The organism is Paenibacillus sp. GYB004 (assembly GCF_036577605.1).
GTDB classification, from domain to species: domain Bacteria; phylum Bacillota; class Bacilli; order Paenibacillales; family NBRC-103111; genus Paenibacillus_AB; species Paenibacillus_AB oceani.
The window spans coordinates 1-230,686 of record NZ_JARBDB010000004.1; the positions used below are offsets into that span (position 1 = coordinate 1).

General features: G+C 53.0%; 189 protein-coding genes, 2 pseudogenes and 1 other annotated feature (1 of these 192 cut by a window edge). Of the genes and pseudogenes, 141 read left to right on the forward strand and 50 right to left on the reverse strand.

The genetic code is table 11. The annotated features are described in order from the left end of the window. Nucleotides 1-109: 109 nt before the first annotated feature. Nucleotides 110-1,018, reverse strand: coding sequence for a P-loop NTPase (locus tag PV433_RS02080; RefSeq protein ID WP_332070543.1), 909 nt, complete (start codon nucleotides 1,016-1,018; stop codon nucleotides 110-112). Nucleotides 1,019-1,253: 235 nt separating this feature from the next. On the opposite strand from PV433_RS02080, the gene PV433_RS02085 reads away from it, so the two are divergent. After that, on the forward strand, nucleotides 1,254-2,177 hold the full coding sequence (locus PV433_RS02085; protein ID WP_332070544.1) for a UDP-N-acetylmuramate dehydrogenase: 924 nt from the start codon (nucleotides 1,254-1,256) through the stop codon (nucleotides 2,175-2,177). Between the two features lie 55 nt (nucleotides 2,178-2,232). Here the strand turns inward: PV433_RS02085 and PV433_RS02090 are convergent, their stop codons facing one another. Then, on the reverse strand, nucleotides 2,233-3,597 hold the full coding sequence (locus PV433_RS02090) for an FAD-binding oxidoreductase (RefSeq protein WP_332070545.1): 1,365 nt from the start codon (nucleotides 3,595-3,597) through the stop codon (nucleotides 2,233-2,235). Nucleotides 3,598-3,934: 337 nt separating this feature from the next. Here PV433_RS02090 and PV433_RS02095 point away from each other — a divergent pair, with 337 nt between their 5' ends. Further along, nucleotides 3,935-4,360, forward strand: coding sequence for a MarR family winged helix-turn-helix transcriptional regulator (locus tag PV433_RS02095; RefSeq protein WP_332070546.1), 426 nt, complete (start codon nucleotides 3,935-3,937; stop codon nucleotides 4,358-4,360). 100 nt (nucleotides 4,361-4,460) lie between these two features. Next, nucleotides 4,461-5,864, forward strand: a complete 1,404-nt coding sequence (locus tag PV433_RS02100) for an MFS transporter (protein ID WP_332070547.1) — start codon at nucleotides 4,461-4,463, stop codon at nucleotides 5,862-5,864. Between the two features lie 2 nt (nucleotides 5,865-5,866). Here PV433_RS02100 and PV433_RS02105 read toward each other — a convergent pair whose 3' ends face one another. Next, nucleotides 5,867-6,766: an EamA family transporter gene (locus PV433_RS02105; protein WP_332070838.1), complete on the reverse strand. Its 900-nt coding sequence runs from the start codon at nucleotides 6,764-6,766 to the stop codon at nucleotides 5,867-5,869. A gap of 294 nt (nucleotides 6,767-7,060) precedes the next feature. Between PV433_RS02105 and PV433_RS02110 the strand changes: the two genes are divergently transcribed. After that, nucleotides 7,061-7,621: an AAA family ATPase gene (locus tag PV433_RS02110; protein ID WP_332070548.1), complete on the forward strand. Its 561-nt coding sequence runs from the start codon at nucleotides 7,061-7,063 to the stop codon at nucleotides 7,619-7,621. 335 nt (nucleotides 7,622-7,956) lie between these two features. Here the strand turns inward: PV433_RS02110 and PV433_RS02115 are convergent, their stop codons facing one another. Continuing rightward, nucleotides 7,957-9,144 carry a GntR family transcriptional regulator gene (locus tag PV433_RS02115; RefSeq protein ID WP_332070549.1) on the reverse strand — a complete coding sequence of 396 codons (1,188 nt, stop codon included), beginning with the start codon at nucleotides 9,142-9,144 and terminating at the stop codon, nucleotides 7,957-7,959. A 159-nt stretch (nucleotides 9,145-9,303) separates the two neighbouring features. Between PV433_RS02115 and PV433_RS02120 the strand changes: the two genes are divergently transcribed. Continuing rightward, nucleotides 9,304-10,686 (forward strand): metallophosphoesterase family protein, encoded by a 1,383-nt coding sequence (locus tag PV433_RS02120; protein WP_332070550.1) that lies wholly within the window; start codon nucleotides 9,304-9,306, stop codon nucleotides 10,684-10,686. Between the two features lie 10 nt (nucleotides 10,687-10,696). Beyond that, nucleotides 10,697-11,437 (forward strand): HAD family hydrolase, encoded by a 741-nt coding sequence (locus PV433_RS02125; RefSeq protein ID WP_332070551.1) that lies wholly within the window; start codon nucleotides 10,697-10,699, stop codon nucleotides 11,435-11,437. A gap of 85 nt (nucleotides 11,438-11,522) precedes the next feature. On the opposite strand, the gene PV433_RS02130 is transcribed toward PV433_RS02125, so the two are convergent. Further along, nucleotides 11,523-12,839 carry an ABC transporter substrate-binding protein gene (locus PV433_RS02130; protein ID WP_332070552.1) on the reverse strand — a complete coding sequence of 439 codons (1,317 nt, stop codon included), beginning with the start codon at nucleotides 12,837-12,839 and terminating at the stop codon, nucleotides 11,523-11,525. 253 nt (nucleotides 12,840-13,092) lie between these two features. Here PV433_RS02130 and PV433_RS02135 point away from each other — a divergent pair, with 253 nt between their 5' ends. Continuing rightward, a complete protein-coding gene (locus tag PV433_RS02135; protein WP_442951466.1) occupies nucleotides 13,093-13,587 on the forward strand; it encodes an SRPBCC family protein in 495 nt (164 codons plus the stop codon). 143 nt (nucleotides 13,588-13,730) lie between these two features. Here the strand turns inward: PV433_RS02135 and PV433_RS02140 are convergent, their stop codons facing one another. Further along, nucleotides 13,731-14,630: an AraC family transcriptional regulator gene (locus PV433_RS02140; protein WP_332070554.1), complete on the reverse strand. Its 900-nt coding sequence runs from the start codon at nucleotides 14,628-14,630 to the stop codon at nucleotides 13,731-13,733. A 181-nt stretch (nucleotides 14,631-14,811) separates the two neighbouring features. On the opposite strand from PV433_RS02140, the gene PV433_RS02145 reads away from it, so the two are divergent. Both PV433_RS02145 and PV433_RS02150 read left to right on the forward strand, forming a co-directional pair. Beyond that, nucleotides 14,812-17,175: a WG repeat-containing protein gene (locus tag PV433_RS02145; protein WP_332070555.1), complete on the forward strand. Its 2,364-nt coding sequence runs from the start codon at nucleotides 14,812-14,814 to the stop codon at nucleotides 17,173-17,175. Nucleotides 17,176-17,393: 218 nt separating this feature from the next. Continuing rightward, entirely contained in the window at nucleotides 17,394-19,157 is a 1,764-nt protein-coding gene (locus PV433_RS02150; protein WP_332070556.1) for a glycoside hydrolase family 35 protein, read from the forward strand. An 88-nt stretch (nucleotides 19,158-19,245) separates the two neighbouring features. Here the strand turns inward: PV433_RS02150 and PV433_RS02155 are convergent, their stop codons facing one another. Then, nucleotides 19,246-20,217, reverse strand: coding sequence for a phytanoyl-CoA dioxygenase family protein (locus PV433_RS02155; RefSeq protein WP_332070557.1), 972 nt, complete (start codon nucleotides 20,215-20,217; stop codon nucleotides 19,246-19,248). A gap of 135 nt (nucleotides 20,218-20,352) precedes the next feature. After that, nucleotides 20,353-21,258 (reverse strand): AraC family transcriptional regulator, encoded by a 906-nt coding sequence (locus tag PV433_RS02160; RefSeq protein ID WP_332070558.1) that lies wholly within the window; start codon nucleotides 21,256-21,258, stop codon nucleotides 20,353-20,355. A 181-nt stretch (nucleotides 21,259-21,439) separates the two neighbouring features. Further along, nucleotides 21,440-21,692 (forward strand) — a binding site (T-box leader). A gap of 122 nt (nucleotides 21,693-21,814) precedes the next feature. On the opposite strand from PV433_RS02160, the gene PV433_RS02165 reads away from it, so the two are divergent. The 5 genes from PV433_RS02165 to PV433_RS02185 all read left to right on the forward strand — a co-directional run bounded on the left by PV433_RS02165 (nucleotide 21,815) and on the right by PV433_RS02185 (nucleotide 27,525). Continuing rightward, nucleotides 21,815-23,494, forward strand: a complete 1,680-nt coding sequence (locus tag PV433_RS02165) for a glutamine--tRNA ligase/YqeY domain fusion protein (protein WP_332070559.1) — start codon at nucleotides 21,815-21,817, stop codon at nucleotides 23,492-23,494. Between the two features lie 203 nt (nucleotides 23,495-23,697). Next, entirely contained in the window at nucleotides 23,698-24,582 is an 885-nt protein-coding gene (locus PV433_RS02170; RefSeq protein WP_332070560.1) for an immunoglobulin-like domain-containing protein, read from the forward strand. Nucleotides 24,583-24,679: 97 nt separating this feature from the next. After that, on the forward strand, nucleotides 24,680-24,994 hold the full coding sequence (locus PV433_RS02175; RefSeq protein ID WP_332070561.1) for an ArsR/SmtB family transcription factor: 315 nt from the start codon (nucleotides 24,680-24,682) through the stop codon (nucleotides 24,992-24,994). Nucleotides 24,995-25,031: 37 nt separating this feature from the next. Then, nucleotides 25,032-25,514 carry an SRPBCC family protein gene (locus PV433_RS02180; RefSeq protein ID WP_332070562.1) on the forward strand — a complete coding sequence of 161 codons (483 nt, stop codon included), beginning with the start codon at nucleotides 25,032-25,034 and terminating at the stop codon, nucleotides 25,512-25,514. Between the two features lie 547 nt (nucleotides 25,515-26,061). Beyond that, on the forward strand, nucleotides 26,062-27,525 hold the full coding sequence (locus PV433_RS02185; protein WP_332070563.1) for an arylsulfatase: 1,464 nt from the start codon (nucleotides 26,062-26,064) through the stop codon (nucleotides 27,523-27,525). A 189-nt stretch (nucleotides 27,526-27,714) separates the two neighbouring features. On the opposite strand, the gene PV433_RS02190 is transcribed toward PV433_RS02185, so the two are convergent. Further along, a complete protein-coding gene (locus PV433_RS02190; RefSeq protein WP_332070564.1) occupies nucleotides 27,715-30,024 on the reverse strand; it encodes an AraC family transcriptional regulator in 2,310 nt (769 codons plus the stop codon). Nucleotides 30,025-30,367: 343 nt separating this feature from the next. On the opposite strand from PV433_RS02190, the gene PV433_RS02195 reads away from it, so the two are divergent. The 5 genes from PV433_RS02195 (at nucleotide 30,368) to PV433_RS02215 (ending at nucleotide 36,608) form a co-directional block, all read left to right on the forward strand. Continuing rightward, nucleotides 30,368-31,339 (forward strand): ABC transporter permease, encoded by a 972-nt coding sequence (locus tag PV433_RS02195; RefSeq protein WP_332070565.1) that lies wholly within the window; start codon nucleotides 30,368-30,370, stop codon nucleotides 31,337-31,339. A gap of 27 nt (nucleotides 31,340-31,366) precedes the next feature. Then, a complete protein-coding gene (locus PV433_RS02200) occupies nucleotides 31,367-32,239 on the forward strand; it encodes a carbohydrate ABC transporter permease (protein WP_190928181.1) in 873 nt (290 codons plus the stop codon). 49 nt (nucleotides 32,240-32,288) lie between these two features. Next, nucleotides 32,289-33,842, forward strand: a complete 1,554-nt coding sequence (locus PV433_RS02205; RefSeq protein WP_332070566.1) for an extracellular solute-binding protein — start codon at nucleotides 32,289-32,291, stop codon at nucleotides 33,840-33,842. A gap of 256 nt (nucleotides 33,843-34,098) precedes the next feature. Further along, nucleotides 34,099-35,226 carry a hypothetical protein gene (locus PV433_RS02210; protein ID WP_332070567.1) on the forward strand — a complete coding sequence of 376 codons (1,128 nt, stop codon included), beginning with the start codon at nucleotides 34,099-34,101 and terminating at the stop codon, nucleotides 35,224-35,226. Nucleotides 35,227-35,816: 590 nt separating this feature from the next. Next, nucleotides 35,817-36,608, forward strand: a complete 792-nt coding sequence (locus PV433_RS02215; protein ID WP_332070568.1) for an AraC family transcriptional regulator — start codon at nucleotides 35,817-35,819, stop codon at nucleotides 36,606-36,608. A 150-nt stretch (nucleotides 36,609-36,758) separates the two neighbouring features. On the opposite strand, the gene PV433_RS02220 is transcribed toward PV433_RS02215, so the two are convergent. Further along, nucleotides 36,759-37,700: an AraC family transcriptional regulator gene (locus PV433_RS02220; RefSeq protein WP_332070569.1), complete on the reverse strand. Its 942-nt coding sequence runs from the start codon at nucleotides 37,698-37,700 to the stop codon at nucleotides 36,759-36,761. A gap of 500 nt (nucleotides 37,701-38,200) precedes the next feature. Here PV433_RS02220 and PV433_RS02225 point away from each other — a divergent pair, with 500 nt between their 5' ends. The 9 genes from PV433_RS02225 (at nucleotide 38,201) to PV433_RS02265 (ending at nucleotide 49,276) form a co-directional block, all read left to right on the forward strand. Next, entirely contained in the window at nucleotides 38,201-39,565 is a 1,365-nt protein-coding gene (locus PV433_RS02225) for an ABC transporter substrate-binding protein (RefSeq protein WP_332070570.1), read from the forward strand. Between the two features lie 20 nt (nucleotides 39,566-39,585). Next, entirely contained in the window at nucleotides 39,586-40,959 is a 1,374-nt protein-coding gene (locus tag PV433_RS02230; protein ID WP_332070571.1) for a hypothetical protein, read from the forward strand. A gap of 94 nt (nucleotides 40,960-41,053) precedes the next feature. Then, nucleotides 41,054-42,397, forward strand: a complete 1,344-nt coding sequence (locus tag PV433_RS02235; protein ID WP_332070572.1) for a hypothetical protein — start codon at nucleotides 41,054-41,056, stop codon at nucleotides 42,395-42,397. Between the two features lie 279 nt (nucleotides 42,398-42,676). Further along, nucleotides 42,677-44,659 (forward strand): hypothetical protein, encoded by a 1,983-nt coding sequence (locus PV433_RS02240; RefSeq protein WP_332070573.1) that lies wholly within the window; start codon nucleotides 42,677-42,679, stop codon nucleotides 44,657-44,659. Nucleotides 44,660-45,156: 497 nt separating this feature from the next. Then, nucleotides 45,157-46,692, forward strand: a complete 1,536-nt coding sequence (locus PV433_RS02245) for a hypothetical protein (protein ID WP_332070574.1) — start codon at nucleotides 45,157-45,159, stop codon at nucleotides 46,690-46,692. Between the two features lie 127 nt (nucleotides 46,693-46,819). Then, nucleotides 46,820-47,032 carry a hypothetical protein gene (locus tag PV433_RS02250; RefSeq protein ID WP_332070575.1) on the forward strand — a complete coding sequence of 71 codons (213 nt, stop codon included), beginning with the start codon at nucleotides 46,820-46,822 and terminating at the stop codon, nucleotides 47,030-47,032. A gap of 46 nt (nucleotides 47,033-47,078) precedes the next feature. Continuing rightward, the gene (locus tag PV433_RS02255; protein ID WP_332070576.1) at nucleotides 47,079-48,086 is read left to right on the forward strand and encodes an NAD(P)-dependent oxidoreductase; all 1,008 of its coding nucleotides are present in this window, start codon (nucleotides 47,079-47,081) and stop codon (nucleotides 48,084-48,086) included. Nucleotides 48,087-48,278: 192 nt separating this feature from the next. Further along, nucleotides 48,279-48,776, forward strand: a complete 498-nt coding sequence (locus tag PV433_RS02260; protein WP_332070577.1) for an enolase C-terminal domain-like protein — start codon at nucleotides 48,279-48,281, stop codon at nucleotides 48,774-48,776. Nucleotides 48,777-48,820: 44 nt separating this feature from the next. Further along, nucleotides 48,821-49,276 (forward strand): YhcH/YjgK/YiaL family protein, encoded by a 456-nt coding sequence (locus PV433_RS02265; protein WP_332070578.1) that lies wholly within the window; start codon nucleotides 48,821-48,823, stop codon nucleotides 49,274-49,276. Nucleotides 49,277-49,712: 436 nt separating this feature from the next. On the opposite strand, the gene PV433_RS02270 is transcribed toward PV433_RS02265, so the two are convergent. Then, nucleotides 49,713-50,615 (reverse strand): helix-turn-helix domain-containing protein, encoded by a 903-nt coding sequence (locus tag PV433_RS02270; RefSeq protein ID WP_332070579.1) that lies wholly within the window; start codon nucleotides 50,613-50,615, stop codon nucleotides 49,713-49,715. 659 nt (nucleotides 50,616-51,274) lie between these two features. Between PV433_RS02270 and PV433_RS02275 the strand changes: the two genes are divergently transcribed. The 9 genes and pseudogenes from PV433_RS02275 to PV433_RS02315 all read left to right on the forward strand — a co-directional run bounded on the left by PV433_RS02275 (nucleotide 51,275) and on the right by PV433_RS02315 (nucleotide 64,640). After that, nucleotides 51,275-52,582 carry an extracellular solute-binding protein gene (locus PV433_RS02275; RefSeq protein WP_332070580.1) on the forward strand — a complete coding sequence of 436 codons (1,308 nt, stop codon included), beginning with the start codon at nucleotides 51,275-51,277 and terminating at the stop codon, nucleotides 52,580-52,582. 66 nt (nucleotides 52,583-52,648) lie between these two features. After that, a complete protein-coding gene (locus PV433_RS02280; protein ID WP_332070581.1) occupies nucleotides 52,649-55,327 on the forward strand; it encodes a hypothetical protein in 2,679 nt (892 codons plus the stop codon). Between the two features lie 393 nt (nucleotides 55,328-55,720). Next, nucleotides 55,721-55,960 carry an amidohydrolase family protein gene (locus tag PV433_RS02285; RefSeq protein ID WP_332070582.1) on the forward strand — a complete coding sequence of 80 codons (240 nt, stop codon included), beginning with the start codon at nucleotides 55,721-55,723 and terminating at the stop codon, nucleotides 55,958-55,960. Nucleotides 55,961-56,475: 515 nt separating this feature from the next. Further along, nucleotides 56,476-57,243, forward strand: a complete 768-nt coding sequence (locus PV433_RS02290; protein ID WP_332070583.1) for an alpha/beta hydrolase family protein — start codon at nucleotides 56,476-56,478, stop codon at nucleotides 57,241-57,243. A 143-nt stretch (nucleotides 57,244-57,386) separates the two neighbouring features. Then, nucleotides 57,387-58,604, forward strand: a complete 1,218-nt coding sequence (locus PV433_RS02295) for a mandelate racemase/muconate lactonizing enzyme family protein (protein ID WP_332070584.1) — start codon at nucleotides 57,387-57,389, stop codon at nucleotides 58,602-58,604. 150 nt (nucleotides 58,605-58,754) lie between these two features. Next, nucleotides 58,755-59,642, forward strand: coding sequence for a TIGR01777 family oxidoreductase (locus PV433_RS02300; RefSeq protein ID WP_332070585.1), 888 nt, complete (start codon nucleotides 58,755-58,757; stop codon nucleotides 59,640-59,642). A 368-nt stretch (nucleotides 59,643-60,010) separates the two neighbouring features. Beyond that, nucleotides 60,011-62,945 (forward strand): annotated as a pseudogene (gene dnaE / locus PV433_RS02305) (DNA polymerase III subunit alpha); the annotation flags it as partial. 84 nt (nucleotides 62,946-63,029) lie between these two features. Continuing rightward, the gene (locus PV433_RS02310; RefSeq protein WP_332070586.1) at nucleotides 63,030-63,596 is read left to right on the forward strand and encodes a NosD domain-containing protein; all 567 of its coding nucleotides are present in this window, start codon (nucleotides 63,030-63,032) and stop codon (nucleotides 63,594-63,596) included. Between the two features lie 147 nt (nucleotides 63,597-63,743). Continuing rightward, nucleotides 63,744-64,640 (forward strand): phytanoyl-CoA dioxygenase family protein, encoded by an 897-nt coding sequence (locus PV433_RS02315; RefSeq protein ID WP_332070587.1) that lies wholly within the window; start codon nucleotides 63,744-63,746, stop codon nucleotides 64,638-64,640. A gap of 249 nt (nucleotides 64,641-64,889) precedes the next feature. On the opposite strand, the gene PV433_RS02320 is transcribed toward PV433_RS02315, so the two are convergent. Further along, complete coding sequence (locus tag PV433_RS02320; RefSeq protein WP_332070588.1) at nucleotides 64,890-65,789, reverse strand: helix-turn-helix domain-containing protein; 900 nt, start codon at nucleotides 65,787-65,789, stop codon at nucleotides 64,890-64,892. A gap of 322 nt (nucleotides 65,790-66,111) precedes the next feature. Between PV433_RS02320 and PV433_RS02325 the strand changes: the two genes are divergently transcribed. From PV433_RS02325 to PV433_RS02340, 4 genes are all read left to right on the forward strand, one after another. Then, a complete protein-coding gene (locus tag PV433_RS02325; protein WP_332070589.1) occupies nucleotides 66,112-68,373 on the forward strand; it encodes a glycosyl hydrolase family 28-related protein in 2,262 nt (753 codons plus the stop codon). An 88-nt stretch (nucleotides 68,374-68,461) separates the two neighbouring features. Further along, the gene (locus tag PV433_RS02330) at nucleotides 68,462-69,481 is read left to right on the forward strand and encodes a hypothetical protein (RefSeq protein WP_332070590.1); all 1,020 of its coding nucleotides are present in this window, start codon (nucleotides 68,462-68,464) and stop codon (nucleotides 69,479-69,481) included. 11 nt (nucleotides 69,482-69,492) lie between these two features. Further along, the gene (locus tag PV433_RS02335) at nucleotides 69,493-70,821 is read left to right on the forward strand and encodes an ABC transporter substrate-binding protein (RefSeq protein WP_332070591.1); all 1,329 of its coding nucleotides are present in this window, start codon (nucleotides 69,493-69,495) and stop codon (nucleotides 70,819-70,821) included. Between the two features lie 394 nt (nucleotides 70,822-71,215). After that, a complete protein-coding gene (locus tag PV433_RS02340) occupies nucleotides 71,216-73,528 on the forward strand; it encodes a glycosyl hydrolase family 28-related protein (RefSeq protein ID WP_332070592.1) in 2,313 nt (770 codons plus the stop codon). A gap of 182 nt (nucleotides 73,529-73,710) precedes the next feature. On the opposite strand, the gene PV433_RS02345 is transcribed toward PV433_RS02340, so the two are convergent. Next, complete coding sequence (locus PV433_RS02345) at nucleotides 73,711-74,271, reverse strand: AAA family ATPase (RefSeq protein ID WP_332070593.1); 561 nt, start codon at nucleotides 74,269-74,271, stop codon at nucleotides 73,711-73,713. A gap of 277 nt (nucleotides 74,272-74,548) precedes the next feature. On the opposite strand from PV433_RS02345, the gene PV433_RS02350 reads away from it, so the two are divergent. Both PV433_RS02350 and PV433_RS02355 read left to right on the forward strand, forming a co-directional pair. Beyond that, nucleotides 74,549-75,136, forward strand: a complete 588-nt coding sequence (locus PV433_RS02350) for a TIGR00730 family Rossman fold protein (protein ID WP_332070839.1) — start codon at nucleotides 74,549-74,551, stop codon at nucleotides 75,134-75,136. Between the two features lie 529 nt (nucleotides 75,137-75,665). After that, nucleotides 75,666-76,832, forward strand: a complete 1,167-nt coding sequence (locus PV433_RS02355; protein WP_332070594.1) for a Gfo/Idh/MocA family protein — start codon at nucleotides 75,666-75,668, stop codon at nucleotides 76,830-76,832. 204 nt (nucleotides 76,833-77,036) lie between these two features. On the opposite strand, the gene PV433_RS02360 is transcribed toward PV433_RS02355, so the two are convergent. From PV433_RS02360 to PV433_RS02375, 4 genes are all read right to left on the reverse strand, one after another. Then, entirely contained in the window at nucleotides 77,037-78,164 is a 1,128-nt protein-coding gene (locus PV433_RS02360) for an aminotransferase class V-fold PLP-dependent enzyme (protein WP_332070595.1), read from the reverse strand. A 222-nt stretch (nucleotides 78,165-78,386) separates the two neighbouring features. Further along, nucleotides 78,387-80,291, reverse strand: coding sequence for a carbohydrate-binding domain-containing protein (locus PV433_RS02365; protein ID WP_332070596.1), 1,905 nt, complete (start codon nucleotides 80,289-80,291; stop codon nucleotides 78,387-78,389). 22 nt (nucleotides 80,292-80,313) lie between these two features. Beyond that, the gene (locus tag PV433_RS02370) at nucleotides 80,314-81,000 is read right to left on the reverse strand and encodes a DUF4956 domain-containing protein (protein ID WP_332070597.1); all 687 of its coding nucleotides are present in this window, start codon (nucleotides 80,998-81,000) and stop codon (nucleotides 80,314-80,316) included. After that, the gene (locus PV433_RS02375) at nucleotides 80,993-81,736 is read right to left on the reverse strand and encodes a polyphosphate polymerase domain-containing protein (protein WP_332070598.1); all 744 of its coding nucleotides are present in this window, start codon (nucleotides 81,734-81,736) and stop codon (nucleotides 80,993-80,995) included. Before PV433_RS02375 ends, PV433_RS02370 begins: the two co-directional genes overlap by 8 nt. 456 nt (nucleotides 81,737-82,192) lie before the next feature. Here PV433_RS02375 and PV433_RS02380 point away from each other — a divergent pair, with 456 nt between their 5' ends. From PV433_RS02380 to PV433_RS02400, 5 genes are read left to right on the forward strand one after another with little or no spacing between them, the layout of a single operon-like run. Then, the gene (locus PV433_RS02380; RefSeq protein ID WP_332070599.1) at nucleotides 82,193-83,191 is read left to right on the forward strand and encodes a beta-ketoacyl-ACP synthase III; all 999 of its coding nucleotides are present in this window, start codon (nucleotides 82,193-82,195) and stop codon (nucleotides 83,189-83,191) included. Then, entirely contained in the window at nucleotides 83,181-84,380 is a 1,200-nt protein-coding gene (locus PV433_RS02385) for an ATP-grasp domain-containing protein (protein WP_332070600.1), read from the forward strand. Before PV433_RS02380 ends, PV433_RS02385 begins: the two co-directional genes overlap by 11 nt. Beyond that, nucleotides 84,377-85,369, forward strand: coding sequence for an NAD-dependent epimerase/dehydratase family protein (locus PV433_RS02390; protein WP_332070601.1), 993 nt, complete (start codon nucleotides 84,377-84,379; stop codon nucleotides 85,367-85,369). Before PV433_RS02385 ends, PV433_RS02390 begins: the two co-directional genes overlap by 4 nt. Nucleotides 85,370-85,406: 37 nt before the next feature. Continuing rightward, nucleotides 85,407-86,273, forward strand: a complete 867-nt coding sequence (locus PV433_RS02395; protein ID WP_332070602.1) for an MBL fold metallo-hydrolase — start codon at nucleotides 85,407-85,409, stop codon at nucleotides 86,271-86,273. Further along, the gene (locus PV433_RS02400; RefSeq protein ID WP_332070603.1) at nucleotides 86,270-87,625 is read left to right on the forward strand and encodes a F390 synthetase-related protein; all 1,356 of its coding nucleotides are present in this window, start codon (nucleotides 86,270-86,272) and stop codon (nucleotides 87,623-87,625) included. Before PV433_RS02395 ends, PV433_RS02400 begins: the two co-directional genes overlap by 4 nt. A 22-nt stretch (nucleotides 87,626-87,647) precedes the next feature. Here PV433_RS02400 and xerS read toward each other — a convergent pair whose 3' ends face one another. Continuing rightward, on the reverse strand, nucleotides 87,648-88,727 hold the full coding sequence (gene xerS / locus PV433_RS02405) for a tyrosine recombinase XerS (RefSeq protein WP_332070604.1): 1,080 nt from the start codon (nucleotides 88,725-88,727) through the stop codon (nucleotides 87,648-87,650). 264 nt (nucleotides 88,728-88,991) lie between these two features. Between xerS and nadE the strand changes: the two genes are divergently transcribed. The 4 genes from nadE to PV433_RS02425 all read left to right on the forward strand — a co-directional run bounded on the left by nadE (nucleotide 88,992) and on the right by PV433_RS02425 (nucleotide 92,948). Further along, entirely contained in the window at nucleotides 88,992-89,831 is an 840-nt protein-coding gene (nadE, locus tag PV433_RS02410) for an ammonia-dependent NAD(+) synthetase (protein ID WP_332070840.1), read from the forward strand. 557 nt (nucleotides 89,832-90,388) lie between these two features. Next, entirely contained in the window at nucleotides 90,389-91,177 is a 789-nt protein-coding gene (locus PV433_RS02415; RefSeq protein WP_332070605.1) for an ABC transporter ATP-binding protein, read from the forward strand. A gap of 14 nt (nucleotides 91,178-91,191) precedes the next feature. Further along, the gene (locus PV433_RS02420; protein ID WP_332070606.1) at nucleotides 91,192-92,184 is read left to right on the forward strand and encodes an ABC transporter substrate-binding protein; all 993 of its coding nucleotides are present in this window, start codon (nucleotides 91,192-91,194) and stop codon (nucleotides 92,182-92,184) included. Further along, nucleotides 92,181-92,948, forward strand: a complete 768-nt coding sequence (locus PV433_RS02425; RefSeq protein ID WP_332070607.1) for an ABC transporter permease — start codon at nucleotides 92,181-92,183, stop codon at nucleotides 92,946-92,948. Before PV433_RS02420 ends, PV433_RS02425 begins: the two co-directional genes overlap by 4 nt. A 102-nt stretch (nucleotides 92,949-93,050) precedes the next feature. On the opposite strand, the gene PV433_RS02430 is transcribed toward PV433_RS02425, so the two are convergent. Beyond that, nucleotides 93,051-93,509: a winged helix-turn-helix transcriptional regulator gene (locus PV433_RS02430; protein WP_332070608.1), complete on the reverse strand. Its 459-nt coding sequence runs from the start codon at nucleotides 93,507-93,509 to the stop codon at nucleotides 93,051-93,053. 134 nt (nucleotides 93,510-93,643) lie between these two features. Here PV433_RS02430 and PV433_RS02435 point away from each other — a divergent pair, with 134 nt between their 5' ends. Both PV433_RS02435 and PV433_RS02440 read left to right on the forward strand, forming a co-directional pair. Next, complete coding sequence (locus PV433_RS02435) at nucleotides 93,644-94,177, forward strand: DUF4242 domain-containing protein (protein ID WP_332070609.1); 534 nt, start codon at nucleotides 93,644-93,646, stop codon at nucleotides 94,175-94,177. A gap of 31 nt (nucleotides 94,178-94,208) precedes the next feature. Further along, on the forward strand, nucleotides 94,209-95,288 hold the full coding sequence (locus PV433_RS02440) for an acyl-CoA dehydrogenase family protein (RefSeq protein WP_332070610.1): 1,080 nt from the start codon (nucleotides 94,209-94,211) through the stop codon (nucleotides 95,286-95,288). Between the two features lie 459 nt (nucleotides 95,289-95,747). Here the strand turns inward: PV433_RS02440 and PV433_RS02445 are convergent, their stop codons facing one another. From PV433_RS02445 to PV433_RS02465, 5 genes are all read right to left on the reverse strand, one after another. Beyond that, entirely contained in the window at nucleotides 95,748-96,845 is a 1,098-nt protein-coding gene (locus tag PV433_RS02445) for a GerAB/ArcD/ProY family transporter (protein WP_332070611.1), read from the reverse strand. A gap of 6 nt (nucleotides 96,846-96,851) precedes the next feature. Next, nucleotides 96,852-97,103: a hypothetical protein gene (locus PV433_RS02450; RefSeq protein ID WP_332070612.1), complete on the reverse strand. Its 252-nt coding sequence runs from the start codon at nucleotides 97,101-97,103 to the stop codon at nucleotides 96,852-96,854. Next, the gene (locus PV433_RS02455) at nucleotides 97,096-98,256 is read right to left on the reverse strand and encodes a Ger(x)C family spore germination protein (RefSeq protein WP_332070613.1); all 1,161 of its coding nucleotides are present in this window, start codon (nucleotides 98,254-98,256) and stop codon (nucleotides 97,096-97,098) included. Before PV433_RS02455 ends, PV433_RS02450 begins: the two co-directional genes overlap by 8 nt. A gap of 4 nt (nucleotides 98,257-98,260) precedes the next feature. Then, a complete protein-coding gene (locus PV433_RS02460) occupies nucleotides 98,261-99,841 on the reverse strand; it encodes a spore germination protein (protein WP_332070614.1) in 1,581 nt (526 codons plus the stop codon). A gap of 156 nt (nucleotides 99,842-99,997) precedes the next feature. Next, the gene (locus PV433_RS02465; protein ID WP_332070615.1) at nucleotides 99,998-101,074 is read right to left on the reverse strand and encodes a stalk domain-containing protein; all 1,077 of its coding nucleotides are present in this window, start codon (nucleotides 101,072-101,074) and stop codon (nucleotides 99,998-100,000) included. A gap of 163 nt (nucleotides 101,075-101,237) precedes the next feature. On the opposite strand from PV433_RS02465, the gene PV433_RS02470 reads away from it, so the two are divergent. Further along, nucleotides 101,238-101,993 carry a class I SAM-dependent methyltransferase gene (locus PV433_RS02470; protein WP_332070616.1) on the forward strand — a complete coding sequence of 252 codons (756 nt, stop codon included), beginning with the start codon at nucleotides 101,238-101,240 and terminating at the stop codon, nucleotides 101,991-101,993. An 83-nt stretch (nucleotides 101,994-102,076) separates the two neighbouring features. Here PV433_RS02470 and PV433_RS02475 read toward each other — a convergent pair whose 3' ends face one another. Next, entirely contained in the window at nucleotides 102,077-102,250 is a 174-nt protein-coding gene (locus PV433_RS02475; RefSeq protein WP_332070617.1) for a hypothetical protein, read from the reverse strand. A 388-nt stretch (nucleotides 102,251-102,638) separates the two neighbouring features. Here PV433_RS02475 and PV433_RS02480 point away from each other — a divergent pair, with 388 nt between their 5' ends. The 3 genes from PV433_RS02480 to PV433_RS02490 all read left to right on the forward strand — a co-directional run bounded on the left by PV433_RS02480 (nucleotide 102,639) and on the right by PV433_RS02490 (nucleotide 104,689). Next, nucleotides 102,639-103,520 (forward strand): pirin family protein, encoded by an 882-nt coding sequence (locus PV433_RS02480; protein ID WP_332070618.1) that lies wholly within the window; start codon nucleotides 102,639-102,641, stop codon nucleotides 103,518-103,520. A 98-nt stretch (nucleotides 103,521-103,618) separates the two neighbouring features. Beyond that, a complete protein-coding gene (locus PV433_RS02485) occupies nucleotides 103,619-104,008 on the forward strand; it encodes a RidA family protein (RefSeq protein WP_332070619.1) in 390 nt (129 codons plus the stop codon). A 159-nt stretch (nucleotides 104,009-104,167) separates the two neighbouring features. Then, nucleotides 104,168-104,689: a GNAT family N-acetyltransferase gene (locus PV433_RS02490; protein WP_332070620.1), complete on the forward strand. Its 522-nt coding sequence runs from the start codon at nucleotides 104,168-104,170 to the stop codon at nucleotides 104,687-104,689. A 237-nt stretch (nucleotides 104,690-104,926) separates the two neighbouring features. Here the strand turns inward: PV433_RS02490 and PV433_RS02495 are convergent, their stop codons facing one another. The 3 genes from PV433_RS02495 to murQ all read right to left on the reverse strand — a co-directional run bounded on the left by PV433_RS02495 (nucleotide 104,927) and on the right by murQ (nucleotide 107,449). After that, entirely contained in the window at nucleotides 104,927-105,919 is a 993-nt protein-coding gene (locus tag PV433_RS02495) for a hypothetical protein (protein WP_332070621.1), read from the reverse strand. Between the two features lie 60 nt (nucleotides 105,920-105,979). Next, complete coding sequence (locus PV433_RS02500) at nucleotides 105,980-106,291, reverse strand: TFIIB-type zinc ribbon-containing protein (RefSeq protein WP_332070622.1); 312 nt, start codon at nucleotides 106,289-106,291, stop codon at nucleotides 105,980-105,982. 228 nt (nucleotides 106,292-106,519) lie between these two features. Further along, nucleotides 106,520-107,449, reverse strand: coding sequence for an N-acetylmuramic acid 6-phosphate etherase (murQ, locus tag PV433_RS02505; RefSeq protein ID WP_332070841.1), 930 nt, complete (start codon nucleotides 107,447-107,449; stop codon nucleotides 106,520-106,522). 336 nt (nucleotides 107,450-107,785) lie between these two features. Between murQ and PV433_RS02510 the strand changes: the two genes are divergently transcribed. The 8 genes from PV433_RS02510 (at nucleotide 107,786) to PV433_RS02545 (ending at nucleotide 116,239) form a co-directional block, all read left to right on the forward strand. Then, entirely contained in the window at nucleotides 107,786-108,739 is a 954-nt protein-coding gene (locus PV433_RS02510) for a GNAT family N-acetyltransferase (protein ID WP_332070842.1), read from the forward strand. A gap of 99 nt (nucleotides 108,740-108,838) precedes the next feature. Then, entirely contained in the window at nucleotides 108,839-110,158 is a 1,320-nt protein-coding gene (locus PV433_RS02515; protein ID WP_332070623.1) for an ABC transporter substrate-binding protein, read from the forward strand. 105 nt (nucleotides 110,159-110,263) lie between these two features. Next, a complete protein-coding gene (locus PV433_RS02520) occupies nucleotides 110,264-111,169 on the forward strand; it encodes a carbohydrate ABC transporter permease (protein WP_332070624.1) in 906 nt (301 codons plus the stop codon). Beyond that, nucleotides 111,166-112,041: a carbohydrate ABC transporter permease gene (locus PV433_RS02525; protein ID WP_332070625.1), complete on the forward strand. Its 876-nt coding sequence runs from the start codon at nucleotides 111,166-111,168 to the stop codon at nucleotides 112,039-112,041. The genes PV433_RS02520 and PV433_RS02525 overlap by 4 nt, the downstream gene beginning before the upstream one ends. Nucleotides 112,042-112,093: 52 nt before the next feature. Next, entirely contained in the window at nucleotides 112,094-112,804 is a 711-nt protein-coding gene (locus PV433_RS02530) for a PIG-L deacetylase family protein (RefSeq protein WP_332070626.1), read from the forward strand. Nucleotides 112,805-112,836: 32 nt separating this feature from the next. Then, complete coding sequence (locus tag PV433_RS02535) at nucleotides 112,837-113,694, forward strand: MurR/RpiR family transcriptional regulator (RefSeq protein ID WP_332070627.1); 858 nt, start codon at nucleotides 112,837-112,839, stop codon at nucleotides 113,692-113,694. Between the two features lie 12 nt (nucleotides 113,695-113,706). Then, entirely contained in the window at nucleotides 113,707-114,888 is a 1,182-nt protein-coding gene (locus PV433_RS02540; RefSeq protein WP_332070628.1) for an exo-beta-N-acetylmuramidase NamZ family protein, read from the forward strand. A 568-nt stretch (nucleotides 114,889-115,456) separates the two neighbouring features. Then, a complete protein-coding gene (locus tag PV433_RS02545; protein WP_332070629.1) occupies nucleotides 115,457-116,239 on the forward strand; it encodes a hypothetical protein in 783 nt (260 codons plus the stop codon). Nucleotides 116,240-116,285: 46 nt separating this feature from the next. Here the strand turns inward: PV433_RS02545 and PV433_RS02550 are convergent, their stop codons facing one another. Continuing rightward, nucleotides 116,286-117,152, reverse strand: a complete 867-nt coding sequence (locus PV433_RS02550) for an AraC family transcriptional regulator (RefSeq protein WP_332070630.1) — start codon at nucleotides 117,150-117,152, stop codon at nucleotides 116,286-116,288. A gap of 142 nt (nucleotides 117,153-117,294) precedes the next feature. On the opposite strand from PV433_RS02550, the gene PV433_RS02555 reads away from it, so the two are divergent. Further along, the gene (locus tag PV433_RS02555; RefSeq protein ID WP_332070631.1) at nucleotides 117,295-118,851 is read left to right on the forward strand and encodes a HEAT repeat domain-containing protein; all 1,557 of its coding nucleotides are present in this window, start codon (nucleotides 117,295-117,297) and stop codon (nucleotides 118,849-118,851) included. A gap of 69 nt (nucleotides 118,852-118,920) precedes the next feature. Here PV433_RS02555 and PV433_RS02560 read toward each other — a convergent pair whose 3' ends face one another. Beyond that, nucleotides 118,921-120,387 carry an MFS transporter gene (locus PV433_RS02560; RefSeq protein WP_332070632.1) on the reverse strand — a complete coding sequence of 489 codons (1,467 nt, stop codon included), beginning with the start codon at nucleotides 120,385-120,387 and terminating at the stop codon, nucleotides 118,921-118,923. Between the two features lie 443 nt (nucleotides 120,388-120,830). Here PV433_RS02560 and PV433_RS02565 point away from each other — a divergent pair, with 443 nt between their 5' ends. Then, entirely contained in the window at nucleotides 120,831-121,859 is a 1,029-nt protein-coding gene (locus PV433_RS02565) for an HD-GYP domain-containing protein (protein WP_332070633.1), read from the forward strand. Between the two features lie 133 nt (nucleotides 121,860-121,992). On the opposite strand, the gene PV433_RS02570 is transcribed toward PV433_RS02565, so the two are convergent. After that, nucleotides 121,993-122,871: a LysR family transcriptional regulator gene (locus tag PV433_RS02570; protein WP_332070843.1), complete on the reverse strand. Its 879-nt coding sequence runs from the start codon at nucleotides 122,869-122,871 to the stop codon at nucleotides 121,993-121,995. Between the two features lie 170 nt (nucleotides 122,872-123,041). Here PV433_RS02570 and zwf point away from each other — a divergent pair, with 170 nt between their 5' ends. From zwf to PV433_RS02660, 18 genes are all read left to right on the forward strand, one after another. Next, a complete protein-coding gene (gene zwf, locus PV433_RS02575) occupies nucleotides 123,042-124,556 on the forward strand; it encodes a glucose-6-phosphate dehydrogenase (protein ID WP_332070634.1) in 1,515 nt (504 codons plus the stop codon). Continuing rightward, nucleotides 124,540-126,525, forward strand: coding sequence for a transketolase (gene tkt, locus PV433_RS02580; RefSeq protein WP_332070844.1), 1,986 nt, complete (start codon nucleotides 124,540-124,542; stop codon nucleotides 126,523-126,525). Before zwf ends, tkt begins: the two co-directional genes overlap by 17 nt. Before the next feature lie 42 nt (nucleotides 126,526-126,567). After that, nucleotides 126,568-127,233: a fructose-6-phosphate aldolase gene (gene fsa, locus PV433_RS02585; RefSeq protein WP_332070635.1), complete on the forward strand. Its 666-nt coding sequence runs from the start codon at nucleotides 126,568-126,570 to the stop codon at nucleotides 127,231-127,233. Between the two features lie 526 nt (nucleotides 127,234-127,759). After that, the gene (locus PV433_RS02590) at nucleotides 127,760-128,278 is read left to right on the forward strand and encodes a GNAT family N-acetyltransferase (RefSeq protein ID WP_332070636.1); all 519 of its coding nucleotides are present in this window, start codon (nucleotides 127,760-127,762) and stop codon (nucleotides 128,276-128,278) included. Between the two features lie 109 nt (nucleotides 128,279-128,387). Then, the gene (locus PV433_RS02595) at nucleotides 128,388-129,671 is read left to right on the forward strand and encodes an IS110 family transposase (protein ID WP_332070637.1); all 1,284 of its coding nucleotides are present in this window, start codon (nucleotides 128,388-128,390) and stop codon (nucleotides 129,669-129,671) included. A 714-nt stretch (nucleotides 129,672-130,385) separates the two neighbouring features. Beyond that, nucleotides 130,386-130,697, forward strand: a complete 312-nt coding sequence (locus PV433_RS02600; RefSeq protein ID WP_332070638.1) for a hypothetical protein — start codon at nucleotides 130,386-130,388, stop codon at nucleotides 130,695-130,697. Nucleotides 130,698-130,958: 261 nt separating this feature from the next. Beyond that, nucleotides 130,959-132,401 carry an MFS transporter gene (locus PV433_RS02605; protein ID WP_332070639.1) on the forward strand — a complete coding sequence of 481 codons (1,443 nt, stop codon included), beginning with the start codon at nucleotides 130,959-130,961 and terminating at the stop codon, nucleotides 132,399-132,401. Nucleotides 132,402-132,997: 596 nt separating this feature from the next. After that, nucleotides 132,998-133,921 carry an aminoglycoside phosphotransferase family protein gene (locus PV433_RS02610; RefSeq protein WP_332070640.1) on the forward strand — a complete coding sequence of 308 codons (924 nt, stop codon included), beginning with the start codon at nucleotides 132,998-133,000 and terminating at the stop codon, nucleotides 133,919-133,921. A gap of 556 nt (nucleotides 133,922-134,477) precedes the next feature. Beyond that, nucleotides 134,478-134,984, forward strand: coding sequence for a DinB family protein (locus tag PV433_RS02615; protein ID WP_332070641.1), 507 nt, complete (start codon nucleotides 134,478-134,480; stop codon nucleotides 134,982-134,984). Between the two features lie 644 nt (nucleotides 134,985-135,628). Further along, nucleotides 135,629-136,372 (forward strand): GNAT family N-acetyltransferase, encoded by a 744-nt coding sequence (locus PV433_RS02620; RefSeq protein ID WP_332070642.1) that lies wholly within the window; start codon nucleotides 135,629-135,631, stop codon nucleotides 136,370-136,372. A 59-nt stretch (nucleotides 136,373-136,431) separates the two neighbouring features. Further along, a complete protein-coding gene (locus PV433_RS02625) occupies nucleotides 136,432-137,094 on the forward strand; it encodes a nucleotidyltransferase domain-containing protein (protein WP_332070643.1) in 663 nt (220 codons plus the stop codon). A 240-nt stretch (nucleotides 137,095-137,334) separates the two neighbouring features. After that, nucleotides 137,335-137,766, forward strand: coding sequence for an SRPBCC family protein (locus PV433_RS02630; protein WP_332070644.1), 432 nt, complete (start codon nucleotides 137,335-137,337; stop codon nucleotides 137,764-137,766). Nucleotides 137,767-137,993: 227 nt separating this feature from the next. Beyond that, nucleotides 137,994-138,476, forward strand: coding sequence for a DUF2975 domain-containing protein (locus tag PV433_RS02635; protein WP_332070645.1), 483 nt, complete (start codon nucleotides 137,994-137,996; stop codon nucleotides 138,474-138,476). A gap of 11 nt (nucleotides 138,477-138,487) precedes the next feature. Then, nucleotides 138,488-138,718, forward strand: coding sequence for a helix-turn-helix domain-containing protein (locus tag PV433_RS02640; RefSeq protein WP_332070646.1), 231 nt, complete (start codon nucleotides 138,488-138,490; stop codon nucleotides 138,716-138,718). 120 nt (nucleotides 138,719-138,838) lie between these two features. Then, nucleotides 138,839-139,657, forward strand: coding sequence for a DUF817 domain-containing protein (locus tag PV433_RS02645; RefSeq protein ID WP_332070845.1), 819 nt, complete (start codon nucleotides 138,839-138,841; stop codon nucleotides 139,655-139,657). A 156-nt stretch (nucleotides 139,658-139,813) separates the two neighbouring features. Then, nucleotides 139,814-140,593, forward strand: a complete 780-nt coding sequence (locus PV433_RS02650) for a sporulation protein (RefSeq protein ID WP_332070647.1) — start codon at nucleotides 139,814-139,816, stop codon at nucleotides 140,591-140,593. A 184-nt stretch (nucleotides 140,594-140,777) separates the two neighbouring features. Continuing rightward, nucleotides 140,778-141,194 carry a VOC family protein gene (locus PV433_RS02655; protein WP_332070846.1) on the forward strand — a complete coding sequence of 139 codons (417 nt, stop codon included), beginning with the start codon at nucleotides 140,778-140,780 and terminating at the stop codon, nucleotides 141,192-141,194. 281 nt (nucleotides 141,195-141,475) lie between these two features. Next, nucleotides 141,476-142,036, forward strand: coding sequence for an ATP-binding protein (locus tag PV433_RS02660; RefSeq protein ID WP_332070648.1), 561 nt, complete (start codon nucleotides 141,476-141,478; stop codon nucleotides 142,034-142,036). Between the two features lie 338 nt (nucleotides 142,037-142,374). Here the strand turns inward: PV433_RS02660 and PV433_RS02665 are convergent, their stop codons facing one another. Further along, entirely contained in the window at nucleotides 142,375-143,691 is a 1,317-nt protein-coding gene (locus PV433_RS02665; protein ID WP_332070649.1) for an ABC transporter substrate-binding protein, read from the reverse strand. A 235-nt stretch (nucleotides 143,692-143,926) separates the two neighbouring features. On the opposite strand from PV433_RS02665, the gene PV433_RS02670 reads away from it, so the two are divergent. From PV433_RS02670 to PV433_RS02695, 6 genes are all read left to right on the forward strand, one after another. Next, the gene (locus tag PV433_RS02670) at nucleotides 143,927-144,619 is read left to right on the forward strand and encodes an HAD family hydrolase (protein WP_332070650.1); all 693 of its coding nucleotides are present in this window, start codon (nucleotides 143,927-143,929) and stop codon (nucleotides 144,617-144,619) included. A gap of 897 nt (nucleotides 144,620-145,516) precedes the next feature. Next, the gene (locus PV433_RS02675; protein WP_317891237.1) at nucleotides 145,517-145,822 is read left to right on the forward strand and encodes a PadR family transcriptional regulator; all 306 of its coding nucleotides are present in this window, start codon (nucleotides 145,517-145,519) and stop codon (nucleotides 145,820-145,822) included. After that, entirely contained in the window at nucleotides 145,822-146,169 is a 348-nt protein-coding gene (locus tag PV433_RS02680) for a DUF1048 domain-containing protein (protein WP_332070651.1), read from the forward strand. Before PV433_RS02675 ends, PV433_RS02680 begins: the two co-directional genes overlap by 1 nt. Before the next feature lie 9 nt (nucleotides 146,170-146,178). After that, nucleotides 146,179-146,541, forward strand: coding sequence for a DUF1048 domain-containing protein (locus PV433_RS02685; RefSeq protein ID WP_332070652.1), 363 nt, complete (start codon nucleotides 146,179-146,181; stop codon nucleotides 146,539-146,541). A 4-nt stretch (nucleotides 146,542-146,545) separates the two neighbouring features. Continuing rightward, entirely contained in the window at nucleotides 146,546-147,304 is a 759-nt protein-coding gene (locus PV433_RS02690; protein ID WP_332070653.1) for an ABC transporter ATP-binding protein, read from the forward strand. After that, nucleotides 147,305-148,075, forward strand: coding sequence for an ABC transporter permease (locus tag PV433_RS02695; RefSeq protein ID WP_332070654.1), 771 nt, complete (start codon nucleotides 147,305-147,307; stop codon nucleotides 148,073-148,075). It abuts the gene before it with no gap. 216 nt (nucleotides 148,076-148,291) lie between these two features. On the opposite strand, the gene PV433_RS02700 is transcribed toward PV433_RS02695, so the two are convergent. Together PV433_RS02700 and PV433_RS02705 are read right to left on the reverse strand one after the other, a co-directional pair. Then, complete coding sequence (locus PV433_RS02700; RefSeq protein ID WP_190929677.1) at nucleotides 148,292-148,516, reverse strand: XRE family transcriptional regulator; 225 nt, start codon at nucleotides 148,514-148,516, stop codon at nucleotides 148,292-148,294. A 129-nt stretch (nucleotides 148,517-148,645) separates the two neighbouring features. Continuing rightward, a complete protein-coding gene (locus PV433_RS02705; protein WP_332070655.1) occupies nucleotides 148,646-150,880 on the reverse strand; it encodes an AraC family transcriptional regulator in 2,235 nt (744 codons plus the stop codon). Nucleotides 150,881-151,199: 319 nt separating this feature from the next. Between PV433_RS02705 and PV433_RS02710 the strand changes: the two genes are divergently transcribed. From PV433_RS02710 to PV433_RS02730, 5 genes are all read left to right on the forward strand, one after another. Next, complete coding sequence (locus tag PV433_RS02710; protein ID WP_332070847.1) at nucleotides 151,200-152,075, forward strand: ABC transporter permease; 876 nt, start codon at nucleotides 151,200-151,202, stop codon at nucleotides 152,073-152,075. Between the two features lie 21 nt (nucleotides 152,076-152,096). Then, the gene (locus PV433_RS02715; protein WP_332070656.1) at nucleotides 152,097-152,990 is read left to right on the forward strand and encodes a carbohydrate ABC transporter permease; all 894 of its coding nucleotides are present in this window, start codon (nucleotides 152,097-152,099) and stop codon (nucleotides 152,988-152,990) included. Nucleotides 152,991-153,068: 78 nt separating this feature from the next. Beyond that, nucleotides 153,069-154,604 (forward strand): extracellular solute-binding protein, encoded by a 1,536-nt coding sequence (locus PV433_RS02720; protein ID WP_332070657.1) that lies wholly within the window; start codon nucleotides 153,069-153,071, stop codon nucleotides 154,602-154,604. A gap of 44 nt (nucleotides 154,605-154,648) precedes the next feature. Further along, nucleotides 154,649-155,965, forward strand: coding sequence for an ABC transporter substrate-binding protein (locus PV433_RS02725; RefSeq protein WP_332070658.1), 1,317 nt, complete (start codon nucleotides 154,649-154,651; stop codon nucleotides 155,963-155,965). 220 nt (nucleotides 155,966-156,185) lie between these two features. Next, entirely contained in the window at nucleotides 156,186-157,058 is an 873-nt protein-coding gene (locus PV433_RS02730) for an AraC family transcriptional regulator (RefSeq protein ID WP_332070659.1), read from the forward strand. Nucleotides 157,059-157,120: 62 nt separating this feature from the next. On the opposite strand, the gene PV433_RS02735 is transcribed toward PV433_RS02730, so the two are convergent. Genes PV433_RS02735 through PV433_RS02750 form a run of 4 tightly spaced genes read right to left on the reverse strand, consistent with a single transcriptional unit; the run spans nucleotide 157,121 to nucleotide 160,644 of the window. Beyond that, nucleotides 157,121-157,966 (reverse strand): ABC transporter permease subunit, encoded by an 846-nt coding sequence (locus tag PV433_RS02735; RefSeq protein WP_332070660.1) that lies wholly within the window; start codon nucleotides 157,964-157,966, stop codon nucleotides 157,121-157,123. Beyond that, the gene (locus PV433_RS02740) at nucleotides 157,963-158,952 is read right to left on the reverse strand and encodes an ABC transporter ATP-binding protein (protein WP_332070661.1); all 990 of its coding nucleotides are present in this window, start codon (nucleotides 158,950-158,952) and stop codon (nucleotides 157,963-157,965) included. Before PV433_RS02740 ends, PV433_RS02735 begins: the two co-directional genes overlap by 4 nt. Next, nucleotides 158,949-160,118, reverse strand: coding sequence for a hypothetical protein (locus tag PV433_RS02745; RefSeq protein WP_332070662.1), 1,170 nt, complete (start codon nucleotides 160,116-160,118; stop codon nucleotides 158,949-158,951). The genes PV433_RS02740 and PV433_RS02745 overlap by 4 nt, the downstream gene beginning before the upstream one ends. Further along, nucleotides 160,075-160,644 carry a sigma-70 family RNA polymerase sigma factor gene (locus PV433_RS02750; protein WP_332070663.1) on the reverse strand — a complete coding sequence of 190 codons (570 nt, stop codon included), beginning with the start codon at nucleotides 160,642-160,644 and terminating at the stop codon, nucleotides 160,075-160,077. Before PV433_RS02750 ends, PV433_RS02745 begins: the two co-directional genes overlap by 44 nt. A gap of 308 nt (nucleotides 160,645-160,952) precedes the next feature. On the opposite strand from PV433_RS02750, the gene PV433_RS02755 reads away from it, so the two are divergent. Together PV433_RS02755 and PV433_RS02760 are read left to right on the forward strand one after the other, a co-directional pair. Next, nucleotides 160,953-161,738: a helix-turn-helix domain-containing protein gene (locus PV433_RS02755; protein ID WP_332070664.1), complete on the forward strand. Its 786-nt coding sequence runs from the start codon at nucleotides 160,953-160,955 to the stop codon at nucleotides 161,736-161,738. A 15-nt stretch (nucleotides 161,739-161,753) separates the two neighbouring features. Beyond that, nucleotides 161,754-163,127: an extracellular solute-binding protein gene (locus PV433_RS02760; RefSeq protein WP_332070665.1), complete on the forward strand. Its 1,374-nt coding sequence runs from the start codon at nucleotides 161,754-161,756 to the stop codon at nucleotides 163,125-163,127. A 37-nt stretch (nucleotides 163,128-163,164) separates the two neighbouring features. Here PV433_RS02760 and PV433_RS02765 read toward each other — a convergent pair whose 3' ends face one another. Further along, complete coding sequence (locus PV433_RS02765) at nucleotides 163,165-164,475, reverse strand: hypothetical protein (RefSeq protein ID WP_332070666.1); 1,311 nt, start codon at nucleotides 164,473-164,475, stop codon at nucleotides 163,165-163,167. A 160-nt stretch (nucleotides 164,476-164,635) separates the two neighbouring features. After that, the gene (locus tag PV433_RS02770; RefSeq protein WP_332070667.1) at nucleotides 164,636-165,064 is read right to left on the reverse strand and encodes a hypothetical protein; all 429 of its coding nucleotides are present in this window, start codon (nucleotides 165,062-165,064) and stop codon (nucleotides 164,636-164,638) included. A gap of 332 nt (nucleotides 165,065-165,396) precedes the next feature. Between PV433_RS02770 and PV433_RS02775 the strand changes: the two genes are divergently transcribed. The 4 genes from PV433_RS02775 to PV433_RS02790 all read left to right on the forward strand — a co-directional run bounded on the left by PV433_RS02775 (nucleotide 165,397) and on the right by PV433_RS02790 (nucleotide 168,072). Continuing rightward, nucleotides 165,397-166,599, forward strand: coding sequence for a macrolide family glycosyltransferase (locus tag PV433_RS02775; RefSeq protein ID WP_332070668.1), 1,203 nt, complete (start codon nucleotides 165,397-165,399; stop codon nucleotides 166,597-166,599). 145 nt (nucleotides 166,600-166,744) lie between these two features. Next, nucleotides 166,745-167,032 carry a hypothetical protein gene (locus PV433_RS02780; RefSeq protein WP_332070669.1) on the forward strand — a complete coding sequence of 96 codons (288 nt, stop codon included), beginning with the start codon at nucleotides 166,745-166,747 and terminating at the stop codon, nucleotides 167,030-167,032. Between the two features lie 122 nt (nucleotides 167,033-167,154). Then, on the forward strand, nucleotides 167,155-167,616 hold the full coding sequence (locus PV433_RS02785) for a GNAT family N-acetyltransferase (protein WP_332070670.1): 462 nt from the start codon (nucleotides 167,155-167,157) through the stop codon (nucleotides 167,614-167,616). Nucleotides 167,617-167,733: 117 nt separating this feature from the next. Then, a complete protein-coding gene (locus PV433_RS02790; protein ID WP_332070671.1) occupies nucleotides 167,734-168,072 on the forward strand; it encodes a VOC family protein in 339 nt (112 codons plus the stop codon). 120 nt (nucleotides 168,073-168,192) lie between these two features. Here PV433_RS02790 and PV433_RS02795 read toward each other — a convergent pair whose 3' ends face one another. After that, entirely contained in the window at nucleotides 168,193-169,248 is a 1,056-nt protein-coding gene (locus PV433_RS02795) for a hypothetical protein (protein WP_332070672.1), read from the reverse strand. Then, nucleotides 169,238-169,813, reverse strand: coding sequence for a sigma-70 family RNA polymerase sigma factor (locus tag PV433_RS02800; RefSeq protein ID WP_332070673.1), 576 nt, complete (start codon nucleotides 169,811-169,813; stop codon nucleotides 169,238-169,240). Before PV433_RS02800 ends, PV433_RS02795 begins: the two co-directional genes overlap by 11 nt. Before the next feature lie 315 nt (nucleotides 169,814-170,128). Here PV433_RS02800 and PV433_RS02805 point away from each other — a divergent pair, with 315 nt between their 5' ends. Next, entirely contained in the window at nucleotides 170,129-170,467 is a 339-nt protein-coding gene (locus PV433_RS02805; protein ID WP_332070674.1) for a GyrI-like domain-containing protein, read from the forward strand. 552 nt (nucleotides 170,468-171,019) lie between these two features. Here the strand turns inward: PV433_RS02805 and PV433_RS02810 are convergent. Continuing rightward, the gene (locus PV433_RS02810) at nucleotides 171,020-171,403 is read right to left on the reverse strand and encodes a hypothetical protein (protein WP_332070675.1); all 384 of its coding nucleotides are present in this window, start codon (nucleotides 171,401-171,403) and stop codon (nucleotides 171,020-171,022) included. Between the two features lie 561 nt (nucleotides 171,404-171,964). Here PV433_RS02810 and PV433_RS02815 point away from each other — a divergent pair. From PV433_RS02815 to speE, 10 genes are all read left to right on the forward strand, one after another. Further along, the gene (locus PV433_RS02815; RefSeq protein ID WP_332070676.1) at nucleotides 171,965-172,681 is read left to right on the forward strand and encodes an HAD family hydrolase; all 717 of its coding nucleotides are present in this window, start codon (nucleotides 171,965-171,967) and stop codon (nucleotides 172,679-172,681) included. A 13-nt stretch (nucleotides 172,682-172,694) separates the two neighbouring features. After that, nucleotides 172,695-173,555: a MurR/RpiR family transcriptional regulator gene (locus PV433_RS02820; RefSeq protein WP_332070677.1), complete on the forward strand. Its 861-nt coding sequence runs from the start codon at nucleotides 172,695-172,697 to the stop codon at nucleotides 173,553-173,555. A 22-nt stretch (nucleotides 173,556-173,577) separates the two neighbouring features. Further along, nucleotides 173,578-174,312 carry an MBL fold metallo-hydrolase gene (locus tag PV433_RS02825; protein ID WP_332070678.1) on the forward strand — a complete coding sequence of 245 codons (735 nt, stop codon included), beginning with the start codon at nucleotides 173,578-173,580 and terminating at the stop codon, nucleotides 174,310-174,312. Between the two features lie 20 nt (nucleotides 174,313-174,332). Continuing rightward, nucleotides 174,333-175,916 (forward strand): ABC transporter substrate-binding protein, encoded by a 1,584-nt coding sequence (locus PV433_RS02830; RefSeq protein ID WP_332070679.1) that lies wholly within the window; start codon nucleotides 174,333-174,335, stop codon nucleotides 175,914-175,916. A gap of 15 nt (nucleotides 175,917-175,931) precedes the next feature. Next, nucleotides 175,932-176,876 (forward strand): ABC transporter permease, encoded by a 945-nt coding sequence (locus tag PV433_RS02835; RefSeq protein ID WP_332070680.1) that lies wholly within the window; start codon nucleotides 175,932-175,934, stop codon nucleotides 176,874-176,876. A 5-nt stretch (nucleotides 176,877-176,881) separates the two neighbouring features. Further along, nucleotides 176,882-177,700, forward strand: a complete 819-nt coding sequence (locus PV433_RS02840) for an ABC transporter permease (RefSeq protein WP_332070848.1) — start codon at nucleotides 176,882-176,884, stop codon at nucleotides 177,698-177,700. 12 nt (nucleotides 177,701-177,712) lie between these two features. Beyond that, nucleotides 177,713-178,696, forward strand: coding sequence for an ABC transporter ATP-binding protein (locus tag PV433_RS02845; protein WP_332070681.1), 984 nt, complete (start codon nucleotides 177,713-177,715; stop codon nucleotides 178,694-178,696). Then, nucleotides 178,693-179,673 carry an ABC transporter ATP-binding protein gene (locus PV433_RS02850; RefSeq protein WP_332070682.1) on the forward strand — a complete coding sequence of 327 codons (981 nt, stop codon included), beginning with the start codon at nucleotides 178,693-178,695 and terminating at the stop codon, nucleotides 179,671-179,673. Before PV433_RS02845 ends, PV433_RS02850 begins: the two co-directional genes overlap by 4 nt. After that, nucleotides 179,670-180,482 (forward strand): metallophosphoesterase, encoded by an 813-nt coding sequence (locus PV433_RS02855; RefSeq protein ID WP_332070683.1) that lies wholly within the window; start codon nucleotides 179,670-179,672, stop codon nucleotides 180,480-180,482. The genes PV433_RS02850 and PV433_RS02855 overlap by 4 nt, the downstream gene beginning before the upstream one ends. Before the next feature lie 446 nt (nucleotides 180,483-180,928). After that, nucleotides 180,929-181,819, forward strand: coding sequence for a polyamine aminopropyltransferase (speE, locus tag PV433_RS02860; protein WP_332070684.1), 891 nt, complete (start codon nucleotides 180,929-180,931; stop codon nucleotides 181,817-181,819). Nucleotides 181,820-181,943: 124 nt separating this feature from the next. Here speE and PV433_RS02865 read toward each other — a convergent pair whose 3' ends face one another. Further along, nucleotides 181,944-186,617 (reverse strand): S-layer homology domain-containing protein, encoded by a 4,674-nt coding sequence (locus PV433_RS02865; protein WP_332070685.1) that lies wholly within the window; start codon nucleotides 186,615-186,617, stop codon nucleotides 181,944-181,946. 298 nt (nucleotides 186,618-186,915) lie between these two features. Between PV433_RS02865 and PV433_RS34000 the strand changes: the two genes are divergently transcribed. The 5 genes from PV433_RS34000 (at nucleotide 186,916) to PV433_RS02885 (ending at nucleotide 190,486) form a co-directional block, all read left to right on the forward strand. Then, nucleotides 186,916-187,038 (forward strand): MerR family DNA-binding transcriptional regulator, encoded by a 123-nt coding sequence (locus PV433_RS34000; protein WP_442951467.1) that lies wholly within the window; start codon nucleotides 186,916-186,918, stop codon nucleotides 187,036-187,038. Further along, nucleotides 187,014-187,376: a TipAS antibiotic-recognition domain-containing protein gene (locus tag PV433_RS02870; protein WP_442951468.1), complete on the forward strand. Its 363-nt coding sequence runs from the start codon at nucleotides 187,014-187,016 to the stop codon at nucleotides 187,374-187,376. Before PV433_RS34000 ends, PV433_RS02870 begins: the two co-directional genes overlap by 25 nt. Nucleotides 187,377-187,709: 333 nt before the next feature. Beyond that, nucleotides 187,710-189,200, forward strand: a complete 1,491-nt coding sequence (locus tag PV433_RS02875) for a hypothetical protein (protein ID WP_332070686.1) — start codon at nucleotides 187,710-187,712, stop codon at nucleotides 189,198-189,200. Between the two features lie 373 nt (nucleotides 189,201-189,573). Continuing rightward, a complete protein-coding gene (locus tag PV433_RS02880) occupies nucleotides 189,574-190,017 on the forward strand; it encodes a GNAT family N-acetyltransferase (RefSeq protein WP_332070687.1) in 444 nt (147 codons plus the stop codon). Nucleotides 190,018-190,027: 10 nt separating this feature from the next. Next, nucleotides 190,028-190,486: a GNAT family N-acetyltransferase gene (locus tag PV433_RS02885; RefSeq protein ID WP_332070688.1), complete on the forward strand. Its 459-nt coding sequence runs from the start codon at nucleotides 190,028-190,030 to the stop codon at nucleotides 190,484-190,486. A gap of 957 nt (nucleotides 190,487-191,443) precedes the next feature. Here the strand turns inward: PV433_RS02885 and PV433_RS02890 are convergent. Continuing rightward, nucleotides 191,444-192,955 (reverse strand): diguanylate cyclase domain-containing protein, encoded by a 1,512-nt coding sequence (locus PV433_RS02890; RefSeq protein ID WP_332070689.1) that lies wholly within the window; start codon nucleotides 192,953-192,955, stop codon nucleotides 191,444-191,446. Between the two features lie 149 nt (nucleotides 192,956-193,104). Here PV433_RS02890 and PV433_RS02895 point away from each other — a divergent pair, with 149 nt between their 5' ends. The 4 genes from PV433_RS02895 (at nucleotide 193,105) to PV433_RS02910 (ending at nucleotide 201,422) form a co-directional block, all read left to right on the forward strand. Further along, the gene (locus PV433_RS02895; protein ID WP_332070690.1) at nucleotides 193,105-198,138 is read left to right on the forward strand and encodes an AAA family ATPase; all 5,034 of its coding nucleotides are present in this window, start codon (nucleotides 193,105-193,107) and stop codon (nucleotides 198,136-198,138) included. A 17-nt stretch (nucleotides 198,139-198,155) separates the two neighbouring features. Beyond that, nucleotides 198,156-198,800, forward strand: coding sequence for a response regulator transcription factor (locus PV433_RS02900; protein ID WP_332070691.1), 645 nt, complete (start codon nucleotides 198,156-198,158; stop codon nucleotides 198,798-198,800). A gap of 134 nt (nucleotides 198,801-198,934) precedes the next feature. Next, the gene (locus PV433_RS02905; RefSeq protein ID WP_332070692.1) at nucleotides 198,935-199,657 is read left to right on the forward strand and encodes a Stf0 family sulfotransferase; all 723 of its coding nucleotides are present in this window, start codon (nucleotides 198,935-198,937) and stop codon (nucleotides 199,655-199,657) included. Between the two features lie 823 nt (nucleotides 199,658-200,480). Next, nucleotides 200,481-201,422, forward strand: coding sequence for an aminoglycoside phosphotransferase family protein (locus PV433_RS02910; protein WP_332070693.1), 942 nt, complete (start codon nucleotides 200,481-200,483; stop codon nucleotides 201,420-201,422). Nucleotides 201,423-201,521: 99 nt separating this feature from the next. Here PV433_RS02910 and PV433_RS02915 read toward each other — a convergent pair whose 3' ends face one another. Then, a complete protein-coding gene (locus tag PV433_RS02915; protein WP_332070694.1) occupies nucleotides 201,522-203,342 on the reverse strand; it encodes a sensor histidine kinase in 1,821 nt (606 codons plus the stop codon). A gap of 11 nt (nucleotides 203,343-203,353) precedes the next feature. Then, entirely contained in the window at nucleotides 203,354-204,655 is a 1,302-nt protein-coding gene (locus PV433_RS02920) for a response regulator (protein ID WP_332070695.1), read from the reverse strand. A gap of 325 nt (nucleotides 204,656-204,980) precedes the next feature. On the opposite strand from PV433_RS02920, the gene PV433_RS02925 reads away from it, so the two are divergent. The 6 genes from PV433_RS02925 to PV433_RS02950 all read left to right on the forward strand — a co-directional run bounded on the left by PV433_RS02925 (nucleotide 204,981) and on the right by PV433_RS02950 (nucleotide 215,149). Next, a complete protein-coding gene (locus PV433_RS02925; protein WP_332070696.1) occupies nucleotides 204,981-206,657 on the forward strand; it encodes an extracellular solute-binding protein in 1,677 nt (558 codons plus the stop codon). Nucleotides 206,658-206,717: 60 nt separating this feature from the next. Then, nucleotides 206,718-208,571 (forward strand): hypothetical protein, encoded by a 1,854-nt coding sequence (locus PV433_RS02930; protein ID WP_332070697.1) that lies wholly within the window; start codon nucleotides 206,718-206,720, stop codon nucleotides 208,569-208,571. Nucleotides 208,572-208,714: 143 nt separating this feature from the next. After that, complete coding sequence (locus PV433_RS02935) at nucleotides 208,715-210,076, forward strand: ABC transporter substrate-binding protein (RefSeq protein WP_332070698.1); 1,362 nt, start codon at nucleotides 208,715-208,717, stop codon at nucleotides 210,074-210,076. Between the two features lie 52 nt (nucleotides 210,077-210,128). Then, nucleotides 210,129-211,829 carry a glycosyl hydrolase family 28-related protein gene (locus PV433_RS02940; protein WP_332070699.1) on the forward strand — a complete coding sequence of 567 codons (1,701 nt, stop codon included), beginning with the start codon at nucleotides 210,129-210,131 and terminating at the stop codon, nucleotides 211,827-211,829. Between the two features lie 49 nt (nucleotides 211,830-211,878). Next, nucleotides 211,879-213,237, forward strand: coding sequence for an ABC transporter substrate-binding protein (locus PV433_RS02945; RefSeq protein WP_332070700.1), 1,359 nt, complete (start codon nucleotides 211,879-211,881; stop codon nucleotides 213,235-213,237). Nucleotides 213,238-213,274: 37 nt separating this feature from the next. After that, complete coding sequence (locus tag PV433_RS02950) at nucleotides 213,275-215,149, forward strand: hypothetical protein (RefSeq protein ID WP_332070701.1); 1,875 nt, start codon at nucleotides 213,275-213,277, stop codon at nucleotides 215,147-215,149. 316 nt (nucleotides 215,150-215,465) lie between these two features. Here the strand turns inward: PV433_RS02950 and PV433_RS02955 are convergent, their stop codons facing one another. Then, entirely contained in the window at nucleotides 215,466-216,566 is a 1,101-nt protein-coding gene (locus PV433_RS02955) for a PRK06851 family protein (protein WP_332070702.1), read from the reverse strand. Between the two features lie 1,012 nt (nucleotides 216,567-217,578). Here PV433_RS02955 and PV433_RS02960 point away from each other — a divergent pair. From PV433_RS02960 to PV433_RS03000, 9 genes and pseudogenes are all read left to right on the forward strand, one after another. Next, nucleotides 217,579-218,508, forward strand: a complete 930-nt coding sequence (locus tag PV433_RS02960; protein WP_332070703.1) for a dihydrodipicolinate synthase family protein — start codon at nucleotides 217,579-217,581, stop codon at nucleotides 218,506-218,508. After that, nucleotides 218,505-219,599 carry a sialidase family protein gene (locus PV433_RS02965; RefSeq protein WP_332070704.1) on the forward strand — a complete coding sequence of 365 codons (1,095 nt, stop codon included), beginning with the start codon at nucleotides 218,505-218,507 and terminating at the stop codon, nucleotides 219,597-219,599. The genes PV433_RS02960 and PV433_RS02965 overlap by 4 nt, the downstream gene beginning before the upstream one ends. Continuing rightward, nucleotides 219,599-220,270, forward strand: a complete 672-nt coding sequence (locus PV433_RS02970) for a hypothetical protein (protein ID WP_332070705.1) — start codon at nucleotides 219,599-219,601, stop codon at nucleotides 220,268-220,270. The genes PV433_RS02965 and PV433_RS02970 overlap by 1 nt, the downstream gene beginning before the upstream one ends. Before the next feature lie 29 nt (nucleotides 220,271-220,299). After that, the gene (locus PV433_RS02975) at nucleotides 220,300-220,515 is read left to right on the forward strand and encodes a hypothetical protein (protein WP_332070706.1); all 216 of its coding nucleotides are present in this window, start codon (nucleotides 220,300-220,302) and stop codon (nucleotides 220,513-220,515) included. 4 nt (nucleotides 220,516-220,519) lie between these two features. Next, nucleotides 220,520-221,839 (forward strand): ABC transporter substrate-binding protein, encoded by a 1,320-nt coding sequence (locus PV433_RS02980; RefSeq protein WP_332070707.1) that lies wholly within the window; start codon nucleotides 220,520-220,522, stop codon nucleotides 221,837-221,839. A gap of 15 nt (nucleotides 221,840-221,854) precedes the next feature. Further along, nucleotides 221,855-222,034 (forward strand): annotated as a pseudogene (locus PV433_RS02985) (IclR family transcriptional regulator domain-containing protein); the annotation flags it as partial. Between the two features lie 669 nt (nucleotides 222,035-222,703). Next, nucleotides 222,704-223,912, forward strand: a complete 1,209-nt coding sequence (locus PV433_RS02990) for an MFS transporter (RefSeq protein ID WP_332070708.1) — start codon at nucleotides 222,704-222,706, stop codon at nucleotides 223,910-223,912. 399 nt (nucleotides 223,913-224,311) lie between these two features. After that, nucleotides 224,312-226,141: an ABC transporter ATP-binding protein gene (locus PV433_RS02995; protein WP_332070709.1), complete on the forward strand. Its 1,830-nt coding sequence runs from the start codon at nucleotides 224,312-224,314 to the stop codon at nucleotides 226,139-226,141. Then, entirely contained in the window at nucleotides 226,129-227,916 is a 1,788-nt protein-coding gene (locus tag PV433_RS03000; protein ID WP_332070710.1) for an ABC transporter ATP-binding protein, read from the forward strand. The genes PV433_RS02995 and PV433_RS03000 overlap by 13 nt, the downstream gene beginning before the upstream one ends. 625 nt (nucleotides 227,917-228,541) lie before the next feature. Here the strand turns inward: PV433_RS03000 and PV433_RS03005 are convergent. Continuing rightward, nucleotides 228,542-228,682, reverse strand: coding sequence for a hypothetical protein (locus tag PV433_RS03005; RefSeq protein ID WP_332070711.1), 141 nt, complete (start codon nucleotides 228,680-228,682; stop codon nucleotides 228,542-228,544). A gap of 507 nt (nucleotides 228,683-229,189) precedes the next feature. Here PV433_RS03005 and PV433_RS03010 point away from each other — a divergent pair. Genes PV433_RS03010 through PV433_RS03020 form a run of 3 tightly spaced genes read left to right on the forward strand, consistent with a single transcriptional unit; the run spans nucleotide 229,190 to nucleotide 230,315 of the window. Further along, a complete protein-coding gene (locus PV433_RS03010; RefSeq protein ID WP_332070712.1) occupies nucleotides 229,190-229,744 on the forward strand; it encodes a GNAT family N-acetyltransferase in 555 nt (184 codons plus the stop codon). Further along, nucleotides 229,741-230,109 (forward strand): GNAT family N-acetyltransferase, encoded by a 369-nt coding sequence (locus tag PV433_RS03015; RefSeq protein WP_332070713.1) that lies wholly within the window; start codon nucleotides 229,741-229,743, stop codon nucleotides 230,107-230,109. Before PV433_RS03010 ends, PV433_RS03015 begins: the two co-directional genes overlap by 4 nt. Next, on the forward strand, nucleotides 230,079-230,315 hold the full coding sequence (locus tag PV433_RS03020; RefSeq protein ID WP_332070714.1) for a GNAT family N-acetyltransferase: 237 nt from the start codon (nucleotides 230,079-230,081) through the stop codon (nucleotides 230,313-230,315). The genes PV433_RS03015 and PV433_RS03020 overlap by 31 nt, the downstream gene beginning before the upstream one ends. 27 nt (nucleotides 230,316-230,342) lie before the next feature. Here PV433_RS03020 and PV433_RS03025 read toward each other — a convergent pair whose 3' ends face one another. Next, nucleotides 230,343-230,686 carry the final stretch of an ABC transporter substrate-binding protein gene (locus PV433_RS03025; RefSeq protein ID WP_332070715.1) on the reverse strand. Its footprint extends 844 nt past the window's final position, so 344 of the gene's 1,188 nt are visible here — the last part of the coding sequence; its start codon lies beyond the right edge, outside the window; its stop codon occupies nucleotides 230,343-230,345.

A 230,686-nucleotide genomic window follows, 5' to 3' on the forward strand; every position in this document is an offset into this window, starting at 1 on the left:
GGGTGTGATAGACTTCACCTTAAAGGTGCTCCTCTCTTTGGGTGATGTTGTTCTAGGCAAACACCATTCTACCAAAGATTTGAGCCCTTTTTCATATTTTCAGAAAGAGTCACTTTCGAAATTCAGGATAATGTTTTTGTCCCGACGGATCTGCATAATAGGACATATTCTCGATAACTCCAATAATTCGCTGATTCGCCTGCATCGCCATCTTGCCGGCACGGACGGCTACATAAGAGGCCGCAGCGCTTGGAGTCGTCACGATCAGCTCCGAGCATTGCGGAATTTTCTGGTGTACCTGCAGCGCGATATCCCCGGTTCCCGGAGGCAGATCGATTAACATCATATCCAGCGGTTCCCATACCGCTTCATATAAAAAGGTGGAGAGCATTTTTCCGAGCATCGGCCCGCGCCATACGACCGGGTTGTTATCGGATACGAAAAATCCGGTTGACATGACTTGAACCCCGCTGCAATTGATGGGGGAGATCCGTTCCGGTCGGTTGTTATGTTTATCGTGAATCCCTAACATCGCTGGAATGCTGAAGCCATATATATCGGCATCGATGATTCCGACCCGTTTGCCGTAACGCTGCAGAGCAAGGGCCAGGTTGACGGTAACCGTCGATTTCCCGACACCGCCTTTTCCGCTTGCTATCGCTATAAAGTGAACGTTGGAATCTGGAGAAAGCAGCGGGGACGTTCCGGACATACTGTCCGGTGTTGACGATGGTTTGTACATTTTAAGATGATGGGCGACGATTGCATCCTTCTCTTCCTTGGTAATCACTTTCAAGCGGATATGAACGTCAGGGATATCGGCTTTATGTAGTGCCGTTTGCAGATCGGTACGGTATTGTTCCCGCTTGTCCGGATCATCCGCATGCAGGAGCAGGGTAAGCGCAACGTGATGCTCCGCGCTGACGATATCGCGAATTAAACCGAGTTCCGCGAGCGGCCGCTTGTAGTCATCATCTTGGATGTGGCGAATCGCTCCCAGGATCAACTCTTTATTCAATGTTAACACCGCCTATGCAGGAAATGGGGCAACGCACAGCTACAGTGTAATGAATATCGGACACATAGTCAATATATACATATAATAAGTGTAAATTATACAGCATTAGATGGGAAAGGTCTGATTCACGATGATGAATAATCGCAACGAACTTTTTAACCGGATATGCAAACGCCAGGTAAGATTAGCCGAACACACCTCTTATGGGATCGGAGGAGTTGCGGATTACTTTGTAATGCCGGCTAACGTTGAACAACTTCTGAGTGTGCTGGACGCGAGCCGATCGTACGGGATGGAGCGCGTTGTTTTTGGTATGGGTTCCAACGTGTTATTTCCCGATTCGCCCAAGCCGGGGACTTTGTATATTTCGTTGAAAAACATGACCGACATTACCCTGAGCGGTTCCAGGTGGTTCGTCTCTTCGGGCATTCCGCTGTCCATGCTGTCTCTTGCCGGACTGCTTGCGGGTTCGCCGGAGTTTCAGTTTACGTACTTGCTTCCGGGTTGTCTGGGTGCAGGAATCTATATGAACGCGAAATATTACGATGAGCAGATTGGCGACAAAATCGAGACGGTATATTATATCGACCTGGACGACCCGGCGTTATCGCTGCAAACCATCCATGCGAAGGATTGTTTATTTGCCTATAAACAATCGATTTTTCAGCATAAGCCCTGGATTATCGTAGGGGCAGAATTCCGGGTGCCGGAGCAGGCAGGGGAGTTAGCTGGCAGTTTGAGCCGACTGCTGACCCGACAGAAAGCGGCTGACGATAACAGCCTGTCATCCTTATTTACGTTTTATTCGTACTTCTCCCGGGAAATAAAAAAGCTCCATTCCCAGCAGATTCGTATACCTGAGCCTATGAAACATATCGAACAATACCGGACGGAGAAGCGGCATTTCAAGTTCCGCTCTTGCGGCTCATTTTTCAAAAACAACTACGCGGCCGGCCTATCCATCGGCGCTATGGTCGATCGGCTGGGACTAAAAGGGTTATCTTGCGGCGGAGCCGTCATTTCGCCCTACCATGGCAATATGATATTGAATGTTCGCCGAGCAACCGCATCCGATATTCTTGCCTTGAAGGATACGTTGTCGGAAGCTATTGAGCTGCACTACGGGTTTATTCCCGAGCCTGAAGTAGCTATCTTGTAAGTGTCTATGTTAAATACTCCACTTCAACTTGAAGTGGAGTATTGTCGTGATGGAGCTAACCTTGCGGTTGAATATTATGATTATGCCGGAAAAAGTTTGTCGGGTCGTATTTTAGTTTAATGGCCGCTAATTTCTTGTAGTTATCCCCGTATGTATCTCTAATAATTTGCGGGTCGGCCCTTACGGTATTGAGATAAGACGCTTGACGCGTCGAATAGGGCAGCATCGACTTGTAAGCGGAGTCGATCCAATCTTTGCACAGCTTCTCCTCTTCCGTCGGATAATCAACATCGAAGCACAGGAGGAACGAGGCATCACGAACGGCAAACGCCGTAGCATCCGAAGGAACCCGATTCATCTGACCGTGGCATTCCCAGAATTGAACGAGAAGGGACGCTCTAGGCGGCTGCTCCAGTTGGGCCAGCAAAACGTCAATCGCTTCTTCGTTAAACTCTTGGATATACAGCGACGTTCCGGCAACAGCGACATTTTTTGGAGCCGCCAAGTCAAACCGGGATTGCAGCTCTGTATACCGGACTACTCCCGTATGATCCGAGATCGGCTTAGCCAATTCACGCAGCGGTAAAACGGCATCGTGCCCGTCGGCTTTGTCACCGGCATACAATCCGGCTATAACGATGACTCGTTTATGGTGCAATGATTCAGGCACACCCGGGGCGGCCGGCATTTGGAAGATCATCATGTTAAACGATACTTCGTCAGGCGCCTTTCGCAAAAATGCCTGGGCGTTGCGCAAAACCTGCTTTGCATCGTTATAGTCGTACATCACGTCGACAGACAATACTTCAGGTCCAAGCGGATACAGGTTAAACTCGAAGGACGTCACCACGCCGAAGTTGCCGCCGCCGCCACGGATCGCCCAATACAAATCGGGATGTTCCTGATCGCTCACCTGAATCTCCTCGCCATCAGCGGTAACCATCCGCGCAGAGCGGATATTATCGCTCGTCAAGCCGTATTTGCCTCTCAAGTAACCGGTCCCGCCGCATAAAGCGAGTCCGGCGATGCCGGTTTCCGTTACAGTTCCCGTTGGTGTGGCCAGACCGAATTTTTGCGTCTCCGCATCCACGTCGCCCAGTGTGGCGCCGGGTTCGACGATAGCGATTCGACGCTCCGGATCGACGGTCACTTTGCGCATATCGGAACAATCAATCATCAGCGCGCCGTCGCTCACCGCGGTTCCGGCTACGTGATGGCCTCCGCCGCGGATCGTCACTTCCAGGTTTGCTTTTTTGGCGAATTGCACGGCAGCGGCAATGTCCGCAGCGGATTTGCAGACGACAATCGCCGCCGGATATTTATCATAAGCGGTGTTCCAGACTTTTCTTCTTTCGTCGTACGCTTCCTCACCCGGGACGAGGAGCCGCCCGATCAGTTGATCCTGTAATTGCTCGAACAATGAGTATCCCTCCAAAGAAATAAATTGGCCACCGCTCCGGTAATCATTCTGGCAGATGGTGGAACAGTGATCATTATAGGAGACATAGAATACTTAGTCAATATATAATTATAATATGTGTAATATAAGAATCGAACGTAACCTAGCACGCGGGTTCATTCTTTTTGAGCCTATTTACGGGCAAGGAACGCGGCACAGGCTGTAAAGGGTTAGAACTATCAAAATTCTCCCGATAGCACGAATTGATGAACGGCACATCTAGCATTGACACGTCACATTGTTGAACATATAATGGTCACAGCAACTATCATCACGCCGATTATCGTGGAGGCCTCCATTGGAATTAGAAAAATATATAGGTGTTATCGTTCACAGGGCAGATCTGAAACTGAACAACTATTATCAAAAAGTGGTTAATCCCTTTGATATTACCGTCGATCAATGGGAGATCTTAGTAATTTTGTGGGAACGGGAGGGAATTACGCAAAAAGAGCTCGCTGAACGATTGTACAAGGATCAGACCAATATTGCCCGGATGTTGTTTAAGCTGGAGAAGAAAGGGTTTATTTATCGCGTGACGCATGAGACCGACCGACGATCTCTGCGCGTTTATTTGACGGAGAAAGGACACGGAATTAAGGACGAAATTCTCGAACCATCGATTGAGGCTTACCAAAAAACAGTTGAAGGATTAAGCGAAGAAGAAGTGGAGACGTTCCGGAGAATTCTCTCTGTGATGTACAACAATGTGAAAGATTTGTAAGTTTTTAGGATTCCAAGTGCGAACAATAAATTCGGTTATATAGTTGCTATGACCATTATCGTTGTGGCGGGTATTTGGAGAAGGTGTGGAGTGTGAGAACATGAAAGCAAATCAGGAGAAAGTCAGTATTTTTGACCAGCCTTACCGGGCTCTGACAATCGGGATCATTCTAGCCGTTACCACCGTGGCATTTGAAGGGCTGGCGATTACGACGATCGCTCCGAATGTAGCACAGCATTTAAACGGCTTGCATTTGTACGGATGGATATTCAGCTCGTTTTTATTATCGCAAATCGTAGGCTCCATGATTATCGGCCAGCAGATAAAAAAACAAGGCGTTTATCCCTCGTTTCTTTTATCGATTCTCCTTTTCGTGATCGGCATAACGGTTGCGGCTGCTTCTTTTCATATGCCTATGCTCATCGCTGGGAGAGCCTTCCAAGGATTCGGCGCAGGCGCGATGATTACCTGCGTGTATTACAGCATCACCTTAAGCTATCCGGACAGGCTAAGAACGAAGATATTGGCCGCTTTCTCAAGCGCCTACATTATGCCGGCCATAATCGGTCCTTATGCGGCGGGACTTCTGGCTGAAACTTTATCGTGGAGAGTCGTGTTTTGGATTGTTCTTCCGCTGATCGGTCTGGCGATCCTTCTCACGTTTCCTTCCTTCCGTCAGCTTCAAACGCAGGTTAGATCGAGTCTGCCCTCCTCCCATAAAGGCTTTTCCAAAGAGGGGTTTGCCCTTATTTTAACTTTTGGTACCGGGCTGCTGCTAAGCGGGTTAGGCTGGATTACGGATTGGAAAGGCATCGTGCTCACGATAGCGGGAATCTTCCTGATGATTCACCCCTTGCGCAACCTGTTGCCCAAAGGAACGTTTACCGTCCAAAAAGGGCTGCCCGCAACGATCGTTACAAGGGGATTGTATGTAGCCTGTTACGTTGCAACGGAGAGTTATGTGGTATTGGCGCTGACGGAGGTGAAGGGGTTATCGGCAGATCTGGCAGGATTGATTGTTGCCGCAGGCGCACTGAGCTGGTCCACCGCCGCCTGGCTGCAATCCAAACTGGATGAACGAGATCGGGGCGCAGGAAGAACAAAGCGTGTGATCGCCGGTACCGGTATTATGATTGTCGGGGTCGTATTTGTAATTGCTTCGATCACGCTGCCGGGAGGAGTTCTGGGGTATGCCGTGATCTCTCAGCTATTCACAGGCTTCGGCATCGGATTAGCCAATCCGACGACAGGCGCTATTGCGCTGCAGCATGCCCGTGCCGGTGAAGAAGGGGAGGTCTCCGCCGTCATTCAGTTCATGGATGCGTTTAGCCCCGGGATCAGTATCGGCGTAGGGGGAGCTTTAATCGCGATGAGTCAGACGTTGCAATGGGACTTATTTACCGGCGTCTTGCTGGCGTTGTCGCTTCAGCTGCTTTTCATGATAGGAAGCTTTGTGTTTTCGTTCCGCATTCAAAAAGCAGCAGCAACTGGCACTTCCATTTAAGTTTAAGGCGCAGAACTCTTGCGTATGGAAGCTTTAGGAGTAAGCGATACGTTTCCGGCCGCTATGCCGCCCAAGATGAGCACAACCCCGATCCATTGCATCAGGCTTACATGTTCAGCCAATACGAGAGCGGACATGGATACCGCAACGGGAAGCTCGGAGGCTGTTAATATAGTGCCAAGCCCTGGTCCGATCCGCGGCATTCCGATCGAGAACAGTAAAGGCGGGAGTACGACGCCAAAAAAACCGAGAAGCAGTCCATACGGCGCAACTCCCGCCAATACGGACATATCCAGCAAAAACGTCGGCGGAAGCAGCACAAACACAACGATAAGACCGCCGGTGGACAGCAGAGCGCTTTTCTGGGCCGGAGGCGTATCTTTCCCGACGGAACCGCTAAGAAAAATGAATGCAGTAAATGTCAAAGCCGAAAGCAGCGCCCAAGCCATTCCGCTCCAGGAAAGAACGATTCCGCCGGCTGAAACGACATTAGCGGCGAGAACGGAGCCGATCAGAAGCACGGCAATCGAGATCATTTTTCCTGCAGTCGGTTTTTTCTTATACACGATCCACTCCAGAAGCGTGCCAATCCAAACAAACTGAAATAAAAATATGATGGCGAGCGAAGCGTTCAACGATTGCAGGGACTGGTAATAAAATACGCCTGTCAAGCCAAATGGAATGCCGGATAAAAGCAGCTGGCAGATCCGTTTGAACGACAGCTTCCGTTTTTTGGTAACCACCACCAATAACCAGGAAAGCAAAGCCCCGAATAAATACTGGCCGCCTGAAACTGCTGAAACTGAAAAACCTGCCGAGTAAGCAAGTTTGACAAAGGTCGATAACAATCCGTAACAGCATCCGCCCAGAAAAACAATACATGCGTAATGCCAAGTTTTCATCATCCTCTGTCCTCCTTTGCAAAATAAAAAGCCACACGTTTGTCGAAAAGACAATCGTGTGGCGAAAATAGAGTTTCCTCTAGAAAAGTCCACGTCCTGTAACAGGTTTTATTATTCAAATTCCATTACAGTATAAGAGCAACCCTATACGTTGTCAACATCCATTTAGAGAACGAGTCTGGAAGAATTTCGGTGAAAACGGTTGATTTGCGCCTGCCCATCCATCATAATCGGATACAATAACCTCTTTGGAACCCATTTATTGGAGAAAAAACGGATAGGAGGACTTATCTTATGAAGCTGATTGTTATATTCGGCCCGCAGGCTGTAGGGAAAATGACGGTGGGGCAGGAGCTGGCGAAACAAACCGGTCTGAAATTGTTTCATAATCATATGACGATCGATCTCGTTTCGAACTTTTTCAGCTATGGGAGTACAGCCGGAAAACGGCTCGTTGGTTTGTTCCGGCAAGAAATTTTCGAAGAAGTGGCCAAGAGCGACTTGCCCGGTTTAATTTTTACGTATGTGTGGGCTCTGGATATGCAGGCGGATTGGAACTATGTGCAAAAGATCAGCGGCATTTTTGAGTCCAAGGGCGGTGTCGTGTATTATGTAGAGCTGGAAGCGGATGTGGAGGAAAGACTGGAGCGCAACAAAAGCCCGAACCGTCTGCTTCACAAACCGACTAAACGAAATATTGAGTTTTCCGAACAAGATCTGCTCCTCTCGATGGATAAGTATAGATTGAACTCGTATGAAGGGGAGATCCAAAAGGAAAATTATATGAGGATCAATAATACGAGAATCAGTCCGGAGGAAGTGGCTAGGATGATTCAGGAACAATTTCAATTGTAGGCGTACTGTCAGCAGGTAAAGAGCGAATCTGATTCGGATTCGCTCTTTACGTTAGTTCATCATTTGTATCCAATCTGCCACAGATTACAGCTACCAGCTTTCTGTATTGAAGCATGGAGAGAAGCTGAAAAACGAACCAGGGAACATCTATATAACCGCCAGTCCGTTTAACGCTGAATGGACGAGCAGCGACTCTCTGAAAATCTATGAAACTGTAAGAGAAGCATATAAACGCAAATACCGACATAATGGAGTAAAAATCGAATACAACTGAGTTCTCGGAGATAATGCAAACAAAGCAACTAGCAAGGATAGGGTTTCATTACTAATTATTATTACTCCTCAGGACGCGCGGACGAAGAAGCTCGGACCACCAGTCGGGTAGGGACGACGATTTTGCGGCGTTTTTGCTTCGGGTTACTCATCACGGAAACTAACAGCTTCACGGCTTCGCGTCCAACCGTATATTCCTCCTGATTTACAAAGGTAGGCGGAATCGCGGAAAAAGCGGACAGCTCGTAATCGTCGAGAAAAACTACGGAGAGGTCTTCAGGGACGCGCCGCGACAATTGTTTGGCCGCTTCCATTACGGTCAGGCCAACGGAAGAGTTCACCGCAATAACGGCGGTAAGCTCCGGATTCCTCTCCAAATATTGAACGATTCGTTCCTTGCTCGCCGGATCGCTTGCTCCGTCCTGCAAAATACGGTTCACCTGCTTACTCTCCAGATCAGTTAACCGTAAATACCTGTCAATTAATATCCCGTTCTCGGAAAGCGCCTTTTCGTATCCGGTCAGACGGTCCTCAATGCTGGATGTTCCTTCCACATGAGTGGATATAAATCCGATGCGGCGGTGCCCCATACGATAACAGTGTTCGGTCGCTTCAAATGCGCCCGTTACGTTGTCGGAGCATACGTAGTTGGTTTCCACTCCTCGTAAATAACGGTCAACGACAACAACCGGAAACTCGTTTAAGGTTAGCTTCAAAATCTCCTCGTTATAACTTTGACCCTGTGCCGGATAAATGATAATCCCGTTTACACCGCTGCGAAAAATTTGATTCAGCAGCTCTTTTTCCGTTTCCTGCGAATCGCCCGTTGTGCGAAATAACAGGTGGATTTCTTCATCTGCGAGTTGGTTTTCGATTCCGTGCAGCAGATTCGCAGTGAATCGGTTATCGATACGCGGCATCAAAAAGGCTACCGTCAAATCGCCCTGCCGCTTCTCCGGACGGTAAACGGGAGGCTCGCCGAGCTTGTCTTGCGCTACGAACGTTCCTTTTCCTTGTATACGGTAGATCAAACCTTCTTCAATCAATTCTTGAAGCGCGTTTTTAATCGTAATCCGGCTCACTTTAAACTGCCCGGCCATTTCGTTCTCAGACGGGATCTTATCGTTTGCAAGCCATACGGACTGTTCGATCTGGTTTCGTACATATTCTTTGATCTGTCTGTATAGAGGCGTGCGGCTTCCTTGTTTGGAATCGGAGCTGCTTTTGGATGAGGCACGTTCAGTTGTCACGGTCGCGACCTTCTTTCCCGGCTATATTGCGGTCTATTGTATTATTATTGTTAACGGATTGACACCGGATGTCATAGAAAATAAACTTGTCTTATTGATATAAACAAATATATATGAATAGTTACAAATAATCAACTTGAGAGAAGAGGCGCTGAGAGGATGAACCAACCTTTGCGATTTGTCGTCATGGGGGACTTGCATTACGTACAGGAGCAGTCGCATCAGCAAGCGTTAAACGGCAAGCCGAAAGGGGTGACGGAAGCCGCCGATATTACCCGGAACTTGTGGATGACGCGCCATGTAACGCCAAGAATTATCGAGGAAATTGCCCGGTTAAAACCTGATTTTGTCATCCAAACCGGTGATATCATCCAAGGCCATTGCGATGATGAGGCAAGCGGACTTCGGGAAATGGGAGAAGCGATGGAGCTGCTGGAACGGTTGAACTCGCCGGTTTTCTTTGCGCTCGGGACGCATGATGGCGTCGTGGGAAGACGCGAGGAGGAGCAAGTTCTGCAATACGTGTATCCGGCTATTGCCAAAGCGTTAGGTACCGATTCGGTGACAAGGGGGTATTATACGTTCGAGAAAGCGAACTCTTTATTTATCGTTTTAGACTATACGACATTCGTCCAAGGCGATCAGCAGGAACAATTTATACGTAAGTCGTTCGCCGAATCCCAAAAATACGAGCATGTCTTTTTGTTTTCGCATCCTCCGCTTATTTGTGTAGGCAGACCGTTTTTTACCCATTATGACTTCGCGCAAACCGTACTTCGTGAATTAGCCGAACATCCGGTAGACGCTTATTTTTGTGGACACACCCACAATCAAATATCCGCTTTGCATCGGGTGGGAGAGTATTGGCTACCCCAACTGAAAAGCTCCGTGCTCGGTTATCCCGACCGCGCACCTGTTTGCTTGAGCGACGTTCGCCCGCTGCTGCCTGAGCCGGAGGCATTTGAGATGGGCTGGGGCTATTTGGAGGATTCGGCTCCGGGCTGGTGGTCCATTACGGTGGATGGCGAAACGGTACAAGCGGATTGGCACGTTTTGGGGCATGGCGTCGTTGGACAGTTGACATGGAGGGACCGGGGCGAGAAAGTGTTATTCTCCCAAAAGCCGGAATTTGGCAATTCAAGCGGACTTCCGCTGCCAAAACTGGGTGACATCCGATCGGTCCGGCTTCGGGCTGCCGGCTCCAACTGCCGGACGCCGGGAGCGTACCGGGTAAGCTTGAATGGGGAAGAGGTCGGAGTGTTTCAGCAGCTGGAGTACTTTGACAGCCGGCAATATATGAGCATCGAAGCGAAATACTGGCATTTTCTTGGAGTCCATAACCGAATCGAAATCACGACAGGGGATGAACCGATGTGTATCGGCGGATTCGTACTTGAGATTGAAACGGATGATGGCTGGATTCGGAGTACGGTATCCGGCTATTATGCAAATACGGATCGCTGGGATCGGTGGGGAAACGCTCCGCTCGCCAAAATCGCGCCGCATCAAACCGTAAAAACCGAGCTTACTTTCGGATCTTGAGGAGATTAAAATGACTTACAAACTAATTGCGCTTGACCTGGACGGGACACTGCTGAACAAAAACAAATCGATTTCGGCGGAAAATGTGAAGTGGATACGTGCGGCGGGGAGGGCCGGCATGAAGATTACTCTCGCTACCGGACGGCCAATCTCCGATGTGACAAGTATAGTCGAGCAGCTGGAGATCGATTGTCCGCTAGTTATTAATAACGGCAGCGAAGTATGGCATGCGCCAGGCGACCTGCACTCCAGGCGCGAGCTGTCCCCGCATTCGGTCGCCAAATTATTTGAACTTCTCGAATCGAATCGGGAGGAGCTGGATTTCTGGGCGCATACGGTCGGGGGGCGCATCAACCGATCCAATGTGCCCGCCGATGTGACAACCGCCCAATGGCTTCAATTTGCGATTCGCAGCTCTGATCCGGAACAACTTCGAACGGTTCGGGAGCGGATCGTGTCGTGGAAAATGTTCGAGATCAGCAACTCCCATGTGACCAATATGGAATGCAATGCGCCGGGCGTCACCAAAGCAAGCGGTTTGTTAGAAGTTTGTTCGATTATCGGCATCGAGATGTCGCAAGTGATTGCGATCGGCGACAGCCTGAATGATATTCCGATGATCCGGGCTGCGGGTTTGGGGGTTGCTATGGGGAACGCTCAAGAACCGGTAAAGCAGGCCGCCGATCGGATAGCGCCTACCAATCTGGAAGATGGCGTTGCCAAGGTTATCGAGCAAGTCCTTTTATCTTAATGTTATGAAGCAAATAGACGCCTCCGGCGCCACGATTGAAGTGGTTTTGGAGGCGTCTTTGTTTAGCGTTGAATACTTTCCGTCGTTATTTCTTGGTGCTGATCACCCGGTTGATCTCTTCGTCCGCTTGTCTCAGCGCGGTATTGAGGTCTATTTTATCGGCTGCGTAGTCCCGGAACGCTTGCTGGCCGATCTTTTTGCCGTCGGATTCATAAACCGAATATACCGGTGAAGGGGAGACCGAGCTTTTGAAGAGAGACTGGACGTTTTTCCCTTTCAGATACGGAACTTCCACGCCGAACTGTTTCTTAGGCTCGTCGCTTGTAAGCGGCGACATCCTTGCCGTTTTTCTGGCGCTGGTTAACTGGACTTCGTCCGAGGTGACGACTTCCATGACCTTCATCGCCGCTTCCGGATGCGAAGTCGTTTTGGATACGATAATATTGTGGGAGTCGAGCTTCCCGGAAATATTCGGTTTGTCTTTATAGCTTGGGTACTGAGCGATATCCCAGTTCACTGTATTCGCCGCGCTTCCGATCTGCGCAATCAGATTTGTCGAAGCCAGCATAGCTACGTTTTTTTCTTTAATAAACAGATTGCCGGACGCGGCGGCGGAAGGCTCCAGGCTCGGTTGTACGTTCCCGGGAATCGTAAGGATGGTTTTCGTCAGCTCGAACACTTGTTTCCACTTGTCGTTATTCATGCCGGCTTTGTCTGTGCCGCCATCCACATACGTAAGCGAATAAGGGAAGCTCATCACATAACTGCTGGCCGGGTCCAGACCGCGGTATTGAACGCCGCCGTCCTGCTGGGTCAACTGACGGGCCAATTCGACGGCTTCCTCCCAGGTCATGCCGTCTTTCGGATAGCTTTTGCCGAACTTGTCGAAGAGGTCTTTATTGTAGTAGAGAGCGTTAAATTGCATCGCATAGGGCAGCCCGTACAATTCACCTTTCTCCGATTTCACCGCATCGATAGCCACGGACTGGAACCGCGACAGATTAAGGCCGGACGATTTCACGTAAGGCGTGATGTCCGTCAGCAAGTCCAACTGCTTTAAGCCCAGAATCCCCGAGTTCGGCGTTAAAAGCAGATCGGGCACTTCCCGAGCCGCCAGCAAACTGTTAAGTGTAACGTCTTTGCCGGGGCGGGTAATCTCCAAAGTGATATGAGGATACTTTTTCTTGACCGGATCGGAGAACAGCAGTTTGAAATCGTCGTCGGAGATTTCGGCACCGTTTTGGAACACCTTTAACGTTACAGGCGTATTCGATTCGTTAGCTTTTGTCTTCGTCTCAGGGGCGTTGCTGCTGACGGAGTTCGTCTGGCTTCCGCATCCGCTTGCCGCCAAGGCGATCGATATTACGATAGTGCCGGTCAGAGTAAGTCGTTTCGTCATCATTTGCAGCCTCCAGCATGATTTTATGTAGCAGATGTACATCTGTAATCAGTATAAAAGCGAACCGTAAAAACTAACTTGTTTTTTTGTCAAATACGTATTAAATATGCATTCAACTTGTATATTTGTTATATTGATTTCGTTTTTCGCGAGACCGGGATCCTCCCGGTAACGTACAAAGGCTTAAGCAGGCAGGTGTATATACGCAATCGGGAAGAAATAATAGGACTATCAATGTGTTATAATTGGAACGATCATGGACGACGAAAGGAGAATATCCAAGTTGGCGACATTGAATCAAGTGCCGGTCGTGAAAGCGGAGATGCTTATTCGCAGGCCGGTTGCTGAAGTGTTTGAAGCTTTTATCGACCCGGAAATAACGACGAAATTTTGGTTTACGAAGAGCAGCGGAAGATTGGAACGAGGAAAACGTATCCGTTGGGATTGGGAGATGTATGGCGTACACGATGAGATCGTAGTAACGGAAATGGTGACGAACCAGCGTATTCGGATCGAATCGTCGGATAACACCCGGGTCGAATGGATCTTTACATCGCGCGCGGACAAAGAAACCTACGTAACGATTACCAATTCGGGATTTGCCGGAACCGGGGACGAGATGGTGAGCCAAGCCATCGATTCGATGGGAGGGTATACAATGGTGCTTTGTGCTCTGAAAGTGCTGCTGGAGCACAACATAACTTTAAACCTCGTTGCGGACAAAGCGCCCGACGCCCACGTTAACCGTTAAAAGAGCGATTTTGCCAAATAAATTACAGAATAAAAACAAGACGAGCTGCTTGCGACAGCGGCTCGTGTCGGAGGTAAAAGCTTGAGAAATCAGGCTTTTATTTTTTTGTCTTTGCGGCACTACTGCGAGTATAGCCTATCTTGTCATTCGTGTTTGGGACGATATTGCAGAGGCGAAGTGCCGGTCCACCGCCGGAACTGCCGGGAAAAGTGGCTGAGCGAGCGAAAGCCGAGCCGGATCGAGATGTCTTCGATCGACAAGCTCGTTGTAACGAGCAGATGCTTCGCCTGATTGGCGATCAGAAGGCTCACATAACGCCTCGGCGAGACGCCGTATACTTTTGTGAAAATTTTCGTGCATTGGCTGCGGCTCATATGCATTTCTTTAGCGATTTGGGCGATGGAGTCCTCGGATTCGGGGGAAGCCATCCGCTGGAGCCGTTCTTCTACCGCATGAGCAATGTCCGTCTCCAGAGACGAAGCGGCCGACGGGCGTTTCTGGATCGCAGTTGGCGTCAGGGAGGCGCTCTGCTCGGCGATTTCTTTAACGATCAGCAGGATGCAGGCTTGCAGCTCGATTTTAAGTAATGGGTCCAGCTGCTGTAAAGCCAGCATCCCGGCTGGATGGTCCCTTTCACCGACCAGACCGGCGGTCATGATTCGCTCGATCCGTTTCATATATCCCGGGAGCCCCGTAGTTTCGGCTTCCGAGCTGGACAAGTATCCGCAATCAACCCCGCCGAGCCGTCTGCGCAGCTCCGGGTCGTCGACGTCAAAGTGGATATTGAAGAACGAGTAGGGGGAATCGGAACGGTTGTCGGTCTGATGACGAGCCCCGGATTTGACGATAATCCAATCGCCCGAATGTAGAGTAAGCTCATAATTGTTCATCACTTGGGTCGCTTCGCCGCTGAAGCAGTACAGCAGCTCGAACAGATGATGATGATGCATCGGATACGACCAGCCGGGCGGCTTGACGCCGAACCCGCATCCGGATATTTGCAGCGTGCTCGTCATGTTAGGAAAGTATACTTCGATATCCATCGTGTTCACCCCGGCCGAATATTTTGTATGCTTTATCATATCACAAGCCGGACAAATATTAGGCACAATTGGTCGAAAGAAGACGAGTGAGTAGGAAGAAAGTTATGGATAAAAATACCTACTGATGTTACACTTGGCAAAGGAATAGATAATAATGGCAGAAAAGGGAGAGGGAATGGGAGTGAAACGAATTCTGCTTGTATGGATCGCCAGTGTGCTGCTGTATGCGTGCTTGCCGGTCCCGGCCGCAAGTGCTGCCGAAGCGAAGGTAAAGGTATACGAAACGGGAGTGACCGCCTATCATTACGTAAACACGTACGATGAAGTGGTGTCCGACTATTTTTCCGCTGCGTTTGTAGAAGTAGACGGGAGTATCAAAATTCCGGCTTTTTCGCTCAAGCGGATGGGCGGCATATTAAGTCATACTAGCGGAGCCGGTGGTAAAGTTACAATAACCGACCACCAGAAGTCGATGACTTATGAGATGAAAATCGGCAGTTCTAAAGTAACGGTACTGAATAAAGATAAGATTAAGCAATCCGAATTTACGCTTAGCAAGGAAGTAACGGTTCATCTGGTTGGAGATTATCCGTGTTACCCATTAGATTTCTTCGAGAAGATCGGGTACAAGGCCGAGTTTGATGGAAAACGGACGATAAATGTAGATTTAAGTCTGAAGAAGGCCGAAGAAAACAAAGAAGATTCTAAACTCGTTCCGTTCTCGGTAGGTTCCAAGTATGGCTATATGAACACAGCGGGCAAAGTGGTCATTGAAGCGGAGTATGACGGAGCGTTGCCATACGCGGAGAAACTCGCCGCCGTAAAAGCGGACGGCAAGTGGGGCTATATCGATGAAACCGGGACGATGGCGATCTTGCCCCAATACGATACGATATCCGCCTTTGAGGAAGGGATTGCCGTTGTAGGTCAATATGTAGACGGCGAGCTGAAGATGGGCTACCTGCAACAATCCGGGAAATTGCTGAAAGCTCCGGATTTCAATTATGCGCTCCCATTCAGTGAAGGATACGGTGCAGCCACGTACGGCAAATCGTTCTTTTATATGAATCAGGACGGTATATACGTTTTGTATCCGGACAATGACGATGCGGGGCCGTTTTCCGACGGTTTGGCCAAGATCGGGAGAAAAAACAGCTACGGCTACATCAATAAACGTGGGGAAGAAGTCATATCGCTGCAATATGAAGATGCCGGAGATTTTAATGAAGGTTTGGCTGCCGTCAAGCAAGATGGCAAGTGGGGTTATATCGATAAAAACGGAGAGACCGTTATCCCTTATCGTTACGATCATGCAGGTTCGTTCGAGGACGGTTTGGCGGTTGTGAGAACCGGCAAACTGTACGGTCTGATCGACAAAACCGGCAAAACGATAGTCCCCTCCAAGTTCGATATGATCGGTACCGGGCGTCACGGCTATTGGCCGGCCCAATCGGCAAATCAATGGGGATATATCGATGTGAAAGGCAATTGGGTTATCGGCCCGGAATACGAGTTTGCTTATGGATCGGCAAGCGGTCTGTTTTACGTGCAATCCGGGGGCCGCAGCTACTATGTCGATTCGCAGGGGAAGGAAGTTGTCCCTCGCGATGCAAACGGCAACGAATACGTGCGGATTTGGGCAGCTGGCAAAGCAATTGAAGTAAACGGAAAGCTGCTGGAGCTGAACCATCTTCCATCGGTTATCGAAGGCGTTACCTATGTTCCTGCACAAAGCGTACTGGAAAGTGTAGGTATGGAAGCGGAGTGGGACGCCGAATCGTTAACATTGACGGCAAAGCGGCCTGGCTTATCGATTGATCTGCAAGCGGACAAAGCAGTAGCGCAAGTGAATGGAAAAGAAGTGGAATTAGCCGCTGCTTCGTTCATCTGGGAAGACGTTTTGTACGTTCCGGCTTCTTTTCTGAAAGGAAACGTTGTCGCTTTATTGGACGTAACAGAGTACGCCCCCGTTGACCTGACGGAGATGGGAATGGAACAGGCGTGGGACGACTTTGCACAGTGGGCCGAATCATTCGAAAATGCGGATCTCGAAACCCAACTGGAGATGGCGGCTCAGATCGAAGAGCATTTTAACGCAGTCGAAGCGGAATATGCAGCGATATTCCAATCGGAACCGGACAACGATGCCGCTTATCTGGAATATGCGGTCTTGCTGGGCGAGCTTGCTCAAATGTTCGAGCAGGAGGAGCTGTGGGCCGAATCGGCTGCCATGGCAAAGAAGGCCGGTCAAATCAATGCACGTACTGCAACTTATTATCATTTATACGCCGCCGATCAACGTTTGGTTGGTGCCGAGAAAACCGAGGTATACCGGAAAGCGGCCGAAGCCGATCCGTACTTGCTGCTCAACCATGCATTAACGAACGGTACGTATTATGATGCGGGGATCGCGTTTGGCGAAATGAAAGGCATGTCGAGTTTTGCAGTATACAGCTTAAAATTGGCCGCAGCATACGGTACGGAAGAGGAACAACAGGAGGCCAAGGTACTATTGGACGAGAAATATGGAGCGTCGATGGAATAAGTAAGAATGAGTCTGAATGACTTAGCAATTATTAAATATTGGATTGGGCTGTCCCTATAACCGGGGCGGCCTTTTTTGCAATTGCTATGAAAGTGAGATTAACCAAGCACAAATGGTCAAAAAAACGGACGCTATGCACATGGTGTCAAATGGACGGCTTGGATATGATAAAAACATAAACATGTCTAACGACATACGATGGAAAGGCGGCGCTGCTAATGCCACTGTTGGAAGCTACAAACGGACAATTTACGTATGACGGCCAGCCGTTACGAATTATATCCGGAGCGATTCATTATTTCCGCACCGTCCCCGAGTATTGGCATGACCGGCTGCAAAAGCTGAAAGCATGCGGCTTCAATACGGTGGAAACGTATGTCGCCTGGAATCTGCACGAGCCCCGGCCGGGAGAGTATAACTTCGAAGGGATTGCCGATATCGAGCGGTTTATCCGGACGGCGGGCGAGCTCGGATTGCATGTGATCGTCCGGCCAAGCCCTTATATTTGTGCGGAATGGGAGTTCGGCGGATTGCCGGCCTGGCTGCTGGCCGATTCGGATATGCGGCTGCGCTGCTTCCATAAGCCGTTTCTGGATCGGGTGGACGCTTATTACGACGTATTACTGCCGAAATTCAAGCCGCTGCTGTCGACGAACGGCGGCCCGATCATCGCGATGCAGATTGAGAACGAATACGGCAGTTACGGCAACGATACGAAGTATTTGGACTATTTGCGGCAGGGGATGATCAGCCGCGGCATCGATGTGCTCCTGTTCACGTCGGACGGTCCGACCGATTCGATGCTGCAGGGCGGAACGGTGCCGGGCGTTCTCGCGACCGTCAATTTCGGTTCCCGGGTGGGGGAAGCGTTCGCGAAGCTGCGCGAATACGAGGCCGACGGTCCGGTCATGTGCATGGAATTTTGGAACGGCTGGTTCGATCATTGGGGCGAGCACCATCATACGCGGGATGCGGGCGATGTCGCGCGGGTTTTGGAAGAGATGCTGCAGGATAACGGCTCGGTTAACTTTTATATGTTCCACGGCGGTACGAATTTCGGCTTCTACAGCGGTGCGAATTGTCCGGCGCCCAACCAGTTCCAGCCCACGATTACGAGCTATGACTACGACGTCCTGCTGACGGAAGCCGGAGATCCGACGGACAAGTTTTACGCGGTGCGCGACGTGCTGGCCCGTTACGGATTCGCGCCCGGAGCGGAACTTCCGAAGCCAATCGCCAAGCGTGCTTACGGGAAAATCCGGACGGACCGGCAGAAGGGACTTTTCGGCAGTCTGGACGTCTTGTCTGAGCCGATTGCTTCCGTATATCCGCATCCGATGGAGAAGCTCGGGCAAAACTACGGTTTTATTTACTACGAAACCCGCATTTCCGGACCGAGAGAGAAGCATCAGCTGAACTTGCAGGATGTCGCCGACCGGGCGCTCGTATTCGTGGACGACCGGTTTGCGGGGACGATCGAGCGATGGGACCCGGAGACGAAAGTGTCTTTCGACGTTCCGAAGGAAGGCGTGAAGCTCGGCATCTTGGTCGAGAATATGGGCCGGATCAACTACGGTTCCTATATGAAGGACCGCAAAGGGATTACCGAAGGGGTCCGGTTCGGTTATCAGTTCCTGTTCGATTGGACGATTCGCACACTGCCGCTCGACGATTTGTCCGGCCTGACGTTTGAAGCCGGAACCGCCAGCGGACAGCAAGGCCCGGTCTTCCACAAAGCGACGCTGCAGGCAGATCATCCGGCCGACACGTTTCTGTACTTGGACGGGTGGACCAAAGGCGTCGTCTGGGTGAACGGCTTCAACATCGGCCGTTACTGGAACAAGGGTCCGCAGAAAAGCTTGTATGTGCCCGGACCGCTGCTCCGTGCGGGGGACAACGAGATCGTAATATTGGAGCTGCACGGGACGGAAACCGCCGAAATCGAGTTCAAGGACGTTCCCGATCTCGGTCCGACCGCTTAAACAAAAATCAAAACGAGCCCCATCTTCCAAATTCCGGAGGTGAGAGCTCGTTTTTTTTAGCAGATCATCTTCATGCAAGGACATCCGCCTACATTTCCATCTTGCCCATATCGCCGCCGGGCATCGCGACCATCATCGAGCCGGAGTCGTCGCCGGGCACCGACTCGGGCGACAGCTCCACAGCGGTTCCCAACTGGGGCACAGCGTAGGGCAGGTGCGTGCGTCCCCGGGCCAAAATATGGTTTTCGTTGGAGCCGCTCCAAGGCACCCACGAACGGGCGTTGCAATAATGCAGCACATAAGCGCGGCGGAACCGGTCAGCCGTTTCGTTGCGGTACGACCGATGGAGCAGATGAGAGTGGAAAAACAGCACGTCGCCCGGCTCGGCGATGACCGGAACCGATTCTCCGTATTTCGCGGCGATCTCCGATAAATTGTTGACGGAATCGTCCAGATTGCTCGGAGCGCTGGCGGGAACGAGTCCTTGAATGTGCCGCTCGTCGGCATGCACGTAACCTTTCCTTGCCTCCGGCGGCGGATAAATCGGCTCATGATGAGAGCCGGGGGCGAACCACAGGCAGCCGTTGGACTCGTCGGCCCGATCCAGTGCGATCCACGCACCGATCAGGCTGTCCGGCTGAGTCTGGATGTAGAACGAGTCCTGATGCCAGCCTTGGCCGCCTTTTCCCGGAGGGTTGAAGAAAAGCATCGATTGCAAAGCGAGGACGTCCGGACCGATCAACGCTTCTAGTACGTCCAGCAGTAGGGGATGCAGCAGTCCCCATTCCGCCGTCTTATTGTGCAGATGTGGCATATGCATGCGGGCGGAGGAGAGCCGCTCGGTTTTGTTCGTTCCCCTCATCCAGGCGTGCTCACGGGACAGATGATCGAGTTCCGTAACGCGGCCGTAGTAAATATCGTCCGTCCAGCTAAGCAGCCGCTCGGTGTCTTCCTTTGCCAATAACCCTTTTACGAGCAAATAGCCGTTTTTGTTGTAGTCAACATACTGATCGACCGATACTGTGTAACGAATACGTTCTTGAGGTTTTACTTCGCTCATTCCTTCGTACCCCTCTCCTTCGGATATCTTTATTGTCAAGGAAACGGAGAAATCCGGCAATGTACGAAGGCGAAACAATGATGGACAAATTTGATCTTATCGTCAGCAGATTGTAGCAGAACGGGTCCTGCTTATTTATTCATCCGGCCCCGGGTTGTCCAGAATGAAGTAGTGGTTTAACGGGTAAAACCGGCCCCAATCGTCAGGAGGGGCAAGCTCCCGCATCCGGGCGTCCCCATATTTTCGCCGATATTCGGTCGCGGTCATTCCCGTCGTCCGGCGGAAGAGCCGGTGAAAGTAATATTCGTCGGCAAAGCCGAGATCACGCGCGATCTGCTTGATGCTGTCGGTGCGCTGCAGCAGAAGCTGAGCGGCTGCATTCATTTTACGTCTGATGATCCAGTGCTTCGGGGCATGCCCGACATGCTGTTGGAACGTCCGTGTAAAATGCTCGTGGCTCCATCCGGCAAGCCGGGCCAGCTGTTCCACTTCGATCTGCTCTCTGGAATGGGCCTCGATATATTGCAGCGCTCCGGATATTTGAGGAGGCATCGTTCTCTCGTCATACCGGCCGGATTCGGATTCCGTCTCCAGTCCGCTCTCCAGCTCCTCGAGCATGTACAGCAAGAGCTTCTCGGCCATCGATCTCCACCTGGGCGGCTTCAGATGGAACAGATACAGCATCTGCTTCATGTGCTGCGGGATGAGCGAGCGGTCTTGCACCGGGATTACGCTATATTGAAAGTCCTTAAGCAGGCGATAATGGATCAAGCCGGACGGCGGGGCGACGTCGAAATGAACGAACAGATGACGGCACGGGCTGTCCGGATCGAAGCGGTACTCGTGCAGCTCGCCGGGACGCGTAAGCAGGACGCAAGCAGAATCGAGAATATGTCCCGTGCCGTCGGCGTCGTACCTCGTCCGGGAGCCCACCGGAAAATAGACGATCTCGAAGTCGGTTAACCGTCTCGGTCCGAGATGGCGCCCGGCTTTTACGGTGACGTCGCCTGCGCGGTGAAATCGGATCTCGCGATTGTTCATCAGGATACCGGCTCCTTCTTTTTGGCTATGGTTTCTCCCATTATACCGTCTGTCCGGAGTCGAGAAAACGGAAACCGGCTTGTACTTGCGCGGGACCCGGCTGCAGACGCCTCAAGTTTTCGCTGGATCCGAATAGTGGTTTACATCTTAGGGAATGATTTGTTATCATAATAGCAATATTTGAAACGCGATGATGAGAAGAGTAGGGGAGAACGTACCTGCACAGAGAGCTCCGGCCGGTGAAAAGGAGCCGGGTGCTTCCCCCGAAACAAGCCTCTGAGCAGCATGCCGGAACCGCAGGCGGGGATGGATGACGGGAGCTCCCGTTATAGAGCTAGAGTATAAGCATGGCCTGTCATGCCGTACTTGAAGAGGTTAGTATGGCGACATATTAACGAATCTGGGGTGGTACCACGAGAACCTTCGTCCCCAAGACATAACGTCTTGGAGGTGAAGTTTTTTTTGTTTTACACCGTGTTAACTTGGACCGGGCACTAACGTGCCGGTGAGAAGTTTGCATGTTGCCACAAACCCAGACTCAGGAGGAGAACTCGCTATGACTAACGAAAAGGAACCGACAACCGAACACTTTTTATATAAACGAATTGTGGAGGAGCTTGAATCGAATCCGTTCCACCGGACCATGTGTACGCGGTTTCCGCCCGAGCCCAACGGTTATCTCCATATCGGGAGCGCGTATGCGATCCAGACGAATTATTCGATGGCGCAAAAGTTAAACGGCCGGTTTCATCTGCGGTTTGACGACACGAATCCGCTCAAGGAAGATATCGAATACGTGAACGCGATTATCGAAGATATCCGCTGGCTTGGCTACGACCCGGGGCCGCATATTTATTACGGTTCCGACTATTCGGAACAAATCTGCGAAGCTGCGGTCACCTTGATCCGGAAAGGAAAGGCATATGTCTGCGATCTGACGCCGGAGGAAGTAACCGAATATCGGGGAACGCTGACGGAGCCTGGCAAGAATAGTCCTTACCGCAACCGGACTGTGAAAGAAAATTTGGAGCTGTTCGCCAAAATGAAAAATGGCGAGTTTCCGGCCTCCTCCAAAGTACTCCGCGCCAAAATCGATATGAGCTCGCCAAATATCAACATGCGTGACCCGATTATTTACCGGATTGTTTATGCCGAGCATTACAGGACGGGCAGCGACTGGTGCATCTACCCGATGTACGATTTCGCCCATCCGATCCAAGATGCAATCGAAGGCATTACGTATTCGTTATGTTCGATTGAATTCAAAGATCACCGGCCTTTGTATGAATGGGTGTTACAGGAGCTGGATATCCCCGAGCCTCCGCGGCAGCGGGAGTTCGGACGGCTGAGCTTGACGGGCGTGGTGACGAGCAAGCGGTTTTTGAGACAGCTGGTGGAAGAAGGGCATGTGGACGGCTGGGACGATCCCCGTCTTCCGACGCTGCGGGGGTTGCGGCGAAGAGGGTTCACTCCCGAAAGCATTCGCGGCTTCATCGAAGAAATCGGCAGTATCCGGACGCAAAGCACCGTCGATATATCGCTGCTCGATCACTGCCTCCGACAAGATCTGAAACAACAAACGGTGAGTGTCATGGCCGTTATGAATCCGCTCAAGATGGTCATTACCAATTACCCGGACGATCACACGGAATGGCTGCCGATCGAGAACAACAGCGAAAACGAGGCGATGGGGAAACGCGAAGTGCCGTTTACCAAAACGATATATATCGAGCGCGACGATTTTATGGAGGTTCCGTCCAAAGGGTACCACCGGCTCAGCCCGAATGCCGAGGTTCGGCTGAAGGGAGCCTACTTCATCCGCTGCGAGGACGTAATCAAGGACCCGGTAACCGGGGAGGTTGCGGAGCTGCACTGCACATATGATCCGCTTACGAAGAGCGGTAGCGGTTTTACAGGGCGCAAGGTGAAAGGTACGATTCACTGGGTGTCGGCCGAACATGCGGTGAAGGCGGATGTCCATCTCTACGAGAAGCTGCTGCTGGATTCGGGTATTCCGGGGGAAGAAGACGGGGATTGGGCGGATGTGCTGAATCCGGAGTCGCTTGTAATTGTCAGGGATGTTTGGATGGAGCCCTTTGTGAAACAGGCCCGTCCGGAGCAAAAGTTCCAATTTTTCCGTCATGGCTACTTTTGTGCGGATCGGAAGTATACGACGGGCGACAAGCTGGTGTTTAACCGGATTGTCCCTTTGAAAGATACGTTTAACCGAAAATAACGGTTCATCCTGAACAAGATGGTGGATCAGCCGCGGGGCTGCCGTTCGTATAAGAGCGGCAGCCTTGCTGCGTTTGCCCGCGTACGAACAATTCGAAAAGTATCGATGAATGAATATCGGTTTGTAAAATTCTGAAAACGAAGGAACAATTTCTCCTCCGTCCACGTTAATAAATGTAGAAAAAAATGCAGAGGGGGATGGGGATGAACAAGGCTCGAATTTTGCTAAATTCAACCTATGTATTTCTGGTCGTCCTGACGGCTGGATGTGTTCAGGAGCAAATCGTGCCGCCGGCTGGCGAGAAGCCGTTGTCCACTTCAATTCATTACCCGGTCTCGATGGGGTCAAACAAGGGGCTTGCCAAGAGCGGCGCGGACGAGGCGGACCGGCACTATGCCGAGTTTTTACCTCCTACCGGTACATGGGCGGGCGGCCGAGGCATCGGATCGGCAATCGCCGCGGGTTACAAGAAGCCCGGCGAAGAAGTAAGCGCACTGCTGCACATCATCGAACCGGAGAAGGCGAAAGGGATCGAAGCCCGTACGATCCGGTACAAGCTGACGGAACGCGACCGGCAGGGGCAATTGATCCGGGTCGTGGCCGAGCATGCGGAGCATATGGATCTGGAGCTTGCCTATTCCAACTTTTCAACGAAGCTGCCCGATCGTGAAGGAACCTATTATCTCTTGTCCGTCGAGATTATGGATGGAGGCGCAGTAGAGGATACGGTGTTATCGCTGCTTACAGTTCCCGTGCAGAAGGTGGAAGCGGTGTTAACACTGAATCAGACGACGTATTCCCGCAGCGCCAAGCCGGTCCTTACGATGGTGAACACCGGCCCAGCCCCCTTGTTTTTCGGACTGGACTACAAGTTCGAACGCAAGGAGGGAGACGACTGGACTGTTGTCCCGACGGGCAAAAACATCGGCGTAGAAGCTATCGGTTATGAGTTGGCCGAGAATGGCGAATGGGAGCAGACGATCGAGTTCAAACATATACCGCCCGGTCAATACCGGATCGGTAAAACCGTTAATGGACAAGGGACGTCGATTGAAAAGACGGTGTTTGCCGAGTTTGAGGTGCGGTAGGGGGGGGGATGTATAAAGCAAAGAGATTGCGGAACCAAGAGGTTCCGCTCTTTTTATATAACTTGACAGAAATATAACCCGAAAGTAATATATAGGTATGAACAAGGACAAACTTTTCGAAGTGCTGGCCGAGCCCAACCGGAGGCGTATGCTGGACTATTTGCGGGTTCGGGAGCGATCTGTTGGGGAACTGGTCGCGTTATCGTCATTGAGCCAGCCCGGGGTGTCGAAGCATCTGCGTATTTTACGGGAAGCCAATTTGGTAAGCGTGCGTAAAGAAGCACAGAATCATTTGTATCGACTGAATGCCGAGCCTTTGCAGGAGATCGCGGATTGGTTCGAGCCGTATCGGCAATTTTGGTCGTCCAAGCTGGATGATTTGGAGAAGGCGCTTGATGAAGAGCAGGAGTAACCGAGCATACTACTAGCGAACAAAGAGGAGGAACCCGATGTTAGCCGTTGTGGAGCAAATTCCGGGCGGATATAGAGCCCGTTTCGAACGTCGATTGAAGCATCCCGTCGAGAAAGTATGGTCGTACTTGACCGAGAACGACAAGCTGGCGAAATGGTTCGCCGAGTTGTCGGTCGACGATCTCCGGGAAGGGGGCGTGATCAAGTTTGACATGCAGGACGGTACGTTTGAGGAGCTTCGGATTATCGAACTGAAACCGTATTCGGTGCTCGAATATAGGTGGGGCGAGGACCAGGTCCGTTTCGAGCTGTACCCGGAGGCCGAAGGAAGCCGACTCGTGTTGATTGAGCGCATTCATAAGCTTACCGATCATTCTCCGAAGGATCTCGCCGGCTGGCATGTATGCCTGGATGCTATTATCGCCCTGATGGACGGTAGAACGATTGAATCGCGGGAAGACGAATGGAAAATCTGGTACGATAAGTATTCCGCGCTGCTGACCAATTTTCCAAAAAATTAGTCAAAAGTAATGTAACTCAAGACCGCCATCATTTGGCGGTTATCATTGAAAGATTAGAATGTTTAAGTTCTTCACCGTGCTAAAGTGAGCAGGGTGGTAGGTTTGATGTAGAAGAGAGCACGTAAGAGTCAAAGGGAATGGGTATTGGAGCGGAAAGTTTACGGGCCGCATTTGAAGTCGTGTTGTAACCGCAAAACCTAAAAAAGACAACACGATTCAACGAGCGGCTGGAGCCCGGTACCCATTCCCTCCTACGCACAAACGTTTGGGTTTGCACGTAAAAGGATTGTCAGGAGTTTTTCCCTTACGGTTTTTCATAGCACAAATGGTCAAATAATCGAACGGTATGTGTATGGCATCCTGTGAAACGCTGGATTATGATGAGAACGCAAGCGATCGGAGAAGGATTAAGGAAAGGCGGAGAACGCATGACAACATTCAAAACGGCAGCGGTACGATTGCTCTCCGGCGACTATCTGGACAGCGGAAGAGTCTTACCTGCCAACTGTAACCGATCCGGGCGGACCACGATGGAGCTTGGACGCGGATGAAAACGAACATCTTGCTGATTACGGTCGACCAGATGCGTTACGACTGTCTGAGCGCGCTCGGACATCCGGTCGTGGAGACGCCGAATCTGGACAAGCTTGCCCGCGGCGGGGTTTTGTTCGCGAACGCTTACTCGGCGACGCCGACCTGTATACCGGCCCGTGCCGCGATCTTCACCGGAATGAGCCAGCGGTCTCATGGAAGAGTCGGCTACCGGGAAAAGGTGCCTTGGGATTATCCCCATACGCTGCCCGGCGAGTTGGCGAAAGCCGGTTACCATACTCAATGCGTCGGCAAAATGCATGTTTATCCGGCCCGCAATTTGTGCGGCTTCCATAACGTCGTGCTGCACGACGGCTACCTGCACTACAGCCGCAGCAACAGCGGGATGCCGATGGCGAGCCATTATGACGAGAACGACGATTACTTGCAGTGGCTGCGCCAGACGGCGGGAGCCGAAGCGGATTTGACGGACCTTGGTCTCGACTGCAACGCCTCGACGGTGACCCGGCCCTGGCATCTGGAGGAGCGGCTGCACCCGACGAATTGGACGGTCACGCAATCGATCGATTTTTTGCGCAGAAGAGATCCGCGCAAGCCGTTTTTCTTATGGACGTCGTTCGTCCGTCCGCATCCGCCGTTCGACCCGCCGCAAGCCTACTTCGATATGTACCGCGATCTGGAGATGCCGGAGCCTCCGGTAGGCGATTGGGTCGATGTCGAAGCGGCGGCGCGTTGCGGAACCGATCCGACGGGGCTGTCGGGTATATTGCCGAAGCGGCGGCTGAACCGGGCGAGAGCCGGCTATTATGCCTTGATCACCCATCTGGACGATCAGATCGGTCGGCTGCTGAACGCTTTGCAGGAGTACGGCCTATACGGGAATACGCTGATCGTATTCGCTTCGGATCATGGCGAGATGCTCGGCGATCATTATTATTTCCGCAAAGCGCTTCCTTATGAAGGAAGTGCCAAAGTACCGTTGATCGTCTGCGATCCGGGAGGCCGGCTGGGTCTGCAAAACGGGAGCCGTATCGGCAATGTGGTTGAGCTGCGCGACCTGATGCCTACGCTGCTTGATGCTGCAGGCGTCCCGATTCCGGAATCGGTCGAGGGGAAGAGCGTGCTGACCTTGTGCCGCGGAGACGAGACGGCCTGGCGCGACTATATCCATGGGGAGCACGCTTACGGGCAATTGTCGCATCACTATGTGACGGACGGCGTCTCCAAATACGTATGGTACTCCCAGAGCGGCGAGGAACAGCTGTTTGACTTGAAGGACGACCCGCAGGAACGGGTTAACTTGGCGGGGCAAGCGTCAATGCAAAACACGCTAAGTCTGTGGAGAAATCGTCTCGTCCGGGAATTGGAGGGGCGGGAAGAGGGCTACGTACAGGATGGGGTGCTTATAGCGGGACAGCCGCCTCGCTCTTGCCTGGATCACCTGACTGCGGGCTTGTAAACGAAGAAAGCCACGCTGCCTCCAACATCACTTTACGATGCTTGGAACCCCGCCAAACCGAACTTTTTTGAGAGGAAGGACCTCAATCTCCACCTGACCGTGGAAGTTGAGGTCCTTTCGTTTGGAAAATGGGAATGTTCTCAGTGACTAGATACTTTTTGGGTAACCTTTTGGCGTCGTAGCTGCGAATTATCCGGGACTCCGGGAAAACTTCTCGCGGAACTGGCCGGGCGTCAGCTCGGTGCTTTTCTTGAACAGCCGGATCAGGTAAGACGGCTGGTATCTCAGCGCTTCGGCGATATCATTGACCTTCATATCCGTCGTTAGAAGCAGTTCTTTACACTTCTCGATCCTCAATCCGGTCAAGTAATCGATAAAATTGACGCCCGTCACTTGCTTGAAGCTGCGGCTCAGCTTGAAGGAGCTGATTCCGTACCGGCTGGCGTACAGATCGAGTGAGACGTCGGTCAGCAAGTCGCGGTGCAGCTCCTCCACGACCCGATCGACGATCGTTCTCGTCTCCGAATCGAAGGAGGAGGTCGCCGAACGAATGAACGGTTCGATAACGGAAACGGAAAACCAACGGATCATCTCGTCCGGGTTACGGATTTTCATCAAATCCTCGTACAGATGGGCGCCGCCGTACACGCTGTCGGGGTTCATCCCGGCGCGGAATACGGCGTCATACACGCTTCCGAGCAGCTTGAGCATCGCCTGCTGGACGTGCATCTGAGTGCCGGCCTTGCTGCGGATCGCTTCGACGAACCTCTGTACGCCGTCAGCCGCTTCCTCGCTAAGCCCCATGCGCATCGATTGAATGATGTCTTTCTCCAGTTCGAGCGGAAAGTCGATAGGGCCCATATCGGGCAGCATATCCTCCACGTCCAAAATGTCGATCGGCTCGTTCGGATCGCGTCTGCGCAGCGTTTTGGACGTCTCGTCCAGCAGTCCGGGCAAAGCGAGCGCCGAGTCTGTCAGCTTGCCGACGGCGATCGCTACGTTCACCTTCAACAATCCGCTCAAGGCGGAGGCGATATCGGCCGCCAATGCAAGCAGCGTTTCTTTGGCTTGCGGCGCCGGTACCGAATTATCGATTGCGAGCAGGACGCCGACAGTCGAATTCTGAAAGTTGATCGCATGCGCATGAACGGCCGCGGTCCGGCACAGCTCTTGCATGATGTTGGCGGCCGCATAATCGATCAGTTGCTCGTCCCGGTCGGAAAACTTCGCATCCGGCGTTCCTTTCCCGTACAAGCCGGCTACCAGAAACGCAAACCGGGTTCCTTCCACGTTCCACTCGTACTGCCGCAGCTTCTCGATCACTTCTTGATCGGAAAACGGCATGATTCTCCCTTGCAAAAACTGCAGCAAATACCCTTCCCTGAGCGACGGCAATGATTGCTGCAACCGTCCTTGCAGCAGCTCGCTTTCATCCAATTGTAGCTTCCACTGGCGTTCGATATATGCAATCTCGTTCATCCGGTCGCTGCCGCTTTCCTTGGCCGAATGAAACAAACCGACAAGCCGCTGGATCGGGTTATAGATCCGTTTGGACGCGAACCAGGACAACAGCAGCGCCAGTGCAAGGCCGAACGCGCTGACCGCCACGATCATGCGGGACATGTCGTTCACCGGGGCGGTGATCCGATCGAGCGGAGTGGCGGAGACATAGATCCAGTCTTTGCCGAGCCTGGAGAGATGACCGAACGAGACGGAATAACTCGTATCCTTCCATTTGTACACAAAAGAATCCTGGGACGCTTCCATGGCAAGAATCCGCTTGGTCAGCGTCTCCCGCAGTCCAGTATCGCCGTGGTCGTGCGCAGACAGAATGGAGCCGTCCGGATTCATCAAGAATGCGTTTCCATCTGCGGCCGCAAGCGGGCTGACCAATTGATCCAGCGCCCCCTGGTTCAAATAAATCAGGAACGCTCCGAAAGGCTGGTCGCTGAACGTCGGGTACAGCTTGGTTACTACGCCTTTGTACGACGAATGGTTCGGATCGAGCTTGGCCAGGCTGTCCGTCCAATAGATTTTGCGGTCTGTATCGAGCAGCGCTTGGAAAGCGCGGACGCTGTCTTCGCCCTGCAGCGTACGTACGCCCCAATGGTCGCTGATCACCTTGCCGGAGTCTTTCAAATAAAATGCAACGTCGAAAATTAACGGGTTGCTGTCTTTCATAAGAGCGAGAGAGAGGTATAGATCCTTCGTTTTCTGAAACTGCTCTGCGAAGTTCAACGAAGCGAGCGATTCGTCAAATTCGGGATTAAACGCAAGCTGGGCGGAGAACAGCTCCAGACGGGACAAATATTCGTCGGTTTGCCGGATGGATTGATTCAACTGCTCCTGGTGCGCTTGATTCAGCTCGCGTACGATAGGTCCGGCGCCAAAATTATAGATGCCGATTCCGATGAGCAAGGCCGGAAGACAAGTGATGGCGAGGACAAGCACAAGACTTTTCCAATAAAACGAACCTTTGCGATGTTCCGTTTTTTTCATGATGCCGGTCCCTTTCCGCCGAAAATGGTTGCCGCGTTCTTCCGGGCGAAGAACGATGATGCCTTTCCTATTTTACCTAATCGGATAGCCGAGTTCAACGGTTTGCAAAACAATACTATCGCTGGAAATCCGCATAGGATCAACGTTTTTCGCTTACAAGATGTTATTATTGCCGGAAATGTCCCGCAGGTTATAGGATGGTGCCATGGAAGAGACGGAGGAGAGCTGCTCCGGTTAAGGCCGTCCGTCTAAGGCGGTTTCGTGCGGGATAAAGAACACCGTCCGGCCCATCCGAAGCGGCAATAACCATTCTAACACAAGAAAGAAACGGGGGATACTTGCATTGAAAGCCAACACGAGCGCTCCACTAACCACCACTCCGGCCATACCGTCCGAAAAAACATCGAAGCTGCGCCGCCTGGCTTCCGATTTGGCCAGAGACAAATATTTGTATCTGCTGGCGCTGCCCGGACTGCTGTATTTTATTATTTTCAAATACGTGCCGATCGGCGGACTGATCATCGCGTTCCAAGACTACTCGCCTTACTTCGGTATCTTGAAGAGCGAGTGGGTGGGACTGGAGCATTTCCAACGTTTTTTCTCCAATGACGATTTCAGGATGCTGCTGCGCAATACGATGATGATCAGCTTGATGAACATCGTGTTTTTCTTCCCGCTGCCGATCCTGCTGTCTCTGATGCTGAACGAGCTGCGAAGCATGGCGTACAAGCGGATCGTCCAGACCGTCGTCTACATTCCGCATTTTCTGTCCTGGGTGCTTATATCCGGGCTGACGTACTTAATGCTGTCGCAATCCGAAGGGCTGATCAACAAAATTATCCACGAATTCGGAGGAGAACGAATCGGCTTTTTGACCGATCCCGATATGTTCTGGGGACTGCTGACCGTACAGGTGATGTGGAAAGAAGCGGGCTGGGGGACGATCATCTTCCTCGCGGCGATCGCAGGCGTCGATCCGCAGCTATACGAGGCGGCCGTCGTGGACGGTGCCGGGCGGTTCCGCAAAATGTGGCATATTACACTGCCGGCCATTCGCAACGTAATCGTCATCTTGTTTATTTTGAGACTTGGCTCCGTAATGGATGTCGGCTTTGAGCAAGTCTACCTGATGATGAACGGGGCCGTATCCGATGTGGCGGACGTATTCGATACGTATGTGTATCGCAACGGCGTGCAGCAAGGCCAATTCAGTTACAGCACGGCCATCGGTCTGTTCAAATCGATCGTAGGCATCGTTCTCGTCGTCGCCGCCAACAAGCTGGCCAAACGATTCGGCGAAGAGGGCGTTTATTAAACCGTATCCGCAGGAGGGAGAAATCATATGCGCAGAAGCTGGGGAGACCGGTTATTCGAAACAGGCAACGCCGCGGTACTCGCGATTGTCAGTCTGGCCTCGATCTTTCCGATTTATTATACATTCGTCTTATCTTTCACCGATCCGGCGGAATATTATCAGAAACCGCTCATTTTATTTCCGGAAAACTGGACGCTCGACGCATACCGTTATTTAATGTCGACGGACACGTTTTTGAACGCAATCGGCAACAGCGCATTTCTGGCGACAGTTGGAACCGCATTCAGTCTGATCGTCACCTCGGGTCTCGCTTATGCAATATCGCGTAAAAGACTCCGGTTCCGCCGCGTCATCATGTTCGGTGTGCTGTTCACGATGCTGTTTCAGCCGGGACTGATTCCTTCGTATCTGATCGTCCGCCAGGTCGGGCTGATCGACAGCATCTGGTCGCTGATCGTGCCGGCTTTGACCGGCGGGTGGTTCGTGCTGCTGATGAAAGGGTTTTTCGACAGCATCCCGGACAGTCTGGAGGAGGCGGCCCGCATCGACGGCGCCAATGAGATCGGGATCTGGTTCCGCATCATTTTACCGTTGTCGCTTCCCGCGATGGTCGCGTTCGGCCTGTTCTTTGCGGTCGGTTACTGGAACACGTTTTTCTCGGCGATTATGTTCATCAACGATCAGCGCAAATGGCCGCTTCAAGTCATCCTGCAAAATATGCTCGTCGATCCGAGCACGTCCAACGCAAGCGTAGCCGACTTCCGGACGAGCCAGAAGATGCCTACGGAAACGCTGAAGATGGCCGCTGTCGTAATCGCTACCGTACCGATTATGCTGGTGTATCCGTTCTTGCAGAAGCACTTTGCCAAAGGAGCAATGGTGGGGTCTGTAAAAGAATGATCACATATCCGTTTTTGTTGTACACTATCATTAATAGGAGGTCACCGAGATGAACAAAAGAAAAAGAAGCTGGCAAGCGGCGGGCGCCGTCTTGCTGGGCACATCGCTCGTCGTATCGGCTTGCGGCGGCACCGGCTCGTCCGGAAGTACGGACGGCGGAGCCAAGGGAACGAGCCCGGACGGCGGCAAAACGGAAATTACCGAAATTACGATGAACACGCTCAGCTATGGAACGGAGTTTCCGGACGACAATAACGCCATTGTCAAAGAGTTCGAGAAACGAACGAATACGAAGCTGAAAATCGACTGGGTACCGGCGACGACGGCCGAGGACAAGTTCAACGTGCTGTATGCGTCGGGCAATTTACCGGACCTGACGTTCGTCGAAGATCTGGATAATCAGCAGATCCGCAATATGATCAAGCAGGGCGTCTTCTGGGACCTGACCCCGTTCATTAAAGATTACAAAAACTTGTCGAATCCCGCGATCAAGGATATGTGGGAAATGTCCAAAATCGGCGGGAAAAACTACTCCGTGCCGCGGTTTTATCCGAAACACGGCGGCGGCGTCTTCCCGATGCTGCGCAAAGATTGGCTGGATAAGCTGAACTTGAAAGTGCCGGAAACGATGGACCAGCTGTTCGATACGCTCAAGGCGTTCAAGGACGGCGATCCGGACGGCAACGGCAAAGCGGACACGATCCCGTATTCGGCAAGCGCGGCTTACATGGGCTTTGTCTATAACGTATATAACGACACCCAAGGAGCTTGGAAGCTGCGGGACGGCAAGCTGTACCCGATCATTACCGAGGACGCCTCGCGCGACGCTTTGTTGTGGCTGAAAAAAGCGTACGATGCCGGATTGTTCCCGCCTGATTTCGCCATTATGAAGTTCTCGCAAATTAACGATACGCTTCACGCCGGCAAAGCCGGGGGCGCCGGTTATGCGATGAATGCCGCGCTGTCCCGTACGGTGGAGATCAAGAAAGTGGTGCCGGAAGCGAACCTGATCCCGCTTGTATCGCTGGCAGGACCGTCCGGAAGCAAATATACGCCGTCCGGAGCGCCGTTCTACGGACATTTCCTCATCCCGAAAAAAGTATCGGAAGCCAAGGTGAAAAAGATACTGTCGTTCCTCGACTACGGCTATAGCCCGGAAGGGAACGAACTGGCCAACTACGGAGTAAAGGACGTACACTTCAACGAAAAAGACGGGCTTAAAGTGCCGACCGATCAATTCAAAAAAGACAAGGTCGAAGAAGGGTTCCAATACATCTTCCTTAAGCTGAGCGACGAGCAGGTGCTGGGCGACCCTTCGCTGACGACGAAAGAAATTTACGCACGGAACCAGAGCATTTTGGACGAACGCAAAAAAATTATCGTCCCGAACCCGGCCTTCGGACTAGTCTCGGAATCGAACACAAAGCTGATGCCGGATCTGAAGAAAAAAGTCGACGATATGCGCGTCAAAGTCATTCTCGGTCAAGAGTCGATGCAGGCTTACGACGATTTCATCAAGAAATTGAAGGAAGACCCGAACTTGAAAAAGATCGAAAAAGAAATGAACGATGCGTACGCCGAAAAAGCTGCCGCAGCAAAATAACGTTCTCGGAGCAACCTGTTATACGATTTCAGCCGTCCGGCAAGTCCGGACGGTTTTTCTATATGCTCTTAAGTGCGAGGGCAGTCATCCGGCAATGAAGTCCAAATAAAAAGGGCATATAAGGGGATTGAATGTATCAGATCGATCGGAAAGCGGGGGGACAGCGGATTTAGCGTTGACGATCCAGGAGATGCAGAGCTAGACTTTTCTTAAGTGTGGGCCGAACGTAAGATGTAATGAAAAGGGGGAGTCCTTAATGAATTCGTCATGGATACCGTCCATCCGGATCGATAATCGGTATGCAGGAGGAAATATTCAGGTGTTGTCTGTTGAAGAAAAGCGCGTCGTACTGAAGCAGGAAATGAGAGACACGTCCGGCTGGTGGTTTTACTGGAATTTTGCTGCTCTGGCCGCAAATCCGAAGACGGTAACGTTTGCATTTGCCGATGGGGAAGTGATCGGACCATGGGGGCCTGCCGTCAGTGAGGACGGGGTTCATTGGCAATGGCTTGGAGCGGCTTCGCTTTTTTCCAGGAACGAATTTAGTTACACGTTCCGGCATGCCGGCGAGAAGGTCTACTTCTGTTTCTGTATTCCTTACCAGCTGCACCATTTCGAACGATATTACGCGCGCATTGGCGGGTATCGGAACGTGAAACGGGAGTTGTTGACCGAATCCGAGCTGCTGAAGCCTGTTCCATTGCTAACGTTGGGCAATCGTATGGCGGATCGCCATATGTTCTTCACAGCCAGACATCATGCCTGCGAATCGACTCCGTTGTATGTGCTGGAAGGCTTGATCGAAGCTCTTCTAACAGCCGAATCTTCCCCCGTCCTGGAACGTTATCTGGTTCATTTTATTCCATTCATCGATATCGATGGGGTGGAGAACGGAGATCAAGGCAAGTCGCGCTTGCCGCACGATCATAACCGCGACTATACGGATACCCCGATTTACCGCTCGACCACAGCGTTGATAAACTATGCCATAGGAGTTCAGCCGGAGATCGCGATCGATTTCCACGGTCCGTTCAAATGGGGGGATCGGAATGACGTTCCTTTTTTCGTCAATCGCCATAGTCCGTTGAAAGAGGAGGTAAACAACCTGAGCGGGAAACTGGAGAAAATTAGCGGAGCCCGCAGCCAAGCGGATGCGATTCGACATAAATCCATCGATAATCTGAGTATGGGAGAAGACTGGAATCAGCCTAATCCGGCAACCTGTGCCAGCTTTTTCGAGAGATCCGGCGCCCGGCTTGCATGCAGCTTTGAATTCCCTTATTTCGGAAGCACCGATGCGGTTCCGGTTACTGCGGATAACAGCAGACGGTTTGGTCACGATTTCGCCCGGGCTTTGGAACAGTATGTAGAGAACATCGATTAACGTATGCTGAGTTTGCCAAGGTGTTAAATAATCAGACCGTACCCTCAAATAAATAGAAATGACGAAGGAGCCTCGAATCGACCCGATTCAGGCTTTTTCGCGTAAATCCGCCCTTGAACGAAAAACGTTCCGAATAAAACCAAGTTTTCCCATCATATTCTCAAATAAAAAAACAAGGTGTGGTGCTGACTGAGAAAGGACAAAAAGAACGAAATCGTCGTGTACGTAATCAGAGGCTCTACACTGAAAAAATTCGTCATGTTGGATATACTCGTAGGCTCCGGGATATTTTATGTGGTTAAATTTATATTCGCAAGCGTCCTGGTCGCATCAGCAAGCAGTTTTCTCGGGACGGAAGGGATTAAGCGGGTTCCGAAGTTTTTTAGGAGATTGTTATAGAAAGGACGGTTAGACCTGCAGCTCGCCGTTTCAATCAACTTGACGGTCGGCGAAGGCGGCGCGAACGGATGGGTAAGCCTGGGAAGCTTCGCGGATTCTGCGGCTGACGCGAGTCTATTGGAATTGAACTTTAGACGAACAGCAGAATATGCTACCATAAAGAGCAAAGGAATCCGTTGGAGGGAAAAGCGTTGGCGGAACAGCTGCACATCCGAAGCTTTATCGGCACGCACGGGAAAGAGTGGGGCGATCCGGACTTTTTTCGGCATGCCAGTCTGGAGATTACGAACATCCTGGATGGCGACGGCACGTTTCAATACGGTAACGAGACGATACCGGTAAGCGCCGGGCAGACGGTGCTGATTCCGTCGAATGTGTCCCATTCGTTTCAAGCCGTCACACCGATCCGGTTCGGCGTGATCTTGGCCGACGGATTGCCGGAGGAGACGAGGAAGCTGTTCGGCCGGCTGATCCGGGGCGAAGCCCCGTCCGTCATTACATTCTCGCAATACAATCAGGAGCAGTACGAGATATTGTTCAGACAATGGCTGCGCGTCATGGCATCGCCCCTGAAGGAGCCGGAGCGGAACCGGCTGGCCTGGCTGACCGTGCTGCTGCTGTTCATCACCGAGCATTCCCAGGCTGACCGGCAGGCCGTATCGATCGCACATATTGCGGACCATATCCGGGAGCATCTGCACAGCGGCTTGTCCATCGCAGACATGGCCGGGATGGCCGGACTTTCCGAGGAAGGATTCCGCAAGCGGTTCTACAAAGTGTACGGCATGTCGCCCAAGCAGTTCCAGCAGCAGTGCCGACTGACGGAGGCCAAATGGCAGCTCAGCTCGACGGAAAAAGATATGCAGGGGATCGCGGAGTCGATCGGTTTCACGCAGCTGCATTCGTTCTCCACCTGGTTCAAAAAGCTGGAAGGGCACTCGCCCTCGGATTGGCGCAGAAATCAGCGGTTGTTCCATCAGTAGTTATCGATGAAAAGGAGCCAAACCCTTCGGAAAAAGGGGCTGGCTCCTTTGTTGTTGCGCCGGTAATCGCGGCATCGCTCGACAGACAGACGGCGGGCGTCCGCAAGCACGCAAAAGCGGGGAGGTGACGAACCATCGTCTATGGCAATATCAGTTGTTTATCGAAGCAGCAGGATGACCCATTCGTTCCATGCAGCGGTATTCCGAGGGGGTCATACCGGTTTTTTGTTGAAACAGGTGGCAGAAATATTGAGTCGAGGAATAGCCGACATCGCCGGCGATCCGTTCGATCGACAGGCTGCTCGTCCGCAGCAAATCCTTGGCTACTTCCACCCGTGTATGCATCAGTTTATGTTTAAACGACGTATTGAAATGTTTTTTGAGCAGCCGGTGCGTCTGCTTCGTGCTCAAGTTCAGCGTATCGGCCAACATCTCCAGCGTCAAATCTTTGTGACAATTGGAGAAAAACGAATCGATTAAATACGACCACTGATCGTACTTGTCTTTGCGCGGTATCGCATACGCCAGGTCCGCCGCGTGTTCCGTCTGAATGCCTCTTACCAGCTCGACGATCATCTGGGCGAACAAGCTGAGCACTTTCGTGTAGGCGCCAACCGCGGGATTTTCCATTTCCGTCCGCGCCTCCGCCAATAGGCGAAACATAGTTCGATTCCGGATCGGATCAGTCAGCTGACAATAAGTGAGCCGGGACAACGCCGCCTTGATCTGCTCGCCCTCCTCTTTCGGAAAGCCGGGGTCCGCGGACAGAACGTCCTGAAACGTGAAGCGAAACGTAGAACGCTCTCCGGGCAACACCGGGTCCGGCTCGAACGAATGGAAGATATGTTGGCCGATTATATGGATGGAACCGGTTTCAAGATGCTGCTCGCGGTCTTCCAAGACGAGTGTACCGATGCCGGAATCGATGAATTGCAGCTCGATCGCCGCGTGATTGTGCTTTTTGTTGCGGACAATCGTCATCGGATAAATGTTGTTGTCGAGCAAAATATCGAACAGCAGCGGGCCGAAACGGACTTTAATGTTCAACTGACCCCAGGCTACAGGAACGGAGCGATATTGCGAATTCGTCAACAGGTTCCCTCCTTGTGCGATTCCGTATGCGGTACAAGTTAATCCACATTGTATCACGACAAGAGAGCAAGACGTCAACAGACTGTCCGGGCATCGGAACAAGTCGGCGATGAATCCAACTATGATCTGCAGTGTCCGGATAGCCGCCGAATCGATAACACTAACTAAGTACGGTATCCCGTTTCAGTGGCTATTTATTGACCTGCAATTTTTCTTTTTCTTTGGTTACTTTTCTTTTCTGTCTTTTTCATTTCTTTTTGCTCTTTACAATCTAAAAACAATGAGGCTATAATATTTATAGGACACGACGTGTCACAATGAGACACAAAAGTGTATGTATAAAATATTATGGAGGATATAGTCAAGGGGGTGTGCAATAAACGTGCTTAGAAGGCATGAGTAGAAACAACGGCAATGTGACTGGAAGCGTTTACAAAAGTGCTTTATCGTCGACTCTCGTGTTACCTGATTGACTACACAACAGTAAAGGGATGGTTGAATTGAGTAAACTTAAAAAGCCTTTGAAGTACGGTGCGGCTATGCTTGCATTAATGGTTTTCGCAGCGGGCTGCGGAGGCAACGGATCGGCGGCGGATCCGGGGAACGGCAAAGACGAAGCCGGAAAAGCCCCCGAGGTCCAGAAGCCGGAACCGGCAGAACTCGTATTTTATTCCCAGAACGGTCAGTCGGAGGCCTTTTTTAACGAAATATACGGGGACAAAATCAGAAAAAAGTTTCCGCATTATACGATTAAGTACATTCAACGTACGGGTCCGGGAACGTTGCTCGCAGACATGGTCTCCAGTAAAACCCATTTCGACTTCTACTTCAATACCGTCTATGGATTTTTGAACGAAGTGCTGCCCGTCGAAATTCAGTACGATATGACCGAATTGGCCAAAAAGCACAAGGTCGATCTGAACAATATTGATCCGGCGGCGATTGAAGGGTTCCGAAACGATGTAGGCGGCAAGCTGTTTGCGCTGCCCACTCATCAGGACGTAATGGTCACCCTGTACCACAAAGATCTTTTCGACAAGTTTGGCATCCCTCACTTGAAAGACGGAATGACGTGGGACGAATTGTATGCCGTATCGAAACGGATTACGAGAAGCGAGGGGGGAGTCAACTATATCGGGTACGCACCGATGGTCGATTATTTGGTGCGGTTGAACCCCTACTCGATTCCGAACCTCGACAAAAACACGTTGAAGCCGACGATCAATACGGATGAACGATGGAAATCATTTTTCGAAAAACTGATCGTAGCGCCGGGTGAGGCGGCCGGAACGGCACGAGGAGAGATGCCGAAGGATGCCGTCAAAGTTCTCGAGAAGTTTATTGCCGGGGAACAAGCGATGGTCGTCTATATTCCGCAGGTCGTCAAAAGCTGGGCGGACCGATTTAAAACGGTCAACTTCGATTTCGTGTCAGCCCCAACGCTGCCGGATCAAAAAGGGAAAGGCTCGATGCCGTATCCGGTCTATCTCGGAATTACGCAGATGGCCAAAAATAAAGATGCGGCGATGGAAGTGCTGAAATTTTTAATCTCGGACGAAGCACAAACCGATTTGGCGAAAAAAGGGCTTATGCCGGTCGTAAAAAGCGAGAGCGTCAGGAAAGCGTACGGTGCCGACACCGGGTTTAACAATCTTAACTGGGGTGCGGCATTTTATAACCAAGCGGCGCCGGTTCCGTACAAAGGCCCGATGGACGGAATGGTAGGGGACATCTACCGAAAGTACGCCTACGAGGTCATGTTCGGCACAACCGATATGAATACGGCGCTGCGCAAGGCAGAAGAAGAAACGATCAAGCAAGTGGAAGAATTCCGCGCCAAAGTCAATCCGAACGTATTCAAATAGCAGGAAAGCGGTGAACGTGGATGAGAAGCAATAAAGCTGTCGCACAGATCGGCTCCAGAGTCGAAATGTTTATCGACAATTGGTTGATTGACGAGAAGCAGGGAATCGAACTGCGGATGACACCGCCCGAGAGGCGCGAGGTCGTGCTTAAGTTTGACAAGCCTTGGGAAGGAAAAGCCGCTTGTTACTTCACCGTCATCCAGGATGAGGGGAAAATCCGGCTTTACTATCGGGGAAACGCGCCCGCGGACGATCACGATGACCAGCAGGCGACATGTTACGCGGAAAGCGAGGACGGCATCCATTTCGAGAGACCGGTTCTCGGACTATATGAGTATGAAGGCTCGAGCAGCAACAACATCGTATGGCGCGGTCTTGAATCTCATAACTTTGCGCCGATGAAAGACGCTTCGCCGTCAGCAGCCAAGGAATCCTTGTTTAAGGCACTGGGCGGCGTCGCACCAAGAGGAACGCCATGGGAGAAAGGAATGCTCCATGCCTTGCATTCGCCGGACGGCATCCACTGGTCGAAAATGGATGCTAACCCGGTCATCACCGACCAGCCGTTCGACTCGCACAATATCGTTTTATGGGACCCGAACCAAAGCGCTTACCGCTGTTACGCGCGTTATTGGGCGGATCGTAAAGTGAGAGCCGTTCATAGCTCGATCTCCCGGGATTTTCGGGAGTGGCAGCCGTTTACGCCCCATACATACGACGCGGACGTTCCTCTCGAACAGTTTTATACGAATGCAACCGTCGTATGTCCGGGAGCCGAGCATATGTACTTGTCGTTCCCGAAACGATTCATTGAGTCCCGGAAAAAAGTTCCCGAGCATCCGTTCTCAGGGCTTTCGGATACGATGTTCATGTCCAGCAGGGACGGAAACCATTGGGACCGGTCGTTTCTCGACGCTTGGCTGCGCCCGGGCCAAGACCGGAAAAATTGGACGGAGCGCAGCAACATGATTGCGCACGGCATCGTGCAGATTGAACCCGAACTATTCTCGCTGTACGTCACGGAGCATTACCGCTGGGACGACATTCAATTGCGGCGGTTGACGGTGAGGAAGCACGGTTTCGCTTCCATACATGGAGGCTACCGGGGAGGCGAGGTAAAAACTTGTCCTCTAATCTTCTCCGGAAATCGGCTGCTGTTGAATTATGCGACGTCGGCCGCCGGCTCGATTCAAGTCGAATTGTTGGATGAAGCAGGGCAGCCGCTGGAAGGTTACGAGGCTACGGATATGGAGCCGCTGTACGGAGACGAGCTGGAGGGCGTCGTACGCTGGCGAAACGGCGAAGACGTATCGGCATTAGCCGGAAAACCGGTCAGGGTCCGATTTTTATTGCAGGATGCCGACATTTATTCCATGCAATTTAAAACCTTGTGAAGTTTGCGAATACGCCTTTTAACCGGATAGAGTTATGAACGCGAGAAACGGCAAGCAGACGGGAAGCGGATGATTAGTGGAGGGAGGCTATACGGTGAAATCAGTAGTCGAAATTGGCACGAGAGTAGAAATGTTCGTGGACGAATGGCTGATTGAGGAGAAGCGGGGTCTATCCTTGAAGCTTCATCCGCCTCGCAGGGAAGAAATCGTGCTTTCATTCGATCAGCCCTGGGAAGGGAAGGGAAGCGGCTATGTAACCGTCATTCAAGATCAGGACAAAATACGCATGTATTATCGCGGGATTGGGTCAAGCTCTATGAATGATGATCGTAATCAAGTTACCTGTTACGCCGAGAGTACGGACGGCATTCATTTTGTGAAACCGCAGCTGGGACTATTCGAATATGAAGGCAGCACGGCCAACAATATCGTGTGGAGAGGGCGGTTATCTCATAACTTCTCCCCGTTCCTGGACCGTTCTCCCCATACTTCTCCTGAGTTGCGATACAAGGCAGTGGCCGGAATCGATGAATTGGTTGCGTTCGGCTCCGCTGACGGCATACATTGGCAGAAATTGCGAGAAGAACCGATTTTAACGGATGGAGACTTTGATTCGCTAAACGTAGTTTTCTGGGACACTAACGCTCAAGCCTACCGTTGTTTTTCCCGGATATACCAGGATAAGGCATATCGGACTATTCTGACGTCCACCTCTACCGATTTCTACAACTGGGGGAAGCAGCAGTTATTGCGATATAACGATTTGAAACCGATGCAGCAGTACTACACCAATTCGGCCATGCTTTGTCCGGGAGCGGAGCACATTTACATGGCGTTTCCCATGCGTTTTGTGCCGGAACGGAAAAAATTGACGGATCATCCCGAGCCGGGCGTCAGTGATACGGTCATGATGACAAGCCGGGACGGCTTGCACTGGGATCGAACGTTTATGGAAGCCTGGTGTCGCGCGGGACTGGATCCGCACAATTGGTCGGATCGGACCGGAATATTAAGCACCGGATGTGTGCTGCTGAATCCCGACGAGTTTTCCTTCTACATTCAGGAGCATTACCGGCTGGATGACAGCCGCTTGCGGCGAGTATCCGTCCGCAAGCACGGTTTTGGCTCCATACATGCGGGATTTGAACATGGGAAATGGGTGTCAAGACCGTTCATTTTGGAAGGTAATGAACTGGTGGCCAATTATTCAACATCAGCGGTCGGTTATTTACGTTTCGAGCTGCAGGACGAGCACGGTCGCCCTCTTGACGGTTTCGGGTTGGAGGATATGGAACCTATGTATGGGGATGAGATCGGTGGAGTGGTTACATGGGGGCCGGAAGCGGATTTTGAGTTATGGAAAGGACGCCCGGTCCGGATTCGTATGCAGATTAAGGATGCAGATTTATTCTCTTTGAAATGGAACGATAAGAAGTAATACTTCGGTTTAGGCCGGAGTTGAAAGATGGAATGACCCCTCATAGTAGACGGTGAAAAAAGTCCATATTAATAGGGTTGGGTTTTGACACTTGTCTACTGGAGGGGATTTTGGACGTCTTTCTTCCCACGGCATATACATCGTGGCTGCAGCTTTATCCTTTTGGATGATACAGGGTATGGAGATGGCGAACATCTTTACCGATGGCGGGAGGAAATAGATTATCGCACGGGATGTAAGCGTTTACCAATCCAACTAAAAAGATGGGGAGAGTGTGAAATGAAAAATCGAATCCATTCCGAAGAAAATGCGTACATGGAAGGGCGGGAAGAATTGGACCATTCGGGAAGAACACCAGTAGAGCCGAATGCGCTCAGCCGCCGCAAGCTGCTTGCCTCGTTGGGCATGGCCGGAGTAGCAATGGCCGTCACGGGCTCGCTGGGGGCGGCGAACGAGCGGGGACGGCCGGCATGGCAGGGAAATCCGGGACTGCCGGGCGATGTTCAAGTGTTAAATGAATGGAACGAAACGGCAATCCGAAAAGTTAATTCGATATCTGAATTAATTCAGCAATCCAGCATGTTCGATGGGCAGATTTTTCAAGTGATTTCCTATCACGATGGAATGTACAAGGGTGGCGACCTCTTTATTTGGTCTACGGCTCTTGACAAAAGTTTACACGATGGTGGCTATTATATTGACCCGACAATCCCGATTCCATCTTTTGCAACGTTTCATACTTACTACACGGCTCAAAACACTGGAGCGGGCGTATTCGTTCGTTTGAATAATCAGCATGAAGTATATGCCGATCAATACGGTCTGGTTAAAGCGACGGACGATGCAAGTTTTGTGTGGGCTTGCGCCGCCATACAGGCGGCAATTAAAAAAGCGTCCGTAAGCTCTACAACAGATTATTACTGCAAAGAAGTCAAGATCAACAAAGGTAAATATTTTTCAACCAACCCTATCATTTTAAGCACAAATGGCAGCTTTTCAGCACGAATGCCAGCACTGATCGGCGGAGACGGCAACAATATTTACGATGTTGAAATATGCAAGACGACCACGAACACAGTCGGCGCGGGATATTTGGGCGGAGATGTGGATGCGGTGATCTTCGTATCGCCTACGACGGCCAGAGGCGATTATGTTTTTGGCGAGCATACGTCGGGCTTCACCTTGACGCGAACGATTGCAGATGTCGGCTACGGCTATTACGCCAAAAATTCGGCTATGGCCTATCGCGGGAATATTCAAGCAATCGGTCATGGTTACGGCATCTATACGGATGACTGCTGGATGTCCAAGCTCGGTTTTTTGCGGACATATCAGGGCTTGAAGGGGATTGCCGTTCGCGGAGGAACATCGAACTACGGCGGTCAGCTTTACGTGGATGGAGCCAAAGAGCGCGGTTTTGACTTTTATAGCCTAACGTACTCCAATTTGTTCTGTGCGTGCGATGGGGTTGGCGGCAATCTTGCAGACGGCGGCGTTGCCTATGACTTTAGCTTTTCTAAATCCGTAGGCGGCGTTTTCTCAATGGAACGACACAAAGGTCAAGAGTTTTACTTTCATTACTCGGACGGCATCACGATTTCAGGAAGAAGTTACCATACGACGCCTGTTTCGAACTCCTCTTACAAAGTATTTGCGAACGGCGGGTCAACCGTTACGTTTGAGAATTTCAACTGGAAAGAAACGTATGGAAACAGCACAATGACGGCAGCGGAGATCGCAAAATATACATTCACAAACAAAGCGAATTATGTCACGGTATTTGACTTTGACAACTGCATCATGAATGAGAATTTTGCCTCAAGCGGCTATGTGGCTCAGTTGGATATCAAATTTGCAGGAAATGTCCTTGATGCAGGCTACAGCAACCATTGCGGCTTAGTTACTCATATCCTTAGCTTGAATCATTCCACATTTAAACGGCTTTGCTATGTTGGGAAAACTGCATCTATTGAGTTGCTTTCGGCTAATAGTATGAGCGCAACGTATAATCGTTATTATGCAAATCCATTTGTCCTAACAGAAGGAACACCGAGCACGATTGCAAACCCAAGGCCGAACAGGGTACTGAAAAATTCCATATCAACGGATTCCAATTCTCCAACAAATCTATATACCCTATATGACAACGATGTTGCTGCGTCTGCCTATTTGCAGGGATATGTAGATTCATCCGGATGGTTATGGGTCAAGCCGAGCACAACGGGCAACAACTTGGACTATAAATTTATCATTTCGACTTGAAGCAGCGCAGTACGTTTATGGTGATCGAATTGATGCTGCCCTCCTATTAGTATCCTTTGATGATTCTATACAACGGTATTGGGCAACGGCTGGCGGGTATCCTTCCATCCTAATATCAACTCGTCGATATGATGTCAATATGACTAACTCAATTAGTGCTGATAACCCCCAACATAAGGGGGTTATTTTTGGCTGTTTCGGATACGCCCGGTCGTAACCGATCAACGATCGTTCAAATGGATACTGTTCCTGTATATAGACAACATCCGGGAAAAGATGTCCGTTTAGCTTGTTGTTGTGTATGGCAATCCTCCGCTACACTTGCTTTAAGCGTAACGGGGAGGTGACGAATCATCGTTCATCGCAGCATCAGAAGCTGATCTGCGCAATATTTCAGCAGTTCCGTAAGCATTCAGTAGGGGTTATCACGAGTCAAGATGAAGCAACAGAATCCGTTGGGCAGAAAATTTTCATTATTCGAAAAGGTGGTTACAACCATGTTTCAATTCAAAACGATTGGAGTTGCATCCAATCATCCGATCTTATTCGCTATGGACGATTCTTACTTTCCGTTTAAAAACAACGTCTGCCATTATTTAAGCAAGCCTGAGATTATCGAGAAGCCCGTACTGGAACGGTCGGAACGGCCTGATGCCCCCGATTCGCTTGCCGCGCACTTTTACGGAACGGTGTTGTACGACCAAGGGAAGTACCGAATGTGGTATCTCGGGATGTCGCTCGGCATTAACCCGGATATGCCCGCCCAGGAGCTTGAGCTGCACCGGAAAAAAACAAACGCTTCGCTCGGCGGTATTATGTCGGGGCCGATCTGTTACGCGGAAAGCGATAACGGAATCGACTGGGTAAAGCCGAATCTGGGTCAACTGCTTTACAAAGGAAACCGGAATAACAACGGCATCGATCTGCCGGAAGGTTTCGTCCATGCTCCGGCTGTGATCAAGGATGAGGACGATCCGGATCCGAATCGGCGTTACAAGATGGTGTACACCTACATCTATAACACCGGCACCATCGGATGCTCGCATACATCACGCACGGCGACGAGTCCGGACGGCATTCATTGGACCGCCGGCAAGGCGGGAATGATTGATGAAGCGCTGGAACACTCGTCTTTATATAAAGTGAAAGGACTCTATGTCATTAACGGCCAGGCATTAAGCGGTAAACGAAGAAGTGAGGGCGGCGCTCCGTTAGGGAGGCAGGCTACCGCATGGGTTTCAACAGACTTTGACAACTGGTTGAAGGAGGGCGTCGATTCGTTCCGGCTTCTTGAAAACCAGCCTCCTTCTGAGCGAGGAACACGGAACAATTACGATCAGGTGCATCTCGGCGTCGCTCCGGTCGTGTATGACAACGTATCGGTAGGCCTGTACGGATTGTGGCATCACTGCGAGAAGCCGTTTGCGGGTACGTCGTGCGATTTCGGCATCGTCATCAGCAACGACGGGCTGCTGTTCCGCGAGCCTGTCAAGGGACATGTGTACATCAGCTCGCAGGAGAGCTGCGCCACCCCGGTGCAGGGCAAAACTTTTCATACGAATCTGTGTCAGTCGAATGGAATATTAAACGTAGGCGACGAAACACGGATTTATCATGGGCGATGGCGGAATGCATGGGCGCCGGAAGGCGTGACGGACGACTATTCCGGAGAAATCGGGCTTGCGATACTGCCGCGCGACCGCTGGGGGGCGATCGGATTAATTCCGAACAGTCAAGATGGTTCGCTGCTGTCCGCACCGATCACATTCACCGAAGGTTCGTTTTCGATAAAGATTAACGCCGACGGAGTCGAAGGCATACGAGTGGAGTTTACCGACGAGTTTTTCCGTACGATTCCCGAATTTTCGGGAGACAACGGCGGGATCGTAGCCAGGGACGGCTTGGATCAAATCGTCGAATGGCCGGCGAATCAACTGCATAAGCTTTCCGGTCAGACGGTCCGGATGCGTCTGAAGCTGGATAAAAAAGATCAGATCGAGCCTAGAGTGTATGCCGTGTATTTGGTGAAGTAGAGGTCAAAGTAGAGCATCATCAGTTGTAAACAAAAGGCTCCGGAAGCCGATGTGTTCGATACCGATCACCATCGCCGCACCGGCTTCGGAGCCGCATATCGGACAACGTTTGGAGTGAAAACGCACAATGAACAATGAACTGTTATCCGAGCATCGGGTGCAAGTCGGCGGCGAATCGTTGAACTATGTGCTGCGGCGTCCGGAAAGCCGTCATACTCATGCAGACCGCAAGTGCGGCTACCCCGAATCGCTGGTCGAGTTTTACTGCACGGACGATCCGGGTCATACGATGGGCTATCATTGGTACGACAAGGGAACGAAGTTTTTATTAAATTTGTAAAAAAGAAAGGGGTTCACGTTATGGGGACCCGTTGTGAGGTGCAGATGTGAATATTTTGGTCGATATGCCGGTAGATGACGAGTTATTGCAGCAGCTTCAAAGTTTGCCGGGCGTATCTGTACAAACGATCGATCCGCGCGAGAAGCCGGAACCGCTGCCGCAACAGCTTGCGAACGAGACGAACGTGTTGTTTTGCACATTCCCGCCAACGAATACAGAAGACTGCGCTGCGCTTCGACTCGTCCAGATCAGTTCCGTCGGCTATAACCAGATCGTTAATGTCGGTTTGGCGGAACGAGGCGTGCGGGCCTGTAACGCGCAGGGCGTGTTCGACGTTCCGATTGCGGAGTGGAATATAGCGATGATGTTTCAGCTGGCACGCGACATGAAGGGAATGTTTCATAATCAGGAGCGCAAAATATGGGACCGCTCGGCCAAATTTCAGACGGAAATACGCGGTTTAAACATTGGAATATGGGGCTACGGCGGGATCGGACGGGAGACGGCGCGGCTGGCGAAAGCGATGGGAATGCGCGTACATGTCCTTGTGCGGGATCGTATCAAGGATCGCGACCTTACATATTGCGTTCCCGGCACGGGCGATCCACGTGGCGAGCTTCCGGACCGGGTGTTCATTCGGGGACAAGAAGCGGAGTTTTTGCAAGATTTGGATATGCTGATCGTCGCCGTCCCGTTGACGAAGCAGACAGAGGGCATGATCGGGGAGAAGGAGCTGCGTGCGCTGCCGCCGTATGCGTTCGTCCTCAATCCGTCCCGCGGTCCGATCATCCAGGAGAACGCCTTGCTTCGGGCATTGCGCAAACGATGGATAGCCGGGGCGGCACTGGATACGCATTATCATTACCCGATGCCGCCGGAGCATCCGCTTTGGGAATTTCCCAATGTGATTATGACGCCGCACATTTCCGGATCTTCGCAAAGCACGCATTTTAAAAGCCGGATTTGGTCCATATTTGTTGAAAACGTCCGTCGTCACATGCGCGGGGAACCGTTATGGAACGAATTGTCGCCTAGCCAGCTGGCCGGATTGTAGCACGGGAGAGAGGGAGCCAGTCTTACGAAAATTACCGATGTTCGCACGGTTCTGCTGACGGGACCTTGCACGAACGACCCGTTTTTAAGCGAGTCCTGCCGGCTGCGAAGCGCCGCATTTATCGAGATTCAAACCGATACGGAGCTGGTTGGCATCGGCGAGACGTATACCGGCTACTTTTTTCCGGAAAACGTGCCGGCGATCGTCGATTTTTTGCCCGACCGTACTTGGGATCTCGACACGGCCGTCACGGTACTGAAGGCTCTCGAGCCGTACGATCTGTTGTTTTTTGAGGAGCCGCTGCATTATACGGATGCTGCCGGTTATGCCGAGCTGCGCCGGTCCACGACGATTCCGATCGCCGGGGGCGAATGTTTGACAGGAAGCTGCGAATGGAACATGTTCACGGATCTGAACTGCTTCCATGTCGGGCAGCCGGACGCGGCTTTTACCGGCGGTCTCGGCGAATTTATGAAAGTGGCGGCGATGCTGGAAGGAAGAGGGCGCAAAATTGCGACCCATGCCTGGGGAGCGGGCGGCTGTCTGATGCAGAACATCCATTGCGGCTTTGCTAGCGGCAATACGCTTATCCTGGAAATTCCGCCCGATTATGCCGGGCTTCACAGCGAGATCGTCCGCGATTCGTTCCGGGCAGCGGCGAATTTAATTCAGTTCCTGGCAAAGTATTGATGACATAAGCCGCAGATGCCATCCAATAAAGGGAGAGAGACTGTATGATTACAGATTCGTTATTGCATATCGGACAATATTCAAGCGTAAGTTCCAGATTAAAGCTGGCGGCGCAATTCCTCGAAACCCGTAACTGCAGAGCTTTGGAGCCGGGCAAATACGAAATCGACGGCGATCTTGTATACGCGCTCGTTCAGCATTACGAGACGAAGCCGAGGGAGAAAGGGCTCTGGGAGGCGCACCGGCAGTATTTGGACGTGCAATATATGGCGGAGGGCAGCGAGAGGCTGGGTTACGTCCCTATTGGTCAAACGGAAGTGACCCGCCCTTATGAGTCGGATGGAGATTATGCGCTGTTCGCGGCATCGGGCGATTTTTTCACGCTTCGTGAAGGTCATTTCGCGTTGTTCGCTCCGCATGACGTTCATATGCCGGGTATTCAGCTGGAAACGGTGCAATCCGTCAAAAAAATCGTGATCAAGGTGCTGATCGACTCGTGAGGTGAGGAGCGGCTAGCCGAAGTGGAGGGCGTTCGAGACTTGTGGGAGAACGGTACGGATTTAGCCGGTTGGTTTTAAGACGCGATGTATCTTACGCAGCAAGGGCACGATTTAATCTTTCAAAGTTTGCGGGACGGACTGACGCTTGATAAAAGAGTACATTTACATTTGAGGGTTAGACGTAATGCGAAAAAAATAGCGTCGTGCGGAAACTGAGACTCTATGAACATATGTATCGAATTTTTTTTCCGCCGCAAGCCGATTGGTATTCTCTTTCATATTCACATGTCCTCAAGTTCTTGTCATCTAATTAATTTAGACAAAAACTTGAGGACTTTTTCGATTTTACAGGAAATTTCCACTATCATTTCTGTTTATCGAGTCTTTAAGGTCGCACGGCAAACGTTGCATACGGCCGCGGGCCCGGGAGACGCGCTCACCCATACTTCGGCCGGTACTGCATGGGCGATACGCCGGTCCATCGGCGGAACTGGCAGGAAAAGTGGCTGAGCGAATGAAAGCCGAGCTCCAGGGCAATGGCCTCGATCGGAAGGTTGGTCGTCACCAGCAGCCGTTTTGCCCGGTTCAGGACCAGCTCGCTGAGGTAGCGGCGCGGCGAGACGCCGTATACTTTGGTGAACAGCTTCGAACATCGGCTGCGGCTTAAGTGCAAGTCTCGGGCGATCCGGGCGACGGATTCGTCGGAATCGGCCGTTACCATCCGCCGAAGCCGTTCTTCGATGGCATGCGCCGTTTCGATTTCCATAAAAGAAGCGACGGAAGGCCGGGCTTTCCCGGCGGGCTCTTGTGGAGCGGCGCATTGAGCAGTTAACGAGGTGACTATCAATAAAATCGCGGCTTGCAGTTCAAGCTTGCGCAGCGGATCGATATCCAGAGCCACGAGTTTGTCGGACGGGGCTGACGAAGGGCTATCCGCCAGGCTCAGCGTCATCAGTCGCTCGACGCGCGTAACGATTTCCGCCAGTCCGCCCGCAGCCGCATCGGCACCACTTAGCAGAAAGCAGTCGGCGGCGTTGAGCCGCCTGCGCAAGTCAGGATCATCCACATCAAAGTGGATGTTCAAAAACGAATACGGCTCAGCGGCGAGGTTCTCCAGCCGATGGCGCACGCCGGCTTTCAGCAGCATCCAATCTCCTGCGCGCATCTTCCGTTCGCTTACTCCCACAAACTGCACGACTTCACCGCTGAAGCAGTATAATATTTCAAACAAATGATGATGATGCAGCGGATACGACCAGCCCGGCGGCTTGACGAAAAATCCGCAGCCCTTAATTTGCAGCGTGCTGGTCATATTCGGAAAGATCACCTCGATATCCATCCGCTTCCTCCGTTCGAGTCGACTGCAGACAGTCCCTTCAGTTGTGCAGCAGGCCCTGCATTTTCCTTTTTTTCATTTTATCATATTTAGAACATCCTTAATGGTAATGGCACAAATGCTAAAAAAAACGAACGCTTTGCGCATGGCCCCGGGCGCAAATCCGGCTTATGATGAAGGCAACCGCCACCTGGAACAAGCTGTCGCCGTATCCGGAAAAGCAAGCCGGCAACCGGCGGGCGTTGGCGTGCCGGACGATTGCACGCTGCTCCGTCGGAGCAATTAAGGCAATCTGCGCCGGGAAGAATCACTGCGGCGCAGATGGGCTCTATCGATCGACTGACGTTTTCGCACACGCCTGCCCGGCCGATGTTGTTCGCAGGACGGGCCATTAGATGGGGGGCCGCAAACATGATCTTCCAGCCATCGGCGGGAGGGGAGGTGACAGGGGGAACGAAGCCCGCCCTTCCGATTTGCTAGCAGAAGAAGGGATAGATGGTTGGCGGGCGCGTTAGGTTGACAGAGTAAAGGTTATCCATGCGGGACTGTCTTAGGGTTGTAATCTTCTTTTGAAATCTATTTCAATCTGAAATTAAAAGCAATGCTGAAAACGATTACATTTCGAAAGTGCGTTTAAACCAAATAACGAAAAGGGTGTCATTATGTTGAAACCATCCATAGCGATCGGAGCGGCGGGATTGCTGCTCGTACTTGCAGCCTGCTCCGGAGCGGGCACGCCGGATACCGGCAAAGGGACGGAGGAGGGGGCTCCTGCCCAGCCCGAGAAAAAAGAACCCATCACGCTTCACTTTTACAACGTCGGCGGCAATTTCGACGCCGAAGGCTACTTCGAAGAAAAGTTCGGCAAAGCGATCAAGGCGAAATTCCCACACGTTACTCCGGTACTGATTCCTACCACCAGCGGATCGCTCGACAAGATGATCGCGTCGAACCAGCCGATCGACGTCATTTTCGGCTCGGTCGGCCTCGTCTACAACAGCATCTTTTTGAACGAAATGCAATACGATATCGAACCGCTCGTCAAAAAATACAAGACGGACTTAAGCCGCTTCGAGCCTCAGGCGCTCGAGATGATCCGGCAAATGAGCGGCGGCAAGCTGTACGCGCTGCCGTTCGACTCCGCAGCGTCTGTCATTTACTACAACAAAACCTTGTTCGACAAGTTCGGCGTCCCCTACCCGAAGGACGGCATCACCTGGGACGAGTTGTACAACTTGTCGGTCAAGCTGACGCGCAACGAAGACGGCGTCCAATATTACGGCTTCACGATTTCACCGAATCATTACTTTTGGCGCAACCAAATGTCGCTCAACCTAGTCGATCCGCAAACGCTGCAAGTATCGTTAACGAACGACAACGTCAAAAGCCTTATGGACAACATCGCCCGCTTTTATCAAATTCCCGGCTTCAATCCGGATAAGACAAAGATGGACAGTTTGACCAAAATGTTTTTCCGGGATCAAGTGTCGGCGATGTGGACGCCGGTGGCCGGTCTGCACGTCGAGAAAGACCTAGCCCCGCTCAATTGGGATATCGTCTCGTACCCGACGATGAACGGCTCCGGGCCGCAGCCTTATCCGGTCTTCACGTTCCTGAACGTCGGCAGCAAGCATAAGGACGACGCGTACCAGGTGATGGACTTTTTGTCCACCGAGGAGTTTCTGACGGAGAAGGCGAAGGCGGCGACGTTCATCCCGGCACTTAGCAGCGATAACATTCCGAAAGTATTCGGCCAGGACGCCCCGCTGTACAAAGGGCGCAATGTCGCCGCGATCCCGCTTAAAAATATGGCAAAGCCGTCTCCCCAGAGCAAATATTACTCGACGGCTGGGCAGCATTTAACGATCGCCTTGCGAGGTATTTTGTACGAGGGCAAAGACGTCAATACGGCGCTGCGGGATGCCGAGGAAGCGATGAAGAAAACGATTGAGGCGGACAAAAAGAAGTAGCTGCGGAGGCCGAAGGCCACTTATGAAACCGCATACAAAATCCAATTGAAGCGGGAGGCGGCACACTTGATGGGACCGCGAGAAATGGATGAAATACAAGCAGATAAAGGTTTGGATGCCAGCGGCAAGCCGACCTTGCTTACAAGAAGGGCGATGCTGTCGTCGCTGGGCCTGGCTGGGACAGTTTTGGCCGCGGGCAGCGTGATCGGAGGAACGATTGGTACGTCGTTCGCGGCCGGGGGACCGGTGAGCGGGGAAGTATACGGCCGCAAAGGGCTGCCCGATTTTTTGACAGGGGATCACGGTTTAGAGAGCATTGCTGATATGCTATCTATTGCAAATCCACAAAACGGCAGCCGAGTATTTGTCAAATCGTACCATGCCGGATTAATCAAAGGTGGCGGACACTTTGTTTATGACTCAACAAAAGCATCTGTGTTTGATGGCGGTGTCGTTTTAAATGGATGGGTGCGTCAATTGGAAAATAATGTGTTAAATCCGTTCATGTTTGGAGCGCATGGCGATTTAGTATTCACGATTCCAGAGGTGCTTGATTATGCATCCGGGCATGATGATACTCAAGCTTTTAAAGACATGCTAAATATGAACAAGTATGTTATCCATACCAATATCAGCAAAGCAATTTCTTCACAAGTATATAGCAAGTATACATTTGAAATACCGCACGGCTCTTATTACATCACAGACACCCTGCCGATTAGAACGAATACAAAAATTGAGGGGAACAATTCAACATTATTTTTTGACCCGCCAACAGCAATCGATATGTTTAGTACGCCACGCGACGAAATGGCAGCGGCTTATCAGTTGAGTACAGGTTGGAATACACAAACCATTTCTATGGTTGAAATTTCAAATTTGGTACTGCTTGGAAACGTAACGCGAACATCGACTGTTCACGCACAAAAATGTATCGATGGCGCGAATGCGTACAAGTGGCGACTGGAGAATTTGCTTATTGAACGATTTCATAACGGTATTTCGCTTTACGGGCTTGATACGTCAGCTTGGACAAATGGAAAACGCATCGGAAATTTCTACGAGAACGTTGTGGACGGTGTAGCCATTCATGAATGTATACAGGGTTTCTACAACACATCAAATGCGTTACAAGCTACAAACTTAACAATAGGTGGCGGCACAGTAGTAGATAAACGTTATGCCAATAAATTCGACTATTTATTGATAAACACAGGTGCTGGCTGCAGCTTTAATGGTTTTAATATTGCCCCGGCATCGGATCAAGGGTCATCCTTAGCTTTGATTTATGATGCTTGTCACGGTTCGTATTATGGCGGAGGTTACTCGGAATGGTTTAATACTTTATTTGAATTGGAAATGCAAAAACGTTTTGACGGATTTAAGTTTGATGCAAGTCACTTGTTTAAAAGACCTCAAGATACTTGTGTACGATTTATTGCGGATACTTACAGCACTTACGACCCCGCTACTGGCATTCGCACACCAAGCAGACATTTTGAAAATGGTAGACAACATAACGAGTACTTAAATCATACAGGGTTTGAATTTGGTGCGGGTGCAAGCCTAATCACGAACTTCTTTAAATTCTGCCCGCAGTATGATTTTAAGTTTGGCATGTACGGAGCTTACACGGCAAGCCATGATATAATCTATGATGTGAAACGTTTCGAATCTGTGCATACTGGATTTACTACCAAGTATGGGATTCGCCTAATCAATCCGACACAATCCCAGATCGATATCATTCTTCCGATCAATACTCAATCGGTACAAGCCAAAATCTGTATGTTGTATCGAACGATAGCAGGTTCTTTTGATTATGCTAAATTGAAATCTAACGTATGGGTTAACAATTCTAATGAGCGGATATCATTGGGCGAGTTGATGTATGATTACGGCAACGGCTGGAAAATGGCGGCTTGTGAAGTTACATCGGAACATGCAAGAGAAGGTAACGTCACAATTTCGATCCCCGCAAATTCACAAGTTGAAATTGAGCACATTGGTGCTTACGCAGGCGGTGTGCCCATGATGCCGCAGTATGCGGACTACGAGCCACGAATTAACGCGCTTAACACAGAGTGGATGAATACATCGTCCCTTTCCAATGTGACGGGCGGTACGTTTGCACTTCATGATGTATTTCGAGCCTTATATGATACTAACGGTACATTTGCGTCAGATGGATACATAACAGCAGCAGGTAGAACACACACAAGTCGCTACACGATTGCTAGTCAAGCAACGCTAAGTGCTACAGACACTAACGTGATAGATACATCAACGTCATCTGTGATTTCTCGTGCAGGTGTTGGAAGTTATCTCTCACTAACTCAAGGGTCTACTCAAACATTTGCGGTTGTTGGTCGTGTATTTGAGAATGGGAGTTACTCTAAAAAGCTAATCGTTTCACATACTTCCGCTAGTATTACCGCAGGTTCTGTTACCGTTCCAGTTGGTTTTATGCAAGCGCCTGCGTTTAGAGATGTAAACGGTTATGCTAGAAGATCAATATCTTATACCAAGACTATTGCTGCAAATTCTATAGCTACAACAGACACAACGATGGATAATGCTTATCTGGGTGCGCCTGTGCAAGTAGCTGCTTCTCCGCCACTTGGGGTAAGTTCAAGAGTTTGGGCGGAAGTGATATCTACCGGAAATGTTAGGGTTTATCATCAAAACCTAACCGCCTCTGATATTACGGTGACGAACGCAATATTGTCTTTAAAAATTGTTTAATCGATATCTGGGCTCCGCTTACAATACGCATCCTTATCCGGACTATATGTACTTGTCCAGTGTAAGCAAGCATAAGGAGCTTGCCTTGCTAACGATGGATTTCTTTACATCGATTCGTTCCAGTTGGAGCTTTCCAGGAAAGGCTGGACCACGCCTCTGAAAAACAGCCAGATCAAGGCGGCGTTCGGGCAAGACTCCGATTCGTTCCGCCAAGTAGGGGAAGCGAGCGGTCAAAAACGTTAGCTCGCCTTCGAGCGTGCTGTCAAGGCTTGTCCGGACACGTATTTCCTCGGTCATGCTCCCGGTTTCTGGGCACATCTATCCGGCGACGACCAGTACGACAAAGTCGCCTATCCGACAGGAAAAGTCCAGCCAGGCGGCAAGGTTGGCGAAATGCTGCGCAAATACCGGAACCTGTATTGCGATATATCCGCAGGCTCGGGAGCGAGAGCGTTCAGCCGTGATCCGGAATTCGCGAGAGAGTTTATACTCGAATTCCAGGACCGCATCTTGTACGGCCGCGACTATTTCGATAACGTTCACCAGGAAGTGCTGGAGGCGCTTCAGCTGCCGGACGACGTTCTTGCCAAAATATATTCGGGCAACGCCTTGAAGCTTGTTCCGTTATCCTGACACCATACGGGTAAAACATGGGGAATGGGTATCGAGACCGTTCGTTTTGGTCGGGAATGAACTGGTTGCCAATTATTCAACATCGGCGGCCGGTGAAATGCGATTCGAGCTTGAAATGGAACCTATCCGGGCTTGAAGAGAATTGCATGATTAACTCAATTAAAACGGATAACCCCCAACATAAGGGGGTTATTTTGGCTGTTTCGGATACGCCCGCCCGCACTACTTCTGCCTGGCTCTTTCTGAACATTCGAATGCATACTGTTCCTGTATATAGACAACATCCGGGAAAAGATGTCCGTTCAGCTTGTTGTTGCGTATGGCAATCATCCGCTACACTTGCTTTAAACGTATCGGGAGGTGACGGATCATCGTTCACCGCAGCATCAGAAGCTGATCTGCGCAATATTTCAGCTTAGTTCCGTAAAGCATTCCGAAGGGGTTATCACGAATTCCGCTGAAAAGCAATGTCTGCCATTAGTTGAGCAAAGATCAGGTTGAAAAGGATGAGTCCAATGAACAAGGAACAGTTATCCGAGCATCGGGTACAAATCGGCGGCGAAACGTTGAACTATATGCTGCGGCGTCCGGAAAGCCGCCATATTCATGCAGATCCGCAGCTTCTGATTACAATCGGAGCGGATTGGAAAACGCATTTGTGGACTGTGCCTTATCGGGCCACGGCTGACGGTTATCTGGCGAACGGCCACTATGCGCTAACCTTCGATATCCCGTGTCACGGGGAGCGCACCGGGCCTTACGGGGAAGGGATCGACGGGTTTCGCGATGCTTGGCTGGCCGGGGACGACCCGTTCGAACGGTTCGTACGGGAAGCGATGGCGGTGATCGACGACTGTATCCGTCTCGGTTTCGCGCGGCCTGGCGGTATTGCGGTATGCGGCGCTTCCCGAGGGGCGTACATGGCATTGAGGCTGCTCGCTGCCGACGCGAGAGTCGTTCGGGCCGCTGCATTCGCACCGGTCACGGACTGGCGGAACTTGAGAGAGTTCGGCCCGATCCGAGATTCTGAAGAGGTGGAAGCCCTCAAGCTTCACCGGTACATCGAGCGATTGGCGGGGAAACCGATATTTATGTCGATCGGCAACCGGGACGAGCGAGTGGGCACATGGAGCTGCTGTAAGCTGTATACAGAATTGGTTGAACATAATGTGCAGTGCGGTTACCCCGAATCGCTGGTTGAGTTTTATTGCACCGACGATCCGGACCATACGATGGGCAGCCATTGGTACGACCTGGGAACGCAGTTTTTATTGCAGAGATAAGCATGAACGTGTGTGTTTAGCGGAGCTGATCATGTGCTGATCGCAACAAAGCAGCAAGGTCATGCAAATCCGGGGCCGTTCGGCCAAGTTCTGAAGGAATGATGACCAAGCGCATTTAGGGCGGGAGAGAGGAAGCTAGCGTTATGAAAATTACTGATGTTCGCACGGTTCTGTTGACGGGACCTTGTACGAACGATCCGTTTTTAAGCGAGTCGCGCCGGCTGCGCAGCGCCGCATTTATTGAGATTGTAACCGATACGGAGCTGGTTGGCGTCGGCGAGACGTACATCGGCTACTTTTTTCCGGAGAGCGTGCCGGCGATCGTCGATTTTTTCAAACCGATCCTGATCGGTCAATCCGTCGATAATATCGACGAGCTGTGGCGGCGGATGTATCATTGCGGCAACTTCTGGTGCAGAGTCGGCATGGGTCTTTCTGTGCTGAACGGGATCGAGGCGGCTCTTTGGGATTTGAAAGGAAAAATGTACGGGCTGCCGGTCTACGAACTGCTTGGAGGCAAAAAGTACAACCGTCTTCCCTGTTATGCGACAGGGGGCCCGAGCAACTACCCGAAAGAGAAGCTGGCGGCAAAGCTGGATCATTACTTGTCGCTTGGCTTCAACGGAGTGAAGCTGGGCGCGGGCAGTCTCGATACGACCGGGGGCGGCTGGCAGATGCCGCAAACGAAAAGAGAAATCGCCGAATTTGAGGCGGACAAAATGGAATTCGTCCGCAAACATGTCGGAAGCGGCGTTCAGCTGATGCTTGACGGCCATATGGGCAACAGCCCGACCCGTACATGGGATCTCGATACGGCCGTTACAGTGCTGCAGGCGCTCGAGCCGTACGATCTGCTGTTTTTCGAAGAGCCGCTGCATTATACGGACGCGGCCGGTTATGCCGAGCTGCGCCGGGCTACGACGATTCCGATCGCCGGCGGCGAATGTTTGACCGGAAGCTGTGAATGGAAAATGTTTACCGATCTGAACTGCTTCGATGTCGGCCAGCCGGATGCGGCCTTTACCGGCGGTCTCGGCGAATTCATGAAAGTGGCGGCGCTGCTGGAAGCAAACGGACGCAAAATCGCTACCCACGCTTGGGGGGCGGGCGGTTGTCTGATGCAAAACATCCACTGCGGCTTCGCCAGCGGCAATACGCTGATCCTGGAAATTCCGCCCGATTACGCCGGACTGCATAGCGAGATCGTCCGTGATTCATTCCGGATGGAAGGCGGCTTAATATTTCCTCCTGAGCAGCCGGGTCTAGGCGTCGTTTTAACCGATGCGATCAAGCATAAGTATCCGTTCATTCCGGGCAGCGGAGAATTTAATTCAGTCCCCGGCAAAATGCTGACGACCTGAAGCCGGTCGACTCCAATTTATTAGGCCGCCTCCGCCACCGTGGGAGATGCCTTTCGAAGCGGGACCTACAAAAAATAGAACTACTGGACGGTTCGAAAGACAGCTATGATTAGGAAAACGCGGGAGCTTAGAAGGACGGGGGCGGAGACTTTGAACAAAAAGATTGTGCTGGCTGGCGGAACCGGGTTTATCGGGACATATTTCGCAGGGCGTTTTGCGGCTCAAGGTTACGAGGTAAAGATCATTTCGCGGAGACCCGGGCATATTGCGTGGAGCGATCTGGCTGGGATCAAGGAAGCGCTGGAAGGTGCGGATCTGCTCCTCAATCTGGCGGGCAAATCAGTGGACTGCCGGTATCATTCCAGGAATAAGGAAGAGATCCGAACTTCCCGGACCGAAACCACACGGCTGCTGGGGGAGCTGCTTCTGACATGCGGCAATCCGCCTCCGCTGTGGCTGAATTCCAGTACGGCAACGATATACAGACACGCGGAAGACCGGCCGATGACGGAAGAACACGGGGAGATCGGTACCGGTTTTTCCGTTGATGTCGCGCTGGCCTGGGAGGACGCGTTTTTCTCGTTTTCTCTTCCGAAGACGAGACAGGCGGCGCTGCGGATCGCCATCGTGCTCGGGAAGGACGGCGGAGTCATGCGGCCGTTCCGGAACCTGGCCGCGTTCGGTTTGGGAGGCGCTCTGGGGCCGGGGAATCAAATGTTCAGCTGGGTGCATGTGGAGGATGTATACCGAATCGTGATGTATATCAAGGACCATCAGGAGCTGGAGGGCGTATTCAACTGTGCTGCGCCGCACCCGGTTCCAAACCGCGAATTCATGCATCAGCTGCGCCGGGCGATGAACAAACGGATAGGTCTGCCTTCACCGAACTGGTTACTGGAAGCGGGAGCTTTTATCATCCGGACCGAAACGGAGCTCATTCTGAAGAGCCGTTGGGTTATTCCGGAGCGGCTGCAAAGGCACGGATTTGTTTTTCGCTATAACCTCATAGAGGAAGCGCTTCAGGATATTTGCAAGTAAGTAAGGGTACAGCATGGCCGATGGATGGGCTAAGAACAGCTGAAATCATTTACCAACTGAAGTAACTGGTCAAAAGGGATAGCTAACCGGCTGTCCTTTTTTGCTTTGTTATCACCCAGTCATCGCATCCCCTGGATAGCCAATCGAGAGGGCAGAAGATTTAGAAAGGGATTTGTTGTATTTTACTTCCTGTTAAATATTTACTACCGAACATATGTGCGATAAAATGGAAAATGGATTCATTTAACGTTTGAGGACGTAATTTTGGAAATAGTGTGATGAGCAAAGAGTTAACCGTTTTCACCGAACATACCTAAAAAGCTGAACGACATAAGCATGATAGAAAATAAGATAGGGATGAGGTATGTATGGAACGGGAACGTTTTGTGCATCTGCATGTGCATAGTGAATACAGTTTGCTGGATGGGGCGGCTCGCATCGAAGATTTGGCCAGACATGCGGCCGAGCTTGGCATGACGTCGCTTGCGCTCACCGATCACGGCGTCATGTATGGAGTGGTACCCTTCTACAAGGTGTGCACGGAGCTTGCAGGATCACGGGCTGACCGAGCAAAAGCAAGTGATGCGCGACATGATTGAGTTGAGCAGGGAAACCGGAATCCCATTAATCGTTACGAACAATGTTCACTACATTGAGGCGTCGGATCAGGCGGTCCAGAATGTGTTGATTTCCATTGGCACCGGAAAGACGGTGGATGCGACTGACAGGCTGCGTTTTTCGACCGATCAAATGTACTTGAAAAGCGGTGAAGAAATGCGCAGGTTGTTCGCTCACGTCCCTGAGGCTTTGGCCAATACGGCCGTTGTGGCTGACCGCTGCAATCTGAAGCTGGAATTCGGCGGCTCGATTTCGCCGGCATTCCGGCCGATACCAGAAGGGTTAACCTCCGGGGGGTATTTGGCCGAATTGTGTCGGCAAGGGCTTGACGCCCGATACGGTTGGAGCCGGGATGAACGTCGCGAGGATGATGGTGGCGTTACAGTCGATGCTTCTTATCGGGGGATGATAGAGGGAAGATTACAGTACGAGCTTACAGTCATTGAAAAAATGGGGTACTCCGACTATTTTCTGATCGTCTGGGATTTTATCGGCTTCGCCCACAAGCGCGGTATCGCCACCGGGCCGGGGCGGGGCTCGTCTGCCGGAAGTCTCGTCGCTTATACGCTGAACATTACCGATGTCGATCCGATCCGGTAAGGCCTGTTGTTCGAGCGCTTCCTGAACCCGGAGCGGGTATCGATGCCGGATATCGACATCGATTTCGACGATTTGCGGAGGGAAGAGGTGATCGCTTACGTCGCGGAAAAATACGGCAAAGATCATGTCGCGCAGATCATCACGTTCGGTACGATGGCAGCGAAGGCCGCATTGCGCGATGTCGGAAGAATAATGAATCTGCCCTATAACGATGTTGACAGGGCTGCCAGAATGATCACCAGTCATCATGGGAACACGCTGCAGGAGGCGCTTACGGCCAATCCTGAGCTGAGAGCGCTGGCAGCCAAGCAACCCAAAATCGCTGAACTGCTCGACATGGCGATGCGGGTCGAAGGATTGCCCCGCCATGCATCCACGCATGCGTCGGGCGTCGTAATTTCCCGCAAGCCGCTTACCCGGTACGTGCCGCTCCAAGAGGGTACGGAGGGGATCGCGTTGACACAATATTCGATGGAGCATCTGGAAGCGATCGGATTATTGAAGATGGATTTTCTCGGTGTGCGCATGCTCTCCGTCATTGAGCGTACATTGTGCTTGATTCGGCATTGGGACGGCATCGACATTGATTTGCGGAAGCTGCCGGAGGATGATCCAGCTACATATGCGATGCTGTGCCGCGGCGAAACGGCGGCGGTTTTCCAGCTGGAGTCCGCCGGCTACCGACGGGTGCTGAAGGAAATGAAGCCATCGGAGTTTGAGGACATTATTTCTGTCAGCGCATTGTACCGGCCGGGACCGATGGAATTTATACCTAAGTTTATGAAGACCAAACACGGAGAAATTGAGACGGAGTATCCCCATCCGTCGCTGGAGCCGATTTTGCGCGATACATACGGGATTATCCTCTATCAGGAGCAGATCATGCATATTGCCTCCAAGATGGCGGGATTCAGTCTGGGCGAGGCCGACTTGCTTTTGCGCGCTGTTAGAAAAAAGAAGCACGAGGTGTTGAACGAAGAACGCACTCATTTTATCCGCGGCTGCTTGCGCGAGGGCTATAGCGAGGCCGATGCCAACAAGGTGTATGACATGATCGTGCGCTACGCCGACTACGGCTTTCCGCGTTCTCACGCAACAGCCTATGCTGTTTTGACTTATCGTACGGCTTGGCTGAAGGCGCACTATCCCGTGCCGTTCATGACGGCAACACTTGTGTCTGTCATGGGCAACCGTCGCAAGGTGGCCGAATATGTCGATGAATGTCGGCGGATGAAGATTGCGGTGCTGCCTCCCGACGTGAACGAGAGCAAAGAGGCGTTTGCTCCTGTCCGTCCGCGTCGAAGCAGCGAAGAGCAAAACGTCGTTGGCTTGAACGCGGATTCTCTTAACGAAGATACCGTCGCAGGAGCGATACGTTTTGGGCTTGCCGCGATCAAAAACGTCGGAACGCAGGCGATTGAAACTATAATCCGTGAACGAAATGGCGCACCGTATAAAGATTTGCTTGATTTTATCCGTAGGGTGGATTTACGGGTTTGCAACAAGAGGGTGATCGAATCCTTGATTGCGGGAGGAGCTTTCGATTCTCTCCCCGGCCACCGGGCGCAGCTGTTGGCCGTGCTGGAACGGATGATTGAGGCTGCGCTGGAATGGAAAAAGAAGCGAGAGGAACTGCAATTGCACTTGTTTGGCTTCACAGAAGAGGTAAATTGGGCGATCGAATACCCCGACGTCGCTCCGTATACTCCGGTTCAGAAGCTCGCGCTAGAACGTGAACAGCTAGGTATGTTTATCTCTGGACATCCTCTCGACGCTTATGAACCTCTGCTGAACGAGCTTGAAGCCATGCCGCTTCATCAGTTGGCGGAAGAGCCGGACTTAAGCGTGGTGACCGTAGCGGGGATGATCGTATCCTGCAAAACCTTCCTCACCCAAAAAGGTCAGGCCATGGCTTTCGTCGAACTGGAGGATCGCATTGAAAAGGTTGAGGTTGTCATTTTCCCGGAGATCTGGAAACAATATGGAAGCCATGTACAAAAGGAACGCATTATGATCATTCGCGGCAAGCTGCAACAGCAAGACACTGGTGTCAAGCTTCTGGCCGATCGTCTTGCGCCATTGGACGAGCTCAGTGCGCCGGAGACCGCGCTGCGCTGGCGCACCGCACCAATGTCGCGCCAATAAGACGGCTCAAAGTCATGCGTTTTCTTGAAAATCAACGCCAATTCCGAAGTGAAGCAGTTCGGCATCAATATCGGCAGGGGAAGCTATTTCGGGATTTATGACAAGTACATCGTCTCCCATAATATTATCAAAAATACGTTTGGCAACGGGATTACAATTGTCGGTTCGAGCTCTACGGTTGCTCCGGCACCGGTTGGGTGGATCAAAGATGTCGTAATTGCCGGAAACATTATCGAGGCAATCGCCGAGCCGGGCACGGAGTCCTACGGCATCCACGTAAGACATTATGAGAATGCTACCATTTCCAATAATACGCTCAAAAACAACGTGCGCTCCATTTATTGCAGCAATTGCAAGATTGGAACGATCATTTCGAATAACGAACTGCATAATGCCACGAAGGGGTTTGTTATCTTCCAAGGGTATACGGCAGGGGAAGGCGGTTATACCGATTACGACGCCGACCTCGTGGTGACAGGCAATCTGATGCGGACGACACTGGCCATGGGGAATACGGGATTCTGGTGTCAATACTACGAGAAAGTCCATACGATCAGTTCGACGGGCAACGTTGCCCGAGTATTTGTATAACGGCACAATCGTCCCATAACCGTAGTTCCCCGCATGCCGGTACGGTTTTAAACAAATAGCGTACGGATTTGGCTAACTACTTCCTGAGTCGTCTCCTTTATTCTTGGAGTATGCAAGAACACTTCAGAACAAGGAAGGGGAACGACGATGAACGTACAGATCGGCAACCGGGAGCTGGAGATGGGCGGTAAATATTTGACGGAGCTGCGCAGCTCGAACGAGATTTGGGACGATACAGAGGCTTTGCGCCGGCGGTTGGAGGAAGACGGTTATTTGCTTATCCGCGGCTTGCACGACCGGGAAGAGGTGCTGGCGGCAAGAATGGAGTTTCTACGGTCGCTGGGGGCGCAGGGCAAGCTTGATCCTGACTCCCCGATGGAAGATGGGGTAATCGCTTCCAGTAATAAAGGCGCCATGTGGGGCAAAAGCGCCGACGAGCTGCAAGCGGAGTTTCCGCACTTTCTGAATGTGGTAAACTCCCCGAAAGTGTTTGCGCTTTTTGAGCGCATTCTCGGCGGACCTGTGCTCACTTACGATTACAAATGGCCGCGGGCGATCGCTAAAGGCGGCAACACCGGCGCTCATTACGACATCGTCTATATGGGACGCGGTACGAAAAATGTCTATACGATGTGGACGCCGTTCGGCGACATTCCGCTGGAGCTGGGAACGCTGGCGATGCTGCTGGATTCCCAACGCTACGAGAGAATCAAGAGAACGTACGGCCAGATGGACGTCGACCGCGATAACGTAGCCACCGGCTGGTTCTCCGACGATCCGGTCGAAATTGTCGACCAGTATGGCGGACAATGGGCTACGACGGCTTTCGAAGCGGGCGATGCGATCATTTTCGGGATGTACATGATGCACGCTTCGCTGAACAATACGACGGACCAGTTCCGGATCAGCGCAGATACGCGTTACCAGCTGGCCTCCGAGCCGGTCGACGAGCGCTGGATCGGCAAAAAGCCGAAGGGGCACTACGCGTGGGGCAAAACGCCATCCAAGCCGTTAGCGGAAGCGCGCAAAGAGTGGGGCGTCTAGGTACAACAGGCGGCATACCGAAGAAAGAGGTGCCCCAAAACGTCATTTTGCGATGTGTTGAGCCCCGGATAGGGACCGGTTTTGCATGGGAATAAGGACCTCCGCCTCCACTTTGCCGTGGAATGTGAGGTCCTTTCGCTTGGAGATGGACGCGATGTTCCAATGTTAGGCGAATGTTTTTACCTCGAGAACCGTCCGGACGACTTTGCCGAACGATTTATGTTCCATCGCCCCGCACCTGCCTGCCCGCTATATCCGCTTAAACATCCGCCCCTGTAATATTTTTGCGTACTCCGAGGGCGACGATCCGGTCATCTGCTTAAACTGCTTCGAGAAATAATGCATGCTGGTGTAGCCGAGCAGTTCGGCGATTTCCGTGAAGTTGAAGTTATCCTCGCGAATATACGCTTTGGCTTTTTCGATTTTGAGCCGGTTGGCGTATTCGATCAGACTCGATCCGGTCTGTTTCTTGAACAGGATGCTGAGCCGCGTCTTGCCGACGGCGAATTCGTCGCATATATGTTCCAGCGAAATGTCTTGGCCGAGATGGTTTTCCAGGTAACGGATAATGTCGTCGACCAAAGTCGTCTCCTGATTTTCCAATATCGAAGGAGGCAGCTCCGAGCGGGATTCCGGCTCCGTGCCGCCACGGATCAGCTGGATGAGCAGCATCTCCAAGTACATCACAAACATCTGCTCGCCGGCGAACGGGGCTCCCGGTTTGGGCACAAGCCGTTTTGTAGGCCGGTTCGAGGTATCGGGGCCGAAGGTCCGGTCGCCCTCATTCATCAGCAGCCCCAGCATCGCTTTCTCCCGGTCCGCCAGCCGGAACAGCGGGTTGTGCTTGAAGAAATTCATCTTGGGCGAGCGGCATTCGAAGGAAACGATATACACATTCGGGGCGATCTTGCCGTTGCTGCGCGTAGCATGGAAGCGGTTCGGTTCGAAAAAGATCAAATCGCCCTGCTTGAGATCGTAATGCCCGAAATCGGTGTCGATCCACAGCTCGCCTTTATCCACGTAGAACAGCTCCCAGAAATCGTGCTTCTCGCCGTCGAACGAGTAGTTTTTGGCAAGCTCGAAATAGTAACACGTGACCAGCTTATGAATCACAATCTCCTGTCTGATCCGGTATCGCGGAAACTCCATCCGTCGCCACTCCTTTCCAGCTGGTAAGTCAGTTCAAGGCGGGAGCGCCGCCAGTCTGCTTGACGAATGAATCGGTACCCTCGTAACTGTTATATACATTTCCACAATCGGCTTGTAAATCCTCTCGAACAAAACCACCAAAAATGCGAACAAATCAACAAGGTTGAGTACAAAAAATGCGAAGGTATGAATAAAGATTTCACGATCCATTCCCGTTATGATAACGATTGTAAGCGATTCCGCGATAAAGGGGCGAAAGTGCCGCCGTACCATCTGTGACGCGTCGCCGCCCTTGCATCGCGTACATGAAGAGGAGTTTACAATGTCTGAGGAAAACAAGGAGCGGGGAGAAGAAACACGGCCTAGACCGGAGAAACGCGTCAGCCGAAGAACGCTGCTCGCTTCGCTCGGCATGGCGGGGGCCGCTGCGGTACTTGGCGTTTCCGTGGCTGCGGTTAACGGCAGCGGGGCGGAGATGCGGGAGGCGAACGGCACCCGGGTGACCACCATGGACGAACTGAGGGCGATGACGGGGGAAGCTGATCCGTCGCTTGTGTATTACGTCACCGATCCCGGCCGGGAAGGTCACTTTTATTGCGATGCGGGCGATCCGGTCTCCGGCGATGACGACGGAACGATTCTGGTCACCGCATCCGGAGTTCGCTACAAACGGATCAGGGAAACTGAGTACACGAACGTAAAATGGTTCGGAGCCAAGGGGGACGGGAGCCACGACGATTTCACGGCGATCCAGGCCGCGATTGACGCCGTATCGCTTCAGGGCGGAGGCACTGTTTTTTTCCCGAAAGGCACGTATATCGTGTCCCCGTATTTGAGCAAATGGATCAAGCTCAAGGACAACGTAAATTTGCTCGGCGAAGGAACAAGCTCGGTGATTAAGGTGAAGGACGACGCCGGCGACTATTTCGCGATTTTTTACGGAAGCACGTCCGAACCGCTGCGCAACGTCCGCATCAGCAACCTGAAGTTCGATCAGAACCCGCAGAACAACTTGTCTTGCCACATCGATCTGGACCGGAAGGATACGCGATACTTCTTTCAGTTTTGCATCATCTCGTACCGCTACGAGAACATCGCGATCGACAACGTGCAGTTTGATCCGACCAGCGGGGTCAACTCCATCTCGCTGAACAGCGACACGGGCAAGCTCGCCTCGATTACGAACTGTTACTTCAATTTCGTCTTGGCCAAAGGCAATGGCACGTACGACAATTCCGCAATTTACTTAAACGGCAGAAATCATCTGGTGGCGAACTGCCTGTTCCATGCCGGTCCGGGGCAGAAGGCGCGAGGAGCGATCGAGACGCATCTGGGGCAGAGCACGATAACGAACAACGTGATGGACGGTTATTACACGGGCGTCAATCTGCAAGCGGGCAACGTCAGCGGCAGCGACGACCGCTGCGACATGACGATTACCGGCAATACGATCAGCAATGCCAATCAGGGCATCCAGATCGGGCCTTACAAGACGTTTCCGGTGAAAAATGTAACCGTGAGCGGCAATACGATCAGCTTATCCAATCTGAGGCACAAGCGGGGACTGACGACCGGCATCGCGAGCGCAAGCTGGACGAACGACTCGACGTTTTTCGAGAATATTACGGTTACCGGCAATACGATCGTGTTCGAGGAAGAGCTGGAGCCGAGAGCGGATATGCAGGCGTTGGCTTACGGAATCGGGTTCACGCACAACTCGGATATCCGCAACGTCGTGATCAGCAACAATATTGTCAAAAACGCCCCGATCACCGGCATTCAGCTCGGAAGCTTTCAGAAAGCCGGCGTCGTCTCGAACGCATTAATAACCGGAAATGTGATCGTGAACGCCGGTCATTATCCGACGAAGGTCGAATCGTACCGGGCCGGCATCGCGTTAAGATCAACCGTAATCGGAGCGCGGATCAGCGGCAATCTGATTTCGGATACGTACGACGAGCCGAAGGGGGTTTGTTCGATCCGCATCAGCGACGGCGAAGGGACTTACACGGACGTCGAGGTGACGGGCAATCAGATCCGGACGAACCAGGGGGGATTGTGGCTGCTGCTCAGCCCGTCGGTCCGAACCGATGTGCGGCCGCTCGTGTTCACATCACCGGTCTATCCTCCGGCAGCAGGTACGTATAGGCCGGGAGATATCGTCTGGATTACCGGGCTGAACTCGAAGGACGGCATAACGCCGGTCGGCTGCAAAGCCGTATCCGAGGGCACCTCCGGGACGCTAAGCGGCATACGAGCTGCCGGCGAAGCGGGGCAACCGGTTATTACCGTAAGCGATGCCTCGCCGTTTGAGACGGGGCAATGGATACGGATCGCCGCAGGCAATCAGGTGCGGAAAATCGTCCGAATCGCCGGCAGCGAGGTGAGGCTCGAAACGCCGCTTGCGACGGCGATCCAGGGTACGAGTCCCGTGACTTATGCGGCCCCGTTATGGAACCCGTTCGGTCGGCTGGGAAGCCTCGCCCCTGTAGACGATACGAATGGCGCAACGCTGTCCGAGATTGAAGGGGAGGTGAACCGGTTGAAGGAGGTGCTGCGGACATACGGAATTGTGGGGCGTTAGACACTTCCGGGAAAGCCGGAACGATCCGGCTGGAATCGCGTTGCGTTCCCCCGGAGACGACAATCAGGGAAGGGGGGGAGGCGGCCGATTGTTTACAAAAGCCGGTATAGGGGTCGGGCTGCTGATCGCTCTACTCCTGCTGCCGACGGGCTGTAATCAGAAAGACAATCCCGCCGATCCAATGCAATACGTTTTGAAGCAAGACAGCAAAGTAACGATCGCTCACAAATATTCAAGTAAATACGATCTGTGGATCGTATTCGATCATTCCGGCGCGAACCGGCTGTACAGCTTCTCCCAGTGGCGGCTTGCCGCAAACGATGGGGAGCGTGCGAATCCGGATCTGAACCGGGCATCCTCCGTCTTGCAGAATGCGCTGTCCGACTGGATCGGCCCTTATTATGTCAAAGCGAACCGGAACGGGACGGGCAGCAGCGCCGAAGAGTTTACGGGAGGCGCGCACGCTTATAACGGCAACGATACCGGCTCTGCGACGGCCCGGACGGTGTCCGTTCAGGTAACGGCGGACGGGGTGGAGCTGCAGGAAGGGGACGTCGTTCCGTCGGATCAGGTCGAGCTGCGAGTCGTCAACCGGATTCAAGGTTACAATACGAAGCTGGAGGACGGCCGCGGCCGCGAAATTTTGCAGGAAACGATCCGGTACACCGTGACCGGGGGACGAGTGCAGGTGCACGCGGAGATCGAAGCTTTGGAGGATGTCACCATCACCCGATATTACGGGCTGCAGACGGTTAATTACGCGTGGAACGGCGATATCGCCTACATGGCCGGAGACCGCGTCGTATCGTCAAGTCCGGTGAAGGCATACAGCGATTCCGGCAAGCTGCCGGATTACCCGGACATCGACAGGCTGCTGATCTCTTCCGCGAATGAGCACCCGATCCGCCACCGGCTCGAAGTCCGGCTGGACCGGAGCTACGGTCTCGGGACGATGGAGCATGTTGCGGCGCACCGGCCGGCTGCATTTACCTATGAGTACGGGAAGTCGTACTTTTTGCAAATCATGGAGAAGGCGTATGAACTGCCCGCACGGAGGACGATCTCCTGGCGGGGAAGCTACCGGTTTTATTCCACACAAGAAGATTAGGGGGATATCCAATGTTTAAAAAAATGAGCGCGGCATCACTCGTATCGGCGGCACTGCTTGCTACTGTAGCAGCAGGCTGCGGTACGCAAACGTCAGGCAACAATATCGGAGAGGAGCCTTCAGCTCCTGCGCCAAAAACCGGCGAACCGGCGGAAATCGTCTTTTACTCGTCGAACGGCGATCCTGCGGAAAGCTTCGATTACCGGTTCGGCAATTCGATCCGCAAGAAGTTTCCGAACTATACGATCAAGTATATTCAGAGCACGAAGGGGAGCACCATGCCGGAACTGCTGACCGCCGGCACCAAGTTCGATATATTTTTCATCTCGACCGGCAACTATGAATCGATGATGTTCGATAACGGACTCGAAATCGATATGGACGAATTGGTCAAAAAGCATAAAGTGGACCTGACCAAAATCGAGCCTACGGTTATCCAGGGTATTCGCGATTCGTCGGGCGGCAAGCTGACTGGCATCCCCGTTCATACGAACAACATGGTATTGTATTACAACAAAACGCTGTTCGATAAATTCGGCGTTTCGTATCCGAAAGACGGCATGACGTGGGACGAGATTCTCGAGCTGTCCAAAAAACTGACCCGGAACGAAGGCGGTACGCAATACTACGGGTTTACGACCTCGGCGAACCATCTGTTGAGAATGAATCAGTTTTCCGTTCCGAATGTGGATGTAAAGACGCAAACGCCGACCATTAATAAGGACGAGAAGTGGAAGTTGTTTTTCCAAAAAGTATTTCTCGATCCGTATATGGATGCCGGATACAAGGAGCAATTGGATAAGACGAACAAAGTACCGGACATCAACTACTTCCTGAAGGACCAGAACGTAGCCATGTACGCCTATTTGTCCAGTCTCGTCTATGTACTGCCAGACGACCTTCAGAAGCTGAATTGGGACATGGTCTCGCTGCCGACGTTCAAGGAGCAGCCGGGAGTCGGCTCCCAGTCGTATCCGTTTTACTTCGGGATTACGAAGCTGAGCAAAAATCCGGACGCCTCGATGGAAGTGCTTAAGTATATGGTTTCCGACGAATTCCAAATGGAGCTGTCCAAAAAAGGGATTATGCCGGTCGTGAAAAACGAAGCCGTTCAGAAAGCGCTTGGACAGGATTCGCCGTTTAAGGACAAAAATCTCAAAGCCGTCTTCCATAACAAATTCGCTCCGATTCCTGCAAAAGCGCCTTACGACGCTTCGATCGTCGCCAATTATGCGAAATATGCGGACCAGATTATGAAACAAAAGATGGATATCAATACCGCGTTCCGCAAGTCCGAAGAAGAATCGCTCAAGATCATCGCCGAGTACAAAAACAAATAACATCACCCGGACGACCGGAGTCCGTACAAGGTCAGCCCCCGACATGCAGCCAACGGTTTCAAATCCGTAAGGTGGGCTCAGACTTTGTACGCTCCGGACAGTCGGGAATAACACGGGCAATAACGCAGGCAGGCTGAAAGCTTCTGCAGAGTCCGAACAATTTAACCAATATGCTGAACAAAATAACAATTCGCAGCACAAAAAAAACGGTCGGCTGGACAAAGCTTTTTTGTCCGGCTCCGGCTAAGATTATGTTGAAAGCGGTTTCTGAAAACAAGAGCTTCACCATCGCTTGAAAGCACCCAGAGAAGACTGCAACCCGCACGATACTCGGTTCACGTATTATTCGAAGTCCGAAATCCTTGCTCTACACTTATTTAGGGAGGAAAACCGAATGGAAGAACGTATGAAACCGAACGGAAGTGGCGAAGAAGATTCTCATCAAGCTGCAAGCAGCATGGTTAGCAGAAGGAAATTGCTTGTATCTCTAGGGCTGGCCGGAGCCGCGGCTGTCGGCTCATCGCTTGGTAGCGCTTACGGAAATGGCGCGAATCTGGTGACAGAGGCGGTATACGGCAACGGCAATAAGATAAAACCGAAAGAGCTGATGCAGATGGATTACTGCGTCGTCTCGACGATTGCCGCCATAAGGGTGGAGACGAATCCGAGCGCGGATTTGTTATATTATGTCACCGACGAAGGTCAGGAAGGCTTCTTCAGGTACGATCCTGCCGACACCGCTACGGCCGACAATCTGGGAACGGTGCTCGTGTCTTCGTCCGGAGCAAGATTCAAACGGATTATCGAGACGGAATATGTAAGCGTCAAATGGTTCGGAGCGAAGGGCGACGGCAGCAGCGACGATTTTCAGTCGATCCAGAACGCGATCAACGCCGTATTCGCGATGGGCGGCGGGACCGTTTTTTTCCCGAAAGGCACGTATATCGTATCTCCGTATTTGAATAAATGGATTACGCTGAGAAACGATGTGAACCTGCTGGGTGAAGGCGTCGGCTCGGTCATTAAAGTGAAGGACAATGCGGGTGATTACTTTACGATCTTCTACGGCAGCAGCAGCGCGCCGCTTAAAAATGTACGGATCAGCAAGCTGCGGTTCGACCAAAATCCGCAAAACAATCTCACCTGTTACATCGACCTTAATAGAAAAGACACGGTTTATTTTTACCAGTTCTGCATCATCTCGTACCGCTACGAAAATGTAAGCGTTGACAATGTGCATTTCGATCCTACATGCGGCGTCAACTCGGTTTCGCTCAACAGCAATACGGGTTACCTCGCTTCGATTACGGATTGTTATTTCAACTTCGTCATGGCAAGAGGGACCGGCGATTACGACAACTCCGCGATTTATTTGAACGGCCGGAATCATACGGTGATGAACTGTATGTTTTATGCGGCTCCCGGGCAGAAGGCGCGAGGGGCGATCGAGACGCATCTGGGGCAAAGCGTCGTTTCGAACAATGTGATGGACGGATATTATACGGGCGTCAATCTCCAAGCGGGTAACGGCACGGACGACCGGTGCGATATGACGGTTTCCGGCAATACGATCAGCAACGCCAATCAAGGAATCCAGATTGGGCCCTACGGCACCCATCCGGTCAAAAACGTAACGGTTATCGGCAATACGATTACGCTGACCAACAAGGTGCATCGGCGATACTTGACCGTGGGTATCGCAAGCGCGGGATGGACAAGCGAGAAGACCGTTTTCGAAAATATTACAGTGAGCAACAATACGATCGTCTTCCAGGAAGAGTTCGAGTACCGGAGCGAAATGGCTAGTATGGCTTGCGGGATCGGCTTTACGCATAATTCGGACTTGTCGAATATGATCATCAGCAACAACGTCATCAAAAACGCTCCGCTGACCGGTATACTCGTCGGCGGCTCGGCAGGCGTGGCGACCGTAACCAACTTGCAAATTACGGACAATATGATCATCAATGCGGGGCACTATCCGGCGCCGGCCGAAGCGTACCGTTCGGGAATTATGCTGCGTTCCACCGTGTCGGGGGCGCGAATATCCGGCAATCTTATCTCGGATACGTACGATGCGGCGAAAGGGATGTTTTCGATTCGCATCAGCGATTCGGACGGTACGTATTCCGATGTGATCGTCGGCGACAATCTGGTCAGGACGAAGCAGGGCGGACTGTGGCTGTTCCTGAGTGCTTCGGTGACTACCGATGCCGTACAGAAGTTCGTCAAGTTCTCCTCCGTCTACCCTCCGGTAAGCGGTACTTACAATCAGGGAGATATCGTATGGATATCCGGAGCTGCCGTGACGGACGGCAAAACGCCGGCCGGATATAAAGTAATGACGACCGGTACGGCGGGGACGTTAATCGGGGTGCAGGGAACAGGCAGCGCCGGGTCGCCTTACTTCACGGTTAACAACGCCTCCTCTCTCAGAGTCGATCAATGGATACGGATCGATACCGGGAATCAAGTACGGAGAGTCGTCCGCATCTCGGGCAACGAGGTCCGCTTGAACGCCGCGCTCACTACCAACGTTCCTTCTCCGAGCGCGATCAGTTACGTCAGTCCTGTCCTGAAGCCGTTCGGGCCGATCGGCAACCTGGGACCGGTCGCGGATACGAGCGGCGCCACCGTATCGGCGCTGGAGACGGAAGTGAATCTGCTGAAGCAAGCGCTGCGGGATTTCGGCGTCTTCTCGTCTTGAACGAATATGACTGTGAACCGCCGGAATCCTGGAGATCAGGAATTCCGGCCGGTTTGATTTCGGGGAATTCCTCCTCTGTAGTCGGGATACGACGAAGTGAAATTCGTTCCGATCCGGATGAGGGGAGTTTGCGGTTTGCGGCGGAGTATGGCAAAAGCGGACGAGACCGTCTGCGCGCTCCTTTACAGATCAAACCGTTCCTTGATCATTAAGGCTGCACGTTCGGGAGCGAGCGCGGTGTTGTTGAGGCGCATATACTTTTCTCTTTTGATTTCACCGGGAAGGGAGTTCAGCCGGTTGTTCTCCATCTTGCTCAGCAGATCCCGTTCGGAGAAGGAGATATCCCGTTTCGTGGGTTTATGCTCGAGCCGGTGCGGGCTTCTGTTGCGCTCCAGTCTTGCGGGCAGCTCCGCTTCCAGCTCGACGAAATAAACGTCGGCCCCCTTGGATTCGAAAATCCGGCAAACGTTGTCCACATAGTCCCAATCCGCTTGACGATCGAACGACCAGAGGAACGTAAAGATCAATCCGTCCAAATCGCTGGCTGCCACCTCTTCGAAAATGGCCTGCCGGAACAGCTTGACCAGCCGTTTTCCCGGCTCCGTACCATAGCTGAAAAACGGGGCGACCAGCTCGATGCTCATATGGTTGTGAAACAGCTTTAACCCTGTTATTTTGGCGAGTTCTTGCCCGACCGTCATCTTGCCGACCGCCTGCGGACCGAACAGCAGCACGAACTTCATCGTTTCCACTTCCTTTCTTGTTATAGATTATAGGGGAAAAGGAAGCGGGGGGCCAGATCCGATCGAATCCGTCAGGAAATGCACTTTACAAGGCGGAGCGGAGCGCAAGGTATACCGGGTCGGCTAGCATACGATGACGATTCGCATGGCGCTGCCGATTTATCAGTTTCGTTTTTTTTGAAATGGCCAGCTCTCGGAGCCAAAGAGGGCGGCAGATGCAATTTGTCGCAAATCGTTTTATACTGGATAGAGATTAAGGAGGTTAATGATGAACGACATTAAGCGTATTTGCATCTTTTCCGGTTCGAATCCCGGCAACCATTCCGATTATGAGCTTTCGGCCAACGAGTTGGGGGACGCGCTCGTCGCGCACGGGATCGATCTGGTGTACGGCGGGGCTAGCGTAGGGCTAATGGGGCGAGTAGCGGATAAAGTACTCTCGGCGGGAGGACAGGCGATCGGTGTTATGCCGACCGGATTGTTTCGCAGAGAGCTGGCTCATACGAGCTTGACGGAATTCCACGAAGTAGGCACTATGCACGAGCGCAAAGCGCTGATGGCCCAATTATCGGATGCTTTCATTTCTTTGCCTGGAGGACTCGGCACGTATGAGGAGCTGTTCGAGGCGGCGTGCTGGTCTCAGATCGGCATTCATGCCAAGCCGATCGGGTTGCTGAACGTCCGCGGCTTTTTCGATCCGCTCGTCGAGATGCTAAGACACACCGTCCGGGAAGGCTTTATGAAGGAAGAAAATATGAAGCTTCTTGTCGTGGAACCGGACCCGGTCCGGCTGATCGAACGTCTGCTCCAGTACGCGCCAGTCGATCAAGGACAAAAATGGGTGGAGCTGACTCCCAAAGGGTGAGCAGCACAGCGTTAGGGCAGTTCCCAGGAGCTGTTCAATAAGTCGCCCTTAATCTCGTTAGCACCGCTCGTACAGAGTTCAAACCAAAGGCGCTTCCACCTCCACCTATTCCGTGGTTAGGGAAGCGTCGGAACAACACTAATATGATGAAGCCCGGGGCGCTATCTAAACATCGATGCGTATCCGTTGGACCGGTTCCCTGCTACGGGAGGCCGGTCTTTTGAGGTTCGCGTTGCCGGACCACACTAAAATTTCTTTGGAAACATTATAAAAATGTGCAACAACGCAAGTGGTATCGGTTATAATTTTAGCGGGATGGAAGACGGCGGACAGACTATGCAACAAATCGATCCCCCGCCGATCACCGTGATTTTGCAAAATAAAGAGGCGCCGGGAAGACTGGCGGTCCACAGCCGATCGATTGCTCGAAAAATCGAAGATTCCTCCTAGACAGATGCTGATGTCCACAGAGCTGATCGAACGTAATTCTTGCGCAGATGCGCAGCAATAAGCGAAGGGAGAGGATTTCATGCAGTCCGTCCTTAGATTTGGCATGGTTGGCGGAGGGGTAGGTTCATTAATCGGAGATATTCATGCCCGGGGGGCCATGTTCGATCGTCGCAACGTTCTCACGGCGGGATGCTTCTCTCGAGACTCCGACAAATCGGCGATTACAGGGGAGAAGTACGGCATCGACCCGGACCGGCTGTATTCGACATACCGGGAGATGGCCGAGATGGAGGCCGCGCGCGAAGACCGGATTCATTTCGTCGTCATCGTAACGCCGAACAATTCGCACTACGAGATTGCCAAGGCGTTTCTCCTTCACGGAATTCACGTCGTCTGCGACAAGCCGGTAACGATCGAGGAGGGCGAGGCGCGGGAGCTGGAGAGGCTCGCGAACGAACGTGGCCTATTGTTCGGGGTAACGTACACGTATTCCGGTTATCCGATGGTGAAGCAGGCCAGAGAGCTCGTCAGACAAGAGGAGATCGGCGATATTATTTCCGTGATGGCGGAATACCCTCAGGAATGGGTGCTTCATGCGACTGCGCCATCCTGGAGAATGGATGCCCGGCAGGGCAAATCGTGCTGTGTGGCGGACATCGGCGTACACGTCGCTCATACCGTTTCCTACATAACCGGACTTGAGATCGAGTCGCTATGTGCCGATCTGCAGTCGCACGGGACGTTGATGGAGCTCGACAACAATGCCAACATTATGGTGAAATACACCAGCGGCGCGACCGGCATGTACTGGTGCTCCCAAGTGGCGCCAGGCAGCAAAAACGGTTTGAAGATCCGGCTGTTCGGGACAAAAGGTTCATTGGAGTGGCAGCACGAACGTTCCGAGGAGCTTCAGCTTTCCATCTTGGGAAAGCCCTTTCAATTGCTGTCCCGCGGCAGAGATCCGATGTTTCCGGCAGCGGCGGCGTTCAACCGGCTTCCCGGCGGCCATCCCGAAGGCTTATATGAAGCGTTTGCGAATATTTACGCCGCATTCAGCGGAGAATTGTTAAAACTGCTTAGAGACGGGACGCTCACCGGCGCCGAACCGGCGGATTATCCGCGCATCAGCGAAGGGGCCGACGGCGTACGGTTTATCGACAAGTGCCTGGAGAGCTCGGATAAAGGAGCGGTATGGGTCAAATACGATGCCGCCTCAGCTCCAGAACGGACCGGACAACCGGTATAAGCCGCTAAGGCAAGATCGTACCGGTAAAAGAAGGTAAAAGTAGCAAACCGAAAGCCCTGCTGCGGATTGCTTAGGCAATCCGCAGCAGGGCGTTAATATTAGTTGGAGCCGCTGCAGAAAAAGCGTTCCCCGTGTTCAACTGAACGGGGGTCGACTCCCGCATAAAATGTTCAGCCGGAGCGGCACACTGATGCGAAGACGGTACTAAGGTCTTTCGTTCTGCCCCTCGTCCAGCAACTCGCTCATCCGCGCAATGATTTGCCCGACATCAACCTCGTTCAGATGAAGAGGGTTCAGCGCCAGTCCCTGCTGATCGGGGGTCAAGGCTACGAGGATGGACGGGGTCCCGTCCAGCAGCAGCTTGCTCAACTGTTCTGCCGTGCAGGCGGAATGATCCGGCTTGACATGAGCTAGAGGGTAATCCTGTCCGGTCGGACCGGGATATACCCGTTCGGCGAGCCAGCCCGCCCGGTTCAAACCCTCACACAGACGGCGGACAAGCCGCTCATGGTGTTCCTTCATCGCGGCATGGTCCAGATTGACGTACCGCTCTATGGCGGCCACCAAACCTGCGATCTCTTCCTTGCCTACCTTCATCGGCCTGGCGATTGAATTTCTGGCGCCCACAAAGAGGCGGCATGCCGCAATATAACGTTCCTTCCCGACGATAAATCCCGTGCTTTGCGGTCCGCGAAGCGTCTTGCCTCCGGAGAAAATAACCAGATCTGCGCCCATTTCCGTATATCTCCACAGGTTGCTCACCGGGGGCAACTGTGCCGCAGCGTCAACGACGACCGGGATGCCTTTCGAGCCGGAGATTCGTATCACTTCCTCCAGAGATAGTGCCGCTTTAGCGAATTGCACCGTATCGAAATAAATGACGCATGCTGTTCGATCACTCAATGCTGATTCCAGCTGTTCGGCAATCGTTCCTTCCGCATCTCCGATTTCAACCAAGGTTGCCCCGGTTTGCCGGATCGCAAGGTCGAAGCCGTTGCGCTGGCAGCGATGAATAACGACCTCATTCCTTGAGCTCTCATGAAGAGGCCATGCCTTCGCCTTCGCTTCATCCGCACCCGTCATACAAGCGGCTGTCGCCACCGTCAGTGCAGCGGCGGCGCCGCTTGTAATGACAGCGGCTTCATTTCTCGTAAGCCGGGCGATCCGCTCACCGGCTTTCAGATGCAGCTGTTCCAGAGAAACAAAATATCGGCCTGCATCCGCCATCGCCTCGATAACCTCAGCAGGCATCAGCGATCCGCCGATCATGGTGTAGGAGTCTGCGGCGTTAATGACCGTAGCCACGCCTAGTTTACTATAGAAGTTTGACATCCATATGTCCGCCTTTCCGGATAGAGATACAATGATGACAACGCATCTGAAGCAGTTAGCTCGATTATCTCAAAGATTGGAAATGGGGGGAAGCGGATCTTTTGAAGTCAATGTATCGGCGGCTAAAAGGAGCATCGCAGGGGAAAGCGATTGGGAGGGGGATTTGAGGAAAAAACAAACAAGCCGGCTGTGCGCCGGCTTGCTGCTAGTGGAGCAGTTGATTTATGGAGCTGGCCGTTCCATACCTGTGCCGGCTCCGCGTCCGCGATTCATGCCGGGATTGCCGCCTGCACCGCCCGGACCTGCGCTGCGTCCGCTCGTGACTCCCGATTCGTTCAACCAGGTGACAGAGCCGGAAATGTTAAAGTCGACGATTTTCGTTCCACCCGCATAGAGGGTGTAGGCCGTGTCTTGCTTGAGGGCCGGGGAGCTGAACACAACCGTTTGATACGCTTTGGAAGGCGTAGCGCTTACGATGACGTTCCCGCTGTTGTCCTTCAGCTCGACGACCGTTCCTGCCGCTTTCGTCTGCGAGAACGTCATCAGGACGGAACGCCCGGCGGACTGTTCCGAAGGAGCCATGGCCATGCCTGCACTTCCGGCGGCGATCAAGGTGCCCCCGCTAATGGTGAACGTTCCGTCATAGTCCAAAGCTCCGTTGCCGCTCGAGGTCGGACCGTTCACGATGACCGTGCCGCCCGTCATATCGATCGAGCCGTTGGAATCCAGACCGTCGCCGGCTGCGTCCACCGTCAAGGAGCCTCCGCGGATGACAAGCTTGCCTTGACCCGCCGCGGTGAAATTATTTTGTCCCGGTCGTCCTCCCACCGAGGAGCCGTCATTTCCTCCGGCAATGTTAATGCCGTCGTCGCTGGCGACAAGCCGGATGATCCCGTCGGTTATCGTGATCTCCGAGCTTTCGATCCCTTCATAGCTTTTGGCAATATCGATCGTGCCGCCGGTAATGGCGATGGAAGTATTCCCATGGATGCCGTCGTCACCGGACGTTATCCGGAGCTCTCCGCCGGCGATCGAGATCGTACCGTTGCTGTGTACCGCATCGTCGCTGGAATCGATAGTTAAGGTACCCGACGTCACGAGGATCGTCTTGGCCGCTTTAATCCCTTTCGTGCTGGGCGAATCATCTGCTGCCGTCTGCTGGGCCGTATTGGGACCGCCCCACGATCCCGGACGATCGTTGCCCGTTCTTACCGCGCCGTTGGCGCTGCCGCCTCCTGCCACGATATCGTACGTGCCGCCGTCGATCCGGATCGCCGCCGCAGATTGCAGGCCATCGCTTCCAGCTTTGATGCGAAACGATCCGCCTTCGATGGCGATGCTGCCTTTTGATGCATCGGTATCGTTCGTCGTTTTGATGCCGTCTCCGCCGGCTTCGATCGCGATCGTTCCGTCTTTGACGGCGACCAGATCCCGGCCTAATAGTCCGTCGTCCACCGCATGGATCTCAATCGTGCCGCCTGTAATTTTCAGATCGTCCTTGCTCGTCAATCCGTCATTATAGTTGCCCCGCACGATCAGCGAGCCGGTTCCGGTTAACGTAAGATCGGCTTTGCTATATATAGCCGCATTCGGCTCGTCATCGGAAGTTCCCGCTGCAGCATAATTCGCCGCATCCGAGATTTTATTCGTTGTGCCTTCCTGCAAAACGATCGTGACTTTATCCGCTTCTTTAATATAGAGGGCAGCGCCGCTCTTGTTCGTCAAGTCCGCACCGTTCAGCACGAGCCGTACTTTCTCCGTGTCCGACACTTCGACCGTAATTTGACCGTCCTCCCATGTGCCGCTGACCACATAAGTTCCGGGCGACGTTATGGCTACGGACTTGTCTTTGGCTTTGGCGCCTGTCCCTTCGATCGTCGCAGCGGTTCCGTTCAGCTTGATATATACCGGATTTTCTTGCGTCCAATCGGTCGCATAATCGCTGTCTTTGTACGCCGATTTCTCGGGTTCGCCCGCAACATTCGTCGTATTCACCGCTGCTGCCGATACCGCCCCCGAATCGGTTGGGGCAGAGGAGGGAGGTGTAGAGCTGTCGCCGTTGCAGGCGACCAAGACGGTCGCCATGCATAACAGGGCGCATCCTATTTTCGTTCGCATACGGGTCATGGATATCTTCCTTTCGTTCTTCTTAATAGTCTGTCGTAGTGGGACTCATCGTTAGGGTAATGTCCAGATTCCCGTTCCGGACCCGGATCGCATCCAGAAATTGCTTTTGATCCGTGGCCGTGCTCATCGTGATCAGATAAACCAGCTCATAGAGACTGCCGAGCTCGGTCGTTCTTACTTTTTGCAGCTCATAGTTGACGTCAAACTTCTTGAACACGCCGTCGAAAACCGCTTCATAGCTCAAATCCTCGGGAATCGTCACTTTCAGCATCAACTGGGAAGCTTTCTTGACCCCAAATTTGGTCAAATTCAAAATAAACATCAGCAAGCAGAGGCAAACTGTAAACAAGACGGCATATCCGAAGGAGCCGACACCGATCGCCAAGCCGGCCGCCATCGTGAACAGGACGTATGCGATATCTTTCGGATCGCCCGGCGCGCTGCGGAACCGGATAATCGAGAACGCTCCCGCCAAACTGAATGCACGCGCGATATTGCTTCCGATCAGCAAAATGATGATGGCAACGATCGCGGGCAAAACGACCATCGTCAGCGTGAAGCTCGGCGAATATCCGCCGCGGCTGCTTGTCTTCATATAGGTGAAGCTGATCACCAAGCCTACGACAATTGACATCAGAATCGTCAGGAGCGCATGGGTCAACGATAACTCTGTCGCGGCTGCGGCGGAACTGAAAATAGAATCAAGCATACTGCATGCCTCCTTGCCGGGTTTTCCCGTGTTTTACGTATTTCTTGTACTCATTGCCGTATTTGGAGAAGCTCGTGCGAAACATTTGATGCTCCGAAAGCATTCTCGCCAGCCACATCGGGATCGTCTTCTCGGCCTTAACCTCCATTAACCATCGCCCGGGCTCCAGCAAAGGTTCGCCGTAATCGCCGGCTTCCAGCATCAAGTCGTACCGCCTCGACCGGATGTTCGTATCGAACGTAATTCTCAGATCTCGGTTATCGATGCTAAACAGTGCTTTTCGTTCATAGGCCAAATACACTTTCGGCTCCAGCTCGTACCGCTGCAGGAAGTAGTGAATCTCCTGAATCACTTGCGCGTTCATATAAGGCATGGGGGCCGGCTCGATTCCGGTTCTGACGAAATTGTACGCTTCCTGGAGCCGGAGCGCCGACCTTCTTTTGTTGACCAGACCGAACACTTTCTTTTTCAGCTCCAGATATACGCTCGCATCCGAATTGGGCACGCCATACGACCGCAGCCGGAGCTTCTCTTTGTATTTCGGTTTCGATAAACTTTTGCGAATCAAAGCGTCGTCCTTCGTATCGAAATACAGGTTGCTGATGGAATAAAACGAATGCTCCTTGTTGTAATCGTCCAGCTCCATATACTCCAGCAGCCTGTTGGAAAACCGGTGGAAGGCCGCTTCGTCCAGCAAATACTTGTTCTCATATCGGTTAAATACTTCAATAGCCATGTGCCAGCACCCTCTCCGCGTCGAACGCTCATCTAACTCGCAGTATATCTCCCTAAGCTGAAGCGGTTCTGAAGACAAGTTGAAGAAAACATGAGAATTAGCTGAAAGGCTGCTGAATGAGAAAGGGGGGAGACGGGCGATATTCCTGTTCAAGATCGGCAGACAGGGCAGTTGATATGGAAGGAACACGGCAAAATGATAGTTATTAATGTTATTAAATAAAATTTAGTTAACTGCATTAATTACACGTCTACTTAATTACATTAATTAAAATTAGGGCAGGTCTTATAGATCGTAATAGAGGCTACATAATATTTGTTATGTAACCATCTGAATCGCATATCCGCCGGACCGATCCCAAGGTACTAGTTAAAGATAGTACTTTTCCCGCCACCATCCAGTTGCTACAATTACCCCATACGTAAATCGTAGTATGCTGACGATTGGGGGCATCTTATGGATACGAGACGTGTGAAAATACTCGCTACCGGCAAATATATGCCGAAACGAAAAGTAACCTCGGAAGAGATCGACCGGCTGCTGGGAGTGCCGGAAGGGTGGGTTTACAAAAAAACGGACGTGTCGGTTCGTTATTTTATAGATGATGAAACGTCCTCCTATATGGGGGCGGAAGCGGCGAAGGAAGCGATGAAATCGGCGGGGCTGTGTCCGAAAGATATCGACTGTATCGTCTATGCAAGCGGAACGGCCGAACAACCGATCCCCTGCACGGCTGCGCTGGTACAAAAAGCGCTCGGACCGGAATGGCACGGCATTCCCTCCTTCGACATCAACTCGACCTGTCTGAGCTTTCTGGCCGGGCTCGATGTGATGTCGTATCTGGTGGAAGCGGGCCGGTACGGCAAGCTGCTGCTCGTATCCGCAGAGATCGCTTCGACCGGGCTGAATTGGGACGATAAGGAAAGCGCGGCGCTGTTCGGAGACGGCGCGGCCGCCGTTATTGTCGGCAGAACTGAGGAGGGCGGCGGCTCGAAAATTATACGAACCGCCTTTAATACCTACGCAAACGGAGCCCGCTTGTCCGAAATACGCGGAGGCGGCACGCGGCTTCACGCCGGGCAATTCAGCGAATCGACGCGCGAGCACTATTTGTTCCGCATGGACGGCCAGGCTATTTTCCGGATGGCTTACAAACTGCTGCCGGACTTCGTCTCGTCGCTGTTAGCCGGGACGGGGATGAGCATGGACGACTTCCGGCTGGTTATTCCGCATCAAGGAAGCGCCATGGCGATGCGGCTGATCCGCAAAAAGCTGGGTATCACGGAAGATCAGCTTATGTACATTACGCCGGATCACGGCAATACGATCGCCGCCTCGATCCCGATGGGGCTTCATGAGGCGATACGCCGCAGCCGGATCAACCGCGGAGACCGGATCTTGCTGCTCGGCACCTCAGCCGGATTGTCTCTGGGGGGCATGATCCTTGAGTATTGAACCACAAGCCGTGCTTATCACCGGCGCCCGTGCGCCGGCGGCGCTGGAATGGGTCCGGCTGTTCCATGCGGCAGGACGGAAGGTATATGTGTGCGACAGTCTGAAACGGTTCGTATGCCGGTATTCCCGGTTCGTATCCGGTTCCGCGTCCGTTCCTTCGCCGAAAGACGATACGGAAGCTTTTATCGACGGGCTGGTCGGGCTCATTCGAAGGTACCGGATCGCTCTAGTCGTGCCAACCTGCGAAGAACTATTTTATGTGGTTAAATATCGGGCGAGACTGGAAGCGGAAGGGGCTGCGGTGTTTGCCGATCAGCTTCCCGCACTGCTGGGTTTGCACGACAAATATGAATTTATCCGGTTGGTGGAGAAAAACGGATTGGCTGTTCCCGAAACGCACCGGATCACGAGCGAAGCGGAGCTGAAGGACAAAGCGGCCGGTTTATCCGTGTCACACAAGTACGTACTAAAGCCCGTATTCTCCCGTTTTGCATCAAAGGTCCGGATCATCGAGCGAAGTGCCGGCGGCCCGCCCATACAGGCTCCGGATTCTTTGACGCCGGACTGCCCTTGGGTGCTGCAGCGGTTTATTGAGGGTACGCCGGTTTGCACATACAGCATCGCCAAGGACGGCCGGCTGCTTGCCCATGCGGCTTACGAATCGCGTTACCGGGCCGGGATGGGGGCATCGGTTCATTTCGCCGCGATCGAGCATCCGGCTGTACTTCGCTGGGTGGAGACGTTCGTCGCAGCCGAGAGGCTGAACGGACAGCTGGCGTTCGATTTTATCGTGGATAGGGAAGGTACCGTATACCCGATCGAGTGCAACCCACGGACGACAAGCGGGCTTCATCTCTTCGCGCCGGAGGACGGGATCGCCGAGACGGTTCTCGGTTCCGCTCCGGAGAACGGGGAAAGGCCGCTCATTCAGCCGCCTGCCGGCCGGTCGGCGATGATCGGTATGATGATGGGCGTGCAGGCGGCACGGCCAATCATGCCGTGGGTGGCTCGCGTCGAAACGGTAAGGGCGATGCTCCGCAGCCGGGATGTGCTGATCCGTTTCCGCGATCCGCTTCCGTTTTGGTCGCAACTCTTCTCATTATGGGAACTGTTCCATATGAGCCGCAGACGCGGTGTCTCGCTGCTGGAGACGAGCACGATCGATCTGGAATGGAATGGTGACGGATGAGAACACTGGTTACGGGAAGCACTGGGTTTTTGGGGAAACGGCTGGCTGAACGGCTATTCGAGCTCGGATGGGACGTCACGGCTGTCGGCCGGAACGAGCAGGCCGGCAAAGCGCTGTCCGGCGCAGGAATCCGCTTCGTCAAGCTGGATTTGCGGGACCGCGAAGCCGTTCACCGGGTTGTTGCCGGACAGGACGTCGTGTTCCACTGTGCGGCTTTATCGTCGGCTTGGGGGAGATACCGGGATTTTTATGAATCCAACGTTACGGCGACCGGGTTTTTGCTGGACGCGGCACGGGTGCATTCGGTTCAGCGGTTCGTTCATGTTTCCACTCCGAGCGTTTATTTCAACTACACGGACCAATTCAATCTGACGGAAGACAGCGAGCTGCCCAGCCGGTTCGCGAACGATTATGCCCGTACGAAATACGAAGCGGAATGCCGGGTACGCGAGGCGTTCGCTGCCGGACTGCCGTCGCTGATCATTCGCCCGCGGGCGATATTCGGACCGGGCGATCCCGCCTTGTTCCCCCGCCTGATGCGGGCGAACGACAAGGTTGGCATCCCGCTTATTGACGGCGGCCGGGCACTGATCGATCTCACTTACGTCGATAACGTGGTAGATGCGCTGCTGTGCTGCGCCCAGGCCTCCGAATCGGCTTTGGGCGAAACTTACAATATTAGCAACGGCGAGCCGGTTCAATTTGTCGACGCGGTTAACCGTTTGTTCGGTCAATTGGGGGTAACGCCGCGTTATCGCCATCTCGCTTATCCGACAGCTGATCGGTTGGCGGCGGGGCTGGAAACGGTGTACCGGCTGCTTCGGCTTCCCGGCGAACCTCCGTTTACCCGTTATACGATCGGGGTGGTGAGCCGCAGTCAGACGCTCGACATCGGGAAAGCGGGACGTTTGCTCGGTTATAAGCCAAACGTAAGGGTGGATGAAGGACTCGCCAGATTTGCGGACTGGTGGCGGGAGCATCACAAGTAGGGCGGATTTGTGCAGCCTAGGATCTGGAGGTACCCATATGAAAGCTATTAACCGCACGACGGTAACCGTTACGTGGCTGACGGCCGGCTACTGCACACATCCGGAATGGGTTACGATCCGGGGAGGTTCGCGTGCGAAAGTGCGGTTTCCTGCCGGCTTTGCCGTTATCGAGCACCCGGAACGCGGAATCCTCTTGTTCGACACCGGGTATGCTTCCCGTTTTTTTGACGCTGCTGCCGGTTGGCCCTATTGGATCTACCGGGAAATGACGCCCGTCTTTTTTGAGGAACGGCAATCTGCGGCTTCACAGCTGCTGGACAAGTTCGGCAAGCGGGCGGAGGAGATCCGGACCGTGATCGTCAGCCATTTTCATGCGGATCATATTGCAGGGCTGCGGGATTTTCCGGAGGCGGCGTTTTACTGTTTCCGTTCCGCGTACGAAGCCATTCAGGGGAAGCGAGGCTGGAGCGCCCTTCGCGGCGGTTTTTTGCCGGATTTGATGCCGCCCGATTTCGCCGAACGCGCCGTGCTTCTGGAGGGGAGCGGAGACAGCTGGCAGCCGCTGCCGGACGACCTGCCTTTCTCTACAGGCTGCGATCTATTCGGTGACGGAAGCGTGGTGGCTGTAGACGTCTCCGGTCATGCGGCGGGACAGATGGGCGTGTTTGTGACGACGGAAGATGAGGAGCTATTCCTGTGCGCAGATGCTGTATGGTCGAGCCACGCGTATCGCGAGCGGCGACCGCCGCACCCCGCCGCAAGTATCATTATGTCGAGCCGGAGCGACTACCGGACCAGCTTCGAGAAGCTGTGCAGGCTGCACGAAGATCGGCCGAATCTGCGAATTATGCCAAGCCATTGCCGGGAATATGGCGTCCCTGCGGGGAAGGAGGAGAACGGATGAAGATGAAGCAGCTCGCGCTTACCGCTTCCGCATATATCCGTACCCGGATGCTGGGACGAATCCGCTCCAGAGACCAACTGCTGCAATGGCAGGAAAAGCAAATCGTGCGCCATATCGCACGGGTACGAGCTTTATCCGCTTACTACCGGGAGTTGTGGCAAGGGTTGCCTGACGAGCAGTGGAGAAGCTTTCCGGTAATCGACAAATCGGATATGATGACGCATTTCGACCGGTTGAACACGATCGGCATCCGCAAGGATGAGGCGATGAATGCCGCGCTTCGGGCGGAGCAGACCCGCGATTTCCGGCCCGAGATCGGTTCGGTTACGGTCGGATTGTCCTCGGGTACGAGCGGCAATCGCGGGTTGTTCCTGGTCAGCGAGCGCGAACGTCTCGCCTGGGCCGGGACGGTGCTCGCCAAGCTGCTGCCGGGCGCATTCGCGAGGCGGGAGCGGGTCGCTTTTTTCTTGCGTGCGAACAGCAATTTATATCAAAGCGTCAATCAAGGAAGGCTGCAGTTCGTTTATTTCGACTTGCTGGCACCGGCCGACAAACTGATCGCCCAAATGAATGCCTACCGTCCGACCGTTGTCGTCGCTCCGCCGTCCATGCTCCGGATCATTGGAGAAGCCCATCGCTCGGGCTCGATGAACGTCCGTCCGAACCGGCTGATCTCGGTAGCGGAAGTACTGGACCCGCTGGACCGGCTCTATATTGAGGAGAGCTTCATCCGCCCGGTGCATCAGGTATACCAATGTACGGAAGGTTTTCTGGCCGCGACATGCGAGCACGGCACCTTGCATCTGAATGAAGATATCGTTCATATCGAGAAAGAAGTTGTGGACGCCGAGCTCGGCAAGTTCGTCCCGATCGTAACGGACTTCTCCCGCATCACGCAGCCGATTATTCGTTACCGCCTAAACGATATGTTGACCGAGAGAAGGGAGCCATGCCCTTGCGGGTCCCCCTACACGGCGATTGAATCGATCGACGGGCGATGCGACGATTTGTTTTATATCCCAGCTGCCGAAGATCCCGCCCGGTTCATTCCGATCTTCCCTGACTTTATATCGAGAACGGTCATTCGTGCATCCGAGCATATTGAGGAATACGAAGTGGAGCAGCTGGCGGCGGATCATGTGCGGATTTCGCTTCGGGTTGAAGCCGCGCATAAACAGTTGACGGAGCGGACGGTCGAAGGGATGATGCAGGAGCTGTGCCGGCAAGCCGGCTGCGTCCCGATCCGGATCGACTTCGCTCCGTACTCGAACGAGCGGGGGGATCGTAAGCTGAGAAGAGTCCGACGGACGATGCGGACGGCGAATATCCCCGATCCGGTTGGACGGGGATAAGGAGTCTGCGGTATTGTCGAAGTTAAGGCTCTCGCCGGTCGATCGCTTCGGCCATCGTTTTGTCCGTCAGGTGCGCATAAATCTGCGTGGTCTCGGGGGAGGCGTGGCCGAGCTGCTCCTGGGTTTTGTAAATGTCGTTGCGCAAATAATAGTCGGTCGCGAACGAATGGCGCAGCTTATGGACCGATAAGTACGGCTTGCCGAAATATTTGGCATATTTAATGACCATTTCCTGAATGGCGCGTTTCGTCATCCGTTTGCCTTCTTTTGATCCGTTGGCGACGGCGAGAAACAGCGCTTTTTCTTTTTTGTCCGGGGCATAGCGAAGCGAGCGGATCTCCAGGTAGGCGGTCAGCGATTCCACCGCTTCCTGACGGAAGTAAACGGGCGTTTTGAACGTCTCGTCATTTTTACCTTTCCGGAACACGTATACCAGCTTCTTCTTCAGGTCCAGATCGTCTATACTCAAATTGACCACTTCCGAGACGCGCAGACCGGTATTCAAGACCAGGCTGACGATGCAGACGTCGCGAACCTTATTAAGCTCATATGAATATAACGCTTGCTTGTTGTTGCACACGTCCTGGGGGTACCCGCTTTGGATGTAGCCGATAAACTCGAGAATCTCTTTTTCCTGCAGCAGCTTTCCTTCCAGCTTCGCGGCGGTGTCTTTCGGCTTGTGCGTCCGCTTGATCTCGACTTTGGCCATTACGTTCCGCTTGAGCAGGGGATAATAATCTTCATCCTCGGCGATCTGGCTCAAGTAATGAAAGAGCGAACGAAGCGAGGAGAGCTTGCGGGAGATCGTCGTTCTCGTATTGGCGCCGTCTTTTTTCGATGAAAGATACATCCGGTACGTGTTGATATTCTCCATGCGCAGCTTCTCAAGCACCTCGATCGGGATATCGCGCCAGGCGGCAGCTTCGGTCAGCCCTTCGGCCATCAGCCAGGAGAAAAACGTTTCGTAATCGCGCACATATTCAAGCAGGGAGGAAGGGGACAGGTCCGGCAGCTTATAATTAATAAACTGCTCGACATACCAGGGCATGGCCGGGACGCGTTTGTCCAGCTCTTGGCGGTCTTTCAGTTTAATGACGTTCATAGGGATCACCTCGACATGCAGAATTCGAACATAGTTTACGTAATATTTATTATGTAAACAAAATTCTCTTCATTTTCTATCCTAATCAGTCTACCCGATAATAAGGGGGACGTAAATGGATTCGGCGGAAGCTTTGGAACGCTTTGGTATAACGCATTGAATCGTTGTGAACGTTTCGCGATTAACGTGTATAATGTGGATATACATGCCGACAGGCAGCACTGATTAGATCGATACGAAGGAGACGGAACCATCATGCAAACGTTGCAGCAGGAAATAATACGCAAGCTCGGCGTACAACCGGCGATCGATAGCGCGGCGGAAATCGAGAAGAGAGTCCAATTTTTAATCGACTATGTGAAAACATCCGGCAAAAAGGGTCTCGTCCTGAGCATTTCGGGCGGGCAAGATTCCACGCTTGCGGGCAGGCTGTGTCAGCTGGCAGCGGAGCGGCTGAGACAGGAATCGGGCCAGCCGTATACGTACATAGCGGTCCGGCTGCCTTATGGCGTCCAACTGGACGAAGACGATGCCCAAGCCGCGCTTTCGTTTATCAACCCCGACCACGTGGTGACGATCAACATAAAAGATGCGGTCGATTGCTCGATGCAAGCGTTCCAGGCTGGTACGGGCGAGATGTTGTCCGACTACTGGAAAGGGAATACGAAGGCGCGGGAACGGATGAAGGTTCATTACGATTTGGCCGGCCACTACGATCTGCTGGTAGTAGGCACCGATCATGCCGCGGAAGCGCTGACCGGATTTTATACGAAATTCGGCGACGGCGGCTGTGACGTGACACCACTGGCGGGATTGAACAAACGTCAGGGCAAACAGCTGCTGGAGCATCTGGGCGCGCCGCACTCGCTCATTTACAAGGTGCCGACCGCCGACTTGCTGGACCATAACCCCGGCCGCACCGACGAAGACGAGCTTGGCTTCAGCTACGACGAGATCGATGATTACCTGGAGGGCAAACCGGTGAGCGACAACGCCCGGGAGAAAATCGAGACCCGGTATCTGCGTTCCGAGCATAAGCGGAGAATGCCGGTTACTCCTGATGAGACCTGGTGGAAAGATGATCACTCGAGCAAAAAGGAATAGCAACACCCATGTACTGTATTATCTTGGTTTTGCTTGGCTGTTCCTCTTTATACTCCTTGGGAGAATGTTCGATTCTTTGACCGTTTTTAGATATGAAGGCTGGTATTTTGCTTTGACAGCTTTGCAAATCACAGCCTTGGTCATCTACCGTTTTCTTTCAAATGGATGGAGCAATAAAGACTTTGGAATTGCCTGCCTTCTAATCCTCGTTCTTGTTATTGAAATGAATTGGGTTTTGGCACACGTAGTTGCCCCCCTATAGCTTAGTGTGAGGCGACAGCGAAAAACGAGATTTGCTCATAAACGAAGAATGCCGGTTACTCCCGATTAGAAGATGCCCGAACATCCGCTTCAAGCCCTTGTCTAACAAGGGCTTTTTATTTTGCCCGGACAAGCGCGAGATTTGACCAACAGAAAAAAATCAGCTCCTTCAAAAATAAAGGTTGTATTTATATACAAAGTATAATAAGATAACCAATAGTTAAATACAACTAAACAGATAGGAATTATTAAAATTGTTATCAAGGGCGTCGCATCGTTTGGGGAGGGATCGCGGATTGGAGCAGTTGGAAGCCGTTCGAGTGGTAGATGTGTGTAAGAGCTTTGCCAATACGAAGTCAACTTCGGATCAGGTTCTGCACCGTGTTTCGTTTGGCGTAGGCAAGGGGGAGATCGTCTCTTTGCTCGGTCAGAGCGGCTGCGGTAAAAGTACGCTGCTCAGTATAATCGGCGGATTCGAAAAAAAGGACAGCGGAACCGTATGGTTCGGCGGCGAGGAAGTATCCCGTCCTAACCGGAAGTGTGTCATGATGTTTCAAAATTACGGGCTGCTTCCCTGGCGGTCGGTATTGAAAAACGTAGAACTGGGCCTGGAGGAAACCGAATTAACGGCTGTTGAGCGCAAAGCGAAAGCTCTCGATTACTTGAAGCTTGTCGGGCTGGAAGACAAGGCCGGATTGTTTCCGCGCCAGCTGTCGGGGGGGATGCAGCAGCGGGTCGCCTTGGCGAGAGCGCTCGCCATCGAGCCGGAGCTGATTTTGATGGATGAACCTTTCGCGGCATTGGATACGTTTACCCGTTATCACTTGCAAAACGAGCTGCTGCGTATCCAATCCCAGTCCGGTACGACGATCATCCTGGTTACCCACGACATCGACGAAGCGGTTTATTTATCCGACCGGATTCTGATCATGAACGCGAACCCCGGAGGCATCCATAAGGAAATTCATGTCCATACGGCCAGGCCGCGAGACCGGGGACATGGGGAATTCCAGCTTTTCCGCAAGCAGATTCTCGAGTTTTTTCACTTCAACGGCTCCGCGCAGCCCGAGGAATATACGATATAGAGGAGAAGATCCGAATGAGGCTTATGAACAGCTCCCGCAAAGCTTATACCGCCGCGGTCATTATGATTGCCTTTCTGCTGGCGCTGACCGGATGCGGGCAAGGAACCGGGAAGGAAACGTCCGGAGATTCCGGCAAACGCAAGATCCGGATCGGGTATTTGCCGATTACACACGCCGCCCCCCTCTACATAGAAGAAGAGCTGGGCAAGGGCAAATTTAACCGTTTCGAGCTGGAGCTGGTCAAATTCGGCTCGTGGCCGGATCTGATGGACGCGCTGAATACCGGCAATATCGACGGGGCGTCGGTGCTGATCGAGCTGGCGATGCGGGCGAAGGAGCAGGGGATCGATCTGAAGACCGTCGCACTTGGCCATAAGGACGGCAATGTGGTCGTATCGTCGAACGATATTATGACGGTAAGCGATCTGAAAGGCAAAAACTTTGCGATTCCGCACAAATTCTCGACTCACAACGTGCTGCTCTACCAAATGCTGAAACAACACGGCATGCAATACAGCGACGTCAAAGTGGTGGAGCTCCCGCCTGCCGAGATGCCGGCCGCCTTGTCCGAGAAACGGATTGCCGGTTATGTTGTCGCCGAGCCGTTCGGCGCCAAATCCGTCGTCATCAAGAAAGGCAAAGTGCTGTTCCAGTCCGAGCAGCTGTGGAAGGATTCCGTCGATTGCGGGCTTGTTATCCGGGGCGATCTGATCCGGAAAGACCGGGAGGCGGTCAAGGAGTTCGTTGCGGAATATGTGAAAGCGGGACAAAAAGCGGAACAAAAAGACGCGCAAGCCAAACAAATTTTAAAGAAATATATGAATGTCGAAGACGAGGTGCTCGGCTTGTCCCTGGAGTGGATCAAGTACGACGATTTGAAGCTCGACAAAGCGTCCTACGAGGAGCTTCGGGAATATATGAAGGAAATGAAGCTGTCGGACAATCCGCCGACGTTTGAAGAGTTCGTGGATAATTCGTTCATAGAGGAAGCGCTCGGTAAATCATGAAGACAATGACCAAAACAACGAATGTGCTGATCGGATTTACACTGCTGATCGCGGTATGGCAGGCCGCTGTACTGATCGGGCAATATGAGAAATCGTTATTCCCGCCGCCCCTGGACGTTGCAAAAGGCATCGTCTCGCTGATCGCGGACGGCACGTTGTTCGAGCATCTGAGAGTCAGCCTGCTTCGCTTCGCTGCCGGATATGTGAGCGCGGTCGTTCTGGCCGTCGCGCTGGGGTTGACGCTTGGACTGCTCAAACGGGCATGGGCGATTGTCGATCCGATCGTCCAGCTGCTTCGTCCGGTGTCGCCGATCGCCTGGTCTCCGTTCATCGTGCTCTGGTTCGGGATCGGAGATGCTCCGGCCATCGTCATTATCTTTTTGGCGGCGTTTTTCCCGGTGCTGCTCTCCACCGTCTCGGCTGTCCGCAAGGTAGAGCCGATTTATTTGAAGGTAGCGCAAAATATGGAGATGAAGCGGATTCATTTGCTGACCAAAATTATATTCCCGGCCTCGTTCCCTTATATCGCGAACGGTCTTCATATCGCAATCGGTACTTCATGGATTTTCCTCGTATCCGGGGAGATGGTAGGGGCGCAGTCGGGACTCGGCTACTTGATCGTAGACGCGCGCAATTTACTGCGGCTGGATCTCGTATTTGCCGGCATCGTCTTCATCGGGCTATGCGGACTGCTGCTAGACCGGGCGGTGCGTGCATTGGAGCGATGGATTGAGAAGCTGTGGGGGGCGGCCTCGCACGAGTAGCTGTTGCCGGCAGCCCGCAGCGACGAGCTGGCGGACAACAGCGGGGGCGGATTCGTGGAAGACGCACGGCGAATGGCGCGCCGTAACGGTTAAAGTTAAGGCTTATGTGGGGTTAAGCTGGAGACTTGGAGCGGTTGCGCCGATTTCCACCACTTTCAGATCGGACACATTTTCGTTGCAGTGTGAGCAATAATACGAGATCTCGACCTCGTGTCCGCACGATTCGTGGATAAGCTTCTTGTAGCATTTCTGCAGATGCTGCCTGCCCCAGAGCACCATGCTATGAAAGACGTGCTCCAAATTTTGACCGCTGCTTGTGAGCGTATACCGGTAACGGGGCGGATGCTCCGAGTACAGCTGGGAGGTGATCAGGCCGGCGGATTCCAAATATTTGAGTCGCTCGGACAGCAGTCGGGAGGAGACGCCTTCCAGCGACGATTTGATCTGATTAAAAGTCGAGTTGCCGATCATGATCTCGTGAATGATAAGCAGCGTCCAGCGATCCCCGATCAAGTTCAGCGTCTGGGCGATGTTGCAGGGCAGGTCGTATCTTTCTTTCATCGAAGAACCTCCGAAAATGATTTTTTGTCCATCATACCATATTCCGCTGATGAATGAGTTGATTTTTTATACCAAGTAAATTAAAATCACTAGGTATAGTAGGTTTTAAAAATATACCTTGAGGAGAGATACAAATGACTTTGTATTTGGTAGAATCGGCACTGAATGGTATCGTGAAGGATAAAGCAGGCTTCGAGCAAAAAATCGCCGAGCTTCAGAAAGAGCTGGCGTCGCAGGACGTAACGGTAATCGAGGTTCAAGTGTCCAAGGATTGGAGCCGCGCGTTTTTCATTTTCGAATCGGCGGGACGGGACATTTTGAATGCGAGCTTGCGCAGCGCGGGCATCCCGGTCATCCTGAGCAAGCCGGTTCGCCTGATCGGGCAAGATCTGGAGGAAGTGAAGCAGCAGAAGGAAGTCGTGAATTATTTGGTGGAATGGAACTTGCCGGAGAACCTGACGATGGATCAGTACCTGGAGCGGAAGAAAAACAATTCCGTCCATTATGCGGAAGTGCCGGAAGTATCGTTTTCCAGAACCTATGTATGTGAGGACATGACCAAATGTTTGTGCTTCTACGACGCTCCGGGCGAAGCGGCCGTCAAAAAAGCTCGGGAAGCGGTGAAAGCGCCGATCGACTCCATCACGGAGATTTTGCCCGGCAAATAAAAGCTATTTGCGGATCAGGGGTGGAAAGAGGATGGTTACAGAGGAAGCTGCCAGAAAAAATCTCCTGAACGGACTTATCGATCTTTACTTAAAACCGATCGTCAAGAAAGTGGACGCGGAAGCGTTATACCCGCGCGAATACTTAACAAAGCTGGGAACATCCGGTCTGCTGCCGTCCCGCCCCCTGCCCGAGCCCGTAATTGTGACGGAAGGCGTGAGACTGGTCGAGGAAACGTCCAAGGTGTGCATGACGACCGGATTTAACTTATGGTGTCATCTGACGGCAATGACCTATCTGCGCAGAAGCGGCAACCCGTATCTGCTGGCAAACGTGCTGCCGCGTCTGGAGAACGGGGAAATGCTCGGAGGCACAGGGCTGTCCAACCCGATGAAATATTACGCCGGGCTCGAAAAGTTATGTCTGAAGGCGAGACGAAGCGAGAGCGGGTATTTCCTCTCCGGGGTGCTGCCGAGCGTGTCCAATCTCGGAGCGGATCACGGTTTCGGCGTAGTGGCCGCTGTTGATGACGATACCCGGATTATGGCTTTCATCCGTTGCAGTTCCGAAGGATTGACGCTGCGCGAGAAGGTGTATTATATCGGCATTAACGGCAGCGCAACGTACAGCTGCGAGTTCGACGATGTGTTCGTGCCGGATGAATGGATACTCTCCGAGCAGGCGGACGCGTTCGTTGCCTCGATTCGTCCCCAGTTTCTGATGTACCAGATTCCGCTCGGCCTCGGCGTTACGGACGCTTCGATCCAATCGATGCACAAAGTAAGAGACCGGCAGAGCGGCTGCTGCAGCTACATCGGCGTTCAGCCGGACGATCTCGAGGCAGAGCTTGCGCCGCTGCGGGAAACGATATATAGGCTGGCTTCCAGCGATCATTTGTCCGAGCAGTGGCCCGAGGCGGTGAAGGCGAGGCTGGAGATCACGTATCTGACGCTCAAAGCTGTCCAGACTTGCATGCTGCACTACGGCGGAGCCGGTTATTTGCAGAACAGTTCGCCGTCGCGCCGGCTGAGAGAAGCATACTTCCTGTCCAATCTGACGCCTACGGTCAAACATTTGGAGAAGATGCGCTGCCTGCAGACCGGCGGCAGGTGAACAAACCATTACGAAAAACCGTCCGGTAAGCGTCGAGCGTCCGGACGGTTTTTTACGTGCAAACGCGGACGAAAGCCTATGTAGAAGAGAACGTACACCTTGGCTCCAGCCGCACATGGACGAGGTTTTGGGGGACTTCTTCAACTTGGCAGGAGGCCGTACAACTCTTTCAAGCAACAAGACAGAACGTGTGTTCTTATTAGCTGAAACGAAAACCTGCGTGCGGGTTCTGCCACATTATAAGAGTTTCTGGCAGTCTCTATTTTCGTCATATTGGTCGGCCAGAGACATACGGTTTGCACCTTTTATTTCAGCCCACCGGTCGGACCTGCGCCCGTTTCGCCGATCTTAGCAGCCCCAGACCGCTCTTATATTCCCATCCAAGCGGAATATAGACAAAATAACAGGTACAAACCGCTCTAATCAGTTCTCTCCTCTCCACGCTGCAAAGCAGGACGATCACGCCGGCATCCGTCTGCGGATCAACGACACGACAGCGATCAGGAGCATCGGGGCGATATAGGCGGTGTTGTCGAGCAGGGGCCAGATGATATTCACTTGCTCCCCGAGACTCGTCTCATCGCGATACGTAGTCAGCGACAGCAGCATACAGATCATGGCGACGGGATACACGAGAAAACGGTCATCCTTCAAATGAAGCAGCTGCGACAAAACTTTCATCAGAATGTACAGCATGATCGCGCTTTTGATGTAAAAACCGACGGTCAGCGAGAAGCCGATCACCGACTCGATTCTCTCGATAATTTCCCTCACGAAAATTAAGCGGGAGAGCTGATAGAGAGAAAATTTGAGATCGCCGGCCAAAGGACCGAGCACCATCATACTGCTCACGATAGAAGCGAGCAGGGTGAAGCCGTTAAGGATCAGCGCAAAAAATAGATGTTTGCCAACCTTGCCGCCTTCTTCCTTCCGCACGAACGGCAGGAGCATGGCGAAGACGACAAGCTCCGAATAGGGGAAGCCGTAAGCGATATAAGCGCCGTGTAAAATCGGCCCGATCCCTTGCGGCATGATCGGTTCGAGATATTCCGGGTGGTACATCGGCGCAACGAGACCCAGAATCAGAATGATGAAGCCGAACATCAAGGTAGACAATATTACGGCCATCCGGGCTATGACTTCAATGCCGTTGCGGACGGTGAGGGCGATCGCGATAAAAAAGAGCGCATTAATCGCATAACTCGGCGTTTCTCTCAGCATCGTGCTTTTGAAGAACACGCTGATTTCGCTTACGATCCCGGCCACATGCCAGAACATGACGCACACGTAAGGGAGGAGTATAATCGCGGTCAGCCATCCGCCTAGCGTATGACGGCTGTACTGGATGAAGGACATCCCGGGATATTTCCGGTATAGATACAGAACACAGCCCAGCAGGAGAAAGCCGATCAGCCAGGCCAGCAGCAGAGAGAGCCAGGCTCCGTTCCCGGCTGCGTTGATGAGCGGAGCAGGAACGATGACGATCGACGAACCGGTCATAAAGGAGAGGAACAGCATGCTCATCTGGGCCGAACTGACGCTCTCTTGCTTGCTCATGGGACGTTATCCTCCTGGTTGGAACAAATCGACAATCCGTTTGGCCGGACCGGCAAAGATAGAGTGGAACAAGGTATCGATATTCGGCCAGTGCGCTTCGGTTACGAAAATAATCCCGAGATATAAAACGGGCAGCATCAGCGACCCGTAAACGATCCGGTCGCGTCTCTCCGCGCCGCTCCATTGCCGCATGCCGCTGCCAACAATCACCGCAACAAACAGAAGAACAAAAGTCAGCCTGGCCAGCAACCTATTCATCCTCTCTGCCGAATGGTTTTCCTACGTTCATCCCCGTATTTAATACCTGGACATCAACGTCGAGGTGGAAGCGGATTTTGGCGAAATGTTCTCCCCATTCCGGCTGCCACTGTTTCCATAAGGCCGGTTCTTTTCGGTATACCTGATTGCCGATGCCGAGCGCGTCCATCCGTTCCCGCTGGAGGAACGAAAGTGTTTTCCGGATTTGCCGTTCGACCTGGCGCTTGAGGCGGTCTTCCAAAGATTCCTTCTCGGCGTTTTTCGTGATTCGGGAGCAGCGCAGCTCTCCTACCGCTCCGGCAATCCGGGTCTTGACCCGTACGGTGACCTGATCGTTTTCGACGCGGGGGGATAACCGGGTCGCAGCATCGAGAACTTCGAACGATTCCTCGCCTTCGCCATCCGAACAAGGGTATTCCAATATGCCGGATTTGTACTTATTGGTAAGCATCATCAGCGCTTGCGTATCTTTAGGCGTCACGATCGCTTTCGCCAGCTTGCCGTCCTTTAGCAGCGCGATGCCGGAGACCGTGACATCCTGCTGTCCGCCGTCGTGATGAATATAAGGGACCGTCGATACGCCTGTCGCGCTTTTTAATTGAATCGCCAGCTCGAACAGCGGAATTTTGGACGTTTTCGCGGCATAGTCCGCACCGTCGGTTTCCATCCGCTTCAACTGCTGACCGATCGTATGTTCGATATACGGTTTAATGTTCAAATAATCGCTGGCCGGTCCTTTCGTTACGAGCGGGAGAATCGTTCCCCGAGGTTCGTGATCCCTCGAGAAATATTCGAGAATCGCTCCGACGCCTTGCGTCCGCAGCACCTGCTCTCCGAGCAGGATGACCCGCAGATGATCCCATTTGGCCTTCCGACCGAAATGAATCGGAATATCCCGAACCGCTTCGAAGATCGTTTTCCCTTGCGTTTGAATATTGATGCCGCTTTGCTTCTGCTGCTCGCTATCCCGCATTTCCGCACCACCCGTGGGGCTGTAGAAATGGGTGGTCAGCTGAAACTCGCCATCTTTCGTCAGATCGATGGCTACCGCCTGAACGAATCCGTACCCGGTCAGCTCTTCATTGTCCCAACAGCCAGTTGTTAGAATTAACACCATAAGGGAAGCTACGGCGGCAAACGAACGGGATTTCACGAGGTTACTTCCTCCCAGCGGTCTTTTTATGCAGATGCCGGTTGCGCGGAGCATGAAGCAATAGCTTGCGCGGAACGATCCAGAATATATCCCGCCATTGCTTCAAATCGAGCGGCGCCGCAGGAGCGAGATAAGGCTGGCCGATCGAGCGCAGCGCGGTCAGGTGCAGCAGCGTCAGGATAAAGCCGAACATAATGCCGAGTCCTCCGAATGTCGCAGCCAGAACCATATACGGGAAGCGCAATATCCGGACCGCAATGGCCATATTGTATTGAGGCAGGGAAAAGGAGGCGATTCCGGTCAGAGCGACGACAATGACCATAACGGGCGACGCGATCTTGGACTGGATCGCCGCTTCCCCAATGACCAGCGCGCCGACAATGCTGACCGCGGAACCGATCGGTCTTGGCAGACGTATACCGGCTTCCCGCAGCAGCTCGAAAAAAAATTCCATAATGAGCGCTTCCAGAAAAGCCGGAAACGGAATCCCTTCCCGGGTATTCAATATGGCCAGCAGCAAGACGGTCGGAATCATCTCGGAATGAAACGTCGACAAGGCGATATACGTGCTGGGGAGCAGCAGCGCGATAACAAAAGAGACCAGCCGGAGCAGACGGATCAAGGACGAAAAAATAGACCGGTGATAATAGTCTTCGCTGGACATGAAAAACTCCAGGAAATTTCCCGGACAGATCAGGACGGAGGGCGTACCGTTCACCATGGCAATGATCTTGCCGTCGAGCAGTGCGGCGATGGCAGTATCGGTCCGCTCCGTATACCGGACCTGGGGAAAAGGCGAATAGCGGGCTTCCCCGAGCCATTCCTCCAGATAGGACGTTTCCATAATCTCTTCCTGGTCGATCTGATCGATCCGGCGTTTGAACTCGCGCAGCGTCTCCGGATTCACTGCGCCGTCCAAATAACCGAATGCGAAGTTTCTGCGGCTCTCGGCGCCGGCTGTCCGGTATTCGAATTTCAGTCCCGGCGATTTCAGCAGTCCCCGGATCATGCCGATATTGCTGCCCAGATCTTCGATCGTGCTGTTATGAGGCCCTTGGACAACAGGTTCGTTAACCGGCTCGCCAACTTGCCGCTGAGCCACGTCAAGCGCTACATATCCGGTCGCTTTGTCCCATCCGTCCCAGAAGATGACTACTTTCCCGTCCAGCATGCCGGCTACGGACTGCCCGATCGTCTCCATCAACTCGACGGGATGCGAGGTGACGCCGTGCTTCGAGAAAAAACGCATCACATCGTCCGCCGAGATCCCGGCAGCGGGCCCGATTTCGTGCGAAGCCATGTCTTGCAGCGCTTCCTTGACATCGTTAAGCCGCTGGTCCCGAACCAACGTTTCGAAATAAACGGAAACGGCCTTTTGTTCCAGTTGCGGACCGTAGCTCCAGGGAAGAATAATCAAGTCTCCGCAGTTCGCCAGCGTCTCCCCGAGCGCGTGGATATTAGCCTCGAGCTGCTTGGAGATCGGAAGCGAAGGTGAATTGACGCCTGGTGATGACGACGAGCCGCTATGACCAGCAGCAGAAGAGGGAGGCGTATTATTTCGATGGCCGGGAACGTGATTCCGCATAACGTTCTCCTTGATTTGGAATAGTTTGGAGTTAGAGTACCCTCAGGAGGAGAAAGATATACCAAAAAGAGCTATCCGGAAAGTCAGTATAGGCTGACTTTGGGACGCCCCGTTTTGGGTTGAGTGTTAAAAAAGCACACCTAGAAGTTGGATAAGTTATTCAAGGTCGAAGATGAAGACGTACGGCGTTCGCGTATTGATCAGCAGCGGTTCCGTTACTTGACGTTCTCCGCCATTGGAGTACGTTACATTGTCGGGCCGGTCTAGCGTAACCTTGTAGCGTCCGTGCGGCACCGGCTGGCCGGCTGCGTCTACCGGATTCCAGGGCACGGTGAAGGTATACCGGTAGCCGGCCTGAAGCGGACCATGGACGACAGGAAGCGTCTGCTCATAGACGGGCGAGAGCGGCTGATCGTCCTCGCCGACCGATTCGACCTTAAACGTCCATTCGTACGGATCCAGCACGATATCGTGTCCGGTATTATTTTGAAAGGAAACGGTGAAAGGGGAAATCTGATCGGCCGGGAGATGCCCGTTAAAGCCGCTTGGAGGATAAAGCGCGGCGACAACGCCGCCGTCCAGATGGATATCTCTCATTTCCGGCTTGTATGGCTCCAGTTTGTCCCTCACCTTGATGTTATAGGTGAAGATGTGACGCTGTCCGTCGAAGACGAGACGGGTGGCAAAAGTACGCGTTTCTCCGGGAAACGGCGGCTTCGTCTCCGAATCGGCGATAGATACGAACTCGGTTGACCCCATCGGTTTTCCATTCGAGTCCATGGCCGTTATTTCGATTTGTTTGCCTGATAGATCTTTGTTGATGCGGATCGTTCCGGACGTGAGCGTGCGTTGGCCGCCCGGCAGACGGCTTACCTGGAGCTTTTCCATCTCAAAGTATCCGTCCGGGTCGCGCATATAAGGTACAACGTAATCCGGGAAGCTGCCGATCTTGAGATCGATTTGATTCAAGCTGCCGTTGTCCGGCGAGGCCGGCTGGAACGAAACGTCCGCTCCGAACGCCTCCGCGAAAGTGCGCAGCGGGATATAAGCCTTATTGTTGTAATTGATGACAGGATTATCGCCGGTAACCTCGACAGGCTGGATCGTGACCCCGTTGTAAATAGCGACTTGGCTCGGAAATAAATACGCCTGAAGCGAGTCTGATGCGACAACTGCGGTGGAGGAAGCGACAGCGGCGCCGCAAATAAAACCGATTATATATTTTCTCATCATCGAAATCCTTTCCATAGTTTGTAAAAGATTAGACGGATTCGAAGCCGGAAGGTTGCACCGTCGCCGGATATTCCGCTCATTTCATGTCAGGCGCCAACAGCAATATCAGCAACAGTAATATATGATAAAATGAAACTATCTGTCAGATGGGAGAGTGAGAGAAATGGACAATAAAGAACGGTTTTCCAACCGGGTCGAGATGTATGCCAAATACCGGCCGAGCTACCCGGAGGCGGCGATGAGTTATTTGTACGACACGGTCGGTTTGTCGGACGATTGTACGGTGGCGGATATCGGAGCCGGAACGGGTATTTTCTCCAAGCTTCTTATCGCACGGGGCAGCCGGGTCATTGCCGTGGAGCCGAACGAACCGATGCGCCGCGCAGCCGAAAGCGATTTGGCCGGAGAGCGGAACTTTCGTGCGGTTGCCGGGGCGGCGGAGAGCACCGGGCTTCCGGATCAGTCGGTCGACTTTATCGTGTGCGCCCAGTCGTTTCATTGGTTTAATCATGCCGAAGCGCGGATCGAATTTCGCCGGATTTTAAAACCGGGCGGGAAAGCGGTGCTGATCTGGAATTCGCGGTTATTGAAAGGAACCCCGTTTCTGGAACAATACGAACAGCTGCTGCGGACATTCGGCACCGACTATGTGAAGACGAACCATAAAAACATATCGAGAGAGGCACTGACTGCTTTTTTCCATAACGGGGATATGCAAGAGGCCCGGTTTATGAACCGTTACGCTCACGATTTCGAGCAGCTCAGCGGCAGAATGCAGTCCTCCTCGTACATTCCGGTTTCCGGCGATCCGGCTTATGAACCGATGATGGTGGAGCTGCGGAACGTGTACGAGCGGACGAACCAGGATGGGGTCGTGTTTTTCGACTACGAGACCGAGGTGTATTGGGGCGAGGTTTAATTTTAAACAAGCGTTAACTTTAAAAGAGACCGGCAGGGAAACGCCCGAAGCTCGGCGTCGCCAACCGGTCCCTCTTTCTTTGTTCAGGTGCCGTCTTTTCCGCACGACAGATCCGCTTCCTTATTTTGTATGAGAAGCTGGAGCAGCTCGTACAACCGGTTGCGTTGGTCGATGGACAAATTATCGAGCAACTGGTCCGCCACCTCGGACTGAACGGCTAGGATATGTTCCAGATGAGCTTGCGAGAGCTCCGTCAATTGAATAAGGGTCGCCTTGCGATCTGTCGGGTCGGGTACGCGGACGAGCAGGTTATCGTTCTCCAGCTGCCCGCAGCTCCCTTCAACTAAAGAGTAGACTCACTAAAAAGCCGTTGTTTCAAATTGTACATGAAACGGATGGACGTAGGCAAATCTGAAGGAGTGCAAGGTACGGCTTCTGGTTAGATGACGAACAAAGGCGTTTCAGTGCGAAACTGGCACGATCCGGCACCATCACTCACTCGGTTGCCGGCTTTACCAACTCATTCGGGTCTCCCTGAACGACAAGTCACGTTCATGCGGCAGCCCACTTGACGGGAACATTAAAATCAATTATCTTTAATTTAAGATATATGAACTTAAGAATAGAACGAGGGGAGACTTTACTATGACAACATTCCGTACTATCGAAGGTATTTTCAGAGGTGCGCCTTTCCATATGGTAGGAGACGGCTTCCGGGTGTCCAACTATTTTCCGTCCGGCAACAACTTCCAGCACCGGATCAGCCCGTTCATTCTGATGGACTATAACGCTCCGTTTGTTTTCCCGCCCAGCCCGTCGGTAAAAGGGGTAGGCGCCCATCCGCACCGGGGGTTCGAGACGGTGACGATCGCTTACGAGGGCTCGATCGAGCACCATGACAATTACGGCAATCACGGTATTATCGGGCCCGGCGACGTACAGTGGATGACAGCGGGATCGGGACTGCTGCATAAGGAGTATCACGAGACCGAGTTTTCGAAGCGCGGGGGCTTGTTCCAGATGATTCAGCTATGGGTGAATCTGCCCAAGGCTCACAAGATGCATGCGCCGAAATATCAAGAGCTGCTTCACGCGCAGATGGGGCGGGTGGAGCTTCCGGAAGGCGGCGGGACGGTGCGTGTCATCGCCGGCGAATACGAAGGCGTCGCAGGACCGGCGTCCACGTTTACGCCGATTCACTTGTTCGACATGACGCTGAAGCCAAACGGAAAGGCGGCGTTCGAACTGCCGTCAGCGTATAACACCGCTGCTCTTGTTCTGAAGGGCGAGGTGAAAGTAAACGGCGATCGCACCGCCCAAGAAGGAGATTTCGTCCTGTTCGGCAACAGTCCGGGCGCGATTTCGATCGAGGGGTTGACGGACGATACGGTCGTTTTCGTCTTAAGCGGTGAACCGATCAACGAGCCGATCTACCAGCACGGCCCCTTCGTGATGAACAGCCGGGAGGAAATTATCGAAGCGTTTCAAGACTTCCAGTCCGGCAAGATGGGCAGCACCGATTTTTAAGCGCCGGGAGTGTATAATAGTGGAGCGGGGAATACCCTGCTCCGCTTTTTTGGAGTTCGATGAGATGCGATAAGCAGGAGACGGAGAGGAGACGCTTTATGACTAGACGTCGTGTGTTTACAGGTTCGCCTTGGGAGCCCGTGGTCGGTTACTGCCGTGCCGTCCGGATCGGGGAGCGGATCGAAGTAGCGGGTACAACTGCGATGCAGCACGGGGAAGTTGTCGGCGAGGGGGATGCTTACGAGCAAACCCGATTTATTTTGCAAACGATCGAGAAAGCGTTGAACGAATTGGGAGCTTCGATGTCCGACGTAGTCCGGACAAGGATGTTCGTTACCGATATATCGAAATGGGAGGAAATCGGGAAAGCGCACGGCGAGTTTTTCAGAAACATACAACCTGCGGCGACGATGGTTGAAGTACAAGCGCTCATCGATCCGCGTCTGATGGTGGAGATCGAGGTCGAGGCGATTGTGGAAGAGGAGTAGGGAGTAGGTGGCCAGGTGTGGTCGGAGTCAAGATGATTTTCCTAAGTATACATAATAAATATTATGTAACCATCAATGTGTATCGAAGAAACAAATACGACTATTACTAAGTCTTATACGCTACGGAACCTGGTAAATCCGACAGTAGGAGGCAGCACAATGGGTATTGCAATCCGACAAGAAAAAATCGAGGATGTTACTGAAGTCTATCGTGTCGTTCAAAAGGCATTTGAGAATGCCGATTATTCGGATCATGACGAGCATCACCTGGTAAACAGGCTTCGAAATTCGACGAAGTTTATACCGGAGTTGTCTCTTGTGGCTGAATATGAAGGCAGAATCGTCGGTCATATCCTGTTTACAGAAATACATGTTGGTGATCGGATTCTGGTTGCACTTGCGCCTGTTGCTGTATTACCGGACATGCAAAGTAAGGGGATCGGGAAGCATCTGATTACGGAAGGACACCAAATCGCCGCACGGCTTGGGTATCAGGGTTCCGTTGTGCTGGGTCATGAGAAGTATTATCCGAGGTTCGGTTATAAAAAAGCAAGCTTATATGGGATAAAAGCGCCGTTTGATGTACCTGAAGACAGCTTTATGGCCGTTGCGCTCACGGATGGCGGTCTGTCAGGTGTAGATGGGGTTGTCGAATATGCGAAAGAATTTTTTGAAAAGTAGACAATCAGCACGGAGGTTTCTTGCCTGGGAGGGGGCTGCCTTTGTTTTTAACCGACGAATTCCTTGCGATACGACATTACATTCATAGAATAAAAGGAACTGGATAGATGTCAGCGAATACCAATTAAGTATTACAAAACTTGCATCCTTCGTGATGAGAGGAGGACGTTTTTTTGAGTAACTAGAAAAAGCCGGAATCCGCAAACCTCGGACATCCGGCTTTTTTGGCGTTGGGTCTTACTCGGACTGGCTTCGGGCCGTCTGCAGACGGCTAGCCGCTTCCTTGAACAGAAGCTCGACCTCAACCGCGCCTGCGCGAAGATCGGTGTCTTGGCCCAGACGGAGGGATTGCTCCAGTCTTTGCAAAATGGTATCGACCTGTCTCATGGCGATCGCGATGCTGTTGGTATCGGTGGACTGGAGCTCTACACGGGTCCGGTCCAGCTGCTCTTTTTCCCGGGCGACCCGGGAACGCATCTCCCCGAAGATGCGGAGCTGCTTATGCATCTGATCCGTCCGCCGCTGCAAGGCATTCAGTTCCCGGCCGAAGGCGTTTAACTCCGTATTGGCCTGTATCACATCGAAGGCGGCCGCTTGTTCGGTTTGATCGAGCAGCGCCTGTATGCGTTGACGTTCGCGAACCAGCTCATCGAGCGGGTAACCGGACTCGGAGCAAAGCCGGTCGATCGCAGCCGAAACTTCGGAGAAATGGCCGGCTGCTTGCCGGGCAGAGGAGGAGGCGCTTTTCTCTACGTTTACAATCCCATTTACTTCCACAGCCATACTATCGACCTGATTTGACCATGTTTTCGTATCCCGGTAGAGCCGGTAAACTCGCACAATCGGGCTGAGAACGGAAAAAAATGGAACTTTACACGCCAAAAGCTCGGCTTGGAGCGGTTCTGCCTGCCGGTGCAGGGCAAGCAGTCTATTCTCGATGTCCGCTAATGCCCGCTGTGTCCGTCCCTGAACGAATCCTTGCCCCAATCCTCTAAACGGTTCGGCGGCAATAAGCGCATTCAGCCGGGTCATTTGGTTCTGCTGCAGTTTAATCGCTTTTCGAAGCCGTTTTTTGGTTACGCTCCGCTTAAGTCCTAATACCACCAATAGAAAAATCAATCCTGCGACGAACAGAGCAAACAGCAAACCGAGCAGATTGGATACGATAAAAGACAGCGCGCTGTCGGCCAGATCGTCCAGGATCGATTCGAATCGGTACAAATCATCCACTTCAGGCAGCCCCCTTAAGGAAATCAGCTATCCTGCAGGACTGTCGTTTGCGAAATCGTATCAATCGAACAGGTCCCCAAAAATATCCATAACACTTTTTTTGCGTTTGTATTTCGGATGATGCTTGTCATAATATTGCGGCTCCGAGTAGGCGGGAGGGCGTTCCTCATAACCGGTTCTCCGTTCAGGCTGCGGCTCCTGTCTGTCATACCATTGATTGAACGGCTCGCGTACTTCGCGGACACCCGCCATCAATTTGTCGAGCTCTCCGCGGTCCAGCCAAACCCCTTTGCACGAAGGACAGATGTCGATCAGGATGCCTTCCTTTTCGACTTCGCGCATCTTTACATCGTCACAGATTGGGCAATTCATGAGTGGGATGTCAGCCTCCTTGAATATCGGAATGGTTGCTGCTTTTACCTTAACACGATATCGGATGGCATGCAAAAAACCAAGTGGGAAAGCGGAGAATATCACAAACGGATGGAAAGGATTATCGGGATACGAAGAGGGACTCCCAATTGCATCGAAATGGAATAACAAAAACCCGCCAACCGCCGAATACGATTCGGAAGGGAGCGGGTCTGTTTGCTATTCAGCTCAACCGGCCGGCTTACCGGAGCCGGTCAGACTGATCTCAATCGCACCGCGAACGAAACCGCCGGATTGCCGAAGCAGCTGCACGGCCTGTTCATATGAAGAACCGGTTGCGATCATTACTGTGGCGGTCTTCACATCGCCGCGGGTCGCCCGGAAAGCTCGTTCCACGACATCGTCCGGGGCGCCGGTCGCCCGCTGGATAATGCCTTTCGCCCGGTTGACCAGCTTGAAGTTCGTCGCCTGCAGATCGACCATCAGATTGCCGTACACTTTGCCCATCTGAATAAAGGAGGCGGTTGTGAGCATGTTCAGGATCATCTTTTGCGCCGTTCCGGCTTTCAGCCGCGTTGAGCCGAGCACAGCTTCCGGCCCGGTGACCGCTTCGATCGCGATGTCCGCGTGCTTGCTCATGACCGAATCGGGATTGTTGCATACGCAGACGACAGCCGCTCCGGCTTCCTTCGCTTTTTTCATCGCGCCGATGACATAAGGGGTCCGTCCGCTGGCTGCGATTCCGACCACGATATCGTGCACGCCAATGCCGCGTTCCCCGATATCCGATGCGCCGAGCGCTTCGTCGTCCTCCGCACCTTCCACCGCACAGCGAATAGCCGTATCCCCGCCGGCTATAATCCCCTGCACCATCTCCGGTTCCGTCCCGAATGTCGGCGGACATTCGGAGGCGTCCAGGATGCCCAGCCGTCCGCTCGTTCCCGCTCCGACATAAAACAATCTGCCGCCCGTACGGAAGCTGGCGACGATCGTATCGACCGCCTTCGCAATCTGAGGCAATACGGCCCGGACCGCAGAAGCGACCCGCTGGTCTTCGTCACTCATCATCTGAAGCATGCCCAGTGTCGGCGTCTGATCGATGTCGCGGGTATGTTCATTTTGCTGCTCCGTCAGGAGACGCTCCAAAGCGCGATTCATATTCATAAAAGTCCCTCCACAACTGTTTTATCGAGGCTGCAACCCATAGGGGCGTATCGATTTCCTTTCGGTATCTTTGGTCTAACTATAAACGATCAAGGCGAGGCTTGTAAAATAAATTTTTATGAATAAATATTTATGTTGAAATATTATTTCACGATGATATAATGGGCATGTGGGAAATGAAAATAAATTTTACCACAGACCTTATGAGTGAAATTTTGTGTCAAATCATAAGGCGTGTGTAAGCGTTGTCAGTCATCCGGGTCCTTATATCGAGCGGATTTATCCAAGCGGGGTGTCTGAGGAAAAAAGCGAGGGGAGGGCAACATGGAGATGGGGAATCTGCAATATCGCCATTATGAAAGCGGTAACGAAGAGGCCATCGTTCAACTATGGAACGAATGTTTGCATCACGATCCGATTACGCCGATCAGACTGCGCAATATGGTGCTGCTTGACGCTAATTTCGATCCGGAAGGGCTGCGTCTCGCCTATGAAGACGGCCGGCTTGTCGGCGCGATGTATGCCGTCAGGCGGTTGCTGCCGATGCACGGGACGGAGCTGGAGCCGGATAATGGATGGATTCCGTTTTTCTTTGTCGCTCCGGATCGGCGAAGGGAGGGAATCGGCAGCAGACTGATGGAGGAGGCGCTGAACTTTTTGCAGCGTTTGGGACGCAAGCACGTATTTTTCTCATCTTATGCGCCGAACTATTTCACACCCGGCGTGGATGAAGCAAGCTACCCGGACGGTTACGCCTTCCTGCTGAAACACGGGTTCGCCAAGCTGTATTCGCCGGTGGCGATGGACTATTCACTGGTCCGGTACGCAGCGCCTGAAGACGTCAAACGGTTGAAACGAACACGGGAGGACGAAGGGTATGCGTTCAGATTGGCGCAGGACCGGGATCTCGTTGATGTGATCCGGTTTGCGGCGGACCTGTTCAACCCCGACTGGGGAAGAGCGATCCGGGAAGGACTGCTGCGCGGTCTGCCGATGTCCGTGATCCATGTCGCCCGCTTCGAAGGCAAGCTGATCGGGTTCTGCATGCACGGCGGCTACGAGGGCGTGCTCGAGCGGTTCGGACCGTTCGGTGTCGATCCGGCGCATCAAGGGAAGGGACTCGGCAAAATTATGCTGCACGATTGTTTGTCGAACATGAGGGCTCAAGGACTTCATGGAGCATGGTTTTTGTGGACCGGGGAGACGACGACGGCCGGACTGCTGTACAGAAAGCTTGGTTTTCAAGTAACGAGGCGGTTTCACGTATGCCGGAAAAGCTTCTGACGTCCCCGTAATACCTTACTGGCCGCGTCGTCCGTCCGGTTTCCCGGAGAAAGCAGAGAAGTGTAATCATTCATCTATCATTCAGGGAGGTCTTTTCGTATGAGCAAAAAAATGGCAGTACGCGCAGTAAGCCTTGCCGTCACGTCGGCGCTGGCAGTCAGTCTGGCCGCATGCGGCTCGGGCAAAGAAAGCAGCGGAAGCGACGACGGCAAGAAAGGTCCGGTGACGCTCACGCTGCTGTCCCACTACGCCGGAGCGCAGGAAGAGAAGCTGAAGCCGTATGTGGATATGTGGAACAAGGACCATCCGGACATCCAGGTGAAGCTCGAGCCGGTGGACTTCGGGGAATTGCTGAAAACGATCCAAGCGAAGCAAACGGCCGGGCAGGTCGCCGATATTATGCACGTCTATTCGCTGTGGGGCGGCCAACTGACGAAAAACAAAGTGCTGGCCGAGCCGCCGGCCGACGTGATCGACGACGTCAAGAAAAATTATCCGGACGCATCCGTCAAGGGCGCCTCCATCGGCGGCAAAATATACGGCTTCCCGACGGAAGTAAACGCTTACGCCTTGTTCTATAACAAAAAACTGCTGAAGGAAGCCGGATTCGACAATCCGCCGAAAACATGGGATGAGATGTACAACATGGCCAAAGCGCTTACGAAAAAGGACGGCTCCGGCAAAATTACGCAGCAAGGCTTCGGCTTCGTGCGCGGATACGCTTCGATCGTCGACCAGCCGTTCATGTCGCTGATGGCGACGGCGGGCGGCCAACTGATCAGCGACGATCTGACCAAGGCGCAGCTCGATTCCGACGCAGGCAAGAAAACGATGGATTATGCCGCGAAGTTTTACAAAGACGGCATCGCGGACGTCTCGTTCAGCGTAAGCAAAACGTTCCCGGCCGAGCAAACGGCGATGACGATCCAGGCGGGCTGGTATGCCGGTTCGCTTGCCGGAACGATGAAGGAGGCCTACCAGAATATCGGCGCGGCGCCGCTTCCGTCTCCGGACGGCTCGAAGAAAGGCTCGATCGCCTATACCTGGATGTGGGGCGTCAACAATAAATCGAAATACCAGAAGGAAGCATGGGAGTTCCTCAAATGGTTCAATACGGTATCGGTTAAAGACGGCTTGACGCCGGAAGGCGGGTTCCTGCTGGATGCCTTCAATTCGCTGTCGACCCGCAAGTCCGACCTTGACGCGAAACCGATCAAGGACAAATTGGCCGGCGATGCCGTGCTGAAAACGTTCGTCGACGCTTTGAACTACGCGTTGCCTGAGCCGAACCCGGCTGCCGGGACGGAAATCCAGGATATTTTGTTCAAGCAGATCGAGAGCACCTGGACCGGTCAAACGACGCCGGAAGCAGCCGTACAAGCGGCCCAAAAAGACATTCAGTCCAAGCTCGCGAACTAACCCTAGAGCATCATACGAGGGCCGATGCGATCCGATCCATTGGGCCGGTCGCTCCGGCCCGTTACCCTACATCTGCTTCTAGCAGCACCCGATTGGAGGATTGGCATGAGCGGAAATGGCAAACTGAGCCGCGGCCAAGGACTTCTGGGCTGGTTGTTTTTATCGCCGGTCATCGTGTTTTACGCGATCTTTTTCCTTGTGCCGTTAATCTTCTCGTTGTTTTTAAGCTTTACGGAATGGGGCGGCTTCGACCTGACGCTGATCGAATGGGTCGGCCTCAAAAACTATAAAGCGCTGTTCGCGGACGGCTCGACCTTTTTGAATCCGATCATCAAGAACACGTTCGTGTTCGCCTTCGGTACGGTCGGCCTCTCGTTTTTCATCGCTCTGTTCGTCGCTTACACGATTACCCGTCTGCGCTTCGAAGGGTTTTGGCGGACGTTGTACTTCCTGCCTACGGTGACGACGGTCGTAGCGGTCGGGAACGTGTGGCTGTATTTGTACAACCCGACGAACGGGCTGATTAATGCCGTGCTGAACAAGCTGGGCGTCTTGTCGATCAAATTTTTGGACGATCCGAACACGGCGCTCGCTTCGATAATCGTCGTGGGCGGCTGGCTCGGGATCGGAAGCTCGGTGCTGATTTTGACTGCAGGGCTTAAGGCGATTTCCGACGATTATTACGAGGCTGCGACGATCGAAGGAGCGGGGCTCGGGGCCATTTTCTCGAAGATTACGCTGCCGCTGCTCAAGCCGTCGATTTTGTTCGTGCTTATTACTTCCTTTATAGGAGGATTGCAATCGTTCACGTTATCGCTCGTCATGACCAAAAACGGCGGCCCCGGCAATTCGACGAACGTCGGCGGGCTGGAGATGTATAATCAGGCGTTTTCTTACGGCAATTGGGGAATTGCCAGCGCGATGGCCTTTGTTCTGTTCATCTGCGTCTTTATCGTCACGATCATTCAGCTGACTGTATTTCGCCGGGGAGGGGTGGAGAGCTACACATGAAACCGAAAACATTTCCGTGGTTTTCGTATACGGTCATTATCATCGGCAGCATCATGATGGTATTCCCGTTTCTCGAGATGATTTTTTCCTCCTTCAAAGGAACGGCGGACTACAACCGGCTTCATTATTCGTTATTCCCGGAAACGTTCGAGACGAGCAATTATGCGACGGCGTTCGAACAACTGCAGCTGGGACTGCTCTTCAAGAACAGTCTGGTCAAGTCCGTCGTGACGACGGTAATCGTGCTGCTGACGAGTTCGCTTGCCGGTTATGCGCTGACAAAGCTGCGGTTTCGCGGTCAGAAAGTTCTCTTTCGCTTCATACTGGCGACGATGATGTTCCCGGCGTTTCTGTTTCTGATCCCCAACTTTTACATCATGGTTCATTTCCCGTTCGTCGGAGGCAACGACTGGATGGGCGAAGGCGGGGACGGGGGGATGGCGAAATATATGCTCGCGCTGATTCTGCCCTTCACGGTCAGCGCGTTCGGCATCTTCCTGATGCGCCAGTTCATAATGACGATCAACGATGCTTACATCGAGGCGGCCCGGATCGACGGAGCGTCCGAGCTGCGGATCTTCTTCCAGCTTATTCTCCCGATGACGGTACCGGCGCTCTCGACGCTGGCGATCTTCGAATTTATCGGCAGTTGGAACGAATTCATCTGGGCGCTGCTCATGTACACGGTCAACAAAGATTTGGCGACATTGCCGGTTGGCATCCAGCAGCTCAAATCCCATCTCGATGCGAATATGACGCAGCCGCTCGTCAATGCGGCGCTCGTTATCAGCACCGTCCCGATTTTGATCGTGTTCATCTTCCTGCAGAAATATTACGTACGGGGCATGATGAATACAGGCTTGAAAGAGTAGCCATTTGATTTGCCAAACGATTATTGGATACAATGAAAAGGAGATCGAATCGATGACGGAACAAACCAAAAAACATATATTGGCGATTAGCGCGCATGCGGGAGACCAGGAGCTGACGGCGGGAGCGACGATCGCGAAGTATACGCAGGAAGGCCATAAAGCGACGTTCCTCCACCTCACTCCGGGAGAGAAAGGGCATCCGCGTCTGACTCCGGACGAATACGCAAAGCAGAAAATCGAGGAATCGTATAAAGCTGCGGAAATTCTCGGAGCCGATGTCCGGTATCTACAGTACAAGGATGCGGAAATTCCGGTCGACGAGCAGATCAAGTACGAGGTAGCCGACGTCATCCGCGAGCTGAAGCCGGACATCATTATTACACACTGGAAACACAGTATCCACAAAGACCACGCGAACACGCATAAGATTGTGGAAGATGCGCATTTTTACGCTGCGCTCAAAACGATCGAGAGAGAGCTGCCGGCGCACTACGCCCGCAAAATCTACTTCTCGGAAAATTGGGAAGATATGCACGAGTTCGTACCGGAAGTGTTCGTGGATATTCCCGAGGAGGCGTTCGACGCCTGGGTCCGTGCGCTGAGCGTATACGCGTTCGCCCGCGGCGAGACGTACGGCTTCCCCTATATCGACTATTACAAAGCGTTGACGGTCGTCCGCGGAGCGCCGGTATACTTCAAGCGGGCACAAGGATTTATGGTACCGAGGGGAGGGCTGAACAAGCGCCTCCAATGGTTTGAATAATAAGGCCGGCAACTAGAAAAGGTGGAATTCATGTGAACGGCGGATTGGTTCGGATACGGGAAATGATCGGGCAAATTACGCCGTCGGAGCGTATTATCGCGGATTATATTTTGGCTCACCCTCGTGAGCTGGCTCATATGTCTGTCGCGGATCTGGCCGAGCGGAGCGGAGGCAGCCAGGCAGCCATCATCCGGCTGTGCAAATCGCTCGGGCTGAAGGGTTACCCGGAATTGAAGATGAAAGTGATCGGCGATCTGCAGTCGCAGGAACGGTACGAGTATCGCGAGTTTCGTCCCAACGATCCGATCGATACGATCGTGCAGAACGTGTCCTACAACAATGTGCAATCGATCCTCGATACGATGAAAATCTTGGACCTCCATCATCTGCAGCAAGCGGTGGAGGCGCTGAGCAAGGCGAGCCGGATTTTTTTCTACGGCGTCGGCGCCTCCAACCTGATCGCGCAGGATGCCCAGCAAAAATTTTTGCGGATTAACAAGCCGTCGTTTACGTTTACCGATCCGACGGTGCAGTTGACTGCGGCCGTCACGGTCCGTTCGGACGATGTGGCGGTCGGCATCTCGTATTCGGGCGAGACGAAACCGGTTATTCAAAGCTTGATCTATGCGAACGAAGTGGGAGCACCGTCGATCGGCATTACCAAGTACGGCCATACGACGCTGGGCAGCGTTGCCGCGATTCCGCTTCATATCGCTTCGACGGAGAATGAAATCCGGAGCGGGGCGATGGCGTCGCGGATCGCACAGCTGAACCTGATCGACATTTTGTATCTCGGAGTCGCCAGCGCCAACTTCGAGGAAGCGGTCCAATATTTGCAGCGGAGCCGCAATGTGCTGGGGGATATGGACAAAATCGAAACCCGAAAATAGGAGGGAAACCTATTGGCAACGATCAACCGGCAGCCGATCTACTCGGGAGTGGATGTGTTAGCACGCGCTCCGTCCGCCTATCTGGGCGGCAAGCGGTTTGGCCTGCTCTCGAATCATACGGGGATTACACGCGATTACCGTTCCACGATAGACGTATGCGCAAGACTGGAAGCGGGGAAGCTGACCGCTTTGTTCGCCTGCGAACACGGCATCCGCGGGGAGCGGCAGGCGGGAGTTTTGTTCGAGGATGAGACGGAGCCGGAGTTGGGGATTCCCGTCTACAGCTTGTATGGGAAGTTTCGGGCGCCGACGCCCGAAATGCTGGATACGGTCGATGCGCTCGTGTTCGACTATCAGGACCTGGGCGTCCGGTTTTTCACTTATTTAACGACGTTAATTTATACGATGCAGGCTTGTGCCAAAGCCGGCAAAGAGCTGATCGTTCTAGACCGGCCGAATCCGCTCGGCGGCTTGTCGGTCCAAGGGGGACTTCTCCGCGAAGGCTACCAGTCGATGGTCGGAGGCTGGAAAATCCCAATCTTGACCGGGCTGACCATCGGGGAATTCGCGAGGCTCGTGAACGCCGAATCGGGCATGAACTGCAACCTGCAGGTCGTTCCGCTGGAAGGCTGGACACGGAACATGGAGTTTCCGCAGACCGGCATGCCATGGACGATGCTGTCCCCGAACATGCCGACGATGGATGCCGCGCGCGTCTATCCCGGCACTTGCTTGTTCGAAGGTACGAATCTGTCCGAGGGAAGAGGGACGACGCGTCCGTTCGAGCAGATCGGGGCTCCGTGGATGGACGGCAGACGTGTCGCCGAAGCGTTGAACCGGCGCGGATTGCCGGGCGTCATCTTTTATCCGGCCTATTTCACTCCGATGTTCTCCAAGCATCAAGGCGCGATATGCGGCGGGGTTCAATTGTACGTAACGGAACCGGAGAAGTTCCTGCAAGTCCGCACCGGGTTGTATATGCTGGAGCAAATCCAGAAGATGCATCCGGACGATTTCGCCTGGCTGCCGCCGTTCAAGGAAGGCTCGAAGTCGTTTATCGAGCTGCTGACAGGCAGCGACGTTGTGCTCAAGACGCTGCACGAGCCTGGTGCCGCCGAGCGAATCGCAGACGAATGGGATAAGGAAGCTGCAGATTGGGCCAAGACGCGCGTGCCTTATTTGCTTTACGAGTAAGGGTGAACCGAATATTGTGAAGTGTAACCCTCGGCTGAGCTGCAGCCGGGGGCTTTCATTTGGGTAGAAGCCAAGCCGAAGGATCAATTGAAAACCGATGCTCTTTTCCCCTACGGTCACATAAGTATGGTATGATTTGGTTACCAGTTCCATCTTCAGCCGTGATTCCGGAGGAAGCGGAGCATTGCTTCGACTTTACAGAGAGGAGCCTAACGAATGAGAATTTCCTCGCCGGGTATGATCGCTTCTGTCGGATGCATCATTCTAAGTATGATCTTATTATTCGGGAACCCATACTCCGGGACCCGGGCGGGGACGGATACGATTGTCATCATTTCCATCATGGTCATTCTTCCCGCTTGTCTTGGTGTAACCGCTTCCTTATTCAGATTACGGGTATTGATGATTATTGTGTTCGTTTGGTCTCTGCCTTACGGCCTTTATTTGACCGTAGCCGCCGTTCCCAGTCTGTTCAACTTATTTGGTGCCGTCCTGCTTTCTATCTCATATCCGCCTCAACGATGAAAAAATCCAGGGTAGATTAATTCGAGAATGGCGAGGTGATCGGATGCACGTCAAAGTATTCAATTACGTTCCGGAGCTGATCCAGCGGGGTGATGCGGATTACACGAAATATCTGGATGATCTGACCGAAGAGCTATCCGCCAATCAGCCCACACAGTGGATGATCCGGGCCAGCATTAAAAATGCAACCCAACCGTTCGTCGCTGATCCGGACCGGGATCAATCGTTTCAGAAGCTGCTTGATTTCGATTTACGCCAGTTGTCCTGCGAAACCGCAAATCATGTCTTTCAACTGTTGCCGTGCCCGATTGAAGACATTTCGATTCACATCCTGCCCGCTATCGAGTCCAAAGGGGGAGGGTGCTGCTACGCGCCTGGCAAATTCCTACTCGGGATTCGCTGTGACGAGCTTGCTCCGATGCGGTTAAAGCGGAACATTGCCCACGAATACAGTCATACGGTACGATACGCCCAGGAAGCCCTGATCGACTCGCCAAATAAATCCGTTTTTCCGTCTTCCAAAACAATGCGGGGGTACTTAGCCTATGAAGGATTAGCTATGGTTTTGGGGGACTCCTTATTTCCTCATCCCGGTTTCCCTCCCTATGAGGTTTCCGCCGAAAGCGAAGCAGCCTTCTGGGAAAAAATCGATTTGGATGCTTCAGGCACGGATGCTTACATCCGCTATATGACGAAACGGGCGTATGAGATCTCCTCCAGAATTGTGAGCAGCTATCTCGCCAAACATGAGATTTCGATCGTAGAAGCCCATTCCAGAACGGATAAGGAATTGTACTGGAAAAGCGGTTATCCGTTTATTCGGTAAATTCAATTCAAGCCAGACGCGATTCAACCCGAAACGCGTCTTTTTGTCAATCGTTCGCTTCGTCCCGGTATTCCCTCGGCGACATGCCGTTCAACAGACGAAAGAGCTTCGAGAAGTAGTGGACGGAGGCAAAGCCGTGCTTCTCGGCAATCTCCGTAATGCTGATGGAGGTATGGCTCAAGTCTTCCTTTGCCCGGTTGATCCGGAACTGATTGATATATTGCGTAGGCGGCAAACCTGTTGCCTGTTTGAACAGTTCGAAAAAATAACCGCGGCTTACGCGCATATCTTTGTAGTAAGATTCCAAAGGTTTTACCAGGCCGTGCAGCAGATCCTGATCCAATCGTTCCAACACTTTGTACATTCGCCGGTCCGGGAACCGGTCGTCTCTCAGTACGAAGCTCAGGAAAAACTCGATAAAATGCAGAAAATAGCTTTGCAGCTTGATGTTGCGAATGTATGTTCGCTCATTGGGATAATGATTTTCTGTATAAAATTTTTCGAACAGATCCGTCCATACCCGCAGCTTCTCCACTTTCAAATATTCTGGAATTTCATAGGGGAAAGGGGCGCTGACCAAGGAAACATTCAATTGTGATGCGTCATAACAGATCATACTGGGATGATTGAACCAGGCACGACGATCGATGTGGCTCCAATCGAAATAACAGCAAATATGAACCATCGGTATTATACTGTCGGCGATCCAATCGTGCTGCTGCCCTGCCGGGATATAGACCACAGAACCCGGATCGGTCCGGTAAACGCGCCCGCAAGTTCGTAAGCTCCCGCTTCCTTCGCTGATCAAATAAATCGATGAGCTATAACAGTGACGATTGAGGCTCGTCTGTCCCTTGGAAAACGGATAGCGGGTTGCATAGTGGACATAGGGGTGATAGGCAGCGAAGTTCATACCCGTTCACATCCTTTCCTCAGTAATCGTAGCATTGACATGACGATTGTACAAAAGGACGACGGTCGTGTAAATACATTAACAGTTGGAGTTGCTACAATATTCGCTGAAGGAACATTATTCCCGAGGAGTGAACGTGAGGATGGATAGCAGCTTTCTGTTGACGGATGAACAAATGATGCAATTCATTACGAAAGGCTACCTGGTGCTTCAGAACGACTTGGACCCGCAACAGCATAAGAAGGTAATGGATACGATCTATCGGGTATTGCATGAGGAAGGCAATCCGGGCAATAATATTTTGCCGCGTGTCCCCGAGATTATGGAGTTTTTCGATACGCCTGTGGTAAAAGGCGCTTTAACGAGTGTGTTGGGAACCGATTACTATATGCATCCGCACCGCCACTGTCATTATAACAAGCCGGGAAGTCAGATGCCGGGAGGGGGGCAATGGCATAAAGACGGGTATTGGTCCTCGATGCGCAGTCACCGGCCGTGGTGGGCGATGATCTTTTATTACACGCAGGATATAACCGAAGATTTGGGACCGACCGCGATTATGCCGGGGACCCAGTATTACGAGAAGTTTATCGGCGATCGCGGAGAGACTCTCCTGCCGACCGGCAAAGCGGGTACAATGGTGCTTGTGCATTTCGACTTGTGGCATAAAGCTTCGCTGAACGTGTCCAGCCTGGACCGTTACATGCTCAAATTCCAGTTTGTCCGTTTGCGCGCGCCTGAAAATCCGACATGGAATCATCGCAGGAAGGAAATGATCGTTCCCCCTGGAACGCCTGCCATTCATTTGAATCTATGGAGAGATGTATGGGATTGGCTGCGCGGCGAACACACAACTTGTATGGCTGCTGCGGCTGTAGATGATTTCACGCTGCAAAAGGTATCGCAAGATTTGAAGTCGGAGGACGAATCCGTTCGGGCTCAGGCTGCGGACCGGCTGGGATTGTGGGGAGACGCCAGCGCTTCATTGGCGCCTGCACTTGGACAATTGTTGGACGATACGGAGACGACAGCTTTGAATGCCGCTTACGCTCTTGGCCATATGGGGCCAAAAGGTATTGATGAATTAATCAAACATGTAACCGAAGGAACCACACAGGTCGCGGAGCGGGCCGCATACGGGCTGCAAGGTGCCTCAGCCGGGGCGATCCCCGGTCTTCTGCAAGTATTGGAGCACAAGGACGAGAAGCGCAGAGCATTGGCAGCCTTCGTGCTTGGCATGATCGGACCCCAGGCGATTGATGCGGTTCCGCTGCTGAACGCGAGTATTCAAGATGAAAGCGAGTGGGTGCGCCGCAATGCGGTCGAAGCTTTAGGCATGATCGGGAATGCAAGCGGCGAGGTCGTACCGGCATTGGCGCAGGCTCTGAAAGCTTCACTGCTCATTGAAACGGAAGAGAGGGAGCAGACGAGCGATATGTATGTGAACAAGCAAAAGTATATATCCAATAAGATCGGATATACGGCTGCATTGTCCTTGCTGCGAACGGGTAAGGATGGAGATGCCGGGCTAGTCGTCCGTTCCCTTGAGAAAGCGCTCCATAGCAAAGACCGGTATGTGAGAGCTTATGCCTCCGAGGCGCTTACCCATCTTCGGACCGTGGAAGCCTTGGACGTTTTGATCCGCTATTACCGAACTTCCAGATGGTGTCCCGATACCAGCAAAGCGAGTACGTTTTAACCTCCGAGCTTAAATTATTGAGAAAAGGCCTTGCTCTTCCCACAAGAAGGAGCAGGGCCTTTGCAGCGGTTAAGGGGACTGACGGAACACGCGTTCGCTTTGCTTGCTGAATGCGACGAATGCCGCAAATGCCAGGAGGATGATTCCCGTAAACATAAATCCTTCGCTGATCCCCAAGGACAGCCACCCGAGAACGGATGATCCGGCAACTACACCGAGTGAGAAAAAAGCGTAGAAATAGCCGTACGCTTTCCCCCGAAGCTCCGCCGGCGTTGCCCGAATGAGCATCGTATTGATGGAGGGGAACAAAAAGGCGAAGCCGACTCCGTATAGACCTAACACGATATAAAGCACAGCCGTTGTCTCAGACTGGCCGATCAGAAGTTGGCTGATCCCCATAAGACCGATACCGATGGCCATCGTGATAGGCGCGGCGACTCGATCGAATATCCGGTTCGTCGGAAGGACGAAGATGAGAACGGCGATAATCCCGAAGGCGCTCATCAACGTACCGCTTAATCTCGAATCATAACCGAGCGTCTGAACGTGCAAGGGCAGCAAGTATGCAATGACGCCTTGAGAAAACATTAAGAAAAACGCGCCGCCGTATGCCTTTAATACCCCTTCATTAAAGAATCGGCCTGAGCCGAGCGAATCTGCAGCTGCTTTTTCTTTTTTCGTCACCTTGAACTTCCCGAGAAAAATCGCTGACAGAACGGCCAACACCATCCCTAACGCCGCCACGCAGCTGAATACGAACGGAACGGACGTCTTGCTTGCCATAATGCCGCTGAAGGCCGGTCCGATAATCGCCGCCAATCCGACGAACGTGCCGGTGAAGGCTACTTTTTTTCCTTGTTGCTCCTTGACCGTCGTGTTCGCCGAAAACGTAAATGCGGCCGGTACAATAAGCCCGGCGACGAATCCGTGCACGATCCGGACGAAAATCAGGAACGACGGCTGATCGACGAATTGATACAACATCAGGGCGGCGCTCGTCAGCAACAAGCCGGCCATCAGCATCTTGAACGGCCCGGCCTTGTCGGTCAGTATGCCGGAAACGATATTGCCGACCGTATTGGAGAGAGAATATAGTCCGATCACAAAGCCGACAACAAACGAGCTGGCGCCGACGGAAGCAGCGAATGTGCTCATCACCGGCAGCTGCGAAAATAAATCGAAAAAGGAAAAAAACACGATGCTGTATACGAGCAGAGCGTGGTTAAACGGCTTGACGCTATAGGTCTCCTGCGCCTTCTTTAATCTCCCGTCCAGTACAAAGTTGCCGAACGGCACAAAAGCTGCAACAACCGCCGCTGCCGACCATAAGAGACTCCACTGGAGACGGATGGCCGCATACAGGATCGTGAGAGCATAAAGGCTGAAGATTCCGCCGTGCAGACTGCCTACAATCGTGACCGCCTGGTTGATCCCCCAAATGTATTTCAAAGGCATCGCGATGCCTAGTAACACCAACAAGGAAATTCCGTCGAAAAGTCCCGCTAACCTTAGGATGTAAACTGGATGTACCCGCACTTGATATGCTCCTTACCGAATAATATAAAAGCCGTTTCTCTATTCTAACACGTATTGCAGCAAGGTAGAGGGATGAATTGTGATCGAAATATGAGGCTTGCGCCAACAGGAACGGATGACATCCGCCACTCTCGGAGCGATTCCCTCCCCGCTGCGGACAGTCCGGGACCATCTATAAGGTGACTACGAGGGGATGAACGCTTCGGCGGGCCATCCACCTTTTGGACTATATCCCTATGATTTTATGTTGCAAAAGGTGATGCCAATTACCCAATTCGCCGGTTCATGTAAAATATATGCAGACGCCGACCGATGAATGGATTGTCGGGACAAATAGGAGGAATTCATTAGGCGAACTAGGTATTCCGAACCTGCGAAGCTGGCGAAGCACTAGGCTTCCGGACTCGGACGTCAGGGAGAAACGGATCAATGGGAGTGTGCGAATGTTGCCGAATCACTTATTGGGTACGATCACGAAAAAAGATATCCGGACTTCACTTGGATTGTTGTTAGTGCCGGCAGGAACGATGCTGGAGCAGAAACATCTGAATCTTGTTCTGCAGCACCGGGTCGATTTGTCGGAGATCGAGCAAATGACGGATGATTCAAGTCCGGAGCAAGGCAGTGAGCCTTCCTATCCGCAGGCGGAACTTCAACAGGCGGTCGGGCAAATGAAAGAGCTCTTTGAAGAGATGAAGCGGAATCAACGCGTTCCGGTGATGAAAATCAAAAACGAGCTGCTTCCCATCGTGCAGCAGGTATCGGAATATCCGGACCTGTATGATTTGATCGAATTCGTAAAAGCCAAAGATCAATCTTTGTATCAGCACAACATCGCAGTCAGCGTAATCGCCACACTGATCGGACGGTGGATGGGACAAAGCGCCGAGGAGCTTTCGATTCTCTCCTTGGCGGCGTTAATGCATGACGTCGGGAAGGTGTTTATCCCTGACGAACTGCTGCATAAGCCGGGACCGCTTACGGCGGAGGAGCAAAATGAGATGAAGCGCCACCCGATGTTCGGATACGGGCTTCTGAAACGAACCGCTGGCCTCGATCCTCGTGTCTCCCTGGTAGCTCTTCAGCATCACGAGCGGATGGACGGAGGCGGGTATCCGCTAGCGCTGCCGGCAGATCGAATCGAACCGTTCAGTAAAATCGTCGCGGTCGCGAACGTATTTCACGCCATGTCCTCGGGCCGTCCTCAGCAGCCTCCGATGCCGTATTATCAAGTGGTCGCTCAAATGCGCGACGGGTTCTTCGGAGCTTTGGACCCTTCGATCGTTTCCGTGTTCCTCGATCATTTGAGCCGGCATCTGATCGGCAGACGGGTGAAGCTGACCGACGGGCAATGGGGCAAGGTCGTCTATAACAATCCGTACGACCCGCTTAATCCGATGGTGGAAGTGAATGATGCCTTTATTAATTTAAGCGATCGTCCCGACTTGCATATTAGCGAGGTCGTCGTATAAACGCCGCTGGCAAGAAGGAGATCACATGGACAACCCCCGGAACGCTGCCGTTCGGACTCGGGGGTTGTTTGGCTTGGCTCTTAGGGAGGAGGACCGCTTCCCGACGGAACGGATTTCCGACTACCGGCATCAACTACCGGACCAGTTCAATAAACCGGCTGGCCGTAATCGAAAGCGGCATGTTGCGCATGGTCATAATTCCGACGTTCGAGGGCGGCAGCCGGACGTCCAGCGAAATCTCGAACAGTGAACCTTCCTCCAACTCCTTCGTTACAAATTCTCTCGTCACATACGAGATTCCAAGACCTCTCCGCGCAAACTCGATCAGCAGATCCACGCTCCCGACCTCGATCTCCGGCTTCAGCGTGTAGCCGTAGCTCTGGAACAGCTCCGTGATCGCCATCCGCGCCCGGCTGTTCCGCGAGAAGAGAATGACCGGGTACTGAAGCAGCTTGTCCAACGAAAGAACCACCTCTTTCAGCTCGGCGAAACGGGCTCCCGCCACGAAACAATCCTGAAGCTGAATACTCTCCCTTACTTCGAGCTGGGAATCGATAATCGGCATACGAACGACGCCCAGATCGATCCGGCCTTCCTTCAGAAACGAAATCACTTCCGGCGTAGTCCCATGACTTAGATGGAGCCGGATTCCCGGATAAGTTTGATTGAAATCTTCCAGGTAGGGGAGCAAATAGTGCTTGAACAACGAATCGCTTCCGCCGATCCGCAGCTCGCCGATATCCAGATTTTTGATCGCGGCCATCTTCTCCTCGGCCAGTGTAATCAGGATGTGCGACTGTTCGATATACGAGTACAGGATCGAGCCTTCATGAGTCAGCGCCACGCCCTTCGGATTCCGGTAAAACAACGTGATGCCGAACCGGTCCTCCAGCTGTTTGATCGCATGGCTGACGCTCGGCTGGGTGAGATATAACGCCTTGGCAGCCTGAGTCAGACTGCCTGTTTTGGCGGCCCAATAAAACACTTTGTACAGCTCGTAATTGTTCCCCATAGACACCATCTATAGCTCCTGTAAAATGTATTAATTACTTACATGGTCGTTAAACGTATTATAGTGGAAATGCGAGAAAGAAAACAGAGTTTGTCGATAGGAATCCGCTTTTACCGCAATTTTTACCGGTTTGATCCATCAACAGAGCCACTGCCGGAAGGAGAAGGAGAATGGAACCGACTACACTCATTTTATTTGGAGCGACAGGGGATTTAGCCAAACGTAAAATATACCCGGCCTTATATAATCTATTTGCCGATCAGAAGCTGCCGCCATCGTTCTCCTTGATTGGTCTTGGAAGAAGAGAACATTCGGATGCCTCTTTTCAGGCGCATGTGGAGCAGTCTTTGCGCCAGTTTTCCAGAAGGGAAGTCCGCGATTCGGCACGCCTCCAATCGTTTTTGACTATGTTCCGCTATTGCATTTTGGATGCCGGACGCAAAGAAGATTACGCGAAGCTGCTGCAGATGGTCGAAGAGCGGGAACAGGCGCTGCGTATTCAGCCGAACCGTTTGTTTTATTTATCGGTCGGGCCCGAGTTTTTCGAGAAGATTGCCGCCCATATTCAAGAAAGCGGGTTAGGTTCGGCGAACGGCTGGAAACGCCTGGTGATCGAGAAGCCTTTCGGCCACGATTTGTCGACGGCGCAGGATTTAAACCGCAAGCTGAGCCAGGCTTTTTCGGAGCGCGAGATTTTCCGGATCGACCATTACCTGGGCAAACCGATCGTTCAGAAGCTCGAGGAGCTGCACCAGACCGATCCGCTTCTCCGGGAACTGTGGAGCGGCCGCCGCGTCGCTAACGTGCAGATTACGGCGAGCGAAACCGTCGGTGTCGAGGAACGGGCGGGATATTACGATCAGGCGGGCGCGATCAGAGACATGTTCCAGAACCATATGCTGCAGCTGCTGATGATGGTGGCGAGCCATTTCCCCAAGGATCTGTCCCCGGGAGACGGGCGCTACAAGAAGAGAAGCGTGATGGAAGCTCTCCGGCCGCTGCTCAAACAGGATGCAGGCGCTGCTGTCATCCGCGGTCAATACGAGGCGGGGGAGATTCAGCATAAACCGGTGATCGGTTATACGGCCGAGCCGGGGATTGATTCCGCTTCGCGGAACGATACGTTCGTCGCCGCCAAGCTGCTGATCGACGACGATCACTGGAGAGACGTTCCCTTTTATATCCGGACAGGCAAAAGAATGCGTGAGAAGTCGACCCGGATCGTCGTGGAATTCAAAGATGCAAAGACGAAGTCCGGCAGCCGGGCGCCGAACCTGCTCGTATTCGAGATCGGTCCGGACGAAGGCATCACGCTGCAATTCCAATCCAAGGATTCGTCGCGTCACGAAGCATTCGATCCGATCCGGATCGATGCTCCCGCAAACCCGGATAATATCCCGGAAGCGTACGAAAATCTGATCTACGACGCTTTGCACGGAGACCCTACCTTTTTTGCCCATTGGGACGAAGTCGAATTGTCGTGGAAATGGGTTCAACCCGTCTTGGAAGCGTTCGAGGAGAATCTGGTTCCGCTTCACCTCTATGCTGCAGGCACTTACGGTCCGGCCGAGTCCGACCGGCTGCTTGCGGAGGACGGCTTTCATTGGTGGTTCGACATAAAGCCAAACCAAGAATTCGAACAGAAAGAAGGAGAGCAATCTTATGCCTATCACACAAACTATTGATCAATTGTGCATCGACACCATCCGTACGCTGTCCATCGACGCTATCAATAGCGCCAACTCCGGGCATCCGGGGCTTCCGATGGGCGCAGCTCCGATGGCGTACGCCCTCTGGTCCGGACTGCTGAATCACAATCCGGGCAATGCCAGATGGTTCAACCGGGATCGTTTCGTCCTGTCCGCAGGGCATGGCTCGGCGCTGCTTTACAGTCTGCTGCATCTGTCCGGCTACCAGGTGTCGCTGGACGATCTGAAGCAGTTCCGCAAGCTGAACAGCAAAACGCCGGGACATCCCGAATTCGGACATACGGACGGCGTGGATGCAACGACGGGACCGTTGGGACAAGGAGTCGCCATGGCCGTCGGGATGGCGATGGCGGAAGCGCACCTTGCCGCTAAATTCAACCAAGCCGGATTCCCGGTAGTCGATCATCATACGTATGCGCTCGTCGGGGACGGCTGCCTGATGGAAGGGATCTCTTACGAGGCGATGTCGATGGCCGGCCATATGAAGCTCGGCAAGCTGATCGTCTTGTACGATTCGAACGATATTTCCCTGGACGGGGATCTGAACCTTTCCTTCGGCGAAAATATTCAAAAAAGAGCCGAATCGGCGAATTGGCAGTACATTCGGATCGAGGACGGCAATGATATTTCTAGAATCGCCGATGCGATAAGGGAAGCCAAGCAGAACGATTCGCAGCCGACTCTCATCGAAGTCCGGACGATTATCGGCTACGGCAGCAAAGTGGCCGGGACGAACAAAGCCCACGGCGTTCCGCTCGGCGCAGAAGAAGCGAAAGCAACCAAGGGTGTATACGGCTGGCAGTACGAGGAAGAGTTCACGGTGCCGGAGGAAGTGAAGTCCCACTTCCAGCAGCTGAAGCAGCAGGGCGAAGCGAAAGAAGCGGAGTGGAAAAAGTTGTTCGCCGCTTACAAAGCGGAACACCCGGCGCTTGGCGGGGAGCTGGAGCAAGCGATCGACGGTTCGGTGTTGATCGATGCCGGTGACATTTTGACCTTTGACAGCTCCAAATCGATTTCGACCCGGGTCGCCAGCGGTCAAGCGATCAATCATTATGTGAAAACCGTTTCGTCGATATTCGGAGGAAGCGCGGATCTATCGCATTCGACGATGACGGACATTTCAGGGGAAGCTACCTTTGCGGTAGACTCCTACAAGGGCCGAAATATTTACTTTGGCGTCCGGGAGCACGCGATGGGCGCGGCGGGGAACGGGATGGCTTTGCACGGAGGCGTCAAGCCGTTCGTCAGTACGTTTTTCGTATTCAGCGATTATTTGCGCCCGTCGATCCGGCTCGCCGCCTTGCAAAAGCTGCCTGTCGTTTATGTATTTACCCACGACTCGATTGCCGTTGGCGAAGACGGACCTACGCACGAGCCGGTCGAGCATTTGGCCGCACTGCGCACCATTCCGGGACTTACGGTCATCCGGCCGACGGACGCCAACGAGACGGCCAGCGCATGGGCTTATGCGTTGCAGCAACAAGAGGGCCCGGTAGCTTTGATTCTTAGCAGACAAAACCTGCCGGTCTATGAGGCGACCCGAGCCAACGTGGATAACGTTGCGAAAGGCGCCTACATCTTAACAGAGACGAACGATCAGCCGGATGTCATCCTGATCGGAACCGGCTCCGAGGTTTCCCTTGCGGTGCAGGCCAAGGCGGAGCTGGAGCGCGACAACATTTCCGTACGTGTCGTGGCTATGCCGTGCCGGGAGCTGTTCGACCGTCAGTCCGACGCTTACAAGCAAAGCATCTTACCGGATTCCGTATCCAGGCGGGTCACGATTGAAGCGGGGATCTCGTTAGGCTGGGACCGGTATGCGGGACTGGGCGGCAAAGTATTGTCGATCGATACGTTCGGGGCATCGGGCCCGGGCGGCGAAGTGATGGAATATTTCGGATTTTCTTCAAATCAGGTAGTGCGTCTGGCGAAAGAAATATTATAATAGCTAAGGTACAAACTATTAAAAAAATGGAGGTTGTTGGAAGTGAAGTTTTTCATCGATACAGCGAACCTGGAGCAAATCAAAAAAGCGAACAAAGTCGGTATTCTTTCCGGCGTTACGACGAATCCGTCTCTGGTGGTCAAGGAAGGCGTGAAATTCGAAGACCGCATCGCCGAAATTTTGCGTGAAGTGCCGGAGGTCGAATCCGTATCCGCAGAAGTTACGCCGGATGCGCTTACCGCCGAAGAAATGATCGCGCAAGCGAACGAATTGATCAAAATCAACAATTACGATAAAAACATTACGATCAAGCTTCCGATGACGCTGGAAGGTTTGGAGGCTTGCCGCTATTTGTCCAAAAAAGGCGTGAAAACCAACGTTACGCTGATTTTCACCGTCAACCAGGCGCTGCTGGCTGCTCGCGCAGGCGCTACTTACGTATCGCCGTTCCTTGGCCGGCTGGACGATATCTCCGAAGACGGCGTGCAGCTGATCGTTAAAGTCGCGGAAGTGTTCCGCATTCATAACCTGGACGCCCAAATCATCGCTGCCTCCGTCCGCCATCCGGATCACGTCACTCGCGTAGCGATGGCAGGGGCTCATATTGCGACTGTTCCTTTCAGCGTAATCGAGCAAATCTCGAAGCATCCTTTGACCGAGCAAGGCCTCGAAAAGTTTGCGGCAGATTGGAAGAAGGCCGTTCAATAAGCAGTAAGGCTAGCGAGTAGAAACGGGAGAGACCGGCTGCTTCGCGCCGATTAAGATCCATTATCAAAACAAGCAACCGTGGCTGTAGAAGCCGCGGTTGCTTGTTTTTCTAAGAACCGGATAAGAGCGGTTTGTACCCGTTATTTTTCCGAAAGCTCGCTTGTACGGGGAAATAAGAGCGGTTTTGTAGTCGGTTTGTAGTTGCTATAATCGGCGAAAAGGGTGCGTACGCGACGAGTTGGTCGAAATAAGGGGTGGAACCCACCTCTATTGGCTCCGGTTTTGCTAATAGGCCATAAAGAGCGGATGCCAAAAGCTCCTTATTGTGTTTAGAACCCGCACGCGGAGACGATTTTGGCGAAGGCGAACACAACCTGCGCACAAAAAGGGGTAATCCCAGCGTAGCTGAAACCATCCGCAAACGTAAGGAAAGTCGAGATCAGCCAGCTATATGAAGAATGGAGGGTTTATCGGTCTAATGTCGAATCATTTTTAGAACAATTTGATAAAGGATCGGAAGTGACTAATGAACATTCGTCTGTTGAATGACTCTGATGCCCAAGTGTATAGAGAAGTAAGGTTGCGTGCATTGAAAAATGACCCCGATGCATTTGGATCAACGTATGAGCAAGAAGAAACTAAACCACTGGAGCAAATTATAGAAAGGATACGCCATACCAAAGACCAATTTACATTGGGATGTTTTGACGACAGTAACACACTAGTTGGCATTGTCAATTTTTCACGCGAAAACAGGCTTAAGACGGCACATAAAGGAAACATTTACGGTATGTACGTAGAGCCTCAATTTCGAGGACGGGGGGTAGGTAAAGCCCTTCTATTAGCCTTGATTGAAAGAGCAAAAAAAGAATGTGAAGGGTTGGAACAGATTCATTTGACGGTCGTGTCTACTAACAAATCAGCAAAACGCTTATATGTCTCGCTGGGGTTTGAAGTCTACGGTATAGAACCGCGTGCATTAAAGTTTAATGAACAGTATTACGATGAAGACTTAATGATTTTAAGATTGCGACTTATAAACTAAACATTCCTGTTAAGGCTAAGAAATCGCCTTTGTCAAAAAAGGAGCGCCTCGGTATGATGGGTTTGTCCACGGGTTCGAAACCCAACACCATCAAGGAGGCGCTCTTATCATGAAGTTTAAACAAACAGAAGGACAAAATCAACGGATTGAACGAATTTCCACATCTCATCTTATTGTTGGTATCGACATAGCGAAAGATAATCATGTAGCACAAGCGACAAACTTTCGCGGCATTATCCTTACCAATCGGCATCTTACATTCTCAAATAAAATGGAAGGTTACGAAAAATTAGAACGATGGATCACTGAGTTACTAAAGAAACACCGCTTAAAGAGTGTCATTATCGGTATGGAGCCGACAGGACACTATGGGTATAACCTGGCCAATTGGCTTGACGACAAGGGCAAAGATGTTGTCATGGTGAATCCAGCCACCACCAAGCGAAACAAGGAAAACCGAGATAATTCTCCCTCCAAGAGCGATCCCAAGGATGCACTTGTCATAGCTGACGCGGTCAGCCGAGGCTTCTATTATGATTACTCACGGCACGACATAGTCTTCCAGAGGCTGCAAACCATTATGAGTGATCGGGAATTTTGGGTAAAGAATAGTGTACGGCTGCAGAACCGGATTATCCGCTGGTTAGACATTCGCTTTCCGGAGTATTTCTCCGTATTTAAAGATTGGACGTGCAAGCGATCCTTGGCCACTCTTAAGGAGTTCCCTGCTCCAGAAGATATAGAGTCTTTGTCCGTGGCAGAGGTGATCGAAAGCTGGAGAAAGCATATGAAGAGAGCTGGTGGATCCACAGGTATGCAAAAGGCTGCGCAGCTGGTTGCTCAAGCTAAGCAAAGTGTAGGAAACACAACTGCCCTTGTTGAAGCAAAGCAGGATTTACAGCGGCTATTAGAAGAATTCGAACGAATTGTTAAAGTGTTAGATGGGATTGAACAAGATATACAAATATTACTGAAGGATATTCCTATGGCGAATGAACTCCGATCCATTGGCCTGGGCCCAATCTTCACTGCAGCCATTCTGTCAGGTACCGGTGACCTTAGACAGTACGCCCATGGCCGTCAACTATTACGTAAAGCAGGTTTAAATCTAGCCGAAAGCACGTCGGGAAAACGTAAGGGACAGATCGTGCTCTCTAAAAGGGGCGATGCAACACTTCGCAAATATTTGTATCTGGCTACGCTACAGCTCATTGGAACGAATCCTGTGTTCCGGCAGCTGCATGAGCATAATGTTCAAACCAAGCAAATGAAGAAGCAACAGTCGGTATTTAAAATACTTGGGAAACTGGCACGAATCATAACTGGCCTTGTTCAACGCGGAGAGACTTTTTCTCCTGAAAAAGCTATCCCTACATGCTTGAAAGCTGCCTAAGACTAACTAAACAATCACGTATATTGACTCATTCGCAGGATTCAAAAAGAAAGCACGGAGGACCGAGTTCGTCTCCGATAAGGGCTCAGACCCGTCAGCTAAACGCTATCGGTCTCCACGCCTTGGTCAGGTGTAACGAAGGAATGTGAGGGCATAGACCCGTTGAGCCGTGGGATGGTGAACCCCCAAGGAAAAAGTGGAGTATACGTGCAGTAGAAAAAAACACTTGGAGAAAAGCTCCAAACGTTTCTTCTGTTCCCGTATGCCCAAAATCGGAAAAACGATGTCTAATGAGCTTACTTCCAAACAACAACCACTATTTCAAGGCGGAGGAATCCTGCGAATGAGTGAGTATACTTGAGATAAACCCTTAAAACCGAGGGACGGAGACGATAGTTCAATTGTTACCCGACGGCAGCCGGCCAAAATGTTCGGCTGCCGTCGTTGTGCGTGCGCTTGGCAGCGCACCGACTAAGGAGTGAAAGTCTCTAGCATACCGCAAGGTGGCGGCAGTGCATAGATGAAGCCTGAGTCTATTAACGGGCAATAATGTTCAATAAGGAGTAACTCTCCGTTATCTTTTAACTATCAGGCAATTGATATTGGCCCTAATTCCAATTTTATGAAATAATTGGTTCTATGAGAGAAGGCTCTGGGCGAAGGGCAGGATATCCGAACAGAAAGAACAAATTTAAAATAGTTGGAGGAATAGATATGACGGTCTGGTTTAACCTAGGGAGCCTCGTGCTTGGAATAATTGCTTGGATACTTCCAATTATTAGTATTTCCAGAAGGGAGAAGCGCTCTAGAAATTGGGTTGCTCTTCCTATGGGGAGTCTTAGTGCTTGCTCCATTTCGTTGTTTTTCCAGATTTGCAGTTTCTATGAGCGCGTAAAGGCAAAGGATTGGTCTGCTCTTATGGATACAGTAAGTGTTATCGCATCTGTTCCAGCAATCCTGCTCATCGGTACAATCGTTCTAAATGCAGTTACCTTGTATGTTTATCGTGACAAAGCAGCACAATAGGATGTCAATCCTAGTAGTTTGATTCCGGAAAAGCAGTCTGTTCCCGAGCGGGGCGGACTGCTTTTTCTTATGAGCCGGGCACATTTTAATTATAAAATCCGGTAAAACACTCTTGACAATATAGAGTAGGGGGGTATAGTATAAGTATCGAGCTCCGGTATATTTTGGGTCAAAAAAACCTCGTCACTGGACGGCCGTCGCGAGCGTTGGTTTTGGATTCCGGTATAATCGGATGATTCGTAATCTGAGGAGGTTTTTACGATGGGGACTCAAGCAGCTCTTTCGCAAGCCGATCCAAGACGCTGGAAGGCGTTGGCCTTGTTATGTCTTGCGAATTTCATTGTCATTATGGATACTTCCATTATCGGGGTGGCGTTGCCGGCCATCAAAGAAGCGCTCGGATACACGCAGGAAAACCTGCAATGGATATTTAATGCTTACGTCATTTTCTTTGGCGGTCTTCTGTTATTGGGTGGACGTTTGTCCGATCTTTTCGGTCAGCGGCGTATATTTATGTGGGGATTTTTGATATTAACACTGGCTTCTTTACTTGCGGGCTTGGCCTGGAACGAGGAATCGCTGAACGTCGGCCGCGCCGTGCAAGGATTCGGTTCCGCCTTGATTGCACCTTCGGCACTAACGATCGTCATGATGTTGTTTAGCGGCAATCCCAGAGAGCTCGGAAAGGCATTGGGCTTCTGGGGGGCTTCAGCAGCTGCGGGAGGATCGGCGGGGGTGTTTCTCGGAGGTGTTATTACCGAGTGGTTAAGCTGGCAATGGACATTTCTGATCAATGTTCCAGTCGGGATTATTGCCTTACTAGTAGCCCCCGGACTTCTGGGTAAAGGGACGCGCAGGGAAGGCAGCATTGATGTTGCGGGCTCTATTTCCGTTACCGCGGCATTGGTTCTGGTTGTATACGGCATCGTTACTGCAGAACACAACGGTTGGGGATCGCCTTCCACCGTATGGACGCTAGTTATGGGGGCCGCCTTGTTCATCCTCTTCCTGATTATCCAAGCCGTGAAAAAAGAACCGCTTGTACCATTACGAATCTTTAAAGCGCCAAACCTGGCAGCCGGCAATATCGCGCTCATCATGCTGTCCGGAGGATGGATACCTCTATGGTACTTCCTCAACCTCTACATGCAGCAAGTCCTGAAATTTTCCGCCTTCGCCGGCGGGGTTGGCTTGCTGCCGATGACGATATTAATTGCCATTTTCATGATATTCATTACAGGTAAATTGATCGGAAAGTTTGGTATTAAAGCAAACTTGGTTATAGGATTGATTGCGCTCGGAGGTTCGATGCTCTTGTTCTCCGGCAACACGCCTGCGGACGGCAATTTCGTCATGAATGTGCTCCCTGCTTCGCTTCTGGGCGCTCTTGGAATGTCCCTTGCCTACATCCCGGCTACAATGGCCGCTATGTCGGGCGTTAAGCCGGAAGAGGCGGGGCTCGCATCGGGGCTTGCTAATACGAGCTACCAGATCGGCTCGGCGATCAGTCTGGCCATCATGGTTGCGATTGCGGCCTCATCGACAGCCGCTCATACAGGAGGCGATCCTGTTGCAGCTCTAAATGATGGATTTCATCAAGCGTTCTTTTGGTCCGGTATCGTAGCTTTCGCCGGTGCGCTATTATCGCTGCTGTTTATCCATTCTCCCAAACAAGGGGCATCCAATGCTCCAACAGCGATGTAAATTGCAACCCGTCCGCAGCCAGACTTATAGTTGGCTGGATCAGACGGCGGTCAGTACAATGGCTGCCGTTGTCACGGCGGGTATAGAGTCTCATGATCCAGGCGGGCTGCCAGCATCGGATTAAGGCAGCCTGTTAAGCTTAACGTGGTCATTCGATTATTAAAGCCTATAGACGAATAGCAGCAAGCTTTGTTGCGAGTGCAGCATTGACTGCTTTCCTTAAACCTATTATTATGGTAACAAATAGTGAATGGTGGTATATATGCTGTGATGATGATGACTGTGTTCTTGACAGAGGTAAAAGGTTAATTCATTTAACTAATAACGTACGAGCGTGATTCAAGCACTCTACTAGTACTAGTAGGGATTGATTTGCTTTGCAGACGTTCGTGCACACCTCACTTGAACACCATTATCATCACTGCTTCGTAAGAATGTGCGAAACAAAGATGTATATTTTTTGTTTTCAGTATTCTTGCGTCCAAAAAGCCGTGGGTGAACAATGTTCATCTGCGGCTTTTCTATATCCACTACCTATTTGATGAAGGAACCACTGGATCGAGATTAACTTAATGACATGAACGGGGGATGGAACCATGTCTGCCTATGAGAAACCTAGCTTGGCGATTAGCGAAATTGAGGAAGTGCTGCGAAATCATTTTGGACCGGGTGTGGCTGAACTTACTCCGCTGGCTGGCGGCAATTTGAGTAGCGTGTTTTCATTCGTTTACGAAGGGAAAGATTATTGTGTGAAATTCAGCGATCTGGCTGGCGCATACGAGACGGAACGTTATGTCTCTGACTTGCTGTCGGGCCAAGGAATCCCTTTTCCGAAATGTTTGGTGCTAGGGAATACCGGCCAATTGGCTTATGTGATTATGGAGCGAATAGCCGGGCGCAATCTAGGGGATTGCACGGAAGAAGAACAACTCCATCAATTGCCGGAGCTTATCGGCATCTTGGCGAGTCTGGCCGATGTGGAAGTCGGATCAACAACCGGGTACGGATGGATCAGGCCGGACGGTAACGGAAGTTACGAATCGTGGAAAGACTTTGTCGTTGCGTTCAATTCGGAAGATCAGACAGGGACGTTCTGGGAGAACTGGCACGATCTTTATCGCACGTCTTGCCTGGAGAGAGACGTATTCGAAGAGATCTATAACCGGTTGATGGCCTACGTACCGTATAACGAATCGCACAGAGGCTTTATCCACGGTGATTTTCACCAGTGGAACATGTTGTCGGACGGCAAGCGGATTACCGGCATTATTGACGGCAATTGCATGTACGGAGATTGCCTCGTGGACCTTGCCATTCTCGATCGGCATATGCCGAGGAGCGGCGTCATTCAGACGTATCAAGACTATCTAACGAAGGCCGGCAAGGTGATTCCGGATTTCAAGGAGCGGCTGCTCGGCGCTTATTATTTCAAAGGACTCGATGGACTACGATTTTACGCGAAGATGGGATGGAAAGACGCCTATTTAGGCACGCGACAATTTCTATTGAACCTGACGTAAGAGACAGGGACGAAATTGGGAAGGATGGAGCGATGCGCATAGGCGTTAGGCAACATTACAATAGAGGATAAAAGCGGCGGCAGCGTACGAATCAGATGGCAGAGAACGAAGCGAGTTCGGACGAGGAGGTCAAAGCCGAAAGGACGTATGAAGAAGACCGCGACTGGCTGGAGGACGATTTGTGGAAGGGATGGTCCCGCTAGTGTCACCCAGGATACATGGGTCGTGCGTGTCAGCAAACGCCCTGCGACGGATGCTGCGGCATTGCAGCTCGCCAAGGAACATTTTCTGTTTGCCAATATGTGCTGGAGACGTTTGATTCCGTTGGACAATATGCAGCCTATCTGCGCCGCCACGATGTGTGGGTATTTTGGTGGGATTGAAGCAGATGGAACTGCCCAATCTGTTCGTCCTGCATCTAGCTTGCGATCCAGGGTTTAGAGGACATCCATGTATTACATGTAGTGGACACTTCATTAAGGGATTGGTACATTATATACATACCCACATTGTTGCGGCCAGCGTATTTATTCCAACTCTATAAGGAGAGATGATGATGTACACAAGCATGAATGCATTTCTGGAAGATTGCACGCAAGAGGCAGAGCTAACATTGAAAGTATTGGACAAGCTGACGGACGAATCGTTGAAGCAAGCCGTTTCGGACGCTCAGCCGCGGACGTTGGGCGAACTGGCCTGGCATCTGGTGGGCAGCTACGGAGCTTTTCTTGATTCGGCAGGTCTGAAGATGGAAGGTCCGGACCTTTCAAAGCAACCGGCTTTCGCTGCCGATATCGCCAACAATTATCGCAAGGTTCATGACATTGCTATATCGGCATTGAAGGAGCAATGGACGGACGCCAAGCTTCCGGAGAAGTTGGTACTGTTCGGCTTTATCGATACGACACATGCCGGCGTGTTGCAATTTTTGATCCGCCATCAAATTCATCATCGCGGCCAGATGACGATTCTGATGCGTCAAGCGGGACTTGAAGCCCCCGGCATCTACGGACCGAACGAAGAGGAAACCGCAGCTATGCGTGCAGCCCGCGCGAACAAATGATAGATCTATAAAAGAGGCAGCGGCGATCCAGACAGCTGTAGCCAAAGGCATCGTTGCAGGATATGGAATGATGTAATCTCATAGTAGTAACAAATGAAAAAAGGCAGCCTCTATCCAAAAAGGAACGGGGTTGCCTTTGATTGTGCGCCCAGCATGGGCGCTATCTGTAGGGTTCAAGTCCCGAAGCTGCCCCGGCGCGTTCCTTCGCATGATTCAACGATAGACCCGTTAAGCTGAACCGTACCCAGTTCCGGCAGCTTTTCTGTTCGGACAGTTTAACTTCATTAATACTTCCTCTCGCCTATTTATCTGTGGACATATAAAGTGATTTATAAGAATAGGTTTTCCCTCGGAATAGGGGGATTTTATGCCAAACTACCATTTGGAACAGGCGGAGAAAGATTGTTTGCGGTATACCAGGTTGTATACGCTGGCGCCGATCTTGAAATGGTACGACTGGTAGGTTTTCATCCGGGCCCCCGATTCGGCAATAGGAGCAGAAGAACGGCGAGGTAACTGACAAGGGAGGAATCGAAGCCGATGCATGCAACAGAGATCCGGTATGAGCGCTTTAGGGAACAGGATGGCGAGGCTGTCAGACAATTGTAAGCCTTGACGCCGACGCGGGTGAAGACATGCTTCGTGTGCTTACGAAAGAACCGAAATTGTTTCTTACCGCACGTATAGGGGATCGGCTTGTTGCACTGGGCCAAATGAACGAGCCTGCACCCCAGTCCTACATCACGGTGTTTGTTGATCCGCGGCTGCGCAGGCAAGGAATCGGCACGGCTATGGTGAACTATATGGAAAGCGAATTGCGGGCGGGCGGAACCGAGAAAGTCAGGAGTTCCTTTCGTGCCGGTCGTCCATCCTCTCTTGCGTTTGCGCAAAAGCTTGGGTTTGACCCGTACTTTTCATCGGCACACATGCAGCGGACCGGCGAGCCCTTTCCCTTGGAGGATATTCCGGCGAGGATGTACACGGATGAAGACTATACGGCCAGCCAAGCGTTTTATGCAGCAGCATTCCATGACATGCGCGTCCGTGTCGGCCGCTTTCCCGATTCCGTCATTGCTCCGCCGAGTGAAAAGGAACGCAGATTATGGAAGGAAGAGGCGGAAGACCGTTTTGTTTACGAAATCAACGGGGAGCTCGTCGGGTATAGTCACATTTCCGGTAATGAGCTGAGCAGCATTTCCGTCCGTACGGATGTTCAAGGGCGCGGAATCGGAAGAACATTTACGATGTATCTATGCAACGAGATCTACCGGCGCGGGCATACGAGTGTCAACTTGTGGTGTGTGGTCGGGAATTATGCGAGGAATCTGTACGACAGTCTCGGCTTTACAGAAACGTATACGATGGACCTGGTGCGGAAGACGCTATAATTATGCCGGATTAGACGGCGAACTCGTTGGGTAATTCTGAAAATCGTCGGGAGTTGTAAATGGTGGAATCCCTTATTGCACAGGCTCGTGCATTTTTGGCCGACCCGGGTTTCGATTGGTACATCTGTGGTGGGGGCGCAATCGATGTGTTTCTCGGGAAGCCGACAAGAATTCATAAAGATTTGGATATTGCCGTATTTTGGGAGGATCGAAATGCAATCATTGCGTTCATGCTGGCTACGGGCTGGAGGGTACTGGAAGCTTGTGGCGGGGGAGTAGTCCGCGAGTTGTTTGAGGTGCAGCCGCTTGCTGAGAAACGAAACCTCTTCTGTTTTACGTCCAAGGAGGATCGTTGTACCTTAGATCCGATAGGGGACGGAACGTATCGGTTTGGTTTGGAAAAGAAGGAGCAGCGAGATTTCACCTACATCGAATATCTTTTTAATCAGAGGGATGATCACGATTTGTATTTGCCGGGAAACGCAAACTTAAAAAGAAAGCTGAATCAGGCTTTACTGGAGTGCGGCGGGGTCCCATATCTGGCTCCTGAAGTTGTACTGTATTATAAAGCGCGGTATTTAGAATATAGTCCGGAACCGTTTGATCATTACCAGGATTTCAATATTTCTTTACCGGTTCTTGAAGAGGAGCAGAAGCGATGGTTAAGAAACTCTCTTGAAAGGGAGTATGCCGACGGACACGAATGGCTTGAAAGACTGTAGCCATACTTTAAGCTAAAAGTGCGGCCGGTTGCTGCCTCTTAAAGGAAGCTCTCAGCCCTCTACCGGTACCTTTCTGCGGGGGGACGCCTCCTGTCCCGGATCGGCAGTCTCGCTACGCTTATGAGCGGATGATAGATTCGAATAGCAATTTATAAGAAATCAGGCTGCCACGGTCATGCTATAATAGGTGAGGGTACAATGTGAGTATGATTTGAGAACATACCGATTAGGAGGTTAATCATGGGAACAAGTAATCCGGTAACGATAACCGTGGAAGCGATCGTTCATTCTCCCATCGAAAGCGTATGGACCAATTGGACGGAACCGAAGCATATCATGCAATGGAACAAAGCTTCCGATGACTGGCACACGCCACATGCCGAGAATGATCTGAGGGTCGGCGGTAAATTCCTCTCGAGGATGGAAGCCAAAGACGGGAGCTTCGGATTCGATTTCAACGGCGTATACGACGAAGTAAACCTGCACGAGAGCATCGCCTACACCATGCCTGACGGTCGTAAAGTGAAAAGTGTATTTACCCGCCAAGGCAACGACACGAAAATTACGACATTGTTTGACGCCGAGCAGACCAATTCCGTCGAGATGCAGCAAGCCGGATGGCAAGCGATCTTGGACAGTTTCAAAACCTATGCGGAAACTGCACAAGCATAAATAAATAGTTTGTCATTGAAGCGCATGCCGATTGTCGGCATGCGCTTTGCTGTGTCCTGGCAAGGCGGATCCCCGTGGAATTCATTTCCGGTTATACGGTCAAACGATAATCGAAATGTCAATATAAACAACAATAATATATTTAATATCAGTATTTTTTTATTGAAATTCGATAAATGAAATGGTAAAGTCAAATTATTAATTTCAATGATAAGCGAGGGGCTTTTATGAAACGAGGAACAACGCTCTTTTTAAAGGCAGCTGTAATTCTTATCGGAATTCCGGTTCTTGCCTTGTGCATTTTTGCGGTGCCCGAGTTTGCGAATTATACAGTGGAATTGTATCCGAATATGCCTTATTTGAAAACCCTCTTTTTTATCGATTTGTATGCATCGGCGATTCCTTTTTACTTTGCTCTGTATCAAGCGTTTAAGCTTTTAAATTACATTGACAAGAACAAAGCCTTCTCGGAACGGTCGGTGCAGGCGCTCAAGAACATTAAAATTTGCGCAATCACAATCAGCGGCTTGTATGTGGCCGGCCTGCCGCTTTTTTATCTCCTCGCCGAGAAGGACGATGCTCCCGGTGTTATCGCAATCGGATTGGTCGTCATTTTCGCCTCCATGGTCATTGCCGTTTTTGCCGCCGTTCTCCAAAGGCTTTTAAAAGAAGCGATTGATATAAAATCTGAAAATGATTTGACGGTCTGAGGTGAATAACAATGGCGATTATAATTAATATCGATGTGATGCTGGCCAAAAGGAAAATGAGCGTGACGGAGCTTTCGGAGAGAGTGGGTATTACGATGGCGAACCTTTCCATATTGAAAAACGGAAAGGCGAAAGCGATTCGCTTAGCAACGTTGGAAGCGATTTGCAAAGCTTTGGACTGTCAGCCTGGGGATATTTTAGAGTACCAAAGTGGTGAAGACGCTCGAGGGTCTCATGTATAAAGGGGAGTTGCGCATGAATGGGACGATTAGCAAGAGTAAGCCTTCGGATGGCGGAGGTTTGCTGACGTTCGCATGGACCGGCTCCCCGGTCAGAATATCGTGGTGTGGTGAGAAGCAATGGTGAGGGGATTGCAGCAGTTCGTTCGTTTTGGTTGGGAGCAGGCATGGTCTTGTTTGTTTCCCGTCGTTATTTTCGCATCGCTGGCTCTAACGCAACTGATCGAGATCCCCGGGCTTCCGAGGTACGATTTGCTGCTGCTCATTTGCCTGGTTATGCAGGTGTGGATGGTTTATTCCGGTCTTGAAACGCGTGATGAACTCAAGGTGATCACCTTGTTTCACTTGATCGGCCTGACCCTGGAGATATTCAAGGTGCATATGGGTTCGTGGTCGTATCCTGAAGAGGCATACTCGAAGGTGTTTGGCGTTCCGTTATACAGCGGATTTATGTACGCGAGTGTGGCGAGTTATCTGTGCCAGGCATGGCGCCGGTTGAAGGTCGAGCTGGTTCGATGGCCGCCGTTCCCGGTGGTAGTGCCGCTTGCGGCTATGATTTATTTAAACTTTTTCACCCACCATTATTGGATCGATGTGCGCTGGTGGCTGTCGGCGCTTGTCCTTCTCGTATTTTGGCGGACCTGGGTCACGTACGAGGTGGGGGGAACGCGATACCGGATGCCGCTTGCGCTTTCTTTTGCGCTGATCGGATTTTTTATCTGGATCGCGGAAAACGTCGCTACGTTCTTCGGAGCCTGGGAATATCCGGATCAGTCTGCATCGTGGCGACTCGTCCATGTAGGCAAGGTGAGCTCTTGGCTGCTGCTGGTGATTGTCAGTTTCTTGATTGTAGCGACTCTAAAGCTGGTGAAGGAACGGCAGACCCCTGCTTCAAACGATTTTGAATGGGATAGCGGAGCCGATAGTTTCATATCCAAGTAAGACTGGGCTGCCGGTATGGATCGGCAGTCTCTTTCTGTTTACGGCCATTTTTTTGCGAGAACGCTGATAAAACCAGCTGTATGAAGTGCTTGAAACTCCTTATGTTTTCCCGCCGTAGTAGTATATATGTAAATAAAAGGAGGCACTTCAATTATCATGTCCATGTTCAAACGAATCCTCGCGAGTGTCGGGCTTGGCTCGGCTCAAGTGGATCTTATGCTTCAACGAAATGTGGCCCGAGCCGGCGATACGATTCGAGGGGTCGTCCGAATCCAGGGTGGCCGTGTGGATCAGCAGGTCGATGATGTTTACGCTTTCGTTATGACGCGTTACTTGAAGGAGCAGAATGATAGGAAGACGGAGGTGGAAGCAGCCGTGTCCAAATTTTTGCTTACCGGAAAGTTTATCGTACAGGCGGAGCAAGTCTATGAATTCCCGGTCTCGTTCCAGCTTCCGGTGGCTATGCCAGTCACGATGGGCAGGACACCCGTCTGGATTCAAACCGGACTCGATATTAAAGACGCGGTCGATCCGAACGATCAGGATGCACTTCAAGTCAGGCCGCATCGGTATTGCGAGATTATTCTGGAAGCGGTTAGTAAGCTCGGTTTCCAGCTTCGCGAGGTGACTTGCGAATACGCGCCGTATTTCGGCCGAAAAAATGGATTGCCTTTCGTACAAGAGTTCGAATTTGTCCCTACCTCCAAGTTCCAGTATCAGCTGGACGAATTGGAAATCATCTTTTACCCGGACGAAAACGGCGTCGAATTACTGTTGGAAATCGACCGCAAATCGCGCGGATTGGCGGGCTGGTTCGCGGAGGCGATTGATGAGGATGAAAGTTATGTAAGAATAAGATTCGACCGTACTAAACTTAACTACGGAGCGAGCTACATTGCCGGACAGCTAGCCCAGACGATTCGCAGATACATCTAAATGAACGCAATCGCATCTTTTCGACAAGTCAAAATCCGGGATGGGGAGAAAGAAAGTTGGCAGCCATGGATGAGTTTTAGAAACTCCTCGATACTCGTGCCGGGAAGATCAGGGAAGATAGCAATCCAAAAGTAATCCAGGCCTGATTTATATGCTACGATTGAAAAAAAGGAGTTGACCGATGATGGCAGTAATACTTTCCCCTTATTTAAATATGGAAGGAAACGCGAGGGACGCTATTCAGTTTTATGAACAAGCACTTGGTGCCGAAGTACTCTCTATCCTTACTTACGGAGAGATGCCGGAAATGCCGAATACGTTTAATGAGGACCTGAAAAATCTGGTGGCCCATGCTAAGCTGCGAATTGGGGAATCGGAACTTATGCTTTCCGATGCTCCAAGCGGCTCGTCTATTCCAAAGGGTAAACAGGTAACCATTTGCATTTCAACTAACGACGTGGAACAATCAAGACGATTTTTTGAAGCCTTAAGACAAAACGGTCATGTGAATATGCCGTTTGGAGAAGAAGCTTTTAGCCCAGGTTTCGGTGATGTAACTGACCAATTCGGGGTGACCTTTCAAATTTATACGGAAGGTTAATATAAGAGCCCATTAGGAAAGCAGAGGATCAGTATCTTGATCGAATTAGAGTGGTACCACGGGAAAACTTCTCGTCTCTTCGGAGACGGGATTTTTTGTTTTTACAAAAGACGGTGAGGAGGAGCTCTAATTGATCAAGACATCATCTCGCGTAAGCTATATCGAGGGCCAATTCGAAACCGATGTTATGATGAGTATACTGGAGCCTGAATATCGGGAGCTGTTTCAGTAACTCAACGAACGGTACCGCTTCGGTAAATCGTTTCGAAAGGGAGGAGCATATGAACAGACTGGTTGTTGTAACCGTAGGCAAAACTCATAGCGGAAAGACGACTTTCGCCGCGAATTTAGAGGCGCAGATGCACAACGCCGTGATCATCGATCAAGACAATCACGCCGCGTTTATCAACACGTACTACAAGTCGCTGCGTCCGAAAGAAGGGCCGAATACCCTCAAATACGCCGTCACGCAAACGATTGTCGATTATGCGGCGGATCAGACCGATTGCCATCTGATCTTGTGCAATTCCAACCTTGCCCGAAAAGGCCGTATAGACGTCTTGAACTATTTTCGCAGCAAAGGGTTCAGGAGCATACTCGTCTATTTGGATATTCCACATGAAGTGCTCCAGGCGCGCGTGGCCGGAAGTCAGAGAAGCAAAGCGATCTTCCGCAGCGCTTCGACATTCGAAGAGGTGCTTGCCCGGCAACAGTCGGAGTCCCATAAGGCAGAAATGGCGCCGCCGGCAGAAGGCGAAGCAGATCATTTGTTCACGATCAGAACCAGCGAAGAAGTTCCTGCAGTCATTGAAAAAATTGCGAGCATTGCTGGGCGGTCGTAGGGGAGATGATGGAGCCTGCAAAGCTATTTTGAAATGGAGCGGACTGGATTGCGGGGAGCCCCGTATGCCTTTGCTCCCGATTGCTGAACCGGACGAGAAGCGGGTGGAACTGCTTCATAAGAAAATCGCTGACTATGTGAAGCTGTGTAATTAAAAGTCTCGTACGCATAAACGGCAGCCAAAGACGTCCATGTCTTCGGCTGCCGTTAGCTGTGACAGGAGTGCAGGTAAGTTACAGGAGCGGGTCGTTGTGCGATGAACCTTAAATGTTGAACGGGCGGGAAGATATGCGTAATCGTAGAGAGTGTTTAACACCAGCGAAGGTGTGGTCGTTTGCTTTATTTTTTACCTAACAGCTGCTTGTCGATCTCTGCTGCAAGATCCGTTAACGAGGCCATAACTTCGGTTTCCGTCGTCGCGGTAAACAGTCGATTATCCGCTATCTTAACCGAGTTGAGTGCAGCATTCCGGAAAACGATCGGTTTGATCCCGTGTTCCAATTCCCCGGCCAGTACGTCCATCCCGGGAACCTGCTGCTGTCCCGATTTTTGAAAAGCCGATTTGACGGTCAACAGATCCTCTTTGATCCACTCTTTTTGGAACGGGCTGTCGCCGTTCAGAATGACATCTTTTATAAATTTCCAAGCCAACGCCTTCTGCTTGGAGGACTCGCTTATCGAAAGCATGCTGAAATAAACGGCGTTAGCCCGGACTCCTTTTTCCATATAGGGCAGCCCGGCAATTCCGAATTTCCCCTTTGTTGCTTGATTGTTCTCCAGGTAAGGAAAGATGTTGATGACTCCAATGCCCATACCGGCATGAAACGCTCTTAAATCCTGCAATACCGGATCCGTGGCGCTTGGAACGCCTTTGCTCGCCTTCGTCGTATTCATATGATTAAGCAGTTTCGTGAGCGCTTCCGCGACCGGTTTGCTGTTCAAATAGCCGCTCATTTGCTTGCCGTCGGGAGCTATGATGCTATGCCCGCTGCTTACTGCGAGCGACTCGAACAAACGCATCTCAAGCGGAACGACGCTGCCGAATATTTCCTTCCCCTCCACTTGATTTGCCGCTTGCAGCTTGACGGACTGATTCAGGAATTGCTCCCAGGTCCACTCTTTTCCGGGAAATGGGAGATCCGCTTTATTGAACCACTCTTTGTTGTAAAAAACGGCCAGCGGAGTGGGAGCCATCGGAATGCCGAGCAGCTTCCCGTTTAACTTCGCCATCTCGACAATATTTTCGTAAAGATCGTCCATTGTCATTTTATCCGCTTTAAATAAAGGAATCAGATCGGCGGCAAATGCTCTTTGCTCGTTCAGTACCGGATCAAATGGACCAAAAATGAGATCGACGGGTTTACTGTCATTCAGCCTTTCCGTCATTGCAGCTCGATACCCTTTTGTCACGGGAAGCTTTTCGACCGTTACCTTTACCCCTAGATTTGCCTCTTCGAACAGCCTGGCGCCTTTTTCAAACGAGCTGTTTCTGGTTCTGCTGCTTGCGGTGTTGTATTCCGGCAGCAGGATTGTAATTTCCTTCGTGTTCGCGTCCGGCGGAACCGTAGCTGCAGTCTGCTTGCTGCTCCATAAAGAACATCCCGTCATGAAGCTGACAGCAAGAACGACGGCACTTGCACCAATCCATCGTTTCAATAACATCACATCCCATTCGCGTGGAATAAGGAAAAGTAAACTTGACATGAAATACGCAATTTACCATTTTTGGTTTCAAGGTTCCATGGCGAATAATCAAATTTATATCCTGCGCTTTTTAATCCCGTATCACCCCTCTAGGCTCAACGAGGGAAAAAATGTATAATTTAAATCGTCAGCCTATGGCGCTGACACGCAAACCTTTTTCATCTGAAATGAGAAAGTAGGAGCTTCGTTGATAAAGGGAATCATATTTGATTTTGATGGTGTAATTCTTAATACGGAGACTGTAGAATTCAAGGTTTTTGAGGACCTATTTCATGAATACGGAGTCACACTGCCACTTGAAATGTGGGAACGAAGAGTGGGTGGCGACAAAAATAATTTCGATCCCTATGATTATCTTATTGCATATTTACAGTGTAAAATCGATAAAACTGAACTTAAAAAATATAAAAAGAATAAGTATGAGAATAGAATAGAAAATGAAAACCTGCTTCCCGGAGTTTATTCCTATCTGGAAGCCGCAAAAAGAATGAACCTTCAGATTGGATTGGCTTCCAGTTCCCCGCGAAAAAGAATAGTAGACCTTTTAAAAAGATGTGAAATCGCCCATTTTTTTACACATATTGCAACCGCAGAAGATGTGGATCATGTGAAGCCGAATCCGGATCTATATTTAAACGTATTAGAAAAAATGAATTTAGAATCTTCTCATGTCATTGCGATTGAGGATTCGCCGGCGGGATTAATGTCTGCAAAAAGAGCGGGGATATATTGTGTGATAGTGCCAAATGAAGTTACTAAAAGATTAACTTTTCAGCAATTTGACTTACGAATAAACTCTCTAGATGAAATCGAGTTATCTGATTTAATTAACCAAGTAAATATGGAAAGAGAATCTCCTCAACTATCGGGGAAGGAATGATGCCCGGTGCACCGGATCAAAGAAGCCGTCCCGTTCACAGTGTCGGAACCGAAGAGGGCCCAGCTAGACGCACAACGACTGAACCAAGCCTATGAAACGCTGCTCCGGACGTTTCCCAGCCTCTACAGCCTCCTGATCGTCAAGGTTGCGCAGCTCGTCTTCGAACGATACGCGCGCGTTTCGGCCAGTTGTATTTGGCGGACGGCATCTGGAACGGCCAGCGACTCCTCCCTGCCGGATGGGTCGACCAATCCTTCCAAAAGCAATCTACCGGCTGGTCCGGGTACGCCGCTTACGGCTGCCTGTGGTGGATCGGAGCTCGCTCACCTAACGGACAGTTTTGTGCAAAAGATAATAAACATATAGGCGATTGACCCTGAAGGAAATCGGATTGAATTGAAAGGATTGGTTTTACTATAGCTCAATTACACAAGACGGCAGCCGGCACTCGATCGGCTGCCGTTTTCTGGTTGAAGTAACGGGCAAGGATAATTCGAATCTCAGTATATTGCTTCAGCCGCTCGTTCAGCCTCCCGCTCTGATCGGTTCGGGCCTCCCGGACGCTGTCGCAGAAAAAGTATAATAATTGAACGAAAGCAGCCGCAAAGGAAAGGAATCGACCATGACATTGACCGACCTGAAGGGCAATAGTTAATATCGTTAGTTTCACTTGAACAACCAAATACAATTTTGTTGTTCAATGCTCACGGGACGACCGAGTGTGGGAGTATCCCCCCACAAGATTCAGACCATATTAAGTTGAAAATATAAATCCGTGTAGAGCAACCGCTATTGACAAACCGACTACTGCGTGTTACTTTGTAGTTGTAGTAAGTAATACTTCATACCAGTTATACAGAATAGCAAGGGGTGATTGTGCTGGAAAATCTAACGGAAATGCTCAAAGGCGTGCTTGAGGGCTGTGTCCTTGAAATTATAAGCCGCGAAGAAACCTACGGCTACGAAATCACGCGGCGGCTAAACGCCCTCGGCTTCACAGATGTTGTGGAGGGAACGGTGTACACCATCCTGATCCGGCTCGAAAAAAACAAGTTGGTGGAGATCACCAAGAAGCCCTCCGACATGGGACCGCCTCGAAAGTTTTTCGCGATCAACGACGCGGGCCGCGAGGAGCTTCGGAAGTTCTGGGAAAAATGGGAGTTCGTATCCTCAAAAATTAACGAGTTAAAGGAGAAAAAATAATGAATTTTTGGGAGAAAATCACCGGCAGCGACATGACTAAGGAAATGAAAACTTTTGAATCGCGAGCCCAAAAGCTGCCGGCTGATTATCAAGCGGCATGGGAAAAAATAAATGCGAATCTTTGGTCGTACTCCGATTTCAGCGGTCGCAACCTCATGCCAATTTTCGACGGCGTGCTTGGCCTGCTCGAAGAAGCGGCGGCTGACGGTCAGAGCGTCCAAGAGGTTTTGGGTGACGATATTCAAGGCTTCTGTTCAGCCCTGGCCGGCGAAGAAGGAGCAAAATCTTATCGTGATAAATGGCGCGAGCAGCTCAACCATAATATTGCTAAAAAATTGGGTAAATAGGAGGATAACATGAGAATACAAGATATCATCCAAGGCAAAAAAGAATGGCGAGCGCACGTGGCGCGTGTCAAAGCGCTCCCGCAAGATTATCAGATTGTTTATAAAGAGATTCAAAAATATTTCTTTAAGGTCGGACCCGTTGAACTAACCGAAGGTACGGGTTTGCTATCGGGGATTGTCGATCTTTTTGAAGAGGGCGCAGCCTTGGGGAAAGGCGTGCTCGATGTGACGGGAAGTGACGTAGCGGCTTTTTGCGACGAACTAATCAAAGATTCCAAAACTTACGCCGACATCTATCAAGAATCTGTTAACCAAGAAGTTAGCAAGGCAATGAAAAAGGTTACGGATAAAAAAAAGGAAAAGGGGGGATAACGGGATGGAAAAAGCAATTCAAGTGAAAGGTCTGCGAAAGTCTTTCAAGGACAAAGAAGTCCTAAGGGGCGTCGATTTTGAAGTGAAGCAGGGTGAGATTTTCGCCCTGCTTGGCTCCAACGGCGCAGGCAAGACGACGATTGTCAGAATCCTCACCACGCTGCTTAAGCAGGACGGAGGAACCGCCACCGTAAACGGGTTTGACGTCGCGTCAAGACCCGAGAATGTGCGGCATGCGATCAGCCTGACCGGGCAATTTGCCGCCGTGGACGAAATATTGACCGGGCGGGAAAATCTGATCATGATCGCCAAGCTGCGACACCTTAAAAATCCGCGTCATATCGCAGATGATTTACTGAACCGCTTCGGGTTGAACGACGCCTCCGACCGCAAGGTGTCCACCTACTCGGGCGGTATGCGCCGCAGGCTCGACATTGCCATGAGCCTGATCGGAACACCGCAGCTTATTTTCCTCGATGAGCCGACCACCGGGCTTGACCCCGAGGCACGCATTGAGGCCTGGAAGATTGTTAAAGAGCTTGCCGACGGTGGAACGACGGTATTCCTGACCACTCAGTATTTGGATGAGGCTGAACAACTAGCCGATCGAATTGCCATTTTGCATGAAGGCAGGATTATTGCCAATGGCACGCTTCAGGAACTGAAAAAGCTGTTCCCACCCGCAAAGGTGGAGTATGTGGAAAAACAACCTTCATTGGAGGAGATTTTCCTCGCAATTATCGGTAAAAAGGAGGCAATGTAAATGGACACGGTAAAGAGTCACTTTTTTAGCGACATGAGCGTGATGCTTGGACGTTCCATGCGTCATATTTTCCGCAGCATGGACACCATCATCACGGTCTGCATCACTCCGGTTGCGATGATGCTGCTGTTTGTCTATGTGTTTGGCGGCTCAATCCATACCGGTACGGATAACTATGTGAACTACCTGTTGCCCGGTATCCTGCTGATTGCGATTGCAAGCGGTATATCCTATACGGCTTACCGTCTCTTTATGGATAAGCAGCGGGGCATCATTGAGCGGTTCCACTCCATGCCGATTGCGCGTTCCGCCGTGCTGTGGGGGCACGTGCTGACCTCGCTGGTATCCAACGTCATTTCTCTTGTCGTCATCATTCTCGTAGCGCTTATTATGGGCTTTCGCTCGTCGGCAGGAATCCTGCCATGGCTCGCCGTAGCGGGTATACTCGTGCTGTTTACGCTGGCTTTGACTTGGGTCGCGGCGATTGCCGGTTTGTCCGGAAAAACGGTGGAAGGTGCAAGCGCATTTTCCTACCCGCTTATCTTCCTACCGTTTATCAGCTCGGCATTTGTGCCGACCGAATCGATGCCGAAGGTCGTTCGCGCTTTTGCCGATAACCAGCCGGTGACTTCCATCGTGGAGACCATCCGTGCTCTGTTGTCAGGTCAGCCAGTGGGCAACGATATATGGATCGCGCTGGCGTGGTGCGTCGGAATTATGCTCGTGGCTTATATCTTTGCGATGCGCGCGTACAAAAGGAAAGCTGCTTAATGTTTATAGGCATTAAATAATGATAAACATCAAGTAAAAGCCCCTCACTTACAATTTGAAGATTAAATCTCAGGATCAAACAACAAAAGCTTTCCATCTTTCATTAGAACTAGCGGAGACGATCGCTCAATCGGTATACAACGGCAGCCGGCCAAAAGTTCGGCTGCCGTCGTTGCGAATGGGCAGATTATTTTATATATGTTACCCATCCGCTGACTAACGGCGTTCATCGGAAGACGTTAATTCGTACAGGCTGCGCACCTCGCACTGAAGCGTATCGGCGATCGAAATCGCGAGCTTAAGAGACATCACTCTTTTATTGTCGATAAAATCACCCAGCCGCTCCCGTCTCACTCGCAGTTCAAGCGCCAGCCGTTCCAGCGGCATTCCTGCTTCCTGAAGTCTTTCTTCCAGCAGGCAACGGCCCAGTTCGTACTTCAATACGCATATACCCCTCTCAGAAAAAATCGTCCAACGAGTTCTATGATTTCCTTTCCGCTTTGGCTTCATCCCCGGCTTGGATCTCGGAATTACCATTTTATACGATTCAAAATGCCTTCTCGAAGCCTCTCAGATCGTCTCGGTACGAGGCATCTGTTTACGGAAATCGCTCGGTGTTACACCGTTGCTTTTCTTAAACATGCGGTAGAAGTACGAACTGTTCGTAAATCCGGTCAGTTTGGCGATGTCCGCCACGGAATAATCGGATTCCAGCAACAGCTGCTTAGATTGATTCATCCGCACCTCTTGAATGGCGTCCGTCAGTGTGCAAAAAGTCAGCTGTTTGTACAAGCGGCTTATATAGATCGGCGACATGTCCAGTTCGTCCGCAATCGAGTTCAGGCAAAGGTTCGGATTCGCATATTCCCGATCGATAATCTCATTGATACGTTTGATCAAATCGGTTTGTTTCGAATTTTTCTTCGCCTCTAGCTGTTTGCTTAATTGATCGAATATCCCGAAAAATTGTGTCGTTATTTCTTCGATGATTTCCACCTGGTTCAACGAGGCAAGCGCAGAGTCGAAGTCGGCTTCGACGACGATCGCGTTATTTTTCCGAATCGTTTTCAAGACGTTGATGACGGTGAACGTCAGATGGGAAATCGTCAGTTGGACGACGGTATACGGGTATTCCCCCGTAGCACGCACCATTTCCGAGTAAATGGCCTTGGCTTCTTCGCTTTTCCCCGTCATTAGGCAATCGACCAACTGCTTTTCCCGGTGGACCGGAAACGCGTAATCCTTCAGCTTCAAGTTCATGATGTCTTCCGACCAGATCAGGCAGCCATGGCCGTAAAACAGCCGGTGAAGGGAAGCTTCTTTGACCTGGTTGTACATCAGGATACTTTGGTTGAGGGACGATCGAACCGGGCTTACGGTGACGGAAACGGATACTTTAAGATGTTTCTGAACTTCTTCCTGCATTAATTTCAGCATGCTTATCAATGCGTTTCTATCCGATAGTCCCTGAGGATCGTCGCTTGCGAGCAATAAAAGTACGCGATCGTCGCCGATATCGACACCTTCGGCATGATACGAGGAGGAGCTTATTTCTCCGCAAATGTTCATGATGGCGTATTTTACCAGCTTAAGATGGTCCCGGTAATAATCGGCGCACTCCGCAAAACGGTCCAACTTGAGCAAGATGAGTCTGGAGGGGTGATCCGCCCGGATGGTGAAACCGAATTCGGTCAACTTATCCTGCAGCGCTTCCGGGCCATAGGCCTCCCTGCGAAGCACAATACTCCGTAAAAAGTGCTGCTTTACGATATGCTGGTTGTTTCTCCGCTCGATTTCAAGCGATTTTAATCGCTTGAGCACTTTATCAATCGGTCCATACAGTTTGCGGGTAGCAGCAACGGACAGCAGTAACCCGAACAGCAGCACCATAAAGCTGAAGGCAATCGTTTTGGTCCTCATACTCGTAATCTCGCGCGTAATCTCCGAATAAGGTGTCGTCCGCACATACCTCCAGCCAAGCGAATCCGGGGCTGTGTAAGAGACGAGCGATTTGACGCCGTCAACGATATCCACGAAATAGTCGGAGGCAGCGCGGTTATCCAGAATGTTCCGAATATAACCTTTCCCGGAGTAATCGGTCAACATCGGATCGTCGCCGCTGCGCGAAAGCAAAATGCCTTGCTCATTCATAATGAACATTCTGGCGCCGAAGTCGGCGGTTAAGCTGCCGAAATCTTTATTGACCCACGACTCGGCAATATTGAGTACGACGGCGGCGCTCGTTTTTTTCTCGAGCATATCAAACGATAAATAGGAGTAGCTGCTGACCTGTTTTCCATCGCCGATTGCATATATTCTCGGTATCGGATAATACGGACGGTATTCCTGAATGTTATGGAAAATGTCTACAATTCCCCGGTCGTCCAATTCCTCCTCCGTTTGGCTTCCGTTCCGGAACGTGTCTGAGCTGATATAGTACATTCCGGAGCTTGCATTGTACACATAGATCGATTCGATAAACGGCATCGATAGCCGGTAGTTGTGCAATTGCTGCATCGCTAGTGTTACATCGTAAATGTCCGGCTTCGGGAAGAAGATCAGCTTGGAGATCGTCAAGTCTCCGTAAATTTGAAACGATAGCGTCTTTGCCGTATCTGTCATCTTCGCCACCTCCCGACTCGTTTGTTTCAGAGAGTTCAAGTCGGAACGGGATACTTGCCGGATGGCGATGTTTTCAAAGTTCATGATGAGCAGCGTGGAAGAAATGAGCAGAGTAATGACTGTACTAACCACAAGGCTGATCAAGATGTTTTTGTACAAGCTCCTATTCTCGCGTTGACTCACCCGCTTCTCATCCCCTCAAAAAGTCATTCCAAAAAAGTATATCTTACATGCCGCCCGTGTTGCCATAGGGAGAGTGAAAAAGTAGAAAGAACACATAAAAGTGCGAATTGTTCACTCCGGGAACAAGCGCAATAAGGGCGAAAACTTCATGTTTATGACGCAATGTGGAGTTTAATTGCGCCTGCTTTCCTTGTACGATGGGGAACGGATGGGCAGTCACTCTATCAGACGTATCTTCCGCCTATCCTATTTACAGCCGGGGAGGACAGATTTCGTGTCGAAGCGAGGATTTTGGAATGAACTGAATAAAAACAAGCTTATGTTTCTAATGCTGCTGCCGACTCTTTTGTTTTTTTTCGTCAATTCGTATGTTCCGATGGTCGGCATCTATTTTGCGTTTACGAGATTCGATTTTCACGGCGGGCTGTTTGGAAGCCCTTTTGTAGGGTTGGACAATTTTGAATTTTTGTGGAAGTCCGGTAAGCTTGCGGAGCTCACACTGAACACGGTCGGCTACAATTTGGCTTTTATTGTGCTCAAAAACGTGCTGGCCATCGTCCTGGCGATTTTGCTTAGCGAAATCCACGGGAAGCTGTTCAAAAAAATATCGCAATCGATTTTGTTTTTGCCGTATTTCGTATCGTTCGTCCTGCTGAGCGCCATCTCGTACAACATGTTCAACTATGAAACCGGCTTTGCCAATACGTTTCTGAAGTCGCTCGGCATGCAGCCGTTCAACTTTTATGGCGCGCCGTGGGTGTGGGTCATCCTGCTCGTAGTGTTTTACCTGTGGAAGCATATCGGCTACAGCATGATCATTTATTTGGCGTCCATAACTGGAATCAGCGACGAGTATTACGAAGCGGCCCGAATCGATGGAGCTACTTTGCTGCAAAGGATTCGGCATATAACCGTCCCGATGCTGAAGCCGACATTCGTCCTTCTGCTTCTGTTTTCTCTCGGCAGCATCATGAAGGGGCAGTTCGATCTGTTCTATCAACTGATCGGAAACAACGGCCTATTGTTCGGCAGCACCGACATTATCGATACGTACGTGTTCCGGTCACTGAAAGAAACGTTCGATATCGGCATGGCGACCGCGGCGGGACTGTATCAATCCGTATTCGGCTTCATTCTGATCGTGACTGTTAATTACATCATCAAAAAAATAAACGAGGATTACGCCTTGTTTTAACTTGAGGGAGGAGGTTCGGTTATGAACGTAAGAGCTTCGGAGAAATCCGCCGCTTTTAGCGTGCTCGCCTACACGGTCGTCGCGTTGGCAGCAATCGTCTGTCTATTTCCATTTTTGCTCATCTTGTCCGGGTCTTTGACTCTGAACGAATCGATCATCAGGGATGGATACCGGCTGATCCCGAAACAATTTTCGCTCGAGGCTTACAGGACGATTTTCGCTACGCCCGGTCCGATTCTGAGGGCCTACGGCGTGACGACTTTCGTGACGGTAGTCGGTACGACGATCGGGCTGTTCATGACGACGATGGCCGGGTACGTCCTGCAGCGCAAAGACTTCAAATACCGCAATAAGGCCATGTTCTTTATTTATTTTACTACGCTGTTCAGCGGAGGGCTCGTACCCTGGTACATCATGATGACCTCGTACTTGCATTTGACGAATACGTACATGGCGCTCATTTTTCCCGGTTTGGCTTCGCCGTTTCTGATCATATTGATGAGAAGCTTCATCAAGTCAACGATTCCCGACGAGGTGATCGAATCCGCGAAAATCGACGGTGCGAACGATTTCGGCATTTATTTCCGCATTGTTCTCCCCCTCGCCATGCCGGGCATCGCCACCATCGGGCTGTTTATGGCTCTCGGGTATTGGAACAGCTGGTTTTCATCGTCGCTGTTCATCAACGACCCTAGCAAATACGAGCTTCAGTTTTACTTGTACAACATCATTAATACGATGTCATTCCTGGCCGATCTGGGGGTAAGCTCCGGGGTCACGCTGTCAAGCGACATTCCGATGGAGTCAACGAAGCTGGCCATGTCGCTCATCGTAACAGGGCCGATTCTGCTGCTCTATCCGTTCGTGCAGCGGTATTTCGTCAAAGGCTTGACCATCGGCGCCGTAAAAGGTTAGACCCGGCTTCAACCGCTTTCTGCGGCACGCCGGCTGACATAGTATGATAAACTTTTAGAAAGCAGAGGGAGGCATCACATGAAAGGAAAGACAATGCACATCTTTGCGCGATTCGTCGTCGTGGCGCTCGCAGTCGTGCTGTTTGCCGGGTGTACCGGCAAAACGCAGAACGCCGGGGAAACCGCGAATACGGCTGGTATGGGCAAAGATCAGGACTTTTCGAAAAGGGTGGAACTGCAATTTTACATGCTGGGGGACCCGCCGAAAGATTTGCCGATCATCGAAGCGAAAATTAACGAGCTAGCTTTGAAAGACTTGAACGCCACAGTAAAATTCAATTACATTTCGTGGACCGACAATACGACCAAGTACAAACTGCTGCTTACGTCCGGCCAGCCCATCGACCTGATCTATACGGCGAACTGGTTCGGTTACCAGCAGTACGCGAAGAAAGGCGCTTTTCTGCCCCTGGACGAGCTGCTGCCCAAGCACGCGCCTAAATTGCACGGATTCGTGCCGCAGGATATGTGGAACACGGCCAGGATCGACGGCAAAATCTACACAGTACCTTCGACGTACAAAGAGTATACGACGGGGGGCTTCATCTACAGGGAAGACTTGAGACAGAAGTTCAATCTGCCGAAGCCGGAATCGATTCCTTCCTTTGAAGCTTATTTGGACGGAATTAAGAAAAACGTTCCGGATTTGTTCCCGCTCGCTTCCGGCTTCAATATGCGCAACTACTTGGAGCTTACCATCGATCCCGCCGGATCGTTCCCTTACGGGATGACGGCTTCCTACGGTAACCCCCGCGAGATGACGGCATATTGGGGTTCGCCGGTCCATCTGGAAGGATTGAAAGTAGCGAAGAGATGGGCGGATAAAGGCTTCTGGTCCAAAAACGTGCTAAACGAAAAAGAACTGGGCAACAATCTGGTCATCGGCGGCAAGTCCGCGGCGCTGTTCTCTCACAATCCGTCCATGTTTAACGACATGAACACGAAGACGCAAGCGGCGCATCCGGACTGGAAGCTGGCATACTCGCCGTTTCCGTTCATCAAAGGATACGCGACGCCGGTTACGCCGATCGGTAACGGTTTCGCCATTCCGAAGAGCAGCCCGAATCCGGAGCGGGCCATCGCCTTCTACGAAAAGCTCGTGACCGATAAAGAGTATAACCGGCTCACCGAATACGGAATCGAAGGGGTCAACTACAAGGTCGATAACGGGTATTACCAAATGATCGGAGACAGTAAATCGAACGGCTTCCCGCGCGAGGCGATGAATGGCTGGTCGTGGCGGAATCCGGAATATATGCTGTTCGACAAAGGGTACGACGGGGTCAAAGCAATATTTGCGCAGCTGGACAAAATCGCGAGGCCTGATATTTATTCCGGATTCGCCGAAGACTATACGGCTTATCAAGCGGAAAGAGCCGCGCTGGAGCAGGTGTCCAAGCAGTATCTCGCGCCGCTCGAAATGGGGCTTGTCGAAGATGTGGAAGCGGGTCTGAAGCTGTTTATTGAAAAAGCCAAAGCGGCAGGGCTGGAAAAAATCCAAACTGAATATAAAAAGCAGTGGCTTCAATATTTGGACGAATCCGGCATGAAATGAGAATGGAAATTGCCCGAAACTCCTATACAGAGAGGATGATAAGGTTGATTAAAAAACCGATCGTGTTGTTGGTTGCTGCAGTCAGTATGTTAGCCGGGTGCAGCGGAGGACAAGATAGCAAAACCGGTCAAGCTGCGGACTCCGCGGCGAAGACTTGGGAGACACCGAAGGAGCCCGTTACCATTAGCTTTTATTTGCCATATGCAACCGATACAGCTACGTTCATGGAGCAGTATGGTAACGCAATCGTTAAGAAATTCCCGCATGTTACTTTAAAACTCGTCAATTCCCCGGATACCAACGTGGCGGGCAATCTGTCCAACTTGCTTGCTTCACAAGAACCAATCGACATTTTCTTGAACGGCGATACCAATCATTACCGATACATAACGCCGTTTAAATTTCAGTACGACATAACGGACATGATCAAGAGAAGCGGCTATGATCTGAAACGTCTCGAGCCTAGTACGCTAGAGGCTGTGAAGGCCCTTTCCCCGAATGGCGAAATATATGCATTGCCTTTGCGGATGAATGTAATGTCCCTATTGTACAATAAAGACCTGTTCGACAAATTCGCTGTTCCTTATCCAACGGACGGAATGACTTGGGACGAAACTTACGAGCTTGCGAAGCGGCTCACTCGAAAAGACGGAGATACGCAATACAGAGGCTTTATTACTCAATCTTACAGCATCGCTTGGCAGAACCAAATGTCCCTCGGATTCGCTGATCCTAAAACAGATAAGCCCTTATTTTCTTCCGATGAACGTTGGTCTCAATTTGTCAAAAATATAAATCGTTTCTACGAGATTCCAGGCAATGCACTATTGGAAGGCAGCTTCGGCGGAATCAACAACCTGTTCTATAGTTCAAAAGTAGCGGCTATGTATGCGGCCTCCATTCCCGGAACAGCGCAACAAGTGAACTGGGATTTGGTCACTTTGCCGGAATTCAGCAATCTTCGCGGTATTGGTTCGCAGGCCTCGCTCAACTTGGCTTATATACCGAGCATCAGCAAGCATAAGGAGCAAGCTTTTGAAATTATCGCTTACATGACCAGTGATGAATATCAGACCGATATTGCCAAAAAAGCTCTGGGACTGCCGGTCATCACAACCCAATCGGCAAAAGATGCGTTCGGTCAAGACAATCCGAATCTTGCAGGGAAAAACCTGAAGGCGCTAACGAAAAATAAACCGGCTGCACCATTCCAGCAATCGCCTTATCAAGCGATTACGAACAACCAGCTTGAAAAGCTCTGGTATCAGCTCGGTAAAGGCCAGCTTGACATCAATACCACCTTGCGGATGGCGGATGAGAATGCGGTGAAGGAGATTGAAAAATTGAAATCCGGTCAGTAATTTAGGGTAAAAAGAAAGGTTTAATGGGGATTCATCCAGACTGTCGAGAAAGTCTCGACGGTCTTTTTATTGTATACTCATGAAAATGGAGATAATCCCTCTCCCTTGCGGCGAGCCCCGCAAATGATACATAAAGACCCTGCAGGATGGTGCAATGGATGTCGGGAAGGGAAATCGCATCTCTGTTATGCTTGGAAGCAACGAGGGGAGGAATCGGATCATGGATATGCTGGCACAGCTGAACGAAGCTTTAAGCTATATCGAAGAGAACTTGACGAATGAGGTGAACTACCAGGAGGCGGCGAAGATTGCCTGCTGTTCGGAATACCACTTTACGCGCATGTTCTCCTTTCTGGCCGGTATCACGCTGTCGGAATACATCCGCCGCAGACGCCTGACCTTGGCGGCACTAGAGCTAAGCCACAGTGATATGAAAATCATCGAAATTGCGCTGAAATACGGATATTCGTCACCGGATTCCTTTACCAGAGCTTTCCAGGGTATGCACGGGGTTACTCCTTCGGAAGCCCGGCTTCATGGCCAGTCCCTCAAAGCCTTCCCTCGGATGACGTTTCAACTGACCATCAAAGGAGGAAGTGAAATGAACTACCGGATTGAAGAGAAAGGGGCTTTCCGCATCGTGGGGATCAAGAAACGGGTCCCTATCGTGTTCCAAGGGGTAAACCCGGAGATTGCGTCGATGGTTGAAGGGCTCACTCCAGAATTAATTCAGGAAATTAAAAGCTATTCGAATGTCCAGCCTTCGGGACTGATCAGCGCATCCACGAATTTCAGCGAAGGGCGGATGGAGGAGAAAGGAGAGCTCGACCACTATATCGGCGCTGCCACTACGCAAGAAGCGAGGGACGGCTTGGCGCAGCTGGAGGTGCGGGCCTCGACATGGGCTGTTTTCACGGCAGTAGGCTCATTTCCGAGTGCACTTCAGGAGATATGGGGACGCATTTATTCGGAATGGTTTCCGTCGTCGGAGTACGAGTTAAACGAAGGGCCGGAAATTCTCTGGAACGAGCATAAAGATACCACATCGCCGAAGTATAAAAGCGAAATATGGATACCGATTCAAAAGAAATAAGGATTCGCATCGAACAGGGCTGCCGACATAGATCGACAGCCCTCGTTGCATTCACCGGCATGTTACAGATCCTTCCTGCTAAATGCCCGGCACCCCAGCAGGAGCAGAACCGCCGCATACCCGACCGTATACAGAAGGAAGGCGTCCGATGGAACGCTCGGCATGGAGAATGGACCCATGTCGGCCGTGGCAAGACCGGCCCAATCCGCCCCCCCGAGAACCTCGTAGAGGCTTCTCCGGTAAACGGAGTCTGTGGGCAGGAGCAGCCCGGTCAGCAGGAGAAATTTGTCCAGTATAGGGTGGCTTCCTTCATAGATCGTGATCCCTTCGACCAGACCGCTGAAGAGGGCCAATCCGTACAATAAGGCGGCGCAAATCCCGTTCCCCAGCATCGGCAAATAGACGGAACCGAGCATGACCAGGGTGAGGAGAAGAAGCGGCATCCAAATAAAAAGCATGAGACCTCGCAGCAAATCCCCCACAAGCAGAGGAAGTCCGGCCAGGCTGTGGATGGTCCAGACCACGGAAACGAACAAAATGATACTGTACACGGCGATCCAGACGGCATGGCCCAGCCATTTCGCCAGATACAGTCTCCAGCGGGAGATGGGGCGGGCGGCGACAGCCAGCAGCAGACCGTTCTCCTGTTCACCCGTGACGATCCCCATGGCGGAGAAGAGCACGAAAAAGGCCGTTAGAAATTGTGCGAAAAAAAGCCCCAGCACCGTCAGAACCATGCTGTTTAACAGAGATTCGGCAGGAGATACCCGGTTCTGTTCGAGCGTACCGGCCAGCTCCCGAACCCCGAGGGCAAACAGCACCAGAAAGACGAAGGTCAGAATAATCGTGACCAGGAACACCCGCTTACGGGTCAACTCCTTGAAGGTGGCGGCTATATACATCGTCATAACGGGACACCTCCTTGGCGGGACCGGGCCATCCGGAGGAACCAGGCCTCCAGGCTGTTCGGCTCGGGGCCGGATTCGTAAAGCGTCAGGCCGGTGCGGACGAACAGCGAGCACAGATAGCCGGCTTGTTCCCGGTCCGTTACAAGCGCGGTCAGGAGGGCGTTGCCGCTCTCGTCGGCCTCGACCAGGCGCAGCAGGGAGGGGAGAGCGCCGCCGACGGCGCCGCCAAGCTCCTCCCACGTCCCCGGCAGCCATCCGCCAAGCCGGAAGCGCCAGTTGGCACTGCCCCCTCCGCTATCACCGGTGCCGCTCAGCAGCTCGTGCAGCGGCCCCGACGCCAGCAGCTCGCCGTCGTACAGGAAGGCGGCCTCATCGCACAGCTCCTCCACATCTTCGAGCAGATGGGTATTGAGGAAAATTGTCACGCCCCTGCCCCGCAGCTGCTTCAACAGGCTGCGGATCTCATAACGGCCGATGGGGTCCAAGGCCGAAGCGGGTTCGTCCAGGATGACCAGCTTAGGGTCCAAGAGCAGGGCGGCAGCCAAGCCGAGACGCTGCTGCATTCCTTTGGAGAACCCGCCGACCCGGCGGTCTGCGGCTTCGGACAGACCGACCAGCTCCAGGGTGTCGCGGACCCGGCTTCGGAAAGCGGATGCCCGCGTCTCCTGCGGGCGCAGCCCTCCCAGTTGACCGTGGAAGCGGAGGACCTCCGCCGGGGTCAGCCAATCCTGGTAGCGAAACAGCTCGGGCAAATAGCCCAGCTCGCGTCTCGCCTCCGGCCGGCCCAAGGGCCGGCCCAGCATGGCGGCCCGCCCGGAGTCGGGGCGGTGGAGGCCGGCCAGCATTTTAACGAAGGTGCTTTTGCCGGCGCCGTTGGGTCCAAGCAAGCCGAAAATGCAGCCCTCCGGCACCTGCAAGGTGATGCCGCGGCAGCCGCCGCGGCCGTTGTAGGTTTTGGTCAATTCTTCGGTGTCGATCATCATCATGGCTGGATAAGCTCCTCGGCTGCCCGGCGAAAAGCGGACTCCACAGGAAAATCCTTCAAAGTGCCGCTCAGCAGCCCCATACGGTCCCCGGCAAGCCAGAGCAGGTAGCGATTCTTTCCGTCTGTCGTCATGACCGCATCATGTCCGCCTAACTTGAAGTTGATGGTTACGCCGTCGCGGGCCGGTACCGGCAGGGTGCTCTGCCAATCGCCGATGGCCGCCAGCTTGGTCCGCAGGCTGTCCGGCAATACAGGCAGCCCGAGTACCGCCTCCCGGACGGTTGCCGCATCGATGCCGTCCTCCACGGTCAGCTCCGGCTTGCCGAATTGGAGCAGCCTTACCGGCTTGCCCGACAAGGTACCCTCCGAGGTGATGCCGTCCGGGACGTGTAGCCGGATCGTTTTCCCGTCGGCTTCGACAGGCAGGGTAGTGGTGCCGCCCAAACGGGTGAGCAGCCGGTTGACCGCTTTTACATTCAGATTAAAGGTAAGTGTGGTAGCCGGCTGGAAGACGGGGGAGGCGGGGGTTCCAGGCTGAAGGAGCCCGCCCATCCGTTGCTCCGCTTCGTCCCAAGTGAGGGTATGGGATTCCCCGCCTCCGGATTGGGTCAAGGTGCCGTACTGGGCCAGTGTGAAACTCCGGTCTCCTTCGGGCGAGCCGCGCTCCAGAAGGCTGGAGATGGTCGCCATGTCATCCGCCGATATTCCGACTCCGACCATATGCTGAATGCGGAACGTATGCTGCATGGCCGCCAGCGCCCGGTCTCCCAGGGGGGTGGTGAACAGGACGACTGCCATAGCAGCGGCAGCTATCCCGGCGGTCCATCTCCGAATTCTGCGCTTGGCCGGTCTTTCCGTTCGCCAGGAACCGTCTGCTCCTTTAGCGCTTGTCCCTGTTGCCGCCCTCGGCGTCCCGGCAACCGGGGCCCCTTGTTTCCCTTCGAATGCTCGCGTCTGCTTCATCTCCACCGCACCATCCTTATTGTGATCATCTGGATTTTTATCCGATCGGGCTTTGTTTCTTCTTTCATCCGAACATCGGCTCTGCTCCGCATGCCTCCAAAACGCCGGAGCCGGCTCCCGTGCCGCCAGTCTCTCAAACCGGTCCCAAGCCCGGTCCGTATCAAAAATCGGCTCCCCGCCGGTCCGCTTCTCTCCGTCCGCCATCGTGCCGCTCCTCCTCCTGCCCGTATTTCTTCTTCAGCCGTTCCTCTGCACGGGCCAGCAGCGTCCCGACAATCTTCGGGTTGACCTCCAACCGGAGGGCAATCTCCTCGTAGCTGTACCCTTCCTCCCGAAGCAGAAGGGCGGTCCGGTCCCGGTCCGAGAGCTTCTGCAGCACCCGGCGGACCACATCGATTTCCCATTCCCGGATGACTTCCGTCTCTCCCGAAGGGACGGCGCCTTCCGACCAAGCCGCGATGCGGGCGGTTTCCTTTTCCAGTAATGCCTCGCCCGACGACCGGTGCCTTAAATAATCGTACCCCACCCGGGTCAGCACCCGGTGCAGCCAAGCGCCGACGGCTTCCAGCCGGTCGGGAGGGTTCCGGTATAGCCGCAGGAACACCTCTTGGGCCAAATCTTCCGCCGCCGCGTAATCCCCGGTCAACGCATAAAGCTTCCGCGCGACTCCGGGATAATGCTCCCGAAACAAGCGCTGGAACAGCTCGGGTACCTGTGCGTCATCCTCCATGTTGCCGCCGTCCCCCCTTTCATGTATAAGACGGATGCCAGGTCGGTTTTATAGCAGAGTGAAGTCATTTTGTTTCCACATGAATGTATTTGTCGTGGTGTTACCCTAAGCACTCTTTATCCCCATTATGATCCATCCGGATCTTTCAGAGTCAGTTAGTTTCGTTTCGTTTACCATTTGGGGGTCTGTAAATCCTTTTTTTAAGCTTTGGCCTTTCAACCGCAGGTTGATTCGTTAACGAATACTCCATTTCCAAATTATCCATGTTTAAGTATAGTTGGAATCACAATGACGAAAGGGGCAAGGGGATGGAGAACGAACATTCGATGGGCAGAATCATTTTTGAGCTTCGAACGGCTAAAGGATTGACGCAGGAGCAGCTGGGGCAGCGGCTGAACGTTTCGGCGCAAGCCGTTTCCAAATGGGAGAAAGGGGATTCGCTGCCGGACATCTCGCTGATCGTTGATTTGGTAGCGGTTTTAGGCTGCACAACCGATTATTTGCTCGGCAGCTCGGGGAATCTGGAGAGCAAGCTTCCGGATTTTTTGCAGGAACTGGAACAAGCCTCGCGCGATCAGCAGATTCATGTACTTGGTACGATGATGAATACGATCGGTAAAGCCAGCGTCCCCGGAGCCGCTTCCCACCCGTCGATGGAAAGTAACGCAAGCCTTCCATTCATACGGATTGATGAAAACGGTTTGACTTTATGGGCAAGTCATAAATTTGTGTATATCGCTACAGCTCCGTTTTTGCGTGAAGCCGTCCAGTCCGTTACTCAAGGAGCCGAATTCCCGCTGAATATCGCACCTCCGCATTTTTGGAACATCGTATTGGCCTTGCTTCCGGATACGGACCAATTGTCACCGCACTTCACGGTCGAGGAATCCAAGCTCCGCTCTTTGTTGCCGGAAGAAGTTCCATTTGAAGACATCATGTCGGAATATATAGATCTGGGTTACCTTGAACGCGTACGCGGCGGGTATCGATTAAATAGGACAGCGGACATATCCGTACGCATGTTTGCCGCCATGTTTGGGATGCTCGATAAAGTGGGGATCATTTCGACCAGCTACTCGCCAATTAAGCGATGAGGAGGGAGGGTTCGTGTGACCAGAGTCCGTCACAGATTCAGATTATTGGCTCTCTCCAGTCTGCCGCTCGTATTTCTTTCCGCATGCAGCTTAACCGGGCGGGGAGAAGTAGAGGAGCCTCCGCTTCCTCCTGTACCGGGAAAAGAGGAGCATGTTACGGTTACCGTTTTATACCGAAGTAAACCTACATTTATGAATCTGTACGGCAGCAGGTTTCGTCAAATATACCCGAACATTTCGATCGAAGTCGTCGAATCCCCGCGTCCTCAATCGGGAATGGACATGAAGAAAGAAACGGAAGCGCTGCTTGCCGCCAATCCGGTCGATGTGGTGTTTGCCGACAATTTCTTCGACGCTTGGGCCAAAGACGGGATGTTGCTCAATCTGGACCCGCTTATTCGAAGAGACAGCTTCGACATTCAAAACCTGTATGCAGGTGCGATCGGCCATATTCGTCAAAGGGGGGGCGGTGCCTTGTACGCGCTTGCCCCTCAATTCAGCACGCAAGCTCTTTTCTACAACCAAGACCTGTTCGATCAGTACGGAGTTCCTTATCCGAAGGATAAGATGAACTGGGAAGACGTCCTTCGGCTGGCCGGGCGGTTTCCGTTCAAACGAGATCAGGATCAGCTTCTGTACGCCCTGTATAATCCGCTTAGTCCGTCTGCATGGATGCAGGATATCGCCAGAACGAACGGGCTTTCGGCAATTGCTGAGGACGGGACCAAAGTGGTCGTCAACTCCCCTGCCTGGAAAGGGATTTTCCAAACGGTTATCCATGCCTACCGGGAGAAGCAGGTCATCCATCCGGAACCAAATGCGGACAGCAGTACGTTCGAGAGCGTGATCAGGAGGAATCGTTTTCTGATGGGAATGGCGGCCATGACCGTCGATCGCTATTTTCTTCTGGCCAATATGACGAATGCCGAGCGTCAAAATATTAATAAATCGCCCAATTGGCAACTGGTGACCGCACCTACGAGCCCGTCCGCTCCGAATGAAACCGAGACGGTTTCGGTACACGACATGTTCGCTATTCATGTACAATCCAAACAGATCGGAGCGGCCTGGGAGCTGGTGAAATTTATTAACGGGGAAAGTACGGCAAAAGCGCTGGGAGCCGGTGGAGGCAGTTCCTTGCTCCTAACCCGGGTGGAACATAACCCGAAGGAAGTGAACGGCCGGTCCGTTGAAGCCTTCCACCGACTGCAGCCAAGCATGAAAGATTGGACGGCCGTTCACAAGAACACCCCAATCGGCTTCTCGGGAACTTTTTCCGGAATTTTGCATACCGAGATCGAAGCGGTTTTGGGGAGAGGGAAGTCTGTAGAAGAAGGTCTTGCCGCAATTCAGGAGCAAAGCCAGCTGGCATTGGATGCTTTAAAATAAAGGCGGCTAGTAAAGGTAGCGTTCACATGCCTGAACGCTACCTTTCACCGTTCCTCACACGCTCAAAAAGCCTCTCGGCAGACGCCGCCACAGCTATGGCCGTATCCGGCCCCATGGAATTGGTTTCCTCATAGTGGCCTCTTCCGAAGGAGTCCACGCCTTCTTCCAGATAGGGACGGGATGGATGCACCAAGAAGTCGTTGGGAGGGACGATGTAGCCTATCATGTCATTGGCAAGCCCGAAGAGGAGAAGCTCGTCTTTTCCGGCGATCTCCCGCAGCGTCCTCGGATTTGCCGCTGCCGGATTTGCCGCCAACCCTGCTCCCGCAAAGCCCCCTGTCACCAACTCGGGAAAGATTTCCCCGGGTACAAGAAGGATGGGAAGATCCCCGATAGAGAGATAACTGACCTGCGTCGGCAAAGCGAGTCCGAGGGCTCCTGAGCCGGAAACCGTCCTGTGCGAGATGATATCTGCAGCAACGGCTCCAGCCAAGACGATATTTTCAAGAGGAAGAGCAAAGCTGTCGGTAAGGGATACCAGCTTGGGCGCAAGCTCCCGCCCGTGATCGACAGCTAGTGCCGTCTCGGCCAGCATGCGCCCCGTTCTTACCACGTTCTCCTCTACAGGGTATTCCATTCCTTGTTTATCCTTTAGCCGTTCCGTCATAATAAGCCCGCCCAGAGCACCTGGAATAAATACCGTGCTGTCGCCGGTTTCCTCTTGGATCTTCGCAGCCAAGTAGGCTGGGAAATCAGCGCTGAGACTCTTGTTCTTGGAGCGGAGGGCCTCGGGATGAGCCGCATAATTGACGATCCGGATTCCCCCGCTGCCGCCCTCCGGCACAAATCGTAAACTGTAAAGACTGCGGTCATAAACATAAGGAGGCCGGGAATCCCGCTGCAACGGGCCGGTCTCGGCGCTGCCGTATAACATCCTCCCGTCCTGCCTGTTGGTATAGGCCGTCTCCACAGCCAAAACCGTACGGTCCTCTAGAAGCTGCATATAGGAGGCGGAACGCCCGCTCTGACCTGTAGGCCCCCACAACCCGAGAGTATCGATTCCCGCATGCGTGTGGGTGCTGATAATGTGAATGTCCCTGGCTCCCGCTTCCTTGGAAAACGTGGACAGCCTATTCCGGATTTTTCTAATATCGGTTCCGGATAGACCGATGCAATCAATCACAGCTATGGCGATCCCGCCCCTGCCCGTGTTGTCATCGAGCCAGAGCGCCTTCACATAGGGCGAATCCAGAACACCCTCGATGGTCGTCCCTGTGTTATAGCCGGCTATATAGTATTTCTCCTTCAGAAGATCGTTCGGCACTAATTCCTGCTCCCCGTATCCCATGCTCCAGACTTCGCCGGTATCTTTATACGTTTTCTCGGAAGTGTAACAACCCGGCACAACCAAAACAGCTAGCAGGATGATGCACAGCATTTTTATACGCACGGTGTATGAACTGCTCCTTTCTGAAGCTTTCCTTGGCGGCAGCACGCTGCCCTTGCTTTTATTGCAGAAACATGGCGATAAAGGAAGAGACCACTTTTACGGGAACCGTGTTTACCTGAGTATAGATAAGGGTCAGGGCGAACACCGGGACAAAGCCCGCCCATAATGAAAGGGTGAAGAAGAAGGGGATCGCCCGCTTGGGCTCGGCTTGACGGTTATGGAGCCGCAGTCTCCAGATGAAAAGACCGATCATCAGCAGCAAAGAGAAAACAACCGGTACTTTCCATGCCGGGCTTACCTCAGCCCTTCCGAGCGATTCCAGAAGCCGGAGACTGGCTTCATCATCGGTGAACAAACCTCCCAGCCTGGGAAGCAGGCGAATAACAACTGTACACAAGCCTCCCGCCAGAATGGTGAACGCCGCGCAGTAGGCCGCACAACGAAGGGCCTGTCCGGTGCCTGGCGGCCAAACAATCGGTTTAGTCAAGGCGATACCCCCTTTTTCATTGAAGAGACGCCAGTATGAAAACCATGAGAGTGGGGCATCCCCTTTATATGGAAATTAACGTGGTAACCAAAATTTCTACTCTCAAGGTGCGATGTCCTTCTTTCACTCCCTTTTTCGACAAACCTTTTGAATATCCGCGCTCATACACATTGATCGATGGCGATATTTTTGTAAGACTCAAGTTTATTAGTTTATTGAACTAACAGACAGGATAGTTTGGTCCAAATCACGAATATTGAGAAAAATATAGGACGGTCCACGGTATTCTTACACGATTTAGAGAAAACCAGTATACCTGAGGAGTGGTAGAAATGGCGCGTGTTTTATTTATTAACGGCGGCTCAGAGGGACATGTCAATCCAACACTCGGAGTGGTGCAGGAACTGATTTCACGCGGAGAAGAGGTCGTGTATTTTTCAATCGAAGCTTTTCGGGAGCGGATCGAGAAGACGGGAGCTACGGTTCGCACATTTGACGATCAAAAGTTTATACAAGCCTTTATCTCGGGCGGGAGAGATTATGTGCTCGAAAGAATCAACGGTCTTTTGCTTACGGCAGATATCGTCATACCCAGCGTTCTGGAGCAGATCAAGGATGAGCATTTTGATTACATCATCCATGATTCCATGTTTGGTTGCGGGCGTATGCTTGCACAAATTCTTAAGCTCCCTGCAATCAACTCTTGTACTTCTTTTGCGCAGACCAAAACAACATTCGATAAAATGATCGAACCATTTTTTTCTAAAGTTCCTTCGGATATAGTTAAACCCATCCATGATACCTTTCAAAGCCTAACGGACAGGGTGAAGGAAAGATATGATGTGGAGATCCATTCTCCTTATGAAGTATTTTGTAATCCGGCGCCGCTTATGATCGTTTATACAACAAGGGAGTTTCAACCTGATGGAGAAGCATTCGATCCAACTTATAAATTTGTAGGTCCATCCATCTCTGCACGATTAACTCAGGACGGCTTCGACTTTACTGCGATCAAGGGAGTAAATCCAATCTACATCTCGCTGGGTACGGTCTTTAATCAAGCAATTGATTTCTACAAGCTTTGTTTTGAGGCGTTGGGGAACACGGATCATACGATTGTCATGTCGATTGGGAATAGAACCCAAGTTTCGGATTTAGGGGAAATTCCTAATAACTTTATCGTGAAAAATTATGTTCCACAGACGGAAGTATTGCAGTACTCTGCATTATTTATTACACATGGGGGAATGAACAGTACCCACGAAGGTTTGTATTACGGGGTTCCGCTAATTGTAATCCCTCAAAGCGCGGATCAGCCGCTCCTTGCAGAACAAGTCCTTAAACTCGGAGCAGGCGTTCCATTACAAATGAGAGGTTTGACTGCAAATCAACTACGTGAAGCCGTAGATTGTGTGTTAAGTCGTTCTTCTTTCAAGAAAGCTGCTGCATCTATTGGGGAATCCTTTCGAAAAACAGAGGGGTATCAACAAGCGGTTCACGAGATTTTCGAATTTAAAAGTCAATTTCAGATTTAAGTATTAGTGGAATTCAGAAAGATCACATGGGGGAAGTTGGGGCTCATTTAAATCAACTTGGGTCCATCGCAGCTTGTATTCGGGGGCCGTCTCATGGAATAATGACACAATACGACTCAGCCGAGTCCGCAAAGTGTTCATTGGGATGGAGGGGATACCGCTGCTGACGATTTTGAAATTTGCGGCTACGTTTCCGCTTTTTCTGGTATCGCTCGTCGTATGCTGGCGGATGTTACATAAAGAGAGATACATTAACTATATTTGGCTATCGTTTCTCGTTCCGGCCATTTTGCAATTCGTGCTCGTATGGATCTCGAAGGAAGGGTCAGAGCTTTGGCTGAAAGTGTTCATGGGCATCCATATTGCCTTTACTGTATTCGCCGCTTTTATCGTTTGGTTTTTGCGCCAATTGGCTAGAGCCTATAAAAATTAGAGGACTAAGACAGAAGGCAGTCGTTCAGAAGGAACGGCTGTTTTTTGCTCGATGTCAGGTATGACGTAATAGGAGTAGGGATAACCCGACTTGAGGATATATGAGATGGCGGAGGCGAGGGAATGACGATTGTACGATTGGCGACTTTAGACGATGTCGATGAACTTGTTCAAATGCGATGGGACTTCTCTGCAGAAGATTACGGACTTGGTACGGCTAGTTTTGAAGAGTTTCACCGGATTTGCAGCGAATTTTTGATTAAGGCCATCGGAAGCGGAGATTGGTATATTTGGGTTGCAGAGGTTGACCGTACCATCGTTGCGCATATGTATCTGCAGCTTATTCATAAAGTACCGAGGCCAGGTAAATCACCAGATCCTTACTACGGCTATGTGACCAATGTGTATACTCGTCCGGCCTTTAGAAGCCAAGGGCTTGGGACGGAGATTCATCGGGCTATGGAAAAGTGGTCCAAAGAACATGAAGTTGAATTTCTTATCTTGTGGCCCAGCAGCGATAGCACTCCGTTTTATAGGAGAAACGGTTTTTCCCGCTGTGAAGAGGCTATGGAAAAGCATTGGTGACCCGAAACGAGGGGTTGCTATCTGGCGTGGGGGCTGTTTCTATACTGTATGGAATGGCTGCTTTTGATCGTTGATAAAGACAGACAGTCATCATTATTTTGTAAAGGGGATGATTTCATGACGCTTATTAAAAATCGCATCGTTGACCTTTATATTTCGTGTGAAGATGAAAAACGTGCAAAGGATTGGTACTTGAACGTATTAGGGCTATCTGATTTGGTTATGGAAAATGGAAGCAGAATTTTGCTGATGGAATGGGGAGATAACCACAAGCCAATCGTGGATGGCGCTGTGTTTAGCCTCCAAGCTTCGGATATTCATCAAGCTCATAAGGAATTAAAGCTAAGAGGTGCTAAAGTTGATGAAGAGGTTGCGCAATTCGGTGTACAATCCTTCGGGTTTCACGTCATTGATTCTGAAGGCAATGTCATTTTGATCCTGGATCAAGCCAGTTAAGGTTACCGCCTCTTCACGAAATAAGGATGCCAACAATAAGATGCGGCATCCTCATTCATTTATTATACCAGGGGGACCGGCAACAATTTAACAGAAATATACGCTAAGGACGTTAGCTCGTTATTTCTTCGAAGGTGTTTCAGTTTTATGTTCAATTATGTGCATTACTTTTGGTTCAATAGCTTTTAGCAGTTGTTCATTTGAACGATTGCTTTTAGGAACATCGCCATTAAGTTCACCTTGAATTTGTGCATCGACCTGTGTTTGGGCAATGACATCAATCACTTGTTGTTTAGAGATATTTTTAGATGCTGCAACCTCCACAACAGATTTGCCTTTTGCTAATTCCTGTTTTAATTCTGCCGGGCTCATTTGTAGTAAAGCAAACAGCTTTGCATCATTTAAATAGGCATCAGCAGAATAATCAGGCTTACCATTGGTAGAGAAAAAACCTTCTACTTGAGTGGTTGTAGGCGTAGTCTCGCCTCCGATCAGAGAAGCACTGACGGTATGACCCTGAACAAATACCTGGTAAAACGGCGTGTTCGATCCCTTTTTGGTGTAATTCAACATGAACGTTTTTTGATCTGCGGTTTCCATCTGCTCCATAGCAAACTCGTATTCTTCAATGCTGCCATACATTTTATCCAGAAGATTATCTACCTTCGCCTTGATGTCCTGACCGGTTAAAGCCGTGAGCGGCTTCCCGGCAGGCTCCCAATTTTCTTGAATCACATGTTCGATCGCACCCGTCACGCCGTTTGTATGAAGCGTAATCGTTTTGCCGGATCCTCCTTTTTCCCGCAGGGTGATACTGGTTTGGACGCCTTGAACGGAACTTGCGTCGATAATCTCAAACGATTTGGTATCGGGAAATGCGCGGTACAGCTTCTCAAGTGTTGCTTGGCCGACCTCATCCACTCTGACTTGTTCAGCAGTCATTGGCGTTCTGGTCAGCATATCAATCAGAGTAGGAGCCGCAAAGGCTGCGGTTGGAATCAAAATAGCGGCTGCGACGATTCCGCCGATTAAACGTTTTTTCATGGTTGGTTTGCTCCTTTTTCGTTGCAAATATTGAGAATAGGATTGTTCGATTCGTTTGGAGAGAGCCGGGGGGCACTCCATCGTTTCTGCTTCCTTGTGCAGATGTTCGCGTATGTTGTGTTCAATAGTCATGGATCTCTTCCATCCTTTCCGGGGGGAGATTCCCTAAAGTTTTTCGAAGCGTCTGGAGACCTGCATGATATCTGGACTTGACTGTGCCTATTGGAATTCCGAGCAGAGTCGCCATTTCCTCGAGCGTATAGTCGTGAAAAAAGCGGAGGACAATGACCGTTCGTTGTTTGTCAGTCAGTTTGTAGATGGCCTGCGATATCATTTGGCTTGTCCCGTCCATCCATACAGCAGGCTGATCCCAATGAGACTCTTCCCGGGTGAAGGCTCGGATGCGTTCGAAAATCCGGAATCTCCGCCAGCTCTTGACCCGAAATCGCTGTACTTGACGGATGACCAAGCCGTGCAGCCAGAAGCGAAAAGGCCGGTTCGTATCGTAGGTAGCCAGCGAGGTCCACATTTGGATGTAGATCTCATTCATGACATCCTCCCGATCCTGCTGATGATCCACCAGAAAGGAGACGGTCCGGTAGACATCCTGATAGGTAGCCTCATACAGCGTATGAAATGCTTCCTGACTACCGTCTTTCATTTTTGTGAGCAATTGGTACATCGAATCATTTTGCATGCGGAGGGCCCTCCTGAGTAAGCAGCTTACACCTTATATTGTCTCTATTTCGGAAAAAGGTTCGGTTTTTATTTTGCAAACGGCTAAGCGTGAACTTGTTTCCGAATATTTTCCGTTCAACAGGTGCTGAAATTACCGGGGAACGGGCCATGAGCACGCCCTGGGTGGGTCTAAAAGATAATGTTTTTGTTATCTTCTTTCTCGTAATTGGAATTGTTGTATTCTTGTATAGACTCTTTAAAAATTTAATTAACCGAGGTCATTGAGTTAACGGGAGGGTAGTGAAATTTGAATATCGAATAGGAGTATACCGGTTTGATCAAACGAAATGTACACGGATATCTTGCGGGTGTAGAAAGTGAGTCATCAAGCGTTGTGCCGGAAGGAATGTTTATGTATATCATTCCTTCTGGCAAATACGTAGGAGCAACTCATAGAGGACCTATAAGTAAGATAAACGAAACCTTTGAAAAACTTACTCATTGGCTCAGCGTCAGCAATTATGAACAATACGATGTTGTCTGTTACGAAGTATATGATGGCAGATTTAAGGGTAGGGTGAGGAAGATCATGGCGAACTCGACATGTTCGCGAGGCTCTGACAGGCCTAATAATCGCCATTACCCGGAATGGGATTGGCTTGAACTACTCTGAAAATAACTCGTAACGCGTATCCCTAAAAAGACAATACGAAACTAGGCGCAGCTCGTACCATTTTTAAAAAGCTGCGTCTTCTTTGCTTAGGAGGGAAAGGATTCGGAAGCTTCAGATGTGGCTAATGTTACGGTAAAGCCAAGGTCTTAGGGCTTTCGAATGGCTGTCTGACGATGGCGTCTTTGTGACACTTTTCCAATTTACAATAAGCCCCGTTTCGTCGGGAGCAGGAAATTTTTTTAATTTAACTTGTGTCTTTTTCCCATCTTGAACTGTCTAACAGAACTGGGAGGTGCACTGATTCGTGAATTGGCATGAAAATGATCGGTTAATGGAGCATTATGATCGCATCAAGCGGTATATCGCCTACAGGAAGACCAATTCGTTTCTCATGAATCGACATCCGCCATTCAACGGATGCTGCGCTCTTGGTGGACGGTGTCCGTGTCGCGATTAAGCGCGATTATTACGCTAATTGGCGGAAACCTAAAAGAAAGTACCGAACTTCGAAAGTTCGGTACTTTACGCATGCAAGCAGAAGCTGCGTTTGTTTTATTGAGGGCAGCCATATGGAGGTTTAGGCAAGCCTAAACGGTCCAAGTTGCCGCATACCGTTCTTTGCCAATAAGCGATCTGGTCATCCAGCTCTTTGGCAGAATGCTGTTGAATGATTTCGATCGAGGTCGTTGCGGCTGCGACTTGCGGATCGAACGACCAGGACCAGTAATCCGTCCGATCGTAACGGCCGATCCATTGTCCGTCTACGCCGAATTTCTTTTGATCGGTTACCCCGATGACGGCGCCCTCGGCGGACCGCAGCAGAAGGAAGACCCCGCCGGTAAAGCCGGTTAATTTGACGTTGTTTTTCGTCCGGGTAACGACATCCAGCTGACCGGCAAGCGCTCCCGAGCGCTGCAGCGTAGCACGTGTGTACATGTAGCGTCCGCCGTTGGAGCTTTGCCATTCGGACGCGACGGTTAAAGAAGGGATGGTTTGGGAAGTCGTTGAACTGCTCCCGCCTGTGCTACCTCCGGTTCCTCCGCTGTAACCTCCGGCCGGATCTTCCGACATCCGTGCAAAGACCGAATTAGCAGGAATAGCAGCAAACAGGGTAAAAGCGGCAATCAACATCGTTAACAAAGAACCTTTCCAACGTTTCATCATAACATCCTCCAACTCCTAATTTGTTGTGGTTGCAACCCTCCATCATTATGAAACGAATCTTCATTTCCAAAAAGTACTAAATTTTTATAGTACCGAAAGAGCTGACAATTATGGTCTTCGCGATAGAAGCAGCGGATGTGCAGGATTTATCCTGAACACTTCCGCTGCTTTTTCTGTAAACAGCCTCCGCAGCAACCCCGCCCAACATTTACGAAATCTCCACCTGCACTTAACGCTCCACTAATACTTGCTTCTTATGATGGAGGTGTGAAGGAAATAAAACATTTCGAGCATGATGAAGGAAATCCTACAACAGGAGATGTGGATGCGAAGATGATTCAGTATTTATGGTTTGACCTCGGGTATACGCTGGTGAGCACGAACCGGGAAGACGTGTATCAGAAAGTGCTGGAGCGTTTCGACGTATTCCGGAACCGGGAAGAGATCGCAATCGCTTATCATAGGGCGGACAAGCTGTTCATGCGGGAATATCCGGGCGTGCTCGGCAAAGACAGCCGGGCGTTCTTTCCCTGGTATATCGGGATGCTGAACTATTTTCTGCGGCTGTCGCTGCCGATCGAAGACGTGCTTGAAGTGCAGCGGGACGTAGCCCGGGAATGTCCGGTCCAATGGAAAGCTTTCGACGGGGCGAAGATAACGCTTCGCCATTTGCGGAGCCTCGGATACCGGCTAGGCCTGATCTCGAATTGGGATGAGTCGGCACGGACGGTGCTCGCTCGCAATGGACTGGACGAGGAACTCGACGAGATTGTGATCTCCTCGGAGGTCGGCATCGAGAAGCCGAATCCGGACATTTTCCGGATGGCCCTGAGCCAGGCAAACGTTACGGCGAGCGAATCGCTGTACATCGGGGACAACTATTACGACGACGTCGTCGGCTGCCAGAAAGTCGGCATGCACTGCCTCCTCATTAATGCCTACGGCAACCGCGGGGTCGAGGAGCTGTCGTATCACCCGATCATAACCGGCATTCAGGACGTCGCTGCTTACCTCGGACACCCTCGGGTGCAGCTGGAGATCAACCGGTAAGGAGATTTGGCGGATGTCGACGATCACGGAGAAAATCGAAGCCCAATTCGATACCTTAAGCGTCGCGCAGAAAAAAGTGGCGCACTACATTCAATCCAATATGCAGGATGCCGTGATGCTGTCGGCGCAGAAGATCGCGGGCAAGTCCGGGGTCAGCGAAGCGACGGTCCACCGGCTGGCCCAGGCTTTGGCTTACCCGAGCTTCTCGGGCATGCTTCACGATTTGCGCGGTCATGTGCTGAAGGATCAGCGGGCCGTCAAAAATTTCGTATACACGACGAGCCATCAGGAAGATTCCTGGATCGAGAAACATTTCGTGCAGGAAATCGAAAACCTGCGGGAAACGATGGCGTGGACGGATAAAACGGACGTTCATCAGGCGGCCCGGCTGCTGCTGGATGCGGACCGGATCTGGATCGCCGGATGGCGGATGGGCTTGTCGGTCACTTCGTTTTTCAGCTTCGTCCTGAAATATATGCTGGGCAATTGCGAGCTGATTCCCCAGGGAGGTGTTGCGGAGTACGTGGCCTATATCCAGCCCGGCGACCTCGTATTCGTGTGCGGGTTCCCCAGGTACTGCTCGCGTACGCTCAAGGTGGCGTCGCTGGCCAAGGAGCAGGGAACGAAGGTAATCGCGCTGACCGACTCCGGGCTGTCCCCGTTCGCGAAGCTGGCCGATTTGACGCTGTACGCGGCATGCCGGTCCACCGGATTTCTCGATTCGTACACGGCATCGTTAGCCGTGGTGAATGCCCTTATCAATGAAATCTCCCATCTGGAGAAGGAACGGGTCAGGATCAATATCGAGAAGATGGAAGTGATGTTCAAGGCGTTTCAGGACAACTTCGAGTGGACGAACCGGTCGAAACCATAATCGTTGCAGGAAAGGATACTCGATGAATCTTACAGTAATCGGCTGTTGGGGGGCATACCCCGAGAAAAACGAAGCGACCTCGGGTTATCTGGTCGAGTGCGAGGGCAGCCATATCTTGCTTGATTGCGGCAGCGGCGTGTTGTCCCGGCTGCAGAACCATTGCGCGCTCGAACAGCTGGACGCCGTTGTCCTTACCCATATGCACGCTGACCATATGGCGGACGTGTACAGCTTGGAGTTTGCCATATTAATTTTGATGCAGATCGGCAGACGGTCGAAGCCGCTCGACATGTACGTGAACGAGAAGGAGCTGGGCAGCCTTGCTTTCGAATACCCGGATTATGTCCGCGTCCATCCCGTCCGGGCAGGCGAGGAACGGACGATCGGCCATGTGCGGCTGCAGTTCTCCGAGACGGTGCACGAGATTCCGTCCCTGGCGGTCAAGCTGACGTCGAGGGAAGGCAGAACGCTCGTATATTCGGGGGACACGGGGTATTGTCAGGCGATAATCGATTTGGCCCGGTCTGCGGACGTGCTGATGATCGAAAGCAGCTTTTACGACTTTCAGGCGGGCCGGATGAAGGGGCATCTGACGGCGGGCGAAGCGGGCAAAATCGCGGCACTGGCCGGCGTGGGGCAAACGATTCTGACGCACTTTCCCCATTACGGAGATTTGAATCAACTGGTTCTGGAAGCTTCGAGGCATTATGCAGGACAGATCCGTTTGGCTTATGGCGGCATGCAAATCCACATTTGAGGGTGAAAGGGGTTTTTCTCTTGTTGAAGCTTAGAAAATCGTTCGTGGTTGGCTTCTCTTCGCTCATGGTTGCATCGATGGTGCTGGCCGGCTGCGGCAGCAGCAACAACAGCAACGGCAGCGGCTCCCCCGCAACCGGGGGAACGGGCACTTCGGCTCCGGCTTCCACCTCCGGAGGGAAGGTGAAGGGCGGTACGGTGCGTGTAGCGATGGCGACCGAGCCGGACAATCTGGACCCTTACTTGTCCGCGGCGACGGATACCGGCTCGATGATGGACAACGTGTTCGACGGTTTGTTCGAGGGGGGCGAAAACAGCGACCTCGTTCCGGCTGTAGCGGAATCGTATAAGGTGTCCGAGGACGGATTGACGTATACGTTCACCTTGAAGAAAGGCGTCAAGTTCCATGACGGCTCGGATCTGACCTCGGAGGACGTGTACTACTCGTATGCCAAATTAGCCGGTCTGAACGGGAAAAAGCCGCTTTCCTCGAAGTTTGCCGCGATTGAGAAAATCGACGCCCCGGATGACCGCACTGTGGTCGTGAAGCTGAAAGCTAAGGATGCGGCGTTTCTGGCCGCCAACATTGTCGGGATCGTCCCGAAAGACTATGAAGGGCACAGTGCGAAACCGATCGGGGCGGGTCCGTTCAAGTTCAACTCGTATACGCCGGGCCAGCAGCTCGTGCTGGAGCGAAACGATAGCTTCTACGACAAGGAGCATGCTCCGACGCTCGACCGGGTGGAATTCAAATTTATGCCGGATGCGAACGCCTCCGTGCTCGCCCTGAAGTCCGGGGATATCGATATGGTGCCGGGCATCTCCGCGCAAGGCGCGCTCCAGCTCGGAAGCGGGTTCCGGATCGTGTCCGGGCCGCAGAATATGGTGCAGCTGCTGGCGCTGAACAACTCGGTCGAGCCGCTGAACAACGTGAAGGTGCGTCAGGCGATCAATCACGCGATCGACAAGGACGTCATCATCAAGACGGTCGCCGAAGGCAACGGCGTCAAGCTCGGCTCCAACATGAGCCCGGCGATGAAGATGTATTACAAGGAAGGTCTCGACAAGCGGTACGAGCCGAACGCCGAGCAAGCGAAGAAGCTGCTGAAGGAAGCCGGCTACGAGAGCGGGATCAAGCTGACGATTACCGTTCCGTCCAACTACAAGTTCCACGTCGACACGGCTCAAGTGATCGCCGAACAGTTGAAAGCCGTCGGCATTCAGGCGACGATCAAGCAGATCGAGTGGAGCAGCTGGCTGGAGGACGTGTACAACAATGCGAAATACGAAGCGACGATCGTCGGTTTGACGGGCAAGCTCGATCCGCACGAAGTACTGGGACGTTATGAGACGACCTATTCGAAAAACTTCTTCAAATTCAGCAACAGCGAATTTGACAATCTCGTCGGCAAAGGCCGTCTGGAAATCAATCCGGACAAGCGGGCCGAATTGTACAAGCAGGCGCAATCGATCCTGACCGAGCAGGCGGCCGCGGTATACATCATGGACCCGAACCGCTCGGTTGCGATGAAGGACAGCCTGCAAGGCTATAAAATGTACCCGATTCAGAAATACGATTTTGCCGCTATGTACTACACGAAGTAACGAGGGAGAGTTTCGGTGAGATTTTACATCCGGAAGCTGCTTACATTAGGTTCGACCGTCTTGCTGGTGTCGGTCATTACGTTTCTTGTCTTTCAAGTGCTGCCGGGGGACCCGGCCGAGATCGTGCTCGGCGTCGATGCCGACCCGCACCAGCTTGCGGAGCTGCGGCAGACGATGGGGCTGGACCGTCCGGCGGCGGAGCGCTACTTGTCCTGGATGAAGGATACGGCTGCCGGAGATTTCGGCCAGTCGCTGCGCTACCATCGCCCGGTGGCGGACATCGTGGCGGAGCGCCTGCCCGTGACCGTATCGGTCGCGCTGATGTCCTTGGGGCTCACCCTGCTCTTGGGCGTCCCCCTCGGCATCTATATCGCGCGGAAGGACGGCAAGCTGCCGGCGCTGCTGCTGTCGGCCTTCACCCAGCTCGGGCTTGCGGTGCCGTCGTTCTGGCTCGCCTTTATCCTGATACTGGTCTTCTCCGTGACGTTCCGTTGGTTTCCGACCTACGGCTACGTCCCGTGGAGCGAAAATCCGGTGCGGGCGTTCCAGTCGCTGTTCCTGCCCTCGCTCGCTCTCGCCGTACCGGGCATCGCCGTCGTCATCCGGTATTTGCGCAATACGCTGCTTGATCAGCTCCGCATGGATTACGTGCGTACGGCAAGAAGCAAAGGGCTGCGCGAGAAAATCGTCCTGTACCGGCATATTTTGCGCAATTCGCTGATCCCGGTGCTGACGATCGTCGGTTTGCTGATCGCGGATACACTGGGCGGGAGCATCGTCGTGGAAAATGTGTTTGCGCTGCCGGGACTCGGCAACCTGCTGATCACCTCGATCGGCACACGCGATTTGCCGCTGCTGCAAACGATGGTGCTGTACATTGCGGTTATCGTGGTTTGCATCAATTTTGTCGTCGACATGTTGTATAGAGTGATCGATCCGCGCATTCGACTGAAAAGGTGAACATGATGAAATGGAAAAAGCTGATCCGAAACAAACCGCTCGTTATCGGCGGCGGCCTGATCGTCCTGCTCCTTGCGCTTATGGTGACGAGCCTGTTCTATACCCCGTACGGTCCGAACGATATGAACACGGCGATGCGGCTTACTCCTCCGCAGGCCGATTACTGGTGGGGGACGGATAATTTCGGGCGGGATATTTTCAGCCGGATTATGGAGGGAACGCAGACCGCCTTTCTGATCGGCTTCTCGTCCGTAGCGATCGGCTTGTTCTTCGGCTTGATCATCGGAGCGGTCGCCGGTTATGCGGGAGGCTGGGTCGACGAAATTTTGATGCGGATCATCGATGCTAAGCTGGCTTTTCCCGGCATACTGCTGGCGATTATGCTCGTTACCGTATTCGGTCCCGGGCTGGGCAATACGATTATCGCCCTTGGCGTAATGAGCATCCCCGCGTTTTCCCGGATCGCCCGCAGCGGGTTTATTCAATACAAAGAGTTCACGTTCGTCAAAGCCGCCGTGGCGAGAGGGGCGGGGCCGCTGCGCATTATCTTCCGCCACATTTTGCCGAATATGACGTCGCCGCTTATCGTCGCCGCCTCCTTGCGGTTTTCCGGGTCCATTCTCGCCGAAGCCGGACTGAGCTACCTGGGGCTGGGCGTACAGCCGCCCGATCCGAGCTGGGGGCGGATGCTGAGCGAGGCGCAGCCGTTCATCATCAACGCTCCGTGGTACGTCCTCATTACCGGTGCGGTCATTACGGCGATGGTGCTGGGGTTTAACTTGCTGGGAGACGGGCTAAGAGACGCTTACGACAAACAGGGTTAGGGGGATACCGCTATGGCAAGCGCCTTGCTTGAACTTCAGGATATGGAAGTGGCGTTTACGATCGGGAAGAAGACCTATCCGGCGCTGCAGCAAATTTCGTTTCAGGTGAAGGAAGGAGAGACGGTCGGAATCGTCGGGGAATCCGGCTGCGGCAAGAGCTTAACGTCGTTGTCCGTGATGGGCTTGCTGCCCGAGACGGCGGCGGTGACCAAGGGCGGGATCGCGCTGGGCGGCAAGTCTATGGAGCCGGCTTCTCCGGAAAGGTGGGGCGCGGTCAGAGGCAAGCAGGTATCGATGATCTTCCAAAATCCGATGTCGGCGCTGAATCCGCTGATGCCGGTCGGCAAGCAGATCGCCGAGATGGCGATGACCCATCTGTCCGTCTCGAAGCCGGAAGCGAAGCGGCTCGCCACGGAGATGATGGTCAAGGTCGGCCTGTCCCGGGTGGAGCGGTTGTACGACGATTATCCCCACCAACTCTCCGGGGGCATGATGCAGCGGATCATGATCGCGATGGCGCTCATCTGCAGCCCGAAGCTGCTGATCGCCGACGAGCCGACTACGGCGCTCGATGTGACGATCCAGGCGCAAATCCTCGATCTGCTGCGCGAGATGAACCGCTCGACAGGCACCGCCATTTTGTTGATTTCCCACGATCTGGGGGTCATTCGCGAAGTATGTGACCGGGTGATCGTCATGTATGCCGGGTATATCGTCGAGGACGCTCCGGTCGGGGATATTTTGGATCATCCCAAGCATCCGTACACGGCGGGGCTGCTGCAATCGCTGCCGGGCGCAGACAAGCGGGGTCGTCCGCTGTATACGATTCCCGGCCGGGTGCCGGCGCTGGCCGACCGGCGGTCCGGATGCCCGTTCGCGGGACGCTGCCCGAGTGCAACGGACCTGTGCGAGTCGGTCGCCCCGGATCTGCTGCAGGCGGCCGCCCATCACCGGGTCCGGTGCCACTTGTATGCGAACGGCGGGAGGGCGGTATGACGGAGGCGCTCATTCAAGCCAGCTGGCTGACCAAGCATTATCCCGTTCCGAGGCAGAAGCTGTTCGAGAAGCGGCACATGCTGCGGGCGGTGGACGGTGTTTCGTTTCGGATCGCCGAGGGGGAAATATTCGGACTGGTCGGCGAAAGCGGCTGCGGCAAATCGACGACGGGCCAGCTGCTCGTGCAGCTCGTGAAGCAGACGGGCGGAGAGCTCTTCTACCAGGGCCGGAACATAAGCGAGCTGTCGGACGGCGAGATGAAATCGCTGCGCAGAGACATTCAGATCGTCTTTCAAGACCCGTATTCGTCCCTGAATCCGAAGAAGACGATCGGCTGGATTCTCGAAGAGCCGCTGATCATTCATCGGATCGGCGACAAACGGTCGAGGCGGAAAATCGTCGCCGAGACGCTGGAGCAGGTCGGACTCGACCCCAGCTATGCGGGCCGGTATCCGCACGAGCTGAGCGGAGGACAGAGGCAGCGTGTCGGCATCGCCGCGGCTCTCGTGCTTACGCCCAAGTTCATCGTCATCGACGAGGCCGTCTCCGCACTCGACGTATCCGTGCAATCGCAAATTTTGAACCTGCTCAAGGAGCTGCAGCAGAAGCGGGGATTAACGTATTTGTTCATCTCCCACGATCTGAACGTCGTCGAATATATCAGCGACCGGGTAGGCGTTATGTATTTGGGGAAAATGGTGGAGATTTTCACAGTCGGCGAGGCAGGGGACGGGCCGCTTCATCCTTACACGCGGGCGCTCTTCTCGTCGATCCCGGACGTGAAGATGAAGCGGGAACGGGTGACGCTCCAGGGCGAGGTACCGAGTCCGATCCATCCGCCCGGCGGCTGCGCGTTCCATCCGAGATGTCCGCTGGCGACGGACAAGTGCCGCGTAACCGCTCCGGAATTAAGGCGTGTTGCGACCGGGCACGAAGTCAGCTGCCATTTATACGAGGAGGCGAACGATACACCGTGAAATTGGGCGTCATATCGGATTTGCATGTGGATCTTAACGAACTGGGCGGCGAGCCGCCGATCGAAGAAGCACTGCTGGAGGTCGCCGCCGAGCGCGGCCTGGACGGCTTGATTATTGCCGGAGACATCTCGAACGATATGAACCGCAGTCTTGCCGTCCTTCATGAATTGAAGGAACGGTGCGGCTTCCCCGTTATGTTCGTTCCGGGCAATCACGATTACTGGAGCAAGGACAACGGAATCCGCGATACGTGGCACATTTACCGGCAATTTCAATCGTTCGAAGGATGCTTGAGCGAGAGACCCTACGAGCTGGATAACGGCTGGGTCGTCGTCGGCGGCTCCGGCTGGTACGACTACACGATGGGAGAGCCCGACTACTCGTTCGACGATTTCGAGCGGATGCATGCGATGGAACGGACGTGGCAGGACAGCATCTATGTCGCGTGGGGGAGGAGCAACCGCGATATGCACCGGTACTTCTACGAACGTCTGGAGCGGGAGCTGGAGGAGCACCAGGGCAAGCCGATCGTGATAGTTACGCATATGCTGACGCATCCGTATTTTAAAGTGCCGATGCCGCATCCGCAGTGGTCGTACTTCAATGCGTTTCTGGGAAGTACGGAGTATGCCGAGCTCTACCGACGTTACGGGGTGCGCTACGGAATTATGGGGCATGTCCATTACCGGAAACGGCACACGGATTGGGGAACGGAGATGATCTGCGCTTGTCTCGGATACCGCAAGGAGTGGCGGAAGGCGTCTGCGGTCGAGGAGATCCGGGACTGCTTGCAGACGATTGTTTTGTAGCTGCCGCCGGGAACCAACAGGGCATCAGTGAAAACCGTCAGGTGCCCTTTTTTACAGAAAGGAACGGCAATTGACTGGCGTCGAGATGGAATCGGCGTCAGTTTTCGTTGTTGTTGTTGTTGTTGTTGTTGTTGTTGTTAAGGAAAACCCGTAATGGACATGATTGCAGCTTAGAAAGGCAAAAACGGAAGAGTTGATGGCTAACGGACAAATGAGAGGCTTACGTTGCTTTAATTGCTATTTGCGCTGGATAATCTGCTTCTTAGGTGCATGAATGACCGTTAGAAATGAAAAACAGCACAAACTGACGTCTAAGGTGTTGTGATGTCCGTTACTGAACAGATCCGCTAAATTTTCGTGATTCGCCGAAGCTTTTGGGCTGTACAACGTTCCAACCCCCGTTTTTTTGATACAATAGATTAGATTACGATTAGGGGAGGTTGAAAATGGTACGGTTACCAAAGTATATTCATAACTCACAGGGTACACTGTGGTTGACCGAGGACGAAAGGGACAATTTGAAAATCAGCTACCGCATCAAGGAAGTATTGTTTGAGGAATCGAGCCCGTTTCAGCACGTGATGGTGCTGGATTCGTTCGATTTCGGTCCCATGCTCGTGCTCGACGGCGTCGTGCAGACGACTTCGAAGGACGGGCACATCTACAACGAGATGATTACCCACGTTCCGCTAACGGTCCACCCGAAGCCCAAGGATGTGCTGATCATCGGAGGGGGCGACTGCGGCGCCGCCAAAGAAGCGGCCAAGTATGAGGGGGTCGAACGGATCGATCTGGTCGAGATCGACGAAGCCGTCGTGAGGGCCAGCAAGCTGTACATGCCGGAGGTGTCCGGCAATTTGTCCGATTCCAGAGTCAAGTATCATTATGCCGACGGCGTTGATTTTGCCAAGAAGCAATCCGCCGCCTACGATGTCATTATCGTCGATTCGTCCGATCCGGTCGGACCGGCGCAGCAATTGTTCGAACCCGCCTTCTACGAAAGCCTGCACCGGGCTTTGCGCGAAGACGGCTTGATGGTATGTCAAAGCCAATCCCCGATTTTCCACGGCGACGTTTTGGAGCAGACGTACCGCCGGATCGGGAACATTTTCCCTTACTGCCGCCTATACACGGCTGTCGTACCGACTTACCCGGGGGGCTTGTGGAGCTTTACGATCGGCTCTAAGCGAGAGCTCCCCGCTCCGGAACGAATCCGTTTCGATAAATCAGCGTTGTATGCAAACGAAGAATTGATTCGCCGCTGCTTCTCCCTGCCCGCCTTTCTGAAAGAGAGGCTGGAGCTTCCGCTGAACGTGAGCGCGGGCCTGGCTCAATAGCCGGGACCGGGGCGGGCGCGGAAAGCGAAGCCGTGCGGCAGAATCGCATAAACGACAAAACGGGAGGATGGCCGTTCGGCCACTCTCCCGTTTTTTGTTAGTTGAAGTGTAGTTTGCCTATGTTCTAGCGGTCCATCAAACCGAACTGGATCGCCAGACGTTTCAGGATAACGACGGCTTGCGCGCGGCTCGATTGCTGCTTCGGCTCGAACGCGTCGTCGCTCATCCCGTTCATCAAGCCTTCGGCGACAGCGAAAGCGGCCGCATTTCTTGCCCAGTCGCTGATCGCGGAGGCGTCTGCGAACGGCTGCAAGGCGCTCGCTGCTCCTTTGGCAGGCTGGCTCGTGACGAAGGCGGCAGCGCGTTCAGCCAGAACGGCCAGTTCCTCGCGGCTGATCACCTGGTCCGGACGGAACGAGCCGTCCTCATAACCGTTGATCAGTCCGGCGCCGGCTGCCGCGGCTACCGCTTGCGCATACCAGTCGCCCGAACGTACGTCGTTGAACGAAGCGTCGTCTTGGTGGTCGGTCAGACCGAGCGCACGAACGAGAAGCGCTGCGAATTCGGCCCGGGTAATCGGGCGGTCAGGAGCGAATTCGCGATCGGTAACGCCTTTGGCCAGCATCTTGGAGGCCAGCAGATCGATATCGGCCTGCGCCCAGTGGCCTTGCGTATCCTGGAAAGCTTTGTCGGCTGCGACAATCGCGTACAGGCTGTTGCCGGTCCGCTTGATCGTTACGATCGTTTTGCCGTCCGCTTGCTTGAAGCGGGCCGGAACGAACGTCATCTCCCCGGTGGCCGGATCGAATACGACTGCGGTTGCATAGCTTGGTACATCGCCCGAAAGGGCAATCGAGCGCTCCACGTACCGGTTGCCGAAATCACGGACTTCCAGCGACTCGCTGCCGGCTTGGACGAGGATACGGAAATCGTAAACGTCCCCGATTATTTCGCCGCCTTCCGCTTTTATCGCATCCGCGACAGGTTTTGCATCCGCTCCGGATTTTTTCTCGATCGCGAGCGTAACTTGAAGGTCGTCCGCTTTGGCGCCGAGCCTGGCGGCCAGCGCAGCGCTATCAAGCAGATCGGCCGGCAGCTTGTAGCTGACATCGCCGACTTTCACAGTAAGTACCGCGCCCGCTACCGAATCGGCGGCCTTGACGAGATCTTGCAGAGAAAGCGTCACGAGAGCGGTCGGCTTCGTGGCCGGCACTTCGACGACGATTTCTTTCGCTGCGCTGCCTTGCTTCTTCAGCGCGTCCAGCGCTTGAGCGATCGCCTTCGCGTCCAGGGCTACTTTCATGGCCGGCTTGCCTTGAGCGTCGGTCGTCTCGGATGCGGTCGAAGGCAGGACTACGCCGCCGTCAACCGGCTTCGGCTCCGGAGACGGTGTGGACGGTCCCGGTCCGAACCCTCCGCCGGTGGAAGGGGAGGTCGAATCGTCCGGCTCTTCCGTACTGCCCGGCGTGTACGTCAGCTGGATCGACTTCTCGTTTGTTTTCATTCCATCGACATAAACGGCGAAGGTGACGGTATTGCTGCCTTGCTGCAATTGGACGGTCCCGGTGAAATCACCGTTCGCAGCGACTGCGGCGGCCGTATTGTTCAAGCTGACGGCGACATCGGTTCCGGCTCCGAGCAGTTTGACATGCCCCTTGATCTGCGGATAAGCGGTCGATACCGTCTTGCCGTCGTACGCCATATATCCGGAAAGGGCGGCGGCCCGGATGTCGTCCCCGACGTTGTACGAATTAGCTACGAGCTGGCGTTTCGTGCGTACGCCGTTCTCGTCGAGCGCGGAGATGACCATGCCTCCCGCAGGAATCGCACTGTTGTTGTCCTCAGGTGCACCCCAGTTCCAGCTGATCGCCTGCGTTTTATTGGCGATTTTCGTTACTTTGCCGGTCGCGTCGGCTACGACTTCGACGCCGAAGCGGTTCGCGCCGGTCGACGTGCCGAACTCTTCGTTGTACACGTTCAAGTCGCCGGAATTCCGGCTGACGTTGTAATAGCTGCCTTCGATAAAGGAGGAAGGATTACCCGGCATACTCATTCCGATCTGATAATCTTTCACATACGCTTCGTCGTCGATGGACGCCTTCACAATCGGCCAGTTGGCGAGCGAAGCGTCAAACAGCATCAGGCCGTTCGAGCCGCCCAGCGCCGTTTGGAAAATTTCCCGCTGCAGGGCGGGAGACTGCAGATCCGCCAGCGCCATCCCGGCGTACAGCGGCACTTCGCCGTTCGTGACGATCGAGTCCAGTGTCAAATACCGCTGGATCTCCGGCGTTGTGCTGTAGTAAGTGCCGACCATCAGGAAATCCAGCGCATGGATATATCCGGTTTGATAATACTCATTCGTATAGATCGAATCGTTCGGGAACTTCAGACGGCTGTCATAGCGGAAGTTTTTGCTTCCCCAGTGAACCCCGTTCAAGTAATAAGATTCAAACCAGGCGCCGACATAGGCCGACGTTTGGATCTTTTTCCCTTTGGAGGACGAGTAGCGGTCGACCAGGTCGCGCGTTTCCTCCACGAAGCTGGAGATCGTGCCGGAGCGGAACTCCCACCAGTCCTGGAGAAGCGGACCGTCCACCCGTTTGCCGTCGACATAACGGAAAATATCGTCCGGCCATTTCGTGAGCGTCTTGCTGCGCTGCTGCAGGAACGTTTCGAACTTCGCCTTCGTCAAATCGCTGAAATCGGCGGTTTCGTTATCGTAACGGCCGCGGTCGAGAATGATGCCGTCGACGTTGTAGTTTTTCAACACTTCCTCGAACGTCTTCAACTGGTAGTCGCGGACTTCCTCATTCGAAGGATTGACGAACAGTACCGCTGCGCCGCCGGAACCTCCAGTTAGCCCTTTTTGGCCGTAGGCGCTTTCTCTCAGACGTTTGATTGCCCCGTTGTCTTCCGGACGGAAAACCCGTTCTTCCCAGTCCAGATGCTGATCGATCACGGCAAAGTCTTTCACCGCGATGGACCCTTCGGCGAATACGTTAAAAGCTGCATGTACTTTCAATCCGAGCGCATGGCCGTGCTGCAAAAACAGCTCCAGCAAGTCCAGATCGGGATTGGAGCCTTTCCGGTCGCTGGCTACCATCTCGCTGACGTAAGGGCGGTGGGTCAGATCGCTTTGTTTGTAAGAGACGTAACCTTCAACCCCTTTGACGTCAAACGCGATGTCGGTCACGCCGGCTTCCTTCGCTTGGGTAAGGAAGTGAAGGACGCTTTGGCTCGACTGGAATTTCTTCGCGTTGGCCGCCTGGTCGACCCACAAAATGATCTGCTTGTCCGAGGTCAGGGAAGGCCGGCTGAATACGACGATCGATTTGCGTTCCAGCTCGTTTCCGTTTTTGGACAAGACGGCGTCGAGATAATTCGGTCCGGCCGCGAGCTCTGCGGTATGCTGGAACGTGCCGTCCGGTTGCAAGGCGACCGTATTGCCGCCGATCGTCAGGGAAGCGCCGGTCGGATTCGTAATTTTACCGGCGATCGTCGTCCGCGTATCGGCTGTCGTAAACATCGAGAGTCCGTCCAGTTGCATCCTAGGGACAGCACCTGTACCGCTCATCAGGTCGGTGACAGAGACGACGTTGCCGTTTTTGCGCAGCTTCACCAGATCGCCGACTTTGAATTTGGTCGCCAAATATTTCTTGATGTCATACGAGTTGTAGCTGTTGTCTTGCGCCATGACGACATAGCCGCCTTGCGGAATCTCCAACTCGCCTCCGACCCACGACGGCGCGCTGTTGCCGCTGGCCGGATTGATCATCTTGGTTACTTTGCTGTCCTTGTCTACCTGAATCGCCACGTTAAAGGCGGGTACTTGAATTTTCGAGCCGTATTCGGGAGTGAACAAGGCAATAATATTGGATATGCTTGTCACATCTTTGTCGATGTAGTTGATCGGTTTCTTCGGTCCTTCGACGACGATCGTAATGTCCTCCGGAGGAGCCTCGATCTCGATCAGGTCGCCGCTCTGCTTCTGATACACGAGCTGCAGCTTCGTTTCTTGCAGCACGACGGCATTTTTCAGCAGTTGGACGGATACGGTATTGCCACCCTCGACCAGCGTCACTGTCTGGCTGAACGCTCCGTCGGCCCCGACCGCAACCGGCGTGCCACCTACTGTGACGGACAGCCCGGCATCCGGCTTATAGTTCAGCACCTTGCCCTGCACATTGTACGTGGCCGTCGTTACCGTCGCTCCCTCTGCCCCTTGGACTTGCAGGCTCGGCAGGTTCAGGACGTATTCCGGGGTGACCGGTGCTCCGCCGTGCTGGAGGAAAACCGTATCGCCCGCTTGGAACGCATGGTACAGCGCTTTGCGGAAATTTTTACTAGCCCAGCTGTTGTCGGAGGCCAGAATGATGAACCCGCCCGGCGGAATCGCGACAGTTTGATCAGGTTCCCATGCTACAGGCGCGTTGTTGGTCGGATTGAGGCCTCCGGTTGGGCCTGCGACCTTAAGGACGACGCCTTGTGCGTCCACCTGGATCGCTGCGTTGTTCTTTTTCACTTTCACCACGTTGCTGTTGCCTGCCACATTGGTGACCGGCGTCCCGCTTGTAAAGATCGCGAGATAGTCCGATTTCTGAGGATTGTCCACATCGATGTTAATGTGGTTTACTAACAGCTTCTTGCTTCCGTCCTGCGTCACGGCATACACCGCATTGCTGACGGCAGCGCTTTCATCGCCGCCCGCCGCTTGCGCCGTCGTTCCGAGATTCGGAAACAGCGAGACTAGCAGACAGACGACGAGGAGCACGCTCCACCTGGCCTTATTTCTACGCAATTTTTTCCACCTTCCCTTTTCTGGTTGTTTGGAATACGGTTTCATTATAGGTGGGCGCAGTATCCTCTTATAGAGCAGATGATGACAACTTTTGGCACTATGATGACATTCTCATTCAAGTCCGCACTTCGGCGGGACTCCCCCGAAGCCTTAGTGTTACGGAAGTCCCGATAGGCTCGGGACGTTGGAACTACTTGTACTGCCGGTGGAGAAAACGGCTGATTTTTTTTCTGATACAGCTATTGACCCTCCTCTGAGGGGAGCCCCTAAACTGGGTTCAGGAAAGGAGCCAATCGATATGCTTTATACGGTTAAGGAAGTATCGCCCCTAACCAACGTAACGGTCAAAGCGCTTCATCACTACCACAAGCTCGGCCTTCTCGTCCCCTGCGAGCGATGCAGGAACAAAATGAGCATCTGATAGAAACGTACGGCTACGATATGCTGGATTCGGTGGAAGTGGATGCCCAAAGTATGAATGCAATGGCGGAAGAAGCCGCGGCATTTATGACGGGCGTGGCCAAGGCGCTGCGGAACGGCGTGAAGTGCAAGGACGACGCCTTGCTGCGGCTTATCCGCGGGCATCTGGATTTTCTGAACAAGCAGGGAGTGTCGGTAACCGCCGGGGAGTTTGCATCGCAAACCCGTTTTTTCCTCCAGGACGACTTCCATCTGCAGATGCTGGAAGGTCAGCAAGTGGGCTTGGCGTATTACCTTAGTGCGGCGGCGGAATGTTATGCGGCGGAAGAACGGAAATAGCTGCTTGCGAGCAGGATAAACGTGCTTAGAAAGGCTGCCGATTTGATTGGCGGCCTTTTGGCGTTTCGCTGGGATGCGGCATAGAAATGGAACTTGACTGAACGGAGGAGGAAAAATTATCCTGATGATAAAGAGCGAAATTTCCGTGGTCGGCCGCAGCTTCAATCGAATTTGTATGAAGCCGTGCTTCATCCGGGGCCCTGGATGCCGGTACCCTCTCCGGGACATCTGATGGGAAGAGGCGCTATCGGGCTTCCGAAGTATGTTCACTTTCCCATTACGGCTGCTTTTTAAGTTTTTGCAAAACATTATTGGTAAAAGGATGTGATTCCAGTGAAACGCCATATCGGGCTTTTTATGCGGAGTTTAATTCTTGTCGTCCTGTTGTGCGGAACTGCTTCGGTCGCTCACGCGGCGAATTCTTATGTGCGGGTTTCTGTGACGGACGATCCGGTCCGGACCAACGGTCAGCTTATAGATAATGCACACTCCAAATATCCGTTTATCACTTACGGCGGGATTACGTATTTGCCCTTGACGTGGGACAATGCGAAAGCGCTTGGCCTCAGTCTGAGCTGGGACGCGGACGCAGGTTTGCATATAGATTCAGCATCCTCGCCGGCTTATGGAACGTCCGCTGGTTGGACGAAACCGGCCTTCAAGCAGGACTTGTCCGCAAGCCGTTTACTGCCGGCCAGCTACACCGCTGCCAAATCGACTTACCCGATCTCGATCGCGGGGGCGAGCATCGATAACAGCCTGGAAGAGTATCCTTTTCTCGAGCTTCAGGGGATTACCTACATGCCTTTGACATGGGATCTTGTGCACGATCGGCTGAAGCTGACGATTTTTTGGGATCCGGAGAACGGCTTGAACATAATCGGCGGTCAGCGGCAGGTACTGGGGAATATCGTATTCGACGATGAGAATGATTTGTATATCTCTCCATCGCTTGTACCGGCGGCTGGGCCGGGTATTCTGGTTAAAGTAAGCAAGTCGCTGGCGGACAAACCGGTCTGGCTTAGCAAAGCGGAATCGCAACAGGTACAGGAGCAGATCAAACAGACTCGATTGGCCGACCCTTCTCGCGGAACAGCGACGGAGGTGGAGGAGCGCGAGGATGGTCTTTATTATAAGGGGCTTAAGCTGCTCGAAAAAACGGAGATGGCCGATCCTTCGGGAGTTTCGTCTAAGGTTGAGTTCAGCGGGACCCTGTTCCAATTGGATGGCAAGCGGTCGCTGCTAGCTGTTCAAAAGCGATTCGTTTATACGTCGAATTCCAGACTCGAAGGATTCTTGTACCTGTATTCCGAAGGAAAAGCCACGCTGTTGGATAAGTTGCAGCGGGTTCCGGATAAAGTCATTCCGAATGAAGACGGCAGCTATTGGATCGCTACATATATGCAGGATCGAACGTCGTTTAACATTTCTCAGCTGGATCAACTGGACACGTATGGCCGTCTTCACAATATGAATATCGCATGGAATAAATTGGGCGTCATTATGGTTGGTTTAGGGAATTCGTCCCCCGATTTCGGTGAAAGCGGCTATGCCAATCCGCAAACGGAGGACGACCGCATCTTCGTTCAACTGACCCCGTATCCGCTGGACGGGGAACGCCCGATGATCGAAGCGGGCCTGTACGCGGTCGATTCCGCTCAGAACCTGACACTGCTCAGTGAGCCGGTACCGGAGTCGGCCCAGCTGTATGTAAGCAGCGACAAGCAGCTTTATTCGCTGGGGGAAAGGGTCAACACGATCCGCAATATCAGCACCGGGGAAGCGGCCATGTGGTACGATTATGAGCTGCTGGAGGCGGAGTGAGGGAAGAGACTTCCTTTTTTCTAGATCAATTCACACAACATTTAAACCGTGTTCGGATTTCGGACAATGGTAAAGGCTGTCGATTCAATGTGGACAACCAAGTGGAAAGGGAAAAGATTACCTTCTGGCGAGTTTTGTCTGGAATCCCCTACCTTACAATCCTTATTCAATCAAGGGATTCCGGACAACCTGTTTGAGCAGAAGAGGGTAACTTTTCACTTGGAACGCCCTACTAACACTTCTACACAATGAATCGACAGCCTCAAGGGCATCCTCTTAAAAGAAAGCATTGCTCGTGCAGCCATAATACATAACTCATGAAACCTGTGATCCGTAGGAATAGCGCTATTCTTACTTAACGAGGAGGATTGGCATGAGCCCTCACTACAGAAGAGCCTCTCTTCAAGATGAAGACGAATTATTCGCTCTAGCGACACGCCTGGCGACAAGCTTTACCCTCCGCAGGGCGGATTTCTCCAGGACTTTCCGACATGTGATGACGGATGCCCATGCGGATCTGTTCATTGCCGAGATGGATTCTAAACTGATCGGATACGTATTGGCTTATCACCATTCAACCTTTTACGCAAACGGAGTTGTGAGTTGGGTGGAGGAGCTATTTGTTGCAGAGGCGTACAGAAGAATGAACATCGGCAAGAAGCTGATGGCTCTGGTGGAGGAGCAGGCCGCCGCTCGAGGTTCCAAGCTGGTTGCTCTTGCGACTAGAAGAGCCGGCGAATTCTACAAGTCTATCGGGTATGAGGAGTCCGCCGCTTATTTCAAGAAAACGCTCCCTTACCGGTACGAGCAGGAGTGAAGCAATTTCCATGATCATTCAAGAAATGAACGACATCCTAAGAGAGCGAATCCGGGATTTTCGAGGGGCCATTGTTGTGTCCAGAGGACGAGTCCATGCCTTGGATCAATTGCCAGGGTATGCGGCGTGCATCGCGGATGAGATCAAGGGACTTATCATGTATAACTTACAGGATGACGAGTGCGAGATCGTGTCTTTGGACAGCAAGCTGGAGGGTCAAGGAATCGGAAGCCAATTGATAGATGCGGTTGTCCGCCGGGCCCAAAAAAGCAATTGCAGCAGGGTATGGCTGATCACGTCCAACGATAATACAAAGGCGATCCGTTTTTACCAGAAAAGAGGGTTCGATCTGATAGCGGTCCACCCGCACGCGATAACGGAAGCTAGAAAGGTAAAGCCATCGATCCCGCTCATCGGCTTCGACGGCATCCCCATTCGCCACGAAATCGAATTTGAATACCGGTTATGACCGTAACTTGCGAGGGGAAGCAGATCTGTTCGATAGCAGACTGCTTCTTTTCTATGCACGTCAGATATAGATTCTTCACCGTGGCCGAGGAGGAAGGGGCATCGCCCTTTGTTGAGCGAGCAAGTGTCGCAAGCGGCTCATAAAGCATGGCCGTTGGACAAACCGCCTTTATTCGTATCGATCGTCCTCCAATGCCGAAAATAAAGGGTGCCAGAGAGACTGTCGATTCATTGTGTAGAAGTGTTAGCAGGCCGTTCCAAGTGAAAAGTTACCTTCTTCTGCTCAAACAGGTTGTCTGGAATCCCTTGATTTCATAAGGATTGTAAAGTAGGGGATTCCAGACAAAACTCGCCAGAAGGTAATCTTTTCCCTTTCCACTTGGTTGTCACATTGAATCGACAGCCTCGCCAAAGGCTCCTATTTGGTTAGTCAGCTCGTACGCGCTGCGTTTCAGCGCAGCTAAACATGATCTGCTCACCAAGATGAGGGAACGGACTTCAACCGGAGTCGAGCTGTTCCGCAAAACCTCATCACCAAGCGGCTGGAGCGAAGGACCCCATTTCCTACTGCGCACCCACGTGTGGGTCTGCACGAGAAAAGACATTCCGGACGCACCATACTTACTATTTACCCCTAAAAAGCATCTATTTCCCATTTGTCATATGACAAAGTAATGACACCGATCACTATGGGATAACCGCGATATGAATTAAGATTAGTCGAACCCTAATTAAAATGCTGAAATGGGGGCTTCACCTATGTCGAGATCGAACTGGCAATCGGCAGCTTTTATTCGATTGGTGAAGAAGCGGGATATGTACAGATAGCCTATGTGGAACTGTTATTGGGACATCGATGTTCTTCTGACAGTTCCATAAGAGGGTTACTCCAACAGCGGATCGTCTGCCTGGGAGTAACCCTTTTCAGATTCCTATGCGCTTCAGGCAGCTCGGCCGTTCAAGCGCGCAGCCGCTTCATCTCGAACATCGCATGGTCTGCAAGATTGATGAGCGCTTGCCCTTCGGCGGCGTCTGCCGGATAATAGCTGACTCCGATGCTCATGCCAAGAGGCAAGTTTCCGTATTTCACGAGAAATGACGCGAATTGATGCTGCATCTGTTGAACTGTATTCTGAACGTCCTGCGGGGACGGAGAACGGCCGATGAATACAATAAATTCGTCTCCGCCCATACGTGCGGCCACGCCCCGGTCTCCGATCGTTTCCTGCAAAATCTGGGCCGCCTTTTGCAAAGCTTCGTCGCCTGCCAGATGCCCGCGGGTATCGTTCAATATTTTGAGCTTGTCCAGGTCGATCAGAAGCAGCGCCAGCGTCTCCCGATGCTGCTCCGCATACTGCAGGGCCTCGTCCAGACGTTCATAGAAATATCTGCGGTTCGGCAGCCGGGTAAGCGGATCGTGGTAAGCCAAAAACCGGATCTCTTCCTGGTGCTGCTTCTGGGCCGTAATGTCGCGCAAAATCAAAAGGACATGATGCTCATTGTCCACCCAGACGTAATCGGCATTGACGAGCAGGGACATCCGCTTGCCGTTATGTTGAATTTCGGATTCATATTGCTTGATCGGCACTTTGGACGTTATGCGGTTTTTAATCTCGGCGTCAAGCAAATGTGTAATTCGGACGTTGTCTATGTCCATGGAACCGAACAACTGCGAGGCTCCCGGGTTTGCATTTTTGATCCTGCCGCTGCTGTCGATCAGGAGAATGGCGTCGGGATTGAGCTGAAACAGCTTCTCAAACCGTTTGTCGTACAAATTCAAGAAGTCGTGTTTCTTCATCGTATGCCTCAAGAAGTAACACCAGACGATGCCGCTGTACAGATAAGGGTAAGGCGGCAGAATATCTCCGTAGTTGATGTAACCGAACGCGATATGCCACAGGATGGACACGGCCACCCCCCAGATCAATTGGTTGTAGATCGACCTCTGCTCGGGGATGACCGATCTGGACTTGGCGATCAGAAGCGGGATCAGATAAATAAGATCGGTGAAAATGCTAGCTGTCATTGCTATATAGTAGCCGGCATTATAGACGGGCAGCTTCCACAAACCGGCTTGAGTAAATTCTTGAGCCGCTATGAAGCCTGCTCCCGAGGCCAGATTGACGCCGGCAAACAAAAGCGGCAAGTAAAAGATGTAGGGATATAAAAACCGCGGCATCTTTTTGTCAAGCTGCGAGAATTTGATCAGAAAATGAAAGCAAAGGCCGGGGATCACGATCCCCACGCTGCTCAGCCAAAGCGACGAAAGAACCGGGCTGTATTCGATGGATACTTGGTTTCTCACATATTCTTCGACGAACAGCAGCATGTAGCAAACGGCGATTAGGGATAGCAGAATGTGTTCCGTTTTTTTCTGATTCCGCAAGAGTACATCCGCAGCCATGTACATAAAAAATAAGATCGGTATTCCGTGTGTGAACAGCAGGGTAAACGCATCTTGTATATTCATGGGGTTCACCAAATCTTTCCTGGGTAGTAAACGAAGGAGGTGTGCCTTACCTATTGTAAACTATTTTAAGAGATTCGTTTTATGGAAAATTTAAATTTTGATATGATGTGCGTAAAGCTACAGTTTCTATATGACAAAGCAGGTGAATCATGTTTCAGCTATTGGGATATCAAGTTGTCGAGAAAATCGGAAGCAACGAGACTATAAGCATCTATCGCGTTTTGCGGACGAAAGACAATGCCCGGTATATAGCCAAAACGACAAACGATAGCTCCGCAGGAACAGAGACGGCTGCTTTTCAATATGAATACGAAGGGCTGCTTCAATTAAAAGGGAAAGGCGTGCTGGAGCCGGTAAGTCTCGAAACGGCTGCCGACCGTCCTGTTCTCCTCTTCCGGGACCCCGGAGGCACAACGCTGGCCCATCTGCTGCATACGCGAAGAGCTTCTCTCAAACTGCCCGCTCTTCTGGAAGTCGCTATTGCGCTGGCCGATTGCATCCGGGAATTGCATCATGAGCAGATGAGGATCAACGAGCTGACGCCTTTTCATTTTATGATTAGCGATGACCTGACGAAAGCGAAGTTCATCGATATTCGGTCGTGCTCCACGGATAGCCGTTCCTTCTCGCGCGTTACGCGAAGAGCGGCCTCCGTTCTGCCCTATTTGTCTCCGGAGCAGACGGGACGAACGGGGATGGTCCCCGATTACCGTTCGGATTATTATTCGCTCGGCATTTTATTATACGAGTGGTTTACCGGCAGCTTGCCGTTCCAGTCGCCCGATGCGCTGGACATCGTGTACCACCATATCGCGACCACGCCGGAGCCGGTGTATCTCAAAAATAAATCGATACCCAAAATGGTCTCGGATATTGTTGCCAAATGTATGGAGAAGATGCCCGACGCCAGGTATATAAGCGCTTACGGCATCCGGTCGGACCTGCAGGAATGTCTGGTTCAATTGCGAGTCACCGGCAAGGTGCAGCGTTTTCCGCTGGCGAATCATGATGTTTCCTATACATGGGACAAGCTGGAGGGGCTGTTTAACAGGCGGATTGAGCAGCAGATGCTGGTACAAGCGGTTCAGCGCGTCTCGGAGAGCAACAGCGCCGAGATCGTCTGGGTCAGCGGACAAGCCGGACTTGGGAAAACGTCCCTGATTATGGAGACGATCCGCACGGTGGTGCCTGCCCACGGTTATTTTGTGTCGGGACAATGCCAAGCTGCGTCAGACGGTAATCTGGCTCCCTATAGAGTGTGGAGGCAAGTGATCGACCAGCTGGTGTCGCACTTATTAACGGTAGGTGCCCTTCAGTTGGAAGAATGGAAGCGTCACCTGGTGGAAGCTTTGCAAGGGGACGGGCGGCTGCTGATCGAGATGGTGCCGAGATTCGCTCTGCTGATCGGCGAACAGCCCGCAGTGGCAACCGTGTCCGAGGCGGACAGGCGGCGGAAGCGGCATGCGGCCATGAACCGTTTCTTTCAAGTGTTTTGGCGGCGGGATCAGCTCCTGGTTTTGTTTCTGGACGATCTGCAGGACTGTGACGAAGCTTCGCTGCGTTATGCGGCCGATCTGATGAGCGACCCTGCTGCCGAGCGCCTGTTACTGGTTGGAGCGTACCGGGATAACGAGCTGTCTGCACAGCATCCGCTTAGAACGCTCATGGAGCGTCTGGAGACGAACACGCATGTGCAGACGATTCACCTCTCTGCATACGGGCACGCGGAGCTGAAACGATCGATTGCCCGGCTTCTCCAGGGGAGCATTGAAGGAATCGATGAGTTAGTGGATGTGCTGCTGCTTAAGACGGAAGGAAACCCCTTATACCTGAAGCATACTTTTCAAGCGTTGCTGGACCGTAAAATGATCGCCTTTGACGAACAGGAGCGCATCTGGAATTGGAATATCCGGAGCATCGCGGATCTTAGCGTTCACGAGTCTCTCGCCGCTTCACTGTCGGATTCGGTCGGTCTGTTGCCGGATCGGGAAACTTATATTCTTGGAAGAGCGGCTTTTCTGGGCAAACAATTTCATCTGCCGATACTCTCGATTATTACAGGCGTGCCGGGACAGCAAGCGGCGGAATGGGCGAGGAAGGCCGCCCGCCAGCGGCTCATCCAGCCATCTTACGGGGAACCCGATTCCTACAGGTTTCAACATGACCAGATCTGGCAGCGGGCGTATGAAGCCGTTCCCGGGCAGGAGCGAATGAAGCTTCACGGGGAGATTGGCTGGCTGCTGGCCGCGCGGATGACGGATCATGCCGACGTGCGTCTGGATGAAGTGCTGTATCATCTGAACCAGGCTGCAGCACATATTACAGTCCCCGCGGAAAAGCGAAAGCTGGCGGAGCTGAACTTGCAGGCAGGCTTGCAGGCGAAAGCGGCGCTGGAGCTGGAAGCATCACTCGACTATTTGCACAGAGCGGCCGATGCGTTGGACGAGCCATGCTGGCAGGAGGATTATCCGCTTATTTATCAGTTATACCGGGAGTGGGTGGAAGCGGAGTTTCAAAGCGGTCATCTGGATAACGCCGCAGGCCTGTTCGAGCTTCTGTTGGACAAAGTGAACTCCGACTCCGATCGCGCCCAAGTGTACATGCTGATGATCCAAATGGAGCTGAACCGGGAAAATCATAAAGAAGTCATCCGTCTGGGAGAGAAAACGTTACAGCTGTTAGGCATACCGTTCAGCACCGCTCCCGGTTACCCGCAATTGCTGCGCCAATTGATGCGGGTTCGCTGGAAGCTTCGCAAGCACCCTGTCGAGAGGTTCGACGCTTGTCCTCCGATGACCGATGAGCGTCGCAAAGCGGCGATGTCCGTATTCGTGTACACCGCTCACGCGACTTTCGAGAGCAATAAGAAAGGCTGGCTGCACAGCATTTTAACGATGCTGGAGATGACTCTGGAATACGGGCTGACGCCAGAGGCGTCGGAAGGGTTTGCGGGTTATGCGCTGCTGCAGCACTACTACTTTAACCGGTACGAGGATGCCTACAAGTGGGCGAGGTTAGCTTGCTCGGTGGCCAAAGACAACCCGAGATTATACGCCCAGGCTTATAACGTCTTCTCGCTCTGTTACCGCAGCTGGCGCAAGTATGAACCCCAGTTGCTGCTTCAATTTGAGGGGGATCACCAGAAACCTGCTCTGCAATGGAGCGATTTGGGACACTTTAACATGAGCATGCTTATTAATTGCGGGTTGTTGTTTCATTTCAGCTATCCGCTGCCATATATATACAACCAACTGCTGGCTCATTCGGCTCAATTGCGCAAACAGAATAATCCGACTTACTGGCAGCTGGCGGCGGTAACGGCGGATTTGCTTGTTACACTGATCGGACAGAAATCGCCTAACGACCCTTTCGAGCGGATCGATCCGGATGCCGGGCTGTTGACAGGAGAAGCGGTCAGGACTGCGGAGAAAGATATGATCCGAACGGCGACGACTTCCCGATTCGTTACCGGCTACATTATGGGGGATTATCGGAAAGCCCGGGCGGCGCTGGCCTCGACGGCGATAGAAGAGTCGGCGCATCACTATTACACTGTACTGGTGCTCAAACAATTTTATCCGGGCAGCAGCAGGCAGGAACAGGCGAAGCTCATGCAGCAAATCCGAAAAAGCTTACGACGGTTAAAGCGGCTGTCACGTAAATCGGCGGACCTGTATGAGCATAAATATTTGCTGGCTGCGGCGGAAGCGGCGAGTATGGGCAACCGCCACAGCCGGGCCGAAACGCTATATGAACAAGCGCTGGAGTCCGCCCGCGCCGGCAGGTATACCCACGACGAGGCGATCATCTCGGAATGCTTCGCCAAGTATGGAATCAGCCGCGACAAGCCGATGCTAGCCAAAATGTATATGAACCAGGCTTACGAGTCGTATCTGAAATGGGGGGCGCTCGCCAAGACGGCGGAACTGGAAGCGCGGTACGGCCACCTGCTGCCCAGGAAGCCGGCGCCGGAGACGAATCTGGAGCAGATTGACTACCGCTCGGTGATGATGTCCGCCCAAGCGTTATCCGGCGAGATGGAGATGGACAGGCTGCTTCATATGCTGATGCGCATTATGATCCGGAATGCAGGGGCGGAGTACGGGGCTTTGTTATTCCATGATGAAGAACAGTGGAAGGTGGAGGCGTACGGCACGATCGACAAGCTGAACATCGAATCGGTCCCGCTCTCCGAAGCGGACAATCTGGTTCCGACCGCCATTATTAGCTACACGGCAAGAACCCGGGAGACGCTCGTGCTTCATGATGTGGCGAGCAGCGAAATGTTCGAGCGAAGCGAGTATGTGAAAAACAACGGGCTCAAATCGGTGCTCTGCCTGCCCATTATGCATCAAAATAAATTAGTGTGCCTGCTGTATCTGGACAACAACCTGTCTACAGGCGTTTTCACGGAGAGCCGGCAGGACGTGCTGAAGCTGCTAAGCTCGCAAGGTGCGATATCCATTGCCAATGCCAAGCTGTATTCCGGTATGCAGCATCTGAAAAATAATCTCGAGGACCAAGTGGTCGAGAGGACGCGGGATCTGGAGAAGTCGATGCAGGCCACGTCGGAGGCGCTTGCGGAAATGACAGTTTATGCGGAACGGACGCGGATCGCGCAGGAGATTCACGATATTGTCGGGCATACGCTTACGTCGACGATCTTGCAGATCGAAGCAGGCAAGCGGCTGCTGCACAAAGATATGGACAGTGCCACGACCAGACTGGGTGAAGCGCAGGATCTGGTCCGCCACAGCTTGAACGAAATCAGAAATTCCGTCCACATGCTCAAGGAAGACAAGTATTACGATATCGAGGCGGCGCTGCAACTGCTAATCGAAGATACGGAGCGGAATACGGGGGTTCGCATTCATGCCGTCATCGACCCGATCTCCCACATCTCTTTTATGCACAAAAAGGTGATTTACCATGCTTTGCAGGAAGGGTTAACGAACGGCATCCGGCATGGCCGCGCCGACGCCTTCAGTTTCAGTCTGAGAGACGAAGGCTCGCAGCTGCTGTTCCGTCTTGCCGACAACGGAGCGGGCGGCGGGGAGATCGAGATGGGCTTCGGGCTTAAAATGATGCGGGATCGCGTAAGACAGCTAAGAGGCATTCTGGACATCGATACCGAGCCCGGCAAAGGCTGCATGCTGCGGATTAATTTTCCGTACGGAGTATAACGAATGGGGGCTGGCCTGTGATAACGATTGTGATCGCGGATGATCAGATGCTGATCCGAGAAGGTCTGGGGACGATTCTGAACCTGGAGGAAGATATGAGCGTTGTCGGTTTGGCCACGAACGGGCTGGAAGCCGTAGAGATGACGGCCCGGCTGCGTCCGAAGCTGGTCATGATGGACATACAGATGCCTCACATGGACGGGATTACCGCCTTGAAGCAGATTAAAGCAAGCTCTCCGGAAACGCTGGTGCTCATCTTGTCTACGTATCTCGAAGATAAATACATCGTCGAGGGCATGGCGAACGGCGCCAGCGGTTATCTGCTGAAGGATATGGATACCAACAAAATGATCGCGGCGATTCGGGATACCATGTCGGGCCAATACATCCTGCCGGCGTCCGTAGCGACCAAGCTGGTGCACAAAATAACGGAGCTGTCCAAAGGCCAGAGCGCTGCCGAATCGTGGAGCAAACGAATCGAACTGACGCAGCGGGAAAGGGAAGTCGCCGAGCTGATCGTGCAAGGTTATACGAACCGCGAAATCGCTTCGGAGCTCCATATCGCGGAAGGGACCGCCCGCAATTATATCAGCCAGCTCTACAGCAAGCTGGAGGTTCTGGACCGTGTGCAGGCGCTGGTGAGGCTGCAGGCTTTGCTGTAGGGGCGGGCGCGCGGCTTGGCCAGATAGAGGATAGTTCGGCTAAAGGAAATCTTTATTACCGAATTTTAACTATTTTGTGAGATCATTTTGGGAAGGGGAGATTTGGGTCAGAACGACCAGAAAGGGGTGAGCCGATGAGACCGGCGCAAAGCTATACGATTTGGTTTTCACAGCGTACGGGCAGCACGCTGCTGAATTATGCGCTATCATCGACGGGGGTAGCGGGCGATCCGAGTGAGTGGCTGCATAGTAGAGAACCCGCCAAGATGACTAAGGAAGACATGGAGCAGATCTGGAAAGAGGGGACGACGCCGAACGGCGTATTCGGGTTAAAAACGTCATTTGATTCCCGCTGGATGGATTCATTTCGAACGATCTTCGACATGCCGGCTGCGGCTACCCGAGCCGAGGTATGGAGCGAAGCTTTCCCAAACTGCAACAAGCATATCTTTATGACCCGGAGAAATAAAGTAAGATTGGCGGTATCCTGGTGGAGGGCGATCGTATCCGGAGAGTGGCACCGGAAGCACGGGGAGAAACCGCAGGAGCACGATATTGCGGATAAGTACAAGTTTGACGCTATTGATCACTTGCTTACTGAATGCGCTATGCGGGAAGCCGCTCTGGAAGATTTCTTCTCCGAGGCGGGGATCGTTCCGCTTACGATTGTCTACGAAGATTTTATTTTAGACTACGAAGGAACGGTTATCGACGTATTGAAGTTCTTGAATATTCCGACGGATCATGTAGCAGTCGCCCCGCCGGCGCTGGAACGGTTAGCGGATGAGGTAGCCGAGGAATGGGTGCAGCGGTTTCGCGGGGAGCGTCAGAAGGGTTGGGAGCGCAAAGCATGGTGAATCCGAAGAGGAGACGATAGGGGAGGGAGCAGGCTGCCGGGCAGGGCGGCCTGCTTTCGTTGTACATATAAGAATTTATAAAATTTCGTGGGTAGAAGGGCTTCTGATCTGCCAGAAAGATTAAGATTATTACTGATTTTTACGGTGCTAAAGGGAATGGAGGAGTTTTCTTCCTTGGCGTTTGAGAACGTATACTCAAGTACAATGCCTAACGAATCGTAGGGTGCTTATTGCTGAAAAACGACGTTATTCCAGACGTAACGAATCCGGGGATCGTTATTGAACCCAAAGTGGAGAAAAAACGATCCGATTTGCGGAAATAACGATACGAGAGTTCGTTGCAAATTCAAACACTCGCATTCGGCTCTGATAACGGTTGCTGGGTTCGTTAGCGATACCACCACAAAAAGACAACACGACCTGAGGGCGAGCGGCTGGAACGAAGGAAGGGGGATCCATTCCCTTTCACGCGTTAGCGTATCGGTTTGTACGTCAAAGGAACGTCCGCCCGGACGGTTTTTCTTAATAGATGGGGGAAATGATGCACACAGCCGGGCACGGGAGGGGCGAATACTCGTTCCATAGAATATAAACAAGCAACCATTTGGTCTCCTTCAACGTCATATTGTTAATAATTGTTAGCGTAATTCGAAACAGCGGGAGGTAAGGGCTGACGATGAAGAAGATGATGGTGAAGCTTGGAATCTTTATCGGGATTATTGTACTCCTGTATCAAGTGACCCTATATTGGAATCCGGTAGCCATTCAAAACTTAGCTGCTTGAACCGGCAATCCAATACAGAAAGCAGAGGGAGCAATAACCGTGAGCGATACCACGTACGACTATGATCAGCTCCGCCAAGGGATTCCTGCGCTGAGCAACAGCGCCAAGCTGGAGCGGATCAATAAGGGATATTCGAGCGACGCGAAGTATATCGTCTATGACCCGCAGGAACGTCCGCTGTGCCTGTTAAGAACGTACAGCATCGAGCAAGACGCCAACAAAAGGCTGGAATTCCGTGCGCTGGAGAGGATGGAGGAGCAGGGGGTGCGATGCTCCCGACCGATTGAAATCGGCACTTTGCCGGATCAGAGGCTCGGCTATATGATCGTTTCCTACATACACGGAGAGGAGGCGTCCGAGCAGCTGCCGCTGTTGTCCGTAGAGGACCAGTATGCGATCGGCGTCGAAGCCGGGTTGGAGCTGCGGAAGATTCATCGGATTCAAGGTCCGGCGGACATGAAGCCGTGGCAGGAAAGGGCGGAGGCCAAGCACCGGCGATACCGTCAGGAGTATGCCAAGTGCGGAGTCCGGATCGAGCACAAGTCCGCGGTGTTCTCCTTTATTGACCGTCATTTGCCGCTCATGCGAGACAGGCCGAATCGGTTCCAGCACGACGATTTCCATACCGGTAATCTGATCATCGCGGACGGCAAGCTTTCGGGGGTGATCGATTTCAACCGGTACGACTGGGGCGATCCGGTTCATGAATTTCTGAAGGTCGGCTTCTTTAGCGCGGACGTGAGCCGGCCGTTTGCAGTCGGGCAGATCCACGGATATTATGATCACAGCGAACCGGACGAATCGTTCTGGCGGCTCTACTCGCTTTATGTGGCGATGACGATCGTGTCTTCGGTCGTCTGGATTCTGAAGGTGAAGCCGGAGGAGCTGGACTCTATGCTGGGTAAAATCTACAAAGTGATCGACGATCATGACCGGTTCGAGTTAACGGTGCCGAGGTGGTATAGGGCGGATTGGCAGTAGGGGTTGTCGGTTCGGAGGAGGACCGGTAAGCCGCTGCTCGCTCCTAAGAGGTCTGTTTTCTTGAGCTGGCGGACAGCCTACCCCCGCACATCCACGCCCCTACTCCACCACCGGTATCGTCAGCCGCACCGTCGTCCCGATCCCCGGCTCGCTGCTAACGGCGAGACCATACTCGTCGCCGAACGTCAGCTTGATGCGCTGGTTCACATTTTTGATGCCGATATGGTCGCCGGGTTCGCTGTAGTCTTCTTTCATCGCCGCATTGATCCGCTCGGTCTGCTCGGGGCCGATGCCGACGCCGTCGTCGGTTACGTCCAGCACGATCTGCTCCCCCTGCCGGCGTCCCGTAATTCGTACGACGCCTTGGCCGCGCTTCGGCTTGATGCCGTGGTAGATCGCATTTTCGACGATTGGCTGCAGCGTAATTTTCGGTATCCGGCACGAGCGGATCGACTCCTCAATCTCCCATTCGATGGCGAAGCTGTTTTTGTAACGGACCGCCAAAAGATCGAGATAATGCTGGACATGCTCCAGCTCCTCCCGGATCGGGATGAGGTTTGTCGGCGTCTCCAAAGACAACCGCAGCAGCATCGCGAGCGAAGCGATCATCTCCGATACTTTGTTCTCGCCGCCGGTCAGACGGATCGCGTTCCAGTTGATCGTCTCCAGCGTGTTGTACAGAAAATGCGGATTGATCTGGGATTGCAGGGCGACGTTTTGCGCCTGCTTCAGCAGTGTCAGCCTTTTGCGCAGCTCCTGCTCCAGCTCAATCCGCTTCCCGTGCGAGCGGACAATCGTCCCCGCGATCTGGCGGATCTCGTTCAGACGGGGCTCCCGGCGTTCGAGCTCGACCGCCGACCATTTGTCCGGATTTTCCACGATCGATAACACTTTGCGGATCGGCTGGAACACCTTCGCCGCGATGATCAAGGCGAGGAGCAGCGCGACGGCCAGTCCGGCCGCGAAGATGACGAACACGTACCGGCGCAAGTAGGCGTTTTTCTCCTGAACGACTTGAAGCGGCAGTACCGAGACGAACGTCCAGTCGTTATACTGGGAGCGCAGCGAAGTAATCGAGCGCGTCGTCCCTTCCGAAGACAAGGAGTCCGGCTTGCTTCCGCTATTCTGCATCTGCTGCCGGAGCGGCTCGATATCCGACAGCCGGCGGTTGATCAGGGACAAATCGCGGTTGTACAGCACGATTCCGTCGCGGTCGGCGATATAGATGTCCTCCAGGTACGGGTCGCCGACATTGTTTATAAACTGGCCCAGCCGGGCGGCGTCGACATTCACGACGATGGCGCCTCGCTTGTTTTTCTTATCGAGAGGGGCGGTGTAGAAAAAAGACAGAAAATGCCGCTCCCGCTGTTCCCCGACATATTGCGTAGCCTCTCTTGCCGATACCCAGTAGCTCTCCGACGATTTGCGGCGTTCGTACTCCGGAATCCAGCCCTTGTCCAGAAACCATAACGAATCCCACAGCCCGAGATTGGTCGACAGCACATATCCGCTCGTATCCATGTATAAGTAAACGGAATTAATAAATTGGCCGCTAAGTTTCGTAACCGGTGTCAGCCGCTGGCGGAGCAGGTGGATCTGATTGAATAAATCGGCATCCGCCCGGTCCGGGCGGGGCTCGGCGAACAGCCGTCCGGCCGCCGGGTCCGCAGCCGCCTGCAGGGCGAATTCGTCCACCTCGCGGATCGTCATATCGATCATGTCGCGCAGCCGGGATAAGGCGATGTGATGGACGGCGCCGATCTCCTCCTGAATCACTTTGCCGTAGACGACATATACGGCGGCGCTCATGCCGGCCACGGGCAGGATCATCAGGCAGACGATGATGAGGAAATTTCGCAAAAAGATGCTGTGAATCTTAAAGTGCTTAATATAAAACCAGATGTTGGACCGCTCTTTCATCGGCGGGTCTCCTATGGCAGTGTATTGCGATACTCGGTCGGCGTGCAGCCGGCATATTGCTTGAACAGCTTGAAGAAATATTTGGCGCTCCGGTAGCCGACGATCGAACCGATCTCGTATACTTTATATTGAGGCTGACGCAAATACTCCATCGCCCGGAGCATCCGGATCTCGGTTACATAGTCGGTGAAATTGCGTCCCGTCTGTTTTTTGAACAGCCGGCTGAAGTAGACGGGGCTTAAATACACGTGCTCCGCCACATCCTCCAGCGAGAGATCCTCATTATACTTTTCTTGAATATACGACTTGGCTTTCTGGATCACGAGCGGATCGAAGCGGGCCGCGTCCGGGTCTTGGGGAGAGGAGGCCGCGCCGCTGCGGGTCGCGACCGGCTCCGGTTGTGCGCCAGTACGGTCGTCGGGCCGCGCAAGGTCGAGCAGGCACGCATACGACCGAACCTGCTCCAGCTCGGAGGTGGTCCCCAGAACGGCATGAAGTCTGCTTTTTACCGTGTCAAAATGAAGGGCGACCTTCTCCTCGATCTCCCTAATAGAAGCGGCATCCGGCGTTCCGCTTCCCAGGTCGAGGGCCGCCATCCGGATCACTCCGGCCTCGGCGTGCAGCGGGGTATGCAGGAGATGATCCTGCTCGTGCTTGTAGGCATGCCGGACGAAACGGAGAATCCGGTTCGCATCGGGGTCCGCGGCTCCCGGGTCCGGTAGCGGGCCATCCTGCTGAATTCGGATTGCATACAGGCAGCAGGGGCTGCGTTCCGGATCGGCGGGCAGGCAGATCAGTTGAAGCCGCCGTTCGATCTCCTCCCGGCCGGTCAGCGCACCCGACACCAACTCGGCGAAAAACTGCCGGCGCAGCATGAACAGCATCTCCTCGTTCCGGCTCAGGAGGCCGAGCGATTGTTCTTTCTCCGCTTTTTCCTTGTCCAGATTCGCCTTCACGTCGCGGAACACCTGATGAATTTCCTGCAGCTTGGTCGGCTTCAGCAGATAATGGGTCACCTGGTAGCTCAGCGCCTGCTGGGCGAATTCAAACTCCTTGTAGCCGCTGATCAGGACCAGTTTGATATCGAGCTGCCGGTCGTGCACATATTTGGCCAGCTCCAGTCCGGAGACGAACGTCATCTTAATATCGGTCAGAATCACGTCCACGGGATGGCTCTCGATGTACGAGATCGCATCCCGGCCGTCCTCGAGCCGGGCCACGACGGTATACCCGAGTCCGGCCCAATCGACCAGATCGGTCAAGCCTTCCCGGATGTCCTCTTCATCATCGACGATTACGATTCGATACGGCATGGCGGCCCTCCGGTCTTAGGATGATTACATGTCGTACGATCATTATGTTGATAAAATGAATGCGCTGTCAACGGAATTTCCTTTTTTGGAAGCTCCGGTTAAAAATGTGGGATCAAAAGTAGAAAAAATGGACTTGTCATTCCGGATGCGGGGTCCCATATATCGTTGCAATCCGGAGTTTTTGCCGCATACCGTTTGAAGCCGCTTGGAAGCGTCCGGCTGCGTACTAATGTCCGTTCGTCCAGAGCGGCGGCTTGGAAGACGCTGTAATATTGCACCATAACCAGAGATCGTGCCGTTTCCGCACGCCAGGGAGGTTGCTACAATGAAGATGAAAGCGCTGTTATTGCATCAGCATGAAACGATCTGGAGGATACGGGGGATGAGCAGGGCGCTTCTCATGCGAGGTTCGCTGCTTCTGGCGGCGATATCCCTCGCGGGCGGCTGCACGGCGGCAGCTCCGGCAGCTCCGGCGGAACCGGAAGCGCCGGAGCGCGCCGGCGGAACGGATTTGCCGATCGTGGCGGACGGTTCGGTTACGCTGCACTATGCGGGATGGGACAATTGGTATGCGCCCGCCAGCTTGTCGCAGCAGTTGCCGGTCTGGCAGGAGGTGGAGAAACGGACAGGCGTGAAGATCCGGTGGGAGGTTTCGCATTTCAGCCAGTACAGCGCGGCTATGCAGACGAAGCTCGTGACGGGGAAAGACGTGCCGGACATTTTCGCACTCCCGGTCGATCTGCGCAAAGCGATCGAGGAGGAGCTGATCGAGCCGCTGGACGACCTGATCGACCGGTACGCCCCGAACATCAAGCAGTTTCTGGCAGATAACCCGATGGAGGCGCAAAAGATGCGGGCGTATGACGGGAAGCTGTACGCGTTGTCTTCGGTCACGACGGGCGGCGAATATTGGGACCCGTTCGGCTTCCTGATCCGCAAAGACTGGCTGGATAAGCTCGGGCTGGAGGAGCCGAGAACGCTTGACGAATGGTATGCCGTATTGAAGGCGTTCAAGGAGCGGGACCCGAACGGCAACGGCAAGCCGGATGAAATCCCGTTTATGCCGCACTACGGGTACCGGGGGCTGGCGATGTTCGGCAATGCGCTGGGGCTGCATCTGTTCTACAGCGTGGGCTATTACCCGGACGAGTCCGGACGGGTCCGCGCCGAATGGCTTACCCCGGAGGCGGAGAAGCTGGTGGTCTGGCTGAACAAACTGTATGGAGAGGGGCTGATCGATCCCGGATTTCTGCATCGGACGGAGGAAAGCATCATCGCCGGCGTATCGCGGGATCAGGTCGGAGCGAGCATGCACTTTCTGAGCCGGCTCGGCCAGCTCGACAGCTTATCGCGCAAAGCGGCGTCCCCGGATGCGGGATGGCTGCTGGCCCTTCCGCCTCTGGAGCCGGGCTACAAGCCTTTGTACGAGAAGTACGGGCCGGTCAGCGGCAGCTTCGTCATCTCCAGGAAGTCTCCCCACAAAGAGATTGCGATCCGCTGGCTCGACTATATTTATGCGAGCGAGGAAGGCAACCGGCTGATGACGTTCGGAATCGAAGGCGTCACTTACAACATGGTGAACGGACAGCCGGAATATACGGAATTTGTGCTGAACAACCCGGGCGGATTGGATTCTGCCAACGTGCTCCGCTCGATCGGCGCTTATCCGCCGACCCCATGGGTCCGGGCGGCCAAGGGGCCGCTGTCCAGGTCGCCGGCGGCGTTGCTCGGCAACAATTCGAAGGCGTTCGGGATGGCGCAGCGGGTGCGGAGCATGATGGTCGACAACCAGCCGTTCGCCGAGCCGACGCCGCAGGAGCTTACCGTCGCATCCGGGTTGATGCCCGGCATACTAGGTTACATGGACAAGACGATTACCGGCTTTATTACCGGCGATGTGCCGATCGATTGGGAGACGTTCACCCGCACGCTGAAGGAGCTGGGGATCGAACGAATCGTGGAGATCAAGCAGCAGCAGTATGAACGGTTGGTCGGGAAGTGACGCGGGTCCGGAACGCTAGGCGATCCGGTTCTTATACCGGAGAAACGGAGGGATTCCAGAATGGAGCGAAAAGACGCTACGGCTCCCGGGTCGGCCGAGGGGAAAGTTCCCGGTTTGCGGCATTCCGTCAGCAGGAGAGCGATGCTGGGTGTGATCGGTGCAGGAGGGCTGACGGCTTTGGGAACGATGTATGGCGGCCGTGTCTACGAAGCTTACGCGGCGGAGAATAACGGCGGCTGCGCGGAACCTTGTCCCGCCCCGATTGCGTCCATAGCCGCTTTGCGCTTATACGGGGGAGTTCAGGACGGACAGATCGTCGAAGTGATCAGCTACTATGACGATTGGGCAGCCGGGGTTCGGGGACCGCAGGGCGGGGGCTTGTTCGTCCGGGTGACCGACGGTTCTCTGGCTGATAACGGAGGGACCATAATCGCCGTGACCGGAGGCGGCAATACACGCTGGCTCCGCAAAGACGTCACGGTGCTGGACCCGGTCGATTTCGGGGCTAGAGCGGACGGCGCGACGAACGACCGGGCTTCTATCGCATCGGCGATTGCCGTGCTGGGGGACGCCTTCCGGGTGTTGGACTTTCATGGGAGAACGTATTATATCGGCGAGATCGCCGTTAATGAGCAGCCCGTGTTTACAGTCGCGGGGAAGGACGGAATCCGGATTCAAGGAATGCCGACGATGCTCGTTACGAACCGGCTAACCGGCAACCTCCACTACTCGCCCGTATTCGAATTTGTCGATTGCAACGATCTGTACGCGGAATGCCACGCGGTCGGCGACGTATTTAACCCCCAGTCCCCTTACTCGAACGGTCCGGTAGCCGTGCAGTTGAAAAGCTCGGCCAAATCCGTTTGCGGAGCGCGGATCGAAGCCAAAGTTACCCGCGGTCTCGCCGCACTGCAAACCGTTCGAATGACGAATCGGAATGCCAGGAGGCAGCCGGCCGACCCGACTTGGACGATGATCGATTACAACGTCGAGTCCGTCGATGCGGAGTATGGAGTAAGGTTTATAGCGTCGGGCGACGACGCTCACGGAGTTATTCGTACCGATCGGGTAGCCCGTTCTTACTTCATTGTCGGGGTATCGAATCATACGGCTATCGTCAACTCCGTTCGTCAGCGTTACTTCATGGATGTCCTGATCAAAGCTTACTACGACGGTGTGAGCAACGTGCACGTCATCATGAACCAGCGTTCATCGGAAGGAGCGGAGTGGCCCGTCTGCATCGAGCATCAGAACGATACGGACGATACCGCCATCCGGAATATTACGATCGACCTTAACATTATGGATAGAAAAAACCCGCGAGCCTACGCCAGCGAACTCGTCAGCATAGGCCGGTCGATCACGTTAGGGGGAACCGTCAGACAGTCGACCCAATGCGTGACGGACGCGATTACGATCCGGGGCGCGATCCGGCAGCAGACGGGCGTCAATCTGCTCATATTGCCGACCCGTTCCAATACGGGAGGAATCCTCTACCTGGAGCCTTACACGGCAATCCCCGATACGAAAGGATTCACGCTGACCCGGGGAGGGAGCCGCATGGGCAAAATGCGGGGCAATCTGGAAGCGGCACCGGTGAAGCTGTCTATGGACCATTTGTATCCGGATGGAATTACGCTTGTCGTCGACACGTTTATGAATGCAGACTTTACGGATATGAGCGGCGCCGCCAGCTGGCGCGTCCGCGAACATGTGCTGCTGTCGCTCGTATCGGACGGGAGCGGCGTCGTATCTGACATATATCGGATCTTCAGCCGGCTGAGGGGCACGGCGGCTCCGACGATCACGTATTCGGTCGCGGGCGGCCAGCTGTTCGTTCAAGGCAGCGCCTATACGGGAAGCAACGCTGAAATGACGGTGAAAGCCGAAATCATCGGCGGGCGCACGATCTGATCGAAGCGTTAGAGCAAGGGGACTGAAAGGTGCTTGCCCAGGCGGAGCGGACGCCGCTTGGGAGCAGGGATAAGGGAAACGGCATGACGGGTGTTTTTATCAAATTGAAGTAATCGATTACTAAACCAACAGGGGGAATAAAAATGATTAAACGATATGGAACGGCTTTGTCTGCAAGCGTGCTGCTGCTGTCAGTACTGTCCGCATGCGGCGGTTCAGGAACGGCGGAGAACGGGGCTAACGGAAGCAAGGACGGAACGGGTGAGGGGGCAGCGCCGGCTGCGCCCAAGCAGGAGGAATCCTGGGCCGACAAGCCGGCCGAGCTCGTCTTCCACAACCTCGCCGGCGGGGCGGAGGAGCAGTTCAATAACACCTACGGCAATCTCATCCGCAAGAAGTTCCCGAACTACACGATCAAGTTCATCCAGTCCAAGCCGGGAACGACGCTGCCGGAGCTGGTGGCGGTGAAGGAGCGCGTCGACATCGTCTACAATACGATCGAATATATTGCCGAGCCGCTGCTCGGGACCGGTCTGGAGTACGACATGACGGAGCTGATCAAGAAGCATAACGTCGATCTGAACCGGTTCGAGCCGACGATCATTGACGGCATCCGGGGAATGGCCGGCGGTAAAATCTATATGCTCCCGATTACGAACATGAGACAGGTGCTGTTTTACAACAAAGGGGTGTTCGACAAGCTGGGCGTCGCCTATCCGAAAAACGGCATGACGTGGGACGACGCGTTCGAGCTGTCCAAAAAGCTGACCCGTTCCGAGGGCGGGATCAACTATTTGGGGCTGTCGGCATCGCCGGCGCATATTTTGCGGACGAACCAGCTGTCCAAACCGTATCTCGATCCGAAAACGATGAAGCCGACCTTTATGGACGAAGAGTGGAAGAAGCTGCTCCAGACGTATTTCCTCTCCTACGGCCAGGTGGAATCGTTCGCGAGCCGGACGTCGGAATTGAAACGGCTGCCTTATTACACGGAGATGACCAACACATATGAGCTGGCGATGTTCGTCTTCAACTCGCAATTTCCTTGGGACGGAGCGAGCGCGGTCAAAAACATCGATTGGGATCTCGTCTCCATGCCGACGTTCAAAGATAAGCCCAAGGTCGGTTCGCAGTCTTCGCCGTTCTCGTTCGCGATTACTTCGGTCGCCAAGGACAAGGATGCCGCGATGGAGGTTATCAAATATTTGACCTCGGACGAGACGCAGACGGAGTTTTCCAAAAACGGCTTGATGCCTGTGCTCAAATCCGATGCGGTCAAAAAAGTGTACGGCACGGCGAGTCAGTACAAGGATAAAAACTGGTCGGCCGTTTACTACGACGCTTTTGCTCCGCTGTCGTACAAGAGCATCTACGAGCTCGGCATCGAACGGCAGTACGCGCCGCTTATGGCGGATATCGCTACCGGCAAGGTCGACCTCAATACGGGACTGCGCAATATCCAGGAGCTGGCGGAAAAATATATTGCGGAGCAGCAGAAGAAGTAGCGGGGGCGAGTATCCCCTAATCGTTACATTCTGACAGGGGAGTGATCGATTTATGGTTAACCACGATGAGAACGGCGGGCACCAACCGGAAGGATTATCCGACGGGCAAGAAGTGCGGGATCAGCAAGGAAGAGCCGAAGAAACGGCATCCGGACTATCGGTAACGCGAAGGAAGGCGCTGGCTTCGATCGGGTTGACCGGACTTGCGCTGGCCGGAGTAGCCGCCTGCCAAACGATTTCGCCCGTTTCTTCTTTGGCGGCAGCCGGTCAAGGAAACGGCAGAAGCGTATCCATTCTGTCCGGTACCGTGTCCACGGTGACGGAGCTTCGGGATTTATCGACGGCCGGGCTGCCTGACAATGAAACGGTTCTTCTGTGCGGGTACGCTTCCGTGAACGACGGGGGAGCGGGCGTCTTTTATTGGAACTCAGCCAGCACGGCCGCGGATAACGGAGGAACCGTTATTATGCCGACGGGACATACAGGCAGCGGGCGCTGGATTCGGCTCAAGGACGGGTCGGTCAGCGTGAAATGTTTCGGGGCCAAAGGGGACTGGAACGGTACGTCGGGTACGGACGATACGGCGGCGATTCAAGCGGCGGTCGCTGCCGAACGGTTTCTTTATTTCCCGACCGGGGCTTATATGGTTACTTCGCCGATCTCCGTCCCCAGAGACGGAACGCGGTTTGATTTTGCCGACCCCGTGTCCTCCAAACTCGTGAAGCGGTTCGACGGATATGCGATCCATTTGGCGGGCAGCTACTGCTCGTTTACGAATATGTGCATCGACGGGCAAGGCGCAACGTATGCGGGCGGATATATCGAGCTTGTAGGGGCTGCCTATAATCCGTCCCTATATAATCCGCGCTTATACGACGCTAAGGACGCAGGCATTTTGTTCCATGAAAATAGGGGGTCGTTCTTTAAGGCGGAGTCCGGTTACATTTCAACCTGGATCAATAACGGGACCGTTTTGACCACCCCTTCTTTCCGGTCGGCGGGGGTCGATACGCGTCCCATGCATCGGCATTTCTCCCAGATCGATACCGGTGGCGTCGTGTTGGGCGACTTGACGGGTATGGAGACTACAGTCATCACCGGCTGCACCGGGCGTAACATGGTGTTTGGTTCCAGCACCAAAAAAGCCATTATAACGGGATGCCGGTTTACAAGCGCGGGCAATCCGTTTGTCGTGAAGGGACTCGATAACAGTATTACCGGCAATGTCATTGCGGGAGATATCGTGCTGGACGAAAGCTGTGTCAACAATGCGATCGGGCAAAATGTAACGGCAGGCAAACTGGTCGTAAACGGCAACCGCTGGCGGAACAGCCTCCATCACCGCTCGTGGAGCGGCGGGTTCCACGCGGAATGTACCGGGTTGAAGCAGACGATATCGAATTGGGCGAGCGAGACCCCGATCACCGCCGCGAACGTATCCAATGCCGGCTTGCCGGGTCCGAGCTACTTGCCGTTCCGCGGGGCTTATTCCATAACGGGGCTGATCGCAAGGGCGGTAAGCGGCAGCATCACATCCGGTTCCGTGACCGTTCATCTGCGGGTCAACAATAACTCTACCGGGTTGAGCCTGACACTAGATCAGGCCGTGCTCGCTTCGGGGTATAAAGCGCAGCTTTATGATGCCGGAGCGCATGTTCTATCGGAAGGCGGATCTTACACGATGACGTACAGCACGTCAGCCGATTATTCGGGCAATTTGGCGATCGTTGCCGGGTTTGAGATCGAATCCTGACCAATGGATATTAGTAATCGTTTTCTAATTAAGATAAGGGGGAAACGTCTTGGGGAACCGGATTGGAACGACAACGAATATGCTCGCAAGCGTGATGCTGCTAATGCTGCTGTCGGCATGCGGCGGAGCGGGGAATGGCGGCAGCGGAGGCACGGACGGGAAGGGGGAGGGGGCGGCGCCGAATACGCCGAAGCCGGCGGAATCCTGGGCCGACAAGCCGGCCGAGCTCGTCTTCCACAACTTGTCGGGCGGGCCGGAGGAGCAATTCAATCAAATGTTCGGGAACTTGATCCGCCAGAAGTTTCCGAACTATACGATCAAGTTCATCCAGTCCAAGCCGGGCACGACCTTGCCGGAGCTGGTCGCGCTCAAGGAGCGGGTTGACATCGTCTACAACTCGATCGAGTATATCGCCGAGCCGCTGCTCGGGACCGGTCTGGAGTATGACATGACGGAGCTGATCAAGAAGCATAACGTCGATCTGAACCGGTTCGAGCCGACGATTATCGACGGCATTCGGGCGATCGGGAGCGGCAAAATGTATATGCTTCCGATTCTTAACGGGAGACAGGTGCTGTTTTACAATAAAGGGGTGTTCGATAAGCTGGGCGTCCCGTATCCGAAAAACGGCATGACCTGGGATGAGGCGTTCGAGCTGTCCAAGAAGCTGACGCGCACCGAGGGCGGCATCAACTATTTGGGCCTGTCGGCATCGCCGGCACACATTTTACGGACGAACCAGCTGTCCAAACCGTATCTCGATCCGAAGACGTTAAAGCCGACCTTTCTGGATGAGGAATGGAAGAAGCTGCTTCAGGCGTATTTCCTCTCCTACGGGCAAAATGAATCGTTTGCGAACCGGACGGCGGAATTGAAACGGCTGCCTTATTATACGGAGATGACCAATACGTACGAGCTCGCCATGTTCGTGTTCAACTCGACATTCCCTTGGGACGGTCCGGCGTACGTCAAAAATATCGACTGGGATCTTGTCTCCATGCCGACGTTCAAGGATAAGCCCAAGGTCGGTTCGCAGGCTTCGCCGGGTTCGTTCGCGATTACTTCCGTCGCGAAAGAGAAAGACGCCGCGATGGAGGTCATCAAGTATTTGACTTCGGACGAGATGCAGACGGAGTTTTCCAAAAAAGGCATCATGTCCGTGCTGAAATCCGATGCGGTGAAGAAGGTGTTCGGTACGGCCAGCGAGCATAAGGACAAAAACTGGTCCGCCTTGTATTACGACGACTTTGCTCCGCTGTCGTACAAGAGCGTGTATGAGCTTGGCATCGAGGGGATCTACAGGCCGCTTATCCCGGATATTGCAACCGGCAAGGCCGATCTCAATACGGGACTGCGCAACATTCAGGAGCTGGTCGAGAAGTATATTGCGGAGCAGCAGAAAAAGTAAGGGAAGCGAACAATCGATCATGCGGGAGGAGATCCTTATGTCAGGGGACCAGCACTTCACCGGTACACAGCCTCAGGACGGGCAAGATGGAGAAGGCCGCACAAGGAACGAAGAAGGTTCGCGCACGATCAGCAGAAGGGCGCTGATCGCAGGTTTAGGGGCTGGCGGGATGCTAGCAGCCGGCAGCTTGTATCTCGGCAGCGTGTACGGCACGTCTGTTACCGAATCCGTATATGGAAGCGAAGGGGAATGCTGCGGCATGAAGCTGATGGGCCATTTTCGGGCCGGGGTCGAGATTGGCTCGGCTGAGCAAATTTTGGAGTTCGCCGAAGCCGACGGCTGCCGGATCACCGGCTATCGCTGGACGGGGACGCTTCCTCATACGACCGTATCGGGCAGTCCGTCCGGGGACGGCGGGATCGGAGAGGGCGCGTGGGCGGCCGTGTATGAGCGGGGCGTCGGCGAAGCGCTCGGCGACAGCGGAATTTACGAGTATGCCCGTGTAAAACCGGTGCCTCCGGCCGGCCAGATCGCCAACGAATCGGAAGTGATTATTCCTTACAAGGGCGCGCTTTACTGCTTGTTTAAGGGCAGCTATTCACTGGCCGACCAGTCGTATATTTGCGTCGTCAGGCCGACGGGTGACAACGAGCTGAAGGTCGTGTCGCAGATCGAGCTTGGAGTCGGCGCCGATGCCCGGGCGATGACGATTCATAACGACGACCTGTTCGTTTTTACCGGCGGCAAGATCAAGGTGTACCGGATTATCGACGCTTCGCTGCAGTTCAAGCTGGAACATACCCGCAAGTACAGCGGCTTCGTGCAGTCGTGCCGGATCATTAACGGACGCTTGTACGCCTGCAACTGGGGGGCGGGGAAGATCGACCGGTACGATCTGGTGAACGGCGTGCCGTCCCGCGAGACCCAATTCAGCGCAGGCGCTGCGGGCAATGCGTCGATCGTCTCGTACGGGTCGGTTCACTACCTGATCACGCATACGGATACGAACAATGTCACGAGGCTGGATATCGACCAGAACGGCGACGTATTCGCCCGGGGCGTCTATTCGTTTCCCGGCGTGGTCAAGCCGCGGTACGCCGCGGTCTACAACGGCATCATGACGCTCGGCGGGTACAGTACGCTGTATGCCAAAACGGTTGCACTGGACATCTCCTCCGGAACGCCCGTGAAGATCGGCGAGTACCTCAATATGGCGACTCATGTGAGGATTGGAGACTACCTGATCGGAACGTCTTACGACCAGACGTCGCCGCTGTACAGCGCCTATTATCACAAGCTGGTCAAAGTTTCCGTCAAGGACGGCTCAATTGAAGTGTTGTCCGACCGGGCGCTGCTTTATCCGCTGTTGTACCGCTCTACGGTGTTCGGGTTTTTGCTTGGCCGGGACGGGAAGCATCCGGCCGGACACGCGGCCGACAGCCAGCTCGGCCAGGAGATCGTCTGTTACTCGACGAGCGCGATCCCGAAAGGGATCGATCTCCCGCTGGATGCGGAATCGTACGTGCATCAGGACGGAATCCGGTATACCGGTGTGAGAAATATGGCGGCCGGCGACGTGATCGCTAGGTTTCAAAGTTTTAGTCCGGCGAGGCTCGGTTGGCTGAGGCTGCAAGTATCGTATACGATCGTAGATACTCAGAACGTCCCCGGCCAGACGGTAACGGCGCAAAGGGTGTATACCGCATTCAAAGCGTCGAACGGCAGCTGGACGATGACTTTGCCGCGTGTGGACGTGGCGCAGGCGGGGGCACTTGCAGTCTCGCTCGATTTCGTCGTATCCGGGGCGGATGCGTATGTATCGTGCAGCGGAGCGCTGACCAACGCGCTGGTGACGCTGTCGCTCGATTATCATTTGACGGACAACAACATGGGGTCGTTTTATTTGATGTAAAAAAGAGGAACGGGACGCTCTGCCGGTGCAAAGCGTCCCGTTGCTGTCTAGTGTAAGGGCCGGGGGAGGCGGGGACAGAAGCAGAGGCGGAGCCGGGGGCCGGGACCGGAGCAGCAGCCGCAACTGAAAGCAAAGCCAGAGCTCAAACCGGAGCCGGAGCTGATGCCGGAAGCCGAAAGCCGGGGCTGAAAACCAGGGATGAAGCCGAAAGCCCAAGACTCAAACCCGGGAGCCCGAACCCGAACCAAACCCCGAACCCGAACCTCGGCTTCCCCCACATCAACTTGCGGGTGGAGCTAGCGTCCCGCCGCCCGGCTTAAGTCGCGTCCGCGGTCAGGAGAGTGATCTCCCCGACGATCCGGTCCCGGATCTCGTCGGCCAGGCGAGTATCAACCGCCGAACGATACAGCGCCGTTTGCTCATCCTGCAGCGTTTTGGCTTGCGCCAAATGTCCGATGGACTCTTTCATCTTTGCGGAATACCGGTCCTTGAAGCCGCTGATCGCAGCCGCGTACTTCTCGTCCGTTCCGGGCTTGATGCAATGTGCGTACATATCGACAATCTCGTCGGTGTCGCGCTCGGGGAAATATTCGTGGGGCGCGGTGCTGTCGAAAATCGCGAACCCGAGCTCCCGCACGATGACCATATCAAGGCTGTTCGGATCGAATCCGCAGTGGTACACTTCGACGTCGAAGCCGCGCTCGCTGCCTGCGGCTGCGAGCTTCTTCAACATCGTCGATTTGCCGGAGCCGGGCCGGCCCTTGATGAAGTAGCGCTTCAGTCCCTCCGTCAGATTCGGGACAAAATCAACCGCGCCGCGCGGTGTAGCCGCTCCAAGGAAGCGGTGGTCCACCCGGCCCGATTTCCCCGGCCGGTTGCCGCCGAACAATTGCCGGATATACCGGGTGGTCAACTGATCCGCCGCCTCGAAATCCATATTGGCAATATAGACGGCTTCCCAATCGTCATGGATGCGGAGCGCTTCGGCAAAGCCGGAGTAAGCGCGAGAGTGCGCGAAGGCGATTTGCTCGCTCAAGCTGTCGATTGCGGACTTACCCGACGCGAGCCGGCCCTCGTCGAACGCTTCGTCCAGATTGACGTAGCGGACGTTATCTGCCGGCAGTCTGGGATGGACGACGCGCGGCGGCATGCCGTTGACGACGCCGGTTTTTAGCGCCGGAATGATGACCCCGTCCAAGGCGTCGTTGTCCGACGGCCGGTGGAGGAGCCAAATATCGAAGCCGCTCTCCGTCATCCGGGCGCCGACCTCGCGTATGATCGTCGATTTCCCGGTCCCCGGTCCTCCTTGCAAAATGTACAGCCGCTCCAGTCCCTGGAGGGACGAATCGATCTGGTTCGCGAAGCCCCGGGCGGTGTTGCCGCCGGCGTAATAATGGGTAACGTGTCCGGTCGTCATAGTTCTCCATCACCTTTCTAGGCTAATGTCAGGGTGCATGGTATATCGTATTGCTTTCGGCTTGTAAAGGTGCGGATTGGAGCAATTACGAGTGAAGGTAAGGGGAGCAGGCCCCCCGAACGCTCTTAGCACGCCCCCCGCACGGTCCCCCGGCTCCCTAACATGATTTGCACGCCCCTAGCACGCCCTTTACACGCTCTTTACATGCCCTTAGTACGCCCTGAGTACGCCCTTAGCATGCCTTTGCACCCGTAGCCCCCCAGCGCGCGCTCCTTGCACGCCCCAGCGCGCCCGTACCCTTGCACGTTCTTTGCACACTACTCCCTGCACACTCCCTGCACCCCCTGCACGCCCCCGGTTCGCTTCAAGCCTCACCAAGCTAATTAATCTTAGCGGAAGAAAAGCTTCCTCTATCCCGGATACGGCCCGGCATTTTTGATGATAGCGGAAGAAACGTTTCCGTTTTTTCGTCGGATGAAAGCTCATCCGCCCAATTTCGTACCAATAACGGAAATCGTTCTTCCGGTTTGCCTGCTTTTTCAGCCTGTTACCTGGTTTAGCGGAAGTTTTACTTCCGGTTTCCCTGCACATAGGGGGGGGCAGAAGGTTATAAGCAGGAAAACGCCCGCCCCCTTCACAACGACGCTTAGACAGTGGTTATTCGTTTCTGTTCAGGTATTCCATATGCTGATGCGGCCTTGCTTTGCTTTATGGCCGGATAATCTGGTATCAATGGATGTGAAGTTATGAATTATTCGAATTTAAATACTGTATTATGAAATTATATTGCATAAAATGAAATTAGATAATATAATTTGGTTAAAAGGGCGAATTTGCAAGTTGGCTGCTTTTACAGAACTGCAAACGCTTTGTATTGTACTATGCATCACAACAACCTAGTGAACGTGAACGTTAATCGAGTCCCTATCAACAACGGACTAGCCGTAAACCGCAAACCCGGATTGGCAGGGGGCGGTTTTCCGTTCATGCTTCCGAATACGGAGGACTTATAATGACAATCAAGCAAGCTGACCGTTTTTCCGGCATTCATGTCGCGATGCCTGCCTGCTACGATGCGTACGGGAACGTTTCGTCCGTCTCCGTCAGACGGCTGACGCGGCATTTGCTGGATGCCGGCATTCGCGGGCTTTATGTCGGCGGCGGGACGGGAGAAGGGATCTTGCAAACGGAGGAGGAGCGCGAGCGGACGCTGGAGGCGGTTCTGGAGGAGAGCGGGGGGACCGCAACTGTCACCGTTCATGTCGGCGCAGCCACGACGGCTGCGGCAATCCGACTGGCCCGGCATGCGGAAACAAGCGGAGCGGACGCCGTGTCGTCGATCCCGCCGTTTTATTACACCTACACGGAGGAAACGGTCAAGGAGTACTGGCTTTCTGTGATGGAAAGCGCTGCACTGCCATTTATTCTGTACTACATCCCATCTGCGACCGGCTTTCGCATGACGGAAAGCATGCTGCGTGACATGCTGCGTCACGAGCGGCTGATCGGCATCAAAATGACGACGTTTGATACGTACGAGCTGCAGCGGTTCAAATCAATCGGCGGCGAAAAGTTTCTCGTCTTCAACGGACCGGACCAGCAGTACGTGGCCGGACGCATCATGGGAGCGGACGCCGGGATCGGCGGCACGTACGGAGCAATGCCGGAGCTGTTCCTGAAGCTGGAGCGTGAATATCGGCTCGGACATGTGGAGGAGGCGCAGCGCTGGCAGTTTATTGTGAATGACATCATAACGGAGATTCGTTCCATCGGCTTGTTCGCGGCGGTCAAGGGGATTTTGCGGCTGCGCGGCGTCGATTGTGGGGAGCCGCGGCGACCGCTGCCCGGACTCCGTCAAGCGGACGAACCGGCCGTTCGGTGTTTGTATGAAACGATTGTTCGATATGCTAAAGAATGCGGACAAGAGGTGACAGCCCCATGAATATGAATGCGCTTTACAAGCAGACACGCATTTTAACCGACAACGGGAGCGGCGGTCCAACGCGTTATTATGCCTTTCCTACAGTGCTGCGGCTGCTGGACGGCACGCTGCTGATCGCGTACAAAAACGGCGACCGGCATGCGCTCGACCCGGAGGCGTCGCTGGAGATGCTCAGGTATGACCCGGACTCCGGGGAAGTGTTGTCAAGGCGGACGATAAACCGTACAACCGGCTGGATTCATCAAAATCCGGAGCTTGCCCGCATGCCTGACGGAACCATAACGCTCTCGGTTGATGTTCAGCGTCCGGGCGGCGGCAAGATGCGGATGGGCCTGCGCGTCTACCGCTCCGATGACGAAGGCGAAATGTTTCGCGACGAGGGCTGGTTTCCGCAAGCCGGGGGTTATGGCTACGGTTATGCGTTGGATGATGCGCAATGGACCGGAAGAGAAAACAAGTCGGATCTGGTGGCGGAGCAGACAGGACCGGCAGAAGTCGCGGTTGATCTGCTGACCATGTCGTTTCCCGAGTTGACAGGCGGCAGAAGGGCAGTGCATGCGCTGCGATCAAAGGATTCCGGCCATAGTTGGTCGCATATCCGCAATCTGAGCGATGAGTTCGACTTTGCGTTCAACGAATGCGCGCTGCTGGCCTACCAGGACGGCTACGTAATCGTGGCCCGCGGCGACAATCAGGCGACACGGGCATACCGGACAGACCGGGAGTTTCGCCGCATCGGAGAAAATAGATGGTCAGACATTTACGATTCGATCGCCTATATCGGCAGACCTAAGCTATTCGAACGGGAAGGTAGCTGGTATGTGCTGTGCCGCAATGTCGCTCAAGGAGCGCCAACCTCACTGCGGCTATACCGGTTCGAACCAGAAACGCTGACGTTGCTCGGCAACGTGCTACTGGATGAAAATGATTCGCAAATCGGACATTCCTATTATGCGGAGCATCTATTTACTGGAGAAGGAGACGAAACCCGCCTTCATGTCATCACGTATGCGCCGCATCGCGTGCCGGATATGCCGGACATAGTGGCTTTTAGTTTAGACTGGGCGCAAATCCGGGAGCGAATCGGCTGATGGGGGAGGTGCGTTTTTACCGGTACGGTGAAGGGGCGGACAGCGAATGGTGCTTTGTCCGGTTTCCCGAAAGTTATGGGCGATCCTCCGCTCCACATCCCTTTGTTATATGCAACCATGGTAACGGCTGGACGATGGACGGCAGCGAACGGACCGCCAATTTTACGGCCAAAACCCAGTACGGCGTCGATAGGCAGCGTGGCGGCTTCTACATGTCAGGGCTGGCGGACGGTTACCGCCTGTACTCCAATCCGTTGATCGAAGCGCTGCTGGAGGAAGAATTTATCGTTTGCGGTGCGCAAAACGGAGGGGATCAGCTGTACGGAAACGAGCGCAGCCGGCAAGCCTGCGCCGCGTTTTACCGTCACATGCGGGCGACGTACCGGGTGACGGAGCGCTGCTGCATGCTGGGTGCATCGAACGGGTTTATGACGACTCTCAATAGCGCCGCGCTCCTTGGGTCCGAGGCAGTGTCAGCCATCGTCGGCCTATACCCGCTGTGCAACCTGCGCCATGCGTTCCGTCATACACACCGGGCGCAGGTGAAACAGGCATACGGCATCGTTACGGATGAAGTTAAGGAGTTCAGTGAAAAGACAGCGGGCAGCGATCCGTGTTGTCGCGACTGGCGCGGATGGTCGATAGAGCCGGAGCGCCGCCCGCCCTACTGATCTGGTCCGCGCAGGACCTTGTGCTGCCAATGGCCGGGCATGCAGTCCAATGGGGGGAGCTGTATCGGGCTAACGGATCGATTGCCGAGCAAATCCGGGTTGACGGACAAGAGGGACGAGATGCGCAGGAGCACCGCGCGAGCAGCAGGGCCGAGGCCGTGAACGGGACAGAATGCGGCCACGGCGATTGGCGGCATTTCCGTCAGGTTGACATTGTGAACTGGTTCAAAACCAAAGGGGGATAAACAAATGGGCAAATGGACATGGCAAATGGGGGCGATGCTGGCTTTAGTCGTTGCGGCGGGCTGCGGCTCCGCGGAAGAGAAGCCGACAGGAAAGGAGGCGAACGGGACGGCGGATAAGGAGCTGAATTGGCTGCTCAGCGAGCCGGTTGTGCTGGATGTGTACATTCATACCGGGGGATACAAACGGGAACAGTTTATGGCTTACTACGGAGATGCGATCCGAGCGAAGTACCCGAATTTTGATTTCCGGCTGCACGTTCCGGACAAAGGATCTTCGCTTCAGGAATTGCTTGCGCAGGGGGTCAACATTGACCTCATCCAAAGCCATCGGGCCAATACATTCGAGCTGATGTACGATCTGAAGCTGCAGACGGATATTAGCGATCTGATCACCAAGTACAAGTACAATTTGAACGCGATTGAGCCTGTCGTGCTGGAGGAGATGCGCCAGCTCGGAGGAGGCGGCATCATGGGGCTCCCGTACGAATCGCGGGTGAACGCACTGTTTTACAACAAACAGCTGTTCGACAAATTCGGCGTCCCCTACCCCGGTCCGAACCAAACATGGGGGGATACGCTGGATCTGGCTCGCCGCTTGTCGAGAACGGACGGAGGCGCCCAATACTACGGCTTTCTTGCATTTCCGCGCCATGTGTTTCTGATGAACCAGCTTTCGCAAGGCTACGTGGATGCCTCGGGCGAGAAGGCGGCGCTGAACAATACCAATTGGAAGCAGTTGTTTGACATGCTCGCTTTGTTCCATCGGTTGCCGAACAATCCGTTCCTTACCCCGGGCCAAATATCGAATACGTTTTGGGCGGATGGCCGTTCGGCGATGTACGCCAGCATGTTCGTTCCTGATGCCGCTTACATTCTGAACACTCAGATCGATTGGGATGTTGCGCCTTATCCGGCGGTACAAGGTAAGCCGGGAATCAGCTCCGGCATGCTGAACTACTATTTCAATTTGACGTCGATAGGCAAAAATCGGGAGCAGGGGTTTTTGGCCGCAGCTTTCCTGGCGTCGGAGGAGTACCAGTTGGTCCAGGCAGGCAAAGGCTACAACCCTTCGCTGCAAGGACTCGCGCGGAAGCAATTGGGCAAGGACGTCCCGCAGTATGCGAGCCGAAATCTGCAGGCGATGGTGACCGACAAGCCGGCAGGCTCCTATCCGGTCAGCAGGTATCAGAGTATCGTCGACAAGACGCTCGACTCCGCCTTTAACGCGATGTTCGAGAAGGAGAAGGATAGCAATACGGCGCTGCGGGAGGCCGAGGAGGAAGCCAATCGGCTCATTCGCCAGGCACAGGCAAACGGAGGGTAGGAGCTCGCGCTTGGCCGCGCCTGTCTCGCCGTGCCTATCATGGGGAGAAGCGGTGCAGTTGCGGCGGCGATCAGCGTATCCGGCTCGTTGTCTAAGGTAAATTTGCCTGAACGGGAAAAGGAACTGGCAGGCGTCCTGATCGAGTTGGCCGACCGTATTTCTTCCAAGATGGGACATACGACGGCTCGCGTGTAAGACGGAAGAGCTGGCCGCATAAGTGGCAAGGGTATAACTACAAGTTATAACCTTGCCACTTTACCCATGTTATAAGCCAACTTTCGCAGTATGAAATCGGCAAACAAGACTTGATATAATTTGCCGCTGGCGCTTCCTGCACGACTCCGTACAGGGCGCATTCCTATATCGTCATGACATGGACGAATACGATGAGAACGCCTTTACGCTGGTGCACGAGCTCGGGCATGCGGGGCATTTTATGCTCGCCGGTATCAGGCTCCCTCTATGTTGAACGAGCTGCGTACGGTGCCAAACGCGATCCTTTTCCCCCGGCGTTTATGTGCAGTTTGGCTACAATCATTTTCTCCTCTACCGGATTGTTCCAAAATCGCTATAATGATAGGTATTGTATGAGCAGGGAATCATCCGCTTCCCTTCATCCCCTGCGTTCGGCTGAGAGGCTGCGGCGCGCTTGGATGCAACAAGGATACGACTCTAAAATAAACAGGCATATTCGCACGCAAAAGAAATCCGGCCGTCCCCCCCCCCGTTACTCGTTATTGCTGTTATTGCAGATGAGCCGCCAAAACGGGCAACCGGCGGCCGATGCTTTTATATGTGATATCGTCTGCCGGAAAGGCGGAAATCGCTCCGATGACTGTTCGCGCTTCACAGGTTTATATCCTTATGGAATTCGTTTCGTCGCTGGCGAATACGATTATGTTTACTACGTATGCCCTTTACTACATTACGACACTGGGCCTGAATCCGTTCGAGCTGCTCTTGGTCGGGATGGTGCTGGAGCTGACCGTGCTGATCTTCGAGGGAATTACCGGGGTAGTGGCGGATACGTACAGCCGGCGGCTGTCGGTGATCGCGGGGATGTTCGCGCTGGGAGTAGGCTTCGCCCTGCAAGGCGTCATCCCTTGGCTGGATGCGCTCGGGCTGGCCGTCCCGGCTATCGCCTGGCTGCTGTTCTCGCAGGTCGTCTCCGGAGTCGGCTACACGTTTATAAGCGGCGCCAACAAGGCGTGGATTACCGACGAGATCGGCGAGGAACGGGTCGGGCGGCTGTTTCTCCGGGCGAACCGGCTCAGTCTGGTCGCCACCTTGATCGGCATCCCGGTCAGCGTCGGATTATCCGTCGCGGGGACGCATCTGCCGTATCTTACAGGAGGGCTCCTCTACATCGGCCTCGGGCTGTTTCTCATTCTCCGCATGAAGGAGACGGGTTTTGTCCGGCCGGAGCGTGAAGGGCCGGCCTCGCCTTTACGGGAGATGACCTCGACATGGATCGCCGGCGCGAAGGCGGTGCGGGGGCAGCCGATTTTGCTGATGATGGTGGCTGTTACGGTATTTGGGGGAGCGGCTTCGGAAGGTTACGACCGATTGTGGGAAGCTCATCTGATTACCGGGATCGGTTTCCCGGCGAGTCCGTCGATGCCGATGGCGGTATGGTTCGGGATCATTTCGGCGCTGATCGCTTTCCTCAGTCTGTTCGTGGTCCGGTTCGCGGAGAAACGTCTCGACGTGAGCAACAAACGCGTCGTACTCGTCGGCATGCTCGTGTTGACCGGATTGCGAATCGTCGCGATCGCTTCGTTCGCCTTGGCTCCGAATTTTGCCTGGGCGCTCGGCTCGCTGCTTGCAGTTGGGATCATCGGGACGCTAAGCGGACCGATCTATGACACATGGCTGAGCCTGAATATCGAGAGCAAGGTGCGGGCGACCGTGCTGTCGATGCTCGGTCAGGCGGATGCGCTGGGCCAGACGGGAGGCGGCCCGCTGGTCGGCTGGGTCGGACACCGTTTTACGGTCCGGGCGTCGCTGCTTGTGGCGGCCGCGCTGTTGTCGCCGATCCTGGTCGTGTTCACCCGCGCGCTCCGCAAACGATAAAAAAGACAACAAGAAGCACATCTGGACAAGCCGGAAGCTTCTTGTTGTCTTTTTTTGCATGGGCATCAGAATGAGGGGAGAGGTTTGTACGGCCTAAGCAACCGGTGAAAAATTCCCATTTCAACAACACGTACCCGTGTCAGTACATCCCCGCAGGCGGGGGGGCCTGCAGTGGCATCTGCCGAATCTGCTTAGGGCCGGTATGGGGCCGCCGATCCGTTTCAAATAAAAAAACATTGGAGCACAAGCCTCCCTCGAGGCTTGCCAGTGTCTATGGCGTTTTCTGTCTGATTCCGTTTTTCCCTTAAGTGTATTATAACACAGAAAAAACAATCGAAACAGTCTGTTCATTCCTCATTTTTCCTAATATAGTAAATGTATTCTTGGGGAGGGTTGCCTTTGAGAGAAGGATATTTCGACAGAAAGACGAGTTGGCGGGACATAACGGACAACCTGCGCTGGGCGCTTGCCGTCATTGCCCGATCGGCGCCTTGGCCTGCAGCGGCATTGATCGGTTTTGCTTTGCTTGAAGGGGTCTCGCCCGTACTGACGATTTACGTAACCCGGCATCTCATCGACGGAGTCATTCAGGCGGCGGGAGCGGGCGGCGGATCGTTCGCGGCCGTTATGCCGTGGCTGCTTGCCTTTGCAGGCACCTTGCTGCTGACCGACGAGGTCATCTGGAGGCTTCGCGAACCGAGTACGACGAGACTGATCCAGCGGCTGGAGCATACGCTTGGTCGCAAGCGGCTGGTTCACGCCTCGCAGCTCCCGCTTTTATTTTATGAAGAAAGCGCTTCCTATGACAAGCTGTCGAGAAGCGACAACCCCGGAAGGAAAGTCGCCTACTTTTTTATGTACACGCTGCTGCTGGTAAAGGCCGCGATCAGCGTGGTCGGGATCGCCGGCTTGTTCTGGAACGTATCGCCATGCCTTGCCGTCGCACTGGTGGCGGTGTCGATTCCGCGGGCGATCTACGGTGCGAAGAAATCGCAGAAATGGATGAGCTTTACATACGATCAGACCGAGGAGCAGCGCAAGGTCGCTTATACGGACGGCCTGCTGACCGGCCGGGCGGAGCAGAAGGAGATGCGCGTATTCGATCTGGCGGAGCCGCTCTCGGACCGCTGGATCTCGATGCGCCGGGAGCAGCGGGCCAAGGCGCTGAAGATCAAAACGAAGATGGAACTGGGTGGAATCCCGTCCAACGGGTTGTTTTGGGTGACGGAGGTTGCGACCGTCGTGCTTATGGCGGTTTGGCTCGGACCGCAGCGGATTACGCCGGGCGTGTTCATCTCGTTGTTTCGGGGAGTGAGCCAAATGGACACTGCTGCCGGGCAAATCAGCTTTGCGATCGGGATTACGCAGGTTCATTCCATCGAGACCGGTTATGTGCGCGATTTTCTGAACGTGCCTGTACAGGCTGCTGCGGCAGGAGAGGGGATGTTTCCGGCCAGACTGCAGGAGGGCATCCGGCTGAACGGGGTGAGCTTCACGTATCCCGGCCGCGAACGTCCGATTCTGGACCGGCTCGATCTGCATCTGCGGCCCGGCGAACGGGTCGCCCTGGTGGGGGAGAACGGGGCCGGCAAAAGCACGCTGGTCAAGCTGCTGCTCGGGCTGTACAAGCCGGACGAAGGCACGATCACCGCAGACGGAACCGATTATGCCGGCATACCGGCAGAGCTGCTGCACGCGAACGTAACGGCCGCTTATCAGGACTATTACAAATTTTCGTTTACAGCGGGGCAAAGCATCGCTCTGGGAGATCCGGAGGTGTTCGCGGAGGACGCCGAGGCGGGCAGGGAGAAGGTCATCTCGGCGTCCCGGCGAGGCGGAGCGGCTGAATTTATATCCGGTTTGCCGAAGGGTTACGACACGCCCGTCGGGCACTTGTTCGAGGGCAGCCAGGGGTTGTCGCAAGGGCAGTGGCAGCGCATCGCGATTAGCCGGACCTTTATGAGGGACCCGCAATTGCTTATTCTTGACGAGCCGACGGCTGCGCTCGACGCGAAAGCGGAGGCTGAGATCTACGAGCAATTTGTAAACGGCATCCGGGATCGCGCGGTGCTGCTCATCAGTCACCGGCTCGGTTCGGCGAGGCTGGCCGACCGGATCGTCGTCCTGAGGGAAGGGCGGATCATCGAGGACGGCACCCATGACGAATTAATCGCCGCTAACGGCTCATACGCCCAAATGTGGGAGGTGCAATCCCAATGGTACCGGTAAAACGGCTGGCGACTCTCGTTACGTTGTTCCGATTCATGAAGTGGATGATCGCGACCGATCCGCTGCGGGCTTTACTATCGATGGGATTAAACGCGGTCAGAGGCGTATTTCCTACCGTTCACGTGTTTATTACCGCCCGCATATTCAGCGAGATTATTCATGTGTACGACGGAACGGCCGGAACCGGCCCGCTGATGGAATGGATCGCCATATGGGCGGCGCTTACGCTGGTTCAGCAGGCGATAAATCCGATCGAAGCAATCTTCACGGAGCAGCTTCGTCAGGAGATGGAAGATCGGCTGCTCCGGCAACTGCAGGGCAAAGCCGGCCGTCTTCGGCTCGAGGCGTTCGAACGGGCCGACTTTCACGATTTGTTGAAGCGCGCCCGCAAGATGGCGGAACCCGGGCAGTTTCACAATTTGATCATGGATTTCTACAATACGACCACCGGATTCATCCGGATCGTCTCGATCGCCGCGCTCATCGGCGTCTGGAACGTGTGGCTGCTAATCGCCATCATCGTCGTCGCGCTTCCCGATTCGGTCGCCAGTTTCGTGCAGACGAAGTCGGCTTTTTTCCTGAAGCGGAAGCAGACGGAGCCGGAGCGGATCATGAACTACTTGTCCCGGACGGTGACGTCCAACGGGGCGGCGAAGGAAGTGCGAACGTTCGGGTCGGCCCCGGCGCTGATCCGCTGGTGGGACCGGCTGTACTGGCAAGTGGCCGATACGTTGTACCGGCAGGAACGCAGCCAGCAGTCCGTCCGCGCGGGGCTTTCGGCGCTGGGGGCGGTCGGCCTCGGAGCCGGCGTCGCCTGGACGGCCTGGACCGTCTTGCGGGGCGAATTGTCTGCGGCTCAGTTCGGCGCTACACTGTTTGCCCTGCAGACGTTGAAGGATAACGTCGGACGGGTCACCGGGCGATTCGGCTATTTTCGCGACAAGCTGCTTTGCATGGAAGATTTGTTCATATATTTGGATTTGGGGCCGGAGGAACCCGCCAGCGGGGAGGAACTGCCGAGGATCGGAGACATCCAGGTGGAGAACGTCTCTTACCGGTATCCGACGAGCGAGAGAGACAGCTTGACCGGTATTTCGTTTACGCTGCGCGAGGGTGAGCGGATCGCGCTGATCGGCACCAACGGCTCCGGCAAGACGACGCTGGTCAAAGTGCTGCTCGGCCTATACCAGCCGGTTACGGGCAGCGTTTATTACGGCGGCCGAGATTTGTCCCGGCTCGATTTGAAGCAGCTGCGCATGCGGTCTGCCGCGGTGTTCCAAGACTTTATCCGCTATGCGTTCACGCTGCGGGATAATGTCGGCTTCGGCAAGGCCGATCAGGCCGGCGATATGCAGGCGGTGCAGCAGGCGTCGGCGCTCGGCGGCGCGGACGAGGTGGCGGCCGGCTTGCCGTCCGGCTTCGAGACGCCGCTTACGCGCAGATTTGCGGGCGGTACCGATCTGTCCGGCGGCCAGTGGCAGCGCGTCGCGATCTCCCGGGCGTTCATGCGCGACGCATCGCTCGTCGTGCTGGACGAACCGACGGCCGCGCTCGACCCGAAGGCCGAGACGGACGTGTTCGAGCGGTTCGCGGCGATGGCCGGCAGCCGCACCGCGATCCTGGTGTCGCACCGGCTCGGGATGGCCCGGCTGTGCGACCGGGTCATGGTGCTGCAGGACGGCAAGCTGGCGGAGCTCGGCACTCACGAGGAGCTGCTCGCCGCTGGCGGCGAGTATGCGCGGATGTGGGGGCTGCAGTCGCAGTGGTACAAGTGAGCCGGGCCTGCGGCGTTTGGACTGTGCCGCTGCGGCGGGGTCGCGGCCGCGAGGTGGGGTCCGCGCGAAGCAGGTTGCGCCATAGGCCGCGCCCTCGAGGCGATGTCCACGCAGCAGCAGGCACGCGCCATAGGCCGCGTCCGTCCACGCAGTAGCAGGCCGCGCCACACCACGCTGCTGCGCGTGGCCCCCGGCCGGAAGCTGCAAGCTGCGCGCAGCTCCGAATGCGCCCCAGCCTATGGCCGCAAGTTTGCGGGCGATGGGGCGAGCCGGCACGAATAGAAGCGATTTGCAGCTTCTATTTGCTGCAAATGGCCGGAATCGGCGGCGATAAAGGTGGTTTGTAGCTCTTATTTCGCGAGCCGGGAACGAATTCTTCGTTTCCGCGGCTTGATAAGGGGTGCAAACCACCCCTATTTTTGCGAAAAGCCCGCCAATGACGAAAATAAGAGCGGCAAACCGCTCTTATCCCCCAATACCTTTAATTGCAGCGACGTTTGAAGCTGCTTGCAACGAGTCATATTAATAGATGACACCGGGCATTTCTTCAGCGACGCTCCAAGCTGCTTGTGCAATAAGCCACGTTCCCGGGCGACACTGAACATTCTGCGGCCCGTTTCCGTTCTCATTCGTTGATTTTCTTATCCAGCCTGTACCGAATCGTTTTCATGATAGCTGCAAGTAAGCATAATCCGGCCACCCAATAGTTTTCGGTAAATGCAAAGATCCCCGCTCCAACTGCGAAAAGTACAATTTGCCATTTCATTTGATCCCCCGCCTCCGTACATTTATAGACAACCCCCGCCCTCCCGCCATACTCCCGAAACCTCGCCAGATTCCCGCCAAAATCATGTCTGATCCTCCCATTATATCATCCAATTTGTTCCATTTCTAGGTCGTGTCCTGGGAATTTCGTGAGGACGTACCGCCAAAGGTTAACGATGGCAAGGTGGGAGTCGACGAGTATCCAATAGGACGAAGTTGCAATATTTTGCTTCAGTGCTTCAGGAAATGTATGGGATTTGAGCGGCGTACACGATGAATGCCCGGAAAAACGATTCGCTTCCGATTACCGCCGAATGGCTGAGGACAAGGAGCATGTGCCGCGATCGAAATCGGCCCTCATCGCTAGCGTCGGCCTGCAACGAATCGATCTCTTGCTCCGCCGGCCCCGGATAATATGTCTGTAACAATTCGTTCCCTTGTTCCCCGAGCAGGGGGCTGTTACGTTTGGTTATACATTCATTTCCATATGGAGACGAGGTGCGAAGCGGTGCCGTATTACAAACGAATCGAAGGGGAGCGGCTTTATTTATCCCCGCTTGATCCGGAGGATGCAGAGAAGCTGGCGGAGTGGAACAACGACCTGGATTTTTCGATACTGACGGGGCATGCTGCTGAAATGTTCCCGCTTCCGAAGGTTCGCCAATCGCTGCAAAGCATGAGTGCAGCCGGTCACCATTTTGCGATCGTGGATCGGGCGGCTGAGCGGTTCGTCGGGATCTGTGCGCTAACCGGCGTCAATGAGCATCATCGCTACGCCAGCCTCGTCATTTCGATCGGGGACCCGGAATTTCGGCACAAAGGGTACGGGCAGGAAGCGGTTCGGCTGCTGCTTCATTATGGCTTCATGGAGCTGCACCTGCACAATGTCGAGCTGGGCGTATACGAGTACAACAAGGCGGCGATCCGGTGTTACGAGAAATGCGGGTTTCGCGAAATCGGGCGCAGGCGGAAAGCCAAACTGATCGCCGGGCGCCGGTACGATATCGTCTGGATGGATATGCTCGCGGACGATTTTATGAAGGAGGGGGCGGATGCGACATGAGGAGTCATTGGCGGCGGGTGCCGGGGAAACACGTATATTTATCCCCGCTCCTGTCGGAGGATGCGGAGCCTATCGCCGGATGGAGGAACGATCCCGCGCTCACGCCGTACTGGGACAGCGGTACAAACTCATGCTCGCTGGAGAAGACGCGGGACGACGTGGAAGAGATGATGAAGCACGGCTATCATTATGCGATCGTATCGGCCGAACAAGAACGCCTGCTGGGCGTCGGGAGTATAACCGGGGTCAGCCATCTGAACCAATCCGGGTTTCTGTGCTCGCTCCCGGCGATTTGGAGTTTTGGACGAACGGCTGCGGGCAGGAGGCGGCCGGCTTGCTGCTGGAATACGGCTTTCATATATTAAACTTGTACGCGGTAACGGTATGGGCGCTGCACGACCAGCAGGCGAAGCTGAACTGCTTGCAGGCATGCGGCTTTCGCGAGATCGGCCGGCGGCGCGAGCTGATAAGGTCCGGGAACCGCAGAGTGGACACGGTGTATCTGGATATGCTGGCGGACGACTTCGCACGGCCGGTCCGCTCTTACACGATCCGGCTCGATCAGTCGTAACCGCCATTCCCCGTCCAAGCCTGCGCTTTAGTTGATCTGCCCGGCTTTGCGCCTAATCTCCACGAGTTCCTCCGCCTCCCGGAAGGCGGTGTTCAAATCCTTCTGCCCGGCAAGCACGTCGCCGAACTTGAGTCCCAGCTCGCCAAGCGCCGCAGCTTCCAGCCTGGAACGGCTCGGAGCGGTAACGATGCCGGCGACAGCGTACAAAGCTTCCTTCGGATGCCGGGCGGTCTTCGGAACCACGAAAACGTATCCGGCCGGCAATCCCGGGATGCCCTCAAGCTTGATGTCAAAGGAAGGAAGCGGGATTCGGCCGACACGACGCTGCATTTGCTCAAGAGGCGGGTAGATGAAGTTGCCGGCCCACATGG

Coding starts and splice junctions, on each gene's coding strand:
- PV433_RS02085 (WP_332070544.1), top strand. CDS start 1,254: ATGCCGGCTAACGTTGAACAACTTCTGAGTGTGCTGGACGCGAGCCGA.
- PV433_RS02100 (WP_332070547.1), top strand. CDS start 4,461: ATGAAAGCAAATCAGGAGAAAGTCAGTATTTTTGACCAGCCTTACCGG.
- PV433_RS02105 (WP_332070838.1), bottom strand. CDS start 6,766: ATGAAAACTTGGCATTACGCATGTATTGTTTTTCTGGGCGGATGCTGT.
- PV433_RS02110 (WP_332070548.1), top strand. CDS start 7,061: ATGAAGCTGATTGTTATATTCGGCCCGCAGGCTGTAGGGAAAATGACG.
- PV433_RS02120 (WP_332070550.1), top strand. CDS start 9,304: ATGAACCAACCTTTGCGATTTGTCGTCATGGGGGACTTGCATTACGTA.
- PV433_RS02125 (WP_332070551.1), top strand. CDS start 10,697: ATGACTTACAAACTAATTGCGCTTGACCTGGACGGGACACTGCTGAAC.
- PV433_RS02130 (WP_332070552.1), bottom strand. CDS start 12,839: ATGATGACGAAACGACTTACTCTGACCGGCACTATCGTAATATCGATC.
- PV433_RS02135 (WP_442951466.1), top strand. CDS start 13,093: ATGGACGACGAAAGGAGAATATCCAAGTTGGCGACATTGAATCAAGTG.
- PV433_RS02140 (WP_332070554.1), bottom strand. CDS start 14,630: ATGGATATCGAAGTATACTTTCCTAACATGACGAGCACGCTGCAAATA.
- PV433_RS02150 (WP_332070556.1), top strand. CDS start 17,394: ATGCCACTGTTGGAAGCTACAAACGGACAATTTACGTATGACGGCCAG.
- PV433_RS02155 (WP_332070557.1), bottom strand. CDS start 20,217: ATGAGCGAAGTAAAACCTCAAGAACGTATTCGTTACACAGTATCGGTC.
- PV433_RS02160 (WP_332070558.1), bottom strand. CDS start 21,258: ATGAACAATCGCGAGATCCGATTTCACCGCGCAGGCGACGTCACCGTA.
- PV433_RS02165 (WP_332070559.1), top strand. CDS start 21,815: ATGACTAACGAAAAGGAACCGACAACCGAACACTTTTTATATAAACGA.
- PV433_RS02170 (WP_332070560.1), top strand. CDS start 23,698: ATGAACAAGGCTCGAATTTTGCTAAATTCAACCTATGTATTTCTGGTC.
- PV433_RS02175 (WP_332070561.1), top strand. CDS start 24,680: ATGAACAAGGACAAACTTTTCGAAGTGCTGGCCGAGCCCAACCGGAGG.
- PV433_RS02180 (WP_332070562.1), top strand. CDS start 25,032: ATGTTAGCCGTTGTGGAGCAAATTCCGGGCGGATATAGAGCCCGTTTC.
- PV433_RS02185 (WP_332070563.1), top strand. CDS start 26,062: ATGAAAACGAACATCTTGCTGATTACGGTCGACCAGATGCGTTACGAC.
- PV433_RS02190 (WP_332070564.1), bottom strand. CDS start 30,024: ATGAAAAAAACGGAACATCGCAAAGGTTCGTTTTATTGGAAAAGTCTT.
- PV433_RS02200 (WP_190928181.1), top strand. CDS start 31,367: ATGCGCAGAAGCTGGGGAGACCGGTTATTCGAAACAGGCAACGCCGCG.
- PV433_RS02205 (WP_332070566.1), top strand. CDS start 32,289: ATGAACAAAAGAAAAAGAAGCTGGCAAGCGGCGGGCGCCGTCTTGCTG.
- PV433_RS02210 (WP_332070567.1), top strand. CDS start 34,099: ATGAATTCGTCATGGATACCGTCCATCCGGATCGATAATCGGTATGCA.
- PV433_RS02230 (WP_332070571.1), top strand. CDS start 39,586: ATGAGAAGCAATAAAGCTGTCGCACAGATCGGCTCCAGAGTCGAAATG.
- PV433_RS02240 (WP_332070573.1), top strand. CDS start 42,677: ATGAAAAATCGAATCCATTCCGAAGAAAATGCGTACATGGAAGGGCGG.
- PV433_RS02245 (WP_332070574.1), top strand. CDS start 45,157: ATGTTTCAATTCAAAACGATTGGAGTTGCATCCAATCATCCGATCTTA.
- PV433_RS02250 (WP_332070575.1), top strand. CDS start 46,820: ATGAACAATGAACTGTTATCCGAGCATCGGGTGCAAGTCGGCGGCGAA.
- PV433_RS02265 (WP_332070578.1), top strand. CDS start 48,821: ATGATTACAGATTCGTTATTGCATATCGGACAATATTCAAGCGTAAGT.
- PV433_RS02270 (WP_332070579.1), bottom strand. CDS start 50,615: ATGGATATCGAGGTGATCTTTCCGAATATGACCAGCACGCTGCAAATT.
- PV433_RS02275 (WP_332070580.1), top strand. CDS start 51,275: ATGTTGAAACCATCCATAGCGATCGGAGCGGCGGGATTGCTGCTCGTA.
- PV433_RS02285 (WP_332070582.1), top strand. CDS start 55,721: ATGCTGCGCAAATACCGGAACCTGTATTGCGATATATCCGCAGGCTCG.
- PV433_RS02290 (WP_332070583.1), top strand. CDS start 56,476: ATGAACAAGGAACAGTTATCCGAGCATCGGGTACAAATCGGCGGCGAA.
- PV433_RS02295 (WP_332070584.1), top strand. CDS start 57,387: ATGAAAATTACTGATGTTCGCACGGTTCTGTTGACGGGACCTTGTACG.
- PV433_RS02315 (WP_332070587.1), top strand. CDS start 63,744: ATGAACGTACAGATCGGCAACCGGGAGCTGGAGATGGGCGGTAAATAT.
- PV433_RS02320 (WP_332070588.1), bottom strand. CDS start 65,789: ATGGAGTTTCCGCGATACCGGATCAGACAGGAGATTGTGATTCATAAG.
- PV433_RS02325 (WP_332070589.1), top strand. CDS start 66,112: ATGTCTGAGGAAAACAAGGAGCGGGGAGAAGAAACACGGCCTAGACCG.
- PV433_RS02335 (WP_332070591.1), top strand. CDS start 69,493: ATGTTTAAAAAAATGAGCGCGGCATCACTCGTATCGGCGGCACTGCTT.
- PV433_RS02340 (WP_332070592.1), top strand. CDS start 71,216: ATGGAAGAACGTATGAAACCGAACGGAAGTGGCGAAGAAGATTCTCAT.
- PV433_RS02345 (WP_332070593.1), bottom strand. CDS start 74,271: ATGAAGTTCGTGCTGCTGTTCGGTCCGCAGGCGGTCGGCAAGATGACG.
- PV433_RS02355 (WP_332070594.1), top strand. CDS start 75,666: ATGCAGTCCGTCCTTAGATTTGGCATGGTTGGCGGAGGGGTAGGTTCA.
- PV433_RS02360 (WP_332070595.1), bottom strand. CDS start 78,164: ATGTCAAACTTCTATAGTAAACTAGGCGTGGCTACGGTCATTAACGCC.
- PV433_RS02365 (WP_332070596.1), bottom strand. CDS start 80,291: ATGACCCGTATGCGAACGAAAATAGGATGCGCCCTGTTATGCATGGCG.
- PV433_RS02370 (WP_332070597.1), bottom strand. CDS start 81,000: ATGCTTGATTCTATTTTCAGTTCCGCCGCAGCCGCGACAGAGTTATCG.
- PV433_RS02375 (WP_332070598.1), bottom strand. CDS start 81,736: ATGGCTATTGAAGTATTTAACCGATATGAGAACAAGTATTTGCTGGAC.
- PV433_RS02380 (WP_332070599.1), top strand. CDS start 82,193: ATGGATACGAGACGTGTGAAAATACTCGCTACCGGCAAATATATGCCG.
- PV433_RS02390 (WP_332070601.1), top strand. CDS start 84,377: ATGAGAACACTGGTTACGGGAAGCACTGGGTTTTTGGGGAAACGGCTG.
- PV433_RS02395 (WP_332070602.1), top strand. CDS start 85,407: ATGAAAGCTATTAACCGCACGACGGTAACCGTTACGTGGCTGACGGCC.
- PV433_RS02400 (WP_332070603.1), top strand. CDS start 86,270: ATGAAGATGAAGCAGCTCGCGCTTACCGCTTCCGCATATATCCGTACC.
- xerS (WP_332070604.1), bottom strand. CDS start 88,727: ATGAACGTCATTAAACTGAAAGACCGCCAAGAGCTGGACAAACGCGTC.
- PV433_RS02420 (WP_332070606.1), top strand. CDS start 91,192: ATGAGGCTTATGAACAGCTCCCGCAAAGCTTATACCGCCGCGGTCATT.
- PV433_RS02425 (WP_332070607.1), top strand. CDS start 92,181: ATGAAGACAATGACCAAAACAACGAATGTGCTGATCGGATTTACACTG.
- PV433_RS02430 (WP_332070608.1), bottom strand. CDS start 93,509: ATGAAAGAAAGATACGACCTGCCCTGCAACATCGCCCAGACGCTGAAC.
- PV433_RS02435 (WP_332070609.1), top strand. CDS start 93,644: ATGACTTTGTATTTGGTAGAATCGGCACTGAATGGTATCGTGAAGGAT.
- PV433_RS02440 (WP_332070610.1), top strand. CDS start 94,209: ATGGTTACAGAGGAAGCTGCCAGAAAAAATCTCCTGAACGGACTTATC.
- PV433_RS02445 (WP_332070611.1), bottom strand. CDS start 96,845: ATGAGCAAGCAAGAGAGCGTCAGTTCGGCCCAGATGAGCATGCTGTTC.
- PV433_RS02450 (WP_332070612.1), bottom strand. CDS start 97,103: ATGAATAGGTTGCTGGCCAGGCTGACTTTTGTTCTTCTGTTTGTTGCG.
- PV433_RS02460 (WP_332070614.1), bottom strand. CDS start 99,841: ATGCGGAATCACGTTCCCGGCCATCGAAATAATACGCCTCCCTCTTCT.
- PV433_RS02465 (WP_332070615.1), bottom strand. CDS start 101,074: ATGATGAGAAAATATATAATCGGTTTTATTTGCGGCGCCGCTGTCGCT.
- PV433_RS02470 (WP_332070616.1), top strand. CDS start 101,238: ATGGACAATAAAGAACGGTTTTCCAACCGGGTCGAGATGTATGCCAAA.
- PV433_RS02480 (WP_332070618.1), top strand. CDS start 102,639: ATGACAACATTCCGTACTATCGAAGGTATTTTCAGAGGTGCGCCTTTC.
- PV433_RS02485 (WP_332070619.1), top strand. CDS start 103,619: ATGACTAGACGTCGTGTGTTTACAGGTTCGCCTTGGGAGCCCGTGGTC.
- PV433_RS02490 (WP_332070620.1), top strand. CDS start 104,168: ATGGGTATTGCAATCCGACAAGAAAAAATCGAGGATGTTACTGAAGTC.
- PV433_RS02500 (WP_332070622.1), bottom strand. CDS start 106,291: ATGAATTGCCCAATCTGTGACGATGTAAAGATGCGCGAAGTCGAAAAG.
- murQ (WP_332070841.1), bottom strand. CDS start 107,449: ATGAATCGCGCTTTGGAGCGTCTCCTGACGGAGCAGCAAAATGAACAT.
- PV433_RS02510 (WP_332070842.1), top strand. CDS start 107,786: ATGGGGAATCTGCAATATCGCCATTATGAAAGCGGTAACGAAGAGGCC.
- PV433_RS02515 (WP_332070623.1), top strand. CDS start 108,839: ATGAGCAAAAAAATGGCAGTACGCGCAGTAAGCCTTGCCGTCACGTCG.
- PV433_RS02520 (WP_332070624.1), top strand. CDS start 110,264: ATGAGCGGAAATGGCAAACTGAGCCGCGGCCAAGGACTTCTGGGCTGG.
- PV433_RS02525 (WP_332070625.1), top strand. CDS start 111,166: ATGAAACCGAAAACATTTCCGTGGTTTTCGTATACGGTCATTATCATC.
- PV433_RS02530 (WP_332070626.1), top strand. CDS start 112,094: ATGACGGAACAAACCAAAAAACATATATTGGCGATTAGCGCGCATGCG.
- PV433_RS02545 (WP_332070629.1), top strand. CDS start 115,457: ATGCACGTCAAAGTATTCAATTACGTTCCGGAGCTGATCCAGCGGGGT.
- PV433_RS02550 (WP_332070630.1), bottom strand. CDS start 117,152: ATGAACTTCGCTGCCTATCACCCCTATGTCCACTATGCAACCCGCTAT.
- PV433_RS02555 (WP_332070631.1), top strand. CDS start 117,295: ATGGATAGCAGCTTTCTGTTGACGGATGAACAAATGATGCAATTCATT.
- PV433_RS02565 (WP_332070633.1), top strand. CDS start 120,831: ATGTTGCCGAATCACTTATTGGGTACGATCACGAAAAAAGATATCCGG.
- PV433_RS02570 (WP_332070843.1), bottom strand. CDS start 122,871: ATGGGGAACAATTACGAGCTGTACAAAGTGTTTTATTGGGCCGCCAAA.
- zwf (WP_332070634.1), top strand. CDS start 123,042: ATGGAACCGACTACACTCATTTTATTTGGAGCGACAGGGGATTTAGCC.
- PV433_RS02590 (WP_332070636.1), top strand. CDS start 127,760: ATGAACATTCGTCTGTTGAATGACTCTGATGCCCAAGTGTATAGAGAA.
- PV433_RS02595 (WP_332070637.1), top strand. CDS start 128,388: ATGAAGTTTAAACAAACAGAAGGACAAAATCAACGGATTGAACGAATT.
- PV433_RS02600 (WP_332070638.1), top strand. CDS start 130,386: ATGACGGTCTGGTTTAACCTAGGGAGCCTCGTGCTTGGAATAATTGCT.
- PV433_RS02605 (WP_332070639.1), top strand. CDS start 130,959: ATGGGGACTCAAGCAGCTCTTTCGCAAGCCGATCCAAGACGCTGGAAG.
- PV433_RS02610 (WP_332070640.1), top strand. CDS start 132,998: ATGTCTGCCTATGAGAAACCTAGCTTGGCGATTAGCGAAATTGAGGAA.
- PV433_RS02615 (WP_332070641.1), top strand. CDS start 134,478: ATGTACACAAGCATGAATGCATTTCTGGAAGATTGCACGCAAGAGGCA.
- PV433_RS02625 (WP_332070643.1), top strand. CDS start 136,432: ATGGTGGAATCCCTTATTGCACAGGCTCGTGCATTTTTGGCCGACCCG.
- PV433_RS02630 (WP_332070644.1), top strand. CDS start 137,335: ATGGGAACAAGTAATCCGGTAACGATAACCGTGGAAGCGATCGTTCAT.
- PV433_RS02635 (WP_332070645.1), top strand. CDS start 137,994: ATGAAACGAGGAACAACGCTCTTTTTAAAGGCAGCTGTAATTCTTATC.
- PV433_RS02640 (WP_332070646.1), top strand. CDS start 138,488: ATGGCGATTATAATTAATATCGATGTGATGCTGGCCAAAAGGAAAATG.
- PV433_RS02650 (WP_332070647.1), top strand. CDS start 139,814: ATGTCCATGTTCAAACGAATCCTCGCGAGTGTCGGGCTTGGCTCGGCT.
- PV433_RS02655 (WP_332070846.1), top strand. CDS start 140,778: ATGGCAGTAATACTTTCCCCTTATTTAAATATGGAAGGAAACGCGAGG.
- PV433_RS02660 (WP_332070648.1), top strand. CDS start 141,476: ATGAACAGACTGGTTGTTGTAACCGTAGGCAAAACTCATAGCGGAAAG.
- PV433_RS02675 (WP_317891237.1), top strand. CDS start 145,517: ATGCTCAAAGGCGTGCTTGAGGGCTGTGTCCTTGAAATTATAAGCCGC.
- PV433_RS02680 (WP_332070651.1), top strand. CDS start 145,822: ATGAATTTTTGGGAGAAAATCACCGGCAGCGACATGACTAAGGAAATG.
- PV433_RS02685 (WP_332070652.1), top strand. CDS start 146,179: ATGAGAATACAAGATATCATCCAAGGCAAAAAAGAATGGCGAGCGCAC.
- PV433_RS02690 (WP_332070653.1), top strand. CDS start 146,546: ATGGAAAAAGCAATTCAAGTGAAAGGTCTGCGAAAGTCTTTCAAGGAC.
- PV433_RS02695 (WP_332070654.1), top strand. CDS start 147,305: ATGGACACGGTAAAGAGTCACTTTTTTAGCGACATGAGCGTGATGCTT.
- PV433_RS02710 (WP_332070847.1), top strand. CDS start 151,200: ATGTTTCTAATGCTGCTGCCGACTCTTTTGTTTTTTTTCGTCAATTCG.
- PV433_RS02715 (WP_332070656.1), top strand. CDS start 152,097: ATGAACGTAAGAGCTTCGGAGAAATCCGCCGCTTTTAGCGTGCTCGCC.
- PV433_RS02720 (WP_332070657.1), top strand. CDS start 153,069: ATGAAAGGAAAGACAATGCACATCTTTGCGCGATTCGTCGTCGTGGCG.
- PV433_RS02730 (WP_332070659.1), top strand. CDS start 156,186: ATGGATATGCTGGCACAGCTGAACGAAGCTTTAAGCTATATCGAAGAG.
- PV433_RS02735 (WP_332070660.1), bottom strand. CDS start 157,966: ATGACGATGTATATAGCCGCCACCTTCAAGGAGTTGACCCGTAAGCGG.
- PV433_RS02740 (WP_332070661.1), bottom strand. CDS start 158,952: ATGATGATGATCGACACCGAAGAATTGACCAAAACCTACAACGGCCGC.
- PV433_RS02745 (WP_332070662.1), bottom strand. CDS start 160,118: ATGGCGGACGGAGAGAAGCGGACCGGCGGGGAGCCGATTTTTGATACG.
- PV433_RS02750 (WP_332070663.1), bottom strand. CDS start 160,644: ATGGAGGATGACGCACAGGTACCCGAGCTGTTCCAGCGCTTGTTTCGG.
- PV433_RS02755 (WP_332070664.1), top strand. CDS start 160,953: ATGGAGAACGAACATTCGATGGGCAGAATCATTTTTGAGCTTCGAACG.
- PV433_RS02765 (WP_332070666.1), bottom strand. CDS start 164,475: ATGGGATACGGGGAGCAGGAATTAGTGCCGAACGATCTTCTGAAGGAG.
- PV433_RS02775 (WP_332070668.1), top strand. CDS start 165,397: ATGGCGCGTGTTTTATTTATTAACGGCGGCTCAGAGGGACATGTCAAT.
- PV433_RS02780 (WP_332070669.1), top strand. CDS start 166,745: ATGGAGGGGATACCGCTGCTGACGATTTTGAAATTTGCGGCTACGTTT.
- PV433_RS02785 (WP_332070670.1), top strand. CDS start 167,155: ATGACGATTGTACGATTGGCGACTTTAGACGATGTCGATGAACTTGTT.
- PV433_RS02790 (WP_332070671.1), top strand. CDS start 167,734: ATGACGCTTATTAAAAATCGCATCGTTGACCTTTATATTTCGTGTGAA.
- PV433_RS02795 (WP_332070672.1), bottom strand. CDS start 169,248: ATGACTATTGAACACAACATACGCGAACATCTGCACAAGGAAGCAGAA.
- PV433_RS02800 (WP_332070673.1), bottom strand. CDS start 169,813: ATGCAAAATGATTCGATGTACCAATTGCTCACAAAAATGAAAGACGGT.
- PV433_RS02810 (WP_332070675.1), bottom strand. CDS start 171,403: ATGTACACACGTGCTACGCTGCAGCGCTCGGGAGCGCTTGCCGGTCAG.
- PV433_RS02815 (WP_332070676.1), top strand. CDS start 171,965: ATGATTCAGTATTTATGGTTTGACCTCGGGTATACGCTGGTGAGCACG.
- PV433_RS02820 (WP_332070677.1), top strand. CDS start 172,695: ATGTCGACGATCACGGAGAAAATCGAAGCCCAATTCGATACCTTAAGC.
- PV433_RS02825 (WP_332070678.1), top strand. CDS start 173,578: ATGAATCTTACAGTAATCGGCTGTTGGGGGGCATACCCCGAGAAAAAC.
- PV433_RS02840 (WP_332070848.1), top strand. CDS start 176,882: ATGAAATGGAAAAAGCTGATCCGAAACAAACCGCTCGTTATCGGCGGC.
- PV433_RS02845 (WP_332070681.1), top strand. CDS start 177,713: ATGGCAAGCGCCTTGCTTGAACTTCAGGATATGGAAGTGGCGTTTACG.
- PV433_RS02850 (WP_332070682.1), top strand. CDS start 178,693: ATGACGGAGGCGCTCATTCAAGCCAGCTGGCTGACCAAGCATTATCCC.
- speE (WP_332070684.1), top strand. CDS start 180,929: ATGGTACGGTTACCAAAGTATATTCATAACTCACAGGGTACACTGTGG.
- PV433_RS34000 (WP_442951467.1), top strand. CDS start 186,916: ATGCTTTATACGGTTAAGGAAGTATCGCCCCTAACCAACGTAACGGTC.
- PV433_RS02870 (WP_442951468.1), top strand. CDS start 187,014: ATGCAGGAACAAAATGAGCATCTGATAGAAACGTACGGCTACGATATG.
- PV433_RS02880 (WP_332070687.1), top strand. CDS start 189,574: ATGAGCCCTCACTACAGAAGAGCCTCTCTTCAAGATGAAGACGAATTA.
- PV433_RS02885 (WP_332070688.1), top strand. CDS start 190,028: ATGATCATTCAAGAAATGAACGACATCCTAAGAGAGCGAATCCGGGAT.
- PV433_RS02890 (WP_332070689.1), bottom strand. CDS start 192,955: ATGAATATACAAGATGCGTTTACCCTGCTGTTCACACACGGAATACCG.
- PV433_RS02895 (WP_332070690.1), top strand. CDS start 193,105: ATGTTTCAGCTATTGGGATATCAAGTTGTCGAGAAAATCGGAAGCAAC.
- PV433_RS02905 (WP_332070692.1), top strand. CDS start 198,935: ATGAGACCGGCGCAAAGCTATACGATTTGGTTTTCACAGCGTACGGGC.
- PV433_RS02915 (WP_332070694.1), bottom strand. CDS start 203,342: ATGAAAGAGCGGTCCAACATCTGGTTTTATATTAAGCACTTTAAGATT.
- PV433_RS02920 (WP_332070695.1), bottom strand. CDS start 204,655: ATGCCGTATCGAATCGTAATCGTCGATGATGAAGAGGACATCCGGGAA.
- PV433_RS02925 (WP_332070696.1), top strand. CDS start 204,981: ATGAAGATGAAAGCGCTGTTATTGCATCAGCATGAAACGATCTGGAGG.
- PV433_RS02930 (WP_332070697.1), top strand. CDS start 206,718: ATGGAGCGAAAAGACGCTACGGCTCCCGGGTCGGCCGAGGGGAAAGTT.
- PV433_RS02935 (WP_332070698.1), top strand. CDS start 208,715: ATGATTAAACGATATGGAACGGCTTTGTCTGCAAGCGTGCTGCTGCTG.
- PV433_RS02940 (WP_332070699.1), top strand. CDS start 210,129: ATGGTTAACCACGATGAGAACGGCGGGCACCAACCGGAAGGATTATCC.
- PV433_RS02950 (WP_332070701.1), top strand. CDS start 213,275: ATGTCAGGGGACCAGCACTTCACCGGTACACAGCCTCAGGACGGGCAA.
- PV433_RS02955 (WP_332070702.1), bottom strand. CDS start 216,566: ATGACGACCGGACACGTTACCCATTATTACGCCGGCGGCAACACCGCC.
- PV433_RS02960 (WP_332070703.1), top strand. CDS start 217,579: ATGACAATCAAGCAAGCTGACCGTTTTTCCGGCATTCATGTCGCGATG.
- PV433_RS02965 (WP_332070704.1), top strand. CDS start 218,505: ATGAATATGAATGCGCTTTACAAGCAGACACGCATTTTAACCGACAAC.
- PV433_RS02970 (WP_332070705.1), top strand. CDS start 219,599: ATGGGGGAGGTGCGTTTTTACCGGTACGGTGAAGGGGCGGACAGCGAA.
- PV433_RS02975 (WP_332070706.1), top strand. CDS start 220,300: ATGGCCGGGCATGCAGTCCAATGGGGGGAGCTGTATCGGGCTAACGGA.
- PV433_RS02980 (WP_332070707.1), top strand. CDS start 220,520: ATGGGCAAATGGACATGGCAAATGGGGGCGATGCTGGCTTTAGTCGTT.
- PV433_RS02990 (WP_332070708.1), top strand. CDS start 222,704: ATGGAATTCGTTTCGTCGCTGGCGAATACGATTATGTTTACTACGTAT.
- PV433_RS03000 (WP_332070710.1), top strand. CDS start 226,129: ATGGTACCGGTAAAACGGCTGGCGACTCTCGTTACGTTGTTCCGATTC.
- PV433_RS03005 (WP_332070711.1), bottom strand. CDS start 228,682: ATGAAATGGCAAATTGTACTTTTCGCAGTTGGAGCGGGGATCTTTGCA.
- PV433_RS03015 (WP_332070713.1), top strand. CDS start 229,741: ATGAGGAGTCATTGGCGGCGGGTGCCGGGGAAACACGTATATTTATCC.